This is a genomic window from Micromonospora sp. NPDC049049 (genome assembly GCF_040649115.1).
Classification (GTDB): domain Bacteria; phylum Actinomycetota; class Actinomycetes; order Mycobacteriales; family Micromonosporaceae; genus Micromonospora.
On sequence record NZ_JBEZEX010000006.1, the window covers coordinates 1 to 225156 of the forward strand.

227 protein-coding genes, 4 pseudogenes and 2 riboswitches (1 of these 233 only partly in view) are annotated in these 225156 nt (G+C 72.1%); of the genes and pseudogenes, 127 read left to right on the forward strand and 104 right to left on the reverse strand.

All coding sequences use genetic code 11. From position 1 onward, the window contains the following. Positions 1–94 precede the first annotated feature (94 nt). From selA to AB0B68_RS08485, 6 genes and pseudogenes are all read left to right on the forward strand, one after another. A pseudogene (gene selA, locus AB0B68_RS08460) lies at positions 95–970 on the forward strand (L-seryl-tRNA(Sec) selenium transferase); the annotation flags it as partial. Positions 971–972: 2 nt separating this feature from the next. Further along, positions 973–2757 (forward strand): selenocysteine-specific translation elongation factor, encoded by a 1785-nt coding sequence (gene selB / locus AB0B68_RS08465; RefSeq protein WP_357206709.1) that lies wholly within the window; start codon positions 973–975, stop codon positions 2755–2757. A 53-nt stretch (positions 2758–2810) separates the two neighbouring features. After that, positions 2811–3551, forward strand: coding sequence for a hypothetical protein (locus AB0B68_RS08470; RefSeq protein ID WP_357206707.1), 741 nt, complete (start codon positions 2811–2813; stop codon positions 3549–3551). A gap of 58 nt (positions 3552–3609) precedes the next feature. Beyond that, a complete protein-coding gene (locus AB0B68_RS08475; protein ID WP_238669770.1) occupies positions 3610–3807 on the forward strand; it encodes a hypothetical protein in 198 nt (65 codons plus the stop codon). 80 nt (positions 3808–3887) lie between these two features. Beyond that, the gene (locus AB0B68_RS08480; protein WP_357206705.1) at positions 3888–5165 is read left to right on the forward strand and encodes a hemolysin family protein; all 1278 of its coding nucleotides are present in this window, start codon (positions 3888–3890) and stop codon (positions 5163–5165) included. A gap of 73 nt (positions 5166–5238) precedes the next feature. Next, entirely contained in the window at positions 5239–5424 is a 186-nt protein-coding gene (locus tag AB0B68_RS08485; RefSeq protein ID WP_036410487.1) for a hypothetical protein, read from the forward strand. Positions 5425–5429: 5 nt separating this feature from the next. On the opposite strand, the gene AB0B68_RS08490 is transcribed toward AB0B68_RS08485, so the two are convergent. Continuing rightward, on the reverse strand, positions 5430–6080 hold the full coding sequence (locus tag AB0B68_RS08490) for a hypothetical protein (protein ID WP_357206703.1): 651 nt from the start codon (positions 6078–6080) through the stop codon (positions 5430–5432). Between the two features lie 133 nt (positions 6081–6213). Here AB0B68_RS08490 and AB0B68_RS08495 point away from each other — a divergent pair, with 133 nt between their 5' ends. Continuing rightward, positions 6214–6417, forward strand: a complete 204-nt coding sequence (locus AB0B68_RS08495) for a hypothetical protein (protein WP_355007565.1) — start codon at positions 6214–6216, stop codon at positions 6415–6417. A 5-nt stretch (positions 6418–6422) separates the two neighbouring features. Here AB0B68_RS08495 and AB0B68_RS08500 read toward each other — a convergent pair whose 3' ends face one another. The 3 genes from AB0B68_RS08500 to AB0B68_RS08510 form a co-directional block, all read right to left on the reverse strand. Continuing rightward, positions 6423–6899 carry a hypothetical protein gene (locus AB0B68_RS08500; protein ID WP_357258648.1) on the reverse strand — a complete coding sequence of 159 codons (477 nt, stop codon included), beginning with the start codon at positions 6897–6899 and terminating at the stop codon, positions 6423–6425. Further along, positions 6896–7108 (reverse strand): phosphatidylethanolamine-binding protein, encoded by a 213-nt coding sequence (locus tag AB0B68_RS08505; RefSeq protein ID WP_088989541.1) that lies wholly within the window; start codon positions 7106–7108, stop codon positions 6896–6898. Before AB0B68_RS08505 ends, AB0B68_RS08500 begins: the two co-directional genes overlap by 4 nt. 98 nt (positions 7109–7206) lie before the next feature. Next, positions 7207–8088 (reverse strand): universal stress protein, encoded by an 882-nt coding sequence (locus AB0B68_RS08510; RefSeq protein ID WP_357208372.1) that lies wholly within the window; start codon positions 8086–8088, stop codon positions 7207–7209. A 112-nt stretch (positions 8089–8200) separates the two neighbouring features. Here AB0B68_RS08510 and AB0B68_RS08515 point away from each other — a divergent pair, with 112 nt between their 5' ends. The 16 genes from AB0B68_RS08515 to AB0B68_RS08590 all read left to right on the forward strand — a co-directional run bounded on the left by AB0B68_RS08515 (position 8201) and on the right by AB0B68_RS08590 (position 20796). Next, positions 8201–8947: an SAM-dependent methyltransferase gene (locus AB0B68_RS08515; protein WP_357208370.1), complete on the forward strand. Its 747-nt coding sequence runs from the start codon at positions 8201–8203 to the stop codon at positions 8945–8947. A gap of 71 nt (positions 8948–9018) precedes the next feature. Then, complete coding sequence (locus AB0B68_RS08520) at positions 9019–10191, forward strand: PP2C family protein-serine/threonine phosphatase (RefSeq protein ID WP_357258651.1); 1173 nt, start codon at positions 9019–9021, stop codon at positions 10189–10191. A gap of 56 nt (positions 10192–10247) precedes the next feature. Continuing rightward, positions 10248–10709 (forward strand): MarR family transcriptional regulator, encoded by a 462-nt coding sequence (locus AB0B68_RS08525; RefSeq protein WP_357206478.1) that lies wholly within the window; start codon positions 10248–10250, stop codon positions 10707–10709. 294 nt (positions 10710–11003) lie between these two features. Then, positions 11004–11636 carry a CDP-alcohol phosphatidyltransferase family protein gene (locus tag AB0B68_RS08530; protein ID WP_355007559.1) on the forward strand — a complete coding sequence of 211 codons (633 nt, stop codon included), beginning with the start codon at positions 11004–11006 and terminating at the stop codon, positions 11634–11636. Then, a complete protein-coding gene (locus AB0B68_RS08535; RefSeq protein WP_357206464.1) occupies positions 11633–12577 on the forward strand; it encodes a DUF881 domain-containing protein in 945 nt (314 codons plus the stop codon). The genes AB0B68_RS08530 and AB0B68_RS08535 overlap by 4 nt, the downstream gene beginning before the upstream one ends. Next, positions 12574–12906 (forward strand): small basic family protein, encoded by a 333-nt coding sequence (locus AB0B68_RS08540; RefSeq protein ID WP_030327710.1) that lies wholly within the window; start codon positions 12574–12576, stop codon positions 12904–12906. The genes AB0B68_RS08535 and AB0B68_RS08540 overlap by 4 nt, the downstream gene beginning before the upstream one ends. An 11-nt stretch (positions 12907–12917) precedes the next feature. Further along, on the forward strand, positions 12918–13922 hold the full coding sequence (locus AB0B68_RS08545; RefSeq protein ID WP_357206465.1) for a DUF881 domain-containing protein: 1005 nt from the start codon (positions 12918–12920) through the stop codon (positions 13920–13922). A 60-nt stretch (positions 13923–13982) separates the two neighbouring features. Beyond that, positions 13983–14363 (forward strand): glycine cleavage system protein GcvH, encoded by a 381-nt coding sequence (gene gcvH / locus AB0B68_RS08550; protein ID WP_091397961.1) that lies wholly within the window; start codon positions 13983–13985, stop codon positions 14361–14363. Positions 14364–14577: 214 nt separating this feature from the next. Further along, on the forward strand, positions 14578–15030 hold the full coding sequence (locus AB0B68_RS08555) for an FHA domain-containing protein (protein ID WP_007071101.1): 453 nt from the start codon (positions 14578–14580) through the stop codon (positions 15028–15030). 50 nt (positions 15031–15080) lie between these two features. Next, positions 15081–15782 carry a MerR family transcriptional regulator gene (locus tag AB0B68_RS08560; RefSeq protein ID WP_357206467.1) on the forward strand — a complete coding sequence of 234 codons (702 nt, stop codon included), beginning with the start codon at positions 15081–15083 and terminating at the stop codon, positions 15780–15782. A 185-nt stretch (positions 15783–15967) separates the two neighbouring features. Then, the gene (locus AB0B68_RS08565; protein ID WP_030327706.1) at positions 15968–16432 is read left to right on the forward strand and encodes a bifunctional nuclease family protein; all 465 of its coding nucleotides are present in this window, start codon (positions 15968–15970) and stop codon (positions 16430–16432) included. A 160-nt stretch (positions 16433–16592) separates the two neighbouring features. Then, entirely contained in the window at positions 16593–17189 is a 597-nt protein-coding gene (locus tag AB0B68_RS08570; protein WP_355007555.1) for a MerR family transcriptional regulator, read from the forward strand. Between the two features lie 258 nt (positions 17190–17447). Beyond that, positions 17448–17846 carry a group 1 truncated hemoglobin gene (locus AB0B68_RS08575; protein ID WP_357206469.1) on the forward strand — a complete coding sequence of 133 codons (399 nt, stop codon included), beginning with the start codon at positions 17448–17450 and terminating at the stop codon, positions 17844–17846. A 2-nt stretch (positions 17847–17848) separates the two neighbouring features. Continuing rightward, positions 17849–19030 (forward strand): globin domain-containing protein, encoded by a 1182-nt coding sequence (locus AB0B68_RS08580; RefSeq protein WP_357206471.1) that lies wholly within the window; start codon positions 17849–17851, stop codon positions 19028–19030. Then, positions 19027–19722 (forward strand): cell division protein DivIVA, encoded by a 696-nt coding sequence (locus AB0B68_RS08585; protein ID WP_112587029.1) that lies wholly within the window; start codon positions 19027–19029, stop codon positions 19720–19722. The genes AB0B68_RS08580 and AB0B68_RS08585 overlap by 4 nt, the downstream gene beginning before the upstream one ends. 114 nt (positions 19723–19836) lie before the next feature. Then, positions 19837–20796 (forward strand): class I SAM-dependent methyltransferase, encoded by a 960-nt coding sequence (locus tag AB0B68_RS08590; protein ID WP_357206473.1) that lies wholly within the window; start codon positions 19837–19839, stop codon positions 20794–20796. A 53-nt stretch (positions 20797–20849) separates the two neighbouring features. On the opposite strand, the gene AB0B68_RS08595 is transcribed toward AB0B68_RS08590, so the two are convergent. Continuing rightward, positions 20850–21506 (reverse strand): NAD(P)H-binding protein, encoded by a 657-nt coding sequence (locus tag AB0B68_RS08595; RefSeq protein ID WP_357206474.1) that lies wholly within the window; start codon positions 21504–21506, stop codon positions 20850–20852. A gap of 120 nt (positions 21507–21626) precedes the next feature. On the opposite strand from AB0B68_RS08595, the gene AB0B68_RS08600 reads away from it, so the two are divergent. From AB0B68_RS08600 to gcvP, 3 genes are all read left to right on the forward strand, one after another. Continuing rightward, complete coding sequence (locus AB0B68_RS08600; RefSeq protein ID WP_357206476.1) at positions 21627–22715, forward strand: MerR family transcriptional regulator; 1089 nt, start codon at positions 21627–21629, stop codon at positions 22713–22715. Positions 22716–22834: 119 nt separating this feature from the next. Next, positions 22835–23677 (forward strand): NAD-dependent protein deacetylase, encoded by an 843-nt coding sequence (locus AB0B68_RS08605; protein WP_357258654.1) that lies wholly within the window; start codon positions 22835–22837, stop codon positions 23675–23677. A 102-nt stretch (positions 23678–23779) separates the two neighbouring features. Next, positions 23780–23878: riboswitch (glycine riboswitch) on the forward strand. A 73-nt stretch (positions 23879–23951) separates the two neighbouring features. Continuing rightward, positions 23952–26774, forward strand: a complete 2823-nt coding sequence (gene gcvP, locus AB0B68_RS08610; RefSeq protein ID WP_357258657.1) for an aminomethyl-transferring glycine dehydrogenase — start codon at positions 23952–23954, stop codon at positions 26772–26774. A 149-nt stretch (positions 26775–26923) separates the two neighbouring features. Here gcvP and AB0B68_RS08615 read toward each other — a convergent pair whose 3' ends face one another. After that, a complete protein-coding gene (locus tag AB0B68_RS08615; protein ID WP_007460326.1) occupies positions 26924–27124 on the reverse strand; it encodes a DUF5999 family protein in 201 nt (66 codons plus the stop codon). 123 nt (positions 27125–27247) lie between these two features. On the opposite strand from AB0B68_RS08615, the gene AB0B68_RS08620 reads away from it, so the two are divergent. Both AB0B68_RS08620 and def read left to right on the forward strand, forming a co-directional pair. Next, complete coding sequence (locus tag AB0B68_RS08620; protein WP_357258660.1) at positions 27248–28522, forward strand: chorismate-binding protein; 1275 nt, start codon at positions 27248–27250, stop codon at positions 28520–28522. Positions 28523–28554: 32 nt separating this feature from the next. Next, on the forward strand, positions 28555–29064 hold the full coding sequence (gene def, locus AB0B68_RS08625; protein WP_210783845.1) for a peptide deformylase: 510 nt from the start codon (positions 28555–28557) through the stop codon (positions 29062–29064). On the opposite strand, the gene AB0B68_RS08630 is transcribed toward def, so the two are convergent. Further along, on the reverse strand, positions 29061–29831 hold the full coding sequence (locus AB0B68_RS08630; RefSeq protein WP_357205605.1) for a TSUP family transporter: 771 nt from the start codon (positions 29829–29831) through the stop codon (positions 29061–29063). The genes def and AB0B68_RS08630 overlap by 4 nt on opposite strands. A gap of 183 nt (positions 29832–30014) precedes the next feature. Between AB0B68_RS08630 and AB0B68_RS08635 the strand changes: the two genes are divergently transcribed. From AB0B68_RS08635 to AB0B68_RS08645, 3 genes are all read left to right on the forward strand, one after another. Further along, on the forward strand, positions 30015–30794 hold the full coding sequence (locus AB0B68_RS08635; RefSeq protein ID WP_357258663.1) for an endonuclease/exonuclease/phosphatase family protein: 780 nt from the start codon (positions 30015–30017) through the stop codon (positions 30792–30794). A 143-nt stretch (positions 30795–30937) separates the two neighbouring features. After that, a complete protein-coding gene (locus tag AB0B68_RS08640; protein ID WP_357258666.1) occupies positions 30938–33043 on the forward strand; it encodes a M14 family zinc carboxypeptidase in 2106 nt (701 codons plus the stop codon). Positions 33044–33135: 92 nt separating this feature from the next. After that, positions 33136–33825 carry a fasciclin domain-containing protein gene (locus AB0B68_RS08645; RefSeq protein WP_357258669.1) on the forward strand — a complete coding sequence of 230 codons (690 nt, stop codon included), beginning with the start codon at positions 33136–33138 and terminating at the stop codon, positions 33823–33825. 6 nt (positions 33826–33831) lie between these two features. Here the strand turns inward: AB0B68_RS08645 and AB0B68_RS08650 are convergent, their stop codons facing one another. Continuing rightward, positions 33832–34821: a tyrosine-type recombinase/integrase gene (locus AB0B68_RS08650; RefSeq protein WP_357205617.1), complete on the reverse strand. Its 990-nt coding sequence runs from the start codon at positions 34819–34821 to the stop codon at positions 33832–33834. A 314-nt stretch (positions 34822–35135) separates the two neighbouring features. Between AB0B68_RS08650 and AB0B68_RS08655 the strand changes: the two genes are divergently transcribed. Further along, positions 35136–35699 (forward strand): hypothetical protein, encoded by a 564-nt coding sequence (locus tag AB0B68_RS08655; RefSeq protein WP_357258672.1) that lies wholly within the window; start codon positions 35136–35138, stop codon positions 35697–35699. A gap of 139 nt (positions 35700–35838) precedes the next feature. Next, the gene (locus AB0B68_RS08660; protein WP_357258675.1) at positions 35839–37491 is read left to right on the forward strand and encodes a DUF885 domain-containing protein; all 1653 of its coding nucleotides are present in this window, start codon (positions 35839–35841) and stop codon (positions 37489–37491) included. Between the two features lie 32 nt (positions 37492–37523). Here AB0B68_RS08660 and AB0B68_RS08665 read toward each other — a convergent pair whose 3' ends face one another. Further along, positions 37524–38306 carry an alpha/beta hydrolase gene (locus tag AB0B68_RS08665; protein WP_357205626.1) on the reverse strand — a complete coding sequence of 261 codons (783 nt, stop codon included), beginning with the start codon at positions 38304–38306 and terminating at the stop codon, positions 37524–37526. Between the two features lie 291 nt (positions 38307–38597). On the opposite strand from AB0B68_RS08665, the gene AB0B68_RS08670 reads away from it, so the two are divergent. Beyond that, entirely contained in the window at positions 38598–38948 is a 351-nt protein-coding gene (locus tag AB0B68_RS08670) for a hypothetical protein (protein ID WP_357258678.1), read from the forward strand. A 61-nt stretch (positions 38949–39009) separates the two neighbouring features. Here the strand turns inward: AB0B68_RS08670 and AB0B68_RS08675 are convergent, their stop codons facing one another. Beyond that, complete coding sequence (locus AB0B68_RS08675; protein ID WP_357258681.1) at positions 39010–40605, reverse strand: beta-N-acetylhexosaminidase; 1596 nt, start codon at positions 40603–40605, stop codon at positions 39010–39012. A 212-nt stretch (positions 40606–40817) separates the two neighbouring features. On the opposite strand from AB0B68_RS08675, the gene zwf reads away from it, so the two are divergent. The 3 genes from zwf (at position 40818) to AB0B68_RS08690 (ending at position 43957) form a co-directional block, all read left to right on the forward strand. Then, on the forward strand, positions 40818–42197 hold the full coding sequence (gene zwf / locus AB0B68_RS08680; protein WP_357258684.1) for a glucose-6-phosphate dehydrogenase: 1380 nt from the start codon (positions 40818–40820) through the stop codon (positions 42195–42197). 213 nt (positions 42198–42410) lie between these two features. Further along, the gene (locus AB0B68_RS08685; protein WP_357258687.1) at positions 42411–43835 is read left to right on the forward strand and encodes an OFA family MFS transporter; all 1425 of its coding nucleotides are present in this window, start codon (positions 42411–42413) and stop codon (positions 43833–43835) included. Continuing rightward, the gene (locus tag AB0B68_RS08690; protein WP_357207405.1) at positions 43832–43957 is read left to right on the forward strand and encodes a hypothetical protein; all 126 of its coding nucleotides are present in this window, start codon (positions 43832–43834) and stop codon (positions 43955–43957) included. Before AB0B68_RS08685 ends, AB0B68_RS08690 begins: the two co-directional genes overlap by 4 nt. A 42-nt stretch (positions 43958–43999) precedes the next feature. Here AB0B68_RS08690 and AB0B68_RS08695 read toward each other — a convergent pair whose 3' ends face one another. Beyond that, positions 44000–44728 (reverse strand): SDR family oxidoreductase, encoded by a 729-nt coding sequence (locus AB0B68_RS08695; RefSeq protein WP_357207408.1) that lies wholly within the window; start codon positions 44726–44728, stop codon positions 44000–44002. 220 nt (positions 44729–44948) lie between these two features. Between AB0B68_RS08695 and AB0B68_RS08700 the strand changes: the two genes are divergently transcribed. Beyond that, positions 44949–45410: a peroxiredoxin gene (locus tag AB0B68_RS08700; protein ID WP_355007530.1), complete on the forward strand. Its 462-nt coding sequence runs from the start codon at positions 44949–44951 to the stop codon at positions 45408–45410. 83 nt (positions 45411–45493) lie between these two features. Continuing rightward, the gene (locus AB0B68_RS08705) at positions 45494–46177 is read left to right on the forward strand and encodes a hypothetical protein (RefSeq protein WP_357258690.1); all 684 of its coding nucleotides are present in this window, start codon (positions 45494–45496) and stop codon (positions 46175–46177) included. Between the two features lie 6 nt (positions 46178–46183). On the opposite strand, the gene AB0B68_RS08710 is transcribed toward AB0B68_RS08705, so the two are convergent. Further along, positions 46184–46636 (reverse strand): MarR family transcriptional regulator, encoded by a 453-nt coding sequence (locus tag AB0B68_RS08710; protein WP_357207412.1) that lies wholly within the window; start codon positions 46634–46636, stop codon positions 46184–46186. Between the two features lie 97 nt (positions 46637–46733). Between AB0B68_RS08710 and AB0B68_RS08715 the strand changes: the two genes are divergently transcribed. After that, positions 46734–47186: a hypothetical protein gene (locus tag AB0B68_RS08715; protein WP_357258693.1), complete on the forward strand. Its 453-nt coding sequence runs from the start codon at positions 46734–46736 to the stop codon at positions 47184–47186. Positions 47187–47251: 65 nt separating this feature from the next. Here AB0B68_RS08715 and AB0B68_RS08720 read toward each other — a convergent pair whose 3' ends face one another. From AB0B68_RS08720 to AB0B68_RS08740, 5 genes are all read right to left on the reverse strand, one after another. Beyond that, positions 47252–48184, reverse strand: a complete 933-nt coding sequence (locus tag AB0B68_RS08720; protein ID WP_357258696.1) for a CU044_5270 family protein — start codon at positions 48182–48184, stop codon at positions 47252–47254. Then, positions 48181–48765, reverse strand: coding sequence for an RNA polymerase sigma factor (locus AB0B68_RS08725; RefSeq protein WP_357207953.1), 585 nt, complete (start codon positions 48763–48765; stop codon positions 48181–48183). The genes AB0B68_RS08720 and AB0B68_RS08725 overlap by 4 nt, the downstream gene beginning before the upstream one ends. 65 nt (positions 48766–48830) lie before the next feature. Continuing rightward, complete coding sequence (locus AB0B68_RS08730; protein ID WP_357258699.1) at positions 48831–50018, reverse strand: GNAT family N-acetyltransferase; 1188 nt, start codon at positions 50016–50018, stop codon at positions 48831–48833. Positions 50019–50119: 101 nt separating this feature from the next. Next, positions 50120–51118 (reverse strand): cytochrome d ubiquinol oxidase subunit II, encoded by a 999-nt coding sequence (gene cydB / locus AB0B68_RS08735; protein WP_355007524.1) that lies wholly within the window; start codon positions 51116–51118, stop codon positions 50120–50122. Between the two features lie 14 nt (positions 51119–51132). Beyond that, positions 51133–52548 carry a cytochrome ubiquinol oxidase subunit I gene (locus tag AB0B68_RS08740; protein WP_357258702.1) on the reverse strand — a complete coding sequence of 472 codons (1416 nt, stop codon included), beginning with the start codon at positions 52546–52548 and terminating at the stop codon, positions 51133–51135. 163 nt (positions 52549–52711) lie between these two features. Here AB0B68_RS08740 and AB0B68_RS08745 point away from each other — a divergent pair, with 163 nt between their 5' ends. The 4 genes from AB0B68_RS08745 to AB0B68_RS08760 all read left to right on the forward strand — a co-directional run bounded on the left by AB0B68_RS08745 (position 52712) and on the right by AB0B68_RS08760 (position 56900). Further along, on the forward strand, positions 52712–53485 hold the full coding sequence (locus tag AB0B68_RS08745; protein ID WP_357207960.1) for a lysophospholipid acyltransferase family protein: 774 nt from the start codon (positions 52712–52714) through the stop codon (positions 53483–53485). A gap of 463 nt (positions 53486–53948) precedes the next feature. Further along, the gene (locus AB0B68_RS08750; RefSeq protein ID WP_355007521.1) at positions 53949–54716 is read left to right on the forward strand and encodes a glycerophosphodiester phosphodiesterase; all 768 of its coding nucleotides are present in this window, start codon (positions 53949–53951) and stop codon (positions 54714–54716) included. A gap of 19 nt (positions 54717–54735) precedes the next feature. Beyond that, positions 54736–56127 (forward strand): MFS transporter, encoded by a 1392-nt coding sequence (locus AB0B68_RS08755; protein ID WP_357204526.1) that lies wholly within the window; start codon positions 54736–54738, stop codon positions 56125–56127. A 164-nt stretch (positions 56128–56291) separates the two neighbouring features. Continuing rightward, positions 56292–56900 (forward strand): thymidine kinase, encoded by a 609-nt coding sequence (locus tag AB0B68_RS08760; RefSeq protein WP_357204559.1) that lies wholly within the window; start codon positions 56292–56294, stop codon positions 56898–56900. 40 nt (positions 56901–56940) lie between these two features. Here the strand turns inward: AB0B68_RS08760 and AB0B68_RS08765 are convergent, their stop codons facing one another. Continuing rightward, positions 56941–58146, reverse strand: coding sequence for a low temperature requirement protein A (locus AB0B68_RS08765; protein ID WP_357258705.1), 1206 nt, complete (start codon positions 58144–58146; stop codon positions 56941–56943). Further along, entirely contained in the window at positions 58133–58543 is a 411-nt protein-coding gene (locus AB0B68_RS08770; RefSeq protein WP_357204561.1) for a hypothetical protein, read from the reverse strand. The genes AB0B68_RS08765 and AB0B68_RS08770 overlap by 14 nt, the downstream gene beginning before the upstream one ends. Positions 58544–58737: 194 nt before the next feature. Between AB0B68_RS08770 and AB0B68_RS08775 the strand changes: the two genes are divergently transcribed. Together AB0B68_RS08775 and AB0B68_RS08780 are read left to right on the forward strand one after the other, a co-directional pair. Beyond that, a complete protein-coding gene (locus tag AB0B68_RS08775; RefSeq protein ID WP_357258708.1) occupies positions 58738–60441 on the forward strand; it encodes an acyl-CoA dehydrogenase family protein in 1704 nt (567 codons plus the stop codon). 30 nt (positions 60442–60471) lie between these two features. Beyond that, a complete protein-coding gene (locus AB0B68_RS08780) occupies positions 60472–61647 on the forward strand; it encodes a PQQ-binding-like beta-propeller repeat protein (protein ID WP_357258711.1) in 1176 nt (391 codons plus the stop codon). 7 nt (positions 61648–61654) lie between these two features. On the opposite strand, the gene AB0B68_RS08785 is transcribed toward AB0B68_RS08780, so the two are convergent. After that, positions 61655–62500: an LLM class flavin-dependent oxidoreductase gene (locus AB0B68_RS08785; protein WP_357204534.1), complete on the reverse strand. Its 846-nt coding sequence runs from the start codon at positions 62498–62500 to the stop codon at positions 61655–61657. Positions 62501–62588: 88 nt separating this feature from the next. Here AB0B68_RS08785 and AB0B68_RS08790 point away from each other — a divergent pair, with 88 nt between their 5' ends. Beyond that, on the forward strand, positions 62589–62960 hold the full coding sequence (locus tag AB0B68_RS08790; protein WP_357204536.1) for a VOC family protein: 372 nt from the start codon (positions 62589–62591) through the stop codon (positions 62958–62960). A 41-nt stretch (positions 62961–63001) separates the two neighbouring features. Here AB0B68_RS08790 and AB0B68_RS08795 read toward each other — a convergent pair whose 3' ends face one another. From AB0B68_RS08795 to AB0B68_RS08830, 8 genes are all read right to left on the reverse strand, one after another. Continuing rightward, positions 63002–64000: a tyrosine-type recombinase/integrase gene (locus AB0B68_RS08795; RefSeq protein ID WP_357258714.1), complete on the reverse strand. Its 999-nt coding sequence runs from the start codon at positions 63998–64000 to the stop codon at positions 63002–63004. A gap of 71 nt (positions 64001–64071) precedes the next feature. Then, positions 64072–64497, reverse strand: coding sequence for an Hsp20/alpha crystallin family protein (locus AB0B68_RS08800; protein ID WP_124771597.1), 426 nt, complete (start codon positions 64495–64497; stop codon positions 64072–64074). 72 nt (positions 64498–64569) lie between these two features. Further along, positions 64570–65094: a GNAT family N-acetyltransferase gene (locus AB0B68_RS08805; RefSeq protein WP_357258717.1), complete on the reverse strand. Its 525-nt coding sequence runs from the start codon at positions 65092–65094 to the stop codon at positions 64570–64572. A gap of 30 nt (positions 65095–65124) precedes the next feature. Continuing rightward, positions 65125–66804 (reverse strand): ATP-binding cassette domain-containing protein, encoded by a 1680-nt coding sequence (locus tag AB0B68_RS08810; RefSeq protein WP_357258721.1) that lies wholly within the window; start codon positions 66802–66804, stop codon positions 65125–65127. A 247-nt stretch (positions 66805–67051) separates the two neighbouring features. Beyond that, positions 67052–67465 carry a DUF6069 family protein gene (locus AB0B68_RS08815; protein ID WP_357204545.1) on the reverse strand — a complete coding sequence of 138 codons (414 nt, stop codon included), beginning with the start codon at positions 67463–67465 and terminating at the stop codon, positions 67052–67054. Positions 67466–67541: 76 nt separating this feature from the next. Continuing rightward, positions 67542–68018, reverse strand: coding sequence for a MarR family transcriptional regulator (locus AB0B68_RS08820; protein ID WP_357258724.1), 477 nt, complete (start codon positions 68016–68018; stop codon positions 67542–67544). 52 nt (positions 68019–68070) lie between these two features. Next, on the reverse strand, positions 68071–68586 hold the full coding sequence (locus AB0B68_RS08825; RefSeq protein ID WP_357258727.1) for a DUF2087 domain-containing protein: 516 nt from the start codon (positions 68584–68586) through the stop codon (positions 68071–68073). A 55-nt stretch (positions 68587–68641) separates the two neighbouring features. Next, the gene (locus tag AB0B68_RS08830; protein ID WP_357258730.1) at positions 68642–69157 is read right to left on the reverse strand and encodes a MarR family transcriptional regulator; all 516 of its coding nucleotides are present in this window, start codon (positions 69155–69157) and stop codon (positions 68642–68644) included. A gap of 68 nt (positions 69158–69225) precedes the next feature. On the opposite strand from AB0B68_RS08830, the gene AB0B68_RS08835 reads away from it, so the two are divergent. From AB0B68_RS08835 to AB0B68_RS08850, 4 genes are all read left to right on the forward strand, one after another. Beyond that, entirely contained in the window at positions 69226–70458 is a 1233-nt protein-coding gene (locus AB0B68_RS08835) for an MFS transporter (protein ID WP_357258734.1), read from the forward strand. A gap of 184 nt (positions 70459–70642) precedes the next feature. Beyond that, positions 70643–71164, forward strand: a complete 522-nt coding sequence (locus AB0B68_RS08840) for a SigE family RNA polymerase sigma factor (protein WP_357204555.1) — start codon at positions 70643–70645, stop codon at positions 71162–71164. Then, positions 71161–72429, forward strand: coding sequence for a hypothetical protein (locus AB0B68_RS08845; protein WP_357258737.1), 1269 nt, complete (start codon positions 71161–71163; stop codon positions 72427–72429). The genes AB0B68_RS08840 and AB0B68_RS08845 overlap by 4 nt, the downstream gene beginning before the upstream one ends. Positions 72430–72604: 175 nt before the next feature. Further along, the gene (locus AB0B68_RS08850) at positions 72605–73849 is read left to right on the forward strand and encodes an MFS transporter (RefSeq protein WP_357258741.1); all 1245 of its coding nucleotides are present in this window, start codon (positions 72605–72607) and stop codon (positions 73847–73849) included. 9 nt (positions 73850–73858) lie between these two features. Here the strand turns inward: AB0B68_RS08850 and AB0B68_RS08855 are convergent, their stop codons facing one another. Both AB0B68_RS08855 and AB0B68_RS08860 read right to left on the reverse strand, forming a co-directional pair. Further along, positions 73859–74446, reverse strand: coding sequence for a GNAT family N-acetyltransferase (locus AB0B68_RS08855; protein ID WP_357258744.1), 588 nt, complete (start codon positions 74444–74446; stop codon positions 73859–73861). A 128-nt stretch (positions 74447–74574) separates the two neighbouring features. Continuing rightward, entirely contained in the window at positions 74575–75606 is a 1032-nt protein-coding gene (locus AB0B68_RS08860; RefSeq protein ID WP_357258747.1) for an aldo/keto reductase, read from the reverse strand. Between the two features lie 123 nt (positions 75607–75729). Between AB0B68_RS08860 and AB0B68_RS08865 the strand changes: the two genes are divergently transcribed. Beyond that, complete coding sequence (locus tag AB0B68_RS08865) at positions 75730–77283, forward strand: glycosyltransferase family 39 protein (protein ID WP_357258750.1); 1554 nt, start codon at positions 75730–75732, stop codon at positions 77281–77283. Between the two features lie 29 nt (positions 77284–77312). Here AB0B68_RS08865 and AB0B68_RS08870 read toward each other — a convergent pair whose 3' ends face one another. Further along, positions 77313–77792 carry an Rrf2 family transcriptional regulator gene (locus AB0B68_RS08870; protein WP_208741183.1) on the reverse strand — a complete coding sequence of 160 codons (480 nt, stop codon included), beginning with the start codon at positions 77790–77792 and terminating at the stop codon, positions 77313–77315. Between the two features lie 125 nt (positions 77793–77917). Between AB0B68_RS08870 and AB0B68_RS08875 the strand changes: the two genes are divergently transcribed. Further along, positions 77918–78658 (forward strand): NAD(P)H-binding protein, encoded by a 741-nt coding sequence (locus tag AB0B68_RS08875; protein ID WP_357258753.1) that lies wholly within the window; start codon positions 77918–77920, stop codon positions 78656–78658. Here AB0B68_RS08875 and AB0B68_RS08880 read toward each other — a convergent pair. Then, positions 78628–79002, reverse strand: a complete 375-nt coding sequence (locus tag AB0B68_RS08880) for a GNAT family N-acetyltransferase (RefSeq protein WP_357258756.1) — start codon at positions 79000–79002, stop codon at positions 78628–78630. The genes AB0B68_RS08875 and AB0B68_RS08880 overlap by 31 nt on opposite strands. Here AB0B68_RS08880 and AB0B68_RS08885 point away from each other — a divergent pair. Next, positions 78979–79146: pseudogene (locus AB0B68_RS08885) on the forward strand (IS5/IS1182 family transposase); the annotation flags it as partial. The gene AB0B68_RS08880 and the pseudogene AB0B68_RS08885 sit on opposite strands and share 24 nt — an antisense overlap. A gap of 255 nt (positions 79147–79401) precedes the next feature. Continuing rightward, the gene (locus AB0B68_RS08890; protein WP_124857929.1) at positions 79402–79821 is read left to right on the forward strand and encodes a hypothetical protein; all 420 of its coding nucleotides are present in this window, start codon (positions 79402–79404) and stop codon (positions 79819–79821) included. A gap of 378 nt (positions 79822–80199) precedes the next feature. Here AB0B68_RS08890 and AB0B68_RS08895 read toward each other — a convergent pair whose 3' ends face one another. Beyond that, positions 80200–80388, reverse strand: coding sequence for a hypothetical protein (locus AB0B68_RS08895; RefSeq protein WP_357207119.1), 189 nt, complete (start codon positions 80386–80388; stop codon positions 80200–80202). A gap of 47 nt (positions 80389–80435) precedes the next feature. Here AB0B68_RS08895 and AB0B68_RS08900 point away from each other — a divergent pair. Continuing rightward, positions 80436–80558 (forward strand): annotated as a pseudogene (locus AB0B68_RS08900) (IS5/IS1182 family transposase); the annotation flags it as partial. 102 nt (positions 80559–80660) lie between these two features. Here AB0B68_RS08900 and AB0B68_RS08905 read toward each other — a convergent pair. Next, positions 80661–80912 carry a hypothetical protein gene (locus AB0B68_RS08905; RefSeq protein WP_357207121.1) on the reverse strand — a complete coding sequence of 84 codons (252 nt, stop codon included), beginning with the start codon at positions 80910–80912 and terminating at the stop codon, positions 80661–80663. Between the two features lie 53 nt (positions 80913–80965). On the opposite strand from AB0B68_RS08905, the gene AB0B68_RS08910 reads away from it, so the two are divergent. The 7 genes from AB0B68_RS08910 (at position 80966) to AB0B68_RS08940 (ending at position 85203) form a co-directional block, all read left to right on the forward strand. Then, complete coding sequence (locus AB0B68_RS08910) at positions 80966–81313, forward strand: hypothetical protein (RefSeq protein WP_357207123.1); 348 nt, start codon at positions 80966–80968, stop codon at positions 81311–81313. A gap of 106 nt (positions 81314–81419) precedes the next feature. Beyond that, a complete protein-coding gene (locus AB0B68_RS08915) occupies positions 81420–81758 on the forward strand; it encodes a winged helix-turn-helix domain-containing protein (RefSeq protein WP_124857925.1) in 339 nt (112 codons plus the stop codon). 3 nt (positions 81759–81761) lie between these two features. Then, positions 81762–82037 carry a hypothetical protein gene (locus AB0B68_RS08920; RefSeq protein ID WP_357207125.1) on the forward strand — a complete coding sequence of 92 codons (276 nt, stop codon included), beginning with the start codon at positions 81762–81764 and terminating at the stop codon, positions 82035–82037. A 28-nt stretch (positions 82038–82065) separates the two neighbouring features. Further along, the gene (locus tag AB0B68_RS08925; protein ID WP_357258759.1) at positions 82066–83688 is read left to right on the forward strand and encodes a serine hydrolase domain-containing protein; all 1623 of its coding nucleotides are present in this window, start codon (positions 82066–82068) and stop codon (positions 83686–83688) included. Positions 83689–83745: 57 nt separating this feature from the next. Further along, positions 83746–84156 carry a metalloregulator ArsR/SmtB family transcription factor gene (locus AB0B68_RS08930; protein ID WP_357208382.1) on the forward strand — a complete coding sequence of 137 codons (411 nt, stop codon included), beginning with the start codon at positions 83746–83748 and terminating at the stop codon, positions 84154–84156. Next, entirely contained in the window at positions 84156–84638 is a 483-nt protein-coding gene (locus tag AB0B68_RS08935) for an SRPBCC domain-containing protein (RefSeq protein ID WP_357208379.1), read from the forward strand. The genes AB0B68_RS08930 and AB0B68_RS08935 overlap by 1 nt, the downstream gene beginning before the upstream one ends. Before the next feature lie 4 nt (positions 84639–84642). Next, entirely contained in the window at positions 84643–85203 is a 561-nt protein-coding gene (locus tag AB0B68_RS08940) for a dihydrofolate reductase family protein (protein WP_357208376.1), read from the forward strand. A 65-nt stretch (positions 85204–85268) separates the two neighbouring features. Here the strand turns inward: AB0B68_RS08940 and AB0B68_RS08945 are convergent, their stop codons facing one another. Next, positions 85269–85661, reverse strand: coding sequence for a hypothetical protein (locus AB0B68_RS08945; RefSeq protein ID WP_357207358.1), 393 nt, complete (start codon positions 85659–85661; stop codon positions 85269–85271). Positions 85662–85928: 267 nt separating this feature from the next. Here AB0B68_RS08945 and AB0B68_RS08950 point away from each other — a divergent pair, with 267 nt between their 5' ends. Further along, positions 85929–86453 carry a hypothetical protein gene (locus AB0B68_RS08950; RefSeq protein ID WP_357207356.1) on the forward strand — a complete coding sequence of 175 codons (525 nt, stop codon included), beginning with the start codon at positions 85929–85931 and terminating at the stop codon, positions 86451–86453. Between the two features lie 65 nt (positions 86454–86518). Here AB0B68_RS08950 and AB0B68_RS08955 read toward each other — a convergent pair whose 3' ends face one another. Further along, on the reverse strand, positions 86519–87205 hold the full coding sequence (locus AB0B68_RS08955; protein WP_357207353.1) for a Type 1 glutamine amidotransferase-like domain-containing protein: 687 nt from the start codon (positions 87203–87205) through the stop codon (positions 86519–86521). 96 nt (positions 87206–87301) lie between these two features. Next, positions 87302–87925: a uridine kinase gene (locus AB0B68_RS08960; protein WP_357207350.1), complete on the reverse strand. Its 624-nt coding sequence runs from the start codon at positions 87923–87925 to the stop codon at positions 87302–87304. A gap of 284 nt (positions 87926–88209) precedes the next feature. On the opposite strand from AB0B68_RS08960, the gene AB0B68_RS08965 reads away from it, so the two are divergent. From AB0B68_RS08965 to AB0B68_RS08985, 5 genes are all read left to right on the forward strand, one after another. Next, positions 88210–88671 (forward strand): HNH endonuclease, encoded by a 462-nt coding sequence (locus AB0B68_RS08965; RefSeq protein WP_357207348.1) that lies wholly within the window; start codon positions 88210–88212, stop codon positions 88669–88671. Positions 88672–88894: 223 nt separating this feature from the next. Beyond that, a complete protein-coding gene (locus AB0B68_RS08970; protein ID WP_357258762.1) occupies positions 88895–89224 on the forward strand; it encodes an endonuclease VII domain-containing protein in 330 nt (109 codons plus the stop codon). 214 nt (positions 89225–89438) lie between these two features. Then, a complete protein-coding gene (locus tag AB0B68_RS08975; protein ID WP_357258765.1) occupies positions 89439–90209 on the forward strand; it encodes an aminoglycoside phosphotransferase family protein in 771 nt (256 codons plus the stop codon). Positions 90210–90332: 123 nt separating this feature from the next. After that, positions 90333–91046: a VOC family protein gene (locus AB0B68_RS08980; protein ID WP_357258996.1), complete on the forward strand. Its 714-nt coding sequence runs from the start codon at positions 90333–90335 to the stop codon at positions 91044–91046. 15 nt (positions 91047–91061) lie between these two features. Continuing rightward, complete coding sequence (locus tag AB0B68_RS08985) at positions 91062–91838, forward strand: nucleotidyltransferase domain-containing protein (RefSeq protein ID WP_357207346.1); 777 nt, start codon at positions 91062–91064, stop codon at positions 91836–91838. A 25-nt stretch (positions 91839–91863) separates the two neighbouring features. On the opposite strand, the gene AB0B68_RS08990 is transcribed toward AB0B68_RS08985, so the two are convergent. After that, on the reverse strand, positions 91864–92325 hold the full coding sequence (locus AB0B68_RS08990; RefSeq protein ID WP_357207344.1) for a helix-turn-helix domain-containing protein: 462 nt from the start codon (positions 92323–92325) through the stop codon (positions 91864–91866). A 129-nt stretch (positions 92326–92454) separates the two neighbouring features. Here AB0B68_RS08990 and AB0B68_RS08995 point away from each other — a divergent pair, with 129 nt between their 5' ends. After that, entirely contained in the window at positions 92455–93123 is a 669-nt protein-coding gene (locus AB0B68_RS08995; RefSeq protein WP_357258768.1) for a DUF899 domain-containing protein, read from the forward strand. Beyond that, the gene (locus AB0B68_RS09000) at positions 93120–93647 is read left to right on the forward strand and encodes a pyridoxamine 5'-phosphate oxidase family protein (protein WP_357258771.1); all 528 of its coding nucleotides are present in this window, start codon (positions 93120–93122) and stop codon (positions 93645–93647) included. The genes AB0B68_RS08995 and AB0B68_RS09000 overlap by 4 nt, the downstream gene beginning before the upstream one ends. A gap of 100 nt (positions 93648–93747) precedes the next feature. Here AB0B68_RS09000 and rox read toward each other — a convergent pair whose 3' ends face one another. Together rox and AB0B68_RS09010 are read right to left on the reverse strand one after the other, a co-directional pair. Continuing rightward, a complete protein-coding gene (gene rox, locus AB0B68_RS09005) occupies positions 93748–95208 on the reverse strand; it encodes a rifampin monooxygenase (protein ID WP_357258774.1) in 1461 nt (486 codons plus the stop codon). Positions 95209–95405: 197 nt separating this feature from the next. Next, positions 95406–96119, reverse strand: coding sequence for a TetR/AcrR family transcriptional regulator (locus AB0B68_RS09010; RefSeq protein ID WP_357207442.1), 714 nt, complete (start codon positions 96117–96119; stop codon positions 95406–95408). Between the two features lie 86 nt (positions 96120–96205). On the opposite strand from AB0B68_RS09010, the gene AB0B68_RS09015 reads away from it, so the two are divergent. Next, the gene (locus AB0B68_RS09015) at positions 96206–97069 is read left to right on the forward strand and encodes an NAD(P)H-binding protein (protein WP_357207445.1); all 864 of its coding nucleotides are present in this window, start codon (positions 96206–96208) and stop codon (positions 97067–97069) included. A 16-nt stretch (positions 97070–97085) separates the two neighbouring features. On the opposite strand, the gene AB0B68_RS09020 is transcribed toward AB0B68_RS09015, so the two are convergent. Genes AB0B68_RS09020 through AB0B68_RS09030 form a run of 3 tightly spaced genes read right to left on the reverse strand, consistent with a single transcriptional unit; the run spans position 97086 to position 99615 of the window. After that, the gene (locus AB0B68_RS09020) at positions 97086–97868 is read right to left on the reverse strand and encodes an ABC transporter permease (RefSeq protein WP_357258777.1); all 783 of its coding nucleotides are present in this window, start codon (positions 97866–97868) and stop codon (positions 97086–97088) included. A 31-nt stretch (positions 97869–97899) separates the two neighbouring features. Continuing rightward, on the reverse strand, positions 97900–98658 hold the full coding sequence (locus AB0B68_RS09025; protein ID WP_357258780.1) for an ABC transporter permease: 759 nt from the start codon (positions 98656–98658) through the stop codon (positions 97900–97902). Positions 98659–98673: 15 nt separating this feature from the next. Then, complete coding sequence (locus tag AB0B68_RS09030; protein WP_357258999.1) at positions 98674–99615, reverse strand: ABC transporter ATP-binding protein; 942 nt, start codon at positions 99613–99615, stop codon at positions 98674–98676. A gap of 148 nt (positions 99616–99763) precedes the next feature. Between AB0B68_RS09030 and AB0B68_RS09035 the strand changes: the two genes are divergently transcribed. Beyond that, positions 99764–100240 (forward strand): hypothetical protein, encoded by a 477-nt coding sequence (locus tag AB0B68_RS09035; protein WP_357258783.1) that lies wholly within the window; start codon positions 99764–99766, stop codon positions 100238–100240. A gap of 12 nt (positions 100241–100252) precedes the next feature. Here the strand turns inward: AB0B68_RS09035 and AB0B68_RS09040 are convergent, their stop codons facing one another. After that, a complete protein-coding gene (locus AB0B68_RS09040; protein WP_357258785.1) occupies positions 100253–101233 on the reverse strand; it encodes a helix-turn-helix domain-containing protein in 981 nt (326 codons plus the stop codon). A gap of 115 nt (positions 101234–101348) precedes the next feature. On the opposite strand from AB0B68_RS09040, the gene AB0B68_RS09045 reads away from it, so the two are divergent. After that, on the forward strand, positions 101349–101915 hold the full coding sequence (locus AB0B68_RS09045; protein ID WP_357207459.1) for a maleylpyruvate isomerase N-terminal domain-containing protein: 567 nt from the start codon (positions 101349–101351) through the stop codon (positions 101913–101915). Between the two features lie 152 nt (positions 101916–102067). Here the strand turns inward: AB0B68_RS09045 and AB0B68_RS09050 are convergent, their stop codons facing one another. From AB0B68_RS09050 to AB0B68_RS09060, 3 genes are all read right to left on the reverse strand, one after another. Continuing rightward, entirely contained in the window at positions 102068–103357 is a 1290-nt protein-coding gene (locus AB0B68_RS09050) for an MFS transporter (protein WP_357206564.1), read from the reverse strand. 153 nt (positions 103358–103510) lie between these two features. Next, on the reverse strand, positions 103511–104053 hold the full coding sequence (locus AB0B68_RS09055) for a GNAT family N-acetyltransferase (RefSeq protein WP_357258788.1): 543 nt from the start codon (positions 104051–104053) through the stop codon (positions 103511–103513). Between the two features lie 32 nt (positions 104054–104085). Continuing rightward, positions 104086–104574, reverse strand: coding sequence for a DUF1992 domain-containing protein (locus AB0B68_RS09060; RefSeq protein WP_357206560.1), 489 nt, complete (start codon positions 104572–104574; stop codon positions 104086–104088). A gap of 229 nt (positions 104575–104803) precedes the next feature. On the opposite strand from AB0B68_RS09060, the gene AB0B68_RS09065 reads away from it, so the two are divergent. Further along, positions 104804–105454: a LysE family translocator gene (locus AB0B68_RS09065; RefSeq protein ID WP_357258791.1), complete on the forward strand. Its 651-nt coding sequence runs from the start codon at positions 104804–104806 to the stop codon at positions 105452–105454. 9 nt (positions 105455–105463) lie between these two features. On the opposite strand, the gene AB0B68_RS09070 is transcribed toward AB0B68_RS09065, so the two are convergent. The 3 genes from AB0B68_RS09070 to AB0B68_RS09080 are packed head-to-tail and all read right to left on the reverse strand — an operon-like array spanning position 105464 to position 108316. Further along, entirely contained in the window at positions 105464–106285 is an 822-nt protein-coding gene (locus AB0B68_RS09070; RefSeq protein WP_357258794.1) for an SDR family NAD(P)-dependent oxidoreductase, read from the reverse strand. Then, on the reverse strand, positions 106282–107613 hold the full coding sequence (locus AB0B68_RS09075) for an NAD(P)-binding domain-containing protein (RefSeq protein ID WP_357206554.1): 1332 nt from the start codon (positions 107611–107613) through the stop codon (positions 106282–106284). The genes AB0B68_RS09070 and AB0B68_RS09075 overlap by 4 nt, the downstream gene beginning before the upstream one ends. A 55-nt stretch (positions 107614–107668) precedes the next feature. Beyond that, positions 107669–108316: a TetR/AcrR family transcriptional regulator gene (locus tag AB0B68_RS09080; protein ID WP_357258797.1), complete on the reverse strand. Its 648-nt coding sequence runs from the start codon at positions 108314–108316 to the stop codon at positions 107669–107671. 57 nt (positions 108317–108373) lie between these two features. On the opposite strand from AB0B68_RS09080, the gene AB0B68_RS09085 reads away from it, so the two are divergent. The 3 genes from AB0B68_RS09085 (at position 108374) to AB0B68_RS09095 (ending at position 111477) form a co-directional block, all read left to right on the forward strand. Next, complete coding sequence (locus tag AB0B68_RS09085; RefSeq protein WP_357258800.1) at positions 108374–109723, forward strand: MFS transporter; 1350 nt, start codon at positions 108374–108376, stop codon at positions 109721–109723. A 26-nt stretch (positions 109724–109749) separates the two neighbouring features. Next, positions 109750–110904: a hypothetical protein gene (locus AB0B68_RS09090; RefSeq protein WP_357258803.1), complete on the forward strand. Its 1155-nt coding sequence runs from the start codon at positions 109750–109752 to the stop codon at positions 110902–110904. Between the two features lie 231 nt (positions 110905–111135). Further along, entirely contained in the window at positions 111136–111477 is a 342-nt protein-coding gene (locus AB0B68_RS09095) for an RNA polymerase-binding protein RbpA (RefSeq protein ID WP_091398247.1), read from the forward strand. Positions 111478–111551: 74 nt separating this feature from the next. On the opposite strand, the gene AB0B68_RS09100 is transcribed toward AB0B68_RS09095, so the two are convergent. The 9 genes from AB0B68_RS09100 to AB0B68_RS09140 form a co-directional block, all read right to left on the reverse strand. After that, positions 111552–112070, reverse strand: a complete 519-nt coding sequence (locus tag AB0B68_RS09100; RefSeq protein WP_355007467.1) for an FxsA family protein — start codon at positions 112068–112070, stop codon at positions 111552–111554. Positions 112071–112162: 92 nt separating this feature from the next. After that, the gene (locus AB0B68_RS09105) at positions 112163–112951 is read right to left on the reverse strand and encodes a polyprenol monophosphomannose synthase (protein ID WP_357206568.1); all 789 of its coding nucleotides are present in this window, start codon (positions 112949–112951) and stop codon (positions 112163–112165) included. Positions 112952–113006: 55 nt separating this feature from the next. Continuing rightward, a complete protein-coding gene (gene lnt, locus AB0B68_RS09110; protein ID WP_357259002.1) occupies positions 113007–114704 on the reverse strand; it encodes an apolipoprotein N-acyltransferase in 1698 nt (565 codons plus the stop codon). A 573-nt stretch (positions 114705–115277) separates the two neighbouring features. Then, positions 115278–116615: a glutamate mutase L gene (locus tag AB0B68_RS09115; protein WP_357258806.1), complete on the reverse strand. Its 1338-nt coding sequence runs from the start codon at positions 116613–116615 to the stop codon at positions 115278–115280. After that, entirely contained in the window at positions 116612–117004 is a 393-nt protein-coding gene (locus AB0B68_RS09120) for a hotdog domain-containing protein (protein WP_357223158.1), read from the reverse strand. Before AB0B68_RS09120 ends, AB0B68_RS09115 begins: the two co-directional genes overlap by 4 nt. After that, positions 117001–117765 carry an OAM dimerization domain-containing protein gene (locus tag AB0B68_RS09125; RefSeq protein WP_355007464.1) on the reverse strand — a complete coding sequence of 255 codons (765 nt, stop codon included), beginning with the start codon at positions 117763–117765 and terminating at the stop codon, positions 117001–117003. The genes AB0B68_RS09120 and AB0B68_RS09125 overlap by 4 nt, the downstream gene beginning before the upstream one ends. Continuing rightward, positions 117762–119324, reverse strand: a complete 1563-nt coding sequence (locus tag AB0B68_RS09130; protein WP_357207587.1) for a lysine 5,6-aminomutase subunit alpha — start codon at positions 119322–119324, stop codon at positions 117762–117764. The genes AB0B68_RS09125 and AB0B68_RS09130 overlap by 4 nt, the downstream gene beginning before the upstream one ends. Further along, a complete protein-coding gene (locus tag AB0B68_RS09135) occupies positions 119321–120886 on the reverse strand; it encodes an amidohydrolase (RefSeq protein ID WP_357258810.1) in 1566 nt (521 codons plus the stop codon). The genes AB0B68_RS09130 and AB0B68_RS09135 overlap by 4 nt, the downstream gene beginning before the upstream one ends. Before the next feature lie 4 nt (positions 120887–120890). Next, on the reverse strand, positions 120891–121940 hold the full coding sequence (locus AB0B68_RS09140; protein ID WP_357207596.1) for a zinc-binding alcohol dehydrogenase: 1050 nt from the start codon (positions 121938–121940) through the stop codon (positions 120891–120893). Between the two features lie 153 nt (positions 121941–122093). Between AB0B68_RS09140 and AB0B68_RS09145 the strand changes: the two genes are divergently transcribed. Further along, positions 122094–123500, forward strand: a complete 1407-nt coding sequence (locus AB0B68_RS09145; RefSeq protein WP_357207593.1) for a lysine 2,3-aminomutase — start codon at positions 122094–122096, stop codon at positions 123498–123500. Between the two features lie 59 nt (positions 123501–123559). Here AB0B68_RS09145 and AB0B68_RS09150 read toward each other — a convergent pair whose 3' ends face one another. Next, complete coding sequence (locus tag AB0B68_RS09150; protein ID WP_357208153.1) at positions 123560–124543, reverse strand: hypothetical protein; 984 nt, start codon at positions 124541–124543, stop codon at positions 123560–123562. Positions 124544–124617: 74 nt separating this feature from the next. Continuing rightward, complete coding sequence (locus AB0B68_RS09155) at positions 124618–125187, reverse strand: RNA polymerase sigma factor (protein WP_357258814.1); 570 nt, start codon at positions 125185–125187, stop codon at positions 124618–124620. 168 nt (positions 125188–125355) lie between these two features. On the opposite strand from AB0B68_RS09155, the gene AB0B68_RS09160 reads away from it, so the two are divergent. Further along, entirely contained in the window at positions 125356–126516 is a 1161-nt protein-coding gene (locus AB0B68_RS09160) for a low temperature requirement protein A (RefSeq protein WP_357258818.1), read from the forward strand. Between the two features lie 23 nt (positions 126517–126539). Here AB0B68_RS09160 and AB0B68_RS09165 read toward each other — a convergent pair whose 3' ends face one another. Continuing rightward, on the reverse strand, positions 126540–127469 hold the full coding sequence (locus AB0B68_RS09165; protein ID WP_357208147.1) for a polysaccharide deacetylase family protein: 930 nt from the start codon (positions 127467–127469) through the stop codon (positions 126540–126542). A gap of 334 nt (positions 127470–127803) precedes the next feature. Then, on the reverse strand, positions 127804–127998 hold the full coding sequence (locus AB0B68_RS09170; protein ID WP_088989634.1) for a CsbD family protein: 195 nt from the start codon (positions 127996–127998) through the stop codon (positions 127804–127806). 156 nt (positions 127999–128154) lie between these two features. On the opposite strand from AB0B68_RS09170, the gene AB0B68_RS09175 reads away from it, so the two are divergent. Continuing rightward, a complete protein-coding gene (locus tag AB0B68_RS09175; RefSeq protein WP_357203336.1) occupies positions 128155–128766 on the forward strand; it encodes a histidine phosphatase family protein in 612 nt (203 codons plus the stop codon). On the opposite strand, the gene AB0B68_RS09180 is transcribed toward AB0B68_RS09175, so the two are convergent. The 3 genes from AB0B68_RS09180 to AB0B68_RS09190 all read right to left on the reverse strand — a co-directional run bounded on the left by AB0B68_RS09180 (position 128696) and on the right by AB0B68_RS09190 (position 131558). Next, positions 128696–129202, reverse strand: a complete 507-nt coding sequence (locus tag AB0B68_RS09180; RefSeq protein ID WP_354973887.1) for an Lrp/AsnC family transcriptional regulator — start codon at positions 129200–129202, stop codon at positions 128696–128698. The genes AB0B68_RS09175 and AB0B68_RS09180 overlap by 71 nt on opposite strands. Before the next feature lie 107 nt (positions 129203–129309). Further along, positions 129310–130452, reverse strand: coding sequence for an acyl-CoA dehydrogenase family protein (locus AB0B68_RS09185; RefSeq protein WP_357258821.1), 1143 nt, complete (start codon positions 130450–130452; stop codon positions 129310–129312). After that, on the reverse strand, positions 130449–131558 hold the full coding sequence (locus tag AB0B68_RS09190) for a Xaa-Pro peptidase family protein (protein ID WP_357258824.1): 1110 nt from the start codon (positions 131556–131558) through the stop codon (positions 130449–130451). Before AB0B68_RS09190 ends, AB0B68_RS09185 begins: the two co-directional genes overlap by 4 nt. A gap of 203 nt (positions 131559–131761) precedes the next feature. Between AB0B68_RS09190 and AB0B68_RS09195 the strand changes: the two genes are divergently transcribed. Further along, positions 131762–133129, forward strand: a complete 1368-nt coding sequence (locus AB0B68_RS09195; RefSeq protein ID WP_357258828.1) for a glycosyl hydrolase family 18 protein — start codon at positions 131762–131764, stop codon at positions 133127–133129. A gap of 60 nt (positions 133130–133189) precedes the next feature. Here the strand turns inward: AB0B68_RS09195 and AB0B68_RS09200 are convergent, their stop codons facing one another. Next, positions 133190–134077, reverse strand: a complete 888-nt coding sequence (locus AB0B68_RS09200; protein WP_357258831.1) for a winged helix-turn-helix transcriptional regulator — start codon at positions 134075–134077, stop codon at positions 133190–133192. A gap of 313 nt (positions 134078–134390) precedes the next feature. On the opposite strand from AB0B68_RS09200, the gene AB0B68_RS09205 reads away from it, so the two are divergent. The 3 genes from AB0B68_RS09205 to AB0B68_RS09215 all read left to right on the forward strand — a co-directional run bounded on the left by AB0B68_RS09205 (position 134391) and on the right by AB0B68_RS09215 (position 136969). Next, the gene (locus AB0B68_RS09205) at positions 134391–134618 is read left to right on the forward strand and encodes a hypothetical protein (protein WP_355007449.1); all 228 of its coding nucleotides are present in this window, start codon (positions 134391–134393) and stop codon (positions 134616–134618) included. Positions 134619–134676: 58 nt separating this feature from the next. Continuing rightward, complete coding sequence (locus AB0B68_RS09210) at positions 134677–135633, forward strand: 5'-3' exonuclease (RefSeq protein ID WP_357203352.1); 957 nt, start codon at positions 134677–134679, stop codon at positions 135631–135633. 127 nt (positions 135634–135760) lie between these two features. Further along, positions 135761–136969 (forward strand): low temperature requirement protein A, encoded by a 1209-nt coding sequence (locus tag AB0B68_RS09215; protein WP_357203355.1) that lies wholly within the window; start codon positions 135761–135763, stop codon positions 136967–136969. A 12-nt stretch (positions 136970–136981) separates the two neighbouring features. Here the strand turns inward: AB0B68_RS09215 and AB0B68_RS09220 are convergent, their stop codons facing one another. Further along, complete coding sequence (locus AB0B68_RS09220; RefSeq protein ID WP_357203358.1) at positions 136982–137809, reverse strand: hypothetical protein; 828 nt, start codon at positions 137807–137809, stop codon at positions 136982–136984. 253 nt (positions 137810–138062) lie between these two features. Between AB0B68_RS09220 and AB0B68_RS09225 the strand changes: the two genes are divergently transcribed. From AB0B68_RS09225 to AB0B68_RS09235, 3 genes are all read left to right on the forward strand, one after another. Continuing rightward, positions 138063–138269, forward strand: coding sequence for a hypothetical protein (locus AB0B68_RS09225; RefSeq protein WP_357258834.1), 207 nt, complete (start codon positions 138063–138065; stop codon positions 138267–138269). Between the two features lie 48 nt (positions 138270–138317). After that, positions 138318–138698 (forward strand): hypothetical protein, encoded by a 381-nt coding sequence (locus AB0B68_RS09230; RefSeq protein WP_357258837.1) that lies wholly within the window; start codon positions 138318–138320, stop codon positions 138696–138698. 161 nt (positions 138699–138859) lie between these two features. Then, positions 138860–139819 (forward strand): TIGR03557 family F420-dependent LLM class oxidoreductase, encoded by a 960-nt coding sequence (locus tag AB0B68_RS09235; protein ID WP_357203364.1) that lies wholly within the window; start codon positions 138860–138862, stop codon positions 139817–139819. Between the two features lie 211 nt (positions 139820–140030). Here AB0B68_RS09235 and AB0B68_RS09240 read toward each other — a convergent pair whose 3' ends face one another. The 5 genes from AB0B68_RS09240 to AB0B68_RS09260 all read right to left on the reverse strand — a co-directional run bounded on the left by AB0B68_RS09240 (position 140031) and on the right by AB0B68_RS09260 (position 148464). After that, positions 140031–141518: a hypothetical protein gene (locus AB0B68_RS09240; protein WP_357258840.1), complete on the reverse strand. Its 1488-nt coding sequence runs from the start codon at positions 141516–141518 to the stop codon at positions 140031–140033. 174 nt (positions 141519–141692) lie between these two features. Further along, a complete protein-coding gene (locus AB0B68_RS09245) occupies positions 141693–143789 on the reverse strand; it encodes an amino acid transporter (RefSeq protein WP_357203369.1) in 2097 nt (698 codons plus the stop codon). 87 nt (positions 143790–143876) lie between these two features. Continuing rightward, on the reverse strand, positions 143877–144266 hold the full coding sequence (locus AB0B68_RS09250) for a hypothetical protein (RefSeq protein ID WP_357258843.1): 390 nt from the start codon (positions 144264–144266) through the stop codon (positions 143877–143879). A 386-nt stretch (positions 144267–144652) separates the two neighbouring features. After that, complete coding sequence (locus AB0B68_RS09255) at positions 144653–145423, reverse strand: DUF5995 family protein (protein WP_355007439.1); 771 nt, start codon at positions 145421–145423, stop codon at positions 144653–144655. Positions 145424–145566: 143 nt separating this feature from the next. Further along, positions 145567–148464, reverse strand: coding sequence for an AAA family ATPase (locus AB0B68_RS09260; RefSeq protein WP_357203375.1), 2898 nt, complete (start codon positions 148462–148464; stop codon positions 145567–145569). Between the two features lie 194 nt (positions 148465–148658). On the opposite strand from AB0B68_RS09260, the gene AB0B68_RS09265 reads away from it, so the two are divergent. Beyond that, a complete protein-coding gene (locus AB0B68_RS09265) occupies positions 148659–150911 on the forward strand; it encodes an adenylate/guanylate cyclase domain-containing protein (protein WP_357203378.1) in 2253 nt (750 codons plus the stop codon). A gap of 498 nt (positions 150912–151409) precedes the next feature. On the opposite strand, the gene AB0B68_RS09270 is transcribed toward AB0B68_RS09265, so the two are convergent. The 5 genes and pseudogenes from AB0B68_RS09270 to AB0B68_RS09290 all read right to left on the reverse strand — a co-directional run bounded on the left by AB0B68_RS09270 (position 151410) and on the right by AB0B68_RS09290 (position 156162). Then, positions 151410–151976, reverse strand: coding sequence for a dienelactone hydrolase family protein (locus AB0B68_RS09270; RefSeq protein ID WP_357258847.1), 567 nt, complete (start codon positions 151974–151976; stop codon positions 151410–151412). Positions 151977–152031: 55 nt separating this feature from the next. Next, on the reverse strand, positions 152032–153138 hold the full coding sequence (locus AB0B68_RS09275) for a nucleotide disphospho-sugar-binding domain-containing protein (RefSeq protein WP_357258851.1): 1107 nt from the start codon (positions 153136–153138) through the stop codon (positions 152032–152034). A gap of 76 nt (positions 153139–153214) precedes the next feature. Next, positions 153215–154137, reverse strand: a pseudogene (locus AB0B68_RS09280) (aldo/keto reductase). A 190-nt stretch (positions 154138–154327) separates the two neighbouring features. After that, complete coding sequence (gene paaK / locus AB0B68_RS09285; protein ID WP_357258854.1) at positions 154328–155635, reverse strand: phenylacetate--CoA ligase PaaK; 1308 nt, start codon at positions 155633–155635, stop codon at positions 154328–154330. Between the two features lie 77 nt (positions 155636–155712). Next, positions 155713–156162, reverse strand: a complete 450-nt coding sequence (locus AB0B68_RS09290; protein WP_357207834.1) for a MarR family transcriptional regulator — start codon at positions 156160–156162, stop codon at positions 155713–155715. A gap of 135 nt (positions 156163–156297) precedes the next feature. Between AB0B68_RS09290 and AB0B68_RS09295 the strand changes: the two genes are divergently transcribed. The 7 genes from AB0B68_RS09295 (at position 156298) to AB0B68_RS09325 (ending at position 162826) form a co-directional block, all read left to right on the forward strand. Then, complete coding sequence (locus tag AB0B68_RS09295) at positions 156298–157518, forward strand: MFS transporter (RefSeq protein ID WP_357258857.1); 1221 nt, start codon at positions 156298–156300, stop codon at positions 157516–157518. Positions 157519–157659: 141 nt separating this feature from the next. Continuing rightward, positions 157660–158418, forward strand: a complete 759-nt coding sequence (locus AB0B68_RS09300) for a class I SAM-dependent methyltransferase (RefSeq protein ID WP_357208585.1) — start codon at positions 157660–157662, stop codon at positions 158416–158418. A gap of 108 nt (positions 158419–158526) precedes the next feature. Next, entirely contained in the window at positions 158527–159000 is a 474-nt protein-coding gene (locus AB0B68_RS09305) for a CrcB family protein (protein ID WP_357258860.1), read from the forward strand. Next, complete coding sequence (gene crcB, locus AB0B68_RS09310) at positions 158997–159359, forward strand: fluoride efflux transporter CrcB (protein WP_357203846.1); 363 nt, start codon at positions 158997–158999, stop codon at positions 159357–159359. Before AB0B68_RS09305 ends, crcB begins: the two co-directional genes overlap by 4 nt. A gap of 115 nt (positions 159360–159474) precedes the next feature. Next, positions 159475–159999, forward strand: coding sequence for a PadR family transcriptional regulator (locus tag AB0B68_RS09315; RefSeq protein ID WP_091398392.1), 525 nt, complete (start codon positions 159475–159477; stop codon positions 159997–159999). Continuing rightward, positions 159996–160676, forward strand: a complete 681-nt coding sequence (locus AB0B68_RS09320; RefSeq protein WP_357203848.1) for an ABC transporter ATP-binding protein — start codon at positions 159996–159998, stop codon at positions 160674–160676. Before AB0B68_RS09315 ends, AB0B68_RS09320 begins: the two co-directional genes overlap by 4 nt. Next, positions 160673–162826 (forward strand): FtsX-like permease family protein, encoded by a 2154-nt coding sequence (locus AB0B68_RS09325; protein ID WP_357203850.1) that lies wholly within the window; start codon positions 160673–160675, stop codon positions 162824–162826. The genes AB0B68_RS09320 and AB0B68_RS09325 overlap by 4 nt, the downstream gene beginning before the upstream one ends. Before the next feature lie 3 nt (positions 162827–162829). On the opposite strand, the gene cobA is transcribed toward AB0B68_RS09325, so the two are convergent. The 13 genes from cobA to AB0B68_RS09390 all read right to left on the reverse strand — a co-directional run bounded on the left by cobA (position 162830) and on the right by AB0B68_RS09390 (position 179426). Further along, positions 162830–164530 (reverse strand): uroporphyrinogen-III C-methyltransferase, encoded by a 1701-nt coding sequence (gene cobA / locus AB0B68_RS09330; RefSeq protein WP_357203852.1) that lies wholly within the window; start codon positions 164528–164530, stop codon positions 162830–162832. Next, complete coding sequence (locus tag AB0B68_RS09335; RefSeq protein ID WP_357258863.1) at positions 164527–165123, reverse strand: precorrin-8X methylmutase; 597 nt, start codon at positions 165121–165123, stop codon at positions 164527–164529. The genes cobA and AB0B68_RS09335 overlap by 4 nt, the downstream gene beginning before the upstream one ends. Then, entirely contained in the window at positions 165120–165335 is a 216-nt protein-coding gene (locus AB0B68_RS09340) for a 4Fe-4S binding protein (RefSeq protein ID WP_357258866.1), read from the reverse strand. The genes AB0B68_RS09335 and AB0B68_RS09340 overlap by 4 nt, the downstream gene beginning before the upstream one ends. Next, positions 165332–167059, reverse strand: a complete 1728-nt coding sequence (gene cobJ / locus AB0B68_RS09345) for a precorrin-3B C(17)-methyltransferase (RefSeq protein ID WP_357258869.1) — start codon at positions 167057–167059, stop codon at positions 165332–165334. Before cobJ ends, AB0B68_RS09340 begins: the two co-directional genes overlap by 4 nt. Further along, the gene (cbiE, locus tag AB0B68_RS09350) at positions 167056–168393 is read right to left on the reverse strand and encodes a precorrin-6y C5,15-methyltransferase (decarboxylating) subunit CbiE (RefSeq protein WP_357258872.1); all 1338 of its coding nucleotides are present in this window, start codon (positions 168391–168393) and stop codon (positions 167056–167058) included. Before cbiE ends, cobJ begins: the two co-directional genes overlap by 4 nt. Then, complete coding sequence (locus AB0B68_RS09355; protein WP_357258875.1) at positions 168390–169541, reverse strand: cobalt-precorrin-5B (C(1))-methyltransferase; 1152 nt, start codon at positions 169539–169541, stop codon at positions 168390–168392. The genes cbiE and AB0B68_RS09355 overlap by 4 nt, the downstream gene beginning before the upstream one ends. Next, positions 169538–170362 (reverse strand): precorrin-4 C(11)-methyltransferase, encoded by an 825-nt coding sequence (gene cobM / locus AB0B68_RS09360; protein ID WP_357258878.1) that lies wholly within the window; start codon positions 170360–170362, stop codon positions 169538–169540. Before cobM ends, AB0B68_RS09355 begins: the two co-directional genes overlap by 4 nt. Then, positions 170359–171132 (reverse strand): precorrin-2 C(20)-methyltransferase, encoded by a 774-nt coding sequence (gene cobI, locus AB0B68_RS09365; RefSeq protein WP_357258881.1) that lies wholly within the window; start codon positions 171130–171132, stop codon positions 170359–170361. The genes cobM and cobI overlap by 4 nt, the downstream gene beginning before the upstream one ends. Beyond that, positions 171129–172484: a cobyrinate a,c-diamide synthase gene (locus tag AB0B68_RS09370; protein ID WP_357258884.1), complete on the reverse strand. Its 1356-nt coding sequence runs from the start codon at positions 172482–172484 to the stop codon at positions 171129–171131. Before AB0B68_RS09370 ends, cobI begins: the two co-directional genes overlap by 4 nt. Further along, positions 172478–173089 (reverse strand): cob(I)yrinic acid a,c-diamide adenosyltransferase, encoded by a 612-nt coding sequence (gene cobO / locus AB0B68_RS09375; protein ID WP_355007415.1) that lies wholly within the window; start codon positions 173087–173089, stop codon positions 172478–172480. The genes AB0B68_RS09370 and cobO overlap by 7 nt, the downstream gene beginning before the upstream one ends. A gap of 87 nt (positions 173090–173176) precedes the next feature. After that, positions 173177–175381, reverse strand: a complete 2205-nt coding sequence (locus tag AB0B68_RS09380) for a VWA domain-containing protein (RefSeq protein WP_357259004.1) — start codon at positions 175379–175381, stop codon at positions 173177–173179. A gap of 148 nt (positions 175382–175529) precedes the next feature. Next, on the reverse strand, positions 175530–179198 hold the full coding sequence (gene cobN / locus AB0B68_RS09385) for a cobaltochelatase subunit CobN (protein WP_357258887.1): 3669 nt from the start codon (positions 179196–179198) through the stop codon (positions 175530–175532). Between the two features lie 69 nt (positions 179199–179267). Further along, positions 179268–179426 (reverse strand): hypothetical protein, encoded by a 159-nt coding sequence (locus tag AB0B68_RS09390; RefSeq protein ID WP_357203876.1) that lies wholly within the window; start codon positions 179424–179426, stop codon positions 179268–179270. A gap of 84 nt (positions 179427–179510) precedes the next feature. After that, positions 179511–179640: riboswitch (cobalamin riboswitch) on the reverse strand. A 341-nt stretch (positions 179641–179981) separates the two neighbouring features. On the opposite strand from AB0B68_RS09390, the gene AB0B68_RS09395 reads away from it, so the two are divergent. After that, positions 179982–180698 (forward strand): MBL fold metallo-hydrolase, encoded by a 717-nt coding sequence (locus tag AB0B68_RS09395; RefSeq protein ID WP_357203878.1) that lies wholly within the window; start codon positions 179982–179984, stop codon positions 180696–180698. Between the two features lie 12 nt (positions 180699–180710). Here the strand turns inward: AB0B68_RS09395 and AB0B68_RS09400 are convergent, their stop codons facing one another. After that, the gene (locus AB0B68_RS09400) at positions 180711–181046 is read right to left on the reverse strand and encodes a hypothetical protein (RefSeq protein WP_357227379.1); all 336 of its coding nucleotides are present in this window, start codon (positions 181044–181046) and stop codon (positions 180711–180713) included. A gap of 120 nt (positions 181047–181166) precedes the next feature. On the opposite strand from AB0B68_RS09400, the gene AB0B68_RS09405 reads away from it, so the two are divergent. After that, complete coding sequence (locus tag AB0B68_RS09405; protein WP_357199192.1) at positions 181167–181748, forward strand: RNA polymerase sigma factor; 582 nt, start codon at positions 181167–181169, stop codon at positions 181746–181748. Further along, positions 181741–182460: a hypothetical protein gene (locus AB0B68_RS09410; RefSeq protein WP_357199195.1), complete on the forward strand. Its 720-nt coding sequence runs from the start codon at positions 181741–181743 to the stop codon at positions 182458–182460. Before AB0B68_RS09405 ends, AB0B68_RS09410 begins: the two co-directional genes overlap by 8 nt. Here the strand turns inward: AB0B68_RS09410 and AB0B68_RS09415 are convergent. Next, positions 182457–183233: a maleylpyruvate isomerase family mycothiol-dependent enzyme gene (locus AB0B68_RS09415; protein WP_357199198.1), complete on the reverse strand. Its 777-nt coding sequence runs from the start codon at positions 183231–183233 to the stop codon at positions 182457–182459. The two genes, AB0B68_RS09410 and AB0B68_RS09415, sit on opposite strands and share 4 nt — an antisense overlap. Positions 183234–183379: 146 nt before the next feature. Between AB0B68_RS09415 and AB0B68_RS09420 the strand changes: the two genes are divergently transcribed. The 3 genes from AB0B68_RS09420 to ileS all read left to right on the forward strand — a co-directional run bounded on the left by AB0B68_RS09420 (position 183380) and on the right by ileS (position 188011). Then, positions 183380–183886, forward strand: a complete 507-nt coding sequence (locus AB0B68_RS09420) for a hypothetical protein (protein WP_357199201.1) — start codon at positions 183380–183382, stop codon at positions 183884–183886. A 30-nt stretch (positions 183887–183916) separates the two neighbouring features. Then, positions 183917–184585: a hypothetical protein gene (locus AB0B68_RS09425; RefSeq protein ID WP_357199204.1), complete on the forward strand. Its 669-nt coding sequence runs from the start codon at positions 183917–183919 to the stop codon at positions 184583–184585. Between the two features lie 279 nt (positions 184586–184864). After that, on the forward strand, positions 184865–188011 hold the full coding sequence (gene ileS / locus AB0B68_RS09430) for an isoleucine--tRNA ligase (RefSeq protein WP_357199206.1): 3147 nt from the start codon (positions 184865–184867) through the stop codon (positions 188009–188011). Positions 188012–188030: 19 nt separating this feature from the next. Here the strand turns inward: ileS and AB0B68_RS09435 are convergent, their stop codons facing one another. Both AB0B68_RS09435 and AB0B68_RS09440 read right to left on the reverse strand, forming a co-directional pair. Continuing rightward, positions 188031–188927, reverse strand: coding sequence for an aldo/keto reductase (locus tag AB0B68_RS09435; RefSeq protein ID WP_357199209.1), 897 nt, complete (start codon positions 188925–188927; stop codon positions 188031–188033). 73 nt (positions 188928–189000) lie between these two features. Beyond that, positions 189001–190254, reverse strand: a complete 1254-nt coding sequence (locus AB0B68_RS09440; protein ID WP_357258891.1) for an MFS transporter — start codon at positions 190252–190254, stop codon at positions 189001–189003. A gap of 159 nt (positions 190255–190413) precedes the next feature. On the opposite strand from AB0B68_RS09440, the gene AB0B68_RS09445 reads away from it, so the two are divergent. Both AB0B68_RS09445 and AB0B68_RS09450 read left to right on the forward strand, forming a co-directional pair. Beyond that, a complete protein-coding gene (locus AB0B68_RS09445) occupies positions 190414–191406 on the forward strand; it encodes a LacI family DNA-binding transcriptional regulator (protein WP_357258894.1) in 993 nt (330 codons plus the stop codon). A gap of 91 nt (positions 191407–191497) precedes the next feature. Further along, entirely contained in the window at positions 191498–192205 is a 708-nt protein-coding gene (locus tag AB0B68_RS09450; protein WP_357199218.1) for a phospholipase, read from the forward strand. Between the two features lie 33 nt (positions 192206–192238). Here AB0B68_RS09450 and AB0B68_RS09455 read toward each other — a convergent pair whose 3' ends face one another. Further along, positions 192239–193363 (reverse strand): FUSC family protein, encoded by a 1125-nt coding sequence (locus AB0B68_RS09455; protein ID WP_357258897.1) that lies wholly within the window; start codon positions 193361–193363, stop codon positions 192239–192241. A gap of 532 nt (positions 193364–193895) precedes the next feature. After that, a complete protein-coding gene (locus tag AB0B68_RS09460) occupies positions 193896–194525 on the reverse strand; it encodes a TetR/AcrR family transcriptional regulator (protein ID WP_357199224.1) in 630 nt (209 codons plus the stop codon). A 67-nt stretch (positions 194526–194592) separates the two neighbouring features. On the opposite strand from AB0B68_RS09460, the gene AB0B68_RS09465 reads away from it, so the two are divergent. After that, entirely contained in the window at positions 194593–195756 is a 1164-nt protein-coding gene (locus AB0B68_RS09465) for an FAD-dependent oxidoreductase (RefSeq protein ID WP_357258900.1), read from the forward strand. On the opposite strand, the gene AB0B68_RS09470 is transcribed toward AB0B68_RS09465, so the two are convergent. Next, the gene (locus tag AB0B68_RS09470; protein ID WP_357199230.1) at positions 195726–196190 is read right to left on the reverse strand and encodes an NUDIX domain-containing protein; all 465 of its coding nucleotides are present in this window, start codon (positions 196188–196190) and stop codon (positions 195726–195728) included. The genes AB0B68_RS09465 and AB0B68_RS09470 overlap by 31 nt on opposite strands. 170 nt (positions 196191–196360) lie before the next feature. Here AB0B68_RS09470 and AB0B68_RS09475 point away from each other — a divergent pair, with 170 nt between their 5' ends. From AB0B68_RS09475 to AB0B68_RS09555, 17 genes are all read left to right on the forward strand, one after another. Continuing rightward, positions 196361–197143: a DUF3153 domain-containing protein gene (locus AB0B68_RS09475; protein ID WP_357199233.1), complete on the forward strand. Its 783-nt coding sequence runs from the start codon at positions 196361–196363 to the stop codon at positions 197141–197143. Positions 197144–197286: 143 nt separating this feature from the next. Next, positions 197287–197622, forward strand: coding sequence for a hypothetical protein (locus AB0B68_RS09480; protein ID WP_355007395.1), 336 nt, complete (start codon positions 197287–197289; stop codon positions 197620–197622). An 11-nt stretch (positions 197623–197633) separates the two neighbouring features. Then, the gene (locus AB0B68_RS09485; RefSeq protein ID WP_357199237.1) at positions 197634–198242 is read left to right on the forward strand and encodes a glycine zipper family protein; all 609 of its coding nucleotides are present in this window, start codon (positions 197634–197636) and stop codon (positions 198240–198242) included. Beyond that, entirely contained in the window at positions 198239–198937 is a 699-nt protein-coding gene (locus AB0B68_RS09490) for a carboxypeptidase regulatory-like domain-containing protein (protein ID WP_357258903.1), read from the forward strand. Before AB0B68_RS09485 ends, AB0B68_RS09490 begins: the two co-directional genes overlap by 4 nt. Before the next feature lie 23 nt (positions 198938–198960). Continuing rightward, on the forward strand, positions 198961–200211 hold the full coding sequence (locus AB0B68_RS09495) for a phage tail sheath subtilisin-like domain-containing protein (RefSeq protein ID WP_357199243.1): 1251 nt from the start codon (positions 198961–198963) through the stop codon (positions 200209–200211). A 1-nt stretch (position 200212) separates the two neighbouring features. Next, positions 200213–200695, forward strand: a complete 483-nt coding sequence (locus AB0B68_RS09500) for a phage tail protein (protein ID WP_030327509.1) — start codon at positions 200213–200215, stop codon at positions 200693–200695. Continuing rightward, positions 200670–202133 carry a hypothetical protein gene (locus AB0B68_RS09505; RefSeq protein WP_357258905.1) on the forward strand — a complete coding sequence of 488 codons (1464 nt, stop codon included), beginning with the start codon at positions 200670–200672 and terminating at the stop codon, positions 202131–202133. The genes AB0B68_RS09500 and AB0B68_RS09505 overlap by 26 nt, the downstream gene beginning before the upstream one ends. Beyond that, positions 202133–203005, forward strand: a complete 873-nt coding sequence (locus AB0B68_RS09510; RefSeq protein WP_357258909.1) for a hypothetical protein — start codon at positions 202133–202135, stop codon at positions 203003–203005. The genes AB0B68_RS09505 and AB0B68_RS09510 overlap by 1 nt, the downstream gene beginning before the upstream one ends. Further along, on the forward strand, positions 203002–204594 hold the full coding sequence (locus AB0B68_RS09515; protein WP_357258912.1) for a contractile injection system protein, VgrG/Pvc8 family: 1593 nt from the start codon (positions 203002–203004) through the stop codon (positions 204592–204594). Before AB0B68_RS09510 ends, AB0B68_RS09515 begins: the two co-directional genes overlap by 4 nt. After that, the gene (locus AB0B68_RS09520; protein WP_355007388.1) at positions 204594–204932 is read left to right on the forward strand and encodes a hypothetical protein; all 339 of its coding nucleotides are present in this window, start codon (positions 204594–204596) and stop codon (positions 204930–204932) included. The genes AB0B68_RS09515 and AB0B68_RS09520 overlap by 1 nt, the downstream gene beginning before the upstream one ends. Continuing rightward, positions 204929–205363 (forward strand): GPW/gp25 family protein, encoded by a 435-nt coding sequence (locus AB0B68_RS09525; RefSeq protein WP_357199255.1) that lies wholly within the window; start codon positions 204929–204931, stop codon positions 205361–205363. The genes AB0B68_RS09520 and AB0B68_RS09525 overlap by 4 nt, the downstream gene beginning before the upstream one ends. Beyond that, positions 205360–208032: a putative baseplate assembly protein gene (locus AB0B68_RS09530; protein WP_357199258.1), complete on the forward strand. Its 2673-nt coding sequence runs from the start codon at positions 205360–205362 to the stop codon at positions 208030–208032. The genes AB0B68_RS09525 and AB0B68_RS09530 overlap by 4 nt, the downstream gene beginning before the upstream one ends. Then, a complete protein-coding gene (locus AB0B68_RS09535; protein ID WP_357199261.1) occupies positions 208013–208528 on the forward strand; it encodes a phage tail protein in 516 nt (171 codons plus the stop codon). The genes AB0B68_RS09530 and AB0B68_RS09535 overlap by 20 nt, the downstream gene beginning before the upstream one ends. After that, positions 208525–209454 carry a hypothetical protein gene (locus AB0B68_RS09540; protein ID WP_357258915.1) on the forward strand — a complete coding sequence of 310 codons (930 nt, stop codon included), beginning with the start codon at positions 208525–208527 and terminating at the stop codon, positions 209452–209454. Before AB0B68_RS09535 ends, AB0B68_RS09540 begins: the two co-directional genes overlap by 4 nt. Next, entirely contained in the window at positions 209451–209912 is a 462-nt protein-coding gene (locus AB0B68_RS09545; protein ID WP_357258918.1) for a hypothetical protein, read from the forward strand. The genes AB0B68_RS09540 and AB0B68_RS09545 overlap by 4 nt, the downstream gene beginning before the upstream one ends. A gap of 30 nt (positions 209913–209942) precedes the next feature. Then, a complete protein-coding gene (locus AB0B68_RS09550; RefSeq protein ID WP_355007383.1) occupies positions 209943–210698 on the forward strand; it encodes a hypothetical protein in 756 nt (251 codons plus the stop codon). A 50-nt stretch (positions 210699–210748) separates the two neighbouring features. Continuing rightward, positions 210749–212953 (forward strand): hypothetical protein, encoded by a 2205-nt coding sequence (locus AB0B68_RS09555; protein ID WP_357199271.1) that lies wholly within the window; start codon positions 210749–210751, stop codon positions 212951–212953. Between the two features lie 7 nt (positions 212954–212960). Here AB0B68_RS09555 and AB0B68_RS09560 read toward each other — a convergent pair whose 3' ends face one another. The 6 genes from AB0B68_RS09560 to AB0B68_RS09585 are packed head-to-tail and all read right to left on the reverse strand — an operon-like array spanning position 212961 to position 218830. Further along, positions 212961–213806, reverse strand: coding sequence for a PmoA family protein (locus AB0B68_RS09560; protein WP_357258921.1), 846 nt, complete (start codon positions 213804–213806; stop codon positions 212961–212963). Then, a complete protein-coding gene (locus tag AB0B68_RS09565; RefSeq protein WP_357258924.1) occupies positions 213803–214423 on the reverse strand; it encodes a hypothetical protein in 621 nt (206 codons plus the stop codon). Before AB0B68_RS09565 ends, AB0B68_RS09560 begins: the two co-directional genes overlap by 4 nt. 4 nt (positions 214424–214427) lie before the next feature. Then, positions 214428–215315 carry a carbohydrate ABC transporter permease gene (locus AB0B68_RS09570; protein ID WP_355007379.1) on the reverse strand — a complete coding sequence of 296 codons (888 nt, stop codon included), beginning with the start codon at positions 215313–215315 and terminating at the stop codon, positions 214428–214430. Continuing rightward, a complete protein-coding gene (locus AB0B68_RS09575) occupies positions 215315–216298 on the reverse strand; it encodes a sugar ABC transporter permease (RefSeq protein ID WP_357230040.1) in 984 nt (327 codons plus the stop codon). Before AB0B68_RS09575 ends, AB0B68_RS09570 begins: the two co-directional genes overlap by 1 nt. 35 nt (positions 216299–216333) lie before the next feature. After that, complete coding sequence (locus tag AB0B68_RS09580; protein ID WP_357258927.1) at positions 216334–217680, reverse strand: extracellular solute-binding protein; 1347 nt, start codon at positions 217678–217680, stop codon at positions 216334–216336. A gap of 19 nt (positions 217681–217699) precedes the next feature. Continuing rightward, on the reverse strand, positions 217700–218830 hold the full coding sequence (locus AB0B68_RS09585) for a LacI family DNA-binding transcriptional regulator (protein WP_357258930.1): 1131 nt from the start codon (positions 218828–218830) through the stop codon (positions 217700–217702). 237 nt (positions 218831–219067) lie between these two features. Between AB0B68_RS09585 and AB0B68_RS09590 the strand changes: the two genes are divergently transcribed. The 5 genes in view from AB0B68_RS09590 to AB0B68_RS09610 are tightly spaced (at most 25 nt apart) and all read left to right on the forward strand, a layout consistent with a single transcriptional unit that may run on beyond the window. Beyond that, a complete protein-coding gene (locus tag AB0B68_RS09590; protein ID WP_357258933.1) occupies positions 219068–220396 on the forward strand; it encodes a Gfo/Idh/MocA family oxidoreductase in 1329 nt (442 codons plus the stop codon). Between the two features lie 25 nt (positions 220397–220421). Beyond that, the gene (gene uxaC / locus AB0B68_RS09595) at positions 220422–221855 is read left to right on the forward strand and encodes a glucuronate isomerase (protein WP_357258937.1); all 1434 of its coding nucleotides are present in this window, start codon (positions 220422–220424) and stop codon (positions 221853–221855) included. Then, positions 221852–223156 (forward strand): enolase C-terminal domain-like protein, encoded by a 1305-nt coding sequence (locus AB0B68_RS09600; protein ID WP_357258940.1) that lies wholly within the window; start codon positions 221852–221854, stop codon positions 223154–223156. Before uxaC ends, AB0B68_RS09600 begins: the two co-directional genes overlap by 4 nt. Further along, positions 223147–224640 carry a mannitol dehydrogenase family protein gene (locus tag AB0B68_RS09605; RefSeq protein WP_357200863.1) on the forward strand — a complete coding sequence of 498 codons (1494 nt, stop codon included), beginning with the start codon at positions 223147–223149 and terminating at the stop codon, positions 224638–224640. The genes AB0B68_RS09600 and AB0B68_RS09605 overlap by 10 nt, the downstream gene beginning before the upstream one ends. Further along, on the forward strand, positions 224630–225156 hold the start of the coding sequence (locus tag AB0B68_RS09610; protein ID WP_357258943.1) for a Gfo/Idh/MocA family oxidoreductase. Its footprint extends 712 nt past the window's final position; only the first 527 of its 1239 coding nucleotides appear in the window; it begins with the start codon at positions 224630–224632; its stop codon lies beyond the right edge, outside the window. The genes AB0B68_RS09605 and AB0B68_RS09610 overlap by 11 nt, the downstream gene beginning before the upstream one ends.

Consider the following 225156-nt stretch of genomic DNA (forward strand, 5'->3'; position numbering starts at 1 on the left):
GCCGGTCGCGGACCAGCAGCGCGCTGGAGCTGACCGGCTGGAAGAACGACTTGTGGAAGTCAACGGTCACCGAGTCGGCCCGCTCGATGCCGTCGCCGCCGCGCTGGTGCTGACCGCCACCGCGTTGGCCGCCGGCCGGGAGATCGTGGTCAGCAGGGGCGAACTGGTCGAGATCGGCGACGGTTTCCGCCTGCCAGACCTGCTGGAGAGCACCGGCGCGCGGCTGCGCGAGGTGGGCACCACCAACCGCACCACAGTCGCGGACTACGCCGCAGCGCTCGGCCCGCAGACCGGTTTCGTGCTCAAGGTGCACCCGTCGAACTTCCGGATCACCGGCTTCACCTCCGCCGTCGGGGTACGGCAACTGGCCACGCTCGGGGTGCCGGTGGTCGCGGACATCGGCTCCGGGCTGCTCGGCGCGGACCCGCTGCTGCCCGACGAACCGGACGCGGCCAGCACCCTGCGAGCGGGCGCCACGCTGGTCACCGCCAGCGGCGACAAGCTGCTCGGTGGGCCGCAGGCCGGGCTGCTGCTCGGTGACGTCGAGGTGGTCGAGCGGCTGCGACGTCACCCGCTGGCCCGGGCGCTGCGGGTGGACAAGCTCACAGTGGCCGCGCTCGCCGCCACCCTGCAACAACCGCACACACCGACTTACGCGGCGCTGCACGCCGAGCCGGGCACTCTGCGGGAACGGGTGGAGCGCCTGCGGGACCGCCTCGGCGCGGACGGCCGCAAGGCGGAGGTGGTGCCGGCCGTCGCGGTGGTCGGCGGGGGCGGCGCCCCCGGCGTGGAGTTGGACTCGTGGGCGTTGAGCCTGCCCGAGCGGTACGCGTTCCCGCTGCGCACCGGAAACCCGCCGGTCCTCGGGCGGGTGGTGCACGGGCGGCTCCTGCTCGACCTGCGCTGTGTGCCCGCCGACGCCGACGACACTGTCCGCGCGGCGGTGCTGCGCGTACCCGGGGACGACTGAACGTGTTCGTCGTCGCGACCGCCGGGCACGTCGACCACGGCAAGTCGACACTGGTCCGGGCGTTGACCGGGATGGAACCCGACCGGTGGGCCGAGGAACGCCGCCGGGGGATGACCATTGACCTGGGTTTCGCCTGGACGACGCTGCCGTCCGGCGGCACCGTCGCCTTCGTCGACGTACCCGGGCACGAGCGGTTCGTGCCGAACATGCTCGCCGGGGTCGGCCCGGTCCCGGCAGCGCTGATCGTGGTGGCCGCCGACGAGGGCTGGATGCCGCAGTCCGCCGAGCACCTGGCCGCGCTCGACGCGCTCGGCGTCGCGTACGGCCTGCTCGCGGTGACCCGCGCGGACCTGGCCGATCCGGGGCCGGCGACGGCCCGCGCCCGCGCCGAGATCGCCGCGACCAGCCTCGGCGCGGTGCCGGCGGTGGCGGTCAGCGGCCTGACCGGCGCCGGCCTGCCGGAGCTGCGGGCCGCCCTGGACCGCCTCGCCGCCCAGTTGCCCGCGCCGGTCGTGGACGACCCGGTCCGGCTCTGGGTGGACCGCAGCTTCACGGTGCGGGGCAGCGGCACAGTCGTCACCGGGACCCTCGGGGGCGGCCGGCTGCGGGTCGGCGACGAACTGGAGCTGGCCGGCACCGACGAACCGGTCCGGGTCCGCGGCCTGCACTGCCTGGGCGAGGCCCGCCCGGAGGCGGCGGCGGTCGCCCGGGTCGCGGTCAACCTGCGGGGTACGCCCCGCGACCGGCTCGGCCGGGGCGACGCGCTGCTCACCCCGGGCCGGTTTCACCACACCGACCTCATCGATGTCCGGCTCGCCGGCGACCCGGCCGGCGACCTGCCAGCCACCCTCACCCTGCACGTCGGGTCGGCGGCGGTGCCGGTACGGGTGCGCCCGCTCGGCCCGGACACCGTCCGGCTGCGGCTGGCCCGCCCGCTGCCGTTGCTGGTGGGTGACCGGGCGCTGCTGCGGGACCCGGGCCGCCACCACGTCAGCGGCGGGGTGCGGGTGCTGGACGTGGCGCCGCCACCGCTGGGCCGACGGGGGGCGGCCGCCGCCCGCTCGCAGGTCCTCGCCGAGTTGGACGGTCGACCCGACCTGGCGGGGGAGCTGCGCCGTCGCCGACTGATCCGGGCCGGCGCGTTGATCCGGATGGGTGTGCCGGTGCCTACCGGGCCGGGGCGGGACAGCCCGGCGTGGGCGGCGCCGGTGGCCGGTGACTGGCTGGCCGACCCCGCACACTGGCGGCAGCTCGGCGAGCGGCTGACCGAGGAGGTCGCCCGGCACGCGCGGGAGCACCCGTTGGAGCCCGGAATGCCGGTGGACGCCCTGCGTCAGCGCCTCGCCCTGCCCGACCGGGTGCTGGTCGAGGCGCTGGTCCGGCCGCCGCTGCGGATCCACGCCGGTCGGGTTGGGGCGGCGAACGCCAACGCGCTGCCCGAACCGGTGGCCCTGGCCGTGAGCCGGGTCCGCGCCGAGTATGGCGACCGGCCGTTCCGCGCCCCCGAAGCGGACCGCCTCGTCGACCTCGGTCTGGGACCTCGGGAGATCGGCGCCGCGGTGCGGGCCGGGGCTCTGCTGCGTCTGGCCGACAACGTGGTGCTGCTGCCCGACGCGCTCGACGACGCGGTCCGGGTGTTGGCCGGGTTGCCGCAGCCGTTCACCCTCTCCGCTGCCCGGCAGGCGTTGGACACCACCCGCCGAGTGGCGGTGCCCCTGCTGGAACTGCTGGACCGGCGGGGCGCGACCCGCCGGCTGCCCGACGACGCCCGGATCGTCGTCACCTGAACGCGCGCCCTTGCGGGGCTGACAGGGTGGCGTGGGAATGCGACGGTGGGCTGATGGTCGAGGTGATGGCGTCCCGGGCGCGGCCGTTCGGTGGCCGCTGGCGGGAGATCGTCTCGGTGGCGCTGCGCTGGGGGCTGCCGGTGCTGTGGGTGCTGTGGGCCGGTCTGGCGTGGTGGGTCGAGCCCCGCGCGTCGACCGAGGCCCAGCTCGACCGGGATCTCGCGGCCGGCCGGGTGGTGAGCTACCAGCGGGCGTACGGCTGGGCCGACGACGGCGCCTACTGGGGGAGCCGGCCGCGTGTGCAGTACGCGGCCGACGGGGGGATGCTGACCTGGACCGTGTCGAACGGCCAGAACCGGTACGCCGCTGGGGCGCCGTTGGCCTCGGACTCGTCCCCCGTCGGGCCGGACTCGTCGGCGAGCACCGGGTGGGACGCGCGGCGTGCCGCAGTCGACGGTTCGGGGCAGGCCGGGGGCGGCACCGCGCACCCGATCGGGAACGCCGCGGCTCTGCTCGCCGGTGTGCTGACCGTGCTCTGGCTGGGGCGCTTGATCGGTGGCGCGCCGCCGCTGGTCGGCACCCGGTGGTTCTGGTTCTGGGTCGGCCTCCTGCCGTTCGGGACAGGTGTGCTGGCCTGGACCTACCGGGAGCTGTGGAGACCACCGCCGGTGCCGGTGCCTGACCGGGGCTCGGGGTGGCGTGGGTTCGGCTGGCTGATCCTCGCCGCGGTCGGCATCAGCCTCCTGGTGTCCGTTGCCCGCATCGTGTTCGGGACGACGGTGGTGCCGGGCTGAGCGGCGGTTGCTGGGCCAACCGGCCACCCGGCCGACGTTGGTCACCTACGGTGACGCCATGGACCCTTCGGCGGTCTGGCGGGACCGGCAGCACAAGTGGCGGATCGAGGCGTACCGGGCGCCGGATCTCCGTTTCGCCATCTACGCCACCAACGGCCCCACCGAGTCGGTGCCGCTGTGGCTGTTCGGCATGTCGGCCCTGGCCCGCTGGCTGATGACCCACGCCATCTCGCTGGACGACCTGGAGGTCGACTGAGCGGGGGCGCGGTCGCAAACACCGCCCACGCCGCGCCCCGCTGCGGTTGAGTGACCTCAGGCGGCGGACGGGGGCACGCGATGGGCAGTCAGCTCGGGCAGTTGGCGTTGGTGGCCGTGCTGGTGCTGGTCAACGCCGCGCTCTCCGGCAGCGAGATGGCGCTGGTGACCCTGCGGGAGGGGCAGTTGCGGCGGCTGGGCCGGCGAAGCCGCGCCGGTGACCGGTTGGTGCAGCTGTCCCGCGACCCGAACCGCTACCTGGCCACGATTCAGCTCGGCATCACCCTGGCGGGGTTCCTGGCCTCGGCGGCGGCTGCGGTGTCGTTGGCCTCTCCGCTGGTCGGGCCGTTGGGTTTCCTCGGCGCGGCGGCGCGTCCCGCCGCGGTGCTGCTGGTGACCGTGCTGCTGACGTTCGTCACGCTGGTGCTCGGTGAGTTGGCCCCGAAGCGGCTGGCCATGCAGCGGGCTGAGCGTTGGGCGTTGCTGAGCGCCGGCCCGTTGGATCTGTTGGCTCGGGTGTCCCGGCCGGCGGTGTGGCTGCTCAGCCGGGCCACCGACGCGGTCGTGCGGCTCGCCGGTGGTGACCCGCGGGCCAACCGGGAGGAGATGACCGAGGAGGAGTTGCGGGAGATGCTGGCCAGCCAGCGCGGTCTGTCGGCCCAGCAGCGGGAGATCCTGACCGGCGCGTTCGACATCGCCGGCCGGACGCTGCGGGAGATCCTGGTCGCCCGGCGGGAGGTGACGACGCTGCCCGCCGATCTGGCCGCGGACGAGGGCGTCCGGCGGCTCGCCGCCGCCGGACGGTCCCGCGCTCCCGTCACCGGCCCCGGCGGCCTGGACGAGGTGCTCGGGGTGGTGCACATCCGCGACCTGGTGCGGGCCGGCACCGCTGAAGTGGGTGAGCGGGTCCAGGCGCCGCTGCTGCTGCCGGTGACCCTGCCGGTCGCCGACGCGATGCGTCAGCTGCGCCAGGAGCATCAGCAACTGGCCCTGGTCGTCGACGAGCACGGGGGCATCGACGGCATGATCACCATGGAGGACCTTCTGGCCGAGGTGGTCGGTGAGTTGTACGACGAGACCGACCGGGACGTGCGCGGGGTGGTCCGGGAATCGGACGGGTCCCTGCTGGTGCCCGGTGACTTCCCGCTGCACGACCTGCCCGACCTGGGGGTGCGGTTGAGCTTCCCGTTGTCCCGGGACTACACGACAGTGGCTGGTCTGGTGCTGGCCCGACTGCGGCACCTGCCGGAATCCCCGGGTGAGACGGTGCGGCTGCCCGGTCTGACCCTGCAGGTGGTGGAGGTCGCCGACCGTGCGGTGCGCCGGGTACGCCTCTGCGGGTTCGTCACCGAGCGCTGAGTGTTCACCCAGAAGGCTGACAAAAGGTCCAAATCGACAAGACGGGAAACGCGGTACGCCTACGGTGCCAGACGTGAAGGACCGAGGGTTGCGTACGTTCGTCACGGTGCTGGCCGGCCTCGCGGTGATCTACTTCGGCAGCGCCGGCCGCAGCCCCGAGGAGGGCCGTGGCATCTCCGGCGGGGTGGTGGTCCTGGCGCTGCTCGCCGCGTTGCTGGTGTGGCACCTGACACGGCCGGGGGACAAGACGGTCAAGTGAGCGCCTCAACGGGCGGCGACACGGGTGACCTCACCGGCGGACTCCTCACCCAGCGCCACCCGTACCAGCGCTGACGCGAGCCGGCCGAAGTCCGGTTCGTCGACGAGACCGGCGAGTCGGTCCGGGGACCCCGGCAGGCCCAACCGCTTCGCCCCGGCCAGGGCCCGACGGTCGGCGTACGGGCGCACGTCCGACCAGACCGTCTGTGCCTCGCGCAGGTAGATGTCCGCGCCCGTGGGGCCGATGCCGGGGAACTCGGTGAGCCGCCGCCGCAGCCCGGCCGGGTCGCCCTGGGCCTCCCGGTGCAGGCGTCGCAGGTCACCGTGCCAACGGTCCAGGCACAGCCGGGCGCCGGTGCCGAGCATGGTGGCGGTCCGCTCGTCGTAGCGGCGGTAGTGGCCCCGGCCCAACGCGTCGACGCGCTCCTGCCAACTGGCCGCCTCCATCGCCTGTGGGGTGCGGTAGCCGGCGGCGAACAGTTCCCGCGCCGCGTCCACCGCCACGCACGCGCGGATCCGGGTGCTCAGCAGCGTGGTCAGCACCAGCAGCTGGTACAGCGGCCCCGGCCGGTCGGCAAGCCGGATGCCGGCCTCCTCCGCGTACGTGCGGCCACGCCGGTCGAGCAACACCCGCACCACACGTCGATCATTGCCCACCCGGTCGGGTTACCCACTTGAGGAGCGGCTAGCCGTCGCACCGCCGGCCGAGGCCGGAATGCCATCGGGGCGGGCGGGTATGCCGACGGTGGAGGCGGCTTCTGCCGCCTGCCGTACCGGAGGGAGACACCCCGTGACGAACCCGCAGCAGCAGGAGTTGCGCCGCAACGCACTGGGCGCCACCAGCCAGGACAACAAGGGCCCCGCCCCGGGCGGGCATCCGGCCAACCGCGGCTCGTCGCGCGGCGACGCCGGTCGTCCGGTGCCCAAGGGGCAGGTGTCGCCGTACGGCCCGGCCGGTGAGCCGGTGGCCGAGGACGACAGCGACACCCGCTGACGGACCTAGCGACCGCGGCCTGGCGGCCGTCGCAACCTGTTCCAGGTGGCGGCGGCCGCCAGCCCGTACGCGAGGTGCGGGATGATGTCGGAGATCCAGTCGGAGCGGCGCCACGTACGCGGGTCGCTGATCCCGAGCACGGTGATCGACCCGTCGGTCATGGTCATGACGCCCGCGCCGAGCAGACCGGTGGCCACCGGCAACGGCTGACGTCGACCACCGGCGTAGAGCGCGAACCCGACGCCCGCGGCGACGCCCAACCCGTAACCGATCAGCGGCCCGAGGCCCGAGCGGCGGTTGGCCGCCCGGGCCCCGTTTCCCAGGTCGACGTGCGCGATCCCGGCCAGCCGGTCGACGGTCTCCTGGGGGACGTCGCTCTCGGGCCGTCCCCGAAGTGCCATGTCCAGGTAGCTGACCACGTTCAGCGCGGTGCTGCCGACGGCGCCTGCGATCGCGCCGTCGGCCACGTCGACCGTCCTCACTTCGGGTCGCCCGGTTCGCGCTCGCTCTTCGGGCCGTACGTCCGGTCGCCGCGCACCACGCCTCGTTGACCGCGATCCTCCTGGAGGATCCTGTTCGCGACCTGGTTGGCCTTGCCGTCGGGTACTCGGCGTCCGGAGTCGTCGATCGCGTTACGCAACCGCGCGCGCTGCTTGTCGTACGCGTTACTGCCCGGCCGTGGTCCTGGCATCTGTGCCTCCTTCGTCGGTCTGGGCACCTGGTGCTGCCCGCCGTCGCTGGGCGTACCGCGGCCGTCTACCCGTCTGGCGGCGGACCAACCCCGGCGCACTAACGGGGCGCGCGGACCACGACCACCGGGCACTGCGCGTGGTGCAGCATCGACTGGCTCACCGACCCCAGCAGCAACCCGGTCACCTCGCCGCGCCCGCGCCCACCGACGACCGCCAGTTGGGCGGAGCGGGACGCCTCGGCGAGCACAGTGCCGGGTCGGCCGTGCGCCACCTGGCAGGTCAACCGCAGACCCTGGTGGGCCTCGGTGAGCCCGGTCAGCCACCCGGCGAGCATCCGTTCCTGCTCGCCGCGCAACCGCGCCTCGTCGTACACCAGGGGTTGCATGTCGCCCGGGCCGCTGCTGCCGGGATGGCGGTAGGCGTGCACCGCCATCAGCGGCACGCCGAGTGACACTGCGGTCTCGGCGGCGAAGCCCGCCGCCAGCCGGGAGGCGTCCGAGCCGTCCACGGCGACCAGGACCGGCTCGTCGGGGCGTTGCGTGCCGCGCGCGACCAGCACCGGGCAGTCGGCGTACGCGGCGACCTGCACCGCGACCGAGCCGACCAGCAGCGCGGAGAACCCACCCAGCCCGCGATCGCCGAGCACGATGAGCGCGGCGGTGGGGGACTCGCCCACCAGCACCGCGGAAGCCTCTCCGTCGATGATCTCGCCGGAGATCGTCAACCCGGGCACTGTCGCCTCCGCCTCGCGGACCGCGGCCTGGATGAGTTCCTCGGCCCGGTGGCGCAGGCCACCGCCGGGCGGCGCGTCCGGGGCGGGGGAGACGGGTACGTGCAGCAGCGGCCAGATGAAGCCGTGCACGACCCGCAGTGGTCGGTGCCGGCGGGCCGCCTCGGCGGCGGCGAGGCGCACGGCGCGCAGCGCCGACTCCGAGCCGTCGACGCCGACCACCACCGCCGCGTTGTTCGCCGAGTTCACGGCCCACCTCCGCTCGCGGCCAGTATCGCGGGCCCGGACGCCCCCGCGTCGCGATACCGCCGAGCGCGTCCCGGTCGGTACGCTGGCGGCGACCGGGGAGGGAGCGCCGCCGATGGGTGAACCGGACCAGCCGAGCACCGCTCGCATGATCGACTTTTGGCTCGGCGGGCAGCACCACTTCCCCGTGGACGTGGCCGCCGCGAACGCGTTCGAGCAGGCGTACGGGCCGTGCGCGCCGGTGTTCCGCGAGCTGCGGGCGTTCCTGGGCCGGGCGGTGCGGGCCATGGCCGCCCACGGCGTGGACGGGTTCCTGGTGTTCGGCGCCGGGGTGCCGACGATGGGCAACGTGCACGAGGTCGCCGCCGACGCGACGGTGCTCTACACCGACGTCGACCCGGTCACCATCCGACTGGGACAGAGCATCCTCGCCGGCAGCGACCGGGCCGGCTACGGCTTCGGCGACGCGACCGACATCGGCACCGTCGACCCGGCGCAGCTGCACCGTTTCGTGCCGGGGTGGGGTCGGCGGCCGGTCGGAGTGGTCTTCCTGGGGTTGGCCGCGTTCCTCGACGACGCCACGCTGACCCGAACCCTCGACGAGCTGTACGCTGCCGCGGCGCCGGGCAGCCTGCTCGCTGTGGACTTCGACACCGAGGAGCTGGCCGGTCACCCGCAGGCGCTGGCCATGATGGGGCCGCAGTTCCGGATGCGTCCACCGGCGGCGTTCGCGCCCCTGCTGGGTCGGTGGGCGCCGACGGCGGACGGGATCGTCCCGGTTGCCGAGTGGCGCCCGGAAGGCCCGCTGGCCGAGGTGCCCGACGCGTTCCACGGTGTGCTCGCGACCCGCGCGGGTGACTGACCGCGCCGATCACCCGTCCGGTGACGTCCGTATGATGCTTGCCCTACAGCAAGCTTCGGGGGAGGTCGACGATGGTAGACGCGCCGGACGTGGTGTCGCGCGCGTTGCGCGAGGCTCCGCCCGACCAGTTGGCGGAGGCGGCGGACCGGGCGATCCGGTCCGCGATGGGCGCGCTGCGCACCGACGTCTTCGTCGCCGACTACCGGATCAGCGGCCTGTGGCCGGTGCTGGATCCGGACCTGCCGGCGGCCGGTTTCCTGGCCTGCCACACCATGGCGCAACGCTGCTTCAGCAGCCAGCAGCCGGTCCGCGACGGTGAGGGCCCCTGCCGGCTCTACCTGCCGTTGACCGTGTGGGGCGAGCGGCTGGGTGTGCTGCTGATCGAGCTGCCGGCCGTACCGAACGCGGCGGTCACCGGTCGGGCGACGGACATCGCCGCCGCTCTGGCGGTGGCGATGCGCGCGGCGGACCGGGAGACCGACCGCTACCGGCGGGCCCGCCGTCGGGAGCGACTGACGATGGCCGCCGAAATGCAGTGGGATCTGCTGCCCGGTCGTGGTGTGTCCCACCACGCGTTCGAGCTGGCCGGCCAGCTCGAACCGGCGTACACGGTGGGTGGCGACCACTTCGACTGGTCGCTGGACGGCGACCGTCTCACCGTGACGGTGCTCAACGGCGAGGGCAACGGCCTGGCGGCGTCGCTGTTGACAGCCGTCACTGTCAACGCGATGCGCAACGCGCGTCGCTCCGGTGGCGGCCTGGTGGAGCAGGCCGAGCTGGCCTCGGACACGGTCTTCTACCAACACCGGGGCGCCCGGTACGTGGCCACCCTGCTGCTTGAGGTGGACACTCGCCTCGGCCGGGTGCGGGCCGTCGACGCGGGCTCGCCCCACCTGTTGCGGATGCGCGGGTCCACTGTCGAGCCGATGAAACTTGATCAGCAGCTGCCGCTGGGCATGTTCGCCGAGACCCGCTACGAGCTTCAGGAGATGCAACTCGCCCCCGGTGACCGGCTCTTCGTCGTCAGCGACGGGGTGTGGGCCGCCGAGCCGCCGGGCCAGGAGCCGTACGGGCAGCGGGTGATGGCACGGTCCCTGCGCGCCACGCGGTTGCAGCCGCCGGCCGAGGCGGTTGGTACGGTGATGCGCGAGCTACACGCCTATCACGCCGATTCCGATCTGCGTGACGACGCCGTCGTGGTCTGTCTGGACTGGCACGGGCCACGCGAGCGGAGCATGGCGTGAGTTTCGCCGCCGCATTGCCGGGCGGGCACCAGCGCGACAACGGCAGGGGACATCAGGTGGAGCGACCTGCGGATCTCGCCGCGGCGATCACCACGGCCGCCGAGACGCTGATCGCCGTGCTGGAGTCGGCCGGGTCGCGGCACCAGGTGCCGCCCACCCAGCTGAGGGTGCTCTTGCTGATCAGCGGTCGTCCGGAGACCAACGTCAACGGGTTGGCGGAGCTGCTGGACGTGGTGCCCTCGTCGGCGAGCCGCCTGTGCGACCGGTTGGAGGCGACCGGGCTGTTGCGTCGGGTGGCCGATCCGCGTGACCGGCGTGAGGTGCGGTTGGTGCCGACGCCTGCGGCGCTGACCCTGTTGGGGGAGTTGGCCGAGCGGCGTCAGCGCGCGGTGCAGGCGGTGCTGGACCGGATGCCGGCGCGGATGCAGCACGAGCTGTTGCTGGCGCTGGCCGGGTTCGCTCGGGCGGCGACGTCGGTGCCCGAGCAGCAGGCCGATCCCGCCGTCCAGACGGCCTGAGCACCAACCGCTCTTCCACTAGTATCCTAGGACGCTCTACGCGTGGTGATCCACGCCACAGTGAAACACCGCCGCACCGGCAGGCCACGGCAGCGGCCGGCCAGCGAGAGGAAGCCCGATATAGTGGCAGCGCACCTACCCGGCCCGCGATCATCGAGATCGCGGGCCGTATCAGGGCAAGGGGCCCCGCCCGGGGCCGCAGGGGAGAGCCGGCGCTGGTCGGCCCGACAGCGCGTACGACCCTCAGCCGCGCCCGGCGCCGGCCGGGGGCCCGCGTGCCGTGGAGGAGGATCGGTGTCGCGTCGGCCGGCTCGGGCAGAGCAACCGCGGGACACCGGTGACGAGACTCCCGGCAACCAGGTCCTCACCCTGCCCAACCTGATCAGCTTCGGGCGGCTGCTGGGCGTGCCGCTCTTCCTCTACCTGTTCCTGGTGGCGCGGGCCGACGTGGCGGCGGTCGTGGTGCTGGCCATCGGGGGCACCACCGACTGGGTCGACGGCTGGATCGCCCGCCGCCTTCACCAGGTCAGCCGCCTGGGCGAGTTGCTCGACCCACTCGCCGACCGGCTCTACATCCTCGCCACCCTGATCGCCTTCACCGCGCGGGAGGTGGTGCCGTGGCAGTTCACCGCGGCGCTGCTGGCCCGTGAGGTGCTCCTGCTGGCCTCGCTGGCGGTGCTGCGTCGCTACGGGTACGGTCCGCCGCCGGTGCACTACGTGGGCAAGACCGCCACGTTCCTGCTGCTCGCGGCGTTCCCGGTGCTGCTGTTGGCCAGCGCGGCCACCGACGTGGCGACGGCGGCGAGCGCCATCGGCTGGGCGTTGGCCTGGTGGGGGCTGGTGCTGTACTGGGTGGCCGGCGCGATGTACGTCGTGCAGGCGGCCCGGCTGGTGCGCGCGGCGCGCGGTCCGGGAGCGGCGGCGTGAGCGCGCCTCGGCTGGGAAAACCCGGCCAGGACCGGGTGTACGCGCCGGACTTCCTGACCGAGCTGTTCCGCAACCCGCTGGATCCGGGGTACGCGGACGCGGCTGCCGCCCGTCGGCGCTCGGCGGAGTCCGCTCCGGCGAGCGGATGGCGGGCCTTGCCGGCACGGTCGGTGAGCCTGGTCGTGGTGGTGATGCTCGGTTTCCTGTTCGCGGTCGCGTACCGGCAGACGATGGCGGACGAGCCGGGGCGCAGCCAGGCGCGTTCGGGTCTGGTGGCGCAGATCAAGGAGCGGGAGAGCCAGACCGACCGGTTGTCCACGCAGGCGGATCAGCTGCGCGAGGAGGTCAGTCGGCAGCGGGACGCGGCGTTGACCGGTTCGGCCGCCGCCCGGTTGCGCAACCTGGAGGCGAGCACCGGGTTGGGCCGGGTGCGCGGTGACGGTGTGGTGGTGCGGTTGGCGGACGCGCCGGACAAGGCTGATGCGGTCACCGGTGCCGGCGCGGGGCCGCCGCGGGTGCTCTACAGCGACCTGCAGGGTGTGGCGAACGCGTTGTGGAGTGCTGGCGCGGAGGCGATCGCCATCAACGGGCAGCGGTTGACGTCGACGTCGACGATCCGGTCGGCGGGTGAGGCGATGCTCGTGGATTTCCGGCCGGTGACCGGGCCGTACGAGGTGTCGGCGATTGGGCCGGGTTCGATGCGGCGCAAGTTCGAGGACAGTCGGAACGCGGCGCTGATGCGGAAGGTCGCGCAGGGGACGGGGTTGTCGTTCGGTGTGCGGGAGGCGGATGACCTCACCCTGCCGGCGGCGCCGGAGCCGCAGCTACGCTACGCCAAGCCGTCGGTCAGTCCGAGCCCTTCCGCGTCGGGTGTCCGTTCCGGCAGTCCCGGGTCGTCCGGTCCGGGGACGACTGTTAGCCCCTCCGGAGGTGGCCGATGATCGCGGTGTTGGCGTTGCTCGCCGGTGTGGTGCTGGGCGTGTGGCTTGATCCCACGGTGCCGGCGGCGTTGCAGCCGTACCTGCCGATCGCGGTGGTGGCCGCGTTGGACGCGGTGTTCGGTGGGGTGCGGGCCCGGTTGGACCGCATCTTCGACGACAAGCAGTTCGTGGTGTCGTTCATTTCGAATGTGCTGGTGGCTGGTCTGATCGTGTATCTGGGTGACCAGTTGGGGGTGGGTGGGCAGTTGTCCACCGGTGTGGTCGTTGTGTTGGGGGTGCGTATCTTCGGCAACGTGGCGGCGATCCGTCGGCACCTGTTCCGGGCGTAGGTTGGGTTGCGATGAGTGACGAGCAGACCGACACGGGGACCGGGTGGCCGCAGCCGGCGGGTCCGGTGCGGCCGGGTGGGCCGGCCGGTGAGCCGGATCCGCGGCCGGATGCGCCGGATCCGGATGAGTTGAGCCCGTTGGCGCCGCAGGCGCCGGCGGATGACGAGCCTGTGGCGGAGCCGGGTGTGGAGCCGGTCGACGATGGTGCGACGGTGGACCTGAGCGCGGTGTCGCGGTCGGGGGAGCAGCCGGTTGCGGGTTCCGACGGGTTGGCGGAGCCGGTGGGGGAGTCGGCGGCGCCGGTGGTGGCTGGTCGGTCGCGGTGGAGTGCGGCCGGGGTGATGATCGCCGCGTTGTTGGCGTTGCTGGGGTTCACGTTGGTCGTGCAGTTGAAGACGACGTCGACGGACCCGACTCTGGGTGCCACCCGTCAGGAGGACCTGGTCCGGATTCTGTCGGATCTGGATGCGCGGGAGAATCGCCTGCAGCAGGACATCCGGGCTCTGGAGGACAGTCAGCGGCAGTTGCGCTCGGGTGAGCAGGGTCGTCAGGCGGCGTTGGATGAGGCGACGCGGCGGGCGGACGAGTTGGGCATCCTGGCGGGGACGTTGCCGGCTGTGGGTCCGGGGTTGACTGTGCAGTTCGACGGCGGTGTGAAGCCGATTTCGGCGAACCGGGTGTTGGACGCGGTGCAGGAGCTGCGTGGTGCGGGCGCTGAGGCGATGCAGATTTCCGGTGGGGATCGGGCGACGGTGCGGATCATCGCGTCGACGTACTTCCTCGATGGGGAGAACAACGCGTCGTTGATCGTGGAGGGGCGTCGGTTGTCGGGGCCGTACACGATCACGGTGATCGGTGATCCGGCGACGATGCGTACGGCGTTGAACATTCCTGGTGGGGTGGTGGCGTCGGTCCGGGGTGACGGCGGTAACGTGACGTTTGGGGAGCGTGAGGTTGCCGAGGTTTCGGCGCTGCACGTGCCGATCAAGTTGGAACACGCCCGTCCGGTCTCCTGACCGGCGCGGCCGCGCCGGACCCGGGTGGTCCGGGGCACCGATGGATGAAGGACGCGTCTGGTGATTCCCGAGGATCTGCGATACACCGCCGAGCATGAGTGGGTGGCGGGTGACGGCACGGCTTCGGTCCGGGTCGGCATCACCCACTTCGCGCAGGACGCGCTCGGTGACATCGTGTACGTGCAGTTGCCCGAGGCGGGTGCGGTGGTCGCGGCCGGTGACTCGTTGGGTGAGATCGAGTCGACCAAGAGCGTGTCGGAGATCTACGCGCCGGTGGCCGGTACGGTGGCGGCGCGCAACGATGCGTTGGCTGACACGCCTGAGCTGATCAACACTGATCCGTACGGTGAGGGTTGGTTGGTGGAGATCACGCCGAACGATCCGACTGCGACGGATGGGTTGCTGACGGCGGCCGCGTATCAGAAGATCACCGAAGGCTGAGTGTGCTTGATCCGGTGCGCGGCATGTCTGCGCGCGTCCGGTTGCCCTGCATTTCGGCGCTGGCTAGGCTCGCCCAGTCGACCGAGAACCCAATAGTTGAGCGTTGCGGAATTGCCTTCCCGGGCACGGGGAGCCAGCCGCCGGGTGTTCAAGTGCCCGGCGGCCAGACCCGCCATTACCCGACGCCGACCGAACAGATCCGTGAGGTGGTCCCATGACGCGGCCAGACGACGAGTTCCCCCCACTCGACGTCACTTCGACGCTCAATCTCGGTTCGCTCGACGAAGTGCTGGAGGGGCCGGATACCGATGTGGTGCCGAGCCGGATGTCCGGTTCGTTGCCGCCGGGTATGGCGCTGCTGGTGGTTCGTCGAGGCCCGAATGCGGGTGCCCGGTTCTTGTTGGACCACGATGTGACGACCAGTGGCCGGCACCCGGACAGTGACATCTTCCTGGATGACGTGACGGTGTCGCGTCGGCACGCGGAGTTCCACCGTGATGGTGGGACGTTCACGGTGCGGGACGTGGGTAGCCTGAATGGCACGTACGTCAATCGTGAGCGGGTCGAGGCGGCCACGTTGAGCAATGGTGACGAGGTTCAGATCGGTAAGTTCCGGGTGGTGTTCATCGCCGGTCCGCGCCCGGAGGAGGAGGCCGGCCGGGGGTGAACGAGCCTGCGGCCTCCATGTCACCCGGGGCGGCTCGGTCTGAGCCGCTGATGAGCATCGGTGAGGTGCTTGGGCAGTTGCGGGTGGATTTTCCGGATACCACGATTTCGAAGCTGCGGTTTCTTGAGGCCGAGGGTTTGGTCGAGCCGCAGCGGACGGCGGCGGGTTACCGGAAGTACAGCTGGGACGATGTGGCGCGGTTGCGGTTCGTGTTGACCGCGCAGCGGGACAGGTACCTGCCGTTGCGGGTGATTCGGGAGCAGTTGGCCCAGTGGGATTCGTCCGGTGAGCAGCCGGAGCGGTCGCGGCCGGCGTTGGTTGCGGTTGGTCCTGATGGTGCGGTGCCGGGTCGTGAGTTCGCGGAGCCGGCCGAGTCGTCGCAGGTGCGGCTCGGCCGGTCGGATCTGGTGGCGCGCAGTGGGATCGACGAGTCGACGTTGGTGGAGTTGGAGCGGCTCGGTGTGCTGGTGTCGGATCCGCCGGGTTGGTATGACGCTGATGCTCTGATCATCGCGTCGGCGGTGGCGGGGTTGGCGGCGTACGGGTTGGAGCCGCGGCACCTGCGGGGTTATCGGACGGCGGCGGACCGGGAGGTCGGTTTGTTCGCGCAGTTGGTGGCGCCGTTGGCGCGGCAGAGTGATCCGGCGGCGCGGGCGCGGGCGGCGGAGACGGCGCGGGAGTTGGTGGCGTTGTCGGAGCAGTTGCACGCGGCGTTGGTGCGGGTGGGGCTGCGGTCGACGTTGGGTCGGTGAGGGTGCCCGGTGGGTGGCGGCTGAGCGGAAAGATCTCTTCCGGGAAGCGTGCCGTAGGCTTGCCGGGGTAACCCCTTTTCGGCGCGGACGTGGTGCTGTAGCGCATGGGACGGCCGTGTTGCGGTCCGTGTACCGTGCAGGGAAAGGCGCGGTGCGGCGTAGGTGACAACGACACGGAGGCGGCGGTGCGCGAGCTGAGCGTGGTCGGAGTTCGGGTGGAGCTGCCCAGCAACCAGCCGATCGTCCTGCTCAGGGAGGTCGAGGGGGACCGCTATCTGCCGATCTGGATCGGCGCGGTCGAGGCGACGGCTATCGCTTATGAGCAGCAGGGGGTCAAGCCGGCCCGGCCGTTGACGCATGACCTTCTGCGGGACGTGTTGGCGGCGTTGAAGGCGCCCTTGCAGGCGGTGGAGATCACCGAGCTGAAGGAGAACGTCTTCTACGCTGATCTGTTGATCGGTGATGGGGTGCGGGTGTCGGCGCGGCCGAGCGATTCGATCGCGTTGGCGTTGCGGGTTGGTGCGCCGATTCGTTGTGCGGAGCAGGTCCTCAGCGAGGCGGGGATCGTTATCCCTGATGAGCAGGAGGACGAGGTGGAGAAGTTCCGCGAGTTCCTGGAGCAGGTGCGTCCGGAGGATTTCGCGGGCTGAGGTGTGCCTGGGCTCTGTTGGTGATCTTTCTCGGTGGCTGCGCGGCGTGTCGCGTCGGTTCCTCCGTGGTAACCCCTGACGGTGGCGATAGGGTTTCCATGTCGAGGGGTGCGCGTCGGAGGAAACGATGCGTCGCCACACTGACGGGGAGGTTGTCCGGATGCACGAGCCGCGGGATTCCGATCCGGGTGCAGAGTTCGACGAGTCGGGTGCCTCGTCGCCAGGTGTGGCGGCTGAGGGTGACGGTTCGGTTGGTTACCGGGGTGTGACGGCCTGCCATGCGGTGGGCATCAGTTACCGGCAGTTGGATTACTGGGCGCGGACGACGCTGGTGGTGCCGAGCGTTCGTGATGCCTCGGGTTCGGGGACGCAGCGGTTGTATTCGTTCCGGGACCTGGTGGTGTTGAAGGTCGTGAAGCGGTTGTTGGATGCGGGGGTGTCCCTGCAGAACATCCGTAAGGCGATCGAGGCGTTGCGGTCGCGTGGTGTGGAGGATCTGGCGGGGATCACGCTGATCTCTGATGGGACGACGGTGTATGAGTGCCGGTCTCCGGAGGAGGTGGTCGACCTGTTGCAGGGTGGCCAGGGGGTCTTCGGCATCGCGATCGGTGGGGCTTTCAAGGAGATCCAGGGGTCGTTGTCGCATCTGCCGGCGGAGCCGGCGACGAGCGGCCCGGTGGAGCCGGTGGTGGCGGCGGGCCCGGATCCGGTGGGTGACGAGTTGGCGGCGCGGCGGGCGCGGCGGCGCGCCGGCTGACGGTTCGGTCTTTCGGTTTTTTTCCGGTTGTTTTCTCGCGACCGTCGGTGACGGTGGCGAGGGTTGATCGGCCGCGTCGGTCCACTGTGGATACCGTGGGTGTCGTGTTGGTTGCCCATTGTGGAGATACCCATCGGTAGTGGTGACGCACCGTGTCGTCGTGTTGTCGGGAATCCGATAAGGGGGCGCTGACCGGGGGCGGTTGACACGCTATGGTCCCTCACGGTTCTGGACCCTTCACCCCCGGAAGGAACGACCGTGACGGTTACGGAAGAGACTGTTCCCACCTCGCACTACGACCGTATTGGCGGTGCCAGTTCGGTCAAGGCGGCGGTTGAGCTGTTCTACGACAAGGTGCTCGCGGACCCGGAGTTGGCGGGCTATTTCGCTGGCGTGGACATGGCGGGTCAGCGGCGGCATCTGGCGTTGATGTTGACGGTGGTGCTGGGTGGCCCGAACGAGTACACCGGTCGCGGGTTGGACGAGGCGCACCAGCCGTTGAACATCACGGTGGGCCACTACGCGAAGGTGGGCGAGTACCTGACGGTGACGCTGACCGAGCTCGGAGTGCCGGCGGACGTCATCGCCGATGTGCAGACGGTGCTGGGGCAGGTGCAGGGCCAGGTGGTGGCTGCCGGGAACAGGTCGGGCGTCTGAGCGTGGACGCCGCTCGCCTCAAGCAGAGCTGGTCGGTGGTCGCCGGTCACGGCGACCAGGTGCCGCTCTACTTCTACTCGACGTTGTTCCTCGCCCATCCCGAGACGCGGCAGATGTTCCCCACGAACATGGCTGGTCAGCGGGACCGCCTCGTGACCGCGTTGGGTCACATCGTGTCCAACGTGGACCAGGTGGATCGGCTGGTGGGTTTCCTGCAGGATCTCGGCGCGGATCACCGCAAGTTCGCGGTCCGCGCGGAGCACTATCCGGCGGTCGGTGAGGCGCTGGTGGCGACGTTGCAGCATTTCCTCGCCGAGCAGTGGACCGACGAGTTGGCTGCGGACTGGACGGCGGCGTACGGGTTGGTCGCCCAGGTGATGGTGGAGGCCGCGCAGGCCGCTGAGGCGGTCAATCCGCCGTGGTGGGTGGCGGAGATCGTGGCGCATGAGCGGCGGGCGTTCGACGTGGCGGTGTTGACGGTGCGTCCGCAGTATCTGTTGCCGTTCACGCCGGGTCAGTCGATCGGGGTGTCGCACCCGTCGGTGCGGTCGTGGCGGTACTACTCGCCGGCCAACGCGCCGCGGGCGGACGGCACGTTGGAGTTGCATGTGCGGGCCGCGCCGGGTGGTGCGGTGTCGTCGCGGCTGGTGTACGGGTCGGCGGTGGGGGATCGGGTCCACCTGGCGGCGCCGGTGGGGGACCGGCTGGGGTTGTGGGCGGCGGGCTCCAGTGACCTGTTGCTGTTGGTGTCGGGTACCGGCTGGGCGCCGATGAAGGCGTTGGTGGAGCAGGTGGCCGCGGAGGGTTCCCGCCGGCGGGTGGACCTGTATGTGGGGGCCCGGTCCCGTAGCGAGTTCTACGACAGCGATGCGATCGACAAGTTGGCATCGTCGTATCCGTGGTTGACGGTGACGTACGTGGTCGGTGCCGACGTGCACCGGCCGGGGGAGTTCGTGCAGGCGGTGGACCGGGCGTTGGCCGACGGTGACTGGCGGTCCCGGCACGTGTTCGTGTGTGGGTCGGACGAGATGGTGTCGCACGCGGTGCGGACGTTGGTGCAGGCGGGCTACCACGCGGGTCAGGTGCACCACGAGGGCCTGGGCGCGCAGTGGTACGGCCCGGCGTGGCGCACGGCGGTGCAGCAGTCCGCTGCGGGTGGCACTTCGGGAGGTGGGCACAGGTGAGTGCGACGCCGATCAGTCGGTATGACGGTGTGCAGGTGTCCGGCGGTGTGCAGGTGCGGATGACCGCCGACCGGGTTCGGCGGTGGGAGTTCGGTGCGGCGTCGTTCGCTCGGCGTGGTTACGACAACGCTGATGTGGACCGGTTCCGGGTGCAGGTCGCTGACGAGTTGGACCTGTTGGCGACGCAGATCGCGACGTTGCGGGCGGAGAACGAGCGACTGACCGACCGGGTGGAGTTGCACCGGCACGGGGTGATCCCGAGTACGGGGGCGGCGGCGAAGGTCCCGGCGGCGCGTGAGGTGAATCTGCTGTCGGCGGCGCAGCGGGAGGCCGAGCAGATCATCGCGCAGGCGCATGACTACGCGCGTCGGGTCGCCGAGTACGCCCGGGTGCAGTACGAGAGTTACCTGCACGCGGCGGAGGCGGAGGCGAAGCAGGAGGCGGAGCGGGCGGTGGCGGAGTACCGCAGCGCGGCGGGGTCGAGCTTCGACGACACGGTGGCGACCCGGGAGGCGTTGCGGATCTTCGGCGAGATGATGGTGTCGCACATGCAGGCGGCGGCGCGGCATCTCGACGACGGCAGTGAGCAGTTGGCGCGCACGATGGATCGGATCGCGGCGGAGACGCCGGGGGCGCCGTTCGTGGGTGGCGTGGTGGGTCAGTCGGCGTTGCCGCGGCACCAGCAGCGCTGAGTCGCCGGGTGGGGTGCGCTGACGTGGACCCCACCCGGTGCGCTGGCGGCGGTGGCATAGTCGGAGGGGTCAGGCGGGGCTGACCGGTGGCCCGCCCCGGGGAGAGGTGCCGTCGTGTCGGTATCACCGTCTCCATCCGGCGGATCGGCGGACCCGCTGACCGCGTTGGAGGCGTCGGCGTGGGCGCTGGCGGCCGCTGTCGGCACCATGAGTGACGCCCTGTCGGCCCCGCTCGGCGAGGTCCTCGCGGCGTCGCCGCACCGCAGCGCGGTACTGGAGGCGGCCGGTCTGCTGTCCTGGGACGGCGGGACGCCGGTCGCGCACCCGTCGCTGGTGCCTGCCGACGGGCCGACCGGGCGCAGTGCGGTGCAGGCGCGGTTGAGTTCGCTGCGGCAGGCGGTCGCCGCGGCGGCGCAGGAGCCTTCCGGCGGGGGTGGCGCGGGCTGGGCGCAGGTCGACGACGAGGTGTTGCTGCATCAGGGTCGGGCGTCGGCGGCGACCGGCCGGGCGTTGGCGACCCGGGTGGTGCCGGAGTTGGCGGGGCTGGCGGAGCGCTTGGACTCGGCGGATGCCCGGGTGCTGGACGTGGGCACCGGTGTGGCGGCGTTGGCTGTCGCCCTGGCCCGCGCGTTGCCCCGGGTGTCGGTGGTGGGCATCGACGTGCTGCAGCGGGCGTTGGACCTGGCCCGCGGGGAGTTGGCCGAGGCGCGCGACGTCGCGGACCGGATCAGTGTGCGCCGGCAGGACGTCGCGGACGTGGCCGAGCCGGATGGGTACGACCTGGTGTGGGTGCCGGCGCCGTTTCTTCCCCAGCAGACGTTGGCGCTCGCGTTGCCCCGGTTGGTGCAGGCGCTGCGACCCGGTGGCTGGCTGGTGGCCGGCACCAATCCGCCGGCCGGGGACCCGTTGCGGGCGGCCGTCGACCGGTGGAACGCCGTCCGCAACGGCGGCAACGCCTTCGACGCCGACCGGATGGCGGCGGTGCTGGCGGAGGCCGGGTTGGGTGATGTCCGGCGTTTTCCGACCGTCCCCGGTGGGCCGGTGTTGGTCGCCGCGAGCCGCCCGGGCGGCTGAGGGCCGCACCTGGTGGGTGGGTGCCAGGTTCTTTTCTCTGCGCGCCGGGTGGGTCAGCTGGCGGCGGCGCGGACGGCCTCGACGATCGGGGTAGGCCCGTCGACGAGTTCCAGTGTCGCGCCGGTGGTGCGCGGTTCGTCGAGCAGCGCGGCGAGGACGTGGGCGACGTCGGTGCGGCTGATCGCGCCACTACCGGCGTGTGGGGTGAGGGTGACCCGCCCGGTGGGTGGGTCGTCGGTGAGCCGGCCGGGTCGCAGCACCGTCCAGGCCAGGTCGCGGCGGCGCAGGTCGTCCTCGGCGGCGCGTTTGGCGCGCAGGTACGCCGCCCACACGTCGTCGGTGCCGGGGGCGGGTGGTGTGTCCACGCCCATGGAGGAGACGAGCAGGTAGCGGTGGACGCCGGCGTGGATGGCGGCGTCGGCGAGCAGCGCGGCGGCGGCCCGGTCGACGGTGTCCTTGCGGGCGGCGCCGCTGCCGGGGCCCGCGCCGGCGGCGAAGACCACCGCGTCGGCACCGCGCAGGTGCTCGGCCACCTGTTCCGGCGAGGTGTGCTCCAGGTCGCAGACGACGGGGGTGGCGCCGGCGGCGCGCAGCGTCGCGGTCTGCTCGGGGTTGCGGATGAGGCCGACGGCGGTGTCGCCGCGCCCGACGAGGTGGCGTTGCAACAGGAGGGCGATCCTGCCGTGGCCTCCGGCGATGACGACGCGCATGCGCCCAACCTACCGGCGCCGGGGGTGCGGGCGGCGTCATCGGCTTGACCTTGACCTTCGGGCAGCCCTGAGCCTGGTGGGAGCCGGTCGCCGTGACCGGCGCGCGAGGAGGATGTCGACGTGGGGCTGATGACCATCGGGGCGTTCGCCCGGGCGGCGAGGCTGACGCCGAAGGCGTTGCGCCTGTACGACCAGGGCGGGCTGCTGGTGCCGGCCGCTGTCGATCCGGAGTCCGGTTACCGGCTCTACGACCCGGCTCAGCTGCCGGTGGCGCGGCTGGTCGCCCAGTTGCGTCGGCTCGGTATGCCGCTGGCGACGATCCGGGTCGTGTGTGACCTGGAGCCGGCAGCGGCGGCTGAGGCGGTCACCGCGTACTGGCAACAGGTCAGCGCCGACACCGCGGCCCGCGCCCGGCTCGCCACCCTCCTCGTGGACCACCTGTCTGAAGGGGGTACCACCATGTCTGTCCCGGATCCCACAGTTGTCGTTCGCTCTGCCGCCGGTTGTGACACCGGGCTCGTGCGCGACAGCAACGAGGACACCGCGTACGCCGGCGAGCGGTTGCTCGCCGTGGCCGACGGGATGCGGGGGCCCGGCGGGGCGGCCGCCAGCGCCGCCGCCGTCGACGCCCTGAAGCCGTTGGCCCTGACCGACGTGCCGGGCGCGGACCTGCTGACGATGCTGGCTGGCGCGGTGAGCGCCGCCGACCGTGCCGTGCACGGGTTGGCCACCGACACCGACCAGCCCGTCACGACGCTGACCGCGCTGCTGCTCAGCGGTTCCCGGCTGGCGCTGGTGCACGTCGGTGACACCCGGGCCTACCTGCTGCGCGGCGGTGAGTTGTCGTTGCTCACGCAGGATCACACCTGGGTGCAGACCCAGGTTGATCAGGGTCGGCTCGACCGGGACCAGGCCGCGACGCACCCGCAGCGCGCGGTGCTGGTGCGTGCCCTCGGTGGCGGCCGGCAGGTCGAGGCGGATCTGGCGTTGCGTACCGCGGTTCCGGGTGACCGGTACCTGTTGTGCTCCGACGGGCTGTCCGCGGTCGTCGGCCGGGCCGGGTTGGGGTCGGCGTTGGCCGCGACGGACGATCCCGAGGACACGGTGCGGGCGCTGATCGATCTGGCGCGGGCCGAGGGGGCGCCGGACAACATCGCCTGCGTCGTCGCCGACGTCCTAGCCGCAGAACCGTCGTCGCCGACGTCCTAGCTTGATAGCCGTCGTCGCCGACGTCCTAGCCGCATGGCCGTCGTCCGCGCCGGGTGGGGCCGCCCCACCCGGCGCGGGGCTCGGCGTCAGCGGCCCGATTGAGGCAGCATGGAGAGGTGATGGAAAGCTTCGACGCGTTGACCTCGCTGGTGGCCGGTGGTGGGGTGGTGGTGCTCAGCGGCGCCGGCCTGTCCACCGAGTCGGGAATTCCGGACTACCGGGGGCCCAGCGGGGTCGCGCGGCGGCACACGCCGATGACCTTCCAAGCATTCACCCGCGATCCCCTCGCGCGGCGCCGCTACTGGGCGCGCAGCCACCTGGGCTGGCGGCTGATCGCGGGCGCGGCGCCCAACGCCGGGCACCGGGCGGTGGCCGGGCTGCAGCACGCCGGGCTGGTCGACACGGTCATCACCCAGAACGTCGACGGTCTGCACGGTGCGGCCGGCAGCCCGTCGGTGATCGAGTTGCACGGTCGCCTCGACGAGGTGACCTGCCTGGACTGCGGCAACCTGACCTCCCGGGAGGAGCTGCACCGGCGGTTGCGCGAGGCCAACCCGGAGTTCGTGGCCCGCGTCGCCGCCGTCAACCCGGACGGTGATGTTGATCTCCCCGATGAGCAGGTGGAGGCGTTCCGGCCGGTGGACTGCGGGATCTGCGGCACCGGGATGCTGAAACCGGACGTGGTGTTCTTCGGTGAGACGGTGCCACCGCAGCGGGTGGCGCGGTGTTTCGCGGCCGTGGAGCAGGCCCGCGCGTTGCTGGTGCTCGGGTCGTCGTTGACGGTGATGTCGGGGCGCCGGTTCGTGATTCGGGCGGCGAAACGGGGCATCCCGGTCGCGATCGTCAACCAGGGGCCGACCCGGGGTGACGGCCACGCCACGGTGTGCGTGGACGCGCCGCTGGGCGCGGTGCTGCCACAGCTGGCCGCGCGGGTCGGCGCCGGGGCGCCGCTGGGGGTCTGACGGGCCAGCCCCGCATGGGCACCCCGCCCGGGTGGGACATCAGCCCCCGGGGGTAGGACATCTGCCGGAAACACCGACGCTGGTAGCGTTGACCACGCCGGTAACACCCACGTGGGAGAGACCGCCCGACAGCACGCAGGGCGGCGCCGAAGGGGCAAATCCTCCCCGGAACCTCTCAGGCAAAAGGACCTCGTGGGCAGGCGCTGTGGAGTGCCCCTGTGGGTGCGACAGAGGGGGAGGCCGACACGTCGACCTCGCCCCGGGAGTGCCCCCTATGACCGTAGAGCAGTTCGCCACCCGTCACATCGGTCCCGGCCCCGACGATGAGCGTCGGATGCTGGAGGTCGTCGGGCACGACTCGATCGACGAGCTGATGGACGCCGCGATCCCCGAGGTGATCCGCTGGCACGGCACCCTCGACCTGCCCGAGGCGGCCACCGAGGCCGAGACGATCGCCGAGCTGCGGGCCCTCGCGGCGCGTAACACCGTTGCCGTCTCCATGATCGGGCTCGGGTACCACGGCACGCACACCCCGGCGGTGATCCGCCGCAACGTCCTCGAAGACCCGGCCTGGTACACGGCGTACACGCCGTACCAGCCGGAGATCAGCCAGGGCCGGTTGGAGGCGCTGCTGAACTTCCAGACCATGGTCACCGACCTGACCGGCCTGGCCACCGCGAACGCCTCCATGCTCGACGAGGGCACCGCGGCGGCGGAGGCGATGACCCTGGCGCGGCGGGCTTCCAAGAGCAAGAGCGGCGTGTACGTCGTCGACGCCGACGCGTTGCCGCAGACCATCGCGGTGATCACCAGCCGGGCCGAGCCGCTCGGCATCGACGTGCGGGTCCTCGACGTGCAGCGCGACGAGTTGCCGGAGGAGTTCTTCGGCCTGCACCTGCAGTATCCGGGGGCGTCCGGGGCGGTACGCGACCACGCCCGCCTCGTGGAGGCCGCGCACGCCGTCGGCGCCCTGGTGACCGTGGCGGCGGACCTGCTGGCGTTGACGCTGCTGCGCGCACCGGGGGAGATCGGCGCGGACATCGCCGCCGGCACCACCCAGCGTTTCGGCGTACCCATGGGCTTCGGTGGGCCGCACGCCGGTTACCTGGCGGTGCGGTCGGGCCTGGAGCGGATGCTGCCCGGGCGCCTGGTCGGGGTGTCGCGCGACGCGGACGGAAACCCGGCCTACCGGCTGGCGTTGCAGACCCGTGAGCAGCACATCCGCCGGGAGAAGGCGACCAGCAACATCTGCACCGCGCAGGTGCTCCTGGCCGTGATGGCCGGCATGTACGCCGTGTACCACGGCCCGGACGGGCTGCGCGCCATCGCGACGCGTACCCATGCGATGGCGGCGCGGCTCGCGGGCGGGTTGCGCGCCGGTGGGGTGGACGTCGCGGACGTCGCGTTCTTCGACACCGTCACCGCGACCGTGCCCGGGAGGGCCGCCGAGGTGGTGGCCGCCGCCGCGGACCGTGGTGTCAACCTGCGGCTGGTCGACGCCGACCGGGTGGGGGTGTCCTGCGACGAGACCACGACCGACGCGCACCTGGCGCAGGTGTGGGCGGCGTTCGGGGTGCCCGCGTTCGACGGCGACGCGGACGCGGCGCTGCCCGTCGACCTGATTCGCGGCAGCGACTTCCTCACCCACCCGGTGTTCCGCAGCCACCACTCGGAGACGGCGATGCTGCGCTACCTGCGGCGGTTGTCAGACTTCGACTACGCCCTGGACCGGGGCATGATCCCGCTCGGGTCGTGCACGATGAAGCTGAACGCGACCACCGAGATGGAGCCGGTCAGCTGGGCGGAGTTCGCGAACATCCACCCGTTCGCCCCGGACACGCAGACCGTCGGGTACCGGGAGATGATCGGTCAGCTGGAGTCGTGGCTGGCCGAGGTGACCGGGTACGACGCGGTCAGCGTGCAGCCCAACGCCGGATCGCAGGGTGAGCTGGCCGGCCTGTTGGCGATCCGCTCGTACCACGCGTCGCGGGGGGAGACGCACCGCGACGTGTGTCTGATCCCCTCGTCGGCGCACGGCACGAACGCGGCGTCGGCGGTGATGGCCGGGATGCGGGTCGTGGTGGTGGCCTGCGACGACGACGGCAACGTCGACCTCGTCGACCTGGACGCGAAGATCGACAAGCACCGCGACGCGCTCGCCGCGATCATGGTGACGTACCCGTCCACGCACGGTGTGTACGAGACGGGCATCGCGTCGCTGTGCGCGAAGGTCCACGACGCGGGCGGGCAGGTGTACGTCGACGGGGCGAACCTCAACGCCCTGGTCGGGTTCGCCAAGCCCGGCAAGTTCGGCGCGGACGTGTCGCACCTGAACCTGCACAAGACGTTCTGCATCCCGCACGGCGGCGGCGGCCCGGGGGTGGGCCCGGTCGCGGTGCGCGCGCACCTGGCGCCGTTCCTGCCCGGCGACCCGCTGGGCGCGCACGTCGACGCGACGCCGGCGATCTCGGCGGCGAAGTATGGGTCGGCGGGGATCCTGCCGATCCCGTGGGCGTACCTGCGGATGATGGGCGCCGAGGGGCTGACCCGGGCCACCGGTGTGGCGGTCCTCGCGGCGAACTACGTGGCGGCGCGGCTGCGGGGGCACTTCCCGGTGCTGTACGCCGGCAACAAGGGCCTGGTGGCCCACGAGTGCATCCTCGACCTGCGGCCGCTGACAAAGGCGACCGGGGTGAGCGTCGACGACGTGGCGAAGCGGCTGATCGACTACGGCTTCCACGCGCCCACGATGTCGTTCCCGGTGGCGGGAACGCTGATGGTGGAGCCGACCGAGAGCGAGGACCTGGCCGAGCTGGACCGGTTCTGCGACGCGATGATCGCGATCCGCGCGGAGATCGAGCAGGTGGGTTCCGGGGCGTGGCCGGCGGGGGACAACCCCCTGGCAAACGCGCCGCACACCGCGGCGATGGTCAGCGGTGACGAGTGGTCGCACGCGTACCCGCGGTCGGTGGGCGCGTACCCGGCCGGGGTGGACCGGGCCGGGAAGTACTGGCCGCCGGTGCGGCGCATCGACGGCGCGTACGGCGACCGGAATCTGGTCTGCTCGTGCCCGTCGCCGGAGGCGTTCGAGGACTGACGACGCCGCGGCCGGTCGAGACTGACGACGGCGCGCCGGGGCGGGCGGTACGGCCTGCCCCGGCAGCCGCTGCGACCTGGGCGGGGACGTCCCTTACCGGGGGACTAGCCTGGGTCGACGGCGGCTAAACGGTGACGCTGAGTGGTCGGTCAGGCCACGAGAGCGTGGCGGGCGGGGCCGCGGTGCGGTGCGATGCTGCTGCCGTCAGGAAGCAGCTCGCCGGTGTCCTCGAAGACGATGACACCGTTGCAGAGCAGGCTCCAGCCCTGCTCACGGAAGCAGGCGAGGACCCGCGCGGCTTCCCGGTCGGTGGCTTCAGCGGAGGGGCAGGTCGGTTGGTGCTGGCACATCGGGTTCTCCGGACTGTGGGGGCACTGTGTCATGGTTCACATGACCAGTGACGCACAGTACCAAGCGAAAGTGTCCAGCATCGAGCAGGTGCCCGCCTGGTGCACGGGAAATCCACTGAACGGATGAGGAAGGTTGGACCGTACGGCGTGGAAACGCTCCCAAAGGTGTGCGCTGCGAGCAGCGGCCCGGCTGCGACCGCCGCGAGCAGCGGCCCGGCTGCGACCGCCGCGAGCAGCGGCCCGGCTGCGACCGTCGATGTACCCGCCGCGCCGGCCGCGTGCCGGGGCGCGCTGACCGAACGCGCCCGCCTGCACTGGTCCCGCGGTGACGGCGGCGACCCCGCGGCCCTCGCCGAGGAGTTCCTCGCCGCGCACGGCCTACCCCTGCACGACCTGACCCGACCCGCCACCGGCCAGCACGGCACCGGGGTCTGCGGCGCGGCGCTGTACCTGTCCGCCGCCGCCGGGGCGCTGCTGGCCGGCGCACCCACCGGGGCGCCCGAGCCCGCACCGGTCCTACCCGACCTCGTCGTCGTGGTCTACCAGCACGGCCCCACCCGGTTCACCCGGCCCGGACCACCGCCACCGTGGTGGCTCGGCGACTGGGCCGAGAGCTGGACCCCCGCCCAGCACGCCGACGCCGTCGACGCGGTCCGCGCCGCCATCGGCCGCGGCGACGTCTACCAGAGCAACCTCGTCGGCCACGCCGCCGCCCCCTACAGCGGCGACCCGCTGCCCGCCCTGAAGCGCCTCGGCGCGCTGCCCGGCGCCCGCTACGGCGGCGTCCTCACCGGCGACGGCTGGGCCATCGGCTGCGCCTCCCCGGAAACCCTCGTCGAGGTCACCGACGGGCAGGTGATCACCCGACCGATCAAGGGCACCCGCCCGGCCACCGCCGCCGGCCGCGCCGAACTGTTCGCCAGCGCCAAGGAACGCGCCGAACACATCATGATCGTCGACCTGGAACGCAACGACCTCGCCCGCATCGCCCGCACCGGCACCGTCACCGTCGACGAACTGTTCGCCGTCCGCCGCTGGTGCGACCTGTGGCAGGCCGAGTCGACAGTGCGCGCCGCCGCCGCCGACGGCCTCGGCCTCGCCGACCTGCTGCGCGCCACCTGCCCCGGCGGCTCCGTCACCGGCGCCCCGAAACTCGCCGCCCTGACCCAGATCAACGCCCTCGAACCCGTCGGACGCGGCGCCAGCATGGGCGCGCTGGGCTGGGTCACCACAGGCCACGTCGACCTGGGCCTGACCATCCGCACCGCCGCCGCCGACGGCCAACGACTGCACACCTGGGCCGGCGGCGGCATCACCTGGGACAGCGACGCACACGCCGAGGTCGCCGAGGCCGCCGCGAAGACCACCCCGATCCGCGCCACCCTGGCCGGGCGCTGACCGCGGCACCACACGGCGATACGCTGAACCCCATGACCATGCGGCCCATCCGGATCATCGGCGACCCTGTCCTGCGCACCGGATGCGAACCGGTCACCACCTTCGACGCCGAGCTACGCGCCCTCGTCACCGACCTGATGGACACCCTGCTCGGCGCCCCCGGCCGCGCCGGCGTCGCCGCACCGCAGATCGGCGTCAGCGCCCAGGTGTTCGTCTACGACGCCGACGGGCACCGCGGCCACCTCATCAACCCCACCCTCGAACTGTCCGACGAACTCCAGGACGACGAGGAGGGCTGCCTGTCCATCCCCGGGCTGTACTTCCCGACCGTGCGGGCCCTGCACGCCACCGCCCACGGCGTCGACCAGCACGGCGAGCCACTCACCATCGCCGGCAGCGGGTTCCTGGCCCGCGCCCTGCAACACGAGACCGACCACCTCGGCGGGCGGCTCTACGTCGACACCCTGCGCGGCGACACCCGCCGCCGCGCCCTGCGCGAAATCCGCGCCGGGCGCTTCGACTCACCCAGCCGACGCGGCTAGCTCACCCACTGGTCGTGGCCCAGCTTCGCGACCAACGCCACCACCACCACCAGCAACACCACCCGCACGAACCCGGAGCCGCGGCGCAACGCCATCCGCGCCCCCAGCACCGCGCCGGCGATGTTGCACACCGCCATGCCCGCGCCCAGCAGCCACCACACGTGCCCGGTCGCCGCGAACACCACCAGCGCGCCCAGGTTCGTCCCCGCGTTGACGACCTTCGCCATCGCCGAGCCGTGCACGAAGTCCGCGCCCACGAGAGCGGTGAACGCCAACACCAGGAACGTGCCGGTGCCCGGGCCGATCAACCCGTCGTACAGGGCGATCCCCACCCCGGCCACCGCGATCACCGCCGCCACCCGCACCGTGGTGCGCTTCGCCGGCACCGCGACCACCCCCATCCGGGGACGCAACAGAACGAAGACCGCCACCGCCACCAGCACCACAAGGACGACCGGCCGGTACGCCGACGCCGGCACCGCCCCGGCCAGCGCCGCGCCCACCCCCGCGCTGAGCACCGCGAGCCCCGCCGCCGGACCCGCCACCCGCCAGTCGACAGTCGTCCTGCGCGCGTACGTCGCCGCCGCCGTGGCCGTGCCGAAGATCGCGGCCAGCTTGTTCGTGCCCAGCGCGGTGGCCACCGGCAACCCCGGGGCTGCCACCAACAACGCCGGCAGCAGCAACAACCCGCCACCACCGACCACGGCATCGACCCACCCGGCCATCGCCGCGGCGGCCAGCAGAGTACTCAGCGTCACGGCGTCCACGGGCGGCAATTCTGCCCACCCGACACGCCGCAACGGGCACCGAGTGGCCAGCCTCACCCGCTCACCGACCCCGCGTACGCCGCAACCACACCCCCAATGCGCCGACCGCCACGAACACCAGCACCGAACACAGCAACACCTTCACCACCCGGCAACCATGCCACGGCCACGTAAGGTGCAGGAGTGCGCCTGGCCACCTTCAACCTGCTGCACGGACGGTCCCTCACCGACGGGCTCGTCGACTCCGACCGACTCGCCGCCGCCATCGGGGCCCTCGACGCGGACGTGCTCGCCCTCCAGGAGGTCGACCGCGACCAACGCCGCAGCGGCAACCTCGACCTCACCGCCATCGCCGCCCGCGCCCTCGGCGCACCACACCACCGCTTCGCCGCGGCAGTCGTCGGCACCCCCGGCGAACAGTTCCGCCCTCTGCGCCACGAAGACGACGGCCACGGGGAGCCCTGCTACGGCATCGGCCTGATCAGCCGACACCCCGTCCGCAGCTGGCAGGTCACCCGACTCAAGCCGGCGCCGGTGCGCTCACCGGTCTACGTGCCCGGCCCCCGCGGCGGTCTCATCCTGCTGCACGACGAACCCCGCGTGATCCTCGCCGCCGTCCTGGACACCCCGCACGGCCCCCTCACCGTCGCCGCGACCCACCTGTCCTTCGTGCCCGGCTGGAACGCCCGCCAACTCCGTCAGACCGTCCGCGCCCTGCGCGCGCTACCGGGGCCCCGCGTCCTGCTCGGCGACCTCAACCTGCCCGCCGGCGCGGCCCGCCTCATCTCCGGCTGGCACCCCCTGGGCCGACTCCCCACCTACCCGTCCGGGCAGCCCCGCGTCCAACTCGACCACATCCTCGCCGACCGACACGCCCTCGCCGCCCTCCCACCGGTCCGCGCGGTCACCGCGCCGTCGTCCACCATCAGCGACCACCGCCCCCTGCTGGTCGACCTCGGCTGAGCACCATCGCCAACCGGCACCGGGCTGTACTCGAAGGCGGGGGAGCGGGCCACCAAGACGCAAGATTCCCTCAAGATCATTGCATCGACGGACTTCGACGATCATGCTGGTCGACACGCCACGATCAACTCGTCGGAGGCCACATGAGACGCCAGCGACAAACCCTCATCGCCGTGTCCACCCTCATCGCCCTCACCCTCACCACCGCAGCCACCCCCGCCAACGCCCAAACCGCCGCACCACCCGGCCAGGTCACCGCCCTCACCGCCCACCAGGCCGACGGATACACCACCCTCGCCTGGCAGCCCGTCGACGGCGCCACCGACTACCAGATCGAACGCACCCCCGTCGACGCCGACAACACCCCCACCGGCGAACCCACCATCGTCGGCATCTGGCGACCCAACCGCCAGATCAACCAACAGGCACCCACCTTCGCCGACGCCGGCTACAACCCCGGCGACACCTTCCAATGGCGTGTACGCGCCCGCACCGGCACCACCGAACAGCGCTACTCCGACCCGGTCACCGCCACCACCACCGCACCCTGGGGCAACCCCACGACCCCCGGCGAGCAACTGCGCACCGGCTGGGAAACCACCCACGCCGCGCAGTACACCAGCGACACCGACGAGTACGCCTACACCGCCGCCATCGACGCCCTCAGCGACCGCGTACGCGTCGTCGAACTCGGCCGCACCGTCCAGAACCGACCCATCAACATGATGGTCATCGGCCACCCCACCCCGCCGGCCACCCCGCAAGCCGTCGCCGCCACCGCACCCGTGGCCATCAACTGCAACGTGCACGGCAACGAACCCGGCGACCGCGAAGCCTGCCTCATCATGGCCCGCCAACTCGCCTTCAGCACCGACCCCCGCATCACCGACCTCCTCAGCCACACCACCGTCCTGATCGTTCCGACCATCAACGGAGACGGCCGCGCCAACAACACCCGCGGCAACTCCACCGGCCAGGACCTCAACCGCGACTACTCCCTGATCCGCCAACCCGAAACCGCCGCGTACATCAAAATGGTCCGCGACTACCGACCCGTCGCCGGCTACGACGGCCACGAGTTCGGCAACTCCCGCGCCGGCGACCTGCCGATGCTGCCCCCACGGCACCAGAACGTCGCCCAACCCATCTTCGACCAGTCCCAGGACATGATCGAAGGCCACATGTACGCCAAGGGCGCCGAAGCCGGCTGGTGGGCCTGCCCCTACGGCTGCGAAGGCGGCGGCAACGTCGGCCTCAGCGAGGAAACCATCCTGCGCAACACCCTCGGGCTCAAGAACGTCACCAACTCCCTGCTCGAACTGCGCAGCTCCGGCGGCCAGACCCGCCCCGACGAGGGCAACACCGCCAACAACCGACGCCGCAAGACCTACTCCGCCCTGTGGACGTTCCACCAGTTCCTCGACTACCACCGCGCCGACCGCGCCGACATCCTGACAGCCCGCAGCGAAGCCATCGAAACCCAGGCCGCCAACACCGGCCGGCTCGTCTTCCGCGGCTCCCGCCCCATCCCCGCCCACCCGGCACCGCACCCCGGCGACAGCCCACCACCACTCGACGCGCCCCCCGCCGACCTGATCCTCGACAACCCGCCCTGCGCCTACAAACTCACCGACGCCCAGTACAACGGCGCCCGCACCGACGGACCCGGTGGCGTCGGCACCACCGTCGCCCAGCGCATCGCCGCCCACGGCTGGAAGGTCATCACCGTCGGCGACGGCCACTACGTCCCCCTCAACCAACCCGAACGGGGCCTCATCCCTCTGCTCCTCGACGGCAAGGGCGTGGAGAAGCTGACCGACGGCGAACGCGTCTATCCCACCCTCACCGGCCGCCGCAACGGACCCCTGACCGTCACCGGCTTCACCTGCGCCGACGACGCCACCATCAACGGCCCGGTCACCGTCCGGGCCGGCGCGGCACTCGTCACGACAGGAACCACCATCAGCGGCCCACTCACCGCCACCGGCGCCGCCGGCGTCCTCCTCGCCGACAGCACCATCAACGGCCCGGTCCGCATCGCCACCACCGACACGATCTCCATCATCGACGCCACCATCGCCGGCCCCGTCGACCTGTCCGGCAACACCACCGCCTCCGACGCACCCGTACTGGCCGGCACCACCATCCGCGGCCCACTCACCTGCACCGGCAACAACCCCACCCCGCACAACCTCGGCATCGCCAACACCGTCCACGGCCTCCGCACCAACCAGTGCGCGGCACTGTGACCGACCACTAGCGAGCCATCACGCCGGCGGCGCGGACCCGACACCCGCGCCGCCGGCACCCCACCAGCAACACCGCACCCGTGGAGGCCGCCGTGTCGCACCCCGCCACCGCACCGCGACACCCCCGACGATCCCGCAGGCCGCACGGCGCTCGACGCGTCCGCCGGACGCTCGGTCTGCTCCTGCCGACCCTGCTGCTGGCCGCCTGCACCGGCAGCCCCGCAGCCCCCCGCGCGGACGCCGCGCCCGCGAGCACCGCACCCCAGCCCACCGGGCCACTCTGCGCCGCCCTGCCCACCGGCACCGACCCCGGCAACCCGAGCTTCCTCGCCGGGCAACCCGTCGAGGCGGCGCTGCGCTGGATCCCCACCCTCACCACGTTCGAAGCGGCACTGCGCACCAGCGGCGTCCTCACCGACCTACCCGCCGGCGACGGAGTCACCCTCCTGGCGCCCTCCGACGACGCCTTCGCCGCCACGTTCTCCGAGGACAACTGGGACGACCTCATGACCCACCACACCGACCAGCTCCGCACCCTGCTGAAAGCCCACCTCATGACCGGAAGCCACCCGATCGCCGACCTCACCACCGCCGGCACCGCCACCACCCTCGACGGCGTCAGCGTCACCGTCACCCGCACCGGGCCCATCGCCCGCCTCGGCGACCGCGCCGACACGGTCTGCGCCGACTACCAGGCCACCAACGCCCGCATCCACATCATCAACGCCGTCCTCGGCCCCCTGCCCGTCACCGCCGACGGCACCGGCCACCGCGCACACTGATCACGCTCACCCCGGCGGCACCAGACCCGCCAGCGCGCGGTTCGTCCGGTTGGCGCGGACCGCGTCACGCTGCTGCCCGGCCGTCACCTCGATGTACGTCTGCGACGACGCCAACGACGCGTGCCCCAACAACCGCATGATCTCCGCCGCGCTCGCACCGTCCTCCGCCAACCGGGTCGCGAACGTGTGCCGCAGCGCGTGCAGCCGCGCACCCCGCGGCACCCGGTCACCGATACCTGCCCGCCGGTAACACGACTCCACGAGATACTGCAGGCCACCACGGCGCAACGGCTCACCACGCCGATCCACCAGAAACGGCGAGTCGGGGCGTACCGACCGCGAACCGAAGCGCCGCACCCGACTGTCCAGGTAGTCCCGCAGCACCCGGTCCAGATCCGCCTCGATCGGCACCACCCGAGGCCGCCCACCCTTACCCGCCACCTCGACCCGCCGCTCACCGGACCGACCGCCGAGCGAGTCGACGCGCAACGCCAGCAACTCCGACAAACGCAGCCCGGCGCAAAGCGCCACCGCCAACACCGCCACGTCCCGCTCCGGCCACGGGTCGCGTTGCCGCCCGTCGTCCCGCGCGGCGGACGCGAGCAGCACCTCGGGAGTGTCCGCGCCGCGCAGCGGCTTCGGCTGGGGGAGTAGCGCCCGAGGCCGCCCAACCGCCGGCATCGGATTGCCCGCCACGAACCCGTCAGCGACCAGGAACGTGAAAAAACTGTTCCAGGTGGACCAGGCCCTGTGCACCGACGCGGGCGCCCGGGGGGCGGCGAACCGGGCGAAAGCCGCGCGCATCACCCGGGGGGAGAGGTCGGTGATCGACAGCGCGTCCAGGGGTAGGGGAGGGGCCTCCGCCACCAGAGCCGCGATCGTGCACAGATCCCTGCGGTACGCGGCCAGGGTGTGCGGGGAGGGCTTGCGGGTGGCCCGCGCGGTCAGGAACTCCTCGATCAGCGCCGCGAGCGATTCGTCCCGTTTGTCATGCATAAGGGATATTATGCATGATTTTCGCGTTACCGGGAAGCGGGTGCACGAGGGGGAGAGCGGCCTCATTCCGGACCGCCGCGAGCACGGCCGGAGCTGATGAAGAAGCACGTATCGTGCGCGACATGACGTCGGTCGCCGCCATCTGTCCCACCTGTGGTCGACCCGGCACGCCCATCGTGTACCGGGACGTCGACGGTCCGACAGATCTGGTCTGCCGCGAGGGGCACCGTTGGCGGGCCGCTGGCCGAGCCGGGTGGGCTCCATATGCGTCACCCGCCGCCGTCGACCGGGACCCGCAGGACGCAACGACACCGATGGAGCCCGTGGACCTCAGCAAGGACGGGCGGACCTGGCGGATCGGCACCGCCGGCGACGTCGACTGGCTCGCCGGACGGACCACGCAGGGTCTGTCGGTCACCACGGCGATCCCACCGGTGTTCGAGGCGTACGGCACCTTTCACCCGCCCGCCGGGGTCGGTCTCGACGCCCACGAACAAGCGGTGATCAACGAGCTGGTGGCGTGCACGCCGGACCAGCCCTGGTGGCTGGGCTTCCTCGACACCGGCGCCCACGACGTCGTCTTCCCGCACGCACCGAGGGTGTCCCTCTACTGGGACTGGCCCTACGTGCTGGTCCAGGCAGGGCCGGAACAGGCCCTCAGCTGGAGGGTCGGGCACATGCGCGGCGACGGGGCGCTGCCCGACCTGTTCTTTCCGGCGGATCGTTCCTGGCTCGTCTCCGCCCTGTGGGACGACACCTGGACCGACATCGGCGCCAGCGGTGCGGTGCTCGCGGCCCTGCGACGTAACCCGCTGGTCAACGCGCGCCTCGTCGGCCCGGACGAGGACGCGTGCCCGCCCGGCCTGACACGCGACTGACCCCCGTCGGTGAAGGGCGAGGGGACCCTCCGAAAGCCTCTACTTTACATAATGTGCATTATCGAATCAGCTTTACATCGTTCCGAACCGATGCGGCCTTGCCCCATGGCAACTGGGGCAAGGCCCTAACATTGCCCCGGTGATCGAGGACTTCGTGGAGCGGCTTCTGCACGACATGGCCATCCTCGACCCTTGCACAGCGGTGGTCGACGCTGGCGAACAGGACGTCGACGGGCTTACCGACTACGGCCCCGAAGGCCACCAGGCCCGCGCGGACCGGGCCGCCCTCGCCCTGCGCGAGATCGAGGCACTGCCGGCAGGGACCCCGCTGCACGCCCACCTCGTCGAACGGCTGCACACGCGTGTCGCCTTCCACGACGCCGGGGAGGATCTGCGCGAACTGCACGTGGCGGCCACCGGTCCCCTTCAGCTCATCCGCCAAGCCGTCGAAGCCGCGGTTCCCGGCCGCGACACCGAGAACGCGGCCTTCGAGGAGGGCTGGGCTCGTGTCGGCGCACGCATGGCCGCGATCCCTGCGGCCCTTGACGGGTACGCCCGCAGCCTCCTACTCGCCGCGCAGCGCGGCGATGTGCCGGCGCGCCGTCAGGTGGAGCTCGTCGCGCAGCGCTGCCGTGCCTGGACTGACGACGATGCTGCCCTGGTGGATCGCTACGGCGAGGGGCGTCAGCGGGCGTCGTTGCAAGCCGCGGCAGCGGGCTCGCGAGCGGCGTACCAGAAGCTCGCCGAGAGGCTGACCGTCGACCTGGCGCCGAGGGCAGTTGAGGAGGAGGCGTTCGGTCAGCAGCGGTATGCGCTCTGGGTGCGTACCTTCCTCGCGGCCCAACCTGACCTGCGCGAGCTGTACGAGTGGGGTTGGGAGGAGTTCAGAGCGACAGAGGCAGAGCTTCTCGCTGAGGCGGAGGCCCTGGGCGGGAGCGTGCCGGAGGTGCTCGCCCGGCTCAACAGTCCCGACGCACCTGGCACGCTGCACAGTAGGGAGGCGTTCGCTGCGTGGCTGCAGGACCTGTTGGAGTCGACCACCGAGAGGTTGGACGGTGTCTACTTCGACATCCCCGCCCCGCTTAGGCGCATCGAGTCGCGGTTGGCCACGTCGTCCGGCATCGCGTACACAGGGCCGTCACGGGACCTGGCGCGGCCGGGTCGGGTCTGGTGGTCGGTCCCGGAGGGCGCAGCGACATTCCCTACCTGGTACGCCTACAGCACCGCCTTTCACGAGGGGGTTCCCGGCCATCACCTCCACCTCGGCGCGGAAGCCTGCCGGGGCGGCCTCGGGCAGCGGTTGAACCTGCTCGGCGGCCTCTCCGGGAGTCAGGAGGGTTGGGCGCTGTATGCGGAGCGGTTCATGGACGAGCTCGGGTTGTATGAGCAGCCAGGTGCCCGACTGGGGTACCTGTACATGCAGCTCCTGCGCGCCGCGCGGGTCGTGCTCGACATCGGCCTGCACCTGCGGCTGGCGATGCCCTTCGGCGATGGAGCCGTGTGGACGGCGGACGCGGCGCTGAAGCTGTTGCGGGATCGCTGCCATCAGGGGGCCTACGCGTCCGCTGAGCTTGCGCGTTACCTGGGTCGGCCTGGGCAGGCGTTGGCCTACAAGGTGGGTGAGCGCGTGTGGCTGGCCGGCCGTTCGTCCTTTCCTGGCGACCGGCGCGCGTTCCATAGTCAGGCGCTGGAGTTGGGTTCGATGGGTTTGGATCAGTTGACGGTGGCCCTTCGGGGTGACCGAGCACCACTTGCGGCTCGCGGTGAAACACGTCAGGGACCGCGTAGATAGCTGGACAAGGTCCGCTCCCCCGGCTCGGGCTGTCAGATGTGCGATCGGCGCAGCCAGTCCTGGGTGAGCGAGCGCAGCAGAGCGGGTTGTTCGTACGGCAGGTAGTGCCCGGCGGCGTCGATCACGGTGTAGGTGCCGCGCGGATAGTGGCGCATGGCGTGGAACTGGTCGGCGTACCCGACGATGTGGTCCTGCCGGCCGGTGATCACGCTGACCGGGCTGTCGAAGGCGATGTCGGTGTTCTCGTCGGGTAGCGCGTAGTCGGGGCCGCTCTGCAACTCCTGGTGGAATGTCGGGTCACCGGGGCCGCCGGAGTGCAGTGCGGTGAGCACCGTCGCGACGACCCCTGGGGTGCGGTGACCCAGTGCGGCGTCCAGATGTGGGTGCAGTTCGGTGGGGGCGGCGTCGAGCCAGCCCGGGGGTGCTTCGAGTGGTGGGGCGTCGGGCAGGTTGCGGCTGTGGCGGGCGATGGTGACACCGGGGCAGACGAGGAGCAGGCCGCGGACGAGGTCGGGTCGTTGGCGGGCGATGCCGGCGGCCAGGTACGCGCCGTAGGAGCCGCCGGCGAGCAGGGCTGGCGTGTCGAGGTGGTGGTCGAGCCAGGCGCAGACGGTGTCCAGCACTGCCTGGGAGGTGGGTGGGCAGTGTGCGGGGGTGTCTCCGTGGCCGGGTAGGTCCAGGTAGATCTCTCGTAGGCCGGTGCCGGCGAGGGCAGGGTGGAAGGCGGCGGCCGTGGCGGCGCGGCTCATGCTGAACATGGGGAGGCACACCACCGCTGGTCCGGTCTCCGCCGTGTGGTCGAACGCCAGGTTCATCGGGAGTCCTCGTTGGGGTTGTCGGTGGTGGGGTTCAGGTTCAACGTCTCATGCCGGGCGGGCCGTGGGTGAAACTGGTCTGCGTCTTCGGCGGGTGGTGTCTACAGTGGTGCGCTCCGGCCACTGCCCGTTCGCCGCGAACGGCGGGGCCGCACATCACCACGGGGGAACACCTTGACGAGTAAGTCTGTCCGTATTGTGGTTGGCCTGGTCGCGACCGTCGGCCTCGTTGTGGGCTGTCAGCCTGCCGAGAAGGAGAATGCTGGGGCCGCCGCCCCGCCGTCGCCGACCGTGGCGCCGAGCCCGGCCGTCGACGTGGCGGCGAACAGCAAGCAGGTCTGCGACGCCAGTCTCGTTTTTGTGAAGAAGCACTACGTCGCGATGGCTGACGATGCGATCGCCGCGATCGACAAGCCGGTCAGCGCCAAGGAGGCGGGCGCGAAGGTTCGCGGCCACTACACGGCGCTGTTGCAGGACCTCAAGACGGCGGCGCCGACCGCTGCCGATCCGCAGGTGCGCACCGCGTTGGAGACCCTGGCCGCCGGGGTGGAGAAGCACCTGGCCGGTCCGAAGGCCACTGAGATCGAGGCGCCGGATCTCGACCCGCCGCTGAAGGCGTTGGACACCGTCTGCGGTCGCTGAGCGTCGTGGGCACCGGCCGGGTCGGCCGGTGCCCACGAACCGGGTGCGCCGGGGGTACGGGTCAGGTCCAGGGCACCTGTGGGGACGGGTAGAAGTCGACCTGTTGCAGTCGCCAGCGGGGTGCCTGCTCCCCCAGTCTGGTGCGGAATGATTCCCAGTCGTGGCTGGTGGTGGTTGACCAGCCGAGTTCGGCGATCGCTGGTAGGCGGGGGAAGGCCATGTGTTCGATGTCGTCGAGGGTGCGCAGCGTCTCGGACCACAGTGGGGCCTCGACGCCGAGGATGGCGTTCTCGCCGATGCCGGTGACCCGGGTGGCGGGGTCCCAGCCGTACGCGTCGGACACCTCGATCAGGCCGGCCCAGCGTAGGCCGAGGCGGGTGTTGGCGTCGTACTTCATGTCGAGGTAGGCCTTGTTCGCCGGTGACATGACGACTTTGGTGCCGCGGGCGGCGGCCGCGACGAGGCTGGCGTTTGTGGTGCCGGTGCCCCAGAACTGGGCGACGTCGTCGGTGGAGGTGTCGGCCTGGGTGATTTCGTTCCAGCCGTAGGCGCGTTTGCCGTACTTCGTGACCAGGGGCAGGACCCGGTTCATGAAGGTGCGGTAGTCCTCGTCGGTGGTGGCGTGGGCTTCGTCGCCGCCGATGTGCAGGAATGGTCCGGGGGTGATGGCCGCGATTTCGCGGATGACGTCTTCGACGAAGCGGTAGGTGAGGTCGTCGTTGATGCAGAGGGAGCTGTAGCCGACGGCGATGTCGGTGCGCGGGGGCGGTGCGACGCCGTCGCAGTTGAGTTCGGGGTAGGTCGACTGGGCGGCGTTGGTGTGCCCGGGCATGTCGATCTCGGGGATGATCGTGATGTGTCGTGCGGCGGCGTAGGCGACGACGGCTGTGTAGTCGGCCTTGGTGAGGTATCCGGGGCCGACACCGTCGACTCCGGTGCCGGGTCCGCCGCCGACGGTGGTGAGGCGGGGCCAGGAGTCGATCTGGATGCGCCAGCCCTGGTCGTCGGTCAGGTGCAGGTGCAGGTAGTTGATTTTGTACTGGCTGAGCAGGTCGACGTAGGCGGTGATGTCGTCGACGGTGTGGAAGTGGCGTGCGAGGTCGAGCATCGCGCCGCGGTAGGCGAAGCGTGGGTAGTCGATGATTCGTCCGCCGGGGATTGTCCAGGTGGTCCGCTGCCGGTCGGGTGCCTCGATCTGGGCGGGGAGCAGTTGGCGCAGGGTCTGGGTGCCGGCGAACAGCCCGGCGGGGGTGTTGGCGCGGATCGTGACGCTGCGGCGGGTGACGTCGAGTTGGTAGCCCTGCTGGCCGATGCGGTCGTCGGCGCCGCCGATGAGCAGGGCGATCTCGGGTAGCGGGGTGGAGCGTACGGGCAGGACGGGCAGGGCGTGGCCGGTGGCGGGGCGCAGTGTGGTGGCGAGTTGCTGGCCGACGTGCCAGGCGGCGGCTGAGCCGGGGGTGGTGCGGATGACGGTCAGGGGGGTGATGCGGAATGTGTTGTGCGCGTCGGGGTGGGTTTCGACAGGTGCGGGGATGACGTCGCTGAGGTGTCGGGCTGGTGCGGTGGGTGTCGCGGCGGCGGGCGTTGCGGGCAGGGTGACGGGTAGCGCGAGTGCGGCTATGGCCAGCAGCCGTGTGGTGGTGTGTCGGCGACGCACGGTACCTCCAGGCCTCGTCATGATCGACGGTTGTCGATTAGAGGGGCAGGTTACCGACGTTTCGCCTGCACTGTAAACCTTCCTTAACATAGGGGCGCGTCGAGACAGTGCTGTCGCCGACCTCACGTACGCCGCACGCTGGGGAATTCCGGGAGTGGTCGTGCCGTTGTCCGTTCGGAAGATCAGGTTCGGATGATCGATTGGGAAGTGCCATGCACATGCGCTCAGACGCGGTAGTGCTGTTCGGCGTCACGGGAGACCTCGTCTCGAAGAAGCTGTTTCCGGCGCTGTACGAGTTGACCCGGCGCGACCGTCTCGACGTCCCGGTGATCGGTGTGGCCCGCTCCCCCTGGGACGATCAGCAGTTGGTCACCATGGCCCGCAAGTCGGTCACCGAGGCCCAGGACGAGATCGACGACGAGACCTTCGATCGACTGGCGGACAACCTCTCGATGATCTCCGGAGACTACGCGGACCCGGCGACGTACCAGCGGCTGGCGCAGCGGCTGCGCGACGCCGAGCGGCCGGTCTTCTACCTGGCGATTCCTCCGGCGGTGTTCGGCTCCGTCGTCGAGGGCCTGGCGGCCGTGGGTCTGGCCGACCGGGGTCGGGTGATCGTGGAGAAGCCGTTCGGGCGTGACCTGGAGTCGTCCCGCGAGCTGGATCGCACCCTGGGCGCGGCCTTCGCGTCGGAGCGGGTGTTCCGCATCGACCACTACCTCGGCAAGGAAGCCGTCGAGGGTCTCTACGCCTTCCGGTTCGCCAACCGGCTGTTCGAGCCGCTGTGGAACAACGAGCACATCGACAACATCCAGGTGACGCTCGCCGAGGCCTTCGGCACCCAGGGCCGGGCCGGCTTCTACGACACCGTGGGCGCGACCCGGGACGTGCTGCAGAACCACATCCTGCAGGTCGTGGCGCTCATCGCGATGGAGGCGCCGGCCAGCGAGGACACCACGGCGTTCCGGGAGGCGGAGGCCGCGGTGCTGCGGCAGATCGCGCCCCTGTCGCCGGACTCCACCGTACGGGGGCAGTACGCGGGCTACCGCGACGAGCCGGGCGTGGCGGCGGATTCGAACACGGAGACGTTCGTGGCGACCCGGTTGACGGTCGACTCCCCCCGCTGGGCGGGTGTGCCGTTCTACCTGCGTGCTGGCAAGTCCCTGGCGGGGACGGCGACGGAGGTCGTGGTCGAGTTCAAGCAGCCGCAGCGCTCGCTGATCCCGGCCGAGCGGGGTCAGGCCACCGCCGCGAACCTGCTGCGGTTCCGGCTCGGGCGCGGCGACGGCATCACCATGTCGATCCAGGCGAAGAGCCCGGGTGCCGAGGTGGCGAGCCGTCCGGTGGACCTGTCCGTCGACTTCGGGGCGGCTCTCGGTCGCCGGCAGGAGGCGTACGAGCGGCTGCTCGACGACGCGATGGACGGGCAGCACCTGCGCTTCGCGCGTGCCGAGACGATCGAGCAGGAGTGGCGCATCGTCGAGCCGATCCTGGATCTGCCGACGGCGGTGCGGTCGTACGAGAAGGGCAGCTGGGGTCCGGCGGACGCCGACGCGCTGGCCGGCGGCTGGCACCTTCCGGACCTGCGCTAGTCGCGGCCGGAGCTGACGAAGGCGGCGTGACCGACTTGTCGCGGTGCCTCGACTGTGGGCAAGCCGAGTCGGTCACGGGTGCGGCGCGCGGTCGCTGACTGACCGCTCAGCTCAGCGGAACGACCGTCCGGCGACGGTGAGGTTTGCCGCTTACGCGGGGTGTGGGCACGTTGGGGGCGACGTTTCTCGTCCTCGTCGGAGAGGAAGCAGCTCATGCTTTCCGCACTCGATCGTCGGCACACCGTCGCGCCGCCCGGCTACAGCCGGTGGCTCATCCCCCCGGCGGCGTTGGCCATCCACCTCTGCATCGGTCAGGTCTACGCGACCAGCGTCTACAAGAACTCGCTGATCGCCCACTTCGACACCAGCCAGACGGCGATCGGGGTGATCTTCAGCATCGCGATCGTGATGCTCGGGTTGTCCGCGGCGGTCGCCGGGACCTGGGTGGAGGCGAACGGGCCGCGCAAGGCCATGTTCGTCTCGGCCTGCTTCTGGGCGGCGGGGTTCCTGGTGGGCTCGCTGGGCATCGCCACGAAGCAGCTGTGGCTGCTGTATCTGGGCTACGGGCTGCTCGGCGGCATCGGGCTGGGCATCGGCTACATCTCCCCCGTCTCCACACTGATCAAGTGGTTCCCGGACCGGCCAGGGCTGGCCACCGGATTGGCGATCATGGGGTTCGGTGGTGGGGCGATGGTCGCCTCTCCCCTGTCGCGGCAACTGTTGTCGTTCTACGACGCCGGCTACGACCCGTCCAACGCGGGGTCGACGGCGTCGGGCAGCGCCCTGGTGTGGCTGTTCGTGACGCTCGGCCTGGGCTACTTCGTGATCATGATGTTCGGGGTGGCGAACGTGCGGGTGCCGGCGCCGGACTGGCGGCCGGCCGGCTTCGACCCCGCCAGCGTGGCGGCGAAGCCGCTGGTCACCACGGCGAACGTATCGGCGGCGAACGCGGTGAAGACCCGCTCGTTCTGGCTGCTGTGGGTGGTGCTGTTCTGCAACGTGACCGCCGGCATCGGCATCCTGGAACAGGCCAGCCCGATGATCCAGGACTTCTTCCGCGACAACGGCACCTCCGCGGTGACCGTCGCGGCGGCCGGCGGGTTCGTGGGTCTGCTGTCGCTGTTCAACATGGCCGGGCGGTTCGCGTGGTCGTCCACCTCGGACATCATCGGCCGCAAACCGATCTACCTGGTGTACCTGGGTGTCGGCATGGTGCTCTACGCGCTACTGGCGCTCGTCGGGCAGACCTCGACGGCCCTGTTCGTCCTGTTGGCCTGCGTGATCCTGTCGTTCTACGGCGGTGGCTTCGCGACCGTGCCGGCGTACCTGCGGGACCTGTTCGGCACCTTCCAGGTCGGGGCGATCCACGGTCGGCTGCTGACCGCGTGGTCGGCGGCGGGGATCGCCGGTCCGCTGATCGTCAACGGGTTCCTCGACGCGCAGGGCGAGCCGGGCTCGCTGACCGCCGCCGCGTACCGTCCGGCGCTGTTCACGATGGTGGGCGTGCTGGCCGTGGGTTTCGTGGCGAACCTGCTGGTGCGGCCGGTGCCGCAGCGCTACCACGAACCAGCGGCGGAACAGCACCCGCAACAGAACGTGGACGAGGACACGACGCCGCAGAGGAGTGGTACGCGATGAGTGAGGACAGCCGTTCCGGGCAGCAGGCCCGGTTGTGGATCTCCTGGTTGGTGGTGGCGGCGCTACTCGGCTACGGGATCGCCCAGACCGTCATCACGGCGGCGAAGCTGTTCACCCACTGAGGCGCCGTGCGGGGTGCCGTCGCACGGCACCCCGCGGCACCGTCAAAGACCGCCGGAGACGCGCAGCACGGTCCCGGTGGCGTACGAGGCGTCCGGGCCGAGCAACCAGGCGATCGCGGCGGCGATCTCGTCGGGTTCGCCCGCGCGGCCCAGCGGGATGCGACCGACGGCGGAGTCGGCGCGGTCGGGCACCCCGGAGTCGGCGTGGATGTCGGTGCGCACGATGCCGGGGGCCACGGCGTTGACCCGGATGCCCTTCGGGGCGAGTTCCTTGGCCAGACCGACGGTGAGGGTGTCGGTGGCGGCCTTCACCGCGGCGTAGTGCACGTACTCCCCCGGGCTGCCGAGGGTCGCGGCCGCCGACGAGACGTTGACGATCGCCCCACCGTCGGTGAGCCGGTGGGCGGCCTGCTGGGCGCAGAGGACGTAACCGACGAGGTTGACGTCGACGACCCGGCGCAGGTCCTCGACGCGCAGCTCGGTGAACGGTCCGATCAGGCTGGTGACGCCGGCGTTGTTGACCAGGCCGGTGAGCGGGCCGAGCTGCGCTGCGGCGTCGAACAGGGCGTGCACCTGCTCGGGGGCGGTGGTGTCGGCGCGTACCGCGATCGCCTGTGCGCCGGCGGCCCGCAGGTCGGCCAGGACGGCGGTGGCGGCGGCCTCGTCGCGGCGGTAGCACAGGGCCACGTGGTGACCGGCGGCGGCGAGCCGACGGGCGGTGGCCGCGCCGATGCCCCGGCTGCCGCCGGTGATGACGGTGACGGGTGCCACGGTGCCTCCCGGGGAGTCTGACGGCTGCGCGATGCTCGTGCCGACGCTACCGTGACCAGCGCGGATCGGTCCTCGAGAGGAGGGTCACACGCGGCGGGCGTCGGGACCCGACAGCGGGGTGTCCCTGCTGGCCGGACGACGCCAGGCCGACGAGGTGGCGGCGCTCGGGGTGTGATCGCTTACGCTCACCGCGCGTTCGATCAGACGATGGAGGTGCGCGGTGGCGGGTGTGGGTGTCGGCGACGTGGTGCAGGATTTCGAGCTGCCGGACGAGACGGGTACGCCGCGGCGGCTGTCGGAGTTCCTGGCGGCCGGACCGGTGGTGCTGTTCTTCTACCCGGCGGCGATGACCCGGGGGTGCACGGCGGAGAGCTGCCACTTCCGCGACCTCGCGGCGGAGTTCACGGCACTGGGAGCGACGCGGGTGGGCATCAGCCGCGACCCGGTGGCGAAGCAGGCCGAGTTCTCGAAGCTGCACGGCTTCGACTATCCGCTGCTGTCGGACGCCGACGGCGCGGTGGCGCAGCAGTTCGGGGTCAAGCGGCGGGTGCCGTTGGGGCCGTTGAGCATGAAGCGCATGACGTTCGTCATCGGCACCGACCAGCGGATCATCGAGGTGATCCACAGCGAGGTCAGCATGAACGAGCACGCGGACCGCGCACTGCGGGCGCTGGGCGGCTGAGCGGGCGTGAGCCCCGTGCGGCGGGTGTCGCAGTCGGCTGGTATCAAGACAGCAATCAAACAGGTGTACGGAAGAGGGTTGTGATGGATGCCGGCCAGGGTTTGTCCACTAGCGAGGTGCAGAGCATCCGGGAGTCGTTGGCGGCCGGGCGTAAACCGCGGGTGGTGTTCACCGCGTCGGCGGGGCAGATCGCCGGTCAGGTCGGTCAGGTGATCGAGCTGACCGACCCGGAGGTGTCCGACGAGTTCGTGGTGGTGCGCTTCGGTCGCGACGAGTTGCCGTTCTCCCCCGCCGACCTGGCAGTGGCGCCCAAGGGCGTCACTCGTCGGGTGGTGGAGCCGAAGCCGGAGCCCGAGCCCGAGCCGCCGACGGTGGCCGCGCCGGAGTTCGTGTTGGACACGCCGCGGGTGCCCGCGCAGCGACAGGAGGAGCCGAAGGTGGAGCAGACGGAGAAGCCGCCGGCGCGGCGGGCGGTCAAGGCCGTCAAGCCGAAGAGCCCCGCGGGCCTCACCGTGACCTTGGCGTACGCCGACGGCGAGTGGACAGTCGCCGCGCAGCAGGGCAGCAAGGCCCTCGCGAAGCCGTACGTGGTGAAGCCGGCGGAGGCGTTGAAGATGGTGGCCCTCGTCGACGTGCCCGGGGTGCAGGAGGCGGTGGAGCAGATCCTCGGCACCGAGCGGGCCGAAGCGGAGCAGCAGGCCGAGAAGCTGCGCGCCGAGCTGGCTGAGATCGAGGCCCGGCTGGCTGAGCTGCGCGAGGCCCGCTGAGGGCTGTCAGTGCCGGCTGTGGTGGCGCAGCAGTCGGGTGAGCAGTCGCGTCAGCTGCTCGCGCTCGGTGGTGGACAGCGGTGCGAGCAGGTCGACCTGGACGCGCTCGAGGGTCGCGCCCAGCCGGCGGGCCTCGTCGGCGCCGGCGTCGGTGGCGCTGATGACGTTGCGGCGGCGATCGGCCGGGTCGGGGGCACGCACCACGAGCCCTCGGCCGGCCAGGTCGTTGATGGCGGCCACCACGTCGCTGCGGTCGATGCCGCAGCGACGGCCGAGGTCGGCCTGACTCGCGGGCCCGTCCTCGGCCAGGGTGGCGAGCAGCCGGTAGTGGTAGCCGCGCAGGTCGTGCGCGGCGAAGCCCTCGCTGAGCAGGCGGGCGGCGTGACCGGCGGTCTGGTTGAGCAGCCAGCTCGGCGAGGTGCTGAGCCCGGCGGGTGACTGCGGGGCCACGTTGTCCACACGGCGCAGCCTACCAGGAATCGTTGGCGCAACCAACGATCGGGTGTTACGTTGGCGCAACCAACGTTGGCCGAGCCAACGTATCGAAGGAGGCGTCATGTCCACCGTCCCCACCCTCAACGGCCAGGTCATCGGCCAGGCCCACTACGCCACCCGGGCCCTGCTCGAACGGGCCATCAGCACACTCGGCGTCACGTTCAACCAGGTGGTCGCGCTGCACGTCCTCGCCCAGGGCCCGATCGAACCCGCAGACCTCACGCACCGGGTCACCAGCACGCTCAAGATCGACGATTCGGCCGTGCGCCAGGTGGTCGACCACCTCGTCGACGCCGGCCTCGCGCAGGTCGACGGCCCGGCCGGCGGCGACGAGACACGGCTGGCGCTCACCGACACCGGTCGCACCACGCAACGCGGCGTCGTCGCCGTCGTCGCCGACCTCAGCGCCCGGCTGTACGCGGGAATCCCCACCGACGAGGCCAGCACGGCAGCGCGGGTGCTCACCATCGTCACCCAACACGCGAACGCCGAGCTGGCGGCGACCCCGGCCTGACCGGACGCCGCCGCCGGGCGGCCGGCATCCAGGACACGGAGCCTGGAGCCGGCCGCCCGGGCCACCTACCGCGCCGGGCGCTGCCCGAGCTCCGACACCACGGCCCGTTGCAGCACCGCTGTCGTGCCCAGCACCGTCCCGGCCGGCCCGTCGACGGTGTCCGCCACGAGATAGCTGCGCTCACCGAGGTAGTCGAAGCTCTGCTCATCGAAGATCCACTCGTCGCGGCGGCTCCGCTCGGTATGCGCGACGGCGATCCCCCGCCGCCCGGCCGCGTCGGTGACCCCCCGCACCACCTCGACGCCGGGGATCTTCGCCGCGGCCCGGTAGAGCGCGGCGCTCGTGACCGGCGGCACCAACGACTCACGCAGGATGTCGCCGATCGCGGTGAACGCCGCGCCGTCGCGGCTGTTGCCCCGGCCCCGCTGCTGACGTTCCCGGTACAGCTTCGCCAGCAGGGCGTCCGGGTCCTCGGGCAGGTCGACCAGCGCCGCGTTCGGCGTCACGTCCGTGAGCGTCTCGCGCTGCGGGATCACACCGACGATGGGAGCGTGGAAGAACGGCTGCTGCACCAGGCCGTCACCCCGCTCGTGCAGGGGGATCCAGATCTCCCGCTCGTGCACCGGTCGCAGTCGGGCCGGGCCGTCACCGAGCTCGGCGAAGGCTCCCCGACTCCTGATGTAGACGTACCGGCCCTCGCCGGGCGGCGGCCCCGGCCTGCCGGTGGCCACCGCGGCCATCCGGTTGAGCAGCAGTGACGCCCCGACGCGTTCCCCCTGCTCGACCGGGACGATCAGTGGCGCGCTGTCCGACGACCACGGCTGGGCGACCATCCCGGCCGCGACCACGACGGTCAGCACGCCCGCCACCGGCACGAGCACCCGCATCCGTCGTGGCCGCCGCGACGGCCGCCGGACCTCGGTCAGCAGATGATGCCGCAGTGCCTGTCGGCGCATCGCCGGCAGGGCCGGCACGGGCGGAGCGGTGGGCTCTCTCATCGGTACTCTCCCTGCTCGACGGGGGTCATCCGGGCGCCGGTCAGCTCCTGCTGCGCCAGCGCCCGCAGCCGGGTTCGGGCCCGCGACAGTCGGGAGCGCACGGTCCCGACGGGTACGCCCAGCGCCTCGGCCGCCGCCGCGTAGTCCAGTTGCGACCACACGCAGAGCAGGAACACCTCCCGGTCGGCGCGGCGCAACGCCCGCAGTCCCGCCAGGGCGGCGGCCACCTGGTCGGCGTCGTGCATCCGGTCGACCACCGCGTCGGCGAAGTCGGGGACGGTGTCGCGTACCGGCAGCCGCCGCAACGCCTCCCGGTGCCGGCGCGCCGCCCGCCGGCGGTTGCGCAGGACGTTTGTCGCGATCCCGAGCAGCCACGGCCGCAGACCGTCCCCGTCCGGGCGCAGGGATCCGCGGATCCGCCACGCTTCGAGGAAGGTCAGCGACACCACGTCCTCGGCGTGCGCCGCATCGCTTCCGCTCCACAGCGCATGTCGATGAACCGCCTCGGCGTGCTCGTCGAAGAGCTCACCCAACGCGTCGGAGTCTCCGGCCCGGATCCGGGCCCGCATCTCGGCTGTCACACCTGTATCTGTCCGCTGCCGCCGCCGAGTTCCCACTTCGGAGGCGGAAACCATCGGCCCGCCGGTCAGAAGTAGTCGAGCAACTGCGCGGGCCCGCCGCAGGCCAGGAGGTCGAGCGCGCCCGGGTCGACACCCGGGCCGTGGTGCAGCAGCCCGGCCTGCGCGACCGAGCGGGCCTGCGCGGCACCGGCGTAGAGCAGAGCGAAACCGCGCACGTCCAACCGCAGGTCGGCCTCGCCGCCGACCCGGGTCAGCTCGGCGTCGCCGTCGGCGACGGTCAGCCTCCAGGTACCGGTGTTCCACTCGGCGAGCGGGTCGGTGAGGGCGAAGTCGACGACGCCCCGGGCGTGGGCGGGCCACCCCCGCGCGCTCACCGAGCGGGCGACGTCGACCGGTCGGTGCATCCACAGGTCCCGCTCGTGGTCGCGGGCCGACTCCAACGGCAGGACGGTGCTGACCGCGTCGCCGTCGAGCGGGCACAGTCGCAGCGTCGGCGCGACGCTGGCCCAACTGCCGAGCACCCCGACGATCTCCCGGGCGGCCTCGGGCGTGACAGCGAGGGCCTCGTCGACGGTGAGCACCGAATCCGCTCCGTAGCCCCGGCCCCGCTGCCAGGTGGCGTAACCGACCAGCTCGCCGTCGGCCTCGACGAGGGTGACCCCGTCACCGGGCAGACCGCGGTCGGCGGCGTCGAACAGCTCACCCCGGCGGGTCAGCATGCCGTTGCGGTGCCGGGTGACCCGCTCGTACAGGGCGTCGACGGCCGGCAGGTCGGCGGGCGTACCGGCTCGGACGGTGAGGTGCGACGCGGGCCGGTGGCGGGGCAACGCGGCGGTGGCCAGGTCGACGGTGCGCAGCACCCCCGCGGCCTCCCACCCGCAGGCCCGGTACGGGGCGGCGACGGTCGGATAGAGCGCGCTGACCGCCGCCTGACGGTCGCGGGCGCCGCGTAGCAGCGCGCTGAGCAGGGCTCGCGCCACGCCGTGACCACGGGCCTCGGGGGCGACGGCCACCCCGGCCACGTCCGCGGCCGGCACCGCCCGCCCGGACCACCACTGGTCGTGGTGCAGGTCGATGGCCTTGCCGACGAGCCGACCGGAGTCGTCGAACGCGCCGTAACGGGTCAGGCCGGGCACCGGCGCGGGCGCGGGCGCCGGGCGCTGCGGGTCAGAGCCGAACGCGAAGCGGCCCAGCTCCCAGGCGGCGTCGAGGTCGTCGGCGGTGAGTTCGCGTACGTGCACAGTGGCGGGCATCGGCACACCGTAAACGAGCCCACCCCCACCAACCGCCCGATTTTCCCGACGCCCCCGCGCTGCGCCGTCCCCGCTGGTGCGCGATTCCCCGCTTCCGGCGGTCAGTGTTGCGGGATGTTGGCCACGCCGATGCGCTTGCGGAACACCCAGTACGTCCACCCCTGGTAGGCCAGCACCACCGGAGTGAAGATCACCGCCACCCAGGTCATGATCTTCAGGGTGTACGGGGTGGACGCGGCGTTGGTGGCCGTCAGCGTGCCTGCCGCGTCCAGGGTGGAGGGCAGCACGTTCGGGAACAGCGCCGCGAACAGGGTCGCCACCGCCAGGCCGATCGCCACGGCCGTGCCGGTGAACGCCCAGCCCTCCCGGCGTACCCGGGCGGCGGCCAGACCGCCGAGCAGGGCGAGGGCCGCGCCGACGGCGAGCACGACGGCGGCCGCGCTGGAGCGGATGTTCAACGTCCAGGTCAGGAACCCGACCGCGAGCACGGCGGCGCCCACACCCAGGCGCACGGCGAGCGCGCCCGCCCGCTCGCGGATGTCGCCGGTGGTCTTCAGGGCGAGGAACACCGCGCCGTGGGTGAGGAACAGCGCGAGAGTGGTCGCGCCGCCCAGCAGGGCGTACGGGTTGAGCAGGTCCAGCAGACCGCCGACGTACTCGTGGTCGGCGTCCAGTGGCACGCCGCGCAGGATGTTGGCGAAGGCGACGCCCCACAGGATCGCCGGCAGCAGCGAGCCGACCACGATCGCCGCGTCCCAACGGCGCTTCCAGGACGCCTCGGGGCGCTTGTGCCGGTACTCGAAGGCGACCCCCCGGGCGATCAGGGCCAGCAGGATCAGCAGCAGCGGCAGGTAGAAGCCGGAGAAGAGGGTGGCGTACCACTCGGGGAACGCGGCGAACATGGCGCCACCGGCGGTGATCAGCCACACCTCGTTGCCGTCCCAGACCGGGCCGATGGTGTTGATCAGGACGCGGCGTTCCCGGTCGTCGCGGCCGAGCACGGGCAGCAGCATGCCGACGCCGAAGTCGAAGCCCTCCAGGATGAAGTACCCGGTGAACAGCACGGCGACGAGGAGAAACCAGATGGTGGTCAGTTCCACGATGGGCTCCGGGATCAGTAGGCGAAGGCGAGCGGGCGCTCGGCGTCGTCGTGGGTGTCGTCGATGGGGTGCTCTTCGCTGACGTCGGGTACGCCGGCCTTGGCGTAGCGCAGCAGCAGCTTGACCTCGATCACGGCGAGGGTGGCGTAGATCAGGGTGAAGGCGGTGAACGAGGTGAGGACCTCGGCCAGCGAGACGCTGCGGGACACCCCGTTGCGGGTGAGCATCTCGCCGAAGACGATCCACGGCTGGCGGCCCATCTCGGTGAAGATCCAGCCGAACGAGTTGGCCAGCAGCGGCAGCACCGGCATGGCCAGCCCGGCGCGCAGCAGCCACTTGCTGCTCGGGGTGCGGCCCTTGCGCTGGCTCCAGAGCACCAGCAGGGCGATCGCGGCCGCGGCCATCCCGAAGGCGATCATGAAGCGGAAGCTCCAGTAGGTGACCGGGATGATCGGGGTGTAGCTGCCGGCGCCGTACTGGCTGGCGTACTGGGCCTGGAGGTCGTTGATGCCGTGCACGGTGCCGTTCGGGTCACCGGTGCCCAGGTACGACAACAGGTACGGGATCTTGATGGCGAACACCTCGCGGCTGCCGTCCAGGCTGCCGATGGTGAGCACCGAGAACGAGGCGGGGCTCTCGGTGGTGTAGAGGCCCTCGGCGGCGGCCATCTTCATCGGCTGCACGTCCGTCATGATCTTGCCCTGGATGTCGCCGGTGAACAGCACGGCCGCGGAGGCGACCAGGACCACCCAGGAGCCGAACTTCGTGGCGAAGCGGTACGCGCCGGTGTCGGCGGAGTCCCGGTTGCGAATCACGTGGTAGAGGCCGACCGCCACGACCAGCGACCCCGCGACCAGGAACGAGCCGGCCAGGGTGTGCGGGAAGGTGATCAGGGCGACCTTGTTGGTCAGCACGGCCGGGAAGTCGGTCAGCTCGGCGCGTCCGCTGTCGGGGTTGATCCGGTAGCCCACCGGGTTCTGCATGAACGAGTTCGCGGCGAGGATGAAGTACGCGGACAGGTTGGTGCCGATCGCGGCGGCCCAGATGCTGGCCAGGTGCGCCCGCTTGGGCAGCCGATCCCAGCCGAAGATCCACAGCCCGATGAAGGTGGATTCGAGGAAGAACGCGACGAGCGCCTCGATGGCCAGGGGTGCGCCGAAGATGTCGCCGACGAAGCGGGAGTAGTCGCTCCAGTTCATGCCGAACTGGAATTCCTGCACGATGCCGGTGACCACACCCATGGCGAAGTTGATCAGGAACAGCTTGCCGTAGAACTTGGTGAGCTTGAGGTAGCGCTCGTTGCCGGTGCGGTGCCACATCGTCTGGAGGATGGCCACCAGCACGGAGAGGCCGATGGTCAGCGGCACGAAAAGGAAGTGGTAGACGGTGGTGACACCGAACTGCCAGCGGGCAACGTCCAACGCGTCCACCTGAAAAACCCCCAACGATCCGTACTACGAGACGTAGTAAATACTACTGCTCGTCGTAGAGGATTGGGCAGGGCCGGGTGGCCCGAAACGGCCCGGGACCAATGACCCTGATCACCCGACCCGCCCTCGCGGCCCCGCCGGGGCGTGCGACGATGGCGCGCTGATGGACACCGCACACACCACCTGGCAGCCGCCGCTGATCTGGCGCGCAGCCCTGCTGCTGGCCCGGGGCCTGGTCGGCCTGCTCGCCCGCCTCGAGGTCACCGGCGACGTCCCGACGCACCTGCGTCGCGGCCCGCTGGTGCTGACCGCCAACCACATCAGCCCGTTCGACCCGGTGGTCATGGCCGCCGCCTGCCAGATCCGCGGCGTCGCCCCCCGGATCATGGCGACCGCCGGGCTGTTCCGCGTCCCGGTGTTCGGTGCCGCCATGCGCCACGCCGGGCACATCCGGGTCGACCGCGGCACCAGTGCCGTGCACCAGGCCCTCGACAACGCCGCCACGGCCGTCGCGCGTGGCTCGGTGATCCTTATCTACCCCGAGGGGCGCATCGGCCTCGACCCCGGCCTGTGGCCCGAACGCGGCAAGACCGGCGCCGCCCGCCTCGCCCTGGCCTGCGGTGCCCCGGTCGTCCCGGTCGCCCAGTGGGGCTCGCACGAGGTGCTGCCCTACCAGGCGCCCCGCGGAATGCTGCGCGGCATCGCCCGCTCGCTGTGGCGCCGCCCGGTGATCCGGGTGCACTTCGGCACCCCCGTCGACCTGGGCGAGACGGCGGCCGCCAACCCCGGCGCGGCCCGCCGCGCCACCGACCGGATCATCGACGCGCTCACCGACACCCTCGCCCCGCTGCGCCCCGACGAACCCGACCGTCCCCGCCACGTCGACCCCGGACGCCCCACCGACCTCAGCCGCACCCACCGCCGCCGCTCAGACTGAGGCCACCGCCGCGACCGCCGAGGTTGCCGCGACGTCGAGGTGCGCCAGTGCCCGGAGACCCCGCACGGGCGCCGGAAAGCCGGGTCGGGCGCCGGGTGGAACGGTCTGCCGGGGGGCCTGCGGCACCGAGTCAGCCGGGTCCCGCACCCCACCCCTCCCAACCCCCCACACCACCTTCGCTTCCTTTGCTCTGCACCCGCGGACGCACCAGTTACTGAAGGTGACTGGCGACTCCGCGGGTGCAGAGCAAAGGACGTAGGACAGGCATCCGGAGGTGGGGGCCGTAGGCCGGTCCGGCGGGATCGTGCGGCCGACTGGCATGCCGAGGGTCGCGCCTGCCGCCACCGCGGACAGGGACACCTGCCGACCACGGCAACCACCCGTGCCGCCTCCCCGGCGTCCCAGGCCTGATCTTCGCCGGCAGGCCACCCGCGCTCCACCGACGGCAGGCATACTGCGCTGCGTGTTGACCCGATTCGGCTACCTCGACGCGCCCGCGCCGCTGGCGTTCGCCCACCGTGGCGGCGCCGCCGAGGGCGACGAGAACACCACCGAGGCGTTCGCCCGGGCCATCGGGCTGGGCTACCGGTACGTGGAGACCGACGTGCACGCCACCGCCGACGGTGTGGCGGTGATCTTCCACGATCCGACGTTGCGCCGGGTCACCGGCGAGGCGGGGCGCATCGCCGAGATGAGCTGGGCGGACCTCGCCTCCGTACGCGTCGGCGGCGCCGCCGTCGTACCCCGGCTCGACGAGGTGTTGGGGGCGTGGCCGCAGGTCCGCTTCAACATCGACGTGAAGGCCGACGGCGGCGTCGAGCCGACGGTCGCGACAGTGACCCGGGCCGGCGCCGGCGACCGGGTGCTGCTCGCCTCGTTCAGCGACGCCCGGCTGACCCGGCTGCGGGCGCTCACCGAGGGACGCGTCGCCACCAGCCTCGGCATGCGCGGCGTCGCCCGGCTGCGGCTGGCCTCCCTGCACGGGCGTCCGCTGCGGCTGCCGCCGTCGGTGGTCGCCGCGCAGGTGCCGCCGCGCTACGGGCGGGTGCCGGTGGTGGACCGCCGGTTCCTCGACTACTGCCACCGGATCGGCCTGCAGGTGCACGTCTGGACGATCGACGAACCCGCCCAGATGCACGACTTACTGGATCGTGGCGTGGATGGCATCATGACCGATCACGTCGGCGTGCTGCGCGACGTCTACCGCAGCCGCGGCCACTGGGCCGCCTGAACCATTCCAAGGACCCCCGATGGCCGAGACCGTGACCCCCACGGTGGACGACACCCCACCTCCCGCGAGCACCCGCAGGGAGCGCCGGGGCTGGTACATCTACGACTGGGCCAACTCCGCGTTCCAGACCACCGTCATCACCGTGTTCCTCGGCCCGTTCCTGACCACGGTCGCCGAGGTGGCGGCCGGGTGCGAGCTGGGTGCGGATTCGTGCGACGGCTTCGTGTACCCGCTCGGCATCAAGGTCGCCGCCGGGTCCTACTACCCGTACCTGATCTCGCTGTCGGTGTTCCTCACCGTGTTCGTGCTGCCGGTCATCGGGGCCATCGCGGACCGGTCGGCGCACAAGAAGCGGCTGCTCGGCGGTGCCGCGTTCACCGGCGCCGGCGCCACCATCGCGATGGCGTTGGTCACCGGCGACCGATACCTGCTCGGCGGGGCGCTCTTCCTGGTCGCCAACATCTCGTTCGGCGCCGCGATCGTGGTCTACAACTCGTTCCTGCCGCAGCTCGGCGGCCCCGACGAACGCGACGGCATCTCCAGTCGCGGCTGGGCGCTGGGCTACCTCGGCGGCGGTCTGCTGCTGGCGCTCAACCTGGTCGCGATCACCCTGCTCGACGACGGTGACAACCCGCAACGCACCCTGGACCTGGCCCGCTGGTCGATCGTGTCCGCCGGTGTCTGGTGGGCGCTGTTCACGCTGGTCCCGCTGCGGTGGCTGCGTGAACGCCCGCCAGCGGCGGCACTGGCCGGTGGCGGCAACATTCTCACCGACGGGTTCCGCCAGCTCGGCCGCACCGTCCGCGAGATCAAGGCGTACCCGCTGACGCTGTACTTCCTGCTCGCCTTCCTGGTCTACAACGACGGCATCCAGACCGTCATCACCCTGGCCAGCCAGTACGGCACCGAGGAACTGCGCCTGGAGCAGAGCACCCTGATCATCACGATCCTGCTGGTGCAGTTCCTCGCCTTCGGCGGAGCGTTGAGCCTGGGCGCGCTGGCCCGGCGCATCGGCGCGTGGAAGACCGTGCTGCTCAGCCTGGTCCTCTGGACCGGTGTGATCATTGCCGCGTTCCGGCTGCCCGCCGAGGCGCCGGTGCCGTTCATGGTCCTCGGCGCGGCCATCGGCCTGGTCCTGGGCGGCAGCCAGGCGCTGAGTCGGTCGCTGTTCAGCCAGCTCATCCCCACCGGGAAGGAAGGCGAGTACTACGGCTTCTACGAGATCAGCGACAAGGGCACCAGCTGGCTCGGCCCGCTCGCCTTCGGCCTGGTGTTCCAGCTCACCTCCTCCTACCGGGTGGGCCTGGTCTCACTGCTGATCTTCTTCGTGGTCGGTTTCCTGCTCCTCGCCGCCGTGCCGATGCGCCGTGCCATCATCGCCGCCGGCAACACGCCACCGCGGGTGCTCTGAGCACGCGTCCCGCGCCTGACAGATCAGGAGTGGCCGATCGGCTAGGCTGCCCGACCGTGACTGACGACGCCACCACCGCCCCGACCTGCCTGGCCCATCGGTTCCCCGGCCAGCCGCACGCTCCGGCCGCGTGCGCGGCGGCGCGTGGGCTCGACGGGCGGCCGGTGCACGCGGCGGCGTTGAAGTTCTTCTGGGGGCCAATGGACTGCGGCAAGTCCACGATGGCGTTGCAGATGAACTACAACCACGCCCGGCAGGGCCGGCGCGGGCTGGTCACCACCCGCATCGACCGGTCGCTGGGACCGCAGGTCACCACCCGCATCGGCCTGGCCCACGAGGCCATCGAGGTCACCGACGACCTGGACCTGCGGGCCCTGGTGCGCGGCCGGTGGGCCGACGGGGTACGCGTGGACTACCTGATCTGCGACGAGGCGTGCTTCTACACCGTCGAGCACGTCGAGCAGATGGCCGAACTGGTCGACAGCTACGACGTCGACGTCTTCGCGTTCGGCCTGGCCACCGACTTCCGGTCGCGGATGTTCCCCGCCGCGCAACGCCTGTTCGAGCTGGCCGACGAGGTGGCCCGCATCCAGGTCGAGGTGCTCTGCTGGTGCGGCCGCGAAGGGCTGCTCAACGCCCGCGTCGTCGACGGGCGGGTCGTCCGTGAGGGCGCCCAGGTCGTCATCGGCGACACCGTCGACACCGCCGAGGTGCGCTACCAGGTGCTCTGCCGCCGGCACTTCCGCAGCGGCGACCTCGGCCCGCGCGACTGAGGCGCCCCACCAGCTGGAACCGACCCGGTGCGCCGGACGGTCAGGACGGCTGCCGGGCCGCTGCGGTCCGCACCCGGAACCGGTCGGTCAGGATCACGGCGACCGTCACCGCCAACGCCGCAGCGGCGCACACCGCGACGGGAGCTCCCAGCACCACAGCTGTCGGCATCAGCGCCAGCAGGACCACCACCGCCGCGACCCGGCTGATCGGCAGGATCCGCCACAGCAGCGCCTTGTAGGCGGCGTGCCCGGCCAGGAACAGCGCGGGACCCCCCAGGGTGAGCAGCACGTCGACAGTGGTGGCCGGCGCGCCGGGCTCCCGCAGTAACCGCTCGTCCGCCGCCGACGCGACGACGACACCGGCCACGATCACCGGGTGCAGGAAGTTGAACGCGACCCGGCTCAACGCGCCGGTGCGCTCCCCGGCCTGGGCGATGACCTGCGTGGCCGCCGGGGCCGAGCGGGCGAAGTAGACCCACCACAGCGCCACCGAACCGCCGAACGCCAGCAGGAACGCCCCGGACGTCACCAGGTTCACCTGCGACGTGAGGGTGCTGCCGGTGACCAGGATCGACTCCCCCAGCGCGATCAGGACGAACGCCGCGCACCGTTCGGCCAGGTGCCCGCCCTCCACCATCCACCGCTCGGGTCGGCTGCGTCCCCGTCGCGGCAGCGGATAGCCGATCGAGAGGCCGACCACCTCGATCACGATCACCGCCGCCCACACCGCGTCCCGGGCGGCACCGCCGACCAGGCCACCGACGACCACGAGCACCGACGTTCCCGTGATCCACGGCAGCGACTGCTGAAATCCGGCCACCAACCACGGACTGCCCTGCACCGCCCACAACGCGAACAGGGTGCGGCCCACCTGCACGATGACGTAGACCAGCGCGAAGAGCAGGCCGGTCGAGCCGAACGCTTCCGGGATCGTCGCCGACAACAGCAGGCTGCCCAGCCCCACCCCGATCAGCATCGTCCGCACCGGCCCCTGGTCCGGTTGCAGCCAGTTCGTCAGCCAGGTGGTGTAGACCCAGACGAGCCACACCAGCGCCAGCAACAGGCCGGTACGTCCCGCGCCCCTCCAGTCCAGGTGCGCGAGCAGGTAGTGCGACAGCTGGGTGATGGTGAAGATGAAGACGAGGTCGAAGAAGAGTTCCGTCGAGGTGGTCGGCTGCACCCCCTCGCGCGGTCGCAGCAACTGTGGGCGTAGCGGGGCGGCGACAGTGGGCCTAGAAGGGGTCACCGCACACCCGCCAGCTTCCGTCCTCACGGACCACCGGTAGGCGACGTTCCTCGCTGAGCCCGCCGTCGCGGGTCACCTTCACAGTCACCGTGCCCTGCGGTCGTCCGCTGCGGGTCGCGACCGACACGTCGGTGATCTCGTAGTCGGTGACCATCGGTGGTGTCCGCACCCAACTGGTGAAGCCAATCTCGCTCCAGCGGCTGCGCGCGTCCTCGCAGAGCCGCTCGTACGCCCGGTCGCTGTCGCCGAGAGCCACCTCGCTGAGGAAACCGTCGGCGGTCTCCCGGATCGGGCCGGCGGCCTGCCGGACGGTCTGCAGGTTCCAGGCGCCCAGCCCGGCCACCCCCACGCAGCACAGCGCCACGCCGAACCCGGCGAACGCCAACCCGGTGCGCATCGGGCGGTGACGCCGGGCCGGTCGGCTCCACGACTGGCCCGCACCCACGACTACCGACCGTAGAGAAGACGGTTACGCCGACGGGCGACAAGCCGGAAACTGGGTGCGCCCGATGGGCGGGTGTGCCCTGTTCGCGGCGGCCCCGCATCGTCTACCGTCGGCGCACACCCCCGAGCAGTGCCAGGAGCCGATCGATGAGCCGCTTCGTGCAGCCGGTACCACCCCCCGTCGACCCGTACGCCGGCGATGGTCTGCTGCGGTCCTGGCTGGAGCGTCACCTCGGCCCGGGCGGGCACGCCGCCGCGAAGGGCCGTCTCGCGGACCTGGCCGCCGACGTCACCGGCCCGCTGCGCGCGGCGCACGCCGACGCGGAGGCGCACCCGCCGACGCTGGTCCGCTACGACCCGTGGGGTGCCCGGATCGATCGCATCGACACCTCCGCCGGTTGGCAGGCGCAACGTGCCGCCGCCGCCCGACACGCCGTGGTGGCGCTGCCCTACCTGCCGGACGCGCGGGGCACCTGGGGTGCCGCCGCGCGGGTCGTGCAGCACGCCCTGCTGCACCTTTACGGGCCGGAGTCGGCGACGTTCTCCTGCCCGGTGGCGATGGCCGACGGGGCGGCGGCGCTGCTCAGCACGCCCGACGTCGACGCCACGGTCCGGGACGCGTGGCTGCCCCGGCTGATCTCCACGGACCCGGCCACGGCGATCACCAGCGGGCAGTGGATGACCGAGTCGCAGGGCGGTTCCGATCTGGGCCGCTCCAGCACCCTCGGCCGACCCGCGGCGGACGGTTCGTGGCGGCTGACCGGGGAGAAGTGGTTCTGCTCCGCCGCCGACGCGGCGATGGCGGTGGCGCTGGCCCGGCCCGAGGGCGCCGGGCGGGGCAGCCGGGTGCTCGCCCCGTTCCTCGTTCCCCGGTACGCGGTCGACTCACCGCTGGCCGACGGCGGGGCGCCCGGTGCACCCGCACCGGGTGTCACAGTGCACCGGCTCAAGGACAAGCTGGGCACCCGGGCGCTGCCCACCGCCGAGATCGGCCTGCGCGACGCGTACGCCCTGCCGCTGGGTGACCCGGCGGTGCCCGGTCTGGTCCGGGCGATGACTCTGGTCGTGGTGACCCGGGTGCACAACGCCGCGGCGGCGGCCGGCGGGATGCGACGGGGTCTCGCCTACGCCCGCGCGTACGCCGAGGCGCGGCACGTCGCCGGCGGCCCGCTGGTGTCCTCGCCCCTGCACCGGGCCACCCTGGGCACCCTCGCCGTCGACGCGGCGGGCGCGTTCGCTCTCGCCGGGCACGCCTTCGCCCTGCTCGGGCGGGTCGAGGTCGGCGCCGATCCGGAGGCCGCGGCCGAGCTGCGCATCGTGGCACCGTTGGCGAAGCTCGCCACCGGTCGACTCGCCGTCAGCTCCGCCAGCGAGTACGTGGAGAGCTTCGGCGGGGCCGGCTACGTGGAGGACACCGGCGTGCCCCGCCTGCTGCGCGACGCCCAGGTGCTGCCGATCTGGGAGGGCACCACCAATGTGCTGGCCCTGGACGTGCTGCGCGCGTTGACCCGGGAGGACGCCGGGACGCCGCTGCTGAGCCGGCTGGCCGCCGCCGTCGACCTCGCGCGGCCGCTGTCGCCGGTGCTGGCCGACACCCTGGCCACCGCTGCCGCGCAGTTGGCGGAGACCATCGCCGCGGTAACCGTCGAACCGGGTGCGCCGGCGGTGCTCGCGGGCGCCCGCGGTCTGGCGTTGCGCCTGGCGTACGCGCTGACCACCGCGTTGCTTGTCGAGCACGCCGCGTGGGGCGACGAGCAGGCGGAGTTGGCCGCCCGGCTGTGGGCGCGCCGCTGGCTGCGGCACGAGGAGATCGCCGAGGACGCCCACCATCACCTCGACCTGCTCTGCTGACCGGTCGGCGCGAGCGGACGGGTGAACGCCATGTCGGTGCTGATCGAGCTGGGTGACGACAGGGGCGCGCCCCCGGACGAGCGCCGCCCACCACCGCAGGTGTCCCGCCGGTGGCGGGTGGCGGTGCTGGTGGCGGCCTGTGTCCTGCTGCTCGGTGGTGCCGCCCCGGCCGCGCGCCTGACGCCGCCGCCCGGGCCGGCGCTGCCCGCCCGGGCGACGGTGCTGGGCGCGGGGCCGCTGCTGCTGGTCGTCGACCCTGAGCCGAACCCGCCGACGCTGAGCGCCTACGACTCGGTCGCGCCGAACGGGCCGCCGCGGTGGCGGGTCACAGTGCCGCCCGCAGCCGGGTGGTCCGCCGAGGTCGCCGGTGATGTGCTGCTGCTGGTCGAGCGCGACCAGGCGCTCGGGGCACGGATGACCACCGGGCGGTCGTTGCGGACCGGCGAGCCGGTATGGCGGCGACCCGAGCGGGTGTACGCGGCCGGGGACGCGGCGGTCGCGGTGAGCGAGGTGCGCAGCGCCTCCGAACCGGGTCGGCGGGTCGAGGGCACTGTGCACGGCGTCGACCCGGCCACCGGGGCGACCCTGTGGTCGGTCCCGCTGCCCTCCACTGCGGTGCTGCGGGCGCTGCCCGGCCTGCCTGGGCGGGTGCTGCTGGTGCAGGACGACGGGTTGGTCCGGCTGCTCGACGCCCGCGACGGCACCGAACGTGGGCGGGGACAGCTTCCGCCTGCCGACTACGGCCCGGACAATCCCCAGGTTGTCGGGGCGCACCTGGTGCTGCGCCACCCGCGCGGCGGCGCGGTGGCGCTGACCGGCTACGACCTACCCGGGCTGGTGCCGCGCTGGCGGTCGCCGGTGCAGCCGGGTGACCTGATCCTGCGGCCCTGCCAGGGTCTGCTCTGCGGGCAGGACGAGCAGGGACGCTGGGCGATCGACGCGGGCAGCGGGGTGCGGGTGTGGACGTGGCCGGGCGGGGCGCGCTGGCGAACGGTCGCTGGCCCACGGGTTGCCACGGAACCCCTGGTGGTGCTGGGGATGGCGGCTGACGGTAGGCGCTCCCTGGTCGCGACGGTGGGGCGCGACGGTCATCGGGTGTCCGCTGTGCTCCCGGCGGGTGTGACCGACTGCCGCCGGGTCGGCGCCGGGTTGATCTGCCGCGACGGCACGGCCCGCGTGACGTTCTGGCCCCTCGACGCCCCCTGACCCCGGGTCAGCGCAGGGGGCCTCGGGCAACGGCTGCGCGCATCGTGGCCGGATCGCCGGCCGGAACGAACTCCAACCACCAGGTGGCCCCGGCGGTGGCCAGCTCGCCGAGGTAGGCCCGTTCGGCGCGTTCGTCGGAGCGGCGTCGCCGGCCGCCGATGGCCACGTCGAACGGCTGACCGTCGGCGCGTGTCGATGGCAGGGCCTTCGCCAGGTCGTGGACCTCGTCGGGGGTGAAGTCGGACCACCCGTCGGTGTCGGTGAGCTTGTACGGCACGATGCCGTCGGCGCGAGCGGCCCTGCGGCGCACCGCCCCGGCCTGCGTGCTCCCGCCGACCCAGACCGGCACCCGCGGCGACTGCACCGGCGCCGGCCGCAGCGACACCCCGTCGGCGCGGTAGTGGGTGCCCTGGTGACTGACCCGCCCACCGCTGAGCAGCCCGGTCAGCAGGTCGAGACCCTCGTCGAGCATCGCGGCCCGCACGGACAGCTCGGTCTGCTCGCCGAAGGCGACCAGACCCCGGTCGCCGGGGTCACCGACACCGACCGCGACTGTCGCCCGGCCCGCGCTGAGGTGGTCGAGGGTGAGGACCTCCCGCGCCAACTTCGCCGGGCGGCGTCGGGGCAGCGCGGTGACGGTGGTGCCCAGTCGCACCCGGTCGGTGTGCCCGGCGATCGCGGCGAGGACGAGCCACGGGTCGTAGGTGAACGGCTCGTCGCCGGAATAGTGGATCAGATAGTCCTCCAGGAACACGCCGTCCCAGCCGGCGCGTTCGGCAAGCTCACCCAGCTCGACCAGTGTGGACACCGCGATCGAGGCCCCACCGCAGGAAATCTCCAGACCGTGTCTCATCCGCCGACCGTAGGGCGGGGGCCTGACATTGGGCCTCGGCGAGTGTCGCGGGGCCGAAGGTGTCGGGCCCCGGCGGCATACTGCCGGCGTGACAGTTTCTGCCGACCTCGCGATGGTCAACCTCGACAGTTCCGATCCCGCCGGCCACGCCGCGTTCTATCACGAGGCGCTCGGCTGGGAGGTCACCCACAGCCAACCGGAATACGCGATGATCAGCTCCGGTGGCGTCTCCATCGGCTTCGGGCTGGTGGAGGGTTACCGACCGCCCTCCTGGCCGGACGAGACCGGTGACAAGCGCTACCACCTGGATCTCTACGTCGACGACCTGGCGGCGGCGGAGGAGAAGTTCGTGGCCGCTGGCGCGTCGAAGCCCTCCTTCCAGCCCGGTGGTGAGCGGTGGGTGGTGCTTCTCGACCCGATCGGGCAGCCGTTCTGCATCTGCCCCCGCCCACAGAGCTGACACGGGCGGACGCAGAGCCGCGGCAGCGCCGCCCGCGCTGCTCAGCCGCGACGACGCGACCGGGCCGCCCACACCGCGTAGGCCGGGTCGCGGTCGAGGTTGTGCCGGTCCCGGTCGTAGCGGCGGGTGGTGCGCGGGTCGGCGTGCCCCATGGCGTCCTGCACGTCCTCCAACGGCACGCCCTCCGAGCGGGCCGTGGTGGCGAAGGCGTGCCGCAGCGAGTGCGGGGACAGCTTCGCCCAGGCCTGGATGCCGGCGGCGCGGGCGAGCCGACGGACCATCCGGAACACCGAGTGTCGGTCCAGCCGGGCACCGCTGGCGGTGACCAGCAGCGGGCCGGTGAGCTGCGGCACCGGCACGCCGGTGGTGGCGGCCCGCTGGGCCAGGTAGGCGTCCAGGGCGTAGCCGGTGCCGGGGGTGAGGGCGCGGCGGCGTTGTTTGCCGCCCTTGCCGACGAAACGCACGCTGCGGTGGCCGCGTTCGGTGCCGAGGTCGGTCAGGTCCAGCGAGATCAGCTCCCCGACCCGCAGGCCCAGGTCGGCGAGGAGCGCGAGGGCCGCCCGGTTGCGGACGGCGGTCGCGCCGGTGTCCGCGTCGGCGGCGCTGAGCAGGGCGTCCACCTCCTCGGGGGTGAGCCCGACGGTGGCGGAGTGGTCCCGGTCGACGCGGGGGCGGTCGGCGCCGGAGACCGGGTTGGCCGGCACAGCGCCCAGTTTGACGAGGAAGTCGTACCAACTGGACAGCGCCGAGAGTCGGCGTGCGACTGTCGCCGGGGTCAGTGGGCGGCCACTGCGGGTGCCGAGGCTGCTCTCCAGGGCGCGGGCGTATTCGTTGACGTGCAGGAACGTGGCCCGCAGCGGGTCCAGGTCATGCCCGTTGCACCAGGTGAGCCAGCCGGTGACGTCACGTCGGTAGGCGTCTCGGGTGTGCTCGGACAGCCGCCGGTTGCGCAGCCACGCCTCGGTGACCTCGACCGGCCCGCTCGGCAGCGCCGGTGGCGCGGACGGGCGGGCGAGCACCGGAGCGTCGGAGAACACCATGTGAAAAAGGCTCTCAGCCTCGGGTGGGATCGGCGTGCAGGCGCGCCGATCCCACCCGTCACCGTGTCGGATCAGGCGTTGATCTCTCGGCGGGCGGCACCGTTGGCCTGGATGGTCACCCGGCGGGGCTTGGCACGCTCGGCGACCGGGATGCGCAGCGTCAGCACCCCGTTCTCGTAGCCCGCCTCCAGCTTGTCGGTGTCGAGCGTGTCGCCGAGGAACAGTTGCCGGGTGAAGGTGCCCATCGGGCGTTCGGCGGCGACCAGCTCGACGCCGTCGCCGGCGGGCCGGCGACGCTCGGCGCGGACGGTGAGCACGTTGCGCTCGACGGTGCAGTCGATGCTGTCCGGGTCGACGCCGGGCAGGTCGAACGCCGCGTAGAAGTGGTCGCCGTCGCGGTAGGCGTCAAGGTGCATCGTCGCGGGACGGGCCGCCGTACCGAAGAACTGCTCGGCGAGCCGGTCGATCTCGCGGAACGGGTCGGTACGCATCAACATCGTCATGCCTCCTCGGTTCTCCTGGCCGAAGGTGATGAGTTGAGCCGGGCTGACTCAACTTCCTCTTCTTATTTAGCGCGTCCGCGCGCCGACGTCAACTGCTCCGGACAGCCGCTTTTCAAACCAGTGTTCGGCGTAGGGGCCCCGCGAGTACGCGGGGATCTCGGCGTAGCCGTGCCGGGCGTACAGGGCGCGGGCCTCGACCAGGTCGTGCCGGGTGTCGAGCCGGATCCGGTGCGCCCCGGCCGCACGGGCCTGCTCTTCGACGGCGGCGAGCAGCACGGCGCCCCCACCGGCGCCGCGATGCTCGCCGCGGATGAACACCCGGGTCAGCTCGGCCCATCCCGGTTGCCAGCGCAGCCCGGCGCAGCCGGCCAGGTCGGTGCCGTGGTGGGCGAGCAGGAGCAACCCGCTCGGCGCGGTCAGGTCGTCGCTGGGCAGCTCGGCCAGAGCGGCGTCGACCTCACCGGGCCGGGCCGGGCGACGGTGGTAGCGGACCACCATCTCGGTCATGTACTCGCGCAGCAGCAGCACCGCGTCGGGGTGGTCGGGCCGGCTGGCGCTTGTCGTCCAGGTGGGTCGGGCGGTGACGGTCACCTGTTGATCATCACCGCCCGGTCAACGGCTTTATCCGGTCGCCCGGGTGCCCGGTGTCGTGGCCTCGCCGACCCGCAGCAGCCGCCAGTCGGCCAGATCCCGCAGCAACTGCCGGTCGTGGGTGGCGACGACGACAGCGGCACTCGTCGCGCGGATCGCGGCGGTCAGCTCGTCGGCAAGCGTCGACGACAGGTGGTTGGTCGGCTCGTCGAGCAGGATCACTGTGGGCCGCCCGGCCAACACCAGTGCCAGATCGAGGCGGCGCCGCTGCCCCTGCGACATCCGCCGGACGGGCGTACGCGTCGCGGCGGAGTCCAGCAGCCCGAGCGATCCGAGCGACACGGCCTCGGCGGCGGGCAACACCCCGGCGGACACCAGGCGTCCCACCTGGCCGGCGTACACCTCGTCGGCGGTGAGGTCGGGGGCCTGCCCGGCGGTCTCCTGGGTGAGCCGGGCGACCCGGGCCTCCCTCGCCGTCCAGGTGTACCCGTCGGAGGATTCGAGCGCTCCGGCGAGCACCGCGAGCAGTATGGACTTCCCGGCGCCGTTGGGCCCGGTGACGAGCAGCCGGTCACCGCCGTCGATGGTGAGGTCGACCGGACCAGCGAGCCGCCCGTCGACGGCGACACCCTGCGCGCGTACCTGCGGCGCGCCCTGTCGTACGCCGAGGTCCGGCAACCGCAGCGTCGGCGGTGGTTTCGGTACGTCGATCCGGTGTGCCTGGAGCGCGTCCTGCTGCCGGTTCAGGGCCTGCACGACGCCCGGCGCGCGGGACTGGCGCTGGTGCTTGCCGGTCCCCTTGTCCGGTCTCCAGCCGGTGGAGAGCCGGTCGCGGGCCTTCGACACTGCGTCCTGGAGTCGTCGACGCTCGGTCTGCTGCTGCTCGTACTCCTGCTCCCAGTGTTCCCGCTCGCGACAGCGGGCGTCCTGCCAGGCGTCATAACCGCCGGCGTGGAGCCGCGCCTTCGCGTCGTGGGTGGGGTCGAGGTCGAGGAACCGGTCCGCGACGTCGCGGAGCAGCGCCCGGTCGTGGCTGACGATGGCGAGACCGCCGTCGTGCTCGCGGAGCCGGCGGGTCAGGAAGTCCAGGCCGCCCGCGTCGAGGTGGTTGGTCGGCTCGTCGAGCAGCAGCACATCGTGGCGGGCGCCGAGCAGGCACGCCAGCCGCACCCGGTAGCGCTGCCCCACCGACAACGTCGCCAGGGGGCGGTCGCGGTCGGTGCAGGCGTCGAGGGCCTCCAGTGCCACGTCGACGCGGCGCTCGGCGTCCCACGCGTCGAGGCGGGTGGCCGCGTCGAGCGCGGAGGCGTAGCGGTCCTCGGCGCTCGGGGCGCCGGCGGCCAGGGCGAGAGTCGCCTCGTCCAGCGCAGCGAGGGCGCTGAGCGACGCGGCGAGAGCCTCGGACGTGAGGGTGCCGACCGTCTCGCCGTCGCGAGCGGGTAGCTCCTGGCGGGCCAGTCCGATCGTGCCGGCCCGCCGCACGGTGCCGCCGTCCGGCGTGATCAGCCCGGCGAGGACGTGCAGCAGCGTCGTCTTGCCGCGGCCGTTCTCGCCGACGACCGCCACCCTCGAACGGGCGGAGACGGTGACCGAGACGTCGGTCAGGACGCGCCGGGACCCGCGGGTCACTGTGACGTCGGTGGCGCGGACGTGCGCACTGCCGGCCTCGACGGGCCGGGACATGGTTTCGGGGTTCGGTGTGAGGTTCAACGGTGCTCCGCAGCTCGCGATGGAGCCGGGCAGCAGGTGACGGCCGCCCGGCGGGAACCGGGACGGCGAGCGCGAATTCAGCAGAACGAAGGGCGCCGCCGTCAGCGGGCGGAGCGGACCTTCTGCGACCAGATACCTCGTGCCATGACGGCGATGCTAGCAACCTCGGCGCGTCAGGTCCTGAGGGTTTCGCCCACCCCGTGGTCAGCGCGACACGAGGTGGGCGGGGGGAATACCAGGGTGCCGTCTACCGGCGGGGGCGGGGCAGCAGGGCGATCAACGCGACCGCCACGGCCACGTGCGTCGCGCCGAGCGCGAGCTTGGCGCCGCCGGTGGCCTCGACGCTGAGCACGGGGACGAAGGACAGCACCGTCACGACGATGGCCAGCGAGATCCAGACCGGTCGAGCGACCCGGCTGGCGAACCGCTCCAGCAGCGCCAGCGACGCCCAGCCGAGCAGGGCGGCCACCAGGGCGATCATGACGATCGCGCCGGCTCCGATGACAGTGGCGGGCTGGCCCGGGCTCTCGACGGTGTAGTCGACTCCGGCCAACACGCCGATCACCCAGATGGCCAGGGGGGCCACGACAGCGGCGGCGACGCCGAGGGCGCGGCGGCGCAGTAATGACGGGGCGGGGGTCGTGACGGTGGCAGCACTCATGACGGCTCCTCGTTCAGGGGAAACGAACGAGTACGACCGTAACAGATAGTCTTGTTCGGAACTATCTTTCTCGGAACTAACAGCCGGAGCGGGCCCCCGGCGCGTACGGGGAGGTGTTGGCCAGTGGTCCGCTCACCAACCCCAGGAGAGACCGCAGGAACACCTCCCGGTCCTGCTCGGGCAGGGTTGCCAACAGGTCGTCCTGGATGCGGCGGACCACCTGTTGCGCTTGCCGCAGCACCTGCTCCCCCGCTGGAGTCACAGCGACCATCCGGGCCCGCCGGTCCGTTGGCACCGGGCGGCGCTCGGCCAGGCCGGCCCGTTCCAACTGGTCGAGCGTCACCACCATCGTGGTCTTGTCCACACCGCACCGCTCGCCGATCTCCCGCTGGGTCAGCTCGCCGGTGTGGGCCTGCGCCAGCACGTAGTGCGCCCGCGGCGATATGCCCAGCTCGGCCAGCCCGGCGGCGTGCTCGGTCTGCAACGCGTGACTCGCCCAGGAGAGCAGAAACAACAGGTCCGGCGGGCCATCGGCGGGCGTGCAGGAGGTCATGCGCCGAGGCTAGCAAGATCCTCCGCGACCAGACGGTTCCCGTAGTCGACGTTCAGGGCCGCTGGTAGATGCCGTGCTCGCGGGTGAGCAACTGCTCGTCGATCAGACACCGGCGCAGCGTCGCGTGATCCGACCCGCCTGCGGCGCACCACGGCTTGAGCGCGTCGTCGACGGCCCGCTCCGGATAGCGGGTGCCCGGCTCGAACGACTGCTCGGCGATGTGCGCGAGCAGGACCCGACGCCGGCCGCGCTGCGCCGGCAGGCTCACCAGGACGCCCGCCCGCAGGAAGGTCCGCAGGACCGGGTCGACGTCGGGGTCGGCGTCGTCGGCCGGGTGGCTGTCACGCGCGGCGGCCCGCAGCGACGCCTCGTCGGCCGCGAGCGCACCGTCCTCGCCAGTGACAAGGCCCGCGTCGGTGAGCCGGCGGACCCCGGTGAGCACCACCCGCGCCGCCAGGCCGGTCCGCGCGGCGACCTCGGTCGCGCTGGTCGCACCCAGCACGATCGCCGCGAAGATCCGTCGCCGTCCGTCGTCGGCCAGGGCACCGGCCAGCACATGCGCAGTCACGCCGGTCACCCTCGCATCAGCGGTACGCGCGCCGCCACGCGATTTTCGGCCCCGCTCAGTCGGTCTGGGGCGCGCTCTGTGGTTCTTCGGCGACGAGCAGCACCCGGCGCAGCAGGGTGGAGAGGTGTCGTCGCTCGGTAGGGGTGAGCGCGCCGAGCAGGCGATGCTCCTCGGCGCCCTGGACCTCCATCGCCCCGCGCCAGGCGGCCTGGCCCGCCTCGGTGAGCTCCACGTCGACGCGTCGACGGTCGACTGTCGACTGAATCCGGCGGACGAAGCCCCGTCGCAGCAGCGCGTCCACCCGCGCGGTGATCGAGGCGGGGGCCATCGTGAGATCCGTGGCGAGGTCCGAGGGTGCGGCCCGGCCACCGCGGCCGGCCAGGGCGTGCAGGGTGTCGTACTCGTGGGCCGGCAGGTCGAAGTCGACCAGGACCCGTTCCTTGACGGCCCGCAGGTGCCGGGTCAGTCGGATCATCCTGGTCACCGCTCCCTCGACGTCCGCGTCGAGGCCGGGCACCACGGGCAGCCAACGCTCGATGTGCCGGTCGACAGCGTCCGGAGTGGTGGTCACCGTGCCACCTTACCTCAACGCCGAAATATTCATTGTCAAAATATTCGACGCCGAAGTATGTTGTGGCCATGGCTCACCCACTGCGCGACCACTCCTTCCGGCTGCTGTTCCTGGGGCGCACCATCTCCGCCCTCGGCGACGCGGTGGTGCCCGCCGCCCTGGCGCTGGCCGTGCTGCGGGCCACCGGCTCCACCGGCGCGCTGGCCGTCGTCCTCGCCGCGGCGGTCGTGCCCCGGCTGGTTCTGCTGCCGTTCGGCGGGGTGGTGGCCGACCGTTTCGACGCCCGCCGGGTCGCCCTCCTGGCCGACCTGGTCCGCTGCGCCACGCAGCTCGCGGTCGGCGTGGAACTGCTCGGCGGCGACCCGTCGCTGACCACAGTGGTGGTGGCGTCCGCGCTCGGCGGCACCGCCTCGGCGTTCGCCATTCCTACCGCTTCCCCGCTGGTCGCCGGCACCGTCGAGCCCGCCGAGCGACAGCGCGCCAACGCGCTGATGGGAATCACCGCCAACACCAGCCGCCTCGCCGGCCCGGCGCTGGCCGGCGCGCTGATCTGGGCCGCCGGTCCCGGCTGGGCGTTCATCCTGGACGGCGCGTCGTTCGCGCTCAGCGCCACGCTGCTCGCGCTGGTGCGGGTCCGCCACGTGCCGGTCCCCCGCCGCTCCGTCCTCGCCGACCTGCGACACGGCTTCGGCGAGGTACGCGCCCGCGACTGGTTCTGGACCAGCCTGTTCGGGCACGGCGTCTGGAACGGCGCCGCCGCCGTGCTGATGACCCTCGGGCCGGCCGTCGTCATCGACCGTCTCGGCGGCGAGACGACCTGGGTGCTGCTGTTGCAGGCCGGCGCGATCGGAATGCTGACCGGATCGCTGCTGGCCGGACGGGTCCGGCTGCACCGACCGGTGCTGCTGGCCAACCTTGGGCTGGCCTGCTACGCCGCCCCGCTGTTCCTGCTCGCCGTCGCCGCGCCCGCCCCCGCGGTGATCGCCGCCTACGCGGTGGCGCTGACCGCCCTCGGTTACCTCAACCCGGTGTGGGAGACCGTCGTGCAGCACCACTTCCCGCCGGAGGTCCTGGCCCGGGTCACCTCCTACGACTGGCTGGTGTCGCTGGGCGCCATGCCGCTGGGCTACGCGCTGGCGCCGTTGGCCGCCGACGCGTTCGGCGCACCCGTCCCGCTGGCCGTCGCCGGCCTGCTGGTGCTCGCCTCCTGCGCGGGAACCGCCCTCGTTCCCGGCGTACGCCGACTCACCTGGCCGACGACCCCGCAACCGCAACCGGCCGACCCCGCCGCCGTCCGTTGACCAGATCGATCGTCGACGCGCGGTGACCGACGACCCCGACCTGACCGCGTGTTTCCTCCGCTGGGCCGAAGCCCGCTGGGCGACCGGCCCCCGGCGGGACGGATCCATCGGGCAAAGTTGCCGGGACCGGTAAACCTCGCGAGCGCACCTGGTGTCTTGCTGGTTGACGAGGCCGGGAGGTCAGATGAGGGATTCGCGTGGGGCGGAGTTCGACGACTTCGTTCGCACACGGTCAGGGGTGCTGTTGCGGGTCGCCTTCCTGCTGACCGGGGACCGGCACGCCGCCGAGGACCTGCTCCAGGAGGTGCTGGAGCAGGTGTACGTGCGCTGGCGGCGGGTGCAGAGCAGCCCGGAGGCGTACGCGCGACGTGCGCTGGTCAACCGGTCGATCAACCGGTGGCGGTGGCGCGCCCGCCGTCCGGAACAGTCGCTGGGCGAGCATGACGGGGTTGCCCGCGACCACGCCGACGCGGTGGCGGTTCGTGAACTGGTCGTCGGGGCGCTGCGGGCGTTGCCGGCGCGGCAGCGGGCCGCTGTCGTGCTCCGGTACCTGGAAGACCTGCCGGTCGTCGACGTTGCGGCGGCGATGGGCTGCTCAGAGGGTGCGGTGAAGAGTCACGCCTCCCGTGGGTTGGCTCGGCTGCGAGAGGCGCTGGCCGAGTCGAACCTCGTCATACCCATCACTGGAACCGGGAGTTCGCGATGACCATGAACGACAGTGACGTGCGCGGCATCCTGCACCGCGCTACGGACGACCTGGTCAGCCCGCCGGGTCTGCTCGCTGAAGTGCGTCGGGGTGGGCGGCGGCGGGTGGTGCGCCGGCGAGTGGTGTTGGCGGCGCTCTGCGCGGCAGTGGTGGCCGTGCCCATGGCTGGCGTCCTCGACCTGCCCGGCGGCGCCGGAGACACCCGTGCCGCTTCACCGCTGCTCGACCAGCCCACTCGCGGTGATCTGGCCGCCGATGAGGGATACCTGCGGCAGGTCCGCCAGGTGTGGCAGCGCCGGATCAAGGAGGCCGGGGATCGGACGCGCGGCGAGCCGCACGTCGTGTGGGCAGGAGGTACGCCTGCTGGCCCGGCCGCCTACGTGGCCCACGCCACCGCGCACGGCACGACGGTGGGGTTCCTCGAACCCACCGCCGGTGGCCCGCGCGTGCGCACCCTGACGCAGGCCACCAGCAGCGAAACAGACGGCCTCGAGCAGGCGGTACTGCTCGGACCACAGCGCGACGTGCTCCTTGTGCTCGACTTCGGGCAACCGGTGGAGTTCTCCGCGCAGCTGAGGTACGAGCCCGATGGCAAGGTCGAGCGGACCTTCGAGCCGGTGGTGTTCCGAGACGGTGCGGCGGTGTTGTCGGTGCCGCCACAGCGCACGAAGCTCACCGTCGCGCTCTCCAGGACTCCCGTGGAACGGCAGAACGCGATTCACATCGACGGCACGAGCGAGATCCTCTTCCCCGACAACAAGGATCGGCCCGCACCACCGCTTCTCCGACACACGTTGCCCGGTGCGCAGCAGGTCTGGGGCACCGACCCCGCTGCCGCAGAGGTGAACGCGCCGACCGAAGCCCTCGCCGAATACATCGACCCTGTCGGAGCGCACACGCACAACGGCTCTCCCCTCCTGTGGGTCTACGGGGCAACCTCCGACGGCCGGCGGCTCCTCGTGACAACCGTCCAGTACGACGACGACCCGTCCCGCGTCATCGCGTTGCTCGCCCGCACATATCTTCCGTTCGAGGCGGTGGCCAGCACGACCGCGGACTGGTCGGCCCCCCTACCTGTGCGGCTACGACTGCCCGACGACCAGGGCGTTCTCGTCGCCGCCAAGGGGTCAGCCCTGAGCTACCGAATCGGCGACGGCCAGTGGCAGGACGTCGGCCGCGACGCGGCACTGCTGCCCGCGACAGCGACCGAGGTACGGGTCACCGACGCCAGCGGGGCCACCACCAACGTTCCGGTCGCTTCCTGAATCAGCTCCCGACAACGGTAAATACCGCGCTCGCCGACGCTCTCCTGGCTACCTTCACCCACAGGCTGGTTCACCCGTCCCGGGTATCGGCGGCACGACGCCTCACCGCAGCCCTCAGCGACAGGGGACCTTCGAGATGTCCGGAGCAGCGTCTGCCGTGGCAGACGCTGCTCCGTTGCGTCCCATCCAGCTGCTTTACCGCAACAGGCCATTCCGAACGCTCTTCTCGGCACGGCTCGTCTCGTACGCGGGCGATTCACTCAGCCTTGTCGCGCTGATCTTCCACGTCGCCGAGACGACGGGTAAAGGGCTGGCGGTCGCGCTTCTGCTCCTTGTCGGGGACTTCACGCCATCCCTGCTGGGTCCGTTCACCGGCGCCCTCGCTGATCGGCTCAACCTCCGACGACTGATGGTCGTCTGCGAACTCGTCCAAGCTGTGGTCCTGCTCGTCATCGTCCTGACGATGCCCTCGCTGCCGATGTTGCTGGCTCTCGTCGCGATTCGCGCCACCGCGTCGCAGCTCTTCCAGCCGGCGTCTCGGGCGGCGGTGCCCGCCCTCGTCGATGACCGCGACCTGGAGACCGCCAACTCCACCCTCGGGTTCGGCTCCAACGCGGCAGAGGCGATCGGCCCACTGCTCGCCGCGGCCCTGTTCCCGCTGGTCGGACTGCGTGGTGTGCTGCTCGTCGACGCCGTGTCGTTCCTGGTCTCGGCCATGCTGCTCGCGCGGCTCCCCTCACTTCCGCCGACGACCGGCGACGAGCGCCAGCCGCCCCTGCTGCGACAGGCCAGAGCGGGCCTCGGCTATCTGTTGAGTGTTCCGACGGTGCGGGTGATCTTCCTGGGCTTCACCGCGGTGGTCGCCTTCAACGGGGTCGACGACGTGGCCCTGGTGCTGCTGGCCAAAGACACCTTCCACGTGGGCGGATCAGCGGTCGGGCTTCTGCTGGGCGCCGTCGGTGTCGGGCTGGTGGCCGGTTACGCCATGCTGTCCAGGTGGGGCACCAGGGCGTCGATGCCGCTACTGCTGATCGCGGGATTCGCCGTCAGCAGTGTCGGCAACCTGCTGACCGGGCTCGCCTGGGCCGTCGCCGCCGCGATCGCCCTGCAGGCCGTTCGTGGCTTCGGGTTGGCGGCCATGGACGTCGCGTCCAGCACCCTGCTGCAACGTACGGTGCCACCGGGCATGCTCGGCAGGGTCTTCGGCAATCTGTACGGTGCGATCGGGGTCGCCGCCGCGACGTCCTACCTCGCCGGTGGTGTCCTGCTGGACGCCACGTCCGCCCCGGTGACACTGATGGTCGCGGGAGTCGGCGGACTGGTGGCTACCGGCGTCGTCGCGCTGCGACTGCCGCGGGCGATGCGACGCGCCGACACGCATGGTGCGACGCCGACACCATCCGTGCCGCCCATCGAGTAGACCGGGTGATCAGATCGGGCCGTCGGTGCGCAGCCGTGCGTGCAGGTGCATGTCGTGCCAGCCGTCGGCGTGGCGAACCGACCCCCGGAGCACGCCCTCCACCGGAAAGTCGGCCCGCGTGGCCACCCGGCACGACGCCGTATTGGCGGTCGAGTGATCCAGGGCCAGCCGGTGCAGACCGGCCCGCGTGAAACTCCACCGGGTGAGTGCCCTCAACGCCTCGGTGGCGATGCCCCGACCACGCGCGGCGGGCACCAACCAGTACGACAGTTGCGCCGACGCCTCGGCCAGCAGCACGCCCCGCAATCCCACCTGACCCAGCGGCCGGTCGTCGGCGCCGACGATCGCCCAGCTGGCGGCCGTCTCGTCACGCCAACGGCCGGCCCACTGCGCCGTCCACACCCGCGCCTCGTCGTCGCCGTCGATGCGGCGGACGTGCCACCGTTGGATCTGCGGACAGTCGAAGGCCGCCCGGACGGCCGGGGCGTCGTCGTCGCGCCACGGCCGCAGGGCCAGCCCGGGACGTACCGGAAGGTGGGGTTGCTCCTGGGCGGCGAGGCTCCCGGCGGGCATTGCTGGTGTGACGAGCAGCGGCATCCGCCCATTATCGAGCCGACGGCCTCACTCCCCGGTCGGGCCGCCCGCGAGTTCGGCGACCACGTCCAGGTAGCGCAGGGAGACCTCGGTGAGCCTGCCGGCCGGGTCGGTGGGATCGGGAAACGAGGTCATGATCCGGCCGGCAGGTCACGGCCGCGCTGACGCACCCCGGCCGCGCCGTACGGGTAGTCGCCCACCAGCGGGGCGCTCGCCTCGTCCAGCAGCCGCGTCTGCTCGGCGTCGAGGACCAGGTCGGCGGCGGTCAGGTTGTCGTCGAGCTGGTCGGTGGTCCGCGCGCCGAGGATCACCGAGGTGACCGCCGGTCGGGCCGCCAGCCAGGCCAGCGACACCGCCGACATGGACACGCCCCGGTCGTCGGCGATCTGGCGGACCGCGTCGAGCACCCGCCAGGTGCGCTCCTCGGCGTTGCGACCCGCGTACGCCTCGACGCCGCGCTGCGGGTTCTCGCCGAGCCGCGTCGCGCCGGTGGGCGTGCTGTCGCGCTGGTACTTGCCGGTCAGCCACCCGCCGCCAAGCGGTGACCACGGCAGGATGCCGATGCCTTCGTTCTCGCAGACCGGTACCAGCTCGAACTCGATGTCCCGAGCCAGCAGGTTGTACTGCGGTTGCAGGGTCACGATCGGGGTGAGGTTGAGGTGCTGGGTGAGCAGTGCGGCCTTCTGCAACTGCCAACCGGCGAAGTTGCTGACCCCCGCGTAGCGGATCTTGCCGGCGCTGACCGCGTCGTCGAAGAACCGCAGCGTCTCCGGCAGCGGGGTCAGCGGATCCCAGGCGTGCGCCTGGTACAGGTCGACGGCCTCGACGCCGAGACGACGCAGGCTGGCGTCCAGGGCGCGGGTGAGGTGCACCCGGGACAGGCCGGCGTCGTTTGCCCCCGGACCCATCGGGAACCGCCCCTTGGTGGCGATCACCAGGCGGTCACGCACGTCGGGTCGGCTGCGCAGCCAACGCCCGATGATGTCCTCGGAGACACCGGTGGAGTAGACGTCAGCGGTGTCGATGAAGGTGCCGCCGGCCTCGACGAACCGGTCCAGTTGGGCGAAGCTGCCGGCCTCGTCGGTCTCCGCGCCGAAGGTCATCGTGCCTAGACACAGGGTGGACACCACGGTGCCGGTGCTGCCCAGAGTGCGATAGCGCATATCGTCCTTTCGGTCCGAGTGACAAAGCTGATCTTCGCATTCGCCTCGGCCACCCGCATTCGGGACCGTGCCGAACGCCGGTAGGGGCACCCACGCGGCGACACCGCCAGTCATCATGAGCGGGTGAGCGAGCCCGCGATCGAGATCGACCGACCTCAGCGGCCGACCCAGTCGCCGCCGTCGGGGCGGCCGCCGGAGCCCGGCATTCGTACCCGCGGCCCGTGGCTGGCGGCCGCCGCGACCACAGTGACGCTCCTGCTGCTCGCCGGCCGTTACGGCTACCACCGCGACGAGCTGTACTTCCTGCTCGCCGGTCGGCACCTCGACTGGGGCTACGTCGATCAGGGGCCGCTCGTCCCGGTGCTGGCCCGGCTGCTCGACACGATCGCCCCGGGCAACCTGGTGGTGCTGCGTACCCCGTCGGCGGTGCTGGCCGGCGGCGCGGTGCTGCTGGTGGCCGCTATCGCCCGGGAATTGGGCGCCGGCCGGGGCGGGCAGCTCTTCGCGGCGGTGCTCGCCGCGCTTTCCGGCATCGTGCTCGCCAGTGGTCATCTGCTCAGCACCACCACCATCGACCTGCTGGTCTGGTTGGTCGCGGCGTGGTGCGCGGTGCGGTTGCTGCGCACCGGTGACAGCCGCTGGGCGCTGGGCATCGGGCTGGCGATCGGTGTGGGCATGCTCAGCAAGTTGCTGCCGGCGCTGCTGGCCGTGGGCCTGGTCGCCGGGGTGCTCATCGCCGGGCCACGCCGGCTGCTGCGCGACCGGTGGGTTCTCGCCGGGGCCGGGATCGCCGTGCTGCTGGCCGCGCCGAACCTGATCTGGCAGGCGACCAACGGCTTCCCGCAGCTCGGCGTTGCCGGGTCCATCTCCGACGGTGACAGCTCCTACAGTGGCCGGCTCGACGCGTTCACGCTCCAGTTCGTCATCATCAGCCCGTACGCCGTGCCGATCTGGATCGCCGGTCTCGTCGCGCTGCTCCGCCGACCGGCGTGGCGGGCCTACCGGGCGGTGGGCTGGGCGTGGTTGGTGGTGGTCGGCATCGTGCTGATCGCCGGCGGCAAGGGCTACTACGACGCGCCGCTGCTGCTGGTCCTCACCGCCGCCGGTGCGCTGGTCGCCGTGGCGTGGGCCTCGCGCGGGTCACTCTGGTGGCGTCGGGGGTTGCTCGCGCTGGGTGTGGTGCCGTTCCTGCTGCCCAACGTCGTGCTGCTGCTGCCGGTGCTGCCGGCCGACCGGTTGCCCGCCTTCGTGGTCGACGTCAACTACGACGCTGGCGAGACGATCGGTTGGCCCGAGTTCGCCGACTCTCTCGCGGCTGTCCATCGTGGGTTGTCGCCGCCGGAGCGTTCGCGGGCGGTCGTCCTCACCGGCAACTACGGCGAGGCTGGCGCGGTGGCCCGCTACGGGCCGGCCCGTGGTCTGCCTCGGGCGTACTCCGGGCACAACAGCATGGTCGACTTCGGTCGGCCGCCCGCCGACGCGGACGTGGTCATCGCGGTCGGCTGGGAGCGCCCCGACCAGCTCAACACGTGGTTCGAGCAGTGCACCCTGGCCGGGCAGGTGGACCAGCGGGTCGAGGTGGACAACGACGAGAACGGCGGCCCGATCCACGTGTGCCGGGGGCTGCGGCGTCCGTGGGCGCAGATCTGGGACACCGAGGTACGCCACACCGGCTGACCGTGTTCGCCCGGCTCTGCGGGGTCGGGTCAGGCTCCGCCGGTCAGCCAGGCCTGGATGCCGACCAGCGCCTCGGGGCCGGAGGTGGCGTCGACGTCGCGGGCGAGATCGGCGATGGTGACCGCGGCGAGCGCCTGGTGCCACGCGTCCTCGGCCGCCCACATGGCCCGGGACACCGGGCAGGGCGTGGTGCAGGCGTCGGCCGGGGTCGCGAAGGGGCCGCGCTGGCGGATCTCCGTGCAGACGAAGGTCGGGCCGGGCCCGTCGACGGCCCGGACGACGTCGAGCAGGGTGATGCTCTCCGGGGCGCGGGTCAGCACGTAGCCGCCCGACTTGCCCTGCACGGAGTGGATCAGGCCGGCGCGGGCGAGCGCTTGGAGTTGCTTCGCGAGGTAGCTGCTGGAGACGTCGTGCAGTTCCGCCAGCTTGGCCGCCGGAACGGGCGTGTGGCTGGTGGTGAGCACCACGCAGCAGTGCAGCGCCCACTCGACCCCGCCGGACATCTTCATGACGTCACCCTAGTCACCCCGTTACTCAGACTCTTTGTGTCCGAGTATAGTTCTCGGACAAGGAAGGTCCGAGTATCGGCTGAGCCTCAGCAGTCGGACCACACGCAACGGGAAGGTGCACGGGCATGAAGATCGCCGTACTGGGCGGGACCGGCCTCATCGGGTCGCAGGTCGTCAAGATCCTCCAGGCTGCGGGCCACGAGGCGGTGCCGCTCTCGCCGTCGACCGGGGTGGACCTGCTCACCGGGCAGGGCCTGTCCGACGGGCTCGCCGGCGCCGAGGTCGTCGTCAACCTCACGAACTCGCCGACCTTCGACGAGGCCTCGCCCGCCTTCTTCCAGACGACCATGGACAACCTGCTGACCGCCGCCGCTCGCGCGGGTGTCGGCCACGCGGTGATCCTCTCCATCGTCGGCGTCGACCAGGTGCCCGACCTGGACTACTACCGCGCCAAGACCCTCCAGGAGGAGATCCTCACGGCCGGTACGATCCCGTACTCGATCGTCCGCGCCACCCAGTTCTTCGAGTTCGTCGAGGCGATCATGTCCTGGACTGCCGACGACACCACCGTCCGACTGCCCAGCACGCCGGTGCAGCCGATGGCCGCCGCCGACGTGGCGCAGGCCGTCGCCGAGGTCAGCATGGGCGCGCCGCTCAAGGGCATCCGCAACGTCGCCGGCCCGGATGTCTTCGCCCTCGACGAGCTGGGGCGCGTCACGCTCGCCGCCCGCGGTGACCAGCGCACCGTCACCACCGACGACAGCGCCGGCATGTTCGCCGCCATGTCCGGTGACGTCCTCATCGCAGGCGACGACGCCGTCATCGCGCCCACCGCCTACCGGGAGTGGCTCGACCGCCAGGTCTGAGGTGTGGACCCGACCCGCACGTCGCCGTGGTGAACGATCACGTCGGCGGCGTGCGGGTCTCGGCCTGCCACTCGCGTGCCAGGATCGCGAAGACGAGCTGGTCGGCCCCACTCCCCCCGGAACAGGTAACTCTCGACCTGGCGCGCCTCCTGGCGCATGCCGAGTCGCTCCATCAGCCGGGCCGAGGCGGTGTTGCGACAGTGACAGCGGCCGTAGACCCAGTGCAACCCGAACTCGGTGAAACCCCAGTCCAGCAGCGCGGTGGCGGCCTCCGTCGCCAACCCGCGACCGCCGCGGTCGGGGTGGAAGATCTCGGTCAACTGCCCGAGGACATCACCGTGCACCTGGACGCCGGCTACGACTCCGCCCCGACCCGCGAACTCCTCGCCGAACGCGGTCTGACCGCTGAGATCGCACGCAAAGGCGTCAAGGTCCCCGTCCAAGCCACCAAGCGGTGGCACGTCGAGCGCACGAACTCCTGGCACAACGCGTTGAACCGGCTCCAACGCTGCTACGAACGCAAGGAAGACGTCATCCACCCGCTCCACTCGCCGACCAGGAACCCGCCTACTTGCGCGACTTCTAAACAACCTTCCACGCATCTCGGGGATTGACAACCTCGCCGCCGATCCTCCTTGACGGTGGCGAGTATAGGGGCGGCTTCAGAGCCGGATCCGCCCCTATACCGGCGTCCCCAAGTCGAACGCGTTGACCCAGCGACTAGGGGCCCGTATGATCCATGCATGGACATGCGTCGCATTGTCCACAAGGCAATGCCGCCAGACGGGGGAACGATGAAGAGAACGCTTAGTCGCACCGCCAGGGCCTCCGCGCTCGGAGTCGCGATGGTGCTCACCGGGATTGCGATACCGGGCGTCGCTTATGCGGACACAACCAAGTGCTCGTATGACGGCTATGACCGGACATGTGCCACCAATTACACTAGTGGCGCCACCAAGTCAAGACTCGAAATCTGTGACAATACGAATGACGGCAAAGTCGTTCAAGTGGCATACCTCATCGAAGGAAGCGGCAGTTCAACCACCAGCACTGACAGCTATGGCGGATCCTGCACGGTGATCAATAACTCCACGTGGCGGGTTAAGTGGTTCAAGATGAGGAAGGCCTACGATAGCTGGCAGCCTCAGGTTAACATGTATTAAAAGTTCTGCATCCCATTGACTCAAAGGACTCAGCCCGGTGTGGTTATCGGGCTGAGTCCTTTGAGTCGAGCTCCGTCATTGATTGATGACTGAAGGGTGCAGGCAATGCCAATAAAATTGGAGTACCCGTCCGGCGAGAAGGACCGCGATGCCGTCTCTTTCTTCCACGCCAGCCAGTTCTAGCTGGCGTGTCGTCACGCGGCCTTCAACCGGCAATCGGGTAACGGGCAGGATCGCGCCCGCGCGAGTCGTGCAGTAAACGGCCACCGCAGGTACCCGGTCTGAATTATTTGACGGGGACGGCATCGGTGGCACGTCGAATTCTCCGACCTGTCTGGCGGCCAAGGGCTGCTCGCCGGAGGTCGAAGGCTGTGACGTCTACGGGCGTTTGTAGAATTCGACGATGCTGTTGGTGGTGATCTCAGTCAGGTCGCCGCACCACAGCAGGTTCGGTGCGACGGCGGTGAACTGCCGCCGGACCCGGTCCGGCGCGGCCCGCCGTTTGCCCTGCTTTGTGAGGCTGCGCCGCCGGCGCGGGGTACGGCCGGCCAGGCCGAGGGCCGCCATCCGCGCGGCGACGGTGTTCTCCCCGACCCGCCATCCGGCCGCCTGCCGTATTCGACCGGCTTCTGCAAGTGCTGTGGTTCGGCTGCTCCTACGAGGCCATCGCCGACTCGACCTGCTCGGCCACCACGATCCGCAACCGCCGCGACGAGTGGATGAAACTCGGCGTGTTCACCCAGTTCGCCGACGCGATCATCACCGTCCGAAGCCTCATCCGCCAAGCCTGGACCCTCTACCGCTGGGACACCCGCTCCACCCTCAGGCCATGAACCCGCCTACTTGCGCGACTTCTTAGGGCGGAGACGCGCGCCGACGCCTCCGTACGCCCGGGTCGACGGGCACTGCGCGTCGACGTGCACATTCGACGGATCGCACCAGCGGTGCTGTTGCAGGACTTCCACCGCGCGCATCCCCGCATCGAGCTCGACGTCGTCACCCTCGGCGCCGACGTCCACGCCGCGATGGCCGCCGTCGAGGCGGGGACGGTCGGCGCCACCTTCCACGCCGTCACCGTCGCCGCGCGTCACCTGCCCGCCGCACGCCCGCGCAACTCGCCGAGCACCGCATATGGATGCCCGGCATGGCCCCCGGCACCGAATGGTCCGACTACTACGACGAACTCGCTGCCGCGTTCGGTCTCACCATCGACCTGGTCGGGCCGGTCTTCGGCAACGAGGCGCTGCTGGCCGAGATCGCCGACTCCGCGGAGCTGGCGACCCTCGCTGGCGTTCGCACCCGGTACCTGTGGCCGGACAGCTACGACCTGCGGCGCGTACCGGTGCGTGGCCCGGCGGCCGTCTACCCCATGTTCCTCATCTGGCGCGGCGACAACCCGCATCCCGCGCTGCTGGCACTGCGCGACTACCTCGCCTCCCGGCGGGTGCAGGCCCCCGACGTCGAGGTCTGGCTACCGCCTTGGGGTCAGTGAACCGCGCGCCACGGCGTTCGTTGACACCTGCCGCCCTCCCCTGTCAGACTCAGCTGACAGGGGGCGTCAGAGAAATCTGACACCTTCATTGAGAAGGGAAACCAGGATGAGCGGCACCTCGCCGACCGGTGACGAACTCGTGTCGTTACTGGCCGCACTGGCCAGCCCGCACCGGCTGCGGATCCTGGCCGCCGTGGCCCGGCAGCGGACCTACGTCAGCGAGTTGGCCCGGCAGCTGCAGATGAACCGGCCGCTGCTCTACATGCACCTGCAGAAATTGGAAGCGGCCGGCCTGGTGACCGGCGAGCTGGTGACCGCACCGGACGGCAGCTCGGTGAAGTACGTCCAGGCGGTGCCGTTCACGGTGTCCCTCGATCTGGACGCGATCGCACTGGCCGCACAGAACCTGACCGGCTCCGGGCCGGCCGCAGAACAGGAGAAGTGAGCAATGACCCATCAGGTCGCCTTGGACATCGCACAGACCTCCACCATCGCCGCGGCGGTGATCGTGACGGCGATGATCGTGGTCGCCGGTCTCATCGGGACGGGCATCTACCGCGCCCGGTACGCGGCGGCTCGGGAGGAGGGCTACCGGGCGCTGGCCGAGCGCAGCGCCACCGGCGCCCAGGCCACGGCGGACGAGATCAAGGGCGTGCGGAACGAGCTCGGCGAGGTTCGGCAGCGCCTGGCCGCGCTCGAGAAGCTGCTGAGCCAGATCGGCTGACGGCCCACCGATGGGGAGGACGCGCCACATGAGCACCTGGAACGACGCGCTGACGCGGGCCCGGCGGCTCGTCGCCGTGGCCGGCTGCCTGATGGTGACAGCCGCGGGGCTGGCCGCCCCGGTCGTGGCCAGCCCCGCGGCTGTCGACGAGATCGCCGCTGGCGAACGCTACCTGCGGGCGTACCTGAAGCAGATCAAGGCACCCGGGCTGGCGTACGTGGTCATTCGCGGCGACGAGGTCGTCCAGCGAGGCGCATGGGGCGTCGACGGCGACGGCCGACCGATCACCACGCAGACGCCGTTCCTGCTCGGGTCCACCAGCAAGTCGTTCACCGCGCTGGCGGTGGCGCAACTGGTCGAGGCCGGCCGGATCGACCTCGACACCACCGCCTCCACGTACCTCCCGTGGCTGCGCCTGGGCGACGCGGACACCGCCCGGACGGTCACCGTCCGCCAACTGCTGACCCACACCAGCGGCCTGCCGCAGGTGTGGAGCACCGACCTGACCGACCGCTACGACAACCGCCCCGGCGCGCTGGCCCGCTCCGTACGGGACCTGGCCAGCGTGCGGCCCACCACCGCCGTCGGACAGACGTATCAGTACAGCGACGCCAACTACATGATCCTCGGCGCGCTCGTCGAGAACGTCACCGGCGACACCTTCGGCGGCTACCTGCGCCGTCACGTGCTGGACCCGCTCCAGATGACGCACTCCGCGGCAACCGCCGACGAGGCCCGCGCCGTCGGCATCCCGCCCGGTCACCGGTACTACTTCGGCCGGCCGCAGCGCTTCGCCGCGCCGTTCGACACCGCCGGAGTGCCCTACGGTTTCCTCGCCGCCAGTCTCGACGACCTGTCCCACTACGCCATCGCGCAGCTCGCCGGCGGCCGCTACGGCGACACCCGGATCCTCGGACCGCAGGGCACGCGACAGCTGCACACCGGCACCGTGGCCACCGGTCACGGCACCTACGGGTTCGGGTGGAAGAACAGCACCCTGGACGGCGTCGGCGCCCGCATCGTCTGGCACGCCGGCGCGACCCCGGACTTCTTCACCCATATCGTGCTGGCACCCGACTCGAACCTCGCCGTGATCATCATGACCAACCTCTACGGCCTGCACATGGACGCGCCACTGAGCGCCGGGGCGTTCAACCTCACCCGCATTCTTCATGGCGGCACGCCCGCGACCGCCACCGAAGATCCGATGCAGGTCTGGGCTCTGGTCGGCCTGCTCGGGGTCGCCGCGGTGCTGCTCGCCCTGCTGGCCTGGTCCTGGGCCCGCGTCCTGCACGGGCGCCGGAGCGACCGCGTTCCGCCGGTGCGTTCCCGTGGCCGGACGATCGCCGCCACCATCGCCTGGATCGGTGCCTGCGCGTTGGTGGCCGTCGGCGTCGCCTGGCAGGTGCCGGCCCTCTGGGAGGGCGCCGGGCTGGCCAAACTCCAGTTGTGGGCACCGGATGTCGGTCACGGCATCCGCGTCGTGGTCGTCCTGGCCGCCGCACTCGCGCTGACCCGGCTGGGCCTGGGCGCGCACGCCATGGTCACCGCCCGCCCACCGACCTCGCCCCCGGCGCGAGCACGCGACCGGGCCGTTGACCAGCCCGCCGCCCCTCATGGTGCCGACACCATCCCTGCCAATCACCGCTGATAGTTGCGGCCGCGCGGCACTACGTTTAACGTCTTGGTTAAGTGACTGGAGGCTCTGGTGTCTGGCAGCGATCAACTCAGCGTGGTGTTCTCGGCGCTCGCCGACCCGACTCGACGGGCGATCCTCGCCGAGCTGGCCGACCGCGACGCCACGGTCACCGAGCTCACTGCTCCGCTCCCGATCTCGATGCCGGCGGTGTCGCGGCACCTGAAGGCGCTTGAACGCGCCGGGCTCATCTCCCGCACCCGGTCGGGAAAGTTGCGGATGAGCCGCATCGAGGCCGCCCCGCTGCGCGAAGCGGCCGAGTGGATCGAGCGCTACCGGCGGTTCTGGGACACCTCCCTCACCCGCCTCGACGCCCACCTCGCGGCCGTACAGGCCGCCGACCGCCCAACGGACCGAACGGCCCACGGCCCGGCGATCCCCGGCAGGGAATCCCCGAGCAAGGCTCACGACAAGGAGAATTGATGGACAGCGACAAGCCGCCGATCGTCATCTCGCGCGTGGTGCACGCGCCGCGGGAGCTGGTCTACCGAGCTTTCACCGACCCGGACCACCTGGCGGCATGGTGGGGCCCGATCGGCAACTCACTGCCCCGCGACGAGATGGACTTCGACGTCCGGCCTGGCGGCTACCAGCGGTGGACCGAGGTCTTCCCGACCCAACCCGGCCTGCGAGTAGAGGTCCACATCGACCTCACCGACGTCGTCGACGGCGAACTGATTGACGGCATCGCGCACGTCACCGGGCAACTCCCGGAGGGCATCGCGCCGCACGAGACGAGGATGCGGGTCGAGTTCCACGACGACGCCGATGGACGGACGCGACTCGAGATCCGTCAGTGGCTCCCCGAGCAGTTGTCCGCTCCCGCCAACCAGGGCTGGAACGAGGCCTTCTCCAAACTGGACGCGACACTCAGCAATGCCCAACCCGTCACCGTCGAGGTGTAGCGCCATGGCCAAGCTGATCTACGTGACCAACGTGTCCCTCGACGGTTACATCGAGGACGAACACGGCCGCTTCGACTGGACCCCACCCGACGACGACTACCTCGCGTTCATCACCGACCTCGTTCGGCCCGCGGGCACCTACCTCTACGGTCGGCGCCTGTACGAGTCGATGGCCGTCTGGGAGACCGAGCCCGCTCTCGCCGCACAATCGAAGCTCACTGCCGACTTCGCCGACGTCTGGCAGGCAGCGGACAAGATCGTCTACTCCACCACCCTGAACGCGACGTCGACCGCCAGGACCCGGCTCGAAAAGAGCTTCGACCCCGCATCAGTACGCGCCATGAAAGCCTCGGCCACCAGCGACCTCACCATCGGGGGCGCACACCTCGCGGCGCAGGCATTCAAGGCCGGGCTGGTCGACGAGTGCCACCTGCTGATCCACCCCGTTCTCACCGGCGGAGGCAAGCCCGGTCTGCCCAGCGACACCCGCCTCGACCTGGAGTTGCTGAGCAATCACCGCTTCGGCAACGGTGTGGCGTCCCTGCACTACCGCATCCGCACCTGAGGCGGTGGGGCGGCGTCACCGACCCGGACGTGTGTCGGTGACGCCGCCGAGCGCCGCGCAGCCGGTCAGTCTCCGTACCAGTGCAGCGTCAGGCCAGGCTCGTCGCGCCACCGCGCCAACAACGCCTTCAGCGCCGCCGCCAGCCCACGCTCCGTGTCGTCAGCCGCCGCCGCCCGCAGGCGGTCGACGTCAGCCTCGAGCTGCGGCAGATCCTCACGAACGAGTACGCCATCTGACCACGGGTCGAGCTGACCCAAGATCGGAAGTCGGTTACCGCCCGCCGCGTTCAGCAGCGGCAGCAACTCCTCCACCGGCACGTCGAGCAGCAAACCGCGCTCCCGCGCCGCGGCCCACTCGTCGGCGTCGGCGCGATGGCGCTCCCGCCGCTGCGCGCGGGTGGCCCGACGCAGGCTCTTCGGACGCGGCAGCGGAGCGCGCAGCACCAACAGCAGACCCACCCCGGCGACGCTACGGCAGCTCCGGTGCGGACAGCACGGCCGGACCGCGACCATTCGCCGAGCAGGCGCGTCGGCGCGTCCGCCGTCGTTCGACGCGGCTACGCGACGTGGGTACGGTGACACTGTGCTCTCGGCTGTGAAGGGTCTGCACCAGAAGGTCGCCGGTCACGCGTGGGCGCACAGCGCCGCGTACGTCGTCCTCATCGGCGGCCACCAAGGTAGCCCAGACCAGCGCCGCGTACGGCCGCTCGTAGCGATCGTCCCTGGATGACCAGTTTCCCCGCGACCGCCCGCCGGGTGCGCGACGAGAGTCTCAGCCCTCGACGGCGCCGGTCGCATCTACGGGACTGCCTCTACCACTTCGCGCCGTACGGCTTTCACGCCACCTGGCATCACCTGGCGACCCGGCACCGCATCCCCGGAAACATCGAGGTCGATCCCCCGTCGCTGGTCCGGGCCCTCGGTGAACTCGAGACAGCCCGCGCTCTGGTGCTGGCAAGGGCGGTCGCCTTCGCGGCCCAACGGCGACTGCAGAAGCAGGCCGGCCAACGAGTCCCTACAACCCCGCATCCGTGGGACTCGTGGGGTTGCCACGACATCGCCTACTGCCCCGATCCGCAGAAGCATCCCACCGAGCAGCTTCCCATCGTGGTGCAGCGGGTGCTCGATGCGTACGCCGCAGGGGTCGACCCGGCCGGACGATGCCTGGCGTGCGGCGACGAGGACCGCCGCGCGGGACGGGCCTGCCGAAACTGCGGCGTCGCACCCGGCGGCTATGGCAACCCGCTCTAAGCATCAGGAGCAGGGCAGTTGTCGCGGTAGCAGGCCCCCCGCAACCGGCCGATGGGACGTTCCGGTCAGGGGTTGATCAGTCTCCAGTCTCCTTCGGAGATGACCTCGACACTGCCGTCGACCACAGTGATGGCGGTGTTGTCGTCGATGGCGTAGGTCGGGACCGGGATTCCGGACGCCCACTTCTGGATGTGGGACAGCTCGGTGTCCTCCATGTCCGGATGGTTGAGGTGGGGGTACAGCGTAAAATCCACCAACCCCAGCGCCCGGTCAGCGTCCCGCGCCCTGTCGCTGCCGTCGGGGACGAACTGACTGTCGAATTCGGCGTCACAGTTGTACGGGGTGACCGCGATGCTCCCGGCGCTGACCCCCACATAGACCGTGTCACTCAGCGACGGCAGGAGGTCGGCCAGGCCCGACTGGCGCAGCCAGTAGGTCAGGTACAGCACATCGCCGCCCCAGACCAGCAGGGCATCGGCCTCCCGGACCGCCGGGACCCAGTTCTCTTCTCGAATGGTCGGCAGCGCGGTGAGCTCCAACAACCCCAGGGACTTCCAACCCAGCTGGCACAGCGGGATGTCGGGTTGGCCGTGAATCGCCTTCCACGCCTTCTCAGCTCCGCCGGGAAAGGGGTAGACACCGGTGGGAACGAACAGAGCAGTGGACTCAGCGAGCGGCTTGCCCAACAGGTCGACCAGCGCGTCGGAGATGCTCGGGTTGCTGATGCCCCCCGACGTGAGAAGAAACTTCATGCGATCCGCTCCCCTGAAGCCACCGAAATGACGGCGATCATGGTGCCCATGCGAACCAGCGTCCCGGCTCGCTGACCCGAGCGACACATCGCTGGATCATCCGTCGGAGGCCGTCCAACCGTCAACTGCCTCCGCCTGTGCGACGACCTCCACGAGGGCCGGTCGGGTCACATCCCGGTTGTCGATGACAACATCCGCGCGCTCGTGAGGCGCGCAGGCGGCGAAGTACAGCCGCTGCCCGCCGACGTAGCGGCCGAGGCTGGGATGGTAGGGATCCGGATGGGAACCGTCGCGCCGGGCCATCCGTGCGACGGTGACCGCGAACGGCGCGTCGACGAAGACGGAGAAGTCCCAGCACTCCACGAGCTCGTCACGATGCAGGAACAGCCCGTCGACGATGAGTACCGTGCCGGGCGCCGCAGTCCGCCACTCAAGATCCAGAATCTCGTCTGTCCGAAGATCATGGGCAGCGGGACGGTAACGGCGAGAGCCTTCGGGACCGAACGGCTCCAGCACGTTGTGGACGAGGGCTTCGTAGTCGTAACTGTCGAGCCAGAAGCCTTCCGGCGAATCCCGGCCACGGCGATGCCGCACAGCCCGACGGTGATGAAAGTCGTCCGCCGACACGTGCACGACAGGACGTCCCCGGCCGCGCAGCAACGCGGCCAACTCGCCGGCGAACGTGGACTTACCCACCCCATCGACCCCGTCAACGGCCACCCGTACGCACCGCGGCGCGGGGAACGTCGGCACCAGGTCAGCGACATGGTCGAGCAACTGCCGCCGTACGACGCTCACGCCGTTCCTCCATCCCTGACCGGAAGCGCAGCACGCCTCACGGATCGAGGACGTCGCGGAACGACGATCGCCGGGTACGGCACCAGCTGCGCCTGCAGCCGACCACGCCGAACAGCGGTGCCGACGACCGCCCACCGGTCGGATCGCGACCACTCGCCGTGTCAGCGTCAGTCGACGAAGGTGCGTGACGTGGGTACGGTGACACGGTGCTCGCGGCCGTGAAGGGTCTGTCCCGCTACCACACCGAGGAGTCGCTGCGCGCCTACCTGCTGGAGCGCTCACACCGTACCGAGAGCGGCTGCCTGGTCGTCGAAGGCTACGGGCAGCGACGTGGGGTGCACCAGAAGGTCGCGGGCCGGGCGTGGGCGCACATCGCCGCGTACGTCGTCTTCCTCGGCGGGTACGACCCCGCCCTCGACGTCGACCAAACCTGCGGCGCCGCCGACTGTATCGAGCCGACTCATCTGCGACAGCTCAGTCGCGCCGAGGCCGGCCGCCACCGGAACCAGGCGGCGCAGTGCCGCAACGGCCACGACCGTGAGCTCGACCCGGCGACCGGCCGGTACCGTCGGGTCTGCCGGACGTGCAACCGGGAGGCACAGCGCCGGTGGCGTGAACGCGAGGCAGTCGAGGTTGCCCAGGCCCGCGCCGCGTACGGCCGCTCGTAGTCAGCCCTCCAACGCTTTCCGATGCCGGTACCGCCACTGAAGCTGTCAGGGTGCGAGGATCGTGAACGAGTCAAAGACCTGCGGGCGGTGCAAGCAGCTTCGGCCGGCAGAGTCCTTCGTCGGCGCGACCGGTCGCACGATGCTCTCCTGTCAACCGTGCCGCGACTACTCCCGTCGTGTGAATCAGGCCAGTAGGGATTCCCGGCCGGGCTCCAATCGAGCGATGAATCTCTGGAGCAAGTACCGGATCACCGAGCCGTTCTACGATGAACTGAGGTCACGGCAAGGGTTTCGATGCGCCATCTGCGGCATCCATGAGGATGACCTCCCGGCAACTCTCGCCGGTCGCCCCCGGAAGGACGGCAAGCCCTCCGCCCAGGCGTTCCGGTTGGTCGTGGATCACTGCCACGGCACCAACACCGTTCGAGGGCTCCTCTGCAACGGGTGCAACTCGGCACTTGGGCACTTCCGGGACAACCTTGAGGCGCTGCGCCGCGCACTGGAATACCTCCAGCCGGGGCCGTCATCGGTGCCGCCCCGAGAGGTCACCTGAGTTCCCGGCCAACACGCGCGTACACCAACCTAAGTCCTTACGCACAAGAACTGTCATTATGGTGCGTGTACGTTGCGTACCTTTTGTCCCAGGTAATTAACGGATTTTTGTTAACGACAATCCGGTAATCACCTGCTGTGGACTGTGCTCGCTCGCTTCAGTCCGGCTCGGGAACGCGGTGGCGTCACAGCCCTCACGCGCTGAGGATGTCGACATGGATGACCACAGCCCGAACGCGGCCGACGAGCAGGAGGAAGCGCTGCCCGGCGGCAACATGGGAGGTGCGACACGGGTCGGTGCCACTGTTCGGCGCGGTCATGGTGCATGGAGCCCGACGGTTCAGCGCCTACTACGACACCTACGGGAGCGCGGCGTCACCTGGGTTCCGCAACCGCTCGGGACCGATGAGCACGGACGCGACAGCGTCTCCTACCTACCGGGCATCGTGCCGCAGTACCCGTTGCCGGACTGGATCTGGAGCGACGGCATCCTCGCCGACGCAGGTCTGCACCTCGCACAACTTCACGAGGCCAGTGCCAGCTTCGACACCGTTGGCGGAGTGTGGAAGTTTCCGGTGCGACAGCCAGCTGAGGTCATCTGTCACAACGACTTCGCGCCCTACAACATGGTCTTCACCGACCGGCGGCTCACCGGAATCATCGACTGGGACACGGCCTCGCCCGGTCCCCGGTCGTGGGATCTGGCCTACCTCGCGTACCGGCTGGTGCCGCTGGCCCACCCCGACAACGGCGACGCGATCGACAGTGACCTGGCCGAGCGGGCACGTCGGCTGCGCATGCTCTGCGACGGCTACGGCTCGGGGCAGGACCCTGACCACATCCTCCAGGCCGCAGTCCACCGACTGCACGACCTCGCCGCCTTCACCGAGGCGCGGGCTGATCAGGGACAGGAGAACCTCCGCAGTCACGTCGGGCTCTACCAACGCGACGCCATGTGGATCACCGCGCACATCCTTCGAAGGTGAGTGCCGACAGAGGTCGCTGACGGGCTAGCCCAGCTTGCGCTGTATCAGCCGTTCAGTCGTCTGCGGCCGCTGATCAGTCATTTCCATGTGCGTGTGCCTCCTCCCGACGGCTACGAAGTACGGGTGACCAACGAGGTAACCGTTCCCCTGCTGCCCTGCGCGTCCATCGACGACATCGTCGCCTTCTACGAGGTGCTCGGTTTCCACACCACCTACCAGCAGCGCAAACCCAACCCGTGCGTGGGGTTGCAACGCGAAGATCTACATCTGCAGTTCTTCGAGATCGCGGGGTTCGATCCGGCGCAGTCCTACGGGTCGTGTCTCGTGCTGACCTCGGACACGGGGCAGCTGTACCGGGCTTTCGCGGCGGGAATGCGTGCCGCGTACGGCAAGGTGTTGGTCTCCGGGACGCCCCGGATGACCCGGCCCCGCGCGCGGAAGAACGCCGACGGGCTGAGCGGCTTCAGCGTCATCGATCCAGGCGGCAACTGGATCCGCGTCTTCCAGAACGCCTCGGTCTCCCCCGCGTCGGCGCCGACTGGGCGGCTGGGCAAGGCGATGGCGAACGCCGTCGTGCAGGCCGACTCCCGAGGGGACGCCCGGCAGGCGGCTCGGATTCTCGACAGTGCGCTGGGCCATCCCGATACAGATGACGACCCGGTCGCGTTGGTGGAGGTGCTCGTGTACCGCGCTGAGGTCGCGATGGTCCTGAACGATCCGGCCACGGCGATCGAGATGCTGGCCCGTGTCGACCGTGTCGCGTTGAGCGCGGACCAGGCCACACGGGCTGCGGCTGCGTATGAGGCCGCTACCGACCTTGCGGCAGCGCTGTCCTAGGAGCAGCGTGACCTGATGTTCTCAGTAGACGAACGCGACCGGATCCAGCGGCGGCTGCTGCATCTGGCGGAACAAGACAGCGGTGTCGTCGCCGCCGCGATCACCGGCTCGCACGCCACGAACGATGAGGATCGCTGGTCGGACATCGATCTGGCCTTCGGGGTCAGTGACCCGCTCGACGCCGTCATGCGTCGATGGACGCGACAGATGTATCAGGACTTCGCGGCGGTCCACCACTGGGACCTCGCGGCCGGGTCCGCGATCTACCGGGTGTTCCTGCTGCCTCACTGCCTGGAAGTCGACCTCTCCTTCAGCCCGGAAGGCGAGTTCGGGCCGCGAGGCCCGAGTTGGCGCCTCATGTTCGGGCGTTCCACACCATCCCGGGCCCCCGCGTCGAGCGGCCACGACGGCACAGCCGGCCTGGCATGGCACCACGCGCTGCACGCACGGATCAGCATCGAACGAGGCAGATTCTGGCAGGCCGAGCACTGGATCAGCGCCATGCGGACCCAGACGATCGCACTCGCCTGCCAGCGTCTGGGCCACCCCACCAGCTACGCCAAAGGCGCTCACCTACTGCCCTCCGACATCACCGGCCCGCTCGAAACGACATTGGTCCGTTCCACTGACGAGGTCGAGTTGCGCCGTGCGCTCTCGGCGGCCGTGACGGCCCTGACTGCGGAACTCACCCGTACGGACCCGACGCTGGCCAATCGGTTACACCCGGTTCTCACCGAACTCGCCGCGACCGATCGGCCGCCGGACGACGGGACGCGCTCCGCACCCGGATGACGGCGGGTGTTGACCGAGCCGATGGTCACGATGGTGGGTGTGCCCCAGGCCCGGGCAGCAGATCGATGTCCGTAGCCCGCATGGGCTGTTCGCACTCCGAGCACCGTAGTTCGACGTGACTGATCTCGCCGCAGGCGTGGTGGCGGTAGAGCACCGGCGGGCCGGCGTCGCCCGCCGTCCACCGGTCACCCCAGCGCACCATGACGAGCAGTAGATCGCACAGCTCCCGGCCCTTGTCGGTGAGCAGGTATTCGTGTCGGACCGGCCGGGTCGAGTATTCACGCTGGGTCAGGACGCCCTGTTCGACCAGCCAGTTCAGCCGCTCGGCGAGCACCTTGCGGGAGATGCCGAGCCCTCGCTGGAGTTGCTCGAAGCGGTGTGTGCCGGCGTAGACGTCCCGCAGGATCAGCGGAGACCACGGCTCACCGATGACGTCGAGGGTGCGGGCGATCGAGCACGCCATGGTGCCGAACTGCGTTCGCTGCATGACGCCACGATACGCAAGGTGGTTCCTTCAGGGAACTGACTCTGTTAGCGTCACATCAGTACATCTCTTTAAGAAACTGACTGGTCTGTGCCCCCTCCACACGTGCAGGGAAGCCGAAAAGAGGCCCGCATGAACCATCCGCCGATCGCGCCGACCAGGGACTGGCAAGACGCAGTGAACACCTTGCGCGTCCGCGAAAAGGCACTCACCCGCCAGCTCGACGCAGTGGCCGCGGCGCGCCGCCGGCTGCCGATGACGCCGGTCGAGCAGGACTACGTGTTCGAGGGCCCGTCCGGGCCTGCCAGTTTGACCGACTTGTTCGAGGGCCGCCGTCAGCTCATCGTCTACACCTTCATGTGGCACGGCGTCGACGCTGTCTGCTCCGGCTGCTCGCTGTTCACCGACAACGTCGGACACCCGGCCCACCTCAACGCCCGCGACGTCACCCTGGCGTTGACGTCCCATGGCCCGCTGGACGACCTGCTGGCGTTGCGGCGGCGGATGGGTTGGGCCCTGCCCTGGTACTCGTCGCTGAACAACAGCTTCAACGCCGACATGGGAACCGGTGACGGGTTCGCGCTGAACGTCTTCCTCCGCGCCGACGACCGGATCTTTCGCACCTACACCACCACCTCCCGCGGCGTGGAACGGCTCGGCAGTAACTGGTCCTTCCTCGATCTGACGCCGTACGGCCGACAGGAGACCTGGGAGGACTCGCCGGAAGGCTGGCCGCAGACCCAGCCGTACCAGTGGTGGCGGCTGCACGACGAGTACGACACCACAGAGGATCCGTCATGACAGTCGACACACCGGTCGTCGAGCTCCTCTTCCAGCAGGAGGACGCAACACCCTTCAACACCGACGTGGCGACAGTCAAGCCCTGGAGCCAGGCATTGGCCTGTCTGGAGTCGGCACACAAGTGTTGGCTGTCGACGGTGGGACCGGGTGGCCGTCCCCATGCGGCCCCGGTGATGTCGGTGCTGCTGGACGGGGCTCCGTGCATCGCGAGCCGCCCGAGTTCCCGCAAGAGCCGCAACCTGGCCCACAACCCCCGAGCTGTCATCACGGTGAGCAGCGACGACCTCGACCTGGTGGTGAACGGTGCGGCTCACCAGGTGTCGGGCGACGCCGCGCTGCGCCGGGTGGCCGCCGCCTTCGCCACAAAGTACGGCTGGACGTTCGCCATCAGGGACGGCCGAGTCCATGACGACAGTCTGCCGGGAGCGCCCCAGTACGCCTTTTACGAGGTCTCCCCCGTTCGGGCTTTCGGCTACGGCCCGGACGGGCTGACCGCGACTCGTTGGCGGTTCAACCGCACCTGAGTGACCGGGCGCGGGGCGACCCAGCAGAGAGTCGCCCAACGCCCGGTCGCCGTTGGTTGGTCTGGCCCGCAGCCTCGACGACGAGGCCGCCGGCCTGAGATCAGTGGGCCGGCTCGCCGAACCAGCGGCAGAGGTGCTGGTCCAGGTCCCGCTGGTCGTCACCGACCCAGGCGACGTGGCCGTCGGGGCGCAGCAGGACACCGGGGACGTCCAGTGTTGCGGTCGGATCGGCCAGGTGATCGACCCGGTCTGACCAACTGCCGACGGTCAGGCGTTCGGTCCGGTCCAGCAGCAGGCCCCGGCCGTGGTGCAGCAGACCGTAGAGGTTGCCCTGCCGCACGGCGATGTCGGGCAGGCGGCGACCGAGCAGGTCAGGGCCCGCGCCGAAGTCGTAACGGATGCCGATGGCGGTGATCTTCCCCAGCAGATGGAGGTTCACCTCGTCGAAGTCCATCAACTCGATGAGCAGCCTCCGCACCGCCTGTGCGCCCGGTTCGGTGGACAGCAACTCCGTCTGGGCTCGGGTGTTGTCCAACACCGCTTCGGCGACGGGGCGGCGTTCGGCCTGGTAGGTGTCCAGCAGTGCCTCCGGCGCCCAGCCGCGGATCCGCGCGGCCAGTTTCCAGCCGAGGTTGATTGCGTCCTGAACGCCCAGGTTGAGGCCCTGCCCGCCGATGGGCGGATGGATGTGCGCCGCGTCGCCGGCCAGCAGCACCCGCCCGACCCGATACCTGTCGGCCAGCCGGGTGGCATCACCGAAGCGGGACAACCAACGCGGGGAGTGCACGCCGAAGTCCGTCCCGGCGACGGCGCGCAACTGGTGCTTGAAGTCGTCGAGGGTGGGCGATTCGGCGCGGTCGCTGACCCCGGCGGCGGGCACCAGGACGCTGTAGACCCCGACGCCGGCTGGCTGGAGCCAGAATCGCTGATGGGTCTCGCGGACCTTGGCCACCGTGACGGCCAGCTCCTCCTGCGGGACGCCCACTTCCATCTCGCCCATCAGGCTCTCGGTCCGGGCGGGCTCGCCGGGAAAGCCGATGCCGAGCAGTTTGCGCACCGTGCTGCGCCCGCCGTCACAACCGACGAGATAGCGCGACCGCAGCTGTTCCCCGTCGGCCAGTTCGACTGTCACACCCTCGTCGTCCTGCGTGAGGCCGGCGACCGCGCAACCACGTCGGACCTGCGCGCCCAGTGCGATGGCGTGTTCTTCGAGCAGACGTTCGATGACCGGCTGCGGGATACCCAGGAGGTAGGCGTACCGGGGATCCAGGCCCTCGGGCGCGGGCTTGGGGATGGCGGCGAAGAAGGCGCTGGCCGGACGCCGCCGCCCGTGCGGGAGGATGCGGTCCAGCAGCCCGCGCATCGCCATCAGCTCCAGACTGCGGATGTGCAGGCTGACGATGCGGACGGCCGACGTCGGCTCGGTCTCCTTCTCCAGAACGAGGACCCGCACGTCGTGCAGTCGTAGTTCGGCGGCGAGCATGGCACCGGTCGGCCCGCAGCCGGCGATGATCACGTCGTACGTGCGATCGGTCGACGGTGACGTGGTGGAGAGTTGCACAGGTATTGCCTTTCGGGAGTGCCGTGTTGGCAAGGCGCTCCCGGCGACGCCTACGTCAATCGCCCGACCGTGACGGCAAGGGGGAGCACCCACATCGCTGCAACGTTCATGGGTCTCACCTCCTCAGGCGGTGTCGCGGTCACCTGCAAGCTATCTCCCCCAGCGCGATTCCGTCGAGCTCTTTCCCCGCCACGTGATCACGGGGTCGGGTGGGTCAGCGATCGGTGGAGCCACTCGGCCATCAGCGCGCGTTCGGCGTCGGTGAGCCCCGGGAGGTCGGGCAGCACCGTCGCGAAGGTCACCGCGACGGCCTTCGCGGTGGTGTCGGGTGTCGCTGGAGTTGTCGCCAGGATGCCGGAGAGCACGGTCTCGAGCATGGCCTCCCCCAGACCGAGGTCTCGCTGGTCGGGGGGCATTCCCAGCAGCGTGAGGATGGTTCCGTTGCCCGCAGAGTGGATCATCAGCAGTGCGCGCTCCTCGTCGACCCGGAGCAGGCCGGCTGCGGCGAGTCGCCGGACGCGGCGACGTAGCACGTCGAGGCCGGCGACTGTCGCCGGCGAGGGTGCGCCGCTCCCCCGGGTGGCGATCAGCGCGTACAGCTCGGGGTTTGTCAGGCCGAACTCCACGTGCAGGCGCCATCCGGCGCGTAGATCCGTTACGGGGTCGCCCGTCGGGGCGTCGGCGGCGACCGATTTGCCGCTGACGTAGGCCGCCATGACGTGCTCGGCGACGGCGTCGATGAGGCCGTCCTTGTCGCCGAACAGGCGATAGATGGTCGGCGCCTGGACGCCCGCGGCCTGGGCGACGGCGCGCGTCGTCACCGCGTTCGCGCCCTTCTCCCGCAGCAGTTGGGTCGCTGCCGCGACGATGCCCGCACGGACGTCGTCGCGGGTGTCCTGCGTCGTCACCATGAAGCGATGCTAACAGCGTCTTGTTATCCCCGAATTATCGGTGCTAACGTCTGCCAAGTACCGCCGATAACAAGGGAGTGCTCATCATGATCGTCGTCACCGGTGCCACTGGAAACCTCGGGTCCCAGATCGTCGACCGGCTGCTCGACCGACTGCCGGCCGACGCCGTGGGTGTGAGCGTGCGCGACGTCGACAGAGCAGCCGGCCTCGCCGAGCGGGGCGTACGGGTGCGCGCCGCGGACTTCACCGACCCGGCCACGCTGAAGCACGCCTTCGAGGGTGCCGACAAGGTCCTCATCGTGTCCGCCGCGATCCGCGGTGCCGGCGCGTTCGTCGCGAACCGGGCCGCCATCGACGCCGCCCGCGCCGCGGGAGCCAACCGGGTCCTCTACACCAGCCACCAGGCCGCCTCCCGGGACTCGCTCTTCGCCGCCCAGCCGATCCACGCCGCCGCCGAGGAGCACCTGGCCGAACTGGGGGTTGCCTTCACCGCCCTGCGCAACGGGTTCTACGCGAGCACGCTCAGCCTCTCCATCGGCGCCGCGCTTGAGACCGGGCAACTCGTGGCGCCGGCGGACGGCCCGGTGTCCTGGACCGCGCACGCCGACCTGGCCGAGGCCGCCGCCGTCGCTCTCACCGAGGACGGCGTACTCGACGGGGTCACGGCACCGTTGACCGCCGCGGAGATGCTCGACCTCGAAGCGGTGGCCGTCATCCTCAGCGACATCACGGGCCGCACCGTCGAACGTGTCGTCGCCGATGACGACGAGTGGCGGGAGGCCGCCATCGCGCGAGGCATGCCCGCGGCTGCGGCCGACTTCACCCTCGGCATGTACCGCGCGGCGCGAGCGAAGGAGTTCGCCGTGACCGATCCGACGCTGGAGACGGTCATCGGCCACGGCCCGACACCCGTCCGCTCGGTGCTCGAGGCCATCGTCGCCCGGCGATGACGCTCCCTCGAGCCGGTCAGCGCAGCATCGCCCGGGTCATGCGGCGGGTGGCGACGTACATCGCGATCGAGCCGAACGCGACGAGGTACGCCATCGGGATCAGCAGCTCCCAGCCGACGTGGCCCACCGCGGGTTCTCGGACCAGCTCGATGCTGTGGTAGAGCGGTAGCGCCTGGATCACCGGCCGCACCGCCTCCGGGTAGACCGACAGGGGATAGAACGTCGTGGCGAACAGGTACATCGGCAGCATGAACAGCTGGATGTACTGGAAGTCGGGAAAATCGCGCAGGTACGTGGTGACGGCCAGTCCGCCGGCCGCGAACGCGTACGAGATCAGCAGCGACGCCGGCAGGGCCAGCAGCACCCAGGCCGACGTGACCAGCCCACCGACGGCCATGAGGGCGAGGAATCCGATCGACGTCAGCAGCCCGTTGATCATCGCGCTGGTCACCTCGCCGACGGCGATGTCGGTGACGGAGAGCGGTGTCGGCAGGATCGCCTCGTAGGTCTTCTCCACTCTCATCCGGATGAACACACCGAAGCTCGTCTGGTTGAACGCCGTGTTCATCGCCGTGGTCGCCAGGATCGCCGGGGCCACGTAGGCGGCGTACGGGACATCGACCCCGGGGACCGTGCCGACGAGCATCCCGACGCCGACGCCGATCGACAGCAAATACAGGATCGGTTCGACGAGAGCGTTGAGCAGCGGCGTGACCGACCGGCGGTAGATCATGAAGTTGCGTTCGATGAGCGCCAGGGCCCGGCGTCTCGTCCAGGTGGGTACGGCGACGGTGGTCATGGTGCCTCCAGGAGGCTTCGGGCGTGGGCCGTCACGGATGCAACCGCCGGCGGTAGGTGACCCGGGCGACCAGGTAGCCACCGATGGCGAGTGCCAGTAGGTAGCCGATGTGCACGGAGCTGCCGGCGACCGTCGCCGTACCCAGGCTGAGGGTGCGACACAGCTCCACCCCGTGCCACAGCGGCAGCAGATAGGACACCGGTCGGATCCACTCGGGTAGCTGCGAGACCGCGAAGAACGTGCCGGAGAACATGTAGAGCGGCATGATGACGAAGCGGAACACCGTGTCGATGTGGCGCAGCTTGCGTACGCCGACCGCCCACGCGGCGGCTGGTGCCGCGAACGCGACCCCGGTCAGCGTCGCGCCGAGCAGGGCGCCGAGGGCCCACCATCCTCCGATCAACCCGAACGCGGCCATCACCACGATGAAGGCGCCGCTGGCGATGAGCACCCGGAAGGTGATGAAGAGCAGGTGCCCGGCGGCGAGTTGCTCGGGCCTCAGCGGCGTCGGTGTGGCGCTGCGGTAGGCCCCGAAGCCGGCAGCCCGGGCGACACCCGGGGCCCCTTCCAGGAACGCGTTCTGCATCGCGGCGGCGGCCAGCATGCCCGGGGCGAAGAACGCCGCGTACGAGACGCCGGTGATCTGGGCGGGCGCGTTGTCGTCGACCAGGGCGCCCAGCCCGGCGCCGATGCCGATGAGGAACAGCAACGGGTTCAACACGTTGATCACGATCGAGCCCCGCCAGGTACGCCGGTAGCGGGTCAACCAGTACCCGAACACACGAAACACCAGTGGTTTCTCCTGCTACTCGATGAGCGATCGGCCGGTGAGCTTGAGGAACACGTCCTCCAACGTCGCGCGGCGGACCAGTGCGGTGAGCGGCGTGAGCGACATGGCGTGCACCGTGGCGAGGGCCGCCTCGCCGTCGGCGGTGTAGACGAGCACCCGGTCGGGGAGCAGTTCGACGCGGCCGTCGGTGTCGTTGCCGCCGGTGGCCAGCGCCGACGTCCGCAGTTTCTCCGCCGCGGTGTCGCGTTCGTCGAGGCGGAAGCGGAGTTCGAGAACCTCGCGGGTGGCGTACCTGGTGATCAGTTCCCGGGGTGAGCCCTGCGCGACGATGCGGCCGTGGTCGACCACGATGATGCGGTCGCAGAGCTGCTCGGCCTCGTCCATGTAGTGCGTGGTGAGGATGAGCGTGACGCCCTGCTGTTTGAGCTGGAAGAGCCGGTCCCACAGGACGTGTCGGGCCTGCGGGTCGAGGCCGGTGGTCGGCTCGTCGAGCAGCAGGATGTCCGGTTCGTTGATCAGGGAGCGGGCGATGGTGAGCCGCCGCCGCATGCCGCCGGAGAGCGTCTCGACCTGGTCGCCGGCTTTCTCCTGCAGCTGAGCGAAGTCGAGCAGTCGGGTCGCGCGGTCGCGGATGACGGCCCGCGACAGGCCGAAGTATCGCCCGTAGATGTGCAGGTTCTCCCGCACGGTGAGTTCGTTGTCCAGGTAGTCGTCCTGCGTGACGACACCCAGCCTGGCCCGGATCTCCGGTCCCTGTCTCATCGGGTCCATGCCCAGCACGCGCAGGCTGCCCCCGGTGATCGGCGACGTGGCGGCGATCATCCGCATGGTGGTGGACTTGCCGGCGCCGTTGGGACCGAGGAGCCCGAACGACTCACCCCGTTCAAGCGCGAAGTCGATGCCGTCGACAGCGCGGAACTCCGCAGTGGACCCACGTGCTGGATAGACCTTCGTCAGATCTCTCGCCTCGACCAGCGCATGTTCGCTCACCCCGGCAGCCTAGGGAGAGTCGACAGTGGAGTGCAAGATCTGAGCAGATATTTGTAATTTCCAGACGTAGTCTGGATTTGACCCTCGACCGGGTCGAGGTCCGACCATCGGCGACATGACCGACCAGACGACCGCCGACCCGACCATGACCCGCATCATCGAGGCCGTGCAGTTCGGCCAGAGCGGCGCACCTGCCCGAGCCCGTGAGCTGCTCACCGCGTTGTGGGACGAGCTCGGCCCCACCGGTGACGCCCTGCACCGCTGCACCCTGGCGCACTACCTCGCCGATCTGCAGGACACCACCGAGGCGGAGCTTGCCTGGGACGAACGGGCCCTGGCCGCCGTTTCCGACCTGACCGACGAACGCGCCCAGCGGTATCTGTCCTCGCTCCAGGTCCAGGCGTTCCTGCCGTCGCTGTACCTCAACCTGGCCGACTGCCACCGGCGCCTGGGCAACGTCGGCCCGGCCCGGGAGCACCTCGCCCGAGCCCGCGAACACCTGGTGCGGTTGCCGGACGACCCGTACGGCGAGAGCATCCGCGCCGCGGTCCGGGACTTCGTCGCTGACGATCCGACCGACCGTCGGCGGTAACGGTCGGTCGGGTCACCGGTCCTGGCGAGCGACGCCGGTGCGGTACTCCTGCGGCGAACGTCCGTAGTGGGCACGGAAGAGGCGGCTGAAGTGGGCCTTGTCCGGGAAACCCCAGCGGGCGGCGATGGCCTGAATCGACTGCCGCAGCAGCGGGTTGCCGAGATCACGCCGGCACTGCTCCAGGCGCTTGGCGCGGATGAGTTCGGCAACGGTTGTCGCCTCCGCCTCGAACAGCCGGTGCAGCGACCGCACCGAGATGTGGTGGGCTGCGGCGACGCTGCGAGGGCTGAGCTCGTCACTGTCGAGGTGGCGGTCGATGAAGTCGACGACCCGGGCTCGTAGTGCGGTCTGCCGCGCTTCCGGCGACAGGGTGTCCTCGATGTCGAGGTACTGGGCGAGCGCCGCGGTGAGCAGGTCCACCGCCACCCCGCCCAGGATCTCGGCCTCGGTCGGCTCGAACTGCTCCGGGTGTGCCGCGATGTTGCGCAGGTGGTGGGACAACAGCCCGCCGACGCCGAGGTGCGACGGCATCGGCGTGGCCAGCAGACTGCGGAGCCGGTCCGGCGCCAGGGGCAGCGCCGCGTACGGTATCTGCACGGTGATCGTGGTGGCGGGGCCGGAGCCCTCGACGCGGTGTCGGGCGACGTGCGGTCGTGCGGTGTCCAGGAGCGTGAAGTGGTTCCCGGCTTCCAGCGTGGACTCGGTGCGGTCCTGGATCAACGTGCTGTGACCCGTCAGTGGTATCGCGAGTTGATAGAAGTCCCCCTCGATTCTGCGGACCAGTTTCGTGGGCCGGATCGCGTCCAGCGACGGGTAGCGCAAAGAGGCCATCCGGATGCGGCCGAGATCGATGGCCTGGGCGTAGGCCACGAAGTTGTCCAGGTGACCGCTGCTGATGTGCACCGGTGCCGTCTCTTGAACCACCAGGGCGTACCAGAACGCGAACCGGTCCGCCGGAGGCAACACCGTCGTGTCCAAAACCAGGTTGGGCAACACTCCGCTCGCCTCCCCGCATATGCGAAGATGGATTCTTGCATGCCTCGACGCTCTTTACCCGCGACGGGAATCCCACGCCCGGTGCTACCCGGCGGGTTGGCGAGTGTCGGCGGTGACCGGTGCCGACATTCGGGAGGCAGCCGACGAGATGACCAGCGTGCTGCTGCCCCACCGGGACCGCGACTGGTCGGTGCCGGCCGGCCCGCTGAGCTGGAGCTGCTGGACGACAGCGGCGCACGTCGCGCACGATCTCCTCGCGTACGCGGGCCAGGTCACCGGCCGCCCGGATGACGGCTATCTGCCGTACGACCTGCGGGTCTCCCCCGACGCGAGCCCGACGCAGGTGCTCACAGTGGTGCGGGCCTGCGCTGGTCTGCTGGCCGCCGCCGTCGACGCCACCTCGCCGGACGTGCGGGCCTGGCACTGGGGTCCGTGCGACCCGGCCGGTTTCGCCGCCATGGGCGTGGCTGAGACTCTGCTGCACACCCACGACATCACCCTCGGTCTCGGTGTGCCGTGGCAGCCGTCGCAGCGGCTGAGCGCGCTGGTGCTGCGCCGACTCTTCCCGGACGCCCCGCCCGGGTCGGCGCCCGAGGTGCTGCTCTGGATGACCGGCCGCGGCGAGCTGCCCGGCCGGGCCCGGCGTACCTCCTGGAGCTGGCGGGCCGCTGTCGACTGACTCGCACCGACGTTGCGGGGTGGGTGGTCGCCCGGAAGGCGACCACCCGGTTGGAGCGTCAGGGTCAGGTCCAGCTGATGCCACGGTTACGAACGCTGCGCATGCCCTTCTCCTCTCCCCTCGGTGACGGCCCCCGTGCCCGCCAGGTGACCTCAGAGTCGGCCACTGCCTGCTTCGGCGGTAGGGATGTCGGCGTTCGAAGTCGTTCGGGCTTGTTCGACCGGGCACTCGGACGTCACAGCTCTGGAGTCGGGTCGCCGTGACCACAGCGGCACGACAGCGAGAACAGCCACCAGCCCCGACAATCCGCTGAAACCGATCACCGTGGTGGCCGGCCACCGGTCGGCGCCCAGACCCGCGAGGACCATGGCCGTTCCCTGGAGCCCACTGAGGCCGGTGATGGCCACCCCGAACGCGCGTCCCCGGTACTGCGTCGGCACCGCCCGGCCGAACAACGCGTTCAAGGGGATGGCGAAGGCGCTCGCGGCTCCGGCCAGCACCAACAGCAGGAGCATCATCCACAGCGGAGGGACCAACCAGGCCACCGTCAGCACGCCGGCCGACATCGCGGCCAGCGGCAGGATGAGCCGTGGCCGGGCCGCCGGTGGACAGAACCGGGTGAGCGCGACCCCACCGAGGGACATCCCCAACGGCGCCGCCGCCAGCAACAGCCCGACGGTGCCGGCGCCGCCGCCGTACTGTCGGGCCAGCGGCGCCATCAACCCCTCGGCCGCGTAGGTGAAGGCACTGGCCATCCACAGGACCAGAACGTAGGACCGCAGCCGCGAATCGGCGAAGATCACCCGCAGACCGACCGCCCGGCCATGGCCCGCCGGGGCCGACCGCGTTCGAGGTGCCGCGCGGGAACGCACGCCGATCCCGATCAGCAGAGCCGAGACCAGGAACGTTCCGGCGTCCACCAGCAGGGCCCCGCGCAGCGACAGCAACGCCACCAGACTCCCGCCGACGGCGAAACCGACTACCTGCACCACCTGGGCGCAGATGTTGTCCACGCCGTTGGCCACCGCGTAACGGTCGTCGTCGAGCACTTCCGGCATCAATGCCGCCCGCGCCGCCACGAACGGTGGCCGCATCAGGTTGACCACGAACAGGAGCACCACCAGGGCCGGCGCGGGGAGAGCCGGCAGCGCCGCCAGCGGGATGAGCGCCGCGCGGGCCAGGTCGCACGCGATCATCACGCTTCGCCGGGGGAACCGGTCGGCGAGACCGGACAGCAGCGGTCCACCGGTGAGCCAGGCCAGGTAGGAACTGGCGTAGGCGGCCGCCGCCAGTGCGGCCGAGCCAGTCTGGCTGAACACGAGATAGGCCACGGTCACGGCCGTGAGCTGGTCACCGGCCAGGGACAGCAGGTACGCACCGAACAGGTGGCGGTACTCGCGCACCGCGAACACCTCGGCGTACGTCGCGGCGCGCTCGGTCACGTCGCCCTGCCCCTCCCGCGCCGGCGGTCGTCTGGGCGCTCGGCGCAGACCGTATCCGCGTTCGCGTGGTCGCGGCCGGGAACGAGCGTTCGGACCTGTTCGGGTCCGTTCGCGACAGGTACGGACGGTCGACGCGGGAAGGCGTCGACAGTGCTAGCCGACGTGCAGCGAGTGCCGGTGGCCGTCGAGCGGGAAGGGCGGCCGGGCCGGCAACACCTCCTGGAACACGAAGCCGCACTTCTGCGCCACCCGGCAGGACGCCACGTTGTCCACCTGGTGCAGCAGGTCGAGACGCACCACGTCGGGAAACCGGTCGAACGCCCAGCGGCTCAGCGCGGTGACCGCACGCGGGGCGACGCCACGGCCGCGTGCCCATGACGCCGTCCAGTAGCCGACCTCCGGGGCCGGGCGCTGCGCCGTGACCCCCTTGAGCACCACGTTGCCCACCAGCCGGGCGCCGTCGGCCTGCTCTTCGAGGACGGCGAAGGTGTACCGCCGCCCGTCGGCCCAGTCGCGCAGCGCGCCTTCCAGCCACCGTCGGGCCTCGGCGGCGTTGGTCACCGAAGCTCTGGTCCAGCGGCGCAGGACCGGATCCCGGTACGCCCGCACCAGCTCATCCAGGTCGTCGGCGCACCACTGACGCAGGGCGACACCCGGCGTCGAGGGCGTGTCGGGTGACCGCGATTCGATCAGCATCGGCACAGTCTGCCGTGGCGGTGGCCCGGCGGTCAGCCCCGACGGCGCCACCGCCGCCACCAGCTACGCCGGGGTCGGCGCGCGGGCGCCGGTACGTCCGCCGCTTCGGTGACGGTTGTGGTGACCTTGGGGCGGGCACGTTCGGCGCGCCAGCGGCGGATCACGTCCTCGGTGTTCACCGGGCGTACCGCGACCCGGGGGCCGTCGTCGGGGAAGCGCAGCCACGCCACGATCTGCGCGTTCAGCTGTCCCACGAAGTCGCGGACGGACTGTTCGGTGGGCAGGTCACGGACTTCGTCGGGGACCTGCTCGATGCGTCGGCGCAGTTGCAGCGACGTGGGCAGGAGCAGGTCACTGGGGAGCGCCTCGCGCTCCAGGAAGCTCTTGATCCACCACGCCTCGTCATACGGCGCCCCCCGACCGGGGATCGGCTTTCCCATGCCGGGCAGGCGGTCGAACTCGCCGCGCTGAACGGCATCCTGGATCTTCGCCTCCACTGACGCTTTCCACGCCTCGGTCACCGTGCGGCACCTCCCTGGCCACCGTAACGCGCCGCCTGCGACCGGCGACACGCCCTTGCCAGGGGTCAGCACGCCCGCGACGGTGAGCATTCCCGCCGACGGTGCTGCCGTCGCGCCGAACGCGAGTGGATCACTGCGGATCGCAGGCCACGGCCTGTCAGGTGGCCCTGGGTGGGGACGTTCAGCCCGATTACGGTCGGTGAGGGATCCATCGGACGGGGGAAGCGTCATGGTGAGTACGGGTGCACTGCTGGGCATCGCGCTGGTGGCGTTGGGGCTGGTGCTCACGCCCGGCCCGAACATGGTCTATCTGGTCTCCCGCTCGGTGGCGCAGGGCCGCCGTGCCGGGCTCATCTCGCTGCTCGGGGTCGCCGCCGGCTTCGGCGTCTACCTGGTGGCGGCGGTCGCCGGCCTGGCCACCGTCTTCGTCCTGGTGCCGACGCTGTACGCGGTGGTGAAGCTGGCCGGCGCCGGCTACCTGCTCTGGCTGGCCTGGCGGACGCTGCGCCCGGGTGGGCAGTCACCGTTCCGTCCCGCGCCGCTGCCACCGGACCCGCCCCGGCGGCTGTTCACCATGGGCCTGGTCACCAACCTGCTCAACCCGAAGATCGCGATCCTCTACGTATCGCTGCTACCGCAGTTCATCGACCCGACGCGGGGGCACGTGGCCACGCAGAGCCTGCTGCTCGGTCTGACCCAGATCGTCGTGGCGCTGAGCGTGAACGCGCTGATCGTGCTCAGCGCCGGCGCCCTCGCGGGGTTCTTCGCCCGCCGGCCGGTGTGGTTGCGGGTGCAACGGTGGGTCACCGGCACCGCGCTCGCGGCGCTGGCTGTTCGCATCGCCGCCGACCGCTCGCGCGCTGCCGTCGCCACGCCCTGACCCGGGCGGTCAGCGCTCCCGGTGGCGGTCGAGCATCCCCGCGGCCAGCGGCGCGGCGTCCAGGTCACCGGCGGCGAGCCGGGCGGCGAGGGTACGGCGTACCAGCCGGTCGGCCAGCGCGGGCGCGTGCCGGCCGACGGCCATCTCCAGCCGACCGCGTGCGGTGGTCGCCACGTCCCGGGGCGCCCGCCGGGCGGTGGCGGTCCGCAGGATCGCCGCGACCACTCCTTCGACGGGCTCGGGGCGCGACACCCCTCGCAGGGACAGCCTGGCCTCGGCGGTGCTGTCGTGGATCGGTGAGGCGACCATGCTCGGGTAGACGACGCTGACCCCGACGTGGGTGCCCACCTCGTGGCGCAGCGCGTCGGCGTAGGCGACCAGGGCCCGTTTGCTCACCCCGTACGCGGCGGCGAGCGGCAGCGGCAGCACCGCCATCCGGCTGGCCACGAAGATCACCCGTCCGCGTGCGGTGAGCAGTGGCGGCAGCGCGGCGGCGGTGGTACGCCAGGCGGCGAGCAGGTTGACCTCCAACTGCTGGCGGACCACCTCGTCGGGCGGCAACTCGGCCGGGGCGGGACCACCGACACCGGCGTTGTTGATCAGCAGGTCGAGCCCGCCGAGCCGGTCGACGGCGGCCCGCACCCCCGCCGGTACGGCGTCCGTGTCGGTCAGGTCGCAGGCCAGCACCGGCACGTCGCCGTCGGAACGGGCGTGCAGGTCGAGCCCGACCACCCGGGCGCCGGCAGCGCTCAGCGCGGCGCCGAGGTGGCGGCCAAAGGTCCCGCTCGCCCCGGTGACCAGCACCCGCCGACCGGTCAGCGATCTCGTCACCGCCCGGCTCCGCTCGGGGTGGGGCGGGCACGGCGGGTCCCGACGCTCAACTCCCGGGCCAGCTCGGCCAGGTAGACGTCGAAGTCCACCCGCATCGCCGGGCGGCGCTGACCCCAGCGGGCGGTCGCGGCCCGCAGTTCGGCCCGGCACGCGGCGCGCTGTCGGGCCGGGTCCGGCAGCGCGTACCGGCCGGCGAGGTGCGCCGCGATCAGCTTGGCCTGCGCCTCGACCAGGGGGAAGGCGGAGCCGGTGGACTGCATCAACCCGACGAAGCTCAGCCCGGGGGCGTCGGGGTGGAACACGTGCCGGTACAGCGGCAGGGTGTCGGCGCCTCCGGCGAGCAACGCCGGGTCGAGAAACGGGATATCCACCCGGTAGCCGGTGCACCAGATGATCAGGTCGACGGTGTCGCTGCGGCCGTCGGTGAACTCCACCCGGTCGCCGTCGAGGGCGGCGACGCCGGGTCGGGCCTCGACGTCACCGTGGGTCAGCCGCGACAGCAACCCGTCGGAGAGCGTCGGGTGGTCCTGCAGGAAGCCGTGCGTCGGCGCGGGCAGCCCGTAGCGGCTGGGGTTGCCGACGGTGGCGCTCAGCATCGTCTGGGTGATGCGTTGGCGCAGACGCCACGGCAGTCGGCGGGCCAACGCCCCGTTGAGGGTGTCCGAGGGTCGTCCCAGCAGGTACTTCGGTACCACCCAGACGCCTCGGCGCAGCGACAGCAGGGTGCGGGTGGCGGCGTACGACGCGTCGACGGCGATGTCCATCGCGGAGTTGCCGCCGCCGACGACCAGGACCCGCCGGCCGGCCAACTGCTCCGGACCCCGGTAGTCGTGGCTGTGGATCTGCTCGGCGGTGCAGGTGCCGGGGTAGCCGGGGTCGGGGAGGCGGGGCACCCGGTTGTGCCCGTTGGCGACGACCACAGCGTCGACGGTGACCTCGACCGGGCCCGTCGGGCCGCTGGCGGCCACCGTCCAGGTGCCGTCGGGGTGCTGGGTGACCCGCTGCACTGTGTGCCCCAGCCGGATGCTGTCGGCGAGGCCGAAGCGCGCGGCGTAGTCGGCGAGGTAACCGGCGACACGACTGTGGTCGGGGTAGTCGGGCCAGTCGGTCGGCATCGGGTGGTCGGCGAACTGGGTGCGACCACGGCTGGTGTTGAGGTGCAGCGTGCGGTACGCGGGCGAGTCGGGCGCCCCGTACACCCAGAGGCCACCGACCTGCTCGGCGGCCTCGAAGCCCACCGTTGCCACGTCGACGTCGCGCAGTGCCTTGACCGCGGCGAGCCCGGCGGCGCCAGCCCCGATCACCGCCACCCGAGGTGGTACGCCCATTGCCGCCCCCATTAATCCAACGTCTGATGGATAATCGTCGCGTGGCGGCGGCCCGTCAAGGGGGCGGCGATCCATAGAGCCCGTCGAGCAGGCGATGCACGAACACCCGGAACTCGCGCCGTTCCCGAGCGCCGGGAGCGCCCGCGGCCAGCGCCACCACATGCCCGTGCGTCGCCCACACCAGACTGCGCACGGTGATGTGCGGGGTCGGCTCGGCCAGCGCGCCGGTCGCCGCGGCGGCGGTGAGCAACTCCGCGACCAGCCGGTACAACGGGTCGGCGTAACGCTGGTCCAACTCGGCGTGCCGCTGCGGTTCCAACCAGCGGCGCAACCACAGCGCGGTGGTCTCGGGGCGGTCCTCCAGAAAGTCGACGAAGACGTCGACCAGCTCGTGCAGGGCCCGTCGCGCCGCGTCCGGACCCGCGTCGAGAGCGGCACGGGCCTGCTCGGCGGCCTCGGTCAGCACGTCCCGCTCGGCGGCGAACACCCGGGCGAAGCACGCGTCGTAGAGCGCTGCCTTCGTACCCGTGTGGTGCGCGACAGTGGCGACGTCGACGCCGGCGGCGGCGGCGACCTCCCGCAGCCCGACGGCGTCGAAGCCCCGCTCGGCGAAGAGCGCGGTCGCCGCGGTGAGCACCACCTCGCGGGTCGGCCGGGTCTCGTCGCGGCGGGGCCGACCCGGGCGGCGGCGGGGCATGGTCATGGCCGCCATTCTGCCCCTAGAATCCAGCGACCGTTGGATTGCGGAGAGGATGCGGCGATGACCGGGCTGGACCGGCGGCCCGCGGCCGCCACCGAAACGACACTGCCACGCGGCCCCCTGGCGGGCTTCGCGGCCGGGTCGCTCGGCATGGGCGTCTGGGTGACAGTGCCCGGCCTGCTGCTGCTCTACTTCCTCACCGACGTGCTGGCCGTCGCGCCGTGGCTGGCCGGCCTGGCGCTGCTGCTGCCGAAGGTCGCCGACGTGCTGCTGCACCCGTGGGTGGGGCACCGCGCCGACGTCGAGCAGACCCGACGCGGCGACCGTCGTCGCCTGCTGCTGATCGGCTGCGCCCTGCCGGTCGCGTTCGCCGCGCTCTTCGCGGTGCCCGGCGGCCTGACCGGCACGCCGGCCGCCGCGTGGGTGGCGGTGTTCTTCATCGCCGGCAACCTGCTCTTCGCCGCCTACCAGGTCCCCTACCTGGCCACCCCGGCCGACCTGCGCATCGGTTATGACGAACGCACCAGGTTGATGGCGTTCCGGATGGTGGTGCTGACCCTGGGCATCCTGGTCTCCGGGCTGCTGGCCCCGCTGCTCACCGGCGGCGACGCCGCGACGCGGGGCGGCTACCAGCGGATGGGCGTGGTCCTGGCCGTGGGGATGCTGGTGGCCATGCTGGTCGGTGTCGCCGGCATCGCCCGGCTGCGCGGGTCCGCGCCGGCCAGCACCGCGCCCGGGCACGGCGGGTGGCGGGCGTTGCGCACGGCGTTGCGCGACAGGCAGTTCCGGTGGCTGGTCGCCGCGTACCTGGCGATGTCCACCACCACCCACCTGGTGCTCGCCGGGGTGCCCTACTACGCCGAGTACGAGCTGCGCGCCCCCGGCCTGACCACGGTGCTGGTGGCCGCGTTCGTGGCGCCGGCGCTGCTGGTCACCCCGGCCTGGCTGGTGGTGGCCCGACGCGTCGGCAAGCAGCGGGCGCTGCTCGGCGCGCAGGGCGCGTTCGCGATCGGCTCGCTGGTGCTGGCGGTGGGCCGACCGGCCGGCCTGCCGGTGCTCATCGGCGCGGTGGCGGTGCACGGGGTGGCGTTCGCCGGCATGCAGCTGTTGCCGTTCTCGATGCTGCCCGACGTGATCCGCAACGCCGGCGGCACCGGGGCCGGCACCTACACCGGGGTGTGGACGGCCACCGAGGCCACCGGCGCGGCCCTGGGCCCGTACGCGTACGCGCTGTGCCTGACCGTGGGTGGTTTCGTGGCCTCGACGGCCGGTGAGTCGCCGGTGCAGCCCGACGCCGCGCTCGCGGCGGTCCGCTACGGCTTCGGGTTGCTGCCGGCGGTGGCGATGCTGGCGGCGGTGCTGCTGCAACGCCGCTACACCCTGGACGCGACGGCCCGGGCGGCGAGCTGATCGGCCGGCACTAGACTTCGCCCTCGATGGACGCCCAGCCCAGCACCACCGAGACCCGCCCGTGCGCCCACTGTGGAGCACCGGTGCCGCAGCGTGTCGGCGCGGGTCGACCGTTTCGCTACTGCCGCGACAACGACGGCGCCTGCCAGCGCGCCTCGCGCAACAGCCGGATGCGCCACCGCAACGCCCCCGGTCTGCCCGGGCAGGTGGCCCGCACCTGGGAGGCGGTGGATCGGCTCGACCAGATCGTCGAGACGTTGACCGAGTCGCTGCACGCCGAGTTGTCCCCGGTGGGTGTGCAGCGGCAGCTCGCGCAGGTCCGCGCGGAGGCCGCCAGCGAGATCGCGGCGGCGCAGACCGAACGCGACGAGGCCCGCGACGACGCCGAGAACGCGGCGGCCGACGCGGCGCGCGCCCGCGAGCAGGCCCGCGAGGCCCGCGCCGAGGCCGACGACGCCCGCCAGCGCGCCGAGCTGGCCCAGCGGCAGGGCGCCGCCGCCGACGAGCGGGCACAGCACGCCGAGGCCGCCCGCGACCAGGCGCGCCACGACGCCAGCGCCGCCGAGGCGCTGCGCGCCCAGGCCGAACGCGACCGCGACCAGGCCCGCGCCGAGGCGCGGGACCTGCGCACGGAGCGCGACGCCGAACGGCAGCGGGTGGCCGACCTGAGCGTGGAACGCGACGCGCTGCGCGCCGAGGCCGAACGGGCCAGCCGGGCCGCCGCCGAGGCGACCGAGCGGGCCGGGCGGTGGCAGGCCGAGGTGCAGGACGTCCGGCGCCAGATCGAGCAGTCGCGCGCCGACGCGGCGCGGACCCGCGCCGAGGCCGCCGACGCCGCCCGGGCGCGCGAGCAGGCCGACCGGGCCCGCGACCGCGCCGAGGTCGCCGCCCGGCAGGCCGACGACGCCCGGCAGGAAGCCGCCGAGGTCGCGGCGCGGCTGCGCGCGGAGGTGGCGGCCCTGGCCGCCCAGCGCGACACGCTCACCGCCGAGCTGACCGTGGCCCGGCAGGCCGCGGCGACCGCCGAGGGTCACCGCACCGCCCTGACGGTACGACTCGACGCCGCCGAGACCGATCGGGATCTCGCGCAGCGGCGGGTGGCGCAGCTCGGTGACCAGGTCAGCGACCTGGCGTTGGCGCTGGCCCGCCTCGGCGCCACCACTGCGAAGGACGCCACCTGACGATCGTGGCGCAACCTTCGGTAGGCTCAAGCGGTTAACCACCCCGGTGGCAGCGGACACGCACCGTCGTCCCGACCCGCCTGGGGATCACCTCACCGGGTGAGCGTCCCGGCCGGCTACCCTTGGTCCCGGCCCACCCGTGGACGCCTCACGCCCTCGGGCGGGAATGGCTCGACGGGGACGCACCGTTACACCCAGAAGACCAGCACCACGAACGAGGGGAAGTCGATCATGGGCGAGCGTATGCTGCGCGGAAGCCGCCTTGGCGCGGTGAGCTATGAATCCGACCGCAACACGGAGCTCGCGCCGCGTCAGACCCGCGAGTACCTCTGCGCCAAGGGCCACCAGTTCGAGGTGCCGTTCGCCGTCGACGCCGAGGTCCCGACGACCTGGGAATGCAAGTTCGACGGCAGCGTCGCCCGACTCGTCGACGGCAACGAGCCGGAGCAGAAGAAGGCCAAGCCGCCGCGTACCCACTGGGACATGCTTCTGGAGCGGCGTTCCATCGCCGAGCTAGAGGACATCCTGGAGGAACGCCTGCAGGAGGTTCGGACCCGCCGCGGCCGCGCCTGAGCCGCACGACGTACGACGACGGCGCCCCCGGGGTTCTCCCCGGGGGCGCCGTCGTGTCTGCGTGTGGCGTGGTGTCAGTGCCGGCCGGGTTCGACGATCTCGCCCTCGATGGCGCGACCGCCGTCGACCACCACGGGCTGTTCCGGCTGCGGTGTCGGTTGCGGCGCACCCTGGCGCACCCGCACCGTGCGGGGCCCGAACAGGTCACCGGCGACCATCGACGACACCCGCCGCTCGGTGGCGCGGCGCACCCCGACGCGGGCCAGTCGACGCACCGGCGGCACCAACAGCAGCAACCCGACCAGCCCACTGACCAGGCCGGGCACCGCCAGCAACAGTGCCCCGGCCAGCCCGACCAGCCCGTCGGTCACCTGCCCACCCGGGGGTTGACCGGCCGACGCCGCGGCCCGGAACCCACGCCAGGCGCGCATCCCCTCGCGGCGCAGCAGGACCAACCCCAGCAGGGACGCGGCGAACACCAGCAACACCGCCGCGCCGAACCCCAGCGCCCGTCCCACGCCGACGAACACCGCCAGCTCCAGCACCACCGCCAGCAACAGGGCCAACGGTACGAACCTCAGTCCTCGGCGCATCTCACCTCATCGCCATTCCTGCGGACACCACGGACGTGTTCCGCTCATCCAGCATGACACGGCCGCGCCCACGGCCACCGTGCCTGACCCGCTCACGGCCACCGTGCCTGGCCGGTGGCGGTGCCGTGCAGGCCCCGGCGTACCGCCTGGCGCCGGTCGCGCACCCCCCAGGCGGTGATCCGCCACAGCGCCTCGGCCACGATCTTCGGGCTCATCTTGCTGTCGCCGCGCTCCCGCTCGGCGAAGGTGATCGGCACCTCCACGATCCGTACCCCGGCCCGGTGCGCCAGCCGCGACAGCTCCACCTGGAACGAGTAGCCCTGCGAGGTCACCGACTCCAGGTCGATGGCGTCCAACGCGCTGATCCGGTACACCCGGTAACCGCCGGTGGCGTCCGAGACGGGCATGCCCAGCGCCAGGCGCGCGTACAGGTTGCCGCCGCGTGACAGCAGCAGCCGTCGCAGCGGCCAGTTGAGCACCCGCGCGCCGCTGGTCCACCGGGAGCCGATCACCACGTCGGCGTCGCGGGCGGCGTCCAGCAGCGCCGGAAGGTCCTCCGGGGCGTGCGAGCCGTCGGCGTCCATCTCCACGACCGCCTGGTAGCCACGCTCGCGCGCCCACCCGAAACCGGCCAGGTACGCCGCGCCGAGGCCCTCCTTGCCCTGGCGGTGCAGCACCTGCACGTGCGCGTCGCCGTCGGCGAGGGCGTCGGCGATCGCGCCGGTGCCGTCGGGGCTGTTGTCGTCGGCGATGAGGATCCGCACCGCCGGGGCGGCCCGCCGGACCCGGCCCACGATCACGGCGATGTTGTCGGCCTCGTTGTAGGTGGGGATCACCACCAGTACCCGGCCCACTCCGGGCACCTCGTCCGTGCGTCGGATCGTATCGGTCGCCTGGATCACGGTTCCTCCGCTCCCGCCGGCCTACCGGCTGTTGCTATCCGGGCCTGACCCGCTGCCGCCGGCGCAGCACCGCCGCGCCGACCAGGGCCGCCGCGGCCAGCGCGGCGAGCGCCACCTCGGGCCACCAGCCGACGCGGGTGGCGAGGGTGCGTCCGTCGTCGAGCCGCAACTGCCGCACCACGACCTCCCGGGTGTTGAACCCGGTGGCATCGCTTACCCGCCCGTCGGGTGCGACGAACCCGGACACCCCGACCGTTGAGGCCATCAACGCCGGCCGTCCGTGCTCCACCGCCCGCAGCCGCACCATGGCCATCTGCTGGCGGGCCTCTGCCACGTCGAAGGTGGCGTTGTTGGTCTGCACCACCAGCAGTTGCGCGCCGCCGGTGACGGTGTCGCGGACCACCTCGTCGTAGGCGACCTCGAAGCAGATCACGTCACCGAGCACGGTGGGGCCGGCGCGTACCACGCCCGGGGTGCTTCCGGGCACGAAGTCGTTGCGGATCAGGTCGACCTTCTTGCTGACCATCCGGGCCACGTCGCGCAACGGCACGTACTCGGCGAACGGCACCGGGTGGCGTTTCGTGTACAGCTGCTCGAGGTCCGCGCCGGTGCCGGGGTGCCACAGGATGCCCGCGTTGCGGACCTGCCCCGCGTCGGGGCCCAGCAGCACCGCGCCGACCAGGATCGGCGCGCCGATGGTGTCGGCGGCCTGGGAGATGCGCGCCCCGGCGGTGGGGTTGCGTAGCGGGTCGATGTCGCTGGAGTTCTCCGGCCACACCACCAGGTCGGGTCGCCGCTGTTGCCCGGAGGCGACCCTCTCGGCCAGTTCGATGGTGGCGTCGACGTGGTTGTTGAGCACCGCCTGCCGTTGGGCGTTGAAGTCCAGGCCCAGCCGGGGCACGTTGCCCTGCACGATCGCCACTGTCACGTCCGCGCCGGACCCGGCGGAGGCGACCGGCACCAGCAGCGCCCCGGCGGTCAGCGCGACGGCCACGACGGCCGGTACGGCCACCGGCGCCCAGCGACGCCCCGCGGCACCCCCGGCGCGTGCGGGGCCGTCCAGCGGGCTGTCAGCGCCCGGCACGGCGTCGCTCGCCGTGGTGGTGGGCTCGGGTGCGTGGTGCTGGGCGGTGACCCAGCCCCGCCAGACGGCGGTGACCAGCAACCCGCCGATGAGGGCCACGACGAAGGTGACCAACGGGGCGCCGCCCAGCGCGGCCAGCCGCAGCAGCGGCGAGTCGTCCTGGCTGAACGCCAACCGCCCCCACGGGAACCCGCCGAACGGGGTGCGGTCGCGCAGCGCCTCCTGCCCGACCCAGAGCAGCCCGGTCAGCGCCGGCCACGCCCAGCGGGCCCGGTCGACCAGCGGCGACACCCAGGCGGTGGCGGTGCCCAGCAACGCCAGGTAGCCGGCCTGCAGCAGCGTCAGCAGCACCCACGGCAGGTAGCCGGTGTGCAGGTTCGTCCAGGCCAGCAGCGGGGCGAAGAACGCCAACCCGGTCAAGAAGCCCAGACCGGCGCCGGCGCGCAACCGCCGCCGGTGCGCGGCGGCGGCCAGCAACGCCACCCCGACCGGCGCGAGCGGCCACACGCCGTACGGGGGGAACGCCACCAGCAGGGCCAGCCCGGCGGCCACGGCCAGGGGCACGGCGACCCGCAGCGGCAGGGGCCGACCCACGACGGCAGGCGCGCTGATCACCGTGGGGGCGGGTGTCTCATCCCGGTCCAGCATCGTCACCGCAGCTTCACCTCGATCACCCGGCGAAGGCTACCCGCCTGACGGTCCCGCTGGCCGGGCCCCCTGTTCGCCGATCTTGCACTTCCGGTGCCGACACAAGGGGCATTCCCGCCCACATCAACGACACAAACCGCAAGATCGCCGGGAGCGTGTGCGGGTGGGCGGGAAGCACGGAGATGAAATCGGGGCGCGGCTTTCGCCGCGCCCCGATGCTCCCAGGCCCTTCCCGGCCGGTGTGGCGAGGATGGAGCACGACGACCTTCGGACCGACCGGACGTGGACTGGCTGCCCCCGCCGGGCCGTTGTCTACTGGCCGTGCACCTCACCCTGCCCGTACACCGGTAACCGCGGCCGGTTCGCGCCGCCCCGCCGACCCCCGCCCGCTGGACCTGGCCGCCGCGACGATGACGCTCGAACATGTCGCTCGGCCAGCGGACGAAGGGACGAAGCGAACAACAGCCGCTTCCCGTGGTAGGACTCAAAGACGGTACGTGCCGACCCCCGTCGGTTGTCAACCCGCAGTCGGCCTGTCGTGTGTTGCGACACGGCGTGTCGGGTCGGCGAGTCTCAATGCGTACGCAGGTGCTCACGTAGCAGCGCCTGCGCGGCCGCCCGGTGCCCCTCGGCGAGCAGCCCTCCGGCGGCCAGCACGTAGTCGGCGTCGACCACCGCCGCGGCGGCGCGCGGCAGCGCCCACCCGCCGGCGTGGTCGGCCAGGACCGCCGTCAGCACCTGCCCGGACACGTCAGCCGGCGAGTGCCGCAGCACCCCACCGGAGCCCACCAGCATCCGCACGTCGCGCAGGTCCCGCCCGGCGCGCTCACCGGTGGCGGCGCCTCGGGCGTGCCGGCGCAGCGCCACCGTCGCGGCGAGGGTGGCGATGCGCCGGTCCACGGCCCGCTCGACGTCGTCGACGGCCAGGAAGGCCGGGTCGGCCGCCCGGCGCGCCGCGGCGGCACCCAGGTCGTCGGCTTCGCCGGCGGTGAGCAGCCGTTCCTCGACGGCGGCCCGCACCACCCCGGGGGCGCTCCACCGCATGCCCAGATCGCCCTCCACGGTGCGGGCCCGCCACAGACTGCCGGCGACCTCCCGGCCCGGCCCGGTGGCCCGCTCGTCGGGCGTGAGCACCGAGTACACGTCGGTGGTGGCCCCACCCACGTCGACCACCGCCAGATCACCGCCGAGGGTGTCGGCGAGCACCTCCACACCGGTGAGCACCGCGTCGGGGGTGGCCGCCCGCACCAACCGCGCGAACCGGGCACCCCGCGACAGTCGTTTACCACCGATGACGTGGCGCAGGAACACCGCGCGGATCGCCGCCCGCGCCGACGCCGGGGCGAGCACCCCGATGCGCGGCAGGACGTTGTCGGCGTCGGTGACCGGCACCCCGGCGTCACGCAGCAGCCCGGTCAGCTGCTCGCGCACGTCGGCGTTGCCCGCGTACACCACGGGCCGCCGCCACCGGGCCCGGGCCAGGCGGGTGGCGTTGTGGGTGATCGTGTCGGCGTCGCCGCCGTCGGTGCCGCCCACGAGCAGCACCACGTCCGGGCGGGCCGCCCGCAACGCCGTCAGGTCGGCCGCGCCGAGCCGCCCGGCCGCGACGTGCACCACGTGCGCGCCGGCGGACAGCCCCACCCGCCGGCCGGCCTGCGCGGTGACCAGCGGCTCGTAGCCGATCACGGCCAGCCGCAACCCACCACCGGCCGACGAGCACACGTACCAGGGAACGTCGCGCACACCGAGCCCGGCGGTGGCCGCCGCGACCGCGGCGTCCAGGCCGTGCAGCACGTCGGTGCCCACCGTGGTGGGCGCCGACGCCGCGCCGACCAGGACACCGCTGGCCAGGTCCACCACCGCCACCTTCGTGTACGTGGAACCCACGTCGGCGCAGACCGCCAGGGTCACGACGCGGCGGGAACGACCACGGTGCCGGTCGCGGTGACCGCCACGATCGGCGGATCGAGGACCTCCGCGGCGGACGCGGAACGGTCCGGGCGGCCCCGGCACACCACCGCGCAGCTCAGCTCCAGGGTGCGGCTGCGGCTACCCACCCGCGACACCCGCGCGGTGACCTCGACCACGTCCCCGGCGTGCACCGGCGCGTGGAACCGCACATCGGCGTACCCGGCGAACAGGCCCTCGTCGCCGTCGGTACGGATGCACACCTCCGTGGCGACATCGCCGAACAACCCCAGCGCGTACGCCCCGTCGACGAGGTTCCCGGCGTAGTGGGCGTGCGAGTACGGCACATACCGCCGGTGCGTCACCGTCAACCCGAGCCGTGCGTCGGTCATGCCATCGCCTTCCGTTGCGTGATCAGGGCGTGCACGAGGTAGCTGGCCACCTCGCCGGGCGTGGTGCCCCGACCGAAGATCCGGTCCACGCCCAACTCGTCGGTCATCGTCTCGTCGAAGCGGGGACCACCGACGATCAGCAGCGGACGCCGCCCCGCCGGCATCGCCTCCCGGAACGCCGCCGACATCTCCCGGGTGTTGTGCAGGTGCGCGTCGCGTTGGGTGACCACCTGCGACACGAGCACCGCGTCGGCCTTCTCCGCCCGGGCGGTCTCCACCAGCTCCGGCACGCTGACCTGCGCGCCCATGTTGGTGACCTTCAACTCCCGGTAGTACTCCAGGCCCTTCTCGCCCGCGATGCCCTTGACGTTGAGGATCGCGTCGATGCCCACCGTGTGCGCGTCGGTGCCGATGCACGCCCCGACCACTGACAGCTTGCGCCGCAACCGCTGCTTGATCACCGTGTTGACGTCCTTCGCCGACAGCAGCGCGAAGTCCCGTTCCACCACCTGCACGGCGTTGAGGTCGACCAGGTGGTTGACCCGCCCGTACACGACGAAGAACGTGAACCCGTCACCCATCGGCTTGGCGTGCACCACCATCGCGGGGTCCATGCCCATCTTGTTGGCCAACTGCACCGCCGCGCCCTCGGCGCGCTTGTCGTGGGTCACCGGCAGGGTGAACGACACCTGCACCATGCCGTCACCGGTGGTGTCCCCGTACGGCCGCACGATCTTCTTCGCGGCGTCGGCGGCGCTCATGCCGCGTCCCCTTCCAGGATGTCGGTGGCCGGGTTGCAGTAGTCGGCCTCGTGCGCGGCGACCCCGTCGAGGCCCTTGCCGCGGTCCGCGGGCCGCTTCATGATCCCGAAGGTGCCCTCGGCGATCGCCGTGAGCAGCGTCTGCTCACCGATGCGATCCAGCAGGTCCAGCGCCTCACCGAGGACCTGGTTGGCGCGGCGGCGGATGAACCCGCCCGGCGCCGGCACGAAGTCCTCGTGCAACCCACCGGCCGCGCCGAGGACGTACCGCACGTTCTGCAGGGCGATGTCCCGGTCGGACAACCACGGCGTCACCACCGCCTCGGTCATCATCCCCACCAGCAGGATGCCCTGACCGGTCAGCGCACCGGCCAGGTTGAAGAACCCGTCGAGCAGGTTGCCCCGGAACACGTCACCGGTCATGTGCTTCGTCGGCGGCATCCACTTCAACGGCGCGTCGGGGAACAACTCCCGGGCCAGCAACGCGTGCGCCAACTCCAACCGGAACGACTCCGGCACCTCCGGGTTGATCTCGAACGCGTGCCCCAACCCCAACTGCCAGTCCGCCAACCCCGCCTCGTGCGCGAAGAACTCGTTGAGCAGCTGCGACACCGTCACCGTGTGCGCCTCGTCGACGGCGTCGGCGGTGGTCAGGTAGTTGTCCTCACCGGTGTTGATGATGATCCCGGCGCGGGCGTGCACCTGCCGGGAGAACCGCTGGTCGACGAACGTCCGCACCGGGTTGATGTCGCGGAACAGGATCCCGTACATCGAGTCGTTCAACATCATGTCGAGGCGTTCCAGCCCGGCCAGGGTCGCCATCTCCGGCATGCACAGCCCGGACGCGTAGTTGGTCAACCGCACGTAGCGGCCCACCTCCTTCGACGACTCGTCCAACGCCGCACGCATCAGCCGGAAGTTCTCCTGCGTGGCGTACGTGCCGGCGAACCCTTCCCGGGTCGCGCCCTCGGGCACGTAGTCCAGCAGCGACTGCCCGGTGGAACGGATCACCGCGATCACGTCCGCGCCGGCGCGCGCCGCCGCCTGCGCCTGCGGAATGTCCTCGTAGATGTCGCCGGTGGCGACGATCAGGTAGATCCACGGCCGCTGCGCCGGGTCGCCGTGGCGCTTCACCAGCCGGTCCCGCTCGGCGCGCCGCCGGTCGATGCGCCGGATACCCGCGCCGACGGCCTTACGCGCCGCCGACCGGGCCGCCGTGGCCGCCCGCCCGGTCGGCTGGGTGAACCGCACCGACCCGGCGGCGGCCTTCTGCGCCAGCAACGTCACGTCGGTGCTGCCCTCGCGCACCAGGGCGTCGAACACCGGCACCGCCACCCCGTGACCCAACCCCACATCCGCGGCGACCGCCTCGACGAGCCGGTTCACCCACGGAATGCCATCCGGGTCGGCGCCGGTCACCCCGGCCAACCGCAGGACCGCCCGCTCCACCGACACGGTGGTGTGGCTGCGGGCCAGGTCCACCACCGGCTGACCGGCCCGACGCGCCAACTCCCGCGCCCGCGCCACCAGCACCGGATCAAGATCAAGCTTCCCGGTCATGATGACCCTTCCTCGTAGATGACCTCACCGCGCAGCACCAGACGCCGACACACCGGCAACGGCGTCGGGTCGTGCGGACCCCGCGCCTCCGGGTCCTCGGCCTGCAACACCGGCAGACCCCGCTCCACCCCCGCCGGCGTCGACCACACCGCGAACGTCGCCGGCGCACCCAACGCGAGGACTCCCTCGACGTCCAGGTGCACCGCCCGCCACCCGCCCCGGGTGTGCGCCGCGAACGCCGACCGCACACCCATCCGCTGCGCCGGGTTGTGGTGCGCGACCGCCGCCCGCACCGACCCCCACGGGTCCAGCGGCGTCACCGGCGAATCCGACCCGAACGCCAACGCCACCCCCACCGAGTGCATCGCACCCATCGGGTTCGACTCCAACGACCGGTCCAACCCCAACCGCGCCTCGTACATCCGGCCCGCGCCGCCCCACAACCGGTCGAACGCCGGCTGCATGCTCGCCACCACCCCGTACTCCACGAACCGCGCGATCAACGCCTTGCTCATGATCTCCGCGTGTTCGATGCGGTGCCGGGCCGCGCGCAACCGCTCCACCCCCACCGTCCGCGCCGCCGCCGCGAACCCGTCCAGGACGGTGCCGATCGCCGCGTCACCGATGGCGTGGAAACCGCCCTGCATGCCGTGCGCGGCGCAGTCCAGCAGGTGATCACGCACCTGCTCGACCGACAGGTACCCGTGCCCGCAACCCTCACCGTCGCCGTACGGCTGCGACACGTGCGCCGTACGCGACCCCAACGCCCCGTCGGCGAACAGGTCCCCGCCGGCGCCGACCGCGCCCAACTCCCGGGCCCGCGCCGCACCACCCAACTCGCCCCAGTACCCGTACACCTCCGGCAGGCCCGCGCCGGAGATGCCCAGCAGACCGGTGAAGTCCTCCTCGTCGGAGATCTCCGGGCCACCGCACTCGTGCACCGCCGCGATCCCCAACGACGCCGCATGGGCCAGGGCCACCCGCTGCGCCCCGACCCGCTGCGCCCGACTCACCGACGCCTGCGCGGCCGCCCGCACCACGTGGTGCGCGTCGCGCCGCAACCAGCCCGACGCGTCGTACCCGGGCGCCTGCGCCGCCTGCGGACACGCCGCCAGCAACGCCGACGACACCAACGCCGAGTGGATCGACGCCTGCGACAGATACACCCGCCGACCACCGGCGGCCCGGTCCAACGCCGCAGCGTCCGGCAACGTCGGATCCGACCAACCCGACTCGTCCCAGCCGTGCCCGAGCACCACCGCGTCCGCCGGCAGACCCGCCGCGAACCCCGCCACCGCGTCGAGCAACTGCCCCGCCGAGCGCACCCCGGACAACGCCAACCCGGACAACGCCAACCCGGTGTCGGTGGCATGCACGTGCGCGTCGACGAACGCCGGCGTCACCAACGCCCCGCCCAGGTCCACCACCCGATCGGCCGGCGGCGCGTCGCCGTCGGTCCCCAACCAGGCAATCCGCCCACCGGACACCAGCAGCGCGGTGGCGCTCGGGTCGGCGGGGCAGTGCAGCACGCCGCCGCGGTACAACGTCGAGGGGTTCGTCATGACCTCAGTCTGCCGCGATCCGCGCCGCGAACAGCTGACGCACCCCAGGCTCGGCCCGCAACAGCCCCAACGCCAACTCCGCGTGCCCCGGCACGTACCCGTTGCCCACCAGCATCGTCACGTCCGCCGCCAACCCCTCCGCGCCCAACGCCGCGGCGGAGAAGCTCGTCGCCATGGAGAAGAAAATCACCGTGCCGCCGTCAGCGGTGGCCAGCACCGCCCCGTGCTCACACCCCGGCACGTCCACGCAGACCACCGTCACGTCCGCCGGCACCCCCAACGCGGTGGTCACCGCCGTGGACAACCCCACCGGGTCGCGCGCGTCGGCCAGCGCCACCACCGACGCCAGGCCGGAGGCCGTCAGCGCGTCGCGCTCCGCCGCCACCGGCACCACCCCGACGGTACGCGCGGCGCCCGCCCGTCGCGCCGCAGCGAGCGACAGCGACCCGCTCTTACCCGCCCCGCCGATCACCGCGACCCGCACCGGTGTCGGATCACCGCTTCGCCGACGCTCCTCGACGTAGCGCGACACCACCCGGGCGGTCAGCGCGGGCGCACCGCACACGTCCAGCACGGCGAGGGACAACTGGGGGTCCTCGTCGTCGGGCAGCACCGCGGCGATGGAGCGCGCGAACAGGATCGCCCACCCGTCACAGGGCACCTGCTCGCTGCGCCCGTCCCAACGGGCCAACCCATCGGTGATCACCAGGGGCGTCAACGTCAACGACACCAGGGTAGCGACCCGCTCCCCCGCCCTGAGGCCCAGCGGGGACCGCCGACCGGCCTCCTCGACGGTGCCGATCAGCATCCCGCCCGACCCGGTCACCGGGTTCTGCATCTTCCCCCGGGTAGCGATGATCTCCAGCACCTCGGCGCGGACCGCGTCACCGTCGCCGCCGTGCTTCTCCGACAACTGCCGGAAGCTCGCCGCGTCCAGGTTGAGCCGCTGCACCCGGATCCGCACCTCGTTCGGCGCGATCGCCGCCGACGTGTCCAGGCGCCAGGCCGCCTGCGGCAGCACCCCCGCCGGTTGCACGACGCGGTGCAGTCCCACCGGTGACGTCACGCCGACCTCCCCTGTCCAGCCGCCCGAAGCCCCGGTCAAGGCTCGCGTAACGGGAAAACTTACGGCAGACTAGTTTCTGTACCGAATATTTTCCAGTAGCCTTCGGGCTTCGATGATCAGCCGCAACACCGAGGAGGGGCCGTGACCCAGACCCAACCGGTTGAGACCGTCCCTCAACCCCGTCACGCCCCGGTCGCCGTACCGACCGCCGGGCAGCCTTACGAATACCACCGCCGCCCCCTGGTCGAACCCGACTGGACCCGGTTCCCCGGCTGGCGCCACGTCACCCGCGACCAGTGGGAATCCGCCCAGTGGCAACGCGTCAACTGCGTCAAGAACATCAAGCAGCTCCGCGCCGTCTTCGGTGACCTGATCGACGAGACCTTCTACGCCGACCTCGAAGCCGACCAGTCGGCAATGGCCACCATGTCCATGCTGGTGCCACCACAAATGATCAACACGATGGTGCCGTTCGCGACCCTCACCACCGAGGCCCTGCTCGCCGACCCCATCCGCCGCTACATGATCCCGGTCGCCTCCGACCGGCGCACCGACTGGCCCTCACACCCCTACGCCAGCCGCGACAGCCTCCACGAGCACGACATGTGGGTCGCCGAAGGGCTCACCCACCGCTACCCCACCAAGGTCCTCGCCGAGCTGCTCTCCACCTGCCCCCAGTACTGCGGACACTGCACCCGCATGGACCTCGTCGGCAACTCCACCCCCGCCGTCGACAAACTCAAACTCACCCTCAAGCCCGTCGACCGCTACGACGCCCACATCGCCTACCTCAAGGCCCACCCCGGCGTCCGCGACGTGGTCGTCTCCGGCGGCGACGTGGCCAACGTCCCCTGGCGCAACCTCGAGTCGTACCTCATGCGCCTGCTGGAACTGGAAACGGTCCGCGACATCCGGCTCGCCACCAAGGCCCTCATGGGCCTACCCCAACACTGGCTACAACCCGACGTCGTCGAGGGCCTGGAACGCGTCGCCCGCACCGCCGCCCGCCGCGGCGTCAACCTCGCCATCCACACCCACGTCAACCACGCCCAGTCACTCACCCCACTGGTCGCCAAGGCCGCCCAGACCGCCCTCGACGTCGGCGTCCGCGACGTCCGCAACCAGGGCGTCCTCATGCGCGGCGTCAACGCCACCACCCCGGAACTGCTCGACCTCTGCTTCGCCCTCCAAGGCGAAGCCGGAATCCTGCCGTACTACTTCTACATGTGCGACATGATCCCCAACGCCGAACACTGGCGGGTCCCGGTCTGGCACGCCCAACAACTCCAACACGACATCATGGGCTACCTCCCCGGCTACGCCACCCCCCGCATCGTCTGCGACGTCCCCTTCGTCGGTAAGCGCTGGGTGCACATGCTCACCGACTACGACCGTGAGCGCGGCATCTCCTACTGGACGAAGAACTACCGCACCTCCATCGAATCCGCCGACCTGGAGGCGCTCAACAAGCGCTACGCCTACTACGACCCGATCGACACCCTGCCCGCCAACGGCCAGCAGTGGTGGCACGACCACCGCAACGACTGACCCACCGACGACGACACCCCCGGGCAGTCCAGCTCCCGGGGGTGTCGCGCACTCCGTGGTCAGGCGCAGCCCAGGCCCTGGACGTATCCGGGCCGCAGCTTCCCAGCCGCGATCTCGTCGGCGTACTCCCAGAACACCTCCGGCCAGTCGCCAGCCTTGTCCATGTCACGCAGCACCCGCCACCCGTGGCTGCTCCGCAGCGCCTCGACGGCCCGCCGCACCCCGGCCTCATCCCCACTCGCCCTCGCCCGCTGCCACTCCGCGATCCACCCGCAACCCACACGCGACGTCACAGCGGCACCGAACTGATAGCGATCGTTGATGCCGACGTCAACCAACGCCGCGACGTCGAAGCCCGGCGGGAGCGGCACGTCCACGAGCACCTCGGCCGCCCGCTCCAACACCCGGTCGGGAGTGACGATCTCCGGCGGAAGCGCACCCAACCACGTACGCGCATCCGCCCGGACCACATCCCCGAGGACCCGGGCGAACTCCTTCCGAGACCAGTCACCCCCGGTACGCAACTCGACGAAAACCCCGTCACGGGGACGGAGCAACACCTCGAAGTCGCTGGCGGAATACTCGAACTGGTCACCCGCCCAGCCATCGACCTGCACAGCCTTCGGACGACTGACGTTGAGCCGGTCGGCGTAACGGCCGGCGTAACCGTCAGCCGGATACCAGTCGAACTCCACCTCACGCCCACCGTTGCGGAACGTGATGGTGCCCGCCTCCTGGGTGAACCCGTACACGGTGGTCGCCTTCCAGCCCGGGCGGTTGATCAGCAGCCGCGGATTCTTCTCCGCCGCCCGCATCGCCACCGGCGAGTAGACGACCGGAGCACCGGCGCTGGGAGCGGAAGCCACCTCCCCGACCTCTTCGGGCTCACCCGGCAGAACAGAGACGGCCAGGACGCCGGCAAGGACCACGACCACCGCCGCCACACCAGCCAAACGACGCACTCTCGGTTGCCGCCGCGGTGGTTCCACGAACCGACCGAGCGTCGACTCGGACATGATCTCCCCCAGGAGGGTCTGCTTCATCCCGTCAAGCTGTCCGATGAGGTCCCGCCGAGCGGGGTCAGCTTCCCGAACCAGCCGGTCAAGGTGTTCCTCGGTCATCTCTGGTCCTTTCGGGTCGCTGCGGTCAGCACGTCGAGTACATGTCCAGGCGGGCCGAGGTCGTCACCGACCAGTTCGCGCAGCCTGGCTCGCGCCCGCGACAGCCGTGTCCGCACCACTGTGGGACCCACCCCCAGGACCGCCGCCACCTCTCGCGGCTGCAAGCCCTCCCACACGGTGAGCATCAACACCTCGCGGTCCAGCTCACCCAGACCCGCCAACGCCGCCCGGACAGCGAGCCGCTCAGGCACCTCACTGCCCGGATCGGCGGCCACCACGACGGCGATCTGCTCACGTAACCGCTCACCCAACCGCTGCCGGCGAACCCCACCCCGGTGATGGTTGGCCAACACCCGCCGGGCCACGCCGTACAGCCAGAGCCGAGCTTCACCGTCGGCCGGAATGTCATGCCTGCGCCGCCAGGCGACCAGGAAGGTCTCCGCGACGACGTCGGCCCCGTCCTCGGGATGCGCGACGCGCCGCAGCGCGTACGCCAACAACGGCTCAAAGTGCTCAAGATAGACACGCCGGAAGCGGTCCTCGTAGTACTCAATGCCGGAGCTCACACCCACTCCATGTCCGGTGGGGCCCCAACCGTGACAGCCCTCGAAAACCACCTCGCAACGCTCGACCCCAGCAACTGCCGGCACAGCCCACAACCACCCACGGCGCTCCCTCAACGGAATCCTCAACCCGGGAACACCACACACCGCCGACGACTACCGTCCACCACCATGAGACACCCGCGGCCCGCCACGGGCCCCGGCGACCGGGTCACACTCGACGAGGTCTTCTTCGACGTCGTCTTCGTCCTCACCGTCACCCAACTGGCCCACGCCCTCGAAACCCACCTCAACTGGGCCGGTTTCGGCAGCAGCGCCCTGATCCTCGGCCTGCTCTGGTACCTCTACACCGGCTACGCCTGGCTCAACAACCGCCTGCCCCCGCGAAAGAACACCACCAGGCTGCTGCTCTTCGCCGGCATGGCAGGCTTCCTGATCAGCGCCGTCGCCCTACCCGACGCCCTCACCGGCGGCGGCGCGCTCTTCGCCGTCGGCTACCTCATCGTCGTCGCCGTCCACCTCAGCCTGTTTCTGCACACCAACGCCCGCAGCGGCGCACTGCGACTCGCCCCCTACAACATCGGCGCCGCGCTCCTCGTCCTCGCTGCCGCCGCGTTCACCGGCCCCACCGTACCCGCCCTCTGGGCCGCCGCCGTCGTCACCCAGTCCGTCCTGCCCTACCTGCTCCCCCGCCGCCTGTCCTGGACCGGCGTACCCGAGGCCTTTCACCTGCGCCCCGGGCACTTCGTCGAACGACACGGACTGCTCGTCATCATCGCCCTCGGCGAATCCGTCGTCACCATCGGCATGGGCGTACCCGCCGACCAGCTCACCGCCGCAACGGCCACCGCGATCGTGCTCGCCCTCGCCGTACCCGTCGGGTGGACCTACGTCGCCGACACCCGACCCGCCACCGCGGCCCTGGCCGCCGCCGACCCCGCCGCCCGCAGCCAGATGGCCGCCCGCACCTACGTGTTCCCGCACTTCCTGCTGCTGCTCGGCGTCATCGCGACAGTCGCCGGTCTCCACACTGCCGTCGCCGGACCCGACGAACCGGCCACGGTCGGCGCCGCTCTCGCCCTCGGCGGTGGCGTCGCGCTCTACCTCGTCGGCATCGCCGCCGTACGCCGCGCCCTACGCCTGCCCATCCCCCCGGCCCGACTCGCCGCCGCGGCGGCGGCACTGGCCACCGTCGCCATCGGCGTCACCCTGCCAGCGACCGTCCAGCTCGTCACCACCATCGCCATCCTGGTGCTGATGCTGGCATATGACGCCCGACGGTCCACCCGCGGCGACGACGAGAATGCACGGGTCGACCCGGAACGCGCGTGATGCTCCTAGCTGCCTCGGTCGCCTCAGCCGCCGGCCAGCACCTCGGACAACGGCGCCGGCACCAGCCCTCGCTCACGCAGCCCGGCCAGGATGTGCGGCAACGCCTCATCGGTCATGGCCGCGTTCGCCTCGGTCACATGCATGATCACCACCGAGCCGGGGCGAACGTGGTCCAACACCGCCCGTACCAACGGCTTCCACGCCGTCGCGAACGGATCGCCACTGACCACGTCCCCGTCGACCACTGTCACGCCCAGCGGCGCCAGCGCGTCCAACGCCGCCGCGTCGTGGCACAACCCGGGAAACCGGAAGTACCGGGTCTGCCGACCGCCATACGGCGCGATCACCTCGAACGTCTTCGCCACATCGCCGGCCAGCTCGTCGACCGGCAACCGGGGCAGGTCGTAACAGTCCGCCGTGAACGCCGCGTGCCCGTAGGTGTGGTTGGCCAACTCGAAGCGCGGGTTGCCGGCGATCCGCCGCGTCACGTCCGGATACCGCTGCACCCACTTGCCGGTCAGGAAGAACGTCGCCGGCACCTGCTCCCGCTCCAGCAGGTCGAGGATGCGCAGGTTCGCGTAGGACTTCACCCGGCCGGCCCGCAGGCTGGCCAACATCCCGTCGGTCATGTCCGCGTCGAAGGTCAGCGCGACCTTGGCGCCGCTGCGCGGCCCGTGATCCACCACCCGCGCCCTGGTCCCGATGGGCGTCGCGCCCGGCACCGTGGCAACCACCACCGGCGGCGACGAGACGCTGGCCGACGGCACCTCCGAAGTAGCACCCGTCGACGGCACCGCCGAAGAGGCACCGGCAGGGGTGGACGAGGCCGACGACCCGACGAAGACGGGCCGGTCCGGCGGCGGCACCCGGGACGCCGTACACGCGGCACCGCCGACAACGGCCACCGCCGCGAGTACGCCACACCACAACGGACGAAGTCGACCCCGAATCACGCCGTCGATCATCCCAAACGCGAGCCACCCTCACTGCCCCGCCCGCACCCCGACCCGCCCCCGGCTCGCCCGCCCCTGCCTCGCCGATCTTGCACTTGCGGTCGTCGGATTGAGCGGGATGCCCCAAATACCGCAACAGAAAGTGCCAGATCGGCGAGGCGGGAAGGCCCTGGGAGCGTCGATCATGGGGTTGTGGTGCCGGGTTTGGGCAGGCAAGGGTGCTTGGTCCCCCACCACAACTCCATGATCGACGGAGCAGGGGAGCCAAGACAGGGACCGCAGCGCCACGGGTCCCCGGGCGACGGTGCGCCCGGGGACCCGTGGACCGTTCAGGTCACTTCGTGAAGGAGTCCTTCACGTTGCGGCCAGCGTCCTTAACGTTCTGACCGGCCTGCTTGGCGCGCGCGTCGCTCTGCTGGCTGGCGCCCTCGCCACGCATCCGCTCGTTGTCGGTCATGTCGCCGACGCGCTCCCTCGCGGCGCCGGCCATCTGCTCAACCTTGTTCTTTGCCTTCTCGGTGAAGCTCATCGCGCCTCCTCGGTCTGGCGGTTGTCCTGGCTCGCTTGCCCGGTCTCCGGGTGCCGAAACCGGCGGTGCCGGTCGGCACACCCGCTAGAGCATCCTAGGAAGATAGGTAGTGGGAGGTCAGCTGTCGGCACCGACCCACGATGGTTAACTGACCGGATGGGAGAGCTCCTGCTGATCCGGCACGGCGAGACCACCTGGAGCGCCAGCCTGCGGCACACCTCGTACACCGACCTGGAGCTGACCCCCGACGGCGAGCGACAGGCCCGCACCCTGGCCGCGTTCCTGGCCGGCCGGCGCTTCGTCACAGTGCTGACCAGCCCCCGCTCCCGGGCGCTGCGCACCGCGCAGCTGGCCGGGCTCACCGTCGACGCCGTCGACGAGAACCTCAGCGAGTGGAACTACGGCGAGTACGAGGGTCGCACCACAGTCGACATCCACGACGACGATCCGCACTGGAACATCTGGACCGACGGCTGCCCCGGCGGGGAGTCCCCCGCAGAGGTGGGCGAACGGCTGGACCGGGTGCTGGCCCGCGTCACCCCGCTGCTCGACCGCGGCACCGTGGCGCTGGTCGGGCACGCGCACAGCCTGCGGGTGCTCGGTGCCCGCTGGATCGGCCTGCCCCCGTCCGCCGGTGGGCGGCTACGCCTGGACACCGCCACTGTCAGCGCGCTCGGTCACGAACACGGCCGGCAGGTCATCCTGCGGTGGAACCAGCCGGCTCCTCCGGCACCCGGGACCGCGACCGACTCGGCGCCGCAGCGCTGATCTTCGGCGGCCGGTTCTCGTACGGCGTGGACAACACCACTGTCGTCCGGGTCGTGACGTTCGCCGAGGTGCGGATCTCCTGGAGCACCCGCTCCAGGTCGGTGGGGCTGGCCACCCGCACCAGCAGCAGGTAGAAGTCCTCCCCCGCCACCGAATAGCAGGAGTCGATCTCCGGCAGGTGGGCCAGCCGCTCCGGGGCGTCGTCCGGCTGCGACGGATCGAACGGCCGGATCGCCACGAACGCGGTGAGCGGCAGGTCCAGCGCCTCGAACGACACCCGGGCCGCGTACCCCTTGATCACCCCGCGCTGCTCCAGCCGACGGACCCGCTGATGCACGGCGGACACCGACAGCCCCACCCGCTCGGCCAGGTCGGTGTACGACAGACGGCCGTCGGCGGTCAGCGCGGCGACGATAGCGCGGTCGATCTCCTCCACGGCGTGCAACCTACCGGGAAAACGGTCGCACGGCGACGAGGTACCCGAGTGGCGGACCGCGGTGGGCCGTGACGCACCCACCGCAGCCCCACCACCACGTACCGTTGTCAGCCCTTGGCCAGTGCCCGGGAGATCACCATCCGCTGGATCTGGTTGGTGCCCTCCACGATCTGCAACACCTTCGCCTCACGCATGTACCGCTCCACCGGGTGGTCGGCCACGTAACCCGCACCGCCGAGCACCTGCACCGCGTCGGTGGTCGCCCGCATCGCCATGTCGGTGGCGAACAGCTTCGCCTTGGCCGCCTCGATGGCGTACGGCCGGCCGGCGTCGCGCAGACGGGCCGCCGCCAGGGTCAGCGCGCGGGCAGCGGAGATCTGGGTGGCCGCGTCGGCGAGGAGGAACCCCAGCCCCTGGAAGTCGATGATGGAACGCCCGAACTGCTGCCGCTCCCGGGCGTAGGAGACCGCGTAGTCCAGGGCGGCCTGGGCCAGCCCGACCGCGCACGCCGCGATGCCCAGCCGGCCGGAGTCCAGCGCGGACATCGCGATGGTGAAGCCCATCCCCTCGCCGCCGATCAACCGGTCGGCCGGCACCCGGGCCTCGTCGAAGGCGATCTGCGCGACCGGGGAGGCGCGCAGCCCCATCGTTCGCTCGGCCGCCTGCGGGGTGATGCCGGCCGTGCCCGCGTCGGCGAGCAGACAGGAGATCCCCTTCGGACCGGGCCCGCCGGTGCGGCAGAAGACGTTGTAGAAGTCGGCGGTGTGGGCGTGGGTGATCCACGCCTTGGTGCCGGAGACCAGGTACGCGTCGCCGTCGCGATCCGCCCGGGTGGTCAGCGCCGCCGCGTCCGAGCCACCCTGCGGCTCGGAGAGGCAGTACGCGCCCAGCAACTCGCCGCCGAGCATGTCCGGCAGCAGCTTGCGCTGCTCGTCGCTGCCGAACGCCGCCACCGGGTAGCAGGACAGGGTGTGCACGCTGACCGCCTCGGCGACAGCGAGCCAGCGGCTGGCCAGGATCTCCAGGACCTGCAGGTACACCTCGTACGGCTGCGCCGCGCCGCCGTACTCCTCGGGGTAGGGCAGGCCGAGCAGGCCGGCGCGGCCCAGCGTGCGCAGCACCTCGCGGGGGAACTCGGCGCGTTCCTCGAAGGCCGCGGCCTTCGGCGCGAGCTCGCCGTCGGCGAGCTCGGTGGCGAGACCCAGCAGGTCGTGGGCCTCGTCGGTGGGCAGGATCCGGTCGACAGTCATAGCGCGATGAGCTCCGTGGGGGTGGTGTTGAGCCGTTGCACGCCGTCCGTTGTGCAGACGACGATGTCCTCGATGCGGGCGCCGTGCCGGCCCGCCAGGTAGATGCCTGGTTCGATGGAGAACGCCATGCCGGCGTCGAGGGGTCGGTCGTTGCCGGCCACCAGGTACGGCTCCTCGTGCCCGTCCAGACCGATGCCGTGACCGGTGCGGTGCAGGAACGCGGGACCGTAGCCGGCGGCGACGATCGGCGCGCGGGCCTCGGCGTCGGCCGCCGCGGCGGTGATCCCGGGCCGCACCGCCTCGACGGCGGCGCGTTGGGCGTCGCGCAGCACGGCGTAGTAGTCCAGGAAGTCGGCCGGCGCCGACCCGCCCGCCAGGTAGGTGCGGGTGCAGTCCGAGCGGTAGCCCGACGCCATCGTGCCGCCGATGTCGACCACCACCGGCTCGCCGACGCCGATCGGCCGGTCGGAGGTGCCGTGGTGCGGGCTGGCCCCGTTGGGTCCGGCCGCCACGATGACGAAGTCGACGGTGACGTGTCCGGCGGCCCGGATCGCCGCGGCGATGTCGGTGGCGACCTCGACCTCGGTGCGACCGGGGCGCAGCCACTCGCCCATCCGCAGGTGCACCTCGTCGATCGCCGCGCCGGCCTCGGCGAGCGCCGCGATCTCCGCCGGGGACTTGCGGATCCGCAACTCGCGCAGGACCTCCCCGGCGAGCCGTTGCGCGGCGTCGGGCAGCGCCGCGCGCAGGCCGAGGACCTGCTCGGCCCACATCCGGTCGGCGAGCCCGACCGCCGCGACCGGGCCGTCGAGGGCGGCGACGACCAAGGGGTACGGGTCGGTGCCGTCGACGTGGTCGACGATGCGTACGCCGGTGTTCGGGGCGGCCTCCGCCGCGGGACGTTCCAACCTCGGTACGACCAGCGTCGGCTCACCTTCGGCGGGCAGCACCAGGCAGGTCAGCCGCTCCCCCGCGTGGGCGTCGTACCCGGTCAGATACCGCAGGTCAGAGCCGGGTGTGAGCAGCAGTGCGTCCAGGCCGGCGGCGGCCGTCGCTCGCTGCGCGGCGATCAACCGATCCGGCGGATACAGCTCGTCGATTCCCACTCCGCCAGCTTAACGGTCGTTTGGGCAAACCCCCTATTGGCACCGGATGGCCGGAAATCCATCGGCGTTGATTGACTCGGACAGTTAACACTCTTTAAGATTTGGCTGCCTCGAGGCCCACCCGTCACTGCGTCCCCCGCACCGCCCGCCCGCGACAACCCTGCGCGGGCGGGTGTCGTCCCCCGCCCACGGGAAGGCCCCCGATGTCCTCACCACTGCGCCGCGCCCTCGCCGCCGGCCTGCTCGCGCTGGCTACCGCCGGCGCCACCCTCACCGTCGTTCCCACCGCCGCGCAGGCAGTGGTGCTGCCGAACAACTTCAAGAGCGTCGGCTACATGCCCTCCTGGGCCGGCAACATCAACACGATCCAGTACAACAAGCTCACCCACATCAACTACGCCTTTGTCCTGCCCAACAGCAACGGCACCCTGCAAGGGGTGGACGGGGCCCGGCTCTCCTCGCTGGTCTCGCAGGGGCACGCCAACAACGTCAAGGTCTCCATCGCCGTCGGCGGCTGGAACGACGGCAACGACTCCGCCTTCGAGGCGCTCGCCGCCAACGCCACCAGCCGCACGAACTTCGTCAACAACCTGATCAACTTCGTCAACCAGTACAACCTCGACGGCGTCGACATGGACTGGGAGTACCCCGACCCGGGCACCTCGGCCAACAACTACACGGCGCTCATGACGCAACTCGGCAGCGCCCTGCACAGCCGCGGCAAGCTGCTCACCGCCGCCGTGGTCAGCGAGGGCGGCAGCGTCCAGGGCGTCCAGACCGCCGTGTTCAACCAGGTCGACTGGCTCAACATCATGGCGTACGACGGCGGCAGCCCGCACGCCAACTACGACTGGTCGATCAACGCCATCAACGGATGGAAGGCCCGCGGCCTGCCGGCCAGCAAGGCCGTCCTCGGCATCCCGTTCTACAGCCGCCCCGTCTACTACAACTACTCGTACCTGGTCGGGCTCGACCCGGCGAACGCCAACCGGGACTGCGCCACCATCAACGGATCGCAGCAGTGCTGGAACGGCATCCCCACGGTCAAGCGCAAGACCCAGTGGGCCCTCGCGAACGCCGGCGGCGTGATGAACTGGGAGCTGTCGCAGGACACCAGCGGCTCGACCTCACTGCTCAGCGCCATGTACGACACCATCATGGGCGGCACCACCCCGCCGCCGACCGGACGCACCGGTCAGATCACCGGGATCGGCGGCAAGTGCGTCGACGTGGCCTCGGCCAGCACCGCCAACGGCGCCGCCATCCAGATCTGGACCTGCAACGGCACCAACGCGCAGACCTGGACCGTGGCCAGCGACAGCACACTGCGCGCCCTCGGCAAGTGCGCCGACATCACCAGCGGATCCACCGCCAACGGCGCGAAGGTCCAGCTCTGGGACTGCAACGGCAGCGGCGCCCAGGTCTGGCAGGCCCAGTCCAACGGGACGCTGCGCAACCCGCAGTCGAACAAGTGCCTCGACGTCACCGACAACACCTCCGCCGACGGCGCCCGGCTGCAGATCTGGGACTGCTTCGCCGGCGCCAACCAGCGCTGGACGCTCCCGGCCTGACGCCGCCCGCAGGTCCTCGGACCAGCCTGGCTCGTAGGGCCCCCGGTCGACGCGTCGGCGTCAGCCGGGGGCCCCGGCGTGCTCACCGACCAGGTCGAGCATCTCCTGTACCGAGCCGGCCGGGTCGGTGACCGGGAACTGCACGGCCCGCACCACCGCCGTCGGGTCGACCAGCAGGGTCAGCCGCTTGAACCGGGTCACCCCGCCCGCGCGGAACACCGGCAGCAGCAGCCCCGCTCCCAGCCGACCGTCCTGGTCGGACAGCAACGGAAACGGCAGTTCGGCGTACGCGGTGAAGTCGGCGAGCTGATCGGGCCGCTGGGTGCTGATCCCGTACACCCGGACACCGGCGGTCACGAAGTCCGGATGACGCTTCGCGTAGGTGGTCGACTCCAGTGTGCAACCCCGGGCGCCGGGAATCTCCGCCCAGCCGGGGGGATGGCCCTGCGTCCCCGGCGCGTACGCCCCGGGGAACAGGTAGAGGACCGTCCACCCGTCCGTCGCGGTCACCGCCACCGGGTGCCCGTCAGCGGCGGGCAGGACGACCTCGGGCAACCGTCGACCCACCAGGTCGCGCACCCGGCGCGCCTCGGCCGAGTCGGCGTCCGCCGTGGCGGTCACGTCACCGTCACCCATCAGGTACCTCGTTCCCCAGTCCTGCAACGCGATCAGCACCGGCAACAGCCCCTCACCCTTCCCGGTGAGCAGGTAGTCGTACCGCGGTGGGTGCAGCGAGTACGGCCGGCGCTCCAGCACACCGTGCTCGACCAGCGCGCCGAGGCGCTCGGTCAGCGCCCGACGGCTGACGCCCAACTCCCGTTGCAGCGCGTCGAAACGGGTCGTCCCGCCGGCGACGTCACGCACGATGAGGAACGTCCACCAGTCCCCCAGTACGCCGAGCGCCTGCGCGATGCCGCAGTCCGCATCGGCAAGATCTTCTCGCCGCACCCGCTACCTCCGTCGCTCCCACTCCGACTATAGTACGTTCCAGATTGGAACGCACTGGCTCGGCGAACGGGGGACGGCGACATGCACGTCGACGAACGGGCCGGGGGGTTCTGGCGCTGGTGGACCGCCGGCACGACCAGCAAGGTCGGGTCGGCGGTCGGCCGTCGGCGCGGTCGCACTGCCGCTGACCGCGCTCACCGTCCTGGCCGCCTCCGCGTACCAGCCCGCACTGTCGTTTTCCGGGCCGGCGCCTCCCCTGCGCCCTAGCCTGGGACCGGGCGCCCGTGCGGGCGACCTGACCGGGAGGACCGACGTGGCAGGGAACCAGACGAACCGGGCGGCGACCCGCCGTCGCCGCCAACTGTGGGCCGGAGTCCTCGCGCTCGTCGGCCTGGTCCTGCTCGTCATCGGCGTCACCGTCGCCGACGGCATCGCGGCCTGGGTCGAGGTGGTGGTCGCGATCCTGCTGCTGGTGACCAGCTACGTCGTGCAGCACCTGGCCCGGCGGGACACCGTCTACCAGCCCGACGAGCGACGCTGACACCACCAGCGGCCGGGCGTACCCCAGATCGTCGGACGGTTGTGCCAGGCTGTCCGGCGTGGCACACCGACCCCCGATCCTGCTGATCGACTCAGCCAGCCTCTACTTCCGGGCCTACTTCGGCATCCCGGAGTCCGCCGCCAGGGCCGAGGACGGCACCCCGGTCAACGCGGTGCGCGGCTTCCTCGACATGCTCGCCACCCTGATCCGGGTGCGGGGCGCCGACCGGATGATCTGCGCACTGGACTACGACTGGCGACCGGCGTGGCGGGTCGACCTGCTGCCGTCGTACAAGGCGCACCGGGTCGCCCCGCAGGGCGGCGAGATCGTTCCGGACACCCTCTCCCCGCAGGTGCCGATGATCCTGGAGGTGCTGACCGCGGTGGGCATCACCGCTGTCGGTGCGACCGGCTACGAGGCGGACGACGTGCTCGGCACCCTCTCGGTGACCCAGCCCGGCCCGATCGAGGTGGTCTCCGGCGACCGCGACCTGTTCCAACTCGTCGACGACGCCCGACCGGTCCGACTGCTCTACGTCGGGCGCGGCGTCGCCAAGCTCGACGACTGCGACGACGCCGCCGTGCGGGCCCGCTACGGCGTGCCCGCCGACCGGTACGCCGACTTCGCCGCACTGCGCGGCGACCCGAGTGACGGGTTGCCCGGGGTGGCCGGCGTCGGCGACAAGACCGCCGCCCGGCTGATCGAGCGGTACGGCAGCATCGCCGGCATCCTGGCCGCGCTCGACGACTCCGACTCGTCCTTCGCACCGGGCCTGCGCGCCAAGCTGGTCGCGGCCCGCGACTACCTGGGCGTCGCGCCGACGGTGGTCCGGGTCGCCCTGGACGTGCCCCTGCCGGAGCTGCCCACCGCGCTGCCGAGCGCGCCGGCCGACCCGGACCGGCTGCTCGAGCTCGCCCAACGATGGAACCTGGCCGGCTCGGCCCGCCGCCTGGTCGACGCCCTCGCCGCGCCGCGCGGCGGCGAAAAGCCGTCGACATCGCCGCAGGCGCGGTAACCGCCCGGCACGACCCGGTTGGGGGACGAGCGGGTGAACGCGGGTTCCCGCGCTCCCCCGCTCGTTACCGTCCGTCAAGGTGGGCCGGACAGGTCCATCGAGTCGAGCGGTTCCGCAGGAGTAACCCGTGCACCTCCCCGCGTCGGAGCCCGGATCGCCACAGGCCAGCGGTCCGCCGGTGCGCGACCCGGAGGGCCCGCGCCGGGTCACCCTCCTCGAACTCTTCTTCGACCTGGTGTACGTGGTCGCCCTGGCGCTCATCTCGCGGGGACTGGCCGAACGACTCGACTGGCACCGGGCCGCCGAGGCACTGATCATGCTGGCCGCCGTCTGGTGGACCTGGGCGATCACCACCCTGGTCACCGACCTGTACGACCCCGAACGCACCGAGATCAAGCTGCTGATCAGCGCCGTCATGTTCGGCGCGCTGCTGATGACCACGGCCATCCCGGAGGCGTTCAACAGTCGAGGGATCGTCTTCGCCGGCACGTACGTGGCGATCCACCTGGGGCGTGGCCTGTTCCTGATGCCGGCGGTACGCCGCGAACCGCAGACCCAGCGTCGGGCGGTCCGCATCTTCGTCTGGTTCGTGGTGTCGGCGATCCCGTGGCTCATCGGCGCATTCGTCAGCGGAGACGCCCGGATCGTGTGCTGGGCCATCGCGCTCGCCATCGACTACCTCGGCTTCCGACTCGCGTACCCGGTGCCCGGTCTCGGGGTGGTGCCCGAGAAGCAACGCAACGTCACCGCGGAGCATCTCTCCGAGCGCTACCAGCAGTTCTTCATCATCGCGCTCGGCGACGCCATCCTGACGATCGGCACCATGTTCAGCATGGAGCACACCGAGGCCGACAACATCGAGGCCTTCGCGGTGGCGTTCCTGACCACGCTGCTGCTCTGGCGGATCTACGTGCACAAGTCCGGCGAGCTGCTGCCGACCGCCATCAAGGCGGCCGAGTCGCCCAGCAAGTTCCTCTTCAGCGCGCCGTACACCCATCTGCTGATGATCGCCGGCGTGGTCGTCACGGCGGCCGGCTTCCACCTGGTGCTGCACGAGCCGACCGGGCGGACCCCGCCGTCCTGGCTGGCGGTGATCCTCGGCGGCCCGGCGCTGTTCCTGGCCGGCCGGGCCTCGTTCGAGTACGAGGTGTTCAGCCGGGTGTCGTGGTCCCGACCCGGTGGGGTGCTGGCGCTGCTGACCATCGCCCCCGCCCTGCTGTACGTGCCGCCGCTCTTCGCGTCCCTCGGCGGGCTGCTGGTGCTGGGCGGGGTGGCCTACGCGGACTTCCGGCGTAGCCACGGCAAGCCTCCGGAGGCCCCGTCACCGCCGCACTGAGCCGCCTGCCAGCTACACCAGCGCCCCGGCGTACCCCCGGACCTGCAGTCGTTCCCGGGCACCTCCGGCCAGGCGCACCTGGAGGCCGAGCGGCGCGGCGGCGCGGCGGACGTCGTCCACGTGCAGCGATCCGTGCCGGTCCACGGTGAGCACCGGCGGCTCTTCGAGGTCACCCTCCGGCGCGTGGAACGAGAGCAGGGTGACCGAGGTGGTGAGGTAGCCCGGGTACGCGGCGCGGGCGGCTGCCTCGTCCCGGTGGACCAGCACCACCAAATCGTCGAGGTGGGCGAAGTCGGCGGCGAGGTGGCCCGCCTTCCAGTGCGCCGGTTCCTCCGCCTCGCCGGTGAGATGCCGTGAGCGGTTCGCCGAGGTGATGTAGAGGTGATCCGTCGCGGTCTCGGCGAGCGCCCGCTCAAAGAAGGCGTTGGAGGGGCAGGTCAGCCCAGGTGCGATCACCTGGGTGGTCCGCATCCCCTGGTCGATCTGCGTGAGGTGGTCGGGAAGCCGGTCGGCGGCCGGCCCACGGAAGCCGAACGGCCCGGCCCCGTACAGGGCGTCCATCAGCGCCCGCACCCGACCGACCGGCAACCGCGGCGATATCCGCGTCCAGTCGAACATCCCGGGGATCCGGCCGATCGCCGTGGTGATGCTGCCGACCTGGTGGGCCGGTCGACCCTTGGCCAGGTTGACCAGGCGTACGGTGGCCGCGTCGGGGCGCGTCACGATGGCGTAGAAGTTGGCGAACGCCGCCGCGACGATCGCGCCGCCAGCAAGCGCGCGGGCCGCGACCGCGACGTCCTCGGGGCGGTCGATGTAGAGGGGCGGTGTCGGGGCGTCCATGAGTCCTCCTCGGCGGGGCCGTGAGGCAGTTCTACGTCCACTCACCCGGATGACGGCGAGGTCGGTCGGCGATCCGATAGCCGACAGGTGCCACCCGGTGCGGGCGGCGGATGCCCGGGCGGTACACAACGGCGGACGGCATCGGCCGGATGGGGGATCCGGCGGGGGGTCCTAGCACGCAACCGTTAGCCGCGCGACCTGATTGGGTACAACGGCTGCACCTCAGATCCACCACATACCTCAGGAGGCAGCGATGCGCGGCAGCTCGATTCTCGGAGTCATCGTCGTGATCTGGTTGGTGATCGGCGCCATCGCCGGTGGCCAGCGCGGTTACTACAGCGGCGACGACACCAACTGCGCCGAGGCCGGCACCATCCTGGTCACCATCGTGGCCGGGCCGTTGAACTACATCGGCGCCAACCCGAAGGTCGACTGCAAGCTGCCCGAGCCTTCCAAGTAGGCAACAGACGTAGACCGGCCCGTGCCCCCGCAGTGGGGGCGCGGGCCGGTGCAGTTTTCGGCGAGATCGCGCAACACCACTAGCCCGCCTCAATCTCCCGTAGCCGGGACCGCGCACGCATTCGCCCTGATCCGTCGGGAGGACATCGACCCGACGGCGCTCGCCCCCCTGCTCGCCGACTGGCTCGTCGCGATGATCCCGACGGTTCGGCAGACCGCCTACCAACTGCGCAGCGGGAACTACACCGACGGTGTCGTCTCCCCTCTCGCCATGCAGGTGGCGGGCACGCCGACCTTTCTGCGCACCGCCGAGCAGCAGGGCGTCAGCCCTGAACTGCTCCGCCCCTACTTCGACCTGATGCGTCGCCGCCTGGCGGAGGGAGGTGGTGAGGAGGACCTGACGGGCGTCATCGATCTGCTGGTGCGCTGATGGCGTGCGGTGGCTGGAGGCGGTGCTCGGTGCTCGCGGTCGCCCACCGCACACCGCCTAAGGCATCCTAGGAGGCTGGTTTGCGGCCCTGCGGCGTTTGTCCACGCCGGGGCCGGGAACGGCCGGTGCCTCAGTCAGCGAACGGGATCGGGAGTGTGGGCATGCAGATCGGCTACAAGCTGGCGACAGAGGGGTACGGCCCGCAGGAAATCATCCGCCAGGCCGTCCTTGCCGAACGGGCCGGCTTCGACTTCGTCGAGATGAGCGACCACTTCCACCCGTGGCTGGACGCGCAGGGGCACTCGTCGTTCACCTGGAGCGTGCTCGGCGCCATCGCGGCCAGGACCAGCACCCTGCGCCTGGCCACCGGGGTCACCTGCCCGACCGTTCGCTACCACCCGGCGATCATCGCGCAGGCCGCAGCGACCATGGCGCTGATCTCCGACGGCCGGTTCACCCTCGGAGTGGGCGCCGGCGAGCGGCTCAACGAGCACGTGGTCGGGCAGGGCTTCCCCAGCGTTCGAGGGCGACACGAGCGACTACGCGAGGCGCTGGAGATCATCCGGCTGCTCTGGCAGGGCGGCTACCAGTCGTACGAGGGCCGGCACCTGCAACTGGAGGACGCCCGCATCTTCGATCTGCCGGACACCCTGCCCGTGATCGCGGTGGCGGCGAGCGGTGAGGTGTCGGCGCGGCTCGCCGCCGAGTTGGGCGACGGCCTGTTCGCCACCGAGCCGGACGCGTCGATCGTCGAACACTACCGACGCGCCAAGGGTTCGGGCCCGCGCTACGCCGAGGTGCCACTGGCCTGGGCCACCGACGAGCAACAGGCGGTGCAGGCGGTGTTGCAGACGAGCCGATGGATGGTCACCGGTTGGAAGGTGATGAGCGAACTGCCGAACCCGGTCAACTTCGACGCGGCCAGCGCGTACGTCGAGGAGAAGCACATCCGGCAGCTCTTCGCCATCGGCCCGGACCCCGAGCCCCACGTCGCCAAGGTCCGGTCGTACGTCGAGGCCGGCTTCGACCACATCGTCCTACAGAACGCCGGCCCGGACCCGGACGGCTTCCTCGACTTCTTCGCCGGCGACCTCTCCGGCCGCCTGCGCGCGATGGGTTGACGCGCCGTGACCCTGCGCGCGAGGGGCTAACCCCGTGACGACGCCGAACCCTCCGTCTCGACACCTGATCGCGGCGGCGTCGGTGGCCACCGGGTTCAGCGGTCGGGGAGGCCGAGGCGTCACGTGACGGAGCACCGCCCGTCCGGACGATCCGTCCGGACGGGCGGTGCACTCGGGATGAACGCGCTCGGGATGGTGCGCGGGTCGACGCTCAGCGGAAGCAGTGTGCGATCGGCACCTGGCTGCCCTCGCAGTTGGTCGGTTCGTTCTCGACCACCACGCTCTCATCGTCGATCTTGACCTGGGCGTGCATGCCGAAGATGCCGCCGGGCTTCACCGTCGACGCGTTGTGGGTGACCTTGCTGGTGTAGATCGCCACCGAGCCCGCGTTGGCGTAGATGCCTCCGCCCTGGGACGCGGCGCCGACCGCCTCGTTACGGGTCACGTCACTGCCGCGGACCAGCAGGTTCGCCTTCTCGGCGTAGATGCCGGCTCCGAAGCCGTGGGTGGTGTTGCCGTCGATCACGCTGTCGTCGATCGGCGTCAGGCCCTTCACCGTCGAGACACCGCCCCCGTTGACTGTGGACGTGTTGCCGCGGATGGTCATCGTGCGCATCACCAGCACCGCGTCGGAGTTGGCGGCACCGCCGCCGACCTGCGCGGTGTTGTTCAGCAGCTCGGTGTCGGAGACCTTCGTCCGGGCCGAGAAGCTGGCCAGCCCGCCACCCTGGACGGCGCTGTTCTGGGTGAAGGAGACGCTCTCCACGTCGGCGGCACCACGGTAGTTGCCCAGCCCGCCGCCGTAGGCGTTGGCGCTGTTGCGGTGGAACTCCGAGCGCTTCAGCGTCAGTACGCCGCCGTTGAGCAGGCCCCCGCCCTTGCCCGCGGCGCCGGAGGCGCTGTTGCCGACGAACGTGGAGTCGGTGACCACCATGTTGCCGTCGTTGAAGATGCCGCCGCCGCCCCCCTCGGGCGACAGCGAGGTGCTCTGCGTGACGGTGACCCGTTCCACCACCGCGGTGGCGCCGTGCACCACGTGCACGCTGCCGCCCTCGATGGCCGATCGGCCGTTGTGCAGTTCCACGTCGCGCAGGGTCAGCTCGCCGCCATCGCGGACGGTGAAGAAGCGGAACGCGGCGGCCTGGGCGGCCCGGGAGATGGTCGCGCCCGCGCCGTCGATCGTGATCGCCTGGTAGATCACCGGCAGGCCGGCGGTGTCGTCGGCCGGGTTGTGCGGCGGCGCGTCGGCGTCACCGGGGGTTTCCGCGGCGTCGGCGGCCTCCCGGGCGTCCCGGATCCCGCCGTCGTACTGGTCGGTCTCGTGGAACGCCTCGGTGAGGGTGTAGCGGCACTTGGGCGCGAGGCGGAGTTCGCCGCCGCCCTCGGCGTTGGCCGTGACCAGCGCCGCCACCAGCTTCGCGGCGTCGCACGGCACCGACACCACTCCTCGCTTGCCGGTGCCGGGGGTGGTGGGACGGGCCCGCTCGGCGTCCGGGTCGGGCCGGTCGCCGGTGCGGCGGTCGTCGTCGGCTGCCGGGGTCAGCCGAGCCAGACCGGGGAGGGCGACGGCGCGGTCGGCGGCGGCGGCCGCTCCGGCCGCTCCCACGACCAAGCTCCCCGCCAGCAAGCCGCTGGCTAAGAACCATCGGGACCGCCGTCTGGGTTGAGTCGCGCGGTCTCCCTCTCGGTACGTGGACATCAACGGTGCCTACCTTCCTGCGTACGTGACGTGACCGCGCGCCGATTCGGGCGCGGGGGGCTCGACGGGTTCGCCGGCTACCAAACGTCACGATAGGTCCGCAATACGGACAGGAAGGCGTGAACGTGAATAGTGCCCTCTTTCATCTTCAAAGCTGTCAGAGCGGCATCAGTGTCACCCGCCGACGTGGATGCCGGGTCGACGCAGCGGGTCCCGTTCGGTCCGGCGGATGATCTCTCGCACCACCGGCGGGGTGTCCCCCCGGCCCAGGATGAGGTAGCGCGCCAGGTGCGCGATCGGGCTGCCCTCCGACCACTCGAAGTGCGCGTGCGGCCGGACCCCGGTGGCGTCCCGCAGGGCCAGCAGGATCGCGGCGATCGCGTTCGGCGCGGCCGGGCTGTCGGCCCGCAGCACCCGGAAGCCGCCCACCTCGATGCCGTGCACGCGCAACACCTGACTGAACTCCGACGGATCGACCACATCGATCTCCAGGAACAACACGTCCGCGGCCCCGGGCACCGGATTCATCCCGCGCTGCGCCCGCTCCTTGAGCGTGTACTCCTTCACCGACCCCTTCTGCCGCTTGTTGGCGATCAGGTGCAGCTGCCCGTCGTGCGCCAGCGACTCGCTGATGAACCGACGGGCCGCCTCGTCGAACTCGATTCGCTCGGCGCGCAGCTCGGTGGTCCGGGTGACCCGGGAGACCAACGAGACCACGATGATGCCGAGGATGAACAGCGCGGAGATCGTGATGCCGTCCGGCTGTTCGATGACGTTCTCCAGCAGCGCGTACAGCAGCACCAGGGTCAGCACCGTGAAGCCGATCGCGGAACCCCGCCGGTGGTGACGGGCCGCGGAGATGGTCACCGCCACCGCCCCGGAGACCATCATCGCCAGGATCCCGGTGGCGTACGCCCCGGCCTGAGCGTTGACGTCGGCGCGGAAGGCGATCGTGATGGCGACGCTGACGACGGTGTAGACGATCACCACGGGGCGTACCGCCCGCGCCCACTCCGGGGCCATGCCATAGGACGGCAGGTAGCGGGGCACGATGTTGATCAGCCCGGCCATCGCCGAGGCGCCGGCGAACCAGAGGATGAGCACGCTGCTCACGTCGTAGACGGTGCCGAACACCTCCCCCAGGTAGGCGTGCGCCAGGAACGCCAGCGCCCGCCCGTTCGCGCCGCCGCCCGGCCGGAACTCCTCCTGCGGAATGAGCGCCGTGGTCACGAAGGTCGTCGAGATCAGGTACACCGACATGATCAACGCGGCGGTGGTGAGCAGCCGGCGCGTGTTGCGGATCCGCGCGGCGAGCCGGGCCTGCTTGTCCGGGCCGTCGGCCGCCACCAGGGGCATCATGCTGACCCCGGTCTCGAAACCGGACAACCCCAGCACCAGCAGCGGGAATGCCAACACGGCGGTGAGCAGCACCTGGCCCGGTCCGCCACCGGTCGCCGTCACCGCGGCCGTCCAGTTCGACACGATGCCCGGGTCCTCGACGATCCGACCCACCGCGACCACGACGATCACCGCGTTGAGCACCAGGAAGACCGCAACCAGCGGGATGGCCACCACCACCGCCTCGCGGAACCCGAGCAGGAACACCCCGCCGAGGATGAGCAGCAGCGCCACCGTCACCACGACCGGCACCACGGAACCGTGCAGGACGTCCGGCAGGTACGGGTTCTCCAGCAGGTGCACGGTGGCGTCGGCCGAGGAGAGGGTGATCGTGATGATCCAGGAGGTGGCCACGAAGCCGAGCAGCACGAGGACGAAGATCTTGCCCCGCCAGAACGGCAACAACCGCTCCAACATCGCCACCGAACCCTGACCGTGCGGGCTCTCGTGGGCCACCCGCCGGTACATCGGCAGCATGCCGGACAGGGTGAGCACGACGATCAACAAGGTCGCCAGCGGGGAGAGCGCCCCGGCCGCCACCGCCGCGATGCCCGGCAGGTACGACAGCGTGGAGAAGTAGTCCACGCCGGTCAGGCACATCACCTGCCACCAGGCGTGCCGACGGTTCTGCCCCTCGGTCGCCTCGGGGCCGGGCGGCTGCACCTGGTGCTGGAAGAGCCACCGGCGCAGCGGGCTGGCCGGCGGCGCCGAGCGGGCCGGTGTGGCCACGCGTTCGGGCACCACGACGCCCTGCCGGCCACCCCGATGTGGGCGGGCCGGATCGCGGGCTGCCCGCAGCGCCGGGTCCGGCCCGCTCGGCGCGTGTCGGCGCCCGCTCCAGCGCCGTGGTTTTGCCCGGTGCTCGTCACCCATCGCCAGTCCCACCCTCACAGGTCCTGATCTGACGGTAGGCGGTGCCCCGGCGTCCGATCGGCGGAACCGGGTACCTGTTCGGCCTGCTCAGGACAGGTCCGCGACGGCGAGCAGCCGGGCCAGCGCGGGTGGGTCGGCGACGGTGACAGTGGCCGCCGGGTGCCGGGGCCGTCCCCCGGGCACCAGCGCCGCCACCGGCACGCCGAAGCGCAGGCAGATCCCACCGGCCACGCTGCTGCCGAAGGTCGCGCCGCCGTCGGCCAGCGACAGGTGCGGGCCGATCGCCCGCCACCAGCGGTACGGTCCGCTCAGCTCGACGGCGGTGACGTTGCCCCGGTCGGTCCGCAGCCGCCACGGCCCGTACCGGATCATCAGGTCCCGTTCGGTGACGGCGACCCAGGCCGTCGCCGGGCGGACCCCGAGCAGCGCCAGCACCGGGCGGAACACCGGATCGAAGCGGAACGGAAACCGGGCCACGACGCCGGTCATCGGGCGCCGGGCCGAGCGGTGGGTTTCGACACCGGGCCACCCGGCCGCAGCGGGCCGGGACGCGCGGGCCGGGGGCGGGCGGCGGGCCGACGCCGGGCCAGGACGGTCATGGCGCGGGCGTACCCGATCCGAGCCCGCCGACACCCCCGGATCCGCTGGCCGTCGACGCGACTCCCGCCCGGCGTTCCCCCACCGCCGGCCGACCCCCCCGGGCCGGCCGACGGCGGCAGACGGTCGACACCCCCCGGGGCCGACCGGCTGTCCCCTGAGTGACCGACCCGACCTCGGGCGGCCACACGGGGTGGAACTGGTGGGACGCGCCTCCGCGCTCCGCCGCCCCCCACGGGGCGGAGCGCGGAGGCCCCCCGTCCCGGCTACTGCAGGAACGCCCCGAGGGGCGACAGCAGCAACCGGCCGAGCGCCGCGGCGTTGTCGTCCAGCCGTGTGCGCTCACACTCTCGGGCGTCCGGATCGTGCCGGCACCGCCAGATCTTCTGCGCGTTACGCCAGGCGACATCGCGGGTGTACTCGACCAGTTCCCCCTGGTACCAGTCGTCGATGTCGCCGTTGAGCATGTCGATGAGCAGCTGCCACCGCTCCAGGTAGCCCCGGCGCAGGCCGGGGATCTTGTCCGCGAAGATTTTGTTGATCTCGAGGTAGTCGTGGTGCTGGTCGCTGCCGTCGACCGGCTCCGACTCCAGGTGATCGAACGTGGTCACCAGGGCGAACGGCAGGTCGAAGTTGATGTGCGCGTTCACCCCGGCCGCCGCCGACGGCAGCGGCCGGGCATCCGGCCCCCGCATCCGCTCGAAGAGGCACGACCACGCCTTCGGGGTGCCGGGGCTGGAGTCGGTCCACAGCCGCATCGCGTCGAAGTACCGGGCGGCGAACTCGACGTCGAGCCGGGAGAGGAAGACCGGGTCGACGAAGCGGTCGTCGTACAGCCCGTCCAGCACGCTGCTGGTGATTGTCAGATAGAGCCTGTTGAAGTCGGCCAGCGGACAACTGGCTTCCAACGGTGGCAACCGGACCAGCATGTCCTGAAGCTTGGTCAGATGATCGACCACGGCCGGCACGTCCGCGGGATGATCGGCGAGCAGGTCGACGATGTCCCGGTGCACGGGCCCCCAGACCGGTTCGATCATTTCTCCTCCATTGTGGTCGGCGGCATCCCCCGTGCCGTCGTCGACGCGGCCCAGCCTCTCAGCCGACACCCGGCCACCGGATCAGTAGAACGACGTATCCCGGCGCGCACACGCGCCGGGATACGTACGCACTGTGGAGTCGGTCAGCCCCGTTGGTTGCGCAACTGGATCGCGCTGGCCTGCACGCGGGTACGGACCTGGAGCTTGTCGAAGATGTGCGACACGTGCACCCCGATGGTCCGCTCGCTGATGAACAGCCGCTGCCCGATCTCCCTGTTGGTCAATCCCTCGGCGACCAGGGCGAGCACTTCCCGCTCCCGGGCGGTGAGCGCCGCCAACTCGTCGTCGGACGCCTCGACCGGGACGCCGCGCGCACCGCTGATGCTGTCGCGCTCGTCCAGCGACACCCGGGCCCGCCCGGCCAACTCGCGGATCTCCGAGGTCAGTGGCACCGCGCCCAACCCCTGCGCCACCCGGTACGCCTCCCGCAGGAGCTTGCCGGCGGTGGCCACCCGGCTGCGCCGAGCCAGCAGCGCCTCGGCCTGGCGCAGGCGCGAGTACGCCGCCGGATAGGGATGATTGCGCCGATCCCACTCGGCCGCCGACGCGGCCCACAGCTCCGGATCGCTGCCGTCGAGGCGGCTGACCTCGGCGGCGCACAGCGCCAGGAAGCCCTGCACCACCGAACGCACCGGCCGGGCGGCACCGGCGCTCTTGCGGGCCACCCTCTCGGCCACGTCGCGCAGCCGGCGGACCGCCGTCGGGTCCACCTCCACGGTGCGGCTGGCGTGCGCCTCAGCCTCGGCGCGCAGGCCGTGCCAGACCAGCGCGGAGAGGATCATCACGTCGTCGGAACGGCTCTCGGTCAGGCCGCGCTGCACCGCCTGCCGCGCCACGTCGTGCCGGCCCTCCCACATGGCCAGCCCGGAGCGCAGGGTGAGCAGCGGAATGACGTGTCGCGCCCCGCCGCCGGCGAGCAGGGTCGCCACCGCGTCGAGGTCCCGGCCGGCGGCCTCGATGTCGCCGTAGCCCACCGACAGCCGGCACCGGGCCAACAGCAGCTCGACGGCGTCCGCACCGGACGGTCGGTGCCGCAGGGCCGCAGCCACCACCTTCTCCGCCTCGGCCCACTGGCCCACCCGGAACAGCCCGTTGATGGCGATGGCCAGCAGCCGGGTGCCCCAGGTGCGGCCCAGGCCCAGCTCGGTCACCCGTTCGGCGCCCCGCCGGGCCACCACCACGCCTTCTTCGAGGACGTTCAGCGGCCCGGTCAGCAACTCCGCCAGGTGCAGGTACGCGCAGGCCACGTCCTCGGGCTGACCGGCACGCTCGGCGGTGTCGAGGGCGTCGCGCATGACCGCCAGACCAGCGTCCGGGTCTTCCAGGCAGGCGTCGCTGAAGCCCAACGCCGAACTGGCCAGCACCACCTCGGTGGCCGAGCCCGCCACGTTCTCGGCCAACGCCAGCGCCTCGCGGGCCCGCTCACCGGCGTCGGCGTAGCGACCCAGGTGCAGCAGCAGCTCGGCCAGGCGGGCGGCGGCGCTGGCCCGGTCCCGAGGGGAGCAGTCCGCCGCCTTCAGCGCCCGCTGGTACTCCTCCTCGGCCAGCGCGGAGCGACCGGCGGCGGCCAGGTAGCGGGCGCGGCGGATGTGCAGCGCGCAGCTCGGCTCGCCACCCCGCAGCGCGGCCAGCTCCTCCAGCAGGGCCAACGCGCGGGCGTGCTCCCCACAGTGGTGGGCCGCCTCGGCGGCGTTCTCGAGCAACTCGACCCGGTCCACCGTCAGCGGGCCCGGCTCGGCGGCCAACTGCAACGCCGCCGACCAGTGCCGGTGCGCCTCGGCGTAACCGTGCAGCCGCTCGGCCTCCTGAGCGGCTGCCACCGCCGCCGGCAGGGCGCGCGCCGGCTCGCCGGCCAGCCGCCAGTGGTGCGCCAGCCGGGCCTGGTGCAACTCACCCGGCGCGGTGGTCAGCGCCTCGGCGTAGCGGCGGTGCAGCCCGGAGCGTTCAGCCGGCAGCAGCTCGTGCGCCAGCACCTCGGCCACGAGGCGGTGCCGCAGCCGGTAGCCCTCGTCGGCGCCGACCAGCAGCCGGTGCGCCACCGCGGCCCGGGCCGCGGCGATCAGCTCGTCCTCCGGCATCCGCAGCACCTCGGCCAGCAGCCAGTGCTGCACCGGTTCGACCCCGGCGGCCACCGCGTGCACCACGGCGTGCGCGTGCTGGGGCAGCGCGTCGACCCGGTCGAGGAAGATCTCCCGCAGCGTCTCGGACAGCCCGTCGCGGCCGTCGCGCAGATCCCGGGCCAGTTCCTCGATGACGAACGGGTTGCCGCCGCTGCGCTGCCACACCTGCTCGGCCGCGTCGGCGCTCAGCGTCCGGCCGACCACCGCGGCGGCGAGCGTCTCGGTGTCGGCCCGGCCCAGCGGTGCCAGGTCGAGCACCCGCACCGTGCGGAGCCGACGCAGCTCGGTGAGCACCCGGCGCAGCGGGTGAGCGCCCTGCAACGACTCGGCGCGCACCGCCGCCAGCACCGACAACTGAAGATCACCCAGGCCGGCGAGCAGGTAGAGCAGGAGCTGCCGGGTGCTGCGGTCGACCCACTGGAGGTCGTCGAGGATCAGCACCAGCGGGCGACCCTCGGCGATCAGGTGCAGGCCACGGGAGACCCGCTCCAGCAACGCGCCGGCACCGTCCGGGCTGGCGGTCTCGTCGGCGAACATCTGCAACAGCCCCCGCACCGCCGAGGAGGTACGGGCGGGTGAGGTGGACACCTCGGCGTCGAACCGGCGCAGCGCCTGCAACAGCGGGTGCAATGGAGAGGCGTCGCCGATGTCCAGGCAGCTGCCGGTGAGCACCACGGCGCCCCGCTCCCGCAGGCGGTCACCGATCTCGCCCAACAGCCGGGTCTTTCCCACACCGCTCTCGCCGGTCAGGAAGACCGCTGCGGTCTGCCCGTGCGCGGCCTCACCGAGCAACGCGGACCGAACCGTCTGCACCAGCTCGGCCCGGCCCACGAGCGGTGCGGTGTCCACATCGCTGGCCATGCCACGCAGCCTAATCACAGGGCCCCACACCGTTCTACGGCCGCCCACCGGTTCTGGTACTCCTCGCGTCGACTTTGCGACTAAAGGTTGCAGGTGGCCGACATACGTCGTTCGGCAGATCCCCCGTCGGCCCAGTAATGCCAATCTCCGGAGGTGATCAGGCAACAGCGGGGAGAGAGGCCGGTGCGACACCCATGACCACCAGCATCATCGTCGACACGCAGCGGACCGTCACCCCGCTCTGGCCGGTACCCCAGGAGAGGCGCGTCGTCACCGTCCTCTTCGCGGACATCGTCGGATCCACGGCCCTGGTGGACCGGCTCGACCCCGAGGACGTCCGAGCGTTGCAGCGGGCCTACTTCGACACCGTCGCCGGTGTGCTGCACCGCTGGCACGGGGTGGTGGAGAAGTACATCGGCGACGCCGTGATGGCGCTCTTCGGCGCCCGGCACTCCGACGGCTTCGACGCGTACCGGGCGGTTCGCGCCGGGCTCGAGATCCAGGCCGCGCTGGACCGACGGCCCATGGTCGACGGCATCAGGCTGCGCGTCCGGGTCGGCGTCGCCACCGGCGAGGTGGTGGTCGACCTGGGCGACGCCGTCACCGGCGGGCACGGTCTGGCCAGCGGGGCGGTGATCACCACAGCGGCCCGCCTGCAGGAGTACGCCGCGCCCGGCGCCGTCGCACTCTGCGCGGCCACCGCCCGCGCCACCGCCGGCCTGATCACCCAGCGTCAGCTGACGCCGACGCCCGTCGCCGGCCGGGTGTCGCCGGTGCCGGTCTGGCACGCCATCGGTCCGGTTCGCCCCGGCGCCGACCGGCACGACGGCCCGTTGATCGGTCGACGCCGCGAGCTGGCCACCATCCGCGACCAGTTGGGCTCGGCCATCCGAAACCGGACACCACGCTGGATCTCACTGGTCGGCCCCACCGGCAGTGGCCGCAGCCGGCTGCTGCACGAGCTGACCCGTGGGCTGACCACGGTGGACGGACTGCCGGTCCGCTGGTGCGTGGCGACCTGCCAGCCGTACCCCGACCAGGTGTTGGCGCCGGTCGCGCACCTGCTCCGCGGCCTCGCCGGGATTCGACACAGCGACGGCCCGGCGGCGGTCCACGACCGGCTCGTCGCCGCCCTGACCCCGCTCTTTCCGCCGACCCGGGTGGCCACTGCGGTTCCGGCGCTCCAGCGGATGCTGACCACCCCGGACGGCTCGGCCACCGCCCTCACCGGCGCGGCGATCTGCCGCGAGGTCCTGCTGCGGCTGGCCGCCCACCAGCCGCTGATCGTGGCCGTCGACGACCTGGACCGGGCCGCGCCCGCGGTGAGCCGCTTCCTGCACGCGTTGTACGACGCGGCGACGGAGCGTGAGCTGCCGCTGGCCCTGCTCACAGTGCACCAGCCGCAGTGGACCGACACCCGGCCCGGCCCGGCCCGCCAGATGACGATCGGACCCCTGGCCACTGTGCAGTCCGGACGGCTGCTGCGCCACCTGCTCACCCGGGCCGGACAGCCGGTGGCCCTGGTCGACCGGCTGCTGCCGCTGGTGGGCGGCCGCCCCGGGCACGCGGCGGCGTACGTCACGTCGCTGGTGGACGGTGCCGACCCGGCGGCGCTCCCGCTGCCCGAGGCCGTACGCCGGGCCGTCGGCGCGGAGCTGGACCACCTCGACGGTGAGCGGCGGGCGGTGCTGATGGCCGCCGGCACCCTCGGTGGTCTGATCTCCGGGGCGGCCGTGGACCGGGCACTCGGCTGGACACCCGGCCGGTCCGCGCCCGCGCTCCGCGAGCTGGTCACCGCAGGGCTGCTGCTCCCCCACCACGTCGACGGGTACGCGTTCGCCGCTCCCGCGCTGCGCCAGGTAGCCGTCGAACGGTTGCCCCGCGCCCTGCGGGCCGTCTTCCAACGCCGGACCGCCGCCGTGCCGCACCTCGACACGGTGCACCGGGACGCCGGCCCGCCCGACTCGCTCGCTGGTGCGCCCAACGGCTCGCCGGCGAGGAGCGCGCAGATCGTGCGCCTCGACACCGTTGGCGCTCGGACCGGCCGCCTCGACGACGTCTTCGCGTCGCTGGCCTCGGCAGGGGCGGGCGGTGCCACCGGCCCGACCCCGCTGAGGCGAGGCAGCCCCACCCCGACGATGGCCACCCGACCCGCCGCGTCGGGTCCCGCCACCAACCGTACGGCGGGCTCACGCCAGCTCCGAGCCGTCGCCTCGGCGGGCGACGTACCGCCGACGCCGGCCGCTGCGGCGTCCCGACCTCGGCGTCGCGCGAGCGGTGACCGATTCCGGGACGTCGGACGGCCCGCAACCCCGATCCGCCCCACGCCAGCGAGTTCGGCCACACAGTGGACATTCGCGGACGCCGGCACTCCGCCGGGCGTAGCACGGGCAGCACCCCGCCCACAGTTGATCCGCCCCCTGGACGACCTACCCGCCTCCGCCTAACCACCCCCACCCTCAGCCCCGCCCGAGCCCACGCCTCGCCCTGCCCGGCCCCGCCCTGCCCGCGCCCCGCCCCGCCCCGCCCCGCCCCGCCCCGCCCCGTCGATCATGGAGTTGTGGTGGGTGACAAATGCCCCGAAGACCAAGAAGTCCGGCACCACAACTCCATGATCGACGGTTGCGGCCGGCGATCTTGCACTTGCTGTCCCGGCATAAGCGGCATCCCACTGATATCGGCAACCGAAACTGCAAGATCGGCGCGGTGAGGGGCGGGGCGCGGGGGGGGTGGTTGGGTTACGGGGGCTGAGGCTCGTAGCGCTGCGGTGGGCAGCGCGAGCAGGCCGTCGGGGCCACGGTAGCGGGTGGTCAGCTCGTCGTAGGCGGCGCGAATGCGGCTGATCACCGCCGCCGGCTGGGTTTCCATCACCAGACCTGGCTTGCTGACGCCGTTGGCGGGGCCACTCCACCATGCCTCCGGGTCGGTGCGGTGCGGCCGGGCGCTCAGCCGGCAGCGAGGAAGGCCAGCACGCGCGGCCAGACCGCCGCGGTGGCGTCCGGGGAGTACTCGGCCAGGTCCGGGTCGGTGAACAGGTGACCCACGCCCGGATAGCTGAAGACCGTCAGATCGGCACCGGCGTCGGTCATTGCCTGCTGCCACTCGTCGACCTCGTCCGGCGCGTCGTACGGGTCGGGGTCGGCGAGGTGCAGCTGCACCGGCAACCCGGGTGCGACCGCGTCCGGGGCACCACCGGTGCCGTGCAGCAGGAGCAGACCGGCGGCGGCCGGGCGCTCGGCGAGCAGCGCCCCGGCCACCCCGGCGCCCATCGAGAAGCCGGCGAGCACCGTCTCCGGTGGCAGGTCACGCAGCGCGGCGCGGGCCCGGTCCAGCACCACCTCCTGGCCGATCTTGTCGAGCAGCGCGAAGCCCTCCTCGACGGTGTCGGTGGCCGGGACGCCGTACAGGTCGGGGGTGCTGACCTGGTGCCCGGCGGCGCGCAACCGGTCGGCGGCGGCGCGCACGGCGGGGCGCAGCCCGTACACGGAGTGGAACAGCACGACGTGTCGCATCCGGCCATCCTGCCGCAGTCGACAGTGCATCCGGGGTGGCCACGCGGGGTGGACGTCAGACCAGTGCCGCCAGCCGCGCGACCAAATCCGTCGGTGGCGGCATCGCGGCGATCTCGCTGCTGACCTGCGCGGCAGCGGTGCGCAGGCGCTCGTCGGTAAGCAGCTGGGTCAGTGCCCGCGCGGTGATGTCCCGGGGACGCAGCGCCAGGCCGGCACCCCGGCGGGCCACCAGCTCGGCGTTGTGCCGCCGGTCCCCGGCACCCGTGGTGGCCAGCTGGGGCCGGCCTGCGGCGAAGGCACCGAAGGCACTGCCCGCACCACCGTGGTGCACCAGGGCCGCGCTCGCCGGCAACGCCTCGTCGAGCGGAATCCAGCCGACCACCCGCACGTTGCCGGGCACCGAGCGGGCCGACCGCTTGTCGGGGCGGACCAGCACGATCTCGGCGTCCACCTCGGCGGCGGCGGCCACCACGGCGGGCATCGGCCCCCGGTCTCCGGGGCCGGTGAGGGTGCTGCGGGTGACCAGGATCCGGGGGCGCTCACCCGGCTCGCGCAGCCAGGCCGGCAGTTCCCCGCCGCCGACATAGGACGTGTAGCGCATCGGCCAGCCGCCCTGCGTGGCAACGCTGGGCGGCGCCACGGCGAGGGCGGCGGCCGGCGCGGGCAGTTCGGTGAGGCCGTGGCGGCGCAGCGCCGCGCCGAGTCGGGCGACGGTGGCGCCGACCAGGTCCCGGCCGTCGAAGAGGGCGTTCTCCTGGCGGACGGCCGGCACGTCGAGCCTCGCGGCGGCCACCGCGCCGGCGACCGCGAACGGCTCGTACAGCACCAGATCCGGCCGCCACCGGGTGGCCAGCGCGACCACCGGGTCGACGAGTTGGTCGTTGAGCGCGCCGAACAGCAGGCCGGCGCCCCGGGTGCCGGCGGTGCCGGCCAGCTCCGCCCGCGCGATCAGCGGATGACGGGGAAGGACCCGCAGCGCGATCCGGCCGAAGTCGAAGCCGGGCGCGATGTCGTGCACCGGCAGACCCGCCTCGGCGGCGGCCAGCGCTCCGCCGCCGGTGGCCACCAGCACATCGTGGCCGGCATCGCGGAGGGCGACCGCGAGCGGCACCAGGGGGAAGACGTGACCGACGAGCGGGGCGGAGACCACCAGCACGCGCATGGACCCGATCCTATGTCGACCACAGCCACACCAGGGGCCCCTTGCTGACCGTCGGCGTGACCGACGGGTAACCGACTCACCAGGCGTAGGACTGTGGGGCTTCTCCCGGCCCGGGCCAGATCTGGTCGAGTCGTTCCACCACCTCGTCGTCCAGCCGCACGGACAACGCGTCGAGGTCCAATCGCAGTTCGTCGATCGTCGTCGCGCCGACGATCGTGGTGGAGACGACCGGGTTGCGCAGCAGCCAGGCCACAGCCACGGCCGCCGGCTGTGCGCCCAACTCTCGGCACAGCCCCTCGTAGGCAGTGAGCTGGGCGCGGTGCGCCTCGACGCGTTGCCGGGTCGAGGGGTCGGTGGTGCGGCCCTGATCCAGGGCGTCGAGCGCGCCGGCGAGCAGGCCGGCGTGCAGAGGGCTGTACGGAATCAGTCCGACCCGAGGTGACGCAGGGCGGGGACGAGTTCCTGCTCGACGGCGCGTACGGCAAGGTTGTAGAGGCTCTGCTCGCTGGTCAGGCCGAGAAAGTGGCGTGCCGAGGCGGCGACCTGGGCGAGCGCCACGTCCCAGCCGGCGAAGTTGCTGCTGCCGACGTAGGTGATCTTGCCCTCGCGGACGAGCTGCTCCATCGCCTGCCAGATCTCCTCCCACGGCGTGGCCCGGTCCACGTGGTGCATCTGGTACAGGTCGATGTGGTCGGTCTCCAGCCGCCGCAGGCTGGCCTCGCACGCACGGCGGATGTGGTACGCGGACAACCGGCGGTCGTTCGGGCCGAGCCCCATCGGCTGGTACACCTTCGTCGCCAGGACGATGTCATCACGGTGCCCGCTACGCCGCAGCCACCGGCCAACGGTCTCCTCCGCGATGCCGTAGCCCTTCTGCATCCCCGGTGACTGTGGCCCGCCGTAGACGTCGGCAGTGTCGAACATGTTGATGCCAGCGTCGACGGCGGCGTCCATGACCGCGAAACTGGTCGCCTCGTCCACCGTGTACCCGAAGTTCATGGTGCCGAGGCCGATCCGGCTGACCAGCAGACCAGCAGACCTGAGCGGCCCAGGTGTCCGTACCTCATGGTGTCCACCAGCCGAGCGTAGGGCGAGGCCGGGCGATGAAGCCGGTGGGGATGGCCGGGGGCGAAAAGCTGATCGGCGGCCTACCCGCCCACAGCTTCCGACCCGCAACGTCGGGCAGCGGTCAGGCGGACGGCCGCTGGTCGACGATGCGGCGCATCTTGCCCATCGACCGTTCCACGGTGTCGGGGGCGAGGACGTCGACCGCGACGCTGACGCCGATGGTGTTCTTGACCAGTTGCACCAGCGTGTCGCCGGCCCGCTCGGCGGCGTCCACGTCGACGTCGGCCCGCCGCTCCACCCGCACCGTGAGGGTGTCCAGCCGGCCGTGCCGATCGAGGACGCACTGGAAGTGCGGCGAGAGCTGCGGGGTGCGCAGGATCAGCTCCTCGATCTGGGTGGGGAAGATGTTCACCCCACGCAGGATCATCATGTCGTCGGTGCGGCCGGTGATCTTCTCGATCCGGCGCATCGGGCGGGCGGTGCCGGGTAGCAGCCGGGTCAGGTCGCGGGTGCGGTAGCGCACCACCGGCATCGCCTCCTTGGTCAGGGAGGTCAACACCAGCTCACCCCGCTCGCCGTCGGGCAGCACCGCCCCGGTGACCGGGTCGATGATCTCCGGGTAGAAGTGGTCCTCCCAGAGGTGCAGGCCGTCCTTGGTCTCGACGCACTCGGTCGCCACGCCGGGGCCCATCACCTCGGAAAGCCCGTAGATGTCGACGGCGTGGATGTCCAACTGCTGCTCGATCTCGCGGCGCATGTCCTCGGTCCACGGTTCGGCGCCGAAGATGCCCACCCGCAGTGAGGTGGCCCGTGGGTCGATGCCCTGGCGGCGCATCTCGTCGACGATGGCCAGCAGGTAGCTGGGTGTGACCATGATGACCTCGGGCTCGAAGTCGCGGATCAGCATGACCTGACGCTCGGTCATGCCCCCGGAGACCGGGATGACGGTGCAGCCCAGTTCCTCGGCCCCGTAGTGCGCGCCCAGGCCGCCGGTGAAGAGCCCGTAGCCGTACGCGACGTGCACCCGGTCGCCGGGGCGGCCGCCGGAGGCGCGGATCGAGCGGGCCATCAGTCGCGCCCAGGTGCGCAGGTCGTCGCGGGTGTAGCCGACGACTGTCGGCCGGCCGGTGGTGCCGGAGGAGGCGTGCAGGCGGGCCACCCGCTCCCGGGGTACGGCGAACATGCCGAACGGGTAGTTCTCCCGCAGCTCCGCCTTGCCCGTGAACGGGAAGCGCGCCAGGTCGTCGAGATCCCGGCAGTCGTCGGGGTGCACCCCGGCCGCGTCGAACGCCCGCCGGTAGTGCGGCACGTTGTCGTACGCGTGCCGCAACGACCAGCGCAGTCGGTCGCGTTGCAGGGCCCGCAGCTCGTCGATGCCGGCGCGCTCGATCGGCTCCAGCTCCTCGGGACGAGGGGTGCGGTCCTGCATCGGCTGCCTCCTTGGCGCGGCGGTCCCGGTGGGGCTGCGCGTACCGTACGCCCGCTGCCGCGCGGGCCGGCGGGCGGTCAGCGGGTGGCTGGCAGCCGGTGCAGGGCGTCGACGAGTGGCGCCAACTCGGGGGTGGCCTCCGCCTGGGCGAGCGCGTCGGTGAGCACCCGGTCGTGGGTGGGTCGCGTCTGGGCGAGCAGCTCGGAGCCGGCCGGGGTCAGCTCGGTGTAGATGCCGCGCCGGTCGTCGGCGCAGAGGATGCGGGTGAGCAGCCCTCGTTGTTCGAGGCGGGTGACCAGCCGGGTGGTGGCGCTCCCGGACAGCGCGGCGGCGCGGGCGAGCTGGCTCATCCGCATGTGCCAGCCGTCCTGGCGGGAGAGCGCGTCGAGCACCGTGTATTCGACGACGGAGAGTTCGTGGTAGGCCTGCAGCGCCCGCTCCAGGGATGTCTCGATCAGCGCGTGCAGGGCGGCGAGGGTGCGCCAGCCCTGGGCGCGGATCTCGACCGCGTCGTCGGCGATGCCCATACCGGCCTCCTCGGTGTGCTCTGAACGAACCCCAGGCTAGCACGCTTGCGCCGATATAAAGCGCGTGCAAGTATTTCGTTGTTGGCGCGTGTAGTTGCACGCGCCGCCTATCTGCCTCCACTCGATGGGAAGACCATGTCCGTACCCCAGAAGTCCCTGCCGCCCGGCCTGATCGCGCTGGCCATCGGTGCCTTCGGCATCGGTCTCACCGAGTTCGTGATCATGGGGCTGTTGCCCGAGGTGGCCGCCGACTTCGCGGTCACCGAGCCGGTGGCCGGCTGGTTGATCTCCGGCTACGCGCTCAGCGTGGCCGTCGGCGGGGTCGCCCTCACCGCGGCGGTCACCCGCCTGCCGCGCAAACCCGTGCTGCTCGGCCTGATGGTGCTCTTCATCATCGGCAACCTGCTGTCCGCCGTCGCCGGCGACTACGCCGTGATGATGGCCGGCCGGATCGTCGCCGCGCTCTGCCACGGCGCGTTCTTCGGCATCGGCGCCGTGGTCGCCGCGGGCCTGGTCGCACCGGCCCGACGGGCGGGTGCCATCGCCATGATGTTCGCCGGTCTGACCATCGCCAACGTGCTCGGCGTGCCGTTCGGCACCTTCCTCGGGCAGCACTTCGGCTGGCGGTCGACGTTCTGGGCGATCACCGCCATCGGGGTGGTCGCCCTGATCGGGCTGGCCCTGCTGATCCCGGTGGGCGACACCACCAACGCCGACCGCCCGGCCGGTGGGCTGCGCGGCGAGCTGCGCGCCTTCACCCACCCGCAGGTCTGGCTCTCCCTGGTGATCACCGTCCTGGGCTTCGGCGGGATGTTCGGCGCGTTCACCTACATCGCCTACACGCTGACCGAGGTCAGCGGCTTCGCCTCCAGCACCGTGCCGTGGCTGCTCGTCCTCTTCGGCGTGGGGCTCTTCGCGGGCAACCTGCTCGGCGGCCGGGCGGCGGACAGGTCACTGTCGCGCACGCTGGTCACCGTCCTGGCGGTGCTCACCGTGGTGCTCGTCGGCTTCGCGCTGACCGCCACGAATCCGGTGCTGACCATCGTCGCGCTGGTGCTGATGGGCGGGTTCGGCTTCGCCACGGTGCCGCCGCTGCAAATGCGGATCATGCGGTACGCCCACCAGGCGCCGACCCTGGCGTCCGGGGCGAACATCGCCGCGTTCAACCTCGGCAACGCGTTGGGCGCGTGGATCGGCGGGGTGACCATCGCCGCCGGACTCGGCTACACCTCGCCGATCTGGGCCGGCGCCGCACTCACCCTCATCGGCCTGGGCGTACTCCTCGGCGCACTGCGGCTGGCCCGCCGCGACGAGCCGGTGGGAGCCGAGGCGGAGCTGGCGGGGACCGCCGCCTGACCCGCCTCGACGACAACGCCGGGCCGGGCGGATGCCCGGCCCGGCGTCGCTTCGATCATCGCCCTGCCATCTTCTCGCAATTGCAAAAGATGTGCAACAAGGTCTGGACAATGCGTCGGCGGCGTAACTAGCCTGATCGCCATGAGTCCTTACATCGCGGATCCCTGGGCCTGGCAGGAAAGCTGGGACCGCCAGCAGGAAGCGTTCATGCCGGACCGTGAGCACCGGTTCACCGCCATGCTCGACACCGTCGACGCGGTCCTCGACGGCCGACCGCCACGCGTGCTCGACCTGGCCGGCGGCACCGGCACCATCTCGCTGCGGACCCTCGCTCGCTTCCCCGCCGCCGAGACCACACTGGTCGACCTCGACCCGGCGCTGCTCGCCATCGCCGACGCCTCGCTGGCTGACCGGGCCACCATCGTCACGGCCGACCTCGGCACCCCCGAGTGGCGCTCCACGCTGCCGCACCAGGAGTACGACGCCGTGCTCACCGCCACCGCCCTGCACTGGCTGCCGGCAGACCGGCTCGGGCAGCTCTACGCCGAGCTGCGCGACGTGCTGCGGCCGGGCGGCGTCTTCGTCAACGCGGATCACATGCCCGACGACTCAGTGCCGGAGCTGACCAAGCGGCTGATGAACCGGGCTCGGGACCGGCGCAACGCCCGGTACGCCGCCGGGTCGGTGCTGTCCTGGTCGGACTGGTGGCAGCGGGCCGGCGCAGACCCGTCGCTCGCCCCGCTGGTCGCCCAGCGACACGCCATCTACCCGACCGGGCACAGCCCAGAATGGAACCCACCGGTCTCGTGGCACCTGGCCGCGCTCACCGCGGCCGGATTCAGCGAGGTGGGCACGGTCTGGCGAGGCGGTTCGGACGCCGCCGTCGCGGCGGTGCGCTGACCCGGCCGTCGCCGGCCGTGCGCTGACCCGGCCGCCGCCGGCCGTGCGCTGACGCCCTGTGGCGGCGGTACGCGGACGCCGCCGTCGCCGGCACTACGCTCAGGAGCCGTGCCAGAGCCGTTCGAGCCGCGTACCGACCCCGACGTCGACCTGCGCGTCCCCGCCGACCGCCGCGAGTTGACCGCGCGCCCCGCGACGATCCTCGCCGCCATCGCGGCCGGCGGGGCGCTCGGCGCGCTGGCCCGGGCCGGCCTGCAACACGCCGTTCCGCACCCACCGACCGGCTTCCCGTGGGCCACGTTCACCATCAACACGGCCGGGTGTCTGCTGATCGGCGTCCTGATGGCGGTGCTCGGGCACCTCGACGGTGGACCCCCGCTGGCTCGCCCGTTCCTCGGAGTCGGGGTGCTCGGCGGGTTCACCACCTTCTCCACCTACGCGGTCGACGTGCAGCAGGCGATCGTCGTCGGCGCACCGGGCACCGCGCTGGCGTATCTCGCCGCGACGGTGCTCGGTGCGCTCGTCGCGGTCGCCCTGGGCGACGCCGTCACCGCCGGGCTGCTGCGTCGGGTCACCCGATGACCGTCCTGCTCATCGCACTGGGCGCGGCGGTCGGCGCGCCGCTGCGTTACCTCACCGACCGGGCCGTGCAGTCCCGGCACGGCTCGGTGTTCCCCTGGGGCACGCTGCTCGTCAACGTGGCCGGGTCGCTGCTACTGGGCGTCCTGGTCGGATGGCCGGCCGGCCCGGCGGTGAGCGCGTTGCTCGGCACCGGGTTCTGCGGCGCGCTGACCACCTACTCCACCTTCAGCTACGAGACGCTGCGGCTGACCAGAGACGGTCATCGGCTCCTCGCGCTGGCCAACGTGCTTGGCAGCGTGGCCGCCGGGCTCACCGCGGCCACCACCGGCTACGCCCTGGCCCGCACCCTGACCGGCTGACCGCACACCGGCCGCGCCGCGCCCGATTCGATCTCCACCAACGCCTGGCCCAGGCGCGATCCACAACACACCGAGGGTATATACGCGGGGTATACCCTCGGTGTAGTCTGCTGGCATGAGCGTGCCACTGACCCTTCTCGGCCTCCTCGAACGCGAGCCCAGCCACGGTTACGACCTGAAGCGCGACTACGACGCCTTCTTCGGCCGGGGCAAGCCACTGCCGTTCGGCCAGGTCTACTCCACCCTCAGCCGACTGGCCCGCGACGGCAAGGTGGTGATCAGCGACGTCGCTCCCGGCTCCGGCCCCGACCGCAAGCGCTACATCATCACCGACGTCGGCGCGACCGAGGTCGAGCAGTGGCTGACCCAACCGGTCGACCCGGAACCGCACCTGCAGACGGTGCTCTTCGCCAAGGTCGTGCTCGCGCTGATGCTGGACCGGCCGGCCGCCGAATACCTCGACACCCAGCGCAGCGCGCACCTGCACCGGATGCGTGAGCTGACCGAGATCAAGCGCGCCGGCAGCCTGGTCGACGCGCTGCTCGCCGACCACGGCCTCTACCACCTGGAGGCGGACCTCCGATGGATCGAGATGACCGGCGCCCGCCTGGACGCCCTCCGGAAAGAGGTACGGCCGTGAGTGTCGTGATCGAAGCGCGCGACGTCGAGTTCTCCTTCGGTCAGACGCCGGCCCTACGTGGTGCCAGCGTCGCCGTGGAGGCGGGCGAGATCCTCGCCGTCATGGGCCCCAGCGGCTCGGGCAAGTCCACCCTGTTGCACTGCCTGGCCGGCATCCTGGTGCCCGACTCCGGCGAGATCCTCTTCGACGGCGCCCGGGTGCACGCCATGGCCGAGACCGAACGCAGCAGCCTGCGCCGGGACCGGTTCGGTTTCGTGTTCCAGTTCGGTCAACTCGTCCCCGAGCTGACCGCTGTGGAGAACGTCGCGCTGCCACTGCTGCTCAGCGGCGTACACCGTAAGCAGGCGCTGCCCAAGGCGACTGCCTGGTTCGCGCGCCTCGGTCTGGACGGCCTGGAGCACCGGCGCTCGGGCGAGCTCTCCGGCGGGCAGGCGCAACGCGTCGCCCTGGCCCGGGGCCTGGTCGCCGAGCCGCAGGTGCTCTTCGCCGACGAGCCGACCGGCGCGCTCGACTCGCTCACCGGCGAGCAGGTGATGGACCTGCTGGTCAGCGCGGCCCGTGAGCAGGGCACCACCGTCATCCTGGTCACCCACGAGGCCAGGATCGCCGCGTACGCCGACCGCGAGGTCATGGTCCGCGACGGACGCGTCAACGCGCCGGCCCGGATCGCCTCGTGATCCGCTTCGGGCTCCGCCTCGCCGTGGCCGGCGGACGTGAAGCGCTCACCCGCCTGGTCGTCATCGCCGCCGCCGTCGCGATCGGCAGCGGGCTGCTGCTGACCACCCTCGCCGGGGTCAACGCGGTCAACTCCCAGCTCACCCGGTACGCGTCGATGTATCCCAGCGCCTCGGCCGGCGACGCCGACCCGCTGTGGTGGTCGAACCGGCAGGACTACTTCCACGGCAAGCAGATCATCCGCATCGACGTCGCCGCGACCGGCTCGACCGCGCCCACCCCGGTCGGTATCCCGACCACCCCGGGCCCCGGCGAGTACTACGCCTCGCCAGCGTTCCGCGAACTGCTGGCCGCCCACCCGGCCGACCAGTTGGGCGACCGCTACCCGGGGCGTGACCTCGGCACCGTCGGACCGGCCGCGCTGACCTCGCCGGACACCCTGCTCGTCATCGCCGGCGGCACCCCCGACCAGGTCGCCCAACTGCCCAACGCGCAGAAGGTCACCAGCATCGGCGAGACCCCCGCCCTTCCCGAAACCACCGTGAACCTCATCCTCGGTGTGGTCGCCGGCGGGTTGCTGTTCCCGGTGCTGATCTTCATCGGCACCGCCACCCGGCTCAGCGCCGCCCGCCGGGAGCAGCGGTTCGCCGCGATGCGCCTGGTCGGCGCGACACCCCGGCAGATCTCGCTGGTCGCCGCCGTGGAGGCGGGCCTCGCCGCCGTCGTCGGCACCGCCGTCGGCTTCGGCCTGTTCTACGCCTTCCGCGACCCGCTCGCGAGCATCCCGTTCACCGGTATGCCGTTCTTCCCCGGCGACATGTCCCTCACGGGGGGGGACATTTTGCTGGTGGCGCTCGGCGTCCCGGCCGGCGCGGCGCTGGCGGCCCAGATCTCGCTGCGCCGGGTACGGATCTCGCCGCTGGGCGTCACCCGACGGGTCACCCCCCGTCCACCGCGCGCGTACCGGCTGATCCCGATGGTGCTCGGCGTCGCCGTGCTGGTTTTTGCCATCGGCTTCCGGCCCGAGACGTCCGACGGCCAGGCGGCGGTGTTCCTGCCCGGCCTGTTGCTCATCATGGCCGGCCTGGTGTTCGCCGGTCCCTGGTTGACGATGGTCGGCGCCCGGGTCATGGCCCGGTACGCCAACCGCCCGGCCTCGCTCATCGCCGCGCGACGCCTCGCCGACAACCCGAAGGCCGGCTTCCGGGCGATCAGCGGCATCATGCTCGCGCTCTTCGTCACGAGCGTGTCCGTCGGCGTGATCACCACGATCGTCGCCAACCGCGGCCCGGCGCCCACCGGCTCGACCGACGCGGGCACGGTGACCACCGTCTTCGACGAGGGGACAGCGTCGGTGCCCGACACGCTCTTCGCCGAGCTGCGGGCGATCACCGGGGTGCGCTCCGCGACCGCCATCCGCGAGAACCCGGTGGTGACCGACTCAGGCGAGGTCGGGGTGATCGCGTGCACCGACCTCCCGAGCGAATACGGTCGGTGCGCCGACGGCGCGGGCGTCATCGAGGTGCCGTTGGGCCTCAGCCGCTGGCGGGAGTCGGCGTCGTCCGCGACGGTCTGGCCGGCCGCGTCGCTCACCCTCGACGAACTCCAACGGCTACCGGTCGGGGCGATGGTCGTCGGCACGGACGGTTCCGCCGCCGCCGTCGAGCGCACCCGTACCGTGCTGGAGGTCGCCTTCCCGACCTTCTGGGTGGGGCCGAACGTGCCCGGTGACTTCGAGTCGGACTTCGCGAACACGCTGCGCGGCTGGGAGCAACTGGCCAACGTCATCATCATCGCCAGCCTCGCGCTCGGCGGGTGCAGCCTGGCGGTCAGCGTCATCGGTGGTCTCACCGAGCGCAGACGCCCGTTCAGCCTGCTGCGCCTCAGCGGGGCTCCGGTGCGGATACTGCGTCGGGTGGTGGCGTTGGAGAGCGCCGTGCCGATGCTCGCCGTCGCCGCCGTCGCCATCGGCATGGGCCTCCTCGCCGCCCACCTGTTCCTCCGGGCGCAGATGGGCTACACCCTCGTCGCGCCTCGGCCGGGGTTCTACGTGATCGTCGTCGTCGGGTTGGCGGCCTGTCTCGGCGTCATCGCGTCCACCCTGCCGCTGCTGGAACGGATCACCGGCCCGGAGACCGCCCGCAGCGAGTAGTGGTCACCCCGTCGGCCCGGTGGTGGTGAGAGCTACCACCGGGCCGAGGACGAAGACGGCGGGTGGGCCGACGCCCTCCCGGGCGGCGACAGCGCCGATCTCGTCCAACCGGGCGGGCACCGATCGTTGGTCGGGCAGCCCGGCGTCCTGCACGGCCAGCACCGGGCTCTCCGGGGCACGACCGTGCTCGATCAGCACGGTCGCGATCTTGGCGATGGTGTCGACGGCCATCAGCAGCACGACGGTGCCCCGGGCCCGGGCCAGCGCCGCCCAGTCGACGAGCGAGTCGGGGTGCCCGGGTGGCAGGTGCCCGGACACGACCGTGACGTCGTGCGCCACGCCCCGGTGCGTCACCGGCACGCCGGCGAGGGCCGGTGCGGCGAGCGCGCTGCTCACCCCGGGCACCACAGTCACCGGCACGCCGGCGGCCACGCAGGCCTGCACCTCCTCGTGGCCGCGCCCGAAGACGTACGGGTCACCGCCCTTGAGCCGGACCACCCGGCGGCCGGCGCGGGCGTGCGACACCAGTGCTTCGTTGATCGCCTCCTGGGCCATCGACGGGCCACGGGGCACCTTCGCGGCGTCGACGACCAGCACGTCGGGGCGCAGCCCGGCGAGCAGCCCTTGCGGCGCGAGCCGGTCGACCACGACGACGTCAGCGGCGTCGAGCAGCGCCTTCGCCCGTACCGTGATCAGGTCGTCGGGCCCCGGCCCGCCGCCGACCACGGCGACCGAGCCGTGGTCGTGGTGTGCGTGGTCGTGGTGGTCGTGCCCGTGATGGTGATGGTGGTGGCCGACCGGGTCGTCGGGGTGGTCGTGCGGGCGTTGCGGGCGGCCCACCTTGTCGGCGAAGCCGGGCATCAACACCCGGTACGCGCAGGTGTCGCAGTTCATCCTGATGTCCCCGCCCAGCGCCTCGGCGTACCGCTCCAGGACGAGGTCGGCGAGGGCGTCACAGTCGCCGATCACCTCGGCGACGCGGACGTCCAGGTCGGGGTGGGCGGCGGCGAACTCCGCCGACTGGGCGAGGATCCGGTCCGGCAGCACCCCGGCGAACAGGAAGTACGGCGCCACCACGATCCGCCGCGCGCCGAGGCGGCGCAGGCGCTCCAGCACGGCCGGCACCGACGGCTGCGCCAGGGAGATGAACCCCGGCTCCACGCCCGCGTAGCCGCGTCCCTCCCAGAGCAGCCGGGCGACCTTGGCGACCTCGGCGTTGGCGTCCGGGTCGGTGGACCCCCGCCCGATCAACGCCACCCACGTGTCGGCCCGGTCGGCACCAGCCGGCCCCGTGCCGGCCAGGTCGGCACCGGACAGCACCGTATCGGGCCGGTCGGCGCCGGACAGGGCGGCGTCGATGCGCTGTTCGAGGGCTTCGTGCAGCAGCGGGTGAGGGCCGAGCGGGCGGCCGTAGCGGTAGCTCAGCCCGGGGTGGCGCTGCTGCTCCCGAGCCATCGCGGCGGGGATGTCGCCCTTGCCGTGACCGGCGCCGGTGAGCACCAGCGGCAGCGCCACCAGCGCCCGGTGCTCCCGGGCGACGAGAGCGCCGACCGCGTCGGTCAGCGGGGGACGGGACAGCTCGATGAAGCCGCCCTCGACGTCGCCGATGTCACCGCGAGCGCGGACCCGCTCGACGAGAGCGGCGAACTGTTCGACCCCGGCCGCGCTGCGCGTACCGTGCCCGACGATGACCAACCCGGTCATGACTTCTCCTCGACGTAGAGCAGGGCGTTGAGGGCGGCGGCGGCGACCGCCGAGCCACCCTTCTCCCCCACGTTGGACACGGCGGGCAGGCCGCTGGCCCGCAGCGCCGCCTTCGATTCGGCGGCACCCACGAAGCCGACCGGCAGGCCCACCACAAGCGCCGGTGCGGCGTCCACTGTGAGCAGTTCGACAAGCGCCGTGGGCGCGCAGCCGACCACCCAGACCGCCCCGGGCCCGACCCGCTCCAGGGCGATCCGAACGGCCGCCGCCGAGCGGGTGATCCCGGCCGAGCGGCCCAGCGCGGTGGCGGCCGGCTCGGCGACCGGGCAGACCAGTTCCAGGCCGGCCTGAGTGATGCCGGCGGCGACCATCGCCACGTCGGTGACCACGGGCGCCCCGGCGCGCAGCGCCGTCAGCCCCGCTTCCAGGGCGGCCTCGTCGCAGACCAGTTCGTCGACGTAGGCGAGGTCGGCGCTCGCGTGCACCACCCGCTCGGTCACCGCGCGGGTCAGCGGCGGCAGGTGCGACAGGTCGACGCGCTCGCGCAGGATGCGGTACGACTCGGCCTCGATGGGGTGCACGACCCGGCTCATCGGGCTCCTTCACAGGGGTCGGGCTCGACGACGCGGATCGCGTCAGGGTCAGCGACGACGCGGATCGCGTCGACGGGGCAGATCTCCAGGCACTCCAGGCAGCCGGTACACCGGTCGTCGCGGACCGTGAGGCCACCGGCGACCGGTCGGATCGCGTGGGTGGGGCAGGTGAGCAGGCACGCGCCGCAGCCCTGGCAGGCGTCGATCGTCACGAACGCCACCGGTACCCCCGGGGTGTGACCATCCGGCCGGCGACCAGCCGCGTGTCGCTGCTGCCCACGACCACGACGCTGTACATGTCGACGATCGCCGGGTCGAGTGTGGCCACTGTGGCGAGGTGCACCTGTTCGCCGGGGCGGCTGGCGTTGCGCACCACACCCACCGGGGTGTCCGGTGACCGGTGCGCGGCGAGGATGCCGAGCGCCTTGCCGAGCTGCCAGTCGCGGGCCCGGCTGCGCGGGTTGTAGAAGAGCGTCACGAAGTCGCCCTCGGCGGCGGCGGTGACCCGCCGCTCGATGACGTCCCACGGGGTGTGCAGATCGGACAGGCTCACGTAGGCGTGGTCGTGGCCCAGCGGCGCGCCGAGCAGCGCCCCGGCGGCGAGGGCGGCGGTGACCCCGGGGACGCCCACCACCTCGATCCGCTCGTCGGCGTACTCCAGGGCGGGGCTGGCCATCGCGTACACCCCGGCGTCGCCGGAGCCGATCAGCGCGACCGCCCGGCCGGCGGCGGCCTCGGTGACGGCGGCGCGCGCCCGCGCCTCCTCCGCGCCCAGCCCACTGGAGAGCACCCGGGTGCCGGGGCGGAGCACGTCGCGGACCTGCTCCAGGTACTGGTCGAGGCCGACCACCACGGCGGCGCGACGGAGCTCGGCGACCGCGCGGGGCGTGCGCAGGTCGGCGGCGCCCGGCCCGAGGCCGACCACGGCCAGCCGGCCGCGTGGCGCGTGCCGGGCCACCGCGACGGTGGCCATCGCCGTCGCGGTCTTCCCCACCAGCAGCGTCGCGTCGTCGGCCCGGCCGTCCGGGCCGAGCAGGGCCGCGGCCTCCGCCACGCTCGGCGTGCCGACCGCGGCCCGGACCACCTCGCTGGGGTGCGGCACGTCGACCGCCGCCAGCCGCGTCGCCGGCCAGGTCACCAGGGGTACGCCGAGCGCGTCGACGGTGCTGCGGATGCCCGCCTCGTCGGCCTTGATGTCGGCGGTGGCCAGGCAGCGCAGGCTCGTCGGGTCGAGGCCGGCCTCGGCCAGCACCCGGTGCAGCAGCTCCGCCACCTCGGCGGCGGGTACGCCCCGACTCGCGCCCACGCCGGCGACCAGCGACGGCGGCCGCAGCACGGCGGTTCGCTCGTCGAGCGACACGACCCGGTCGGTGACCAGCAGCCGGTACCCGTCGTCCGTCGGGTCCTCGTCAGCCGCGCGCACGTTCGGGGGCAGGGCGGGTAGCGGCCAGTCGGCGTCGGCGATCAGCCGGACCGGCTCGCCGTCCAGGATGGCCCGGGACACCGCGGCGACAGCGCCCTGCACGGGCCAGCCGAGGGTGTCCAGCCCCGGCAGGTCGACCGCGTCGGTGGCGGTGGTGATCACCGGTCGGGCGTCCAGCAGGGCGGCGACCTGCTCGGCGAGGGCGTTGGCCCCGCCGGCGTGCCCACCGAGCAGCGCCACCGCGTGCCGGGCGGCCTCGTCGACGACCACCATCGCCGGGTCGGTGCGCTTGTCGTCGAGCAGCGGCGCGACGATCCGTACCACCGCCCCGGTGGCCAGGAACGCGATGACCGCGTCACATCCGGCCCAGGCGGTCCGCAGCGCGTCGGCGACTGTCTCCCCCTCGACCAGCCGGGCGTGCGGCCAGGCGGCGGTCACTGTGTCGGCGTGCCGGCGGCCGGCTGCGGTGGCCGCCACCAGGCCGATCCGGGCGGGCGGGTTCTGTTCGGTCACTGGCGCTCCCCGGTGAGGACGACCACCGGGTTGGTGGCCGCGAGGCGGATCGACCCGCCGGGCAGGTCGGCGAGGCGGGCGGCGGAGAGCTGGCTGCCCTCGACCGTGTAGCCGGCGGCGCGCAGCAGACCCACGGACGGTGCGACCCGGTCCAGTGCGGCCAGGGTGAGCACCACCCGTTCGGGTTGGCGGGCCACCACGGCGGTGAGGACGTCGACACCGCCACCGCCGACGAAGACCGCGTCGGGCTCGGGGAGGCCGGCCAGCGCCGCCGGCGCACGTCCGCTGATCAGTCGGACGTGCACGGCGTGCGCCGCGGCGTTGGCCCGGATGGTGGCACCGGCGTCGGCGTCCTGTTCGACGGCGAGCACTGCCGCGCCGAGCAACGCGCACTCGATGCCGACCGAGCCGCTGCCCGCCCCGATGTCCCAGATCAGCCGGCCCAGTCGGGGGCGCAGCCGGGCGACGACGAGGGCGCGCACCTCCGACTTCGTGATCATGGAGTCGCGGTGGGCGTACCGGTCCTCGGGCAGCGCCCAACCACCGGCCGGCGCGGCGGCGGGCTGGTTGTCGGCGCGCATGCCGGCCGTACCCCAGTAGGGCGGGGCGTCCGCGGACCAGGCGGGCGCGGCGTGGGTTGACGTGGACCCGGCGGGCGCGGCGTCGGCGGGCGCGGACCTGGCCGGCGCGGCGTCGGCGAGGCTGAGCAGGACGTGCGGGTCGGCCCAGGTCTCGGCGGCTGCCTGCTCGGGGGTCACCGCGCGGATCCGTTCGGCGGCGGTGCCCAGGTGCTCGGCGACCAACAGGCGGCGGGACCAGCCGACCAGGCCGGCGCCCAGCTCGGCCGCGCCGGCGCCGGGCGCGGTGAGCACCGCGACCAGTGGCAGCGCCCGGCAGGCGTTCAACGCCGGGCGCGGATCGCGGCCGTGCGCGGTGACCACGGCGGCGCCGTCCCAGGGCAGCCCGGCGCGGGCGAACGCGGCGGCCACACTGGACACCGCCGGCACCACCCGCAGCGGCAGCCCGGCCGCGCGCAGCCGCCGGACGATGCCGAACAGGCCGGGATCGCCGCTGGCCAGCACCACGGCCGGCACCCCGGCGTCGACGGCCTCGGCGAGGCGGCGCAGGGCGGGGGCGAGCGGCCCGAGGGCGATGGTGTCCGCGCCGGCCGGTACGGGCACCGCGGCCAGGTGCCGGGCAGCCCCGACCACCAGGCCTGCGGTGGCCAGCACCGGTGCGAGCGCGGGGTGCGGGGGTGCGCCCGCCGCGTCCAGGCCGACCACTGACACGGCGGTCACCGGGGCCGGTGGGGTCGCCGAGGCCGTCCGCGTCATCGGGGCCACCGGCCGGACGAGGCGACGACGTGCGCGCCGGCGAAGTCGACCATCGCCACGTCCACTGTCACCGTGGGCCCGGCGAAGCGCCGCAACACCGCCTGAACCCGCTGGCAGAGCAGGTCGCCGGCCGGGGCGAGCAGCCCGGCGGCCTCCCACAGCTCGTACGCGTGTCGCCCGGTGTTCGCCTCGGTCACGGCGGCGACGAGCGACGAATCGCCGCCGGCCTCGGCGGTCACCGCGCCGAGCAGGGAGAGGTCCACCTTGGAGCGGGTGTAGTGGGTCATCAGGATGCCGGCCGCCAGTTTGGCGAGCTTGCCGGCCATGCCGACGAAGACCACACCGGTCATGGCGTCACCCACCGCGGCGGTCACCGCGGCCCCGGTGAAGTCGCCGACCTCGACGAAGCAGACCTCGGGCAGGTCGGGCAGGAGCGTACGGGCGGCCCGCTCGGTACGCCCACCGGTGCAGAGCACCACTGTCGGCTCGCCCTGGGCGGCCATCACGTGCACGGCCTGCACGACGCTGGCCCGCCACGACGCGGTGGAGAAGGGGCGGACGATCCCGGTGGTGCCGAGGATCGAGATGCCACCGAGGATGCCGAGGCGACGGTTGGTGGTCTTGCGGGCCATGATCTCGCCCCGGGGCACGCTGATCACCACCCGGACTCCGACCTCGCTGAGGTCGACCACCTCGGCCACGGCGTCGCCGATCATCCGGCGGGGGGTGTCGTTGATCGCCGGGCCGCCGACCGCGAGCCCGAGGCCGGGTTTGGTGACCGTGCCGACACCGGCACCGCCGGCCAGCCGCAGGCCGGGCACGTCGGTCCAGTTCACCGTGGCGGTCAGCTCGGCGCCGTGGGTGACGTCCGGGTCGTCCCCGGCGTCCTTGACCACCACCGCCTCGGCCCGGACCGGTGGGGTGCCGGTCACCTCGCAGCGCTCGACCGGGAACCGCACCCGCTGACCGGCGGGCAGCCCGATCTCCACCTCCTGCTGGGTGCTGCCGGTGACCAGCGCGGTGACAGCGGCCTTCGCCGCCGCCGTCGCGCACGCGCCGGTGGTCCAGCCGGTGCGCAGCGCTGTTGGCCGGACCTTCGCGGTACGCGGCAGGTCCGGCTCGCGCAACGGCGGCTCGGCGTACGTCATGGGGTTTCTGTTTCTCCGGCGCGGGCGCGGCGCAGCTCGGCGCGGGCGGCCGGCTCGGCCCGGCGGAAGGTGTGGAAGTGCCCGGGGTGGTAGAGGTGTGAGCGGGTGCCCTCGGCGGCGAGGGCCGGGCCGACCAGGAAGAGGGTGTGCTTCCACAGCTTGTGCTGCTTGACCGTCGCCTCCAGGGTGCCGACGGTGCAGCGCACCACCAGTTCGTCGGGCCAGGTCGCCTGGTACGCCACCACGGCCGGGGTGTCGTCGGGGTAGCCGCCGGCCAGCAGCTCGGCCTGCACCTGCCCGGAGCGGGCAGCGGAGAGGAACAGCGCCATCGTGGTGCCGTGCCGGGCGAAGTCCCGGACCCGCTCGCCGGGCGGCATCGGGGTCTTGCCGCCTTCGAGGCGGGTGAGGATGACCGACTGGGCCACCTCGGGCACTGTCAGCTCCCGTCCGATGATCGCCGCGACGGCGGTGAACGACGACACCCCGGGCACGATCTCGACGGCCAGGTCGAGCGCCCGGCACAGGTCCAGTTGCTCCTGCACCGCGCCCCACAGCGCCGGGTCTCCGGAGTGGATCCGGGCCACTGTCAGCCCCTGCTCGGCGGCCCGCTGGTAGAGCGGCAGCACACCCTCGATGGGCAGCTGCGACGAGTCGACGATCTCCGCGTCGGGGCGGGCGTGGTCGAGCACGTCGGCGTGCACCAGGCTGGCCGCCCAGATCACGATGTCCGCCTCGGAGATCACCCGGGCGGCCCGCAGGGTCAGCAGGTCCGCCGCCCCCGGGCCGGCTCCGACGAACCACACGGTGCCGTCGCTGGTCACAGCTTTCCTCCTCGGTGCTCGCGGCGGGCCGGAACCAGCAGCGTCGACAGGTACGGCAGGTCGTGCCCGGTGTCGTCGACCGGGCCGACGCGTTCGCCGGGGAGCCCCAGGCCGCGTCCGAGCACGGCGTCGGCGAGGCGACCCTGCCGGCGCAGCTCGGCGAGCAGTTCCGGGTGCCGCCGCCAGCCCTTGTAGACCACCACGGTGCCCGGCCCGGCGAGGGCGTCGGCGAAGAGCGCAAGGCCCGCGGTGGCCGGCAGCAGGGTGAGCGGTTCGCGTCCCTCACACAGCGGGGTGCCGCTGCGCGCCGCCAACTCCTGCATGGCGGTGACGCCGGGCACTGTCGCCACCCGCACCGCCGGGCGCAGCGCGCGGACACTCTGGGCCAGGTAACCGAAGGTGGAGTAGACGTTGGGGTCGCCGATGGTGGCGAACGCCAGCGACCGCGCGCCCGCGTCGATCGCCTCGACCACCACCCGGGCGGCGTCGTCCCAGGCCGCCGCCCGACGCGGGGTGACCCCACCCCGGTCGTCGAGCGCGAACGGCAGCCGGCGCAGCCGGTCGGTCGCGACGTGCTCCCGCACCGTCGCCTCGGCCCGCCCGGCGTCCGCGCCCGGCGGCGTCGCGTCGGCGGTCGCGGTGGGCGTGACCCGGTCCGCCATCACGGGTACGAAGACCAGGTCGGCCTCGCGCAGCAGCCGCACCGCTTTGACGGTGAGCAGTTCCGGGTCGCCCGGGCCGACGCCGACCCCGGTGAGCGTGGCGCTCATCGGGCCGCCTCGACCAGTCGGCGGGCCGCGTCCGGGTGACCGGCCCAGTGGGTGTGCAGGTAGGAGGCGTGCACCCGGCCTGCCACGAAGCCGTGCGGGGTGTCGTTCCACTGCCACGCCGGCGCGTCGCCGTACCCCGGGTCGGTGGTGGTGCGGTGGAACTCGTGGCCGCGTACCGGCTCGCCGGCGCGTGCCACCGGGGAGTCGGTGACGGCGAGGGCCTCCCGGTAGCCGAGGGTGAGCCGGTCGGTCATCCGGGCGGTCAGGTCCAGCCGACCGCACATCGGTACGCCGTCCAGGGACCGCCCGAGGTAGAGCAGCCCGGCGCACTCGGCAACGATCGGCCCGTCGAAGTCGGCCAGCTCGGCGCGGAGCGCGGTGTTGTCGGCGAGCGCCTGCGCGTACGCCTCGGGGAAGCCCCCGCCGATCACCACAGCCCGGGTGCCGGTGGGCAGGGCCGGGTCGCGCAGCGGGTCGACGGTGACGACGTCCGCGCCGGCAGCGGTGAGCAGTTCGGCGGTCTCCGCGTACGAGAAGGTGAAGGCCGGGCCACCGGCGAGCGCGACCCGTGGCCGTTCGAGGCCGACCGGCCCGCCGACGGCGGCGACCGGGTCCCAGGCCGGGGTGGTCAGCGGCGGGGCGGTCCGGGCCAGGTCGAGCACGGCGTCGAGGTCAACAGTGGCCTCGACCAGCTCGGCGAGCGCGGTGACGATCGCGACGGATTCGGGTGCCCGCTCGGCGACCGGCACCAACCCGAGGTGCCGGGCCGGCGCGGCCACCTCGGCGGCGCGGGTCACCGCCCCGAGCACCGGTACGCCCACCTCGGCGAGGGCGTCGCGCAGCAGCGTCTCGTGCCGGGGTGAGCCGACCCGGTTGAGGATCACCCCGCCGATCCGTACCGCCGGGTCGAACGCGGCCATGCCGAGGGTGAGCGCGGCGGCCGACCGGCCCTGCGCTGTGGTGTCCAGCACCAGCAGCACGGGTGCCTCGATCAGCCGGGCGACGTGCGCGGTGGAGGCGAATTCGCGGCGGTCCACCGCGCCGTCGTGCAGGCCCATGACGCCCTCGACGACGGCGATGTCGGCGGGCGTGGGGACGCTCGCGCCGTGTCGCAGCAGGGCGGCGATCCGGTCGGCTCCGACGAGGAACGGGTCGAGGTTGCGCCCTGCCCGTCCGGCGGCGAGGGCGTGGTAGCCGGGGTCGATGTAGTCGGGGCCGACCTTGTGCGGGCTGACCGTCAGGCCCCGCCGGCGCAGCGCGGCGAGCAGCCCGGTGGCCACAGTGGTCTTGCCGTGGCCGCTGGCCGGGGCGGCGACCACCACCCGGGGCAGCGACCAGTGCGCGCTCACCACTCGATGCCCTTCTGGCCCTTCTGGCCGGCGTCCATCGGGTGCTTCACCTTGGTCAGCTCGGCGACCAGGTCGGCGGCGGCGACCAGGCGCGGGTCGGCGTCCCGGCCGGTGATCACGACGTGTTGGAAGCCGGGGCGGTCGGCCAGGGTGGCGACAACCTCGTCGACGTCCACCCAGCCCCACTTCATCGGGTAGGTGAACTCGTCCAACACGTACAGCCCGTAGCGCTCGGCAGCCAGGTCACGCTGGATCTGCCGCCAGCCCTCCAGGGCGTCGGCGGCGTGGTCGGCGTCGCCGCCGCGCTGAATCCAGGACCAGCCCTCGCCCATCTTGTGCCAGGCCACCGGCGCGCCCTGGCCGGTGCGCTCGTGCACCTCGCCGAGCGCCCGGAAGGCGTTCTCCTCCCCCACCCGCCACTTGGCGCTCTTGACGAACTGGAACACCCCGACCGGAAGACCGGCCGTCCAGGCCCGCAACGCCAGGCCGAAGGCCGCCGTCGACTTCCCCTTCATCTGCCCGGTGTGGACGATCAGCAGTGGCCGGTGCCGCCGCTGCCGGGTCGTCAACCCGTCCTGCGGCACCGAACTCGGCTGTCCCTGCGGCATCAGCCCGTCCCCCGTCCCGCGGCCACTCCCGTGCCCGCCTCTTCCGCGATCTTGTAGTTTCTGTTAGTCATATGCGCACTTCGCCCCTTATGCCGCGACAGGAAGTGCAAGATCGCGGGGGTGGGGGTGGGTGAGGGCTTCCAGGGGAGTTCTTGGGGCATTGAGCTGGGTGGCCAGGCGGGTGGCCAGGTGCAGACGGACCGGGCCCGTCTCGCAGTCGACGACGACGCAGGGGGCGCCGGTGGCGGCCAGGACCGCTGCCGCCGCTGCCGCGCGGTCCAGCGGCCGGGTGCCCGCGGTGGCCCTTCCGTCGGTGACGATGAGGACCAGTGGGCGGCGCTTCGGGTCGCGCAGGCGCTCCACCCGCAACAGGTCCACGGCGGCGAGCAGCCCCTCGGCCAGCGGCGTACGCCCGCCGGTCGGCAGCTCGGCCAGCCGGGTCGAGGCGGCCAGCACCGACGAGGTCGCCGGCAGCAGGGTCCGGGCACCGGCGCGACGGAACGCGATCACCGCGACCTTGTCCCGCCGCTGGTACGCGTCGGTGAGCAGGGCGAGCACCGCGTCCTTCACAGTGGCCATCCGCTGCCGCGCGCCCATCGAGCCGCTCGCGTCCACCACGAACAGCACCAGGTTGCCCTCGCGTCCCTCACGAACCGCCTCGCGCAGGTCGTCCCGGCGCAGTCGCAGCGGACCGGTGAGCCGACCCCGGGCCGCCTGGTGCGGCGCGGCGGCGCGGATCGTGGCCGGCAGGTGCAGCGCGCCGACCCGACCCGCCGGTACCCGGGCGCCGGTGGTGCGACCCCGCCCGGTGCGGGCCCGAGACCGTCGGCCGGGCACCCCGTCACCCAGGCCGGGCGCGGTGAGCACCCGCGCCTTCAACCCACCCCGGGGTACGGCCACCGGCTGGGACTCCCCGCCGCGGGTCGGGTCGTCGGCACCGGTCGCCGAATGCCCGCCACCGCGCGGGCGCGAGTCCCTGCCGCCGTCACCACGATCGGCCTGCTGGTGCTGCGGCCAGCCGTCGTCGTCGCCCCGGTCGCCCGGCTGGCGCTGCGGCCAGCCGTCCGGCCCGTCGGTGCCAGCGCCATCACGCGCGGTCGGGTGCTCCGCCGAACCCGGTTCACCCTGGTCGACGCCGTCGCCGCTGCGGTCGCCTCCCTGCGGTCCGCCGGCATGTGGTCCGCCCCCGTTCGGGCCACCGCCACCGGCCGGGCCACCGCCCTGCGGGCCGCCGTCCGGGTCACTGTCGTCCGGGCCGCGGTCGTCGGGGCCGCGGTCGTCGGGGCCGGCGTCGTCCGGGTCGTCGGGGTGTGCGTCCTGGGCGCGCTGCAACGCCTCGTCGAGGCGCTTCTCGTCCAGCCCCGGGGTGTCGAACGGGTCGCGGCGGCGGCGGTGCGGCAGGGCCAACCGGGCCGCCACCCGGACGTCGTCGATGGTGACCCGGTCCCGGCCGTGCCAGGCGGCGTGGGCGAGGGCGGTACGGGCGGTGACGATGTCGGCCCGCATCCCGTCCACGTCGAACGCCGCGCACACCTCGGCGATCTGCCGCAACGCGGCGTCCGGCAGTCGTACCCCGGGAAGTCGGCGGCGGGCGGCAGCCACCTGGTCGGCGATCTCCGCGTCGGCGTCGGCCCAACGGGCGGCGAAGCCGACCGGGTCCGCGTCGGCGGCCAGCCGGCGGCGGACCACCTCGACCCGGATCTCCGGGTCCCGGCTGGCGCCCACCTCCACGGTGAGCCCGAACCGGTCGAGCAGCTGCGGGCGCAGCTCCCCCTCCTCCGGGTTCATCGTGCCGACCAGCAGGAACCGGGCCGCGTGGCTGACCGAGACGCCCTCCCGCTCGACGTGGCTGCGGCCCATCGCCGCCGCGTCGAGCAGCAGGTCGACGAGGTGGTCGTGCAGCAGGTTGACCTCGTCGACGTAGAGCACACCCCGGTGCGCGGCGGCGAGCAGGCCCGGCTCGAAGGCGCGTACCCCCTCGCCGATCGCCTTCTCCAGATCCAGCGCACCGACCACCCGGTCCTCGGCGGCGCCCACCGGCAGCTCGACGAGGCGGGCCGGACGGGTCTCGGCGGCGACGTCGCCCGGATGCGGGCCGTCCGGGCAGGCCGGGTCGGGCTCGGCCGGGTCACAGCCGAAACGGCAGCCGGCGACCCGCCGCACCGGGGGCAGCAGCGCGGCGAGAGCCCGCACGGCGGTGGACTTGGCGGTCCCCTTCTCACCCCGGACCAGCACCCCGCCGATCGCCGGGGAGACCGCGTTGAGCAGCAACGCCAGCCGCATGTCGGCCATGCCGAGCACCGCGCTGAACGGATAAATCGCCACTGCGCCTTCTTTCGTTCGCGACTGCGGGGCTCGCAGAACCGGCTCACTCCTCGCGCTCACAGCACTCCCTCCGCTCGCGACTGCGGGGCTCGCAGAACCGGCTCACTCCTCGCGCTCACACCCGGTCCTCCAGGTCGCCCTCACTGGCCAGGTACGTGTCGCGCAGCCGGTCCAGGGTCGCCGGCTCCGGCTTGGCCCACAGCCCCCGGTCGGCGGCCTCCAACAGGCGTTCGGTGATGCCGCGCAACGCCCACGGGTTGGACTGCTCCAGGAACTCCCGGGTGGTCTCGTCGAAGAGGTACGCGGCGGCCAGGTGCTCGTACATCCAGTCGTCGACCACACCGGCGGTGGCGTCGTAACCGAACAGGTAGTCCACTGTGGCCGCCAGCTCGAACGCGCCCTTGTAGCCGTGCCGGCGCATCGCGGCGATCCACTTCGGGTTGACCACCCGGGCCCGGAACACCCGCCGGGTCTCCTCACCCAGCGTGCGGGTGCGCACGTCGTGCGGCATCGCCGAGTCACCCACGTACGCCTGTGGTGACGTGCCGGTGAGGTGGCGGACCATCGCCACCATGCCGCCGTGGTACTGGAAGTAGTCGTCGGAGTCGACGATGTCGTGCTCACGGGTGTCCTGGTTCTTCACCGCCACCGCGATCCGGGCGAACGAGCGCTCCATGTCGGCGCGCGCCTCCCGCCCGTCCAGGCCCCGGCCGTACGCGTAGCCGCCCCACACCGCGTACACCTCGGCCAGGTCGGCGTCGCTGCGCCAGGTCCGGGCGTCGATCAGGGGCAGCAGACCAGCGCCGTACGCGCCGGGCTTGGAGCCGAAGATCCGGGCGGTGGCCCGCCGCTCGTCGCCGTGCTCGGCGAGGTCGGCGGCCACGTGCGCCCGCAGGTAGTTCTCCTCGTCCGGCTCGTCCAGGTCCGCGACCCGCCGGACGGCGTCGTCGAGCAGCGCCACCACGTGCGGGAACGCGTCGCGGAAGAAGCCGGAGATCCGCACTGTGACGTCGACGCGCGGGCGGCCCAGCTCGGCGGTCGGCACCACCTCGATGCCGGTCACCCGCCGGGACCTGTCGTCCCAGACCGGCCGGCAGCCCAGCAGCGCGAGCACCTCGGCGATGTCGTCGCCCTGGGTGCGCATCGCGCTGGTGCCCCAGACGGTCAACCCCACCGAGCGGGGGTACACGCCGGTGTCGGCGAGGTGCCGGGCCAGCAGTGAGTCGGCGAGGGCCACCCCGACGTCCCAGGCGTTGCGGCTGGGGATGGCCTTCGGGTCGACGGAGTAGAAGTTGCGGCCGGTGGGCAGCACGTTGACCAGGCCCCGGGTGGGTGAGCCGGACGGGCCGGGCGGCACGAACCTGCCGTCCAGTGCCCCGAGGGTGTTGGTCAGCTCGTCGGTGGTCCGGTCCAGTCGGGGCACCAGCTCGGTGGCGGCGAAGTGCAGCACCGCGGCGACGTCCGGCATCGACCGACCGGTCACCTCCGTCACCACGGCGTCGATGGTGTCCACTGCCCAGTCCAGGGTCTCCATGCCGACGACCAGCCGCCGGGCGAGGGCCTCGATCAGGTCGATCGCGTCGGCGGCGGTGCCGGCCGGGCCGTCCACCACGTCGGTCAGCGCCGCGGGCAGTGCCAGTCGCTGTCCCGGCGATGCGAGCAGTTCCTGCTCGTCGAGGGAGTACGCGACGGCGAGGGCCTGTCGCAGGCCGGGCAGGGCGCGGGCGCCGCCCCAGATCTGCGGGGCGCGCAGCACCGCGAGGACCAGGTTGACCCGGGGCTCGCCGGTGGGCGCGTCGGCGAGGATGTGCAGCCCGTCGCGGATCTGCACGTCCTTGACCTCGCACAGGTACCCGTCGAGGTGCAGCACGAAGTCGTCGAAGTCGTCCGCGTCGGGCATCGCCTCGGCGTGCAGGTCGTGGTGCAGCTCGGCGGCGCGCACCAGGTCCCAGATCTGGGCCCGTACGGTGGGCACCTTGGCCGGGTCGAGGGCCTGCACCGTCGCGTACTCGTCGAGCAGTTGTTCCAGTTTGGCCAGGTCGCCGTAGGTCTCGGCGCGGGCCATCGGCGGGACCAGGTGGTCGACGACCACGGCGTGCGCCCGCCGCTTGGCCTGGGTGCCCTCGCCGGGGTCGTTGACGATGAACGGGTACACCAGCGGCAGGTCGCCGAGAACCGCGTCGGGCGCGCAGTCGGCGGCCAGCCCGAGGCCCTTGCCGGGCAGCCACTCCAGGGTGCCGTGCTTGCCCAGGTGCACCACGGCGTCCGCGCCGAAGCCGCCGTCCGCGACCGGCGCGGTCAGCCAGCGGTACGCGGCCAGGTAGTGGTGACTCGGCGGCAGGTCCGGGTCGTGGTAGATGGCGATCGGGTTCTCCCCGAAGCCGCGGGGCGGCTGGATCAGCAGCACCACGTTGCCGAAGCGCAGCCCGGCGAGCACGATGTCCCCGCCCTCGGTGTACAGCTCGCCCGGCGGCTCACCCCAGTGCTCCCGCATCCGCTCGCGCAGCTCGGCCGGAACCTGGTCGAACCACCGCTGGTACGTCGGCCCCGGTATCCGTGCCTCGGCCGCTGCCAACTGCTCCGGGGTGAGCCACTCCACGTCGTGACCACCGGCGGCGATCAGCGCGTGGATCAGCGCGTCGCCGTCGTCGGGCGGCGGCGCGTCACCCAGGTCGTAGCCGGCCTCGGCCAGGGCGGCGAACAGCCGGACCGCCGACGCCGGGGTGTCCAACCCGACGGCGTTGCCGACCCGGGAGTGCTTGGTGGGGTACGAGCTGAGCACCACGGCGACCCGCTTGTCGGCGTGCGGCACGTACCGCAGCCGGGCGTGGCGTACCGCGATCCCGGCGACCCGGGCGGCCCGCTCGGGATCGGCGGCGTAGACCGAAAGCCCGTCCGCGTCGATCTGCTTGAACGAGAACGGCACTGTGACGATCCGGCCGTCGAACTCGGGGATGGCCACCTGCATGGCGGCGTCCAACGGGGACAGGCCGGCGTCGCTGTCGGCCCACTGCGCGCGGGTGCTGGTGAGGCAGAGCGCCTGGATGACCGGCACGTCCAGGGCGGCCAGGGCGCCGACGTCCCAGGCGTCCTCGTCGCCGCCACCGGAGGCGTCGGCGGCGACCGCGCCGCCGGCCGCGAGCACAGTGACCAGCAGCGCGTCACAGCGGGCGAAGAGCCCGAGTGGTCCGGCGCCCGCGGTCAACCCGCGCAGCGAGCCGCAGAAGATCGGCAGCGGGTTGCCGCCGGCCTGGCGGACCGCGTCCGCGAGCACGTCGACGAATCCGGTGTTGCCGGCGAGGGCGTGCGCCCGGTAGAAGACGATTCCCACTGTGGGCCGATCCGGGTCGGCGGGGTGGTCGCCGTGCACGCCGTACGCCGGGGTGGGCGCGGGTGCGGCGAACCCCTCGCCGGTGAGCAGCACCGTGTCGGAGAGGAACCGGGCCAACTGTCCGAGGTTGTTTGGGCCGCCCTCCACGAGGTACGCCAGCGACTGGGTGACGACCCCGGACGGCACTGTGGAGATCGCCATCAGCTCCGCGTCGGGCAGCGCCTCACCGCCGAGCACGACAGTCGGCACGCCGGTGGCGAGCACCGCGGCGAGGCCATCCGGCCAGGCCTGCCGACCGCCGAGCAGGCGTACGACGACGAGGGCGACCCCGTCGAGCAGGGCGGGCACCTCCTCGGCGGCGACTCGGGCGGGGTTGGCCAACCGGTAGTCGGCGCCGCTGGCGCGGGCGGCCAGCAGGTCGGTGTCGGCGGTGGACAGCAGCAGGATGCGCACGGCAGGCTCCGGAAAGTGACGTCGGCGCGTTCGCCGAGGCGATCGGGCGACGAAGGATGGGCGCGGGGTTCAGCAGGCACCGCGACCCGGGCGACTCACCGACGCGGGGCCGGCGGCGACGGGTGGCGCGGTGTCGAACTCAGCGGTGAACGGCGCGGGAGCGTGCGGATGCCGGCGCGGCGGCGCGGCCGGGTCGGGGCGCGGCGGGGCGTCCGCCGCTCGGCTCACGACGGTGATCGTCGGTGACAGAGACGCCGTGCGTCATCGGGTCCTCCTCGGGTGTCCACGCCCTGGGGTACATCCCGACGGCCGAAGTATCCTGGCTTCCGGATCGACGCTCTCCCCCGGCCTTCCAACCGCAGACACACGGCCGTGACTCACGAGGGGGGATCGCTCCCCGGTGACAGTGGCGGGACCGCGTCGGATTCGCACCGACTTCCTTCACTGCCGTCAGGCCGCGAATGCTGCCACACCCCTCCGCCGCCGGTCAACGCCGCCCCGGCCCCGCCAGGCGGACACCAGCCATCGAAGCTTGGCGATCGATGCAGGCGGGGCTCCGCACCACGCGACGCCACAGATCAATGTGCGCCGCCCTTTGCTCTGCTTACCTATCTGCACCAGACACGGAGCGTCACCGGTGCACATAGGTAAGCAGAGCAAAGGGCGGTCTAAGGCGTCGTGGCCTGCGCCGATCGTCCGGCGGGACGGTGCCCTGCGGTGCGCTGACCTAGGATCGGCGACACCACGCCCGTGATCCGCGATCAATCTCGGAGATCGATTACCATGGTCGCTCCGCAGTTCCACCACCTGGCGGGTCGTGTCTGGATCTGTCCGGGCGACTCCGAGCCCGAGGCGGTCCAGGCCGGCGTCGCCGTCGTGGCCGACGAGCGCGGCAGTGTGATGATCGACGCCGGGCAGAGCCCCGCGCGTGCCCGCGGCATCCAGGCCGCGCTCACCGCAGCCGGACTTCCGAAGCCACGCTGGCTCGTCTACACCCACCACCACTGGGACCATGTCTGGGGAGCCTGCGCCTGGCCCGGCGTGGAGATCGTCGGGCATGAGACGGCTGTGCCGCTGCTGCGCGCCGAAGCCGCACAGCCGTGGAGCCACCACTATCTGGACGAGCGGGTACGCGCCGACCCTCGTCTCGGCCCGAGCTTTCGGGGGCGGGCACGCGCGATGGACTCCTGGGAGGATTTTGCGATCCTGCCACCAACCCGGACGTTCACCGATGTCGACGAGTTGCCAGTGGGCGTCGAGCTACGACACGTCGGAGGCACGCACGCGCCGGACTCGACAATTGTGCTGGTGCCGGACTCGGGCGTCATGCTGCTGGGCGACTGCTTCTACCCGCCGCCCGCGCACCTGCGCCAGCCGGAGGATGGCCTCGATCTCGACCTGATCCGGCGACTACTCGACGGTGACTACCACTGGTACGTCTCCAGCCACGCGGAGCCGGTGACGTTCGAGCAGGCCCGCACGGCCGTGGACGACACCTGAGCCCGGCGGCCCTCAGCGGGCGTGGCGTTCCGGGTGCGCCCGGCTCCAGGTCCGCATCCGTTCCGGGTAGCCGGTGCGCCCGGCCTCGTACAGCGGCACCGCGTGCTTGCGGGCAATCGCCCCGGCCGCCCTGGGCGTGCCGGTGCGCCGGCGGATCCACTCACCGTCGTGGGCGATCGCCACCACCGTGGTGTCCGTCGCCGTGGTCTCCGGCTCCAGGTAGAACTCCACGCCCCGCCGGCTGGCGACGAACGCCTCCAGCGCCGCGAGGTCCTCGCGGGTCGCCTCCCGGTCCAGCTTCGTCGGGGTCGCCTCGGCACCCCGTGACCGGCGACTGAACCAGCTCATGACCAGCCCCTCTCCTCGACACCTCTCCCAGTGCACCACCAAATCCTGGCAATACGCTGCACAGCGGATGGGAGCAACCTGACCCACGCCGGGTGGAACCCGCGGCGGGTGGGCGGTGTCATGAGTGTGATCCGAACGGAGGCTCCCCTGGACGACGAGACGCTCGTCACCCGCGCTCGGGCAGGTGACCCGGAGGCGTACGACCTCCTGGTCACCCGGCACACCGCGTCCGCGTACCGGACAGCGGTGCTGCTCGGCGCGGGTTCGGACTCCGAGGACGTCATCCAGGAGGCGTTTGTGAAGGCGTACCGGAAGCTGTCCCGTTACCGGGGTGACGCGTCCTTCCGGTCGTGGCTGCTCGCGATCGTCGCGAACGAAACCCGCAACCTGCACCGCTCCCGTGGCCGGCGCGACGGGCTCGTCCTGCGGGCGGCGGCAGCGGACCCGAGGTCGGAGATCGCCGAGGACGACGCGGTCGCCGCGGTCCTCGCCGGGGAGCGCCGGAGGTCGCTGGTGCAGGCGCTGCGGCAACTGCCAACACGGGACCGCGAGGTCATCGTCTGCCGGTTCTTCCTCGACCTCACCGAGGAGGAGACGGTGTCGGCTCTGGGCTGGCCCCGGGGCACCGTGAAGTCGCGTACGTCCCGGGCGCTGGCGAAGCTGCGCGGCCTGCTCGACAGTGCGGAGGTCCGGCATGGGTGACCTCGAACGGGAACTGCGCGACCTGTCCGCCTGGCTGGACACCCCCGATCCGCCCGACGTGACCGCCCGTGTCCGCGTACGACTGGGCACGCCCGCGCCCCGGCGGCGCCGGTGGCGGTCGCTCGCCGCGGTGGCGTTCGTCGCCCTGCTGGTGGCGCTGTTGCCGCCGACGCGTGCCGCGATCGCCGACGCCGTCACCGGGCTGCTGCGCTTCGCCGGGGTCAGCATCGCCACCTCACCCGCCCCGGTGCCGCCCGGCGGCACCGCGTCGCCGTTGCCCGGCCAGCGGACCGTCGCCCTGGCCGAGGCCCAGCGGGCGGTGCGGTTTCCGATCCGCCTGCCGGCGAAGCTGGGGCCGCCCGAACAGGTACTGGTCGCCGACCCGGACGCCACGGGCCGGTACCGGGTGGCGACGCTGCTCTACGACGGAGGCGCGCTGCGCGTCGACGCGTTCGACGGCCACCTCGACCTGGCCTTCCACAAGGAGATCACCCCGCCGGGCGCGAACTGGGTCCAGGTGAACGGCGACTTCGCCGTCTGGGTCGACGGCCCACACGCGTTGTCCTACGTGGACCGGGCGGGTGAGATCCGCAGGGAGACCGCCCGACTTGCCGCCTCGACGCTGATCTGGCAGGACAACGACGTGAGCTACCGGCTTGAGGGGGCCCTCACCAAGGCCGAGGCGATCGAGATCGCGCGTTCTGTGGGCTAGTGCGCGTTCGGGTCCCAGTCCGCGAGCTGCTCCATCGGCTTGGTGTCGCCCGTGGTTTCCAGGCCGTCGAGCGGGACGCGATCGTAGAAGTAGAGGATCATTTCGCTCGCTGCGCCTCGCATCGCCATGTCGCCCGGCTCCGCGTCGGCGGCGAGGTCGTCGCAGCGGACGCCGTCGGCGTTGAGGGTCAGGCGCCAGGAGCGGCCCTCGGTCGTGTGCAGGTCGATGGTCGCCGGCTCGAAGGGCCAGGGGACGGTCGTCGCCGCGACGGTCGTCAGGAACTCGTCGACGCCCTCGACCGCGACGTCCGTCGGCAGCGGCTGTGCCGCCCCCTGGGTGAGCTGGGCGTCGTAGGTGTGGACGGCCAGTTCCTGGACCTGGTGCCGGGCCACGGCTCCGCTGGTCTCCGGGGCCTGCGAGCGGCCCCACCAGGTCCAGCAGCCGCGGTCCGGGCCGGCCTCGCGCATCGCGTCGAGCATGAGCTCGGTCGACTCGGCGAGCCAGGCGTCGAGGGCTTCGCGGTTGCGGGGCGCGGTCGGGGCGCCCTTCGGGTCCGTCCTCGTCGGGGGCTCGGCGCCGGGGCCCGCCGCGACGATGGCGGCCTGGCGGCGGCGGCCGTCGCCGAGGTGCTGCGCCAGTTCGCGCAGCGTCCAGTCAGGGCAGGTCGGGACCTGGACGTCAAGGTCGGGCGCGGACGCGATCGCGGCGCGGAAGGCCGCCGAGCGGTCTTCGATCAGCCGCAGGACCTCGGGGAACTCCACAGTGTTCGGCACCCCGGATGTCTATCACCGCGCGCCGCCGCCGGACAGTGAATTTGTCGGCCCAGGAAGTTCGGCCCCGCCGAGCACCAGGAACCTGGCGGGCCTGGGCGGTGTCGGAAGGGTGCGGCGAGTCGTCGACGCGTACCGGAAGGAGCGAGATGGTTTCCTGGGGCAGGTTGGTGCTGGCATCCTCGGTGGTTCTGCTGGCGGGGTGCACGACCACGACCAGCGGGGCGGCGCCGACGGCGGGTGCGGCCACCACGACGAGCACCGCGACCGCCTGCGCGGCGCGGGTCGAGACGGGGTCCCTGCCGGACTGGGCGGACGCCGGGTTCAGCGGGGACGCGCGGGCTCCGCACGTCTTCGGCGCGAAGGGCGACATCGTGGCGGTGCTGTTCGCCCACCCACTGCGGCAGGTCCGGACGGACGGGTCGAACAACAAGATCCTGTGGGTGGCACGCGCCGCGACGACCTCCCCCGACCCGACCGCGCCGGCGACCCTGGAGATCACCGCGAGGCTGGACGGCACCGACACCCGGGTGATCCGGGAGGTTCCCGGTGGCCCCGGTCCGTCGATCGTCGACCTGCCCGAGGCTGGCTGCTGGCGCCTCGACCTGCGCTGGTCCGGGCACGCCGACACGATGGACCTGGTCTACGCCCCCTGAGCCAGCGCCGGGCCGCCTAGGCTGCCTGACGTGCAGGAGGACGAACGGGTAGCGGCGGCGGCCCGCAACAACGCCGAGTGGTGCGACATCGTCTGCGGCAGCCAGGGGTTGGCCGGACGTACCGACGCCGACGCCTGGTGGGTCCCCTACCGTTCGCCGCGGTGGTACCCGGACGCGGTCACCCTACGGCCGGGCGTCGACGCCGAGGCCCTGCTGTCCCGGATCGACGCCGGGCCGGGCGCGTCGGTGAAGGACAGCTTCGCCGACCTCGACCTGTCCGGGTACGGGTTCCGGGTGCTCTTCGACGCGCAGTGGATCCATCGGCCACCGACGGCACCACCTGTCGACACACCGCTGGCCCCGGTCACCACACCCGACGAGTTGGCGGCCTGGGCGGCGGCCCACGACGGCGGGGATCTGTTCCGCCCCGCGCTCCTGGCCGACCCCCGCGTACGGGTGCTCGCCCGCCACGACGACCGGGGTGTGGTCACCGGTGGTGCGGTGCTCAGCGGCGACGGCCCGTACGGCGTCTCCAACCTGTTCGCCCGCGTCGACACCTCCCGGGCCATCTGGCGCGCGGTGTGTGCCACAGTGCCCGACGCGCCGCTGTTCGGCTACGAGAGCACCCCGGAACTGACGCCGGCGCTCTCCGCTGGTTTCACGACCACCGGCCCTCTCCGCATCTGGCTGCACGGCTAGCGCTCCGGCCACGGGCTCCGCGCACCGGCAGCTATGCTGCTTGGCAACGGCACCGATCCGGCCATCACCGGGGAGCCTCCGGAAGAACGGGCAGTTCGACCGCCCCGGTAGAACCGGACGTAGCGGCACGTCACGTCGAGAAATTGAGCGGCGCCTGCACCGTCGAGGCGCAAGCGGGGTGGTACCGCGGAGTCCTGGCCATACGCCCGGCGCTTCGTCCCCGCGTGGGCAGTGAGCTGATGCCCCCGCGAGCGGACGTGAAGTGTAGGGAGAACGTCGGTGCCGGACGGTCCGTCGAAGTCGCCATTCGTGCCACTGCCCACCAAGATCGACCTTGGTGGGATGGACCGTGCGGTCATCGAGTGGTGGCAGGCCAACAACGTGTTCAACCGGAGTCTGGAGCAGACGGCCGACGGCCCGCCGTGGGTGTTCTACGAGGGCCCGCCGACCGCCAACGGCACGCCGGGCACCCACCATATCGAGGCGAGGGTCTTCAAGGACCTCTTTCCCCGGTACCGGACGATGCGGGGCTTCTCGGTGCCGCGCCGTGCCGGGTGGGACTGCCACGGCCTGCCCGTCGAGCTCGCGGTGGAGAAGGAACTGGGGCTCAGCGGCAAGGCCGACATCGAGAGGATGGGCGTCGCGGAGTTCAACGCCCTGTGCCGCACCTCGGTGCTGCGGCACGTCGACGAGTTCGTCCAGCTCAGCGAGCGTATGGGTTACTGGATCGACCTGGAGCATCCGTACCAGACCATGTCCCCGGAGTACGTGGACAGCGTCTGGTGGTCACTGAAGCAGATCCACGACGGCGGCCGGCTGGTGGAGGACTTCCGGGTCGCGCCGTACTGCACCCGCGACGGCACGACCCTGTCCGACCACGAGGTGGCGCAGGGGTACGAGACCGTCACCGACCCTTCCGTGTACGTGCGGTTTCCGGTGCGCGGGGACGTGGCTGGACACAGCGGTGTCGACCTGCTGATCTGGACCACCACCCCGTGGACCCTGGTGTCCAACACCGCCGTCGCCGTACACCCCGCTGTGACGTACGCCCTCGCCCGCACCGCGCAGGGCACGTTCGTCGTCGCCGAACCGCTGGCCCGGCGGGTCCTCGGCGACGAGGCGGAGATCCTGGCGACCGTACCCGGGTCGGCCCTTGAAGGACTGCGGTACGAGCGGCCGTTCGACCTGGTGGACATCCCGGACGCGCACCTCGTGGTCCTCGCGGAGTACGTCACGACCGAGGACGGCACCGGCCTCGTGCACCAGGCGCCGGCATTCGGCGCGGACGACCTCGCCGTCTGCCGCGCGTACGGGTTGCCGCTGGTCAACCCGGTCGCCCCGAACGGGCGGTTCAACGACGGCATCGACCTGGTCGGTGGGGTGTTCTTCAAGGACGCCGACGCGTTGCTGATCGACCGTCTCAGGCAGTCTGGCCGGTTGTTCCGGCACGAACCGTTCGAGCACCCCTACCCGCACTGCTGGCGGTGCCACACGCCGCTGATGTACTACGCGCAGCCGTCCTGGTACATCCGGACGACCGAGGTCCGCGACGAGCTGACGCGGGAGAATGAGCACACCAACTGGTTCCCGGAGCACATCAAACACGGCCGCTACGGCGACTGGCTGAAGAACAACATCGACTGGGCGGTATCCCGTTCCCGGTACTGGGGCACCCCGCTGCCGCTGTGGCGATGCCCGGACAACCACGTGACCGCCGTCGGTTCCCGTACTGAACTCGGGGAGCTGGCCGGCGCCGACCTGTCCGAGCTGGATCCGCACCGCCCGTACGTCGATGAGATCACCTTCGCCTGCCCGGACTGCGGCCGGACCGCCACCCGGGTCCCGGAGGTGATCGACGCCTGGTACGACTCCGGGGCCATGCCGTTCGCGTCGTTGGGCTACCCCCACGTGCCGGGTAGCAAAGAGATCTTCGAGCGCACCTACCCGGCCCAGTACATCTGCGAGGCGATCGACCAGACGCGGGGGTGGTTCTACACGCTGATGGCGGTGGGCACGCTGGTCTTCGACCGGTCCCCGTACGAGAACGTCGTCTGCCTCGGGCACATCCTGGCCGAGGACGGCCGCAAGATGAGCAAACACCTGGGCAACATCCTGCTGCCGATCCCGTTGATGGACACGCACGGCGCCGACGCGGTGCGCTGGTTCATGGCCTGCTCCGGCTCACCGTGGTCGCCGCGCCGGATCGGCCCCGGCCCGCTCGACGAGATCGTCCGCAAGGTGTTGATGACGTACTGGAACACCGCTGCGTTCTTCTCCCTCTACGCGGCGAACTCGACGTGGACGCCGCAACTGGCGCAGCCGGTCGCCCAGCGGCCGGTGTTGGACCGGTGGATCGTCGGCGAGGTCCACGCCCTCGCGGCCGCCGTCGACGAACGGATGCAGAACTACGACACGGCCCGCGCCGGCCGGCTGCTCGCCGACTTCATCGACGATCTGTCGAACTGGTACGTGCGGCGGTCGCGGCAGCGTTTCTGGGAGGGCGACCCCGACGCCCTCACCACCCTGTACGAGTGCATCGACATTCTCACGCGGCTACTGGCGCCCTTCGTTCCCTTCGTCACGGAGCAGTTGTGGCAGCAGGTCGTCCGGCCGGGTGCCGCGACGGCTGCGGAGTCGGTGCACCTGGCGACCTGGCCCACACCGGACACCACACTGATCAGTACGCAGTTGTCGGCCCAGGTGGCCACGGCGCGGGCGTTGGCCGAGGCGGGACGGTCCGCGCGTAAGGCGAGCAGTCTGCGGATCCGTCAGCCGTTGAGCCGGGCGCTCGTGGGGCTGCCGGCCGGCACCGTTCTCCCGCAGGCGTTGCTGGACGACATCGGCGACGAGTTGAACGTCAAGGTCCTCCAGCCGCTCGACGCCCAGAGCGGGGTCATCGACGTGCGGGTCAAAGCGAACTTCCGGACCCTGGGCCGCCGGTTCGGCAACCGCACCCAGCACGTCGCGACGGCGATTGCCGCCGTCGCCCCCCGCGACCTGGTCGACGGCGTCCGGGCGAACGGGTCGTACCCGCTGTCGGTCGACGGTACGCAGGTCGAGGTGGGCCTGGACGACATCCTGATCACGGAGGTGCCGCGCACCGGTTGGGTCGTGGAGTCCCAGCGTGGCGCGACGATCGCGTTGGACACCGAGATCACCCCCGAACTGGCGGCCGAGGGCGTCGCACGCGACGTCGTCCGCATCATCCAGCAGGCCCGCCGCGACGCCGACTTCGAGGTCTCCGACCGGATCACGGTGTCGATCGCCGCCCCCGCGGACGTCGCGGCGGCGGTCTCCGCGCATCAGAAGCTCATCGCGCACGAGACCCTCGCGCTCCAGCTGACGGTCACGGACGCGTTGTCGGAGGGGTTCTCCGGCACTGTGGGCGATGGTCAGGAGATTGTGGTGCACGTCGTGCGGGCCTGAGCGGTGACGGGGTGGACGATCAACGGAGACGGGTCAGGTCTTCCGGGGTCAGGCGTAGGGCTCCAGCGGCGACGTTCTGCGCCAGGTGCTCCGGGTCCGCGGTGCCGGGGATGGCGAGCACGTGGGGGCCCTGGTGCAGGGTCCAGGCGAGGCGTACCTGCTGCGGGGTGACGCCGTGGGCGCGGGCGACGGCCTCGACGGCCTCGCCCTGCGCGGTGCTCGCGCCCGCCTCCCGCCCGGTGCCGGCCAGCGCGAAGAACGGCACGTAGGCGATGCCCCGCTCACCGCAGAGCCGGACGAACGCGTCCTGCTCCCGGTAGGCGTCCACCCCGTAGTTGTTCTGCACGCAGACCACCGGCGCGATGCCCGTCACCTCGTCCAGCTGTTCCGGCCGGACGTTGGAGAGCCCGAGGTGCCGGATCAGCCCGGCGGCCCGCAACTCGGCGAGCGCGCCGAACCGGTCGGCCACCGGCACCGCACCCGACCCTCGGCCGAGGCGCAGGTTCACCACGTCGAGCTGGTCGCGGCCGAGCCGGCGAAGGTTCTCCTCCACCTGGGCCCGCAACTGCGCCGGGGTGAACGCCTCGGTGAAGCCCGCCTCCGGGTCGTACCCGAAACCGACCTTGGTGGCGATCACCAGGTCCTTCGGGTACGGGGCGAGCGCCGCGCGGATCAGCTCGGTGGCGTAGCGGGCAGGTCCGGTGCCGACGCGTAGGGTGCCGCCGGGCGAGACGTAGAACGCGGCGGTGTCGATGTGGTTGACGCCCAGCTCCACGGCGCGGCGCAGCAGGGCGACGGCCCGGTCAGGGTCGGGGTTCGCGGTGATCCGCATGGAGCCGAAGCCCATCCGGCGCACTGTGCGGTCGCCCAGGGTCCAGGTGCCCGCCGCGGCGGCGGTGATCTCATCGGTTGGCATCGGGCGACCCTAACCAGCTCGGGTACGTGACGCAGTCGGCCACGCACCCGATACCGCCCGACGGCGGAGTGGGTTAGTTTTTAGTGGCGGAGGAAACCGCGTGCGGCGGGCGCAGCACCGGCACCAGCAGCAGGGTCGGCAGCAGCAGCAACGGCACCGCCAGCAACGCGCGTAGGGTGCCGACCTCGTCGCCGACCAGCCCCAGCAACGGCGGGCCACCGAGGAACGCGGTGTAGCCGATCACCGCGACCACGCTCACCCGCACCGCCGCGTGCGCCTCGTCGTCGGCCGCCGCGCTCATCCCGACCGGGAAGCCCAACGACGCACCCAGGCCCCACAGCGCGACGCCGATGACAGCCACCGGCCCGGAGCCCGCCAGCACCGCCAGGCCGGCGCCGACCACGGCGAGGCCGATGGTGCCGCTGAGCACCGGCACCCGACCCCACCGGTCCAGCGCGATGGTGCCGACGGTGCGTCCGACGGTCATGCCGACCACGAAGACCGCGAAGACCGCCGCGCCGGCGGCCTCGCTCAACTCCCGTCCATCGATGAACGCCACGGCCAGCCAGTCGTTGGCGGCACCCTCGGTGAACGCCGCCACCAGCACGAACAGCCCGATCAGCAGGGTGCGCGGCTCCCGCCAGGCAGCGAGCTGAGCCCGGCGGCGGGCAGCCGGGGTGGCGTCCGCCGGGTCGCCGGTGTGATCGCTGCCCACGGGCATGAACGTCCGGGCGGCGAGCGCGGTGCCGGTCAACACGACAACCGCCACAGCGACGAGATGCGCGCCGACCGACACGTCGAACCGGGCCGCCCCGGCGCCCAGCGCCGCTCCGGCCACCGAGCCGAGGCTCCACCCGGCGTGGAACCGGGGCATGATCGTACGAGCCAGCCGCCGTTCCACCGCCGCGCCCTCGACGTTCATCGCCACGTCGCAGGCGCCGGAGCCGTAGCCGAGAGCGACAAGTCCCAGGGCGACGACGGCGAACGACCCGGTCATCGTGGCGCCCAGGCCCGCCACGGTCAGGCCGACCGCGACCACTGCGGTGGCGAGAGTGACGGTGCGGGCCGCGCCGAGACGCTGGGCGAGCAGGCCGGCGGTGGGCATGGCGAGCAACGCGCCGACGCTCATCGCCAGCAGCAGCAACCCGAGTCGGCCGGCGGAGAGGTCCAACGCCTCCCGGACCGCCGGAACGCGGGAGAACCAGCTACCCACGGCCAGCCCGTTGAGGGTGAAGGTGACAGCGACGCCATTGCGGGCGAGCCGCACCGTCCGCAGGGTCGGCGACGCGGTTTCCGGGGCTAACGGGCGACTGGTGGGGGCGCTCACGAGGGTAAGTCCTCTTTCTCGGGGTGATCTCCTGGCACGATCGCACACCTGAGAGCGCTACCACCACAACCGGGTACCGCCCCTTACCGCTGCTGGACCGGCCGGGGCATGATGGGCAGGCGTTGGTCCCCACCTGACGGGCCGCCGCAGGAGGCGACGATGACGACAGCGGCACACCGACCTGCCACTCTTGAGGACGTGGCCCGGGTTGCCGGGGTGTCCCGGTCCACGGCGTCGCGGGTGATCGCCGGCACCGGATTCGCCTCGCCGGCCGCCCGGAAACAGGTCACGGCGGCCGTCGACCAGCTCGGCTACGTGCCCAACCCGGCCGCGCGGGCGCTGGTCCACGGCCGAGGCGGCGTACGCCTGGTCGTTGCCGTTCTGGGCACCAGCGCCGCCGTGCTGGACGACCCGTACGTGAACCAGGTGGTCGGCGCGGCCGCCCGGGTGTGCACGCCCGCCGGTGTCGGGGTGGCCCTGTGCTGGCTGCCGTTCGGCGACCCCCGCAGCCTCGACCAACTCGAGGGCGATCGCAGTGTGTGCGGGGTGATCCTGGTCAACACCACCGAGGAGCTGCTGGCGGCGGTGCCCCGGTCGCTGCGTGGTCGAGTGGTCTCGATCGGCATCGGCTCGGCGACAGTGCCCTCGTTCGACGTTGACAACGCCGCCGGCTCCGAGGCGGTGCTGCGTCATCTGTACGCCTCGGGGCGCCGCCGGATCGCCATGGTGACCGGCCCCCGGTGGCTGCCCTGCGCGCAACGCCCCGTGCAGACGTACCGCCGGCTGATGGCCGAGGCCGGCCTACCGGAGCGGATACTGCCCGGGGACTTCCGGGCGGCGCGCGGCCGGACGGCGGCCGGCGAGGCGCTGCGCCGCTGGCCGGACATCGACGCCATCTACGCGATCAGCGACGACACCGCGCTCGGGGTGATCGCTGGCCTGCGCGACGCCGGCGCGCAGGTGCCCGACGACGTCGCGGTGGCCGGCTTCGACGACATTCCGTTGGCCGGGATGACGGCCCCGGCGCTGACCACGGCGAGTCATCCGGTCGGGCGGATCGCCGGCGCCGCAGCTACCGCTCTGTTGGAAGGGCGCCCGGCTGCCCCGGTGACCCTCTTCCCGTCCGCACTGGTGGCACGGGCCAGCGCTTGAGTCGACGTCCGGTCGAGCACGCTCACGGTTAACCAGTGACGGGCCGGGTAACCGCGTCGGAGCTTCCGTCCACCGTGAGGAGCGCCGAGGAGTGTCCGACTCCGCGCCGTCGCACTGGGACCCGGCGCCGAGCCCCCGGGACGGCCGGTTGACCGTCCGCCGGCACCCCCCGGAGGCGCCGGGCCGCACCGGGCTGGTGCCGATGACCGGCCCCGACGGTGACCGGCTGGCCCTGGGGTACGCCCCGGAGCCGGCGACCGACGGTTCGGCGTACCGGTTGGTGCTGCTCCTGCACGGTGCGGGCGGCTCGGCGCGACAGGGGCTGGACCTGCTGTTGCCGGTCGCGGACGCGCATCACCTGCTGCTGGTCGCCCCGGACTCGTCAGCGGCCAGTTGGGACCTGATCGCCGGTGGCTTCGGGGCGGACGTGGGGCGCATCGACGGGCTGTTGGCGACCGTCTTCGACACCTACCCGGTGGCCGACGTGACGGTCGGCGGCTTCTCCGACGGTGCCTCGTACGCGCTGTCGCTGGGCTTGGCGAACGGGGATCTGGTCGACGCGGTACTGGCCTTCTCCCCCGGTTTCGCCGCGCCACCGGTCACCCACGGCCGGCCACGGATCTTCATCTCGCACGGCGTCGACGACCGGGTGCTGCCCATCGACGTGTGCAGCCGCCGTCTCGTCCCCCACCTGCACGACCTCGGCTACGACGTGACCTACCAGGAGTTCCCCGGCGGCCACGACATTCCCGCCCCGATCCGCGACGCCGCCACCACCTGGCTGACCGCCCATCCTTGAAGGGCGGGGAACCAGCGTTGAGCAGTGCGGACATCAGACCGGTGGGAGGCCCAGGGCTTCGTCGACGCGGGCGAGAACGGCGGCGTCGTCCTCCGGGTTGACGCCGCGCAGCAGGTCGATGGCCGTCGCCCGGACCTGACCGATGATCATCGCTAGGGGGAGGGTCTGCGTGGGGCCGAAGAGCTGCCCGGCGGCGTGCACCGCGGCCAGCGCCGACTCGTCGGCCCGACTCGCGTGCCGGTCGGCGGTCTCCTCCTGCCCGTCGAGGTCGGCGGCGAGGGCGGCACCGGCCTGACGGACCGCCTCGGCCAGTGACCGTAGGGCGACGCCCAGCTCGGGCGGAACAGGAGTGTGCAGCCGGCTGAGGGTCACCCCCGCACGGGCCAGCACGCGGACGTTGCGGACCGCGTAGTCGATCTGTCGGATCGACTCGTCCACCGAACGCAGCCGACCGATGTGCCGACGTCGACGGACGTTGAGCCGCAGCGCCTCACCGGCGGCCAGCACACCGTCGCGCAGCCCGTCCACCCGGGCGTCCATCCCCCGCGCCTGCCTCAGCGCGGCGACCGCCGCCGGCTCGTCACGGTCGTTCAGCGCGTCGGCGATCCCGCCCAGCAGACCGGCCAGCTCGTCGAAGGTCCGCCGCACCTCGGCGACCAGCGGGGCCAGCGGATGCCGGGCGTCGACCAGCAGGCTGGCCGCGAGGGCCACCGCGCCGCCGACCAGCGCGTCGACGAAGCGGAACGGCACCAACGAGCCGTCCGGCGGTGCGACCACCACCAGGTAGAGCGCGGAAACGGCGGCCTGCACCAGCGTCACGCCGGTGGCGCCGAAGGCCACCGCCAGGAGGACTGTGAGCAGGATGACGGTGAACACCGTCCAGGTGCTGCCCGGGCCGAGCGCCTGCACCACCAGGTCCGCGACGAGCACCCCGGCGGCGACCCCGAGGATGACCTCGACGGCCCGGCGGATGCGCTGCCCCCGGGCCTGTCCGAGGACGATCAGCGCGGCGGCCGGCGCGAAGAAGGGCTGCGGGTGCCCGAGCAACTGGGTGGCCAGCAGCCAGGCCACCGTCGCCGCGACGGTTGCCTCCAACACCGGTCGCCAGCCGTGCCGCAGCCGGCCGCCGGCCGTCCGCAGGCCGCTGAACCGCACCATCGCCCAACCTCTCCACCCCGCTGGGCCACCCGCCAGACCGCCCCAATGCCAAGCCGCCAAGCCGCCAGACCGCCAGACCGCCAGACCGCCAGGCCGTCAAGCCGTCAAGCCGTCAAGCCGTCAAGCCGTCAGCTCACCACATCCGCCACCAGCTCACGCCGGCACACCGCAGCACGCCGTCCACTCGCCCTTTGGAGCTGATGTCATAAACGAATCAGGCGCGATGTCGTAAACGATTCAGCTCCAAAGGGCCGGCCCACCGCACCATGCCGGCGGCCACGGCATCCCGTGGCGATCGTCTCCCATCACGCGTCGGACCTGATCACCGGGCTGCTGTGCGACCCTCCCGGGTGCAGGCGCGCAGACGGGCCCCCACGCCGTCGGGCCCACGCACCACCAAGCCCGCACACGCTCCGGCCCACGCGCCACCAAGCCCAAGAGACCATCGGGCCTGCGCGCGGCCAGCCCAAGACACCATCGGCCCGCGCGCGGGCAGGCGCGGGGTCCCGCTCGGCGACCGGCGCCGGTCGGGTCAGCTTCCGGTGAGGGCGCGCAGCAGCGTACGGACGGCGGCGCTCAGGTCGGCGCGGCTGGCGACCGTACCGGGCGGTGGGGCGCTGAGCGCGCCCGCGCCGGCCAGCCGGTCGAAGAGCAGCCCGTCCACGAACGCCACGAACTGGTCGCCCTGCCGATCAGGGTCGGTGGCCCCGGCCCGGGTCAGCAGGTACCGGGCCTGCACCCGCAGGCCGGTGCCGTGCTGCAGGATGCCGCGCAGCTCGGGCCGGTGCACCGCCTCCAGAAGGCACGCGTAGCGGGCGAGGCTTCGGCTGCGTCCGGTGCTCAACCAGCGGTCGAGCACCTCGGCGACGCCGGCGGCGAGCGCGTCGAGGTCGCCGCTGTCGAGCCGGGGCGCAGGGGTCGGGGGTGGCGGGCCGGTCGGCAGGTCGTACGCCGCCAGGTCGGCCCGGTCCCGCTCGGCGAGCCGTCCCACCACCGCCTCGATCAGCGCCTGCCGGGTCCGCAGGTACGCGGAGGTGGTGCCCGGCGGCATTCCGGCGCGGCCGTCGACCGCCCGGTGGGTCAGGGCTCGCATGCCACCGTCGGCGATCAATTCGATGGCCGCGTCGGTCAGTGTCGCGATCCGGTTCCCCCGCGCCGTCATGGCACTCCTCGCTCCTGGTGGTCCGGAGGTAGTATCGCTCTTCTACAGGTGTAGAAGGAGGATCGACATGGACGACTCACACGCGGTGGTGGTCGGCGCCGGCATCGGCGGGTTGAGCGCGGCGCTCGCCCTGCACCGGCACGGGTGGCGGGTCACCGTGCTGGAGCGCGCGCCCGAGATGCGCGAGGTCGGTGCCGGCCTGAGCCTGATGGCGAACGCGGTGCGCGCGCTGGACGCCCTCGGACTCGGCCCAGCCCTGCGCCGGGGCGGACACGGTGAGGCGCCCGGCGGAATGCGCGACCGGCACGGGCGGTGGTTGTCCCGGGTGGAGGCCGCGGAGATGATCAGGCAGCTAGGCACCACGGCGCTCGGCGTGCACCGGGCCACGCTGCACCGCACCCTGCGCGAGGCCCTGCCGGCGTCGTCCCTGCACACCTCCGCCACGGTGGAGCACGTCGAGTCGGGCCCGGACAGCGCCGAGGTGCGCTATCAAAGCCCTGACGGCCCTCACACGGTCACCGCCGATCTGGTGGTCGGGGCCGACGGCCTGCGCAGCCGGGTCCGCGCCCAACTCTGGCCGCAACACCCCGGTCCGGTGTACGCCGGATCGACGACGTGGCGGGCGGCCATCGCCTTTCCCGATCCGATCCCGGCCGCCATCACCTGGGGGCCGGGAGCCGAGTTCGGCATGGTGCCGATCGGCGACGGCCAGCTCTACTGGTACGGCGCACTGAACGCCCCGCCCGGCGGCCACGCTCCCGACGAGCTGGCGGCAGTGCGGGAGCACTTCGGCGATTGGCACGACCCCATCCCGGCGCTTCTCGCGGCAACCCCACCCGACGTCGTGCTGCGCAACGACATCCACCACCTGGCCGAGCCGCTGCCCTCGTACGTGCGGGGGCGGGTGGCCTTGCTCGGCGACGCGGCCCACCCGATGACACCCAACCTGGGGCAGGGCGCCGGACAGGCGATCGAGGACGCTGTGGTGCTCGGCGCGGTCTGCGCCGGCGGCGCGGGGCATGTGCCCGCTGCCCTGGCGGCGTACGACGAGCAGCGTCGACCACGCAGTCAGTCAGTTGCCCGTGCCTCCTACGTCGCTGGACGGTTCGGACAGCAGCTGCACAACCCGGTCGCCTTCGCGATGCGGACCGTCGCGTTGCGGCTCATCCCGAGCCGGCTGGCCCTGCGCAGCATGGCCCGCTACGCGGACTGGCGACCGCCGGCGGTCTGAGCCGGCCCAGCGATCCGGCCGGTGGCCAGGGCGGCGTACTCAGCCGAGGCGAGGAACTCGGTCAACACCTCCACGGTGCCCGGCGTCCAGGGACGACCGTCGAGCACCTCGGCACCCGGGACGAAGAGCATCGCCGCGCCCTCGCCGAGCACGACGTCCTCCTGCCGGGCCCTGGTGGTGCCGAGGAAGTAGTGCTTCACCCGGGCCAGCTCGGGCAGCGACTGCACGGCGACCGGTTGCAGCGGCCCGTCGGCCCGCAGGCCGGTCTCCTCCAACAACTCCCGCTCGGCGGTCTGCTCCGGCGTCTCCCCCGGCTCGCCGTGGCCGCCGGGCAGCCCCCACACGTTCGGGTGGTGCGTCGCGTCGCCGTCGCGCAGTTGCAACAGCAGCTGCCCGTCGGGATCTACCAGCAGGACGCACGCGACAATTCTCATCCGGCCAGACTACGGCCGGCGAGGAGCCGTCGTGGCCCCAAAGCTCCAGAATAGTCATTCGGGGCGTCGGCGGCACTAATCAAAGGCGACAGTGCGCCGGTACAATCGGCGACTTCGTTGTGACCGATCGCTGACTGCTGATGGTGAAAGCGATCACACACACTGAGCCCATGAACAGGAGAGTCAACCGCGGTAGGGCACTCCGCGTCGCGGTGTGCCTCCTTCTTCTCGCCGCGCTGAGCGGCTGTATGCAGCTCAACATGGGGTTGACCGTCAACGCCGACGACACTGTCGACGGGCAGCTCCTGCTGACGGCCCAGAAGTCCGTGCTGAGCAGTCGCAACAAGAACCTCCCGGTCGCCTTCGCGGAGTTGCGGCAGAACATCCCCGCCCTACCGGCGGGCGAGGAAACCCTTTACCAGGACGACACTTTCTACGGCTCCCAGATCAGTTACCGCAAGGCGCCGCTGGCCGGTTTCGACACCGAGAGCGTGAAACTGGTCAGGGACGGCGATCTTTACCGCTTCACGCTGCCGCTCGATCCCAAGAAATATGGCGGAAAGGTTGCGGAGCAGAATCCGCAGAACCAACAGGCGTTCCTCAAGCTCATGTCGTTCGAGATCTCGGTGACATTTCCCGGCCGGGTGATCGACAGCAATGGCTCCGTCAACGGCCGGTCGGTCAGCTGGAAGGTCGATCCCAACCAGGACAAGCCGGCCGAGCTGCGGGCCGTGGCCGAGGCGCCGCCACGACCGTCCACCTCGCCGGTTGCCGCCGGCGAGGAGGACGACGGCGGATTCCCCTGGCTGTTCGTCGTCGGCGGTGTCCTCCTCCTGCTGCTGCTCGCCGCGGTGGGCGTACTCCTGATTCGCCGCCGTCACCCCGCGGCGCCGGCGGCGCCCGGTCCGACCCCGCCGCCGGGCCCTCCCGCCGGCGCCCCGGGGCCCGGCTGATCCACCTGGTGGCCGGCTCGGCCGGCCACGCCCGGCCCCGGCCGCCCCCGAGACGACGGCGACCGGCCCCGGTGCTCCCCGCAGGGGCACCGGACCTCACCACCACCACATCCCGGTCGCACCATCGCAGAAGGGGGATCGTCATGAACGATCTCTTCACCTGGGCAGCCCTGGGGACCATCGCCGGCGCGAGCGCCGCCACCCTGCTGGCCACCAACGTCATCGGCGGGCTGATCGGCCCGAGCGGCGACAAGCTCCGCAAGTGGATCGCCATCGCCATCGCGTTGCTGCTGTCCTACGTGACAGCGGCGTTCGCCGACGAGGCCGGCGGCGAGAAGTGGGTCATCGCGTTCTTCAACGCGCTGGTCATCTTCTCCGCCGCGCTCGGCGTCAACCAGTTCCCGCCCGGCAATCGACAGGCGACGCCGACCCAGGTCGCGAGCGGTCGTGAGCCCCGAGTCTTCCGTTCCTGGGTCTGAGGGGTGCCGTCATGGTCTTCGGAATTCTCAGCGCAGCCGCTCACGTCGGCTTCGGCGCCCTGCTCGGCTTCCTCGCCGGTGGCCCCATCGGGCTGCTGATCGGCGCCGTCGTGGGCCTGGTGGTCGGCGCGGTCTTCGGCTGGTCGGTGGCCTCCGCCGGGGTGTACGGCTCGGACGCCCGCGGCATCTTCCTCTTCGTCGTCGACCACACCTGGAGTCTGCTCAACACTGTCGTCGGCGCGATCTACCTGACGGTGCACCTGATCTTCGGGCACTCACTGGACCGGCCCACATCACTGAACAGCGGCCGGGTCAGCGTCGTGGAGGGAGTGTCGCCCCGCTACGCCACCACCATCGGCACCGTCTGCGCCGGCTCCACCTCCGGCATCCAGCGGCACGAGGACGTGCACATCTTCCAGGGTCGTCTGCTCGGGCCGCTCTACATCCCCCTCGTCCTGGCCAACTACGTCCTGTTCACCATCGCGCCGGTGTGGCTGCTCTACCACGACCACACCAACGCGCCGATCAACCGCTTCACCCGGTACTTCGAGATCGGCGTCTACCCGCACGTGTGGAACGAGGCCATCGCGTACCGGATCCAGGGGACGCCGCCGCGATGACCACCCACGGGCGCGGACCGATCGAGAGCGCCACCGCCGAGCTGGTCGCCTGGGTGACCAGCGCGGCGGGGGAACCAGTCCCGATCGGCCCGCCCCGCGCGTGCGACGACGCCGACGGGCTCACCCTCTGGCCCCTCGAACTGCGCCCGGCCCGGCAGACCCGCTCCAGCGGCGCGGTCCGCGAACCGTACCGGTTCACGGTCCGCCACCTGCTCTGCGTCACCGGTCCGGCCGGGTTGCCCCGGCTGGACCGGGTGCTCATCGCCGCGACCAGCGACGGCAGTTACCCGGTCGTACTGGAGGCCGGTGACCCACCGCTGTGGACGGCGTTCGGCACCGCACCCCGACCGGCGCTGCTGATCGACGTGGCGGCGCAGGTGGACCACCCCACTCCGGCCGCGCCGCCGGTGCTGCAACCGCTGCGGTTGCGGCAACTCGACGTGCGCAGCCTCAGTGGGCGGGTCGTCGGCCCCCAGGAGCAGCCACTGGCCGCGATGCGGGTCGAGCTGCCCGCCACCGGCTCCGCCACCCGCACCGACACCGAGGGCCGGTTCCTGATCGTCGGTGTCCCGCACGACCCCGAGCACCCGAGCCCGGTCCGGCTGCGGCTGAGCGGACGCGGGCTCGTCCTCACCGCCGACGTCGACCCGGCCGAGGACGACATCGTCATCGTCTGCGCGCCACCGACCCACTGACACCCACAGGCACAGGAGGACCGATGCCCAGTTACTTCTCCCCCGGCATCTATGTCGAGGAGGTCCCCAGCGGCGCCCGACCGATCGGGCCGGCGAGCACCAGCATCGCCGCTTTCGTCGGCGTCGCCCCGGATCGCTCCGCCCATCTGGGCAAGGCGGTGCCGGTCAACAACTGGACGGAGTTCCTGCGGCTCTTCGCCAGTGGGGAGCGGGTGGAGAGCACCCCGTTGGCACGGGCGGTCTTCGGCTTCCTGGACAACGGGGGCGCCCGCTGCTGGGTGGTCAACGTCGGCGAGGGTGGCGCGATCACCGGCTCCGGGCAGCGGCGCGGGGGTCTGCAACTGCTGGAGGCCGTCGACGAGATCTCGATCATCGCCGCGCCCGGCTTCCACGACGTGGTGTCGCACGAGGCCCTGCTCAGCATGGCCGAGCGCACCCGCACCATGGTCGCGATCTGCGACCCGGCGCCGGACATCGACGACATCTCCGCGTTGACCCGGGTGGCCACGCCGTCCTCCGGCAAACCCCCCAAGCCCGCCGAGGGTACGGGCGGCGGTCCCGGCGGCGGCGCGGCCCAGCCGGGCGGCTCCGGCGGCCACGAGGGGGCCGCCTACCGGCCGCGCCAGTCCGAGTTCGGCGCGTTCTACTACCCCTGGCTGCGGGTGCGCGACCCGATCAGCGGCGAGTTGGAGCTCACCCCGCCGAGCGGGCACCTGGCCGGCATCTGGGCCCGCACCGATGCCCTGCGCGGGGTGCACAAGGCACCGGCCAACGAGCCGGTGCGCGGCGCCGTCGACCTGGGCTACCTGGTCACCCGACCGGAACACGACGTGCTCAACCCCAAGGGTGTCAACGTGATCCGCTACTTCGCCGGCGAGGGCATCCGGGTCTGGGGCGCCCGTACGCTCGCCGCCGAGGCCAGCGAGTGGCGCTACCTCAACGTCCGACGCCTCAGCATCGCCATCGAGCAGGCCATCGCCAACGGCACCCGGTGGATGGTCTTCGAGCCCAACGACTTCACCCTCTGGCGTTCGATCCGGCGCGACATCGGGGCGTTCCTCACCCGCGTGTGGCGCGACGGCGCGCTGCTGGGGCGCAGCCCGGAGGAGGCGTTCTTCGTCAAGTGCGACGAGGAGACCAACCCGCCGGACGTCCGCGACGCGGGCATGGTGATTGCCCACATCGGCATCGCGGTCGTCAAGCCCGCCGAGTTCGTGGTGTTCAAGCTGAGCCAGTGGGCCGGCGGCACCGAGACCGAGACGATCGGAGGCTGACATGCCCACCACCGCCACCCCGCAACCCGGGGCCCCGGTCGACCCGTACCGGGCGTACAACTTCCGACTGCTCATCAACGGCGTCACCAACGGCCACTTCACCGAAATGACCGGGTTGGAAGTGAACATCCCCGGGCAGCCGTACCGGGAGCACGGCCTGGGTCGGATGCGGATGGTGCCCGGCCAGGCCGAGTACGAGCCGGTGACCCTGCACTTCGGCCTCACCGCCTCCCGCGAGTTGTGGGACTGGGTGAACGCCACCGCCCAGGGCACCCTCAACCGGCGCAACGTCTCCGTGGTGCTGCTCGACTCGGTCGGGACGGCCGAGGTGCTGCGCTGGAACCTGATCGACGCCTGGCCGACACGGTGGCGCGGGGCACACCTCAACACCCTCAGCCACGAGATCGCCATCGCCTCGCTGACCCTGCGCTACGAGGGCCTGGAGCTGGAGACCGGCGGTGCCACCGCGCCGACGCCCGCGTAGCTGGCTGGCCGGCCGACTGCGCTCGGCGGCCGGAGCGGTGCAGCGCCTCGCCGGGCGGGTCGAGCCTGCCGGCCACCTTCCGCCGCCGTCGCAGACGCCCGAGGCGGCCCCACGCCGTTTCGGGGAACCGCCGCGGCACTGGCTGGACCTGGTCGCCGCCCACGCGCCCGGGCTGCTGCACGACCTGGACCTCGACCCGCCCCCGGCCGGCAACGCCGGGGCCGGGGTCCGGGACGGCGGGCAGGGCGACCCGACCGGTCGAATCGACGCCGAGGGCGCGGACCCGGTCGCGAACGCCAGGTCCGGCAGGCTCAGCGGGCTCGGCGGATCCGGCAGGCTCGGCGGGCTCGGCAATGAGGTGGGCGTGGGCGGTCCCGGTGCGAGCGGGGACAACGGGCCGACCAGGTCGCGGGCCGAGGGCCGCACCGGCAGGGCGGCCCGCCCGTCGCGAGCCGGTGACCAGCCCGACGGTACGCGGACCGATGCTGCCGGCCCGCCCGGCGACGGAACGCCCTCGTCCAACTCGGACCTGACCACCCCGCCGGCGGGATCCACCTGGCCGGACGCGTCGACCCCGCCAGCCGGATCGACCTGGCCGGCGGAACCGGGCGCGGCGGTGCCTCCGGTACGGCGGACGGCCCGCGTCGACACCACTGCACACGACACCACGGCCCACGACACCACGGCCCCCGACGCCACGGCCCACGATGCCGCGACCGTCGACAGCACGGCCCTTGACGCGAGCGGGCTGCCCCGGGCGGACGGACCCCGACCGCCGGTCCGTTCCATGGTCTTCGGGCCGCACGGTGCGCCGAGCGACCGCCCGCACCGGGTCGAGGCCACCCGAACCACCTCACACCCACTCCGGGACGCACGGCGGTCCGGCGAGGTCGACCACCAGCGTTCCACCAGCTCGTTTCCCGCGCGACCCACCACCGACCGGCTCCCGGGTGGCCGCGACGGGTTCGGGGGCCACTCGGACGGTCAGCCCCGGCCCAGGGAGGACCGGAGCGGGCACCCGCGTGGCGATGCGCAGAACGCGGCCCGGACGTCTCGAGCGGACGCAGTGGCTGTGCGGGGCAGCGACGGGAACGGGCCGACCCGGGGCGGGGTCGACGCATCCTGGACCGGGTGGACGGCGACGAGCGCCGGGACTGCGCGCGGTGACCTGGATCGCCTGGCGGACCGTGGACCGTGGCTGGCACTGCCCGGTGAACCGGCGCCACCCGGGCACCCGGCCGCACGGCGCGACGCGGGGACGGGAGCGGCCGGCGGCGGACGACCGACGGGCATCGACGAGCCGCCGCCCCGCCCAGCGGCCCGGAGCGTCGACCCGTGGCCGGCACTGCCCGACGACTCCGCACTGTGGTCGGTCGCCGGGGCGGCGCTGGACACCGCCCAGCTGACCCGACTGGACCGGGAACAGGCGGGTGACTGATGGAACGCGTCGCCTTTCTCATCGACTCCTCCGGCGTTCGGGTGGACTGCCTGCTCAACCCGGAGACCGTGCAGGTGACCCGGCTCGCCGGCGTACGGCAGCGGGGTGCCGGCGGCGGGCAGCTCACCGGGGCCGGTCTGGCCGACGACCCGCTGGTCTTCACCGGTGGTGGCCGTACCGAGCTGGTGCTCGACCTGCTCTTCGACGTCGACTTCGTGGAGGCGCAACTGCGTCCGGCCGACGTTCGGGTGCTCACCCGTCCGCTGTGGATGTTGGCGGAGAATTCCACTGCCGAGCATGGTTGGTTGCGACCGCCGTTGGTCCGGTTGGTCTGGGGCAAGACCTGGAACGTGCCAGGTGTGATCGTCGCGGTGGCGGAACGGTTCGACGCGTTCACCGGCACCGGGTCGCCGCGGCGGTCCTGGCTGCGGCTGAAGCTGGTCCGCGCCGCCGAGACGGCCGATCAGGCCGAGGCCGGCTTCGCCGAGGAGTTGGCCGCCGCGAGCACCCCGACCGCCGCGCCGGGCAGCGCGGTGATCGCCGCTGGTGACGGCGCGGCCGAGCCGGGTCGCTCCGGTGTGCGTTTCGATCTGCTGGCCAACGACGCGCTGGGCTCGCCGCTGCGCTGGCGGCTGCTGGCCGAACACAACCGGATCACCGATCCCCTGGCCGTGCCGGCCGGCACCACTCTCGCCGTGCCACCGAGCGCCGGCACCGCTCCGGTGACCGGGTTGGCGCGGGCGGTGGCGGGTGTGGTGGGCGCGGGAGCGTCGTACCTGGGCGCCTCGATCGCCGACGCGCCGTGGAACGCGCCGACCGGCCCGGCCGCCGCCACCCCGAGCGCGTCCGGCAGTCCCGGGGGTACGCCGTGACCAGCCTCGCGCCCCGGGCGTTGGTCGTCCTGCTGGACGGCGTCGAGCTGGTCGGCGCGGCTCGTCAGCGGGTCCGCTCGGTGCGGGTGGCGGCCCGGCTCAACCAGCCCACCCAGACCGAGCTGGTGCTCGCCACCACCGCCGCGACCGGCGCGTTCGACCCGCCGGTACGCCCCGGCACGGCGCTCGACGTCCGGCTCGCCGACCACGAGGACGCCCTGTTCACCGGCGAGGTCACCTGCGTGGAGGTGGAGTTCGCCGCCGACGGGGCGGCAGTGCTGCGGTTGCGGGCGTACGACCCGCTGCACCGGCTGCGCAAGCGGCAGGGGTTGCGGGTCTTCACCTCGGTGACCGCCGCCGAGCTGGCGCAGGAGTTGTGCGGCGCGGTGGGGCTGGCGGTGACCGCCGAGGTCGACGGCCCTCGGTTGGAGCGGCTGCTCCAGCACCGGCACAGCGACCTTGAGCTGCTGCGCGAGGTGGCTGGCCGGGCCGGGCTGCACCTGGCCGCCGACGGTGACGGTGTCCGGCTGGTCACCCTCGCGGGCTACGGGGAGCCGGTCACGTTGACGCTCGGCGCGGGGATGCACAGCCTCCGGGTTGCCCTGAACACCGACCAGGCCAGCGGTGCCAGTGCGGCCCTGGGCTGGCACCCACAGCGGGCCGAGGTGATCAGCCAGCAGGTCGACGAGGCGCGCTGCGGGCGACCCGCCGACGACCGCCCGGACCCGGCCGATGTGGGCGCCGACGGCGTTCGCACCGCGGTGGACCAGCCCGGCCGCAGCGACGACGAGTTGGCGGCGCTGGCCCAGGCCCGCCTCGACAGCCGCGCGGCGGCGCTGGCAACGGCCGAGGGGGTGGCCGAGGGCGACCCGGCGCTACGGCCGGGCCGCCGCGTCGACCTCGGCGGGGTGCCCGACCCGGTCGCCGGGACGTACGTGCTGACCGAGGTCGTGCACACCGTGGACGGCAACGGGCACCTGACCCGGTTCTCCACTGTGCCGCCGGCCACCCCGGCGACCCCGACCGGCGGCGCGGTGGTCACCCTCGGCAGCGTCACTGACGTCGCCGACCCGGACGGGCTGGGCCGGGTCCGGTTGACCCTGCCGGCGTACGGGGACCTGGACGCCGGCTGGCTGGCCGTGCTCTGCCCCGGGGCCGGGCCGGGCAAGGGCCTGGTGGCGCTCCCCGATCCGGGCGACACGGTGCTCGTGGTGCTGCCCGGCGGCGAACCGGCCTCGGGCATCGTGCTCGGCTCGCTGTTCGGCGCGGTCGAGCCGTACGACGCGGGCATCGACGACGGAAAGGCCCGCCGCTGGACGATGCGCACCGCCGGCGGACAGTCGATCGTCGTCGACGACGTACGGCGCAGCCTGCGGCTGGGCACCGAGGGCGGCAGCTTCTTGGAGCTGACCCCCGACCTGGCCACCCTGCACGCGGCGGCCGACCTGGTGATCTCCGCACCCGGCCGGGCCATCGTGGTGCGCGCCCGCAGCGTGGACTTCCTGCACGCCGCCTCGACCGAGGACCCGACCACCGCGGCGGAGCAGGCCCGAACGCTTGCCCGCGCCCACCACGAAGGAGGCGGCTGATGCGCTGGATCCACCGGGACTCCGTGATCACCTGCGATCACGACGGCCGGGTCGAGAACCGACCCTCGCGGGAGTGGGTGACCGTCACCGGTGTGCCCGTGCTCGTCGACGACGACCCGGAGGGACGCAAGATAGTCGCCTGCCCGAACTACGGCCCGACCATCAAGCCGTGCACCACGACACTCACCGTGCGCGTCGGATACAGCGACTGGGTTCGCGTCGACGGGCACCGGGTGGTGCTGTCGCACCTGGAGGGGTTCACCAACGGCACACCGCCGGGGCTGGTCAAGCACACGGTGCGCGACCCCCGCCAGCAGTTCCTGGGGGCGGACCGATGAGGGCGTTCCGTTTCGTTGGCGCCGGCTTCGACGCCGGACGCACCGGCGGGTTGGCGCTCACCGCGGCCGGCGGCCTGGCGATGACCGATGGCGACGAGAGCGTACGGCAGGCGCTGTTCCTGCTCCTGTCGACGACGCCGGGCGAGCGGCTGATGCGACCCGGGTACGGCTCCCGGCTGCACCGGTTGGTCTTCGCGCCCAACGACGACACGACTGCCGGTCTGGCCATTCACTACGTCCGGCAGGCCATCGCCCGGTGGGAGCCCCGGGTCGAGGTGATCGACGTGGACGCCGGGCCGGACCCGGACGACGCGTGGCGCCTGGTGATCCGGTTGGACTACCGGGTGCGGGCCAGCCTGACACCCGGGCAGCTGGTCTTCTCCGTGGATCTGCTCCCCGTCGACGAGCCCGCTGAGGGAGGAGCGTCATGACGCTGCCCGTGCCGCACCTGGACGATCGCGGTTTCCTCGACCTGGTCACCGAGGCCCGGGAACGGATCCGGCAGTCCTGCCCGGCGTGGACCGACCTGTCGGCGCACGACCCCGGCATGGCGCTGGTGGAGACGTTCGCACACCTCACCGAGGTGATGATCTACCGGTTGAACCAGTTGCCGGAGAAGGCGTACGTCTCGTTTCTGAACCTGCTCGGGGTCACCCGCCACGCGCCGACAGCGGCCTGGGCGGACGTCCGGTTCACCCGTACCGGCACCGACCGCGGCGCGGTCCGGATCCCGGCCGGGCTGCGGGTCGCCGCAGCCCGGGGCGCGGACCCCCGGCCGGTCGTGTTCGTCACCACCGAGCCGACGCTGCTGCCCGCCGACGAGACGTCGGTGACGGTGCGGATGCACCACTGCGAACCGGTCGAGGCGGAGCTGCTCGGGGTGGGCACCGGCCAGCCGGGGCAGGTGCTGCGCGCGACGCACGCGCCGCTGACACGCACCGCCGAGGCACTGGACCTGCTGCTCGGGGTGGAGGTGGCGGCCGGCACCGTCGAGCTGGGCGCGGCGGCCCGCGAGCACGACGGCCGCACGTTCGAGATCTGGCAGCCCGTCGACAGCTTCGCCGGGCTCGGCCCGCAGGCCAAGGCGTACCTGGTCGACCGGTGCTCCGGCACTGTCATCTTCGCCCCGGCCCTCGACCTGCGACCGCCCGCCGGGACGACCCCGCACGGCGAGGCCACCGCCGACGCGGCCGCGCCGACGAGCACCGCGCCGCCGGTGACCGTCGCGGCGGTGCCGCCGGCCGGACGGCAGATCCGGCTCTGGTACCGCGCCGGTGGCGGGCCGACCGGCAACGTGGCGGCGGGCACGCTGACCAGCCTGCGCGACCCACTACCCGGGGTACGCGTGGACAACCCCACGCCGGCGGCCGGCGGCCGGGAGATGGAGGCGCTGGAGTCGGTGCTCCTGCGCGGCCCGTACGAGTTCTTCGCCCAGCAACGGGCGGTCACCGCCCGCGACTTCGAGGTCCTCGCGACCAGCTCCGGCGCGGTGGCGCGGGCGCGGGCGTTCACCCGCGCGGCGGTGTACAGCTTCGCCCGGCCGGGCGAGGTCGAGGTGGTGCTGGTGCCGTACGTGCCGGAGGCGGCCCGACCGGGCGGGCGGCTGCCGGTGGCGGTGCTGCGCGAGCACGAGGTGCCCGAGGCGCGCCACCGGGTCGAGGCGGACCTGGAGGAACGCCGGATGGTCGGCATCCGCTCCCGGGCCACCTGGGCACGGTTCAAGGCGGTGTCCGTGCGGGCCCGGGTGGTGGTCCGCCGCGAGGAGGACGTTGACGCGGTCCGCCGCCGCATCCACGACCGGCTGCACCAGACGTTGAGTCCGCTGCCCACGGCGCTCAACCCGACCGGCTGGCCGTTCGGCGAGCCACTGCGGGCGTCCAACGTGTACCGGCTGCTGGAGCACGCCGAGCCGGGGGTGCGCTACGTCGAGTCGGTGCGGTTTGTGGTCGACGAGGCCCCCGACGCCGACGTCCGCGCCCTCGCCGTGGACCAGTACCAGCCGCGCACCTGGTACGCCGGGCGCGGCCCGGTGCTGTTCCGCTCCAGCAACGGAGGCGCCGGTTGGGAACCGGCCGGTCGCTTCGACGACGAGACGGTGCTGCGGGTGGCGCCCGCGCCCGCGCCGGTACGGCCGGGCATCGTCGCGCGTCCCGGCTCGGTGGCCGTGGTGACGCTGCGCGCCTCGGGCGGCTCCCGGGTGCACCTGAGCACCGACCTGGGCGAGACGTGGTCGCTGCTCACCGACCTCGACTCGCGGATCTCCGACGTGGCCTGGCTGGACCGCGACGGCGCGGGCGCGCTGCTGGTGGCCACCGACACCGGCCTGTACGAGGTGTCGCTGCTGCCCGGGGCGGTGCCGTTGCAGATCCTGGTCGACCCGTCCGACGCCGACCGGGGCTTCTACGCGGTCCGCACGTTCGTTTCCGAGCGGGGTGCGCCGGGGGTGGCGGTGGCGGCGCAGGCCAGCTTCGGGGTGTACCTGTCGACGACCGGCGGCCGACCCGGCAGTTTCACCCACGTCGGGCTGGCCAACGTGGACAACCGGGTCCTCGCCGTGCAGTACGACGGCCCAGCCACCCTGCTCTGGAGCGGCGCGGGCGAGCCGGATCCGAAGAAACCCGGGCAGGGCTGCCACCGCACCCGGCTGTTCGAGTCGGACGTGAAGTGGCAGTCGATGCAGAGCGGGTGGATCGGCGGCACCTGCCGGGACCTCGCGTTCGTCGGTCAGCAGGCGGTGGCGGCCACGCAGAGCGGTGGGGTGCTGCGGCTGGACACCCTGGCCGCCCAGCCGCAGTGGCAGGCGGTGTCGGTCAACTGCGGGCTGCCGTTGCGGGACCGGACCCGGTTCGTGCCGGTGGACGCCATCGCGGTGAGCGGCCCGACGGCCGGAAGCGCGGCCGCTGGCGGCACCGGCGCGGCGGAGCGGCTGATCCTGGCCAGCGGCGAACGCGGCGTGCACCGCAGCGCCGACGCCGTCACCTGGACGCCCAGCGCCAACCAGGCCACCGCCGACGTGGTGACCGTCCCGGATACCTGGCTGCTCTGCTCCGGCGAGCACGACATCGAGGTGGTGCGCCAGGATGCGACGTTCGGCGATTGAACGGCTGCTGCCCGCCGCCTACCAGCGGGCCTGCGTGCCCGGCAGCGTGCTCTGGGCGCTGCTGGACGTGATGGAGGGGCTGCACGCCCCGGACGAGGCGATCCTCGCCGAGGTGGATGCGCTCTTCGACCCGTACCGGGCGCCGGACGGGCTGGTCGTGCGGTTGACCCGCTGGGTGGCGATGGATCACGTGGTGGCCTCGCCCCGACCGGACACCCCGCTGCCGCTGCCGGTGGGTCGGCTGCGCGACCTGGTGGCCAACGCCGCCCTGCTGGCCCGCTGGCGCGGCACCCCGTACGGGATGCGCCGGGCCCTGGAGTTGGCCACCGGGTTGTCGGGCTTCGCCATCGACGAGCCTCCCGAGCGGGCCTTCCACGTCGTGGTGCGGGTGCCGGTCGCCGCCGCCGGTCAGCTCGCCGTGATCACCCGCATCGTCGAGGCGGAGAAACCCGCCTCGGCCACTGTCGAGATCGTCCTGGAAGAGGAGTCGTCATGACCACCGAGTGGGCGGTCGTCGCCGCCGCCGAGCAGTTCACCCTCGACCCGCGCAACAGCGGCGAGCTGACCTTCACCGTCTCCAACCCGGGCAACGCGCCGGACACCGTGGTGTTCGACGTGGCACCCGGTGACGGCTCGCAGCGGGCCTGGTTCACCGTCGCCGAACCCCAACGCGTGGTACCCGGGCAGGGCTCGGTGTCGTTCCTGGTCAAGCTCGCCGTGCCGGCCGGCACCGCGCCCCGGCGCTACGACATGACCGGGTTCGCGTACTCGGCCAACACCGCGCCGGAGGAGAGTTCCCGCTCCAGCGGCCGGGTCACCTACGAGGTGCGGGCGGTAGCGCCGCCACGGCGTACCCCGTGGTTGTGGATCGCCGCCGCGGCGGCGTTGGTGCTGGTGGTGGTCGCCGTGGGGGTGGTGTTGCTGACCCGCGACGGCGAGCCGACCCCCGGCGAGCCGCGGGTGGTCACCGTCGAGGCGGAGAGCCTGGTGGAGGGCGCGCTGGTGGAGTCTCCGACGAAGAGCGCCGCGAAGGTGGAGGCGCAACCCAACTGCTGCGGGGTGACCTGGTCCGGCGACAAGCAGTTGTTCTTCCAGGGGTTGGCCATCGGCGACAAGGTCACCGTGACGGTGCAGATCCCGGCCGACGGCACCTGGCGTTTCACCACGGTACGCACCACCTCCCTCGACTACGCCAACACCGTCTTCGTCATCGACGGCCGCCAGGTCGGGGGGACGTTCCTCGGCTTCACCCCGACGGTGCGCAAGACGGAGTTCCTGGACGTCGGCACTGTCCAACTCACCAAGGGCCCGCACCAGGTCACGCTCCTGGTGGTGGGCAAGACGCAGGGCACGAACCGCTACTTCGCGGGCGTCGACGAGATCCGGTTCACCGAGGTCGTGGCGCAGGCCGTGGCGCGATGAGTGGACGGCAGAAGGCGCTGCTGGGGTTGTTCGCCGTCCTGCTGGTCGCGCTGTTCGTGGTAGCGGCCGGAACGAGCCGCGACGACCGGGGGGATCCGGGGGCCCGGCACGGGTTCGTCGACCGGTTGGGCGCGCTGGGCGGCGAGCGTTCCGCTGTGGATCCGCTGACGGTCAGCGCCGACTGCGCCGACGAGACCGGCCGGCTGGCGTTCTCCGGCAGTTGCGTGGTGCGGGTGGCGGATCCCGGCGGGCTGCGCACCCTCGTGCTGCGCAGCGCGGCACGGTTCACGGTCGTCGCCCCGGCGCCCGGCGACGCCGACCTGACCATCCGCGACGAGGTCGAGCCGGCCGCGGACGGCACCGGCGCGGTGGCGAAGATCGCCGTCGACCAGGCCACCGAGGTGGGCCTGGCCTGCCCCGGCCTGGGCGGCTGCACGGTCGTCGTGGCCACCTCCTGAATCGACAGGGACCGAGAGGAAGGTGCCGCCGTGGGTGATCTGCGCAAGCCGTTCCTGCTGATGGCCATGCTCGCCATCGTCCTGGCGATCGGGGTGGAGCTCGGCGCTGGGCTGCTGCTCGGCGGCGCCGACGCCGGCGCGGCCCTCGCCGACAGCGCCGGCGCGCTGGACGTGGAGATCGACGACGTGTCCGGGGTCAGCGAACCGTCCGGTCGGGGCACCGGCTACCTGGCGCTGATCGACGCGGTGGCGGTCTGGAGCACCGGGCTGTTCTGCCTGGGGCTGCTGCTGCCCGAGCGCGTCCAGGGTCGGGTGCAGGGCGTCGCCAGCCTGATCTTCTCGATCATCCTGATCATCGTCGGGTTGGTCGCGCTGGTCGTCGCGTTCGTCGAGCTGATGATCATGGTGTCGCTGTTCCTGGCCGTCCCGTTCGGCACCCTGGCCTACCTGGCGCTGTGGGGCTTCTTCCCGGTCGGTGAGGCGGCGGTGCTGCTCGGGCTGGTGCTGCTGCTCAAGCTGGTGTGGGCCGGGATGCTGGTGCTGGCCCAACCGCGTTTCCTGCAGAACAAGGGCCTCGTCCTGCTGATCCTCACCACCCTGCTGTGCACTGTCGTGCTGGAGTTCCTGCACAACCTGGTGCCGGTGATCCTGGTCAGCATCGTCGACGACGTGGCGGCGCTGGTCTTCGCGATCATTGCGATCATCTGGGGCCTGGTGCTGTTGATCGGCTCCATCCCGGCGATCGTCAAGGCCATCCGGGTAACGGCCGCCCTTCCGAGCCGTTGACCTTAGCGGTATCGGCAGCGCCTGGGTCGATTGTCTGTGACCCTGACGGCGTGGACGAGACGCCGGGCCGCGACGCCGTGGAGCTGCGCGTGCACGGCATCTCCGGCGTCACCGCCGAGCGGATCCTCGATCACCCGATCGTGACCCGGGTCGCCGGGAACACGCATGCGGGCTTCTTCCGGCCCCGGCCTGGCAGCGGCACCGCCGGCGGAGCCACCGACGGGGTTGCCGTCGAGGCGTACCGCTGGGGTTCGCTGACCGCCGGCGCGGCGGTACGGACGGCCTCGATGTTGCTGCTGCTCCCCTTCATGTTGAGCAACCTGGCGATCTGGCTCCGGCCGGCGGGGCACGACAGGTGGGGGCTGCTCGGCCTGCTGTGCCGGGTGCTCGCCGGCACCCTCACGGCCACGTTCGTGCTGGCGGCGGTGGGCGTCACACTCGACCTGGTCGGCTGGCAGTGCGTGCCGTACCCCGGGTGCCGAGCCAGCCGCCCCTACCTGGCCTGGTTGCACACCGTCCCGACCGGGCCCCGGCTGGCCCTGCTGTCGATCGTCCCCCTGCTGGCGCTGTGGGTCGTCTGGGCCATCGGCACCCGGTCGGCGCGGGCCTTCGAGGGGTTCGGCCCGTCGGCGGCGCAACCCCGGTCCGACGACCGGGACCAGAGCCTCACCGACGCCGGTTTCTGGCAGGACGCGCACGTCACCGGTTGGCTACGGCAGGTCCATGTGGTGCTCGGCATCGGGACGCTGAACGTCGCACTGCTGGCCGGCGTCGCACCGGGCGGGATCGGTCACGTCGTGCTGTTCGTGATCGCCGTCGGCCTGCTCGGGGCTAGCGTGGTGCTCCTCGCCCTGCCCGTGCCGACCACCCCGGTGCGGGCCCGACGGATCCTGCGAACCCTGTGGGCGACCACAGCGGTGACGACCGTGTTGTGCCTCGGCTCGGCCACGCTGGCGGACGCGACACCGTCCGGCTCGGGCAAGCTGCCCGGGTACGAGGGCGCCGCCGCGGGGGTGGTCGCCACGCAGGGTGTCCTGCTCGTCGTGCTCACCGTCGTCACTTACGCCCGCCAGCGTGCCGCCCCCGGCGACGAGCGTCCCGTCCTGCGCGGGCTGGGCACCCCGGTCATGGCTGCGGCGGCGGTGAGCATCGGCGCTGCCTTCACCGCGACTCTGGTCTACCGCGTCGCCGACGCCCTCGACCACGGCGACATCCCCGACCCGATCCGGCCCAACCCGCCGATCGTCGGCCCGCTGGACCCGCCGGTGGCCTACTGGTGGGCAGCGCTCGCCGGGCTCGCCGCGCTGCTGATCGGCGCGGCGGTGACCTCCGTGACCCTCCTGCTGAGCCGACGACGGCGGCGGCGGTTGGCGGCACGGATCATCGAACGGGACTACCCCGACGTGCCGGCGGCGGACGCGCACCGGCTGCGCCTGGTCCGGGAGACCATCGCCCGGTCCCGGGTCACCGAGGAGCTCGGCCCGGTGCTGCTCGCGTTCCTGTTGATCGCGTCGCTCGGGCTGGCCACCGTCGCCTTCGACGTGATCGGGATCGGTCCCACCCAGCTCGCGGACCGGCTGGGCGGGGACGGCCGCGCGGCCGTCGTGCTCGCCTACGTCACCGACGCCGGTGTCTGGGTGATCAGCCTGCTGGTGATCTGCCTGCTGATCCTCGGGTTCCGCGCGTACCGGTCGGCGCAGACCCGGCGGGTGGTGGCGGTGCTGTGGGACCTGGGCACCTTCTGGCCCCGGACGGTCCACCCGTTCGCGCCGCCCTGCTACGCGGCCCGCGCCGTCCCGGAGCTGGCGAAACGGGTCACCGGGCTCACCGCGCGGGGCCCGGTGGTCATCTCCGGGCACAGCCACGGCTCGGTGCTCGCCGCCGCCACCATCCTGCACCTACCGCCGGCCGTGCTGACCCGGGTGTCGCTGTTGACCTACGGGTCACCGCTGCGGCGCACCTACGCGCGGCTCTACCCCGCGTACTTCGGACCGCGGACGCTGCACGACCTGGGTGGGCGGATCGGGTGGCGGTGGCGCAACCTGTGGCGGGACACCGACCCGATCGGCGGGCCGATCTTCCCGCCGGGCTCGCCCGGAACACCGCCGGACGTCGACGTCCGACTGCGTGATCCCCGCAGCCTGACCATCGACCCGGCGGACACCGTGCCGCCGCCGATCGAAGGACACTGGCCGTACCACACCCAGGCCGCGTACCAGGTCGCGATCCGTGAGCTGATCGACCGGTCCGGTTGATCCGCACTCACGGCGTCAGCGCGACCAGGGCCGTCACCGCGTCCCGGTCCAGGGTCCCGTCGGCCACCCACACCCGGTATCGGCCGTGCCGGCTCCCACCGGCCGGCACCACCGCCGGACGGTCGAACGCGAACGCCACACAGACCCCCGGATACATCCCGGTCCGCACGAACCACCTGTCGTCGCGGCCGAGCCCCGAGAAGACCAGGGTGTACGCCCCGCCGCCCGACCGGGCGCCGGTCAGCGCGAGCCACGACGCCGCGCTGCCGTTGACCGTCTCCTCCCCGACCGCGTCGGCGGTGAACACCGCCGGTTCGCCGTCGGCGGCGGCCCGCCAGAAGAACCCGCCGTAGCCGGCCCCACCCTGGCGGCCGTTGGTGGCCGGACTGCCCAGCCGGATCTCCCGGTCGTCCGGGGCGACGAGGACGGACTCCACGTCGAGGCGCCAGGCGTCCGGCGTGACCACCGACGCGGCGAGCCACCTCCGCTCGGTCAGCAGCACCCCGCCGGTCCGGTCGCGCCACTGGAGATCGTGCGCGTACCGACTGGGGGTCCGTTCGACCTCACCGGTGTGCGCGATGACGCCGTGGTCGTCGCGCCAGGTGTAGCCGAGGTCGCGGACGTAGGTGCGCCCGCCCCAGAGGTTGCTGCCGTCGACGTCCTGGACCGCGAGGGACGCGCCGAGGTGCCACACGTGGTCGGCGGGGAGCGCGTCGGTGACCACCGTTCCGCCGAGCGTACGCACCGGGTGCAGGTACGGCCGGGGACCGTGCCGCGCGTCCAGCGCCGGGTCGAGCACGTACTCGGCCACCTCCGTGGCCCCGACCGTCAGCCGCACCGGCTCCCCGCTCACGGCAGCTCCCCAGGACCGGCGACGGCGACGGCGACCGGCCGGCGATTGGCGACGGCGTGCAGGGCTGCCACCGTGTAGCCGGCGAGGATCGGCACCGCGACCGGGGTGACCAGGACGGTGAGCAGCCCGGCGAGCGTGACGAGCCCGGTGAGCGCCGCCCAGCGGGTGGGCGCGTCGAGGCAGGCGCGCGCGGCGGAGCGGGCCGAGGCCCGCCACCGCACGCCCCCGTTGCCGCCCACCTCGACGACGACCAGCCCGGCGTACCCGGTCAGGCCGGCCGCGACCAGCGCCGTCACCAGCAGCGCAGCCGGCCCACCCGGCACCCGGCCGGTGGCCAGCGCCGCCAGGTCGGCGGCGAGCAGCGCGGTGGCGGCGAGCGCGAGCAGGCTGACCGGCACACCGGGCAGCACCGCGCGGCCGAACCGGCGCACTGTCGTGCGTGCCGAGGGCCAACTGCCGGTACGCGTCCAGTCGTGCACCGCCGCGCTGGCCGTGCCCGCCGCCGCGGCGGCGGTGAGCAGGGGGACCGCCGCGAGGGTCAGCAGGATGCCCAGCAGTGCCAGGTCCGCGGCGTCGCGGGCGACGTCGCGCCAGTCCCGCTGCCCGCCGGTGTCCACGGGTTCAGCCCTTGATGCCACTGGTGTTGATCCCCTCGACGAGCATCCGCTGGAACGCGACGAAGAACAGGAAGACCGGCAGCAGCGACAGCACCGACATGGCGAACATCGGGCCGACCGCGCTCTGGCTGGTCGAGTCGATGAACAGGGTCAGCGCGACCGGGACGGTGTAGTCCTCCAGTTGGGACAGGAAGACCAGTTGGCGGAAGAAGTCGTTCCAGGTCCAGATGAACGAGAAGATCGCCGTGGTGACCAGCGCCGGGCGGCTCAGCGGCAGGATGATGTGCCGGAAGATGCCGAACGGGCCGGCGCCGTCGATGCGGGCCGCCTCGTCCAGCTCCCGGGGTACGCCCCGCATGAACTGCACCATGAGGAAGACGAAGAACGCCTCGGTGGCCAGGAACTGCGGGATGAGCAGCGGCAGGTACGGCCAGTCACCGCCGACCAGCCCGAGCGTGCGGAACAGGATGTACTGCGGCACGATCAACACGTGCTGCGGCAGCAGCAGCGTGCCGATCATGACGGCGAACCACATGCCGCGCAGCCGGAACCGCAGCCGGGCGAAGGCGTACGCGGCCAGCAGGCAGGAGAGCCCGTTGCCGACGACGGTGAGCAGGCTGACCATGGCGCTGTTGAGGAAAAATCGGCCGAAGCTGACGTCGAAGTTGGACCACCCGGCGGTGTAGTTGCCCGGGGTGAACCGTTCGGGCAGCAGCCCGACGTTGTTGACGATCTCCTCCTGGGACTTCAGCGAGGTGCCCACCATCCAGATCAGCGGGTAGAGCACCACGGCGACGATCGCCACCAGGATCAGCAGTCGCAGCACGGGCCGGCCGCCGGGGCGTCGGCGCACGTTCGGCGGCGCTGCGGTCGTCGGGGTCACCGCCACCATCACCGGTCCTCCCCGTCGGAGTAGTGCACCCAGAACCGTCCGGTGCTGAAGAAGATCGCGGTGATGACCGCGATGGCGAGCAGGAACACCCAGGCCATCGCCGAGGCGTAGCCCATGTTGAGGTCGGTGAAGCCGGTGATGTAGAGGTTCAGCGTGTACATCAGGGTGGAGTCGACCGGCCCGCCGGTGCCGTTGCTGAGCACGAACGCGGCGGTGAAGCCCTGGAAGCCGTTGATGGTCTCCAGCACCAGGTTGAAGAAGATGACCGGGGAGAGCATCGGCAGGGTGACGTTGCGGAACTGGCGGAACCGGCCGGCCCCGTCGACGGACGCGGCCTCGTACAGCTCGGTGGGCACCTGCTTGAGCCCGGCCAGGAAGATCACCATCGGTGCGCCGAACTGCCAGATGGCCAGCACCATCAGTGTTTCGAGGGCCCAGTCGGGGTCGTTGACCCACGGTTTGCCGGTGATGCCGAAGAGACTCAACAGCGAGTTGAACGCGCCGTCGCGGTTGAACATGTTGACCCAGACGATGGCGAGCGCGACGCTGCCGCCGAGCAGGGACGGCAGGTAGAACAGCCCGCGGAACAACCCGACGCCGCGCCAGGCGCGGTTGAGCAGCAGCGCCACGCCGAGCGCCGCGGCCAGCTTCAGCGGTACGGCGATCAACGCGAAGGTCAGCGTGACCCGCACCGCGTGCCAGTACGACGGGTCGGCGGTGAACATCCGCTCGTAGTTGGCCAACCCCACCCACTCCACCTCGGAGAAAGGGGTGAGGATGTCGTAGTTGGTGAAGCTCAGGTAGAGCGACAGCAGCATGGGGATCGCCGTGACACCCATCAGGCCGATGAGCCACGGCGACAGGAAGACGTACCCCGCCAGACCTTCGCTGTGCCGGATCCGTCCGGGCCCACGCCTCTGCGCGTGGGCCCGCACGGATCCGGGGCCGCGTCGGGTCGGGTCGGGCGCCGTGGTCAACGCCACGAACAGCTCCTCTCCTCGCCTCGCCTCGCGGGCGGTCAGGCGATGGCGGACTTGCACGCCTCGATGAACTGGGCGGCGGCCTCGGCGGGGGTGGCCCGGCCGTACTGCGCGTTCTCGGCGGCCTTGATCAGCTCGGACTTCACCTTGCTGTGGCCCTTGATCGGCACCTGTGGCGACTCGCCGAACTTCTGGGTCAGCTCCGCCTCGACGGCGATGGACTGCTTCATGGCCGGGTCGGTGGTGTCGTCGCTGACGACCCGGCGCAGGTCCAGGTTGGACGGCAGACCACGGTCGGTGCCGAGCAGCTTGACCGCTTCGACGTCGTTGTTCAGGAAGTTGATCACGTCGACGGCGACGTCCCTGTTCTTGCTGCCCTTGAACACCGACCAGTACATCGAGGCACGGGCCCACTGCGCGCTCGGGTCACCGGGGTAGGCGATCACGCCCAGTTCGTCCTTGGTGTTCTTCTTCAGGTCCGGCATCTGGTTGGCCCAGACCCAGGAGGTCGCCGACTTGCCGGTGACCACCAACTGCTTGGTGACGTCGCTGGAGTTGCCCTCGTGGATGACGTCGGCGCTCGGGGTGGCCTTGCGGTCCCGGGCGCCCTTCCACAGGTCGAACCACTTGGTCACGTCCTCGGCCGTGAAGCCCAGCTCCTTGCCCTTGTAGAGGTCCTTGCCCTGTTGGCGCAGCCAGACCCAGAACGCCTTGTAGTCGGCGCTCGGGTCCTGGGTGCCGGGCACCTTGGTCTTCGCGGTGACCTGCTCGGCCCAGGCGATGTGCTGCTCCCAGCTCATGCCGGTGGTCGGCTCGGGCAGGTTGTGCGTGGTCAGCAGCGTCTTGTTGTAGACCAGGCCCTGGGTGTTCTCCCCGGCTGCCAGGCCGGCGAGCTTGCCGTCGACGACGCCGTACTTCCACAGGCTCTCGGGGAACTTGGAGGTGTCCAGCTTCCCGGACTCCTGGTAGGAGGTCAGGTCGAGCGTGGTGTTGCGGGCCGCGTACTCGGCGAGGTAGTTGTCGTCGATCTGGAACAGGTCCGGCGGATTGCCGCCGGCGGTGAGGGTGGCCAGCTTGTCGAAGTAGCCCTGGTTGGCCTGCCAGGTCTTCTCGAAGGTCACGTTCGGGTGCTTCTTGGTGTAGAGCGCCAGCGCGTCCTCGGTCAGCTTGGCCCGGGCGTCGCCGCCCCACCAGAAGATCGAGAGCTTCACCGGCGCGTTCGGGTCGGCGGCGCCGCCGTCGTCTCCGCAGGCGGCAGCGCCGAACATCAGCGGTGCGGCGACCGTCACGGCGAGCAGGCCACGCAGCAGGTGCCGCCGGGGCAGCGGGGTACGGTGGGCGCGCCCGACGGGCGCGTCAGTGGTGGGGGGCGTTGCGGGGTGCATGTGCGCTCACTCCTCGGCATTAGGAGGCGACGGCGTCACCGGTGGCCGCAGTCGGGGTGCCCGGGTCCGCAGGGCAATGCGGGCCCGGGCCACGTGGTGCGGCCAGGGGACGTGCCGGTCGGGCGTACGGGCCCGGACCGGTCGAGTCGCGGATGACCAGGTCGGTCTGGAGCATTACCTGTGCGGTGGTACGACGGACGCCGAGCGCCGTGCCGGCACCGGACCCCCGCGCACCGCGCGGTGACTCGATGTCCTGTTGCAGCAGCATGTCGACGGCCGTCCGGCCGGCGGCCCCGGTGGGTGTGGCCACCGTCGTCAGTTTGGGGCGGGTCAGCCGGCTCAGGGTGATGTCGTCGACCCCGACGACGCTCACCTCCTGCGGCACCCGGACCCCGAGCGCGTCCAGCCCTTCGATCAGGCCGATCGCCATCAGGTCGTTGTAGGCGAGCACTGCCGACACGCCGCTGCGTCGCACCTGCTCGGCGACGGCGGAGCCGCCGACCTCGGTGGGCGCGTTGGGGCCGAGGATGGTCAGCTCCGCGCCGCCGGCTCGGGCGGCGGCGCCGGCGGCACGGCGCATCTCCCGGTTGGTCCACGAGCTGCGCGGTCCACCGAGCAGCGCGATGCTGCGGTGCCCCAGGCCGACCAGGTGCTCGATAGCGGACCGGGCGCCCTGCCCGACGTCCATCAGCACGCAGGGCAGGCCGGTCACCTGGCGGTTCACCACGACCAGTGGCACCTCGCGGCTGAGCTGCTCGATCAGGCTGTTGCTCATCCGGGGGCTGCACAGCAGCACGCCGTCCACCTGCTTCGCGAGGGCGTGGACCAGCTCTTCCTCGGCGGTCGGGTCCTCGTTGGTGTCGGCTACGAAGACGTGGTAGTCGCGGTGCCGGGCCTGGCTCTCCGCCGCCTTGATCAGCGGCGGGAAGAACGGGTTCGCGATGTCCGCGATGATCAGCCCGATGTTGTGCGTCCGCCCGGTGATCAGGGCCCGGGCGGCGCGGTTGGGCCGATAGCCCAGGTCCTCCGCGCAGGCCAGCACCCGGACCCGGGTCTCCGGGTTGACCAGGTGTGGAGCGGAGAAGGTGCGGGACACGGTGGAGATGTGCACACCGGACGCCCGGGCGACGTCCCGGATGGTGACTGGCACGGCGGCCCCTTCGTCCGATGTGGTGGCGGTCACGCAGGTGTGGCCCATTAATGCAAACGGTTGCGCCAGTGTCAACGGTCAATGATTACGGCTTCGTTGCGCCCACACTCCCCTTGGTCACCTTCAACCCCTCAAACGCCGACAAATGACGCCGATCACGCCATCTTCGTTGACGTGAACGCATCGATCGTGATTACTTCACTGCAAACCTTTGCAGCACCCACGGGAGGCGACCGCATGTCACCGAGAGCCGCCGGACGGGTCCGGTACGCCGTCGTGGGCACCGGCGCGCGAGCCGAGATGTTCGTCCGGGCGCTGGTGCTCGACCACGCCGACACCACCGAGCTGGTCGCCTTCGCCGACGTGAACCAGGCCCGGATGGACGCGCACAACCGCTGGCTGGGCGAGCTGGGTCACCGCCCGGTGCCCACGTACCCGGCCGGTGACTTCGCGACCATGCTGGACGCCGAACGCGTCGACGTCGTCCTGGTCACCAGCGTGGACGTCACCCACGACGAGTACGTGGTGGCAGCGCTGCGCGCCGGCCGGGAGGTCGTCACCGAGAAACCGATGACAGTGGACGCGGCCCGCTGCCGGCGGATCCTGGACACTGTCACCGAGACCGGCGGGCGGGTGACAGTCGCCTTCAACTACCGCTACAACCCGCTGCACGAACAGGTTCGCCGGCTGCTCGCCGAGGGCGCGGTCGGCGAGATCGGCTCGGTGCACTTCGAGTGGTTGCTCGACGTCCGCCACGGCGCCGACTACTTCCGCCGCTGGCACCGCGACAAGGCCACCTCCGGCGGACTGATGGTGCACAAGGCCAGCCACCACTTCGACCTGGTCAACTGGTGGCTGGCCGCCACGCCCGTCGAGGTGTACGCGGCCGGCCGACTCTTCTTCTACGGCGAGGACGGTCGCCGGCACGGGTACGCCCGCGACTACGACCGGGCGCACGGCTCCCCCGCCGCCGCCGACGACCCGTTCGCCCTGCGGCTGGACGCGCATCCCCGGCTACGCGAGCTGTACCTCGACGCCGAGGCCGAGGACGGCTACCAGCGCGACCGCAACGTCTTCGCGCCCGGGGTGAGCATCGAGGACGACATGGCGGTGCTGGCCCGCTACTCCACCGGCGCCACCATGACCTACCACCTCACCGCGTACGCGCCCTGGGAGGGCTACCGGGTGATGGTCAACGGCAGCCGGGGCCGACTGGAGCTGAACGTGGCCGAGAACGACTACGTCGACCGGGGCACGGCCGGCGCGGTCAAGGGGGCCGCCCTGCACGGTGCCGAGGCGCCGGCCGAGGGCGGTGGTGCGACGCTTACCCTGCGCCCGTTCTGGGCCCCGCCCCGGCAGATCCCGGTGGAGGGCCGCAGCCGGCACGGGCACGGCGGCGCGGACGCCCGGATGACCGGGGTGCTCCTCGGCGGTCAACCCGACCCGTTGGGCCGCGCCGCGACCGCCGACGACGGCGCGTTGGCCCTGCTCACCGGTCTGGCCGCCAACCGGTCCTTCGAGACCGGCCAACCCGTCCGCGTCGCCGACCTGCTCACCCCCCGCTGACACAGGAGACGAGGAGCCCCACTCCGTGCCCACGCTCGACCACACCGACCTGCTCCTGCCGCCCGAGCCGGGCCAGCGCGCGCTGGCCCGGGAGCTGTACGCCCTGGCGGCGGAGCAACCCATCATCTCGCCGCACGGGCACGTCGACCCGGCCCTGCTCGCCGAGGACCGACCCTTCCCGGACCCGGCGCAGCTGCTCATCGTGCCCGACCACTACCTGACCCGGATGCTGCTCAGTCAGGGCGTACCCCCGGCGGATCTGGGGGTGCCCACCCGGGACGGCAGCCCGGTGGAGACCGACGGCCGGGTGATCTGGCGACGCTTCGCCGCGCATTGGCACCTGTTCCGGGGCACCCCGTCGCGACTGTGGCTGGAGCAGACCTTCCGCACCGTCTTCGGGGTGCACACCCCGCTCCGCCCGGGCACCGCCGACGCCATCTACGACGAGATCGCGGCCCGGCTCGCCGAGCCGGACTTCCGGCCCCGGGCGCTGTTCGAGCGGTTCGGCATCGAGGTCCTGGCGACCACCGAGTCGCCGCTGGACGACCTCGCGCAGCACGCCAAACTCGCCGCCGACGGGTGGGGCGGGCCGGGCGGCCGGGTGGTCACCACGTTCCGCCCGGACGACGTGGTGGACATGGAGTTCGAGGGCTGGTCGACCAACGTGGACCGTCTCGGCGACCGGGCCGGCGAGGACACCGGCACCTACGCCGGCTACCTGGCGGCGTTGCGGGCCCGACGCGCCGCGTTCATCGCCGCCGGCGCCACCTCCTCCGACCACGGCCACCCCACCGCGCGCACCCTGGATCTGACCCCGGCCGAGGCCGAGCGGCTCTACGACCGGGGTCGGCGCGGCGAGGCCGACGCCGCCGACGCGGAGGCGTTCCGGGCGCACATGCTCGTGGAGTTCGCCCGGATGTCGCTCGACGACGGCCTGGTCATGCAGCTGCACCCCGGCGCGGTGCGCAACCACAACCGGTGGTTGCACGCCCGGCACGGTCGCGACGTCGGCGGCGACATCCCGCAGGCCACCGAGTACGTGCACGCGCTCGCCCCGCTGCTGGAACGCTACGGCAACGACTCCCGGCTGCGACTGGTGCTCTACACCCTCGACGAGGACACCTTCACCCGCGAGCTGGCGCCCCTCGCGGGCGGGTACGCCGCGCTGCTGCTCGGCGCGCCCTGGTGGTTCCTGGACTCCCCGGAGGTGCTGCGCCGGTTCCGGGAGGCGGTGACCGAGAGCGCCGGCTTCTACAACACCACCGGGTTCGTCGACGACACCCGGGCGTTCTGTTCCATCCCGGTACGCCACGACGTGGCCCGCCGGGTGGACGCCGGCTTCCTGGCCCGGCTCGTCGCCGAGCACCGGCTGCCCATGGACGAGGCCGCGGAGACCATCGTCGACCTGGCGTACCGGCTGCCCAAGCGGGTCTTCAACTTCGGAAGGGCTGACCAGTGACCACCACCATCACCTCCGTCGAGGTGCACGACGTGCGGTTCCCCACCGCCGCCCGAGGCGACGGCTCCGACGCGATCAACCGGGGCGACTACTCGGCGACGTACGTGGAGCTGGGCACCGATGCCGGCCCGGCCGGCGCCGGGTTCACCTTCACCAACGGCCGGGGCAACGAGATCACCTGTGCGGCGGTGCGTGCCCTGGCGCACCACGTCCAGGGGCGCACCATCGAGGAGATCACTGCCGAGCCGGTGGCGTTCTGGCGCTCGCTCAGCGCCGACGTGCAGCTGCGCTGGCTGGGCCCGGAGAAGGGCGTCATCCACATGGCGACGGGCGCGCTGGTCAACGCGGTGTGGGACCTGCGGGCCACACTGGCCGGCAAGCCGATGTGGCGCTTCCTCGCCGACCTGCCTACCGACGAGCTCGTGGCCAGCGTCGACTTCAAGCACATCACCGACGCGCTCACCCCGGACGAGGCGGCCGCCATCCTCGACAAGGGACGCGACGGGCTGACCGACCGGTTGGCCACCCTCGAACGTGACGGTTTCCCGTCGTACACCACATCGGTCGGTTGGCTCGGCTACCCCGATGACAAGGTGCGGGCGCTGACCCGGCAGGCGTACGCCGACGGCTGGCGGGCGATGAAGATGAAGGTCGGCGGCCCGCTCGCCGACGATCTGCGGCGGGCCCGGATCATCCGGGAGGAGATCGGCCCGGACGCGCTGTTGATGATGGACGCCAACCAGGTCTGGGACGTCGACGAGGCGATCACCGCGATGGCGGCGCTGGCCGAGGTGGACCCGTACTGGATCGAGGAGCCCACCCACGCCGACGACATCCTCGGGCACGCCCGGATCGCCCGCGCGGTGGGCGAGTTGACCGGCGGTCGCTGCCGGGTGGCCACCGGTGAGGTGGCCGCCAACCGGGTGATCTTCAAGCAGCTTCTTCAGGCCGAGGCGATCGGGGTGATGCAGGTCGACGCCGCCCGGGTCGGCGGCGTCAACGAGGTCCTGGCCGAGCTGCTACTGGCGGCGAAGTTCGGCGTGCCGGTCTGCCCGCACGCCGGCGGCGTCGGCCTCTGCGAGTACGTCCAGCACCTGGCGATCTTCGACTACCTGCGGGTGGGCGCCGGTCTGGACGGTCGGATGATCGAGTACGTCGACCATCTGCACGAGCACTTCGTCGATCCGGTGCGGACCCGCGGTGGCCGCTACCTGCTGCCCGAACGGCCCGGTTACAGCGCCACCATGCAACCCGCGTCGATCGCCGAGTTCCGCTTCCCGGACGGCCCGGCATGGCAGTGACCGTCGGGGCCTCCCGGCTCGGCCTGGGCATGCTGCGCCGGCTGCCCGCCGAGGCCCGCCCGCTGATCCGGCCGGGCACCGTGCCGACCGGCGTCGTCCACCTGGGGTTGGGCGCGTTCCACCGGGCCCACCAGGCCGTGTTCACCGAGGCGGCGGTCGGCGCGGCCGGGGGTGACTGGGGCATCGTGGCGGTCGCGCCGCGAAGCACGGCGGTGGTCGAGGCGATCGCCGCGCAGGACAACCTGTTCAGCGTCAGCGCCCTTTCCGCGGCCGGCAGCTCCACCCGGGTGGTGGGTGCGCTGAGCGGGGTCCGGCACGCGCCCAGCGACCCGGACGCCGTGGTGGCGTTGCTCGCCGACCCGGCGGTCCGCGTGGTGACCCTGACCGTCACCGAGAAGGCGTACCACCTCGACCCGGTGACCGGCCGACTGTCCGCGGACTCGGCGCTCGCCGCGGACCTGGCCGGCGGCCGAGCGCCGACCACGGTGCCGGGGCTGCTGCTGCGCGGGCTGGCCGCCCGGGCCGCCGCGGACGCCGGTCCGGTGGCTCTGGTGAGCTGCGACAACTTGCCGGCCAACGGTCGTCGACTGCGCGGCATGCTCGACCAGGCGGTCGGCCGGGCCGGCGGGGTGCCCGCCGGGCTCGTCGAGTGGGTGGCCGGCAACGTCACCTGCCCGGGCACCATGGTGGACCGGATCGTGCCGGCCAGCACCCCGGAGACGATCGAGGCGGCCCGGCGGGCGCTCGGCGTGACCGACCTGGCCGCCGTGGCCGCCGAGCCGTACGCGCAGTGGGTGATCGAGGACGACTTCCCCGGCGGCCGGCCCGGCTGGGAGTTCGCCGGGGCGGTGCTCACCGACGACGCCGGCCCGTGGGAGCGGTTGAAGCTACGCGCCCTCAACGGGGTGCACTCCGCCATCGCCTACCTCGGAGCGTTGGCCGGTCGGGAGACCATTGCCGACGCGCTGGAGATCCCGCACCTGCGTGACGTGCTGCGCCGGCTGATCGCCGAGGACGTGGCGGCCAGCTTCACCCCGCCGGACGGGGTGCGGGTGGTCGACTACGGCGAGCAGGCCCTCGCCCGTTTCGGTAACCCGGCGATCCACCACCGCACCCTCCAGGTGGCTATCGACGGCTCGCAGAAGCTGCCGCAACGCGTCCTGCACACCATCGCCGACCTGCGCGCGACCGGCCGGTCCGCGCGCTGGGGCGCGCTGGTCGTGGCGTCCTGGTTGCGCTTCGCGCTCGGGTACGCCGACGACGGCCGGCCGTTGCCGTTCCAGGACCCACTGGCGGGGCCGATCCGGGCCGCCCTGGACGCCGGCTCGCAGAGCCCGGCGGGCGCTGTCGACGCGGTCTTCGCGCTACGCGACGTCATCCCGGTGGAGGTGGCCGAGGACGACGAGGTCCGCGCCGATGTGATCGCCTGGCTGACCGCGTTGGAGCGGCACGGCGTCGAGGCCACCCTGGCCGGTGCGCGGTGAGCGGGTCCACCCGGGCCGGTCGGCGGTGAGCGGGCCCACCCCGCCGCCCCGGGTGGCGGTGATCGGGGCGAACGGGCACGGTCGCTGGCACCGGCGGGTCATCGCGCCCCTGCACGCCGCCGGTCGGCTGCGGTTGGTCGCCCTGGTCGACGTCCGACCGGTGGAGGACGACCCGGCCGCCCCGGTGCCGCCCGGGGTGGCGGTGTTCACCGACCACCGGACGATGCTCGCCGCCACCCGACCGGAGGTGGTGGTGATCTGCACGCCTCCGCACACCCATCTGGCGATCGCCCGCGACGCCCTGGCCACCGGCGCGGATCTGCTGCTGGAGAAGCCGCCGGTGCTGTCGCTGGCCGAGCACGAGGAGCTGACCTGGGCCCTCACCGCCGCCGGTCGGGTGGCCCAGGTCGGCTTCCAGGCGCTCGGCTCGGCGGCCCTCACCGCGCTGACCGACGCGCTGGCCGCCGGCCGGCTGGGCACTGTCACCGGCATCTCCACCGTCGCCGCGTGGCTTCG

Coding starts and splice junctions, on each gene's coding strand:
- AB0B68_RS08875 (WP_357258753.1), top strand. CDS start 77,918: ATGAAGATCGCCGTACTGGGCGGGACCGGCCTCATCGGGTCGCAGGTC.
- AB0B68_RS09160 (WP_357258818.1), top strand. CDS start 125,356: ATGAGACACCCGCGGCCCGCCACGGGCCCCGGCGACCGGGTCACACTC.
- AB0B68_RS09265 (WP_357203378.1), top strand. CDS start 148,659: ATGACCACCAGCATCATCGTCGACACGCAGCGGACCGTCACCCCGCTC.
- AB0B68_RS08775 (WP_357258708.1), top strand. CDS start 58,738: ATGAGCCGCTTCGTGCAGCCGGTACCACCCCCCGTCGACCCGTACGCC.
- paaK (WP_357258854.1), bottom strand. CDS start 155,635: ATGCAGGACCGCACCCCTCGTCCCGAGGAGCTGGAGCCGATCGAGCGC.
- AB0B68_RS09465 (WP_357258900.1), top strand. CDS start 194,593: ATGGACGACTCACACGCGGTGGTGGTCGGCGCCGGCATCGGCGGGTTG.
- AB0B68_RS09085 (WP_357258800.1), top strand. CDS start 108,374: ATGACCGGGCTGGACCGGCGGCCCGCGGCCGCCACCGAAACGACACTG.
- AB0B68_RS08975 (WP_357258765.1), top strand. CDS start 89,439: ATGGATGACCACAGCCCGAACGCGGCCGACGAGCAGGAGGAAGCGCTG.
- AB0B68_RS09445 (WP_357258894.1), top strand. CDS start 190,414: ATGACGACAGCGGCACACCGACCTGCCACTCTTGAGGACGTGGCCCGG.
- AB0B68_RS09455 (WP_357258897.1), bottom strand. CDS start 193,363: ATGGTGCGGTTCAGCGGCCTGCGGACGGCCGGCGGCCGGCTGCGGCAC.
- AB0B68_RS09480 (WP_355007395.1), top strand. CDS start 197,287: ATGAACGATCTCTTCACCTGGGCAGCCCTGGGGACCATCGCCGGCGCG.
- AB0B68_RS08795 (WP_357258714.1), bottom strand. CDS start 64,000: ATGGTGTTCTCCGACGCTCCGGTGCTCGCCCGCCCGTCCGCGCCACCG.
- AB0B68_RS08840 (WP_357204555.1), top strand. CDS start 70,643: ATGAGGGATTCGCGTGGGGCGGAGTTCGACGACTTCGTTCGCACACGG.
- AB0B68_RS09315 (WP_091398392.1), top strand. CDS start 159,475: ATGAGCGTGCCACTGACCCTTCTCGGCCTCCTCGAACGCGAGCCCAGC.
- AB0B68_RS08915 (WP_124857925.1), top strand. CDS start 81,420: ATGAGCGGCACCTCGCCGACCGGTGACGAACTCGTGTCGTTACTGGCC.
- AB0B68_RS08990 (WP_357207344.1), bottom strand. CDS start 92,325: ATGCAGCGAACGCAGTTCGGCACCATGGCGTGCTCGATCGCCCGCACC.
- AB0B68_RS08970 (WP_357258762.1), top strand. CDS start 88,895: ATGAATCTCTGGAGCAAGTACCGGATCACCGAGCCGTTCTACGATGAA.
- AB0B68_RS08655 (WP_357258672.1), top strand. CDS start 35,136: ATGGAGCCCGTGGACCTCAGCAAGGACGGGCGGACCTGGCGGATCGGC.
- AB0B68_RS09125 (WP_355007464.1), bottom strand. CDS start 117,765: ATGAGCGCCGCCGACGCCGCGAAGAAGATCGTGCGGCCGTACGGGGAC.
- AB0B68_RS08650 (WP_357205617.1), bottom strand. CDS start 34,821: ATGCATGACAAACGGGACGAATCGCTCGCGGCGCTGATCGAGGAGTTC.
- AB0B68_RS08705 (WP_357258690.1), top strand. CDS start 45,494: ATGGATGCCGGCCAGGGTTTGTCCACTAGCGAGGTGCAGAGCATCCGG.
- AB0B68_RS09000 (WP_357258771.1), top strand. CDS start 93,120: ATGACAGTCGACACACCGGTCGTCGAGCTCCTCTTCCAGCAGGAGGAC.
- cbiE (WP_357258872.1), bottom strand. CDS start 168,393: ATGACGCGGACGGCCTCGGCGACCCCACCGGCCCCGGTGACCGCCGTG.
- AB0B68_RS08855 (WP_357258744.1), bottom strand. CDS start 74,446: ATGCCGCTGCTCGTCACACCAGCAATGCCCGCCGGGAGCCTCGCCGCC.
- AB0B68_RS09405 (WP_357199192.1), top strand. CDS start 181,167: ATGAGTGTGATCCGAACGGAGGCTCCCCTGGACGACGAGACGCTCGTC.
- AB0B68_RS08920 (WP_357207125.1), top strand. CDS start 81,762: ATGACCCATCAGGTCGCCTTGGACATCGCACAGACCTCCACCATCGCC.
- AB0B68_RS08910 (WP_357207123.1), top strand. CDS start 80,966: ATGGCCCCCGGCACCGAATGGTCCGACTACTACGACGAACTCGCTGCC.
- AB0B68_RS09490 (WP_357258903.1), top strand. CDS start 198,239: ATGACCACCCACGGGCGCGGACCGATCGAGAGCGCCACCGCCGAGCTG.
- AB0B68_RS08555 (WP_007071101.1), top strand. CDS start 14,578: ATGACGCGGCCAGACGACGAGTTCCCCCCACTCGACGTCACTTCGACG.
- AB0B68_RS08560 (WP_357206467.1), top strand. CDS start 15,081: ATGAGCATCGGTGAGGTGCTTGGGCAGTTGCGGGTGGATTTTCCGGAT.
- AB0B68_RS08620 (WP_357258660.1), top strand. CDS start 27,248: ATGAGGAAGGTTGGACCGTACGGCGTGGAAACGCTCCCAAAGGTGTGC.
- AB0B68_RS08475 (WP_238669770.1), top strand. CDS start 3,610: ATGGACCCTTCGGCGGTCTGGCGGGACCGGCAGCACAAGTGGCGGATC.
- AB0B68_RS09495 (WP_357199243.1), top strand. CDS start 198,961: ATGCCCAGTTACTTCTCCCCCGGCATCTATGTCGAGGAGGTCCCCAGC.
- AB0B68_RS09015 (WP_357207445.1), top strand. CDS start 96,206: ATGATCGTCGTCACCGGTGCCACTGGAAACCTCGGGTCCCAGATCGTC.
- AB0B68_RS08815 (WP_357204545.1), bottom strand. CDS start 67,465: ATGAGTGCTGCCACCGTCACGACCCCCGCCCCGTCATTACTGCGCCGC.
- AB0B68_RS09130 (WP_357207587.1), bottom strand. CDS start 119,324: ATGACCGGGAAGCTTGATCTTGATCCGGTGCTGGTGGCGCGGGCGCGG.
- AB0B68_RS08890 (WP_124857929.1), top strand. CDS start 79,402: ATGGACATGCGTCGCATTGTCCACAAGGCAATGCCGCCAGACGGGGGA.
- AB0B68_RS09260 (WP_357203375.1), bottom strand. CDS start 148,464: ATGGCCAGCGATGTGGACACCGCACCGCTCGTGGGCCGGGCCGAGCTG.
- AB0B68_RS09270 (WP_357258847.1), bottom strand. CDS start 151,976: ATGCGACACGTCGTGCTGTTCCACTCCGTGTACGGGCTGCGCCCCGCC.
- AB0B68_RS09120 (WP_357223158.1), bottom strand. CDS start 117,004: ATGACCGACGCACGGCTCGGGTTGACGGTGACGCACCGGCGGTATGTG.
- AB0B68_RS09290 (WP_357207834.1), bottom strand. CDS start 156,162: ATGGGCATCGCCGACGACGCGGTCGAGATCCGCGCCCAGGGCTGGCGC.
- AB0B68_RS08605 (WP_357258654.1), top strand. CDS start 22,835: ATGGAAAGCTTCGACGCGTTGACCTCGCTGGTGGCCGGTGGTGGGGTG.
- AB0B68_RS09300 (WP_357208585.1), top strand. CDS start 157,660: ATGAGTCCTTACATCGCGGATCCCTGGGCCTGGCAGGAAAGCTGGGAC.
- AB0B68_RS09545 (WP_357258918.1), top strand. CDS start 209,451: ATGAGTGGACGGCAGAAGGCGCTGCTGGGGTTGTTCGCCGTCCTGCTG.
- AB0B68_RS08895 (WP_357207119.1), bottom strand. CDS start 80,388: ATGGCGGCCCTCGGCCTGGCCGGCCGTACCCCGCGCCGGCGGCGCAGC.
- AB0B68_RS09075 (WP_357206554.1), bottom strand. CDS start 107,613: ATGGGCGTACCACCTCGGGTGGCGGTGATCGGGGCTGGCGCCGCCGGG.
- AB0B68_RS08685 (WP_357258687.1), top strand. CDS start 42,411: ATGCTTTCCGCACTCGATCGTCGGCACACCGTCGCGCCGCCCGGCTAC.
- AB0B68_RS08800 (WP_124771597.1), bottom strand. CDS start 64,497: ATGTTGATGCGTACCGACCCGTTCCGCGAGATCGACCGGCTCGCCGAG.
- AB0B68_RS09185 (WP_357258821.1), bottom strand. CDS start 130,452: ATGACTGTCGACCGGATCCTGCCCACCGACGAGGCCCACGACCTGCTG.
- AB0B68_RS08860 (WP_357258747.1), bottom strand. CDS start 75,606: ATGCGCTATCGCACTCTGGGCAGCACCGGCACCGTGGTGTCCACCCTG.
- AB0B68_RS08780 (WP_357258711.1), top strand. CDS start 60,472: ATGTCGGTGCTGATCGAGCTGGGTGACGACAGGGGCGCGCCCCCGGAC.
- AB0B68_RS08615 (WP_007460326.1), bottom strand. CDS start 27,124: ATGTGCCAGCACCAACCGACCTGCCCCTCCGCTGAAGCCACCGACCGG.
- AB0B68_RS09500 (WP_030327509.1), top strand. CDS start 200,213: ATGCCCACCACCGCCACCCCGCAACCCGGGGCCCCGGTCGACCCGTAC.
- AB0B68_RS08785 (WP_357204534.1), bottom strand. CDS start 62,500: ATGAGACACGGTCTGGAGATTTCCTGCGGTGGGGCCTCGATCGCGGTG.
- cobO (WP_355007415.1), bottom strand. CDS start 173,089: ATGCCGCAGGGACAGCCGAGTTCGGTGCCGCAGGACGGGTTGACGACC.
- AB0B68_RS09470 (WP_357199230.1), bottom strand. CDS start 196,190: ATGAGAATTGTCGCGTGCGTCCTGCTGGTAGATCCCGACGGGCAGCTG.
- AB0B68_RS09410 (WP_357199195.1), top strand. CDS start 181,741: ATGGGTGACCTCGAACGGGAACTGCGCGACCTGTCCGCCTGGCTGGAC.
- AB0B68_RS08480 (WP_357206705.1), top strand. CDS start 3,888: ATGGGCAGTCAGCTCGGGCAGTTGGCGTTGGTGGCCGTGCTGGTGCTG.
- AB0B68_RS08770 (WP_357204561.1), bottom strand. CDS start 58,543: ATGCGCACCGGGTTGGCGTTCGCCGGGTTCGGCGTGGCGCTGTGCTGC.
- AB0B68_RS08925 (WP_357258759.1), top strand. CDS start 82,066: ATGAGCACCTGGAACGACGCGCTGACGCGGGCCCGGCGGCTCGTCGCC.
- AB0B68_RS08870 (WP_208741183.1), bottom strand. CDS start 77,792: ATGAAGATGTCCGGCGGGGTCGAGTGGGCGCTGCACTGCTGCGTGGTG.
- AB0B68_RS08940 (WP_357208376.1), top strand. CDS start 84,643: ATGGCCAAGCTGATCTACGTGACCAACGTGTCCCTCGACGGTTACATC.
- AB0B68_RS08520 (WP_357258651.1), top strand. CDS start 9,019: ATGGTAGACGCGCCGGACGTGGTGTCGCGCGCGTTGCGCGAGGCTCCG.
- AB0B68_RS08540 (WP_030327710.1), top strand. CDS start 12,574: ATGATCGCGGTGTTGGCGTTGCTCGCCGGTGTGGTGCTGGGCGTGTGG.
- AB0B68_RS09485 (WP_357199237.1), top strand. CDS start 197,634: ATGGTCTTCGGAATTCTCAGCGCAGCCGCTCACGTCGGCTTCGGCGCC.
- AB0B68_RS09135 (WP_357258810.1), bottom strand. CDS start 120,886: ATGACGAACCCCTCGACGTTGTACCGCGGCGGCGTGCTGCACTGCCCC.
- AB0B68_RS08545 (WP_357206465.1), top strand. CDS start 12,918: ATGAGTGACGAGCAGACCGACACGGGGACCGGGTGGCCGCAGCCGGCG.
- AB0B68_RS09255 (WP_355007439.1), bottom strand. CDS start 145,423: ATGATCGAACCGGTCTGGGGGCCCGTGCACCGGGACATCGTCGACCTG.
- gcvP (WP_357258657.1), top strand. CDS start 23,952: ATGACCGTAGAGCAGTTCGCCACCCGTCACATCGGTCCCGGCCCCGAC.
- AB0B68_RS08570 (WP_355007555.1), top strand. CDS start 16,593: ATGCACGAGCCGCGGGATTCCGATCCGGGTGCAGAGTTCGACGAGTCG.
- AB0B68_RS08955 (WP_357207353.1), bottom strand. CDS start 87,205: ATGAAGTTTCTTCTCACGTCGGGGGGCATCAGCAACCCGAGCATCTCC.
- AB0B68_RS09245 (WP_357203369.1), bottom strand. CDS start 143,789: ATGGGTGACGAGCACCGGGCAAAACCACGGCGCTGGAGCGGGCGCCGA.
- AB0B68_RS09395 (WP_357203878.1), top strand. CDS start 179,982: ATGGTCGCTCCGCAGTTCCACCACCTGGCGGGTCGTGTCTGGATCTGT.
- AB0B68_RS08720 (WP_357258696.1), bottom strand. CDS start 48,184: ATGAGAGAGCCCACCGCTCCGCCCGTGCCGGCCCTGCCGGCGATGCGC.
- lnt (WP_357259002.1), bottom strand. CDS start 114,704: ATGCTGGACCGGGATGAGACACCCGCCCCCACGGTGATCAGCGCGCCT.
- AB0B68_RS08820 (WP_357258724.1), bottom strand. CDS start 68,018: ATGACCTCCTGCACGCCCGCCGATGGCCCGCCGGACCTGTTGTTTCTG.
- AB0B68_RS08715 (WP_357258693.1), top strand. CDS start 46,734: ATGTCCACCGTCCCCACCCTCAACGGCCAGGTCATCGGCCAGGCCCAC.
- AB0B68_RS08515 (WP_357208370.1), top strand. CDS start 8,201: ATGGGTGAACCGGACCAGCCGAGCACCGCTCGCATGATCGACTTTTGG.
- AB0B68_RS09100 (WP_355007467.1), bottom strand. CDS start 112,070: ATGCGCCGAGGACTGAGGTTCGTACCGTTGGCCCTGTTGCTGGCGGTG.
- AB0B68_RS09520 (WP_355007388.1), top strand. CDS start 204,594: ATGCGCTGGATCCACCGGGACTCCGTGATCACCTGCGATCACGACGGC.
- AB0B68_RS09535 (WP_357199261.1), top strand. CDS start 208,013: ATGCGACGTTCGGCGATTGAACGGCTGCTGCCCGCCGCCTACCAGCGG.
- AB0B68_RS09195 (WP_357258828.1), top strand. CDS start 131,762: ATGTCCTCACCACTGCGCCGCGCCCTCGCCGCCGGCCTGCTCGCGCTG.
- zwf (WP_357258684.1), top strand. CDS start 40,818: ATGCACATGCGCTCAGACGCGGTAGTGCTGTTCGGCGTCACGGGAGAC.
- AB0B68_RS08985 (WP_357207346.1), top strand. CDS start 91,062: ATGTTCTCAGTAGACGAACGCGACCGGATCCAGCGGCGGCTGCTGCAT.
- AB0B68_RS09295 (WP_357258857.1), top strand. CDS start 156,298: ATGTCCGTACCCCAGAAGTCCCTGCCGCCCGGCCTGATCGCGCTGGCC.
- AB0B68_RS09580 (WP_357258927.1), bottom strand. CDS start 217,680: ATGCACCCCGCAACGCCCCCCACCACTGACGCGCCCGTCGGGCGCGCC.
- AB0B68_RS08995 (WP_357258768.1), top strand. CDS start 92,455: ATGAACCATCCGCCGATCGCGCCGACCAGGGACTGGCAAGACGCAGTG.
- AB0B68_RS09055 (WP_357258788.1), bottom strand. CDS start 104,053: ATGCTGATCGAATCGCGGTCACCCGACACGCCCTCGACGCCGGGTGTC.
- AB0B68_RS09225 (WP_357258834.1), top strand. CDS start 138,063: ATGCGCGGCAGCTCGATTCTCGGAGTCATCGTCGTGATCTGGTTGGTG.
- AB0B68_RS08665 (WP_357205626.1), bottom strand. CDS start 38,306: ATGAACCTGGCGTTCGACCACACGGCGGAGACCGGACCAGCGGTGGTG.
- def (WP_210783845.1), top strand. CDS start 28,555: ATGACCATGCGGCCCATCCGGATCATCGGCGACCCTGTCCTGCGCACC.
- AB0B68_RS09240 (WP_357258840.1), bottom strand. CDS start 141,518: ATGTCCACGTACCGAGAGGGAGACCGCGCGACTCAACCCAGACGGCGG.
- AB0B68_RS08690 (WP_357207405.1), top strand. CDS start 43,832: ATGAGTGAGGACAGCCGTTCCGGGCAGCAGGCCCGGTTGTGGATCTCC.
- AB0B68_RS09010 (WP_357207442.1), bottom strand. CDS start 96,119: ATGGTGACGACGCAGGACACCCGCGACGACGTCCGTGCGGGCATCGTC.
- AB0B68_RS08640 (WP_357258666.1), top strand. CDS start 30,938: ATGAGACGCCAGCGACAAACCCTCATCGCCGTGTCCACCCTCATCGCC.
- AB0B68_RS09220 (WP_357203358.1), bottom strand. CDS start 137,809: ATGGACGCCCCGACACCGCCCCTCTACATCGACCGCCCCGAGGACGTC.
- AB0B68_RS09235 (WP_357203364.1), top strand. CDS start 138,860: ATGCAGATCGGCTACAAGCTGGCGACAGAGGGGTACGGCCCGCAGGAA.
- AB0B68_RS09355 (WP_357258875.1), bottom strand. CDS start 169,541: ATGACGTACGCCGAGCCGCCGTTGCGCGAGCCGGACCTGCCGCGTACC.
- AB0B68_RS09175 (WP_357203336.1), top strand. CDS start 128,155: ATGGGAGAGCTCCTGCTGATCCGGCACGGCGAGACCACCTGGAGCGCC.
- AB0B68_RS09275 (WP_357258851.1), bottom strand. CDS start 153,138: ATGCGCGTGCTGGTGGTCTCCGCCCCGCTCGTCGGTCACGTCTTCCCC.
- AB0B68_RS09020 (WP_357258777.1), bottom strand. CDS start 97,868: ATGACCACCGTCGCCGTACCCACCTGGACGAGACGCCGGGCCCTGGCG.
- AB0B68_RS09460 (WP_357199224.1), bottom strand. CDS start 194,525: ATGACGGCGCGGGGGAACCGGATCGCGACACTGACCGACGCGGCCATC.
- AB0B68_RS09170 (WP_088989634.1), bottom strand. CDS start 127,998: ATGAGCTTCACCGAGAAGGCAAAGAACAAGGTTGAGCAGATGGCCGGC.
- AB0B68_RS08755 (WP_357204526.1), top strand. CDS start 54,736: ATGGCCGAGACCGTGACCCCCACGGTGGACGACACCCCACCTCCCGCG.
- AB0B68_RS09095 (WP_091398247.1), top strand. CDS start 111,136: ATGGGCGAGCGTATGCTGCGCGGAAGCCGCCTTGGCGCGGTGAGCTAT.
- AB0B68_RS09080 (WP_357258797.1), bottom strand. CDS start 108,316: ATGACCATGCCCCGCCGCCGCCCGGGTCGGCCCCGCCGCGACGAGACC.
- AB0B68_RS08745 (WP_357207960.1), top strand. CDS start 52,712: ATGGACACCGCACACACCACCTGGCAGCCGCCGCTGATCTGGCGCGCA.
- AB0B68_RS09420 (WP_357199201.1), top strand. CDS start 183,380: ATGGTTTCCTGGGGCAGGTTGGTGCTGGCATCCTCGGTGGTTCTGCTG.
- AB0B68_RS08470 (WP_357206707.1), top strand. CDS start 2,811: ATGGTCGAGGTGATGGCGTCCCGGGCGCGGCCGTTCGGTGGCCGCTGG.
- cobI (WP_357258881.1), bottom strand. CDS start 171,132: ATGAGCGCCACGCTCACCGGGGTCGGCGTCGGCCCGGGCGACCCGGAA.
- AB0B68_RS09510 (WP_357258909.1), top strand. CDS start 202,133: ATGGAACGCGTCGCCTTTCTCATCGACTCCTCCGGCGTTCGGGTGGAC.
- AB0B68_RS09605 (WP_357200863.1), top strand. CDS start 223,147: ATGGCAGTGACCGTCGGGGCCTCCCGGCTCGGCCTGGGCATGCTGCGC.
- AB0B68_RS09065 (WP_357258791.1), top strand. CDS start 104,804: ATGGTGAGTACGGGTGCACTGCTGGGCATCGCGCTGGTGGCGTTGGGG.
- AB0B68_RS09525 (WP_357199255.1), top strand. CDS start 204,929: ATGAGGGCGTTCCGTTTCGTTGGCGCCGGCTTCGACGCCGGACGCACC.
- AB0B68_RS09035 (WP_357258783.1), top strand. CDS start 99,764: ATGACCGACCAGACGACCGCCGACCCGACCATGACCCGCATCATCGAG.
- AB0B68_RS08595 (WP_357206474.1), bottom strand. CDS start 21,506: ATGCGCGTCGTCATCGCCGGAGGCCACGGCAGGATCGCCCTCCTGTTG.
- AB0B68_RS09475 (WP_357199233.1), top strand. CDS start 196,361: ATGAACAGGAGAGTCAACCGCGGTAGGGCACTCCGCGTCGCGGTGTGC.
- AB0B68_RS09400 (WP_357227379.1), bottom strand. CDS start 181,046: ATGAGCTGGTTCAGTCGCCGGTCACGGGGTGCCGAGGCGACCCCGACG.
- AB0B68_RS09380 (WP_357259004.1), bottom strand. CDS start 175,381: ATGGCCGACATGCGGCTGGCGTTGCTGCTCAACGCGGTCTCCCCGGCG.
- AB0B68_RS08730 (WP_357258699.1), bottom strand. CDS start 50,018: ATGCCCGCCACTGTGCACGTACGCGAACTCACCGCCGACGACCTCGAC.
- AB0B68_RS08845 (WP_357258737.1), top strand. CDS start 71,161: ATGACCATGAACGACAGTGACGTGCGCGGCATCCTGCACCGCGCTACG.
- AB0B68_RS09540 (WP_357258915.1), top strand. CDS start 208,525: ATGACCACCGAGTGGGCGGTCGTCGCCGCCGCCGAGCAGTTCACCCTC.
- crcB (WP_357203846.1), top strand. CDS start 158,997: ATGACCGTCCTGCTCATCGCACTGGGCGCGGCGGTCGGCGCGCCGCTG.
- AB0B68_RS09530 (WP_357199258.1), top strand. CDS start 205,360: ATGACGCTGCCCGTGCCGCACCTGGACGATCGCGGTTTCCTCGACCTG.
- AB0B68_RS08950 (WP_357207356.1), top strand. CDS start 85,929: ATGACCAGTTTCCCCGCGACCGCCCGCCGGGTGCGCGACGAGAGTCTC.
- AB0B68_RS08835 (WP_357258734.1), top strand. CDS start 69,226: ATGGCTCACCCACTGCGCGACCACTCCTTCCGGCTGCTGTTCCTGGGG.
- AB0B68_RS09590 (WP_357258933.1), top strand. CDS start 219,068: ATGTCACCGAGAGCCGCCGGACGGGTCCGGTACGCCGTCGTGGGCACC.
- AB0B68_RS09150 (WP_357208153.1), bottom strand. CDS start 124,543: ATGAAGCAGACCCTCCTGGGGGAGATCATGTCCGAGTCGACGCTCGGT.
- AB0B68_RS08935 (WP_357208379.1), top strand. CDS start 84,156: ATGGACAGCGACAAGCCGCCGATCGTCATCTCGCGCGTGGTGCACGCG.
- AB0B68_RS09090 (WP_357258803.1), top strand. CDS start 109,750: ATGGACGCCCAGCCCAGCACCACCGAGACCCGCCCGTGCGCCCACTGT.
- AB0B68_RS09335 (WP_357258863.1), bottom strand. CDS start 165,123: ATGAGCCGGGTCGTGCACCCCATCGAGGCCGAGTCGTACCGCATCCTG.
- AB0B68_RS09435 (WP_357199209.1), bottom strand. CDS start 188,927: ATGCCAACCGATGAGATCACCGCCGCCGCGGCGGGCACCTGGACCCTG.
- cobA (WP_357203852.1), bottom strand. CDS start 164,530: ATGACCGGGTTGGTCATCGTCGGGCACGGTACGCGCAGCGCGGCCGGG.
- AB0B68_RS09570 (WP_355007379.1), bottom strand. CDS start 215,315: ATGGTGGCGGTGACCCCGACGACCGCAGCGCCGCCGAACGTGCGCCGA.
- AB0B68_RS08505 (WP_088989541.1), bottom strand. CDS start 7,108: ATGCCAGGACCACGGCCGGGCAGTAACGCGTACGACAAGCAGCGCGCG.